The following is a 187,726-nucleotide window of genomic DNA, read 5'->3' as shown; positions in this document are numbered from 1 at the left end:
ACCGAACACAAGCTGGCCTCAAAGGTTTGGGTGAGTTTACCGCCTGGCTCACCCGGACCAAGGCCGGTTTGGAAAAGAAGATAGCGGCAGACGGTAACGCGAAACACAAGCTGGCTCACATGGTTCGGGTAGGTTTACCGCCTGGCCTACCCGAACCAGGGCCTGCTTAAGAGATGAAAGGCGTGATACCGAACACAAGCTGGCCTACACGAGTTCGGACGGGTTTACCGCCTGGCCCGTCCGAACTCAAGGCCCGCCGGCTAACTGGACGGCAGCAGGCCGGAACAGAATCCAAGCTGGCCTGGCTCGGGTGCGGATGAGTTTACCGCCTGGCTCATCCGCACCCGACCGGCTTTGCGCAAACAGGGGAGCGTGCCTCTTGGGGCAATATCTTGTTCGGCTGGAGTTTTCTCTCGCAGCCACGCCAAGCTGAGTTGCAGCGAGGCGCGTTCCGCCCAATCCAGAAGGATGCCCCACATGGCTTGGGTGGTTTCACCGCCTGAACCGCCCAAGCCGGGGTGTCCCAACCTGGCAGCGTTGGACTCCCGTATCTCAACTCAGGGATCGGCGATCGTCCCTTGCTCTCTGCAAGCTCCGATAGCAGCACATGGCTTCGGATGCTAGAATTGTAGTTCTGGTATAGTTCGCCTGTTGGGCCATACTAGCCCGGTTCCTGAACGCTCCTTCTGCCCCCTCCCTTCGTATGAAGCTCATCCTCGCTATTATCCAACCCAGTAAACTGGAAGACGTCAAAGCGGCCCTTTCGGACGTCGAAGTGGTGCGTCTGACGATCATGGACGTCCAAGGCTTTGGACGGCAGAAGGGCCAAACCGAGGTCTATCGCGGCCACGAGATTTCCGTCAATCTGCTCCGCAAAGTTCAGCTTCAGATTGCGGTAAACGAGGACTTTGTGGAACCCACCATCAATGCCATCATCCGCGGCGGTCGCACCGGAGAGGCAGGAGAAATTGGCGACGGCAAGATCTTTGTGCTACCGTTGGACGACTGTATCCGCATTCGCACAGGCGAACGCGGCCCCGAGGCCATTTAATTCCGACAGGGGGGCCCATTATGAGGCGGACAGCTATTTTCTTTCTGGTATCCCTGTGTCTGGCAGTTCCTGCCCAGGGTGAAGATGCCCTCGGTCATGCGGCAGAATTCTATCCGCTAACTACCGGGTCGAAATGGACGATGATTCTCGACGGGCCACGCGGCAAGATGGAGATGACCAACAGCGTCGCAGGCACCGACGAAGTTAATGGCAAACAGCTTTATCGCTTGTCCTCGAGCGTGAATGGCAGTGTCGTCGCCACCGAGCACCTGCAACTGTCCGAAAGTGGACTAAGTCGCAATCAGTTCAATGGCACTCCCATCTCTCCCAAGATCATGCTCCTGCCGGAGCCAGTAAAACTCGGCTGGAAATGGGAAAAGAAGGATGTGAAGCTGGGCGAAGAGACGATGGATGCCACTGCGGAGATCGCCAATAAGACCGAAAAGGTCGCCGTCCCGGCGGGACAGTTCGATGCCATCCGACTCACGGTTACGGCCAAGACAAAATCGGGCGATGTCGTGAGCCACTATTGGCTCGCCAAAGGAGTCGGCATCGTCAAACAGGACATGATCATCGGTAACGTCAAGTTGACCCTGTCATTGGCCGAATACGAGATTGCCAAACAGGGGCGGGCGTCTGAAGGCGATCCTAAGGAAGAAGCGAGAGAAGAGGCTCCTGCGTCACCCTGAACGGTTTGCGCGGTGATCTAGGCCTTGCTCGCCATCCGCTTTTGGGCTCGCGCTTGAAGCATCAGCCGCTCGCGAATGGCCATCTGCTGGGCATTCGTCGTCTTGCTTGCAATGGCCTCGCTGAGCTGGGCCTCTGCGGCAGCCGCATCAATCTCCTCAGCGGCCAAGGCTCGGTTGGTCAACACGGACACCATGTTGTCCTGCACCTGAACAAAGCCACCGTCGACGTAGTACGAGGCGGTTTGGCCGCCATTGCGATAGCGAAGCTCTCCGAAACCCAGTCGACCGATCATAGGCGCGTGATTGCGAGCAATGCCGAGTTCGCCATCGTACAGAGGCACCACGAGGAACTCGGCTGTCACGTCGAGCACCGTCGCTTCGGGTGTCACCACCACGAGCTTCATATTGGTCGAGTTGTTCGCTGGATCTGCCATCGTGAATCCCTAAGCCTTGGCGACTACTTCTGCGACTTCTTCCACTGCTCTTCGGCCTGTTCGATCGGGCCGACGTACATGAAGGACTCTTCGGACAGGTGATCCCACTTACCATCGCAGATTTCGTTGAAGCTGCGAATCGTGTCGGCCAGCGGAGTCACTTCACCCGCCTTACCGGTGAACACCTCGGCGACAATGAACGGCTGAGACAAAAATCGTTCGATTCGCCGAGCGCGGTGCACAACCTGCTTGTCTTCTTCGCTCAGTTCATCCACACCGAGAATAGCGATAATGTCTTGCAGTTCGCGATAACGTTGGAGCGTGGTCTGGACGCGGCGGGCACAATCGAAGTGCTCCTGCCCCACATATTGCGGGTCGAGAATTCGGCTCGAAGAAGCCAGCGGGTCGACCGCCGGGTAGATGCCTTTCTCCGAAATCGAGCGTTCGAGGTAGATAAACGCGTCGAGTTGACCGAACGCGGTGGCCGGGGCGGGGTCGGTCGGATCGTCCGCCGGCACGTACACCGCTTGCACGGACGTAATCGCCCCCTTGCTGGTCGAAGCAATACGTTCTTGAAGTGCACCCATTTCGCTAGCCAGCGTCGGTTGGTACCCCACGGCCGAAGGCATACGGCCCAACAGAGCGGACACCTCGCTACCGGCTTGCGAGAAGCGGAAAATGTTGTCCACAAACAGCAGCGTGTCGGCACCGGTCTGGTCGCGGAAGTACTCGGCCATGGTCAACGCCGACAGAGCCACACGCAGACGCGATCCAGGCGGCTCGTTCATCTGACCGAACACCATGCAGGTCTGGTCGATGACGCTCTTGCCCTCGCCCATCATGGTTTCTTGCATCTCTAGCCACAGGTCGGTCCCTTCACGGGTCCGCTCACCAACGCCAGCGAACACGGAGTAACCACCATGCTCCTTCGCGATACGAGCGATCAACTCGGTGAGAATAACCGTCTTACCGAGACCGGCACCACCAAACAGACCAGCTTTACCACCACGCACGAAAGGGGTGAGCAGGTCGATCACCTTGATGCCCGTCTCGAACACTTCGGTCTTGGTAGCCAGGTCTTTCAGCTCGGGGGCTTCACGGTGTATGGGCCACCGCTCCTTGGCGTTCACCGGCCCCCGGCCATCGACTGGTTCGCCCAACACATTGAACACGCGGCCCAGCGTCTCTTCGCCGACGGGAACACTCACAGGTCCGCCAGTATCAACACACTCCTGGCCTCGCACCAAACCATCCGTGGTTCCAAGCGCGATACAACGAACGCGACCACCACCAAGGTGCTGCTGCACTTCGCCAGTGAGATCGATCTTCACGCCCTTGTGCTCTCCCTGGATCTTAACTGCGTTGTAGATCGCGGGCAGCTTGTCCTCTTCGTACTCCACGTCGAACGTCGAGCCAATGATCTGCGTGATGTGACCGATGTGTCCGGTGATTGTTGACATAATTTTCTTACTAATAAGCAGTAGAAGGTCAGTTATGATTGGTCATGTGCGTCAGGCGCCGAGCGTTGGCTTTAACTTAGGGCCTCGACGCCGCCGATCAGGTCCATCAATTCCGAAGTGATGCGACCCTGGCGGGCACGGTTGTATTGCATGCTGAGCTGCTTGATCAGATCGCCTGCATTCTCGGTGGCTCCCTTCATCGCTACCATACGAGCAATCTGCTCGCTGACAGCCGTATCCAGGAAGCACTTGAATAGTTTCACACGGAAACTGGTCGGCACGACCTCTTCGAGAATGCTCTCGGGCGAGGGCAAAAACTCGTACACCGTCGTGCTTGCGTCCGCGGGCTCCGCGTCGCCAAGCCCCAGTCCACCCAATGGCAACAGCGTCTCAATGGTAACATGCTGCTTAGCGGCACTTTCGAACCGGGTATAAACGACATCCAGTCGGTCGAGCATGCCAGAGGCATATTCCGCCAAATAACGGTTCGCAATTAACTCCACGTCGTCGTAGGCGGGCCGATCTTCAAAATTGGTAAATTGGTGATCGACTTCTACGCGTCCCTGCTTGAAGCCCGAAATGCCTCGCTTGCCGCTAACTTCAACGCGGACATGCTCGGCTTCCTGCTTCATGGACTTCAGGTGATTCAACCCAGCACGAGTTACGTTGCCATTGAAGCCGCCGCAGAAACCACGGTTTGCCGACAGCACTAGCAGCGCAGCGTTGTTGACCTCGGATCGCGGCTCCAACAGAGGATGCTCCACCGATACGCCCGAACTCACCAGGTCTTTCACCAATTTCATAATCTGTTCGGTGTAGGCCGTGGCTGCACTGGCGCGGTCCATCGCTTTGCGGAACCGAGCGGTCGCGATCAATTCCATGGTCCGCGTAATCTTGCGGATGTTCTTGATCGACTTGCGTCGTTTATCGAGTTCGCGTGGATTCGCCATTTTCAGGTAGAACGGAAATCAATCCGTTTCGATCGTTGGTTGATTGCCTTATTGGAGGAAGAGCCTAGACGGTTGCTTGTGAAGCGCCTTTCGACTCCCACTGGCCTTTGAACTCTTCGAGCGAAGTTTCGATCATGCCGACAATGTCGTCATCGAGCGCCTGCTTATCGGTAAGAGCCTGACGCACCTCGGGCTTCTGGTCGTGCATGAAGGTGATGAACTCTTTCTCCCATTGAGCTACGTCGTTCACGTCCACTTGGTCGAGGTGCCCCTTGGTGCCGGCGTAGATGACCAGCACCTCATCCACCACGTTCATGGGCTCGTATTGGCCCTGCTTCAGCAGTTCCACCATGCGGTAACCACGGTCCAGTCGGGCCTGGGTGGCGGGATCGAGTTCGGTACCGAGCTGAGCGAACGCCTCGAGCTCGCGGAACGCGGCCAAGTCGAGTCGCATACCGCCGGCCACCTTCTTCATGGCCTTGATCTGAGCGTTACCACCCACACGAGACACCGAGATACCGGCATTCATCGCGGGCTTAACGCCAGCAAAGAACAGGTCCGGTTGCAGGTAGATTTGCCCGTCGGTAATCGAAATCACGTTGGTCGGAATGTAGGCGGAAACCTCACCTTCGAGCGTCTCGATAATCGGCAGCGAAGTGAGTGAACCGCCCCCCAACTCGTCCGAGAGCTTCGCCGAACGTTCCAGCAACCGGCTATGACAGTAGAACACGTCGCCGGGGAACGCTTCACGTCCTGGCGGACGACGCATCAACAGCGACAGTTGTCGATAGGCAACAGCTTGTTTGCTCAAGTCGTCGTAAACGATCAAAGCATGGCCACTGTTGTACATATACTCCTCGGCCATGGCCGTGCCGGAGTAGGGGGCAATGTATTGCAGCGGTGCGGGGTCGCTGGCACCCGCCACGATCACCGTGGTGTAATCCATCGCTCCCGTGTCGCGGAGCTTCTCGATGACCCCAGCGACTGTCGACTCCTTCTGGCCAACCGCGACGTAGAAGCACTTCACGCCGCTGTCGCGCTGGTTGATGATCGCGTCGATGGCAACGGCCGTCTTACCGGTCTTACGGTCGCCGATGATCAACTCACGCTGGCCACGACCGATGGGGGTCATCGCGTCGATCGCCTTGATACCGGTCTGCATCGGCTCGGTAACCGGCTGACGCTCGGCCACACCTGCGGCTATCACTTCCACGGGGCGGCGTTTGCTGGTGTTAATGGGACCTTTGCCATCGAGCGGATTTCCAAGCGGATCGACGACCCGCCCGAGCAGTTCGTCGCCCACTGGCACGCTCAACAGCTGACCGGTACTGCGAACTTCCCCGCCCTCGGAAATGGTCAGGTAGTCGCCAAGGATAATCACACCGACGGAGTTCTCCTCGAGGTTGAAGGCCAGGCCGTTCACCCCATTCTCAAACTCCACCATTTCGCCAGCCATCACGCCACTCAGGCCGTACACCTGGGCGATGCCATCGCCAACCTCTAGCACCCGGCCCACCTCGCGGACATCGATGTCCGCGTCGTAGTTGGCGATCTGCGCCTGAATGACCGATGCGATCTCATCGCTATTGAATTTCATCGTTGGGCTCCAGAACCAGGCGCGTGCCGACTTTTCGGCATCGCACGCTCCAGCATATGAACTCGTTGTGAGCTAGCAGGTCAGTTGTTGAGTCGGCGTCCAGTGCGACATCCCACAACAACTAACTGACCTCACCACAAATCTCACGTAATAAACTATTCGTCACTATCCACAAAGAACGAGTCGGGCCGTGTCTCGATGGCCTCGATCGCCTGCATCACCATTTTCTGTCGAGCTCGCTCCAGAGTCATCCGGACCGAACCATCGAACACCGTGTCGCCCACTTGAACCACCATGCCACCGATCAACTCGGGCTTCAGGTGGAAGTGGAAGTCGGCCGTTACTCCCAACCGAGACTGCAAAGCTTGCTGTAAGCCTTCTTGCAAGTCGCTGCTCAATTCATGGGGAACGTAAACCCGAACTTCGTGCCGCCCCAGTTTTTCACCATGCAGCTTGCGAATCGTCCGGATGACGGGCCGCAGCATGCTTGGTCGACCGTTTCGTGAGAGGATCTTCAGCAAATTGACCACAGGTGCCGATGCCCTCGATCCCAGCACAGCATCGATCAAGTCCTCGCGTTCTTCGTGCGAAAGAAAATTCGACGTCAGATTGAAATTAAAGTCTGGGAACTTTTCCAGCACATCGACCACTAACGAATGCAACTCTTCCAACAACCCTTCCTGGTCCATCGACTCGGTGGCCGCCAGGAATGCCTTGGCGTATGTCCGGGCCAGTTGCTCCTGGTCGACGTCGAACACCGTCTCGGCACTGGTCAGTTCGGTAGAGGTATGGGGCTGCATGGGGCGGGTGCTCGCAGGGCGAACGTTGGTTACAGGAATTTCGCCCGCCATGCGGACGACGACAATCCTTGGTCAATTGTTACTGGGCGAAGCAGCGGCCAGCTTGCCAGTGGCTTCGCGAACCAATTCGGCTTGCTGTTCGGCAGTGAGGTTTTGCTGCACCACTTTGCCGGCCAGATCGACTGCCAGGTTGGCACTGGTCTCGGCCAATTGGCGGACGGCGCTGTCGCGAGCTTGCTCGATGTCGCGAATGACCCGATCGTGACGCGCCGAGGCAGCGGACTCGGCCTCGGCAACAATCTGCGTCTTGGTCGCTTCGGCATCGCGACGAGCTTCCTCCAGCATCTCCCGCACTTCATCCTTGGCCATGGCCAATCGTGCCTCGTGCGCAGCCAGCAAACCTTTCGCTTCCTCATGCTTCGCCTCGGCAGCTGCCAGGTGATCCCGGACGGTTTGCTCGCGGGTATCCAACGCCGTGACAATGGGCCCCCAAGCAAACTTCCACAACACCAAAACCAGCACACCGAAGACAATCGCGGTGTAGATCGCCAGATCGGGATCCACCAGAAGGGGATTTCCGCCTCCGCTTTCCGCTGCGCCATGGTGTGCTGCGTCAGCAGCTTCGCCGCCGGCATGCTCCGCAGCGCGGACAGTCGTCGCGCCGCCAGCCAAGATTACCAACAAGTAGCCGGCCAACAGCCAACGAAATACGGGTTGCACCGCAGACATTCGGTTACCTCTCACGGAAAGAACTTGCGACTCGCCAGAACGCACTTTCGCACTACTCGGCAATCAGACAGATAATCAGTGCGAAGAACGCAGCACCTTCGATCAGGGCCGCTGAAATAATCATCGCTGTCTGAATGCTGGCGGCAGCTTCCGGCTGACGGGACATACCTTCGACAGCCTGTCCACCAATGCGGCCGATGCCGAAACCAGCACCAATCAGCACGATGCCTGCGCCAATGCTGGCGCCCAGCTTAGTGAGCAAATTGCCGGCGGCTGCAGTGTCGTCCTCTCCCGCGTCGGGGGTGTCGGGCGTGGTGGCAACCGTATCCTCGGTGCCTGCACCTTCGTCTTGAGCCATCGCCATCGGCGCGGCAAGAACGAGCATGGCCAAGACCATCATCAATTGAAGCATTTTAGTCACTTCCGAGTCTCCTGTGAAAACATGTGAGCATGTCGCAGCACAATTAATTGCGACTAGTGTGGATGAACGGCGGCACCGATAAACAGCGACGCTAAGAAGACGAATACGTATGCCTGCAAGAAGGCCACAAACAACTCCAGCAAGCTGAGGGCTACAGAGCCCAGAATACTTGCCGGCATAACTCCCCAGAAAGCAATCGTTCCTGCCGTGGCAGAAATGAAGGCAACGATAACCGCCAGCACAACGTGTCCGGCGAACATGTTGGCCAGAAGCCGAATGGCCAGCACCGCGTGCTTAATGATTAGGCCGAATACCTCAATAAGCCAAATGGCCGGCAACAGAATTACGGCCAGAGGACCGGGCAGGTCCATGTGTGGCACCTGAGCCTTGAGGAAGCCCGCTACCCCCAGCTCTTTCATGCCCGATCCAACTGTCACGCAGAAGGTCACCAACGCCAATGCGCCGGTAACCGCGAGGGCACCGGTGGGAGAACCGACCCAGGGAATCATCCCCATCAGATTGCAACCCAAAATGAAGAAGAACAGAGTGAACAGGAAAGGCAGAAAGCGATCACTATCTCGTTCACCAATGCACGGGCGAGCCACCTGGTCGCGAAGGAAGACCAGCATGACTTCCAGGAAGTTCCAGAAGCGGCCTCTGGGAATCCCACCGAAGCGGATCTTCGTTGCCAGAGCAATGAAGAAGACCGCGATCAGCACCGCCACGACCAGTTCGATCACCATGAATTTGGTAAACTCGAACTCGAGTGGTTTGAACATCGAGTCGAGCATCGCATTGCCCGACTTCATTTCCCACAGCGGAGTATCCTGTTTGAACCACTGCGGAATCGGCACATGACCGTCCGGCGGAGCGATGTCCCGCGGAACGTGCCAGTAGGGCTGATCCTGCACATGTTCAAACAGTGCTTCGGAGCTTAGCGGGTTGTCGTGCGCCATTTGATTCGTATTGCGAGGTTGTTCAGCTACTCTCAGCATCGATCAAGCATCCGAACCTGATCGCCCACTTGCATCGGCTGCACTAGCCTTGATCCGTCCCACCGAAACCAACACGCTGACAACGATGGTTACGAATTGAAATGGAAGAAAGTACAGCAAAAATGTATTCCCTAACAGCTCCCGCCGCGCGATCCTAATCGCTAGTAAAAAGCCGAGTGGCAAAGCCGTCCGAACGCTTGTCTCGAGCAACATCCGGTGCAGCGGTCTTGGGGCAGCACCGCTCATCGCCAAGGTGACTTGAGAAGTCACCACTGTGACGAGCGAAACACCAACGCCAATGCCCATGAATTCCCAAGCCCGCTCGGGACCACAACACCAAGCTAACAAGCTCAGCACAGCGGCGGTCGCCACGGTGCATACGAGCCACAGCCAAGGGGTGCGTGCCATGGGAATTCAGCGGAAAGTCAATTCAATCCCGACTATCGGGCGGTCGCGTCATCACCAGCAGATGCCACATCCCGAGCACGAGTCCGCCGGCAAAGCCGAGGATGCTGAGCCAGGGCCACCATCCCAATTGCTTATCAATCCATACGCCAATGGTCCCTGGCACCACCATCTCCAAGGAGACGGTCAGAGCACGAGAGAACCACAGTTTGGCGACGGCGAAGGGCGACGTGGGAGGGGGGGTCTTCTGGCGGTCCAAAGGGTGTTTGGATTGCCGATCGACCGTAAATCACCTTCCTCAAACGACTTACATCACACTGGGGGCAACCGCATCACTGCGGCAATCGGCCCCAAGTCTTTACGTGCCAGCAATTTAAGCCAGCGAAAATGGAGCGTCAACGGGCCGGGCAGGGGAATTCGTGAAAAATTTCACAAATAGCTCCTGTTAACGTATCTCATTATTTGGGATGCACTTAGGTCGCGATGGAACAAGAGGAATTGCCAGTTCGAGCGCCACCTTTGTTACCTCGGTGTGCAGATTCTCGCACACTGCGGCCATCCACCCGCAGGCTCACCGCAACCCGAAAACTTTCACAAGTCGTTTCACTGCAATGGTTTACGAACGCAAAACGGCGCATTTTTGGTTGCATTCTGCGGGCATTTCGGTTAATATGCAGAGTATCGGGCGGGAGAATTCTCGCTATTGTGCTATGGCTGTTGCAGGGCCATTGGTTGGGCATAGCGGTGATGTTCAACGAGGTAGAACTCTGCACGGCAGTTTGTCGCGATGGTGCCTCGTCCGTGCTCGACTGCCCTCCAATTACCACACCGTCCCACCCAGCCGCGGCTGCCTCCGCATATAGCTCGCGTGAGGCAAACCAGCGCAGAATCTCAACACAATACAGGTAGCAATGACCGCAGCGACTCTCCGCACTTATACGTGCAAGGACCTCGCCCAGATGGCGAAAAAGGAGGGAGTGACCGGCTGGCACTCCATGCGGAAGGAAGAACTGATTGACGCCCTGGCCAAGGCAGCCCGTCGCCGTAAGCGTAGCGGAGGCAGCCAGGCGTCGGTCGAGCAGAATGGTAAGTCTGCGGCCAATGGGGCCCCCCGACTCTCGCCGGCTCAGCGCCGAGCCAAATCGCGTATCGACGCTCTTCGCACTCGACTGTCGCAGCTCAAGAATATTTCAACCAATCAAGAGGACGACGCCGCAGCCGATACGGACCGCGTTGTCCTGATGGTCCGCGACGCCTACTGGCTGCAGGCCTTATGGGAGGTCAAGCCATCGAGCGTCGAGCGTGCCCGTACTGCCATGGGCCACAACTGGCACGGTGCGAAACCCACTCTGCGCATCTATAAGGTGCTGGAGGATGGCAGTTCGTCACTGTATCGCGACATCGCCATTCATGGCGGGGTGAACCACTGGTACATCGATGTCAGTGAGCCCCCGAGCCACTTCCGCGCCGAACTCGGTTATGGGGGCGTGAACGACTCGTTCTACTGCCTGTGCCGCAGCAGTAAGGTTACTACGCCGACTCCGGGCTCGACGGATGCCGTCAATGGCAATTGGAGCGATGTCGCCGAGAATGCTGATCGTATCTTTGCCATGAGCGGCGGTTATTCGGCGCAAGGCACCAGCATGGAGTTGCAGCAACTGTTGGAAGAGCGGTTGCAGCGGCGTATGGGACGCCCCACGGAAACACGATTTGGCAACGGTGCCGGAGGTCAAGTGAGCGATCGCGAGGAGCTAAGCTTCGCCGTGGACGCGGAGCTGGTTATCTACGGCGCAACCAATCCCCATGCCCACGTGACGGTGGAAGGCGAGCCTGTCACGCTCCGTCCCGATGGCACCTTCGCAGTACGGATGCATCTGCCCGATCGCCGACAAGTCGTTCCGGTCGTTGCATCGGCCCCCGACGGCGTTGAGCAGAAGACCATCATTTTAGGCATCGAGCGAAACACCAAGGAACTCGAGCCGCTGGTTCGCGACTCAATGCGCTCGCTCTAAGTTCGCATTCCCGCGATTCGCTACGCCTTGTGACTCCCTGGCTCCCGCGCGGCATGGCGATGGCTCCGGAATAGGTCTGTTGCGCCGCCGGCGAGACTTCTACAGAATCGATGGCCGATTCATCGCCGCATTGGCGGCCTGCTGCACTGCACTTCTGTCCCCACTGACCCACGCCAGGCTAACCAGCCAGATGGACGTGAGCCACGGCCGCGTACTCGGCCCCCTCACGTCGCAAGCGGCTGGCAAAAATGGTGATCTCGTCCACCACCTGATTGCCGGCCGCGAAGTCCGTTAGCTTGGCAAGTTCAGATGACAGCGCGGACGTTTCTGCCGGCCGCAAGCTTCGGCCGGCGCGCCCAAGCGTAAGGTGCGGCACGAATCGACGTCGCTCGCCCCGAAAGCCGAGCGGCTGAAGTTGTTCTTCGAGCGCCAAGTGAAGTTTCTCCATCCGTTCGGCCCCCTCGCCGGCGCCAATCCATAGCGTGCGCGGACGGGCAGGGGAGGGAAAAGCCCCGACGCCCTTGGCCTCGAGCGAGAACGGCTCCAAGTCGGCGGCCGCACGTTCAGCGGCACGACACACGTCGTACAGTTCCTGGTCGTCAATCTCGCCCAGGAAGTGCAGTGTCCAATGCAGGTTGTCGCGCTGCACCCACTTCACATTGTCGGCCAGCCTGCGCAAACGCAGCAGAGCCCTTTCGGCCTGGCTGACAATATCGAGCGACGGACCTATTGCGATAAACGTACGTGTCTTGGACATCGAGCAACTATCAGCAACAACAAACCAAAGTGCGGCAACGAATGACGGCCAACTGCCATCAGTTGTACCAGGATCCGGTCAATGCATCGACCGGGCATATGGACAGCATGGTTGTAGTCCAAACAGCCAGTTTGCCGCTCTGACGACCGCCCCGTCTGCTCAGTCGGCGCATTTGCAACCGGCGCAACTCTCGTTCCCCAAGCCCCAGATTGGAAAAACTCTGGCTACATCAGGCCAATTAGCAAAACTTGGATGCTCTGGCCTAAAAACACCTCAACTGCGCATCAAAATTGCAACTCATGTTGCCAAGGCGCCTTGAGAGAGCGAGTGCAGCTACAACGCTGCCAAATCGAACACTTCCTTGCTCGACCTTCAACCAGGTTGGCTTCATTCAAAGGAAAGAGAATAGTTATGCGCAAGTCACTCACTACATTCGCCGGTACACTCGCAGCAGCGGGCCTGTTGACCATTAGTTCCGTATCGATCGGACAAAACACGCCGGAATCGGAAACTCCGCAACCGCCTGCTGCAGCGGAACAATCCGAACAAACAGCCGAAGAGACAGCCGAAAAGGCAGAAAACAACGGGGACGTGGCAAAGGACAAGGCCGCAGAAGATTCGGCCAGCGCTTCTAACGAAGCTGAATCAGCAGCCGATTCGGCAGAAGAATCCGTTTCCAATCAGCAAGAGTCGAACGACAAGCAGCAGCAGGATGCGGTCGAAAACTCACAGGAAAGGTCCGACAACGAATCCAACAACAATTGGGACTCTGAAAAGGATAAGGATACTGACGAGCAAGCGTCGGACGCTGAGAGGAAATCGGACTCAGATGCTCAAGACAAGCTGAACGCGCCGCCAGTCCCTGAGCAGGCACGCGATGCAAACGCTAACTCCAATGCTCCGCGCGATGCCAATTGGCGGATGGTCGGCTACCAGAACCAGTGGTGGTACTACAGCCCGCAGGGTCAATGGATGATTCACCGCGGCGATCAGTGGCGTCCATATAATTCGGCCAATGCTCGCCAGCTGCGATACGAAGATGGTGCGCGAATGACGGCTAATCGTCAATCGCCTCAGCGATACTCTACCGGGTATCGGGGTGTTGAAGAATCGCAGTCGATGGACTCGCAACCAGCAACCACCCGGCAGTCGGCCACACCAGTGCGCTACGACCGCTGTGGTCGAGCGTTCATCTGCCAGAACGGGCAGCGCATCTATGTGCAGATGCAGAACGAAACGCAACCGACTACTGCCAATAAATCGGTGGTAAGCGAGAACGCGAACAATGCTCAACCAACGCTTGCGGATGAGAGAGTCGAATCGCGGTCGTACGATGTGGATGGAGACGCCGATGACATCGGTCGTCCAACACCTGCTCGAGACGAACTGCGCAGCGTGCCGCCCGCTCCTCCAAAGGCTGAGTGAGTGTTAGTCACCTAGAAATGCAAAGCGACGCCAGGCTCATTGCCTGGCGTCGCTTTTTTTGTATTGAGATAGCTTGGAGAGGGCTAGAAGCTGAGCATGTTCTCGTATTCCTGCATCCGACGGTCGATGTCGTCGCGGGTAATGGTTTGCATCCGCTCCAGACCAAATCCTTCCACGTTGAAGCTGGCGGCCAGCGTTCCGTAGGCCATCGCTCGCTTCAGGGTTGTTGGAGAGAAATCATCCTGTTCGGCCAGGTAGCCCATCATGCCGCCGGCAAAGCTGTCGCCCGCACCGGTGGGATCGACCACGTCAGCCGTGGGGTAGGCAGGCAGTACGTAGGTTTCGTGCTCGCTGAAGAACATCGCTCCGTGCTCGCCCTTTTTAATCACCACAAAGCGGGGGCCCATTTCACGCACCGCGTGTCCTGCTTCGACCAGATTCTCGGTGTCGGTCATTAGCTTGGCCTCGCTATCGTTCAGCACCAGGCCATCCAACTCGCGCATCAACTCTTCCAGGTCGTCCCGTTGCGTTTGGATCCAAAGATCCATAGTGTCGGCTACAGCCAGGCGACGCCCCGGCACCTGCTCGAGCACCTTCATCTGCACCGATGGAACACCATTGGCCAGGAACACGTACTTCGCTTGGCGATAGTCTTCGGGTAGGACGGGATCGAACTCGCCAAAGACGTTCAGTTCCACTTCCAACGTTTCGCGGTCGTTCATATTGGGCTCGTATCGCCCTGTCCACGTAAACGTTTTTCCACCTGTAACCTGCGACAACCCGGTAACGTCGATTCCTCGTTTGGCGAGCAACTCGGTGTGCTCGGCGGGCCAATCCTCGCCTACGACTCCCACCAGTCGAACATTGGTGAAGAAGCTCGCCGCGTAAGAAAAATGGGTGGCGGAGCCACCGAGACAATTGTCGCGGCGGGCAGTGGGGGTTTCGATATTATCAATGGCTACAGAGCCGACAACGACTAAAGGCATGTTCTACTGAGGGGGCTAAGGTTTGATTTGCATACAAGCCACTCAGTATGTCGCAAGCCGTAGTTTCACGAAAGCCCCACAGTTGGCACGCGTCGGCGAGCAGGTCTTTGGCAATTTGCGGGACTACTTGTAGAAATTCGTCACAAGGAAGTACTGCGGCCCCCACACCAGCAGAGTGATAGCTGCATGACAACAGAACACGGAGATCCCGGGCCCGGCACCTGCCAGCAGCGTTACCCAGATGGGAAAAGCCATCGAGATCCCCCAGACGAAGACCAGGGCACCACGGATGAACTTGAGCGGCCGGAACGACTGTGGCCACTCGAACAGTCCGCTGCCGGCGGCCAATATCGTCGGCGCTAACATGTAGACAATAGGGACAGACAGGATGCCCCAATATCGCACAACCATGGCATACAAGGCGATCCAGAATGTGATCACCAGCAAACCTGCGATGCGAATTCGAGGTAGTTCGAGCGACCGCATAGCAACTGTCAGGTGGCGGTTCACCCGTTAAGGAAGTTGCACCACTTCGCCGCCGGCACGACTTAACAGTGCCTTGAAGGCATCGGCATCAATGAACTCCGAAATTGCGGTCACATGCCCATCGCAAAAGCCGGCCAGGATCACCCCAGGCCGAATTCCGGTCAGCCCTTTCAGAGGATCACTCTCGTCGAACTTCCAGTCGGTCGGCTTGGTCCACTCCACTGCGGTCTCGTCGTTTACTTCCAGCAGGTTCACTGTATTGGAAGTACCATCGGTAATCTGCGGTAATCGCGTCTGGCGATCAGCATTTTCGAACACCATGCCAGGCCCAATCGGAACAAGGTAGCTTGTTTTGCCCTCGGTAGGATCCAATCTGGAACTTGGACTGGCAAACACCGCAGGCATCTGCGATATCAACGGCTTGTTGTGCTCGCTGTCCCAGGGTTCGTCAAGGTGGAACTGGGAGTAGAGTGTTTGCTGATCGATGTAGGGTAGAATTGCGACTCGCCAGCTCAACAGCGGCTTGCCATCCTCACTGTAAATGGCGTGGGCCGGATACTTTCCCTTAGACGATTCATAATTCAAGAGCCCCAATTCCAGTTGCTTTAGGTTGTTCATCGAAGAATTCCGCCGGGCGGCTTCGCGAGCCGCCTGCACAGCGGGCAGCAGCAGGGCTACCAGGACGCCAATCACGGCGACCGAACCCATTTGAGAGCCACCGCCAGTTGTGTCGAGCAACACGAAGGTGTTGCCTTCCCGCTTGGGCACAAACATGTCGAGATACACACCCATCACCCGATCGCCATAGGCGGCCAGCGACCGTTCAACGGGGTCGTCACTTTCGCGCAACCTGACCATTTGGGGCTCCATCTCCGCCCGCATGTTGTTCCTGGCAAACTCCACCGCTTCATCCAACAGCCCCTCGACTTGCTCCGCATCGAGGTCGTTGGAGGTATGAAACGCCAACCGGGAAGGCATGGATCCATCAAGCGTCAGAGTGAGTTCGCCCGACTGTATCAGCAAAGGGATGTTTAGGAACTTTCTTGCTTCGGGTGGTGCTTCCTGCGACGCTTGCATGAGCCCCAAGTTAATCAGCGGCCGCAGGGCTTCCATGTCGACCGCTACATACAGGTCGTCGGCGGCCGTGTGCTGATCGACGAGTTCGGCAAGCACCGAATCCGCAGGTTCTCGATCCGCCGCCGTGAGTTTGTCGAGCATGCCCTTGCTGGCTGCCACCAGGGTGGTCTCCCTAAGCACCATAAAGCACGGCGCCGAAGCGACTTTGCTTACCAAACAAGGTTTGCCGCCGATCTCTCCTGGCTCGGTATGGGCAGTCAATTCGGGTGACAGCTGTTTCAGATCCCACGACTGGTCCGCCTCGAGGTACAAAGCGTAGTATATGTTCGTGCCCAGCGGGGGCTCGACAACCGCCACTGCGCGGGTGACGTGTGCGAGATCGAGGCCCAAGTACTTCTCGCCCGCCGCCTTCGCCACCTCAGTCGGCAGCAGGGCGTTGGCCGGATTGGTGAGCATTTGCTTCGGCCGCAGGCAAGCAGCCGCCACCGACTGCGACGTTAGCAGCGACTTGCTAACGGCCGGCTTTTGCGCTTGCGCAACAGCCACCGGCGAGAGAATCATGACGAACGTGAGAAACACGCGAAGATGCGAGGCCGTCTTGCGATGGCCCAAAGCCATTGATGTCGGCATGCGAATGCCCCCTAATTAGACTTATGAAGAAGAAGTGGCTGAACGGCTAACCTGACGGGACTGAGCCAGCCCACCCACCGAAGTTCAGTTGGCAAATGTACTGGCGATCAGTCGCAGCAGTTCGTTCAGGTCGACCGGCTTGACGAGGTGTGCGTCGAATCCCGCTGCAAAAGCCTGCTCGCGGTCTTCAAGCTGTCCATAGCCCGTTAGTGCGAACAGCTTAGTTCCACTCAATTGCGAATCGGCGCGCAGGTTTCTGGCCACCTCGTATCCATCCATGCTCGGTAGACCAATATCGCACACTACCAAGTCAGGTTTCAACCTTCGCACCAATTCGACCCCTTCGAACCCATCGATAGCCGTATCTACTTGATGCCCCTCGCGTTCCAGGAATCGCTCCACCGGATAGCGAGAATCACGCCGATCGTCGATAATTACGATACTTAGTGGGCGCGATACCCCAATTTCGACCTTGCTGTCTTCGGCTGCGGCTTCAGTCCGATGCGCGGGCTCCGGCCCGCATACCGGCAGTTCGAGGACGAATGTGCTTCCCGCCCCCGGTCCGTCGCTGGCGGCCGTAAGACTGCCGCCATGCAGTTCTGCCAGCCCCTTGGCAATGGGGAGGCCAAGCCCGAGCCCCCCACGACTGCGGTCGAGCGACGTATCCGCCTGAGCGAAGGGCTCGAACACCGTAGCCATGGCCGACTCGTCCAGCCCGACGCCGCTGTCCTGCACGGATACCTTGGCCGTGCCAGCTTGATCGTCGGCCTGCAATGCCACTCGAAAGTGACCGCCCGCCGGTGTGAACTTGATGGCATTGGTAATCAGGTTGCCAATCACCTGCAGCAATCGGGCGGCGTCGACCCGTGCGAAAACTGGCTCGTCGCTATTGTCCAGCGTGCACTCAACGTCAGCCTCGGCTGCGGTTGCTCGACATACTTCGAAAGCCTGAGCCACGAGTTCGCTGAGTTCGGCCACCTCGAGCTTGAGGTGAATCTTGGACCGCCTAATCCTCGATACATCCAACAGATCGTCAACCAGACGGTTCATCAATTGCGATTGACGATAGATGACGTCGAAGGTTTCGTCGTCAGGTTCAACGGGTACCGGCGACTGACGAACCAATTGCAGCCCACCCACCACGGCCGCCAGTGGATTGCGTAGTTCATGGCCCAGCATGGCGAGGAACTCGTCTTTACGACGATCGACTTCCTTCAATCGCTGCTCCATCTCCAATCGATCGGTGATATCGGTATTGGTACCGAACCACTGCACGACGTTGCCAGTCGAATCGTAGATTGGCTTGGCACGAGAGAGAAACCAGCGGTATTCGCCCTCCCTGCTACGCAGCGGAAAGGTGTCCTCCCAGGGCTTGCCTTCCTGGAGATGCCAGGAGAACTTCTCGACCACTCGCTCCACGTGCTCGGGGTGCTGCACTTTTTGCCATCCCCATCCCTGCATCTCATCGAGCGTCGTACCGGTGTAGTCGAACCAACGTTGATTATACCAATAGATCCAACCGGCCCCGTCGGCCATCCAGGCGAACTGAGAGATGTTGTCGGCCATCGTGCGGAAACGTTCTTCCAACTCCAGACGATCTCGTTCCGCCTTCTTCACTTCGCTGAGATCAAGGATCGTGCTGATGAGTTGAAACGGTTTTCCGCTGCGGTCGCGCATGACGGTTTCGTTGATCATCACCGGCAGTGGCTCGCCCCTCTTGGTAGCCAGCAGGCGTTCCTTCGACCAACGGTCAATACCTTTTTCGACGTTCTCGCGGCTGATCTCCTCAAACGTCTCGCGTTGATCGGCATGAAGCAATTGGGCCGCTTGCATGTCCAGCAACTCGTTACGCGAATAGCCGGTCATTTCGCAAAGTCGGCTGTTCACCACCAATAGGCGTCCGGTGTGGTAATCCAGCTTGGCCTTGCCGCAGTTTGAGTTCTCGAAGAAAGAGCGAAATTCACGCTCGCTTCGCTCCAGCCGCCGATCGGTTTCGTGCCTGGCAGTATGGTCTTGGATAAGGGCAAAGAACCCTTCGACTTGACGTTGCTCATTGAGTCGTGGGACATAGTTGATCTCCACGAACCGCCGACCGCCGCGAACGTAGGGCATCCACTGCTCCACGGAGAATCGCTCTCCAGCGAGCACCCGCTCGAACTGAGCCTCGACCACCTTCACAGCGTCGGTGCCGACAACCTCTTCCACCGAGCGACCAACAATTTGGTCGGTATTCAGCCCGAACCACTCCTGGTAGCCCCGATTGACGAAGCGATACACGAGTCTGTGATCGACATAGCATGCCAAGACGGGCAGCGCATCCAGCAGCGACCGCAGAAGATCGGAATTTCCGTTCTCCTCAAGCAACGGATGTGAAGCTGTGCACAAAGTGTTAGACCTTGCGAATGAGGATAGCCCCTGTCATGCCATGTGCCAAACCGCCATCCGCACCGCGGATTGAGCACAACAGGGCCATTGTACTCAGGAGGGGGACTTTGGACTAGCAACCACCTTTTTCGCCGACTTCTGCCTATTTTCTCTGCGATTTTCCCCAGGTGTCACGGAGCGTCACCGTGCGATTGAATATCGGTTTCCCCGGTTTGGAATCCACTGAATCTGCGACAAAATAGCCCACCCGTTCGAACTGGAACGACTCGCCGCTGGTTGCATCCGCCAGCGAAGGCTCCAGCTTGGCGATGGTGGTTTCCAGAGAACTGGGGTTCAGATTGTCCAGGAAGCTACCACCCTCGGGCGCGACATCCGGGATCTCAACGGTAAACAGGTGATCATACAAACGCACCTCGCAGTCGAGGGCCGAATCGGCATCCACCCAGTGAATTGTGCCTTTTACCTTTTTGCCATCCACCTGGGCCGTTGTGTCGGGATTGAACGAGCACTTTAGCTCGGCCACCTTGCCCTCCTTGTCCTTTACCACCTCCTCGCAGATGGCAATTCCCGCACCACGAAGCCGTACGGCGCCGCCAGGCTTGAGTCGGAAAAACTTCTTGGGGGCGTCTTCCATGAAGTCCTCCTGCTCGATGAAAATCTCGCGCCCCATCTTCACCTTCCGTTTTCCTTCCTCGAGTTTCTGCGGATGATTGGGGACCTCCAACTCCAGTGGTTCGCCAGGCTGCACGTTGGTTAGTACCACACGCAGCGGCCGCATGACCGCCATGCGACGCATGGCTCGTTCGTTGAGGTCTTCGCGGATGGCATCCTCCAGCCAGGCCATGTCGATGGTGCTGTTGAACTTCGCCACTCCGATACGTTCGCAGAACGCCCGCATCGCCTCGGGGGTGTAACCGCGTCGGCGGAGACCACGAATGGTAAGCATCCGCGGATCGTCCCAACCGGCGACATGCCCTTCCTGCACCAATTGAAGGAGTTTTCGCTTGCTCATCACCGAGTAGGAGAGATTCAGCCGGGCAAATTCGATCTGCCGGGGGGGGTGAATCTCGAGTTGCTGGATGAACCAGTCGTACAGCGGGCGGTGGTTCTCGAACTCCAGCGTGCAGATGGAATAGGTGATGCCTTCGATCGAGTCGCTCTGACCGTGGGTATAGTCGTACGAGGGATAGATGCACCAGTTGTCGCCCGTGCGATGATGATGGGCATGTTTGACGCGATACATCACTGGATCACGCAGGTTCAAGTTGGGCGAGGCCATGTCGATCTTCGCTCGCAGCGTACGGGAGCCATCGGGAAACTCGCCCGCTTTCATCCGCTCGAGCAGATCCAAGTTTTCTTCTACGCCACGCGTGCGATAAGGGCTGTCTTTACCGGGCTCGGTCAACGTGCCTCGGTGCTCGCGCATCTCCTCGGCCGTGAGATCGCACACGTAGGCCTTGCCATTTTTGACCAGCTTGACGGCCCAATCGTACAGTTGGTCGAAATAGTCCGATGCGAAGAACAACCGGTCTTCCCAATCGCCGCCAAGCCAACGGACGTCGTCGATAATCGAGTCGACGTATTCCTGCTCTTCCTTGGCCGGGTTGGTGTCGTCGAAGCGCAAGTTGAACTTGCCCTCGTATTCATTGGCAAGGCCAAAGTTCAAGCAGATGCTCTTGGCGTGACCGATGTGCAAGTAGCCGTTGGGCTCGGGAGGAAACCGGGTGTGCACCACGACCTGGGGGTTCTTAGCCCGATCGGCATCGATAATCTGCTGAATGAAATTGCGGGACGGGCGGGAGGTTGGGACAGAAGGGGATTCAGCGGGCATTGGGTATTTCCTGAGGGCAGTCGGCGGCGGGACTCCTGAACGCTCCGCCTGGCACAACCTAAGTAGTGTAACAAAAGCACCTTAGGTAGAGTACGGCAGTTCCCTCGGCTGCCCAACCGCCGAAGATTGGGGGCTCGCTGCTTGCCGCGGGGCGTATCGTGCAGATAATAAGTGGTCGTTGGCGACACCGTCGGATCGCGGAAGTGAAAAAAGGAGCGAGACATGAGACATATCCAATTCTCCGTCCTGGTAATGGCAGCCTTGGTGGCCCTGATGTTCGCGCCCTCGGCCGACGCTCAGGTGTACGGCCAAACGGTCTTTTACTCGGCTCCAGCTGTGACTGTCGTTCAGCCCAGCGTCGTCCGCCGCCCTGTGCTTCGGCCGTTTACCACGGTGGTAACGCCAGCAGCCCCAAGGGTTTACGTTGCACCGCAACCGGTGGTCGTGGCGCGGCCGACGATTCCCGTGGTGCCGGCTGCCCCCATGGTGACCACCCGTTATCGACCGATTTTGGGTGGCACCGTCACCCGAACGTGGTATCCTTAGGGCTCTTCTCTGAGCTCTACAGCCTGTTCGGAAATCCTCATCCTGCTTTGCGTGTCACGCATGCGCGGAGCCCCCTGCGTACGAAGGGTAGGCCCATGGAACTCGTTCGAGTCGTCCAAGGCGACATCACCAAGCTCGAAGTTGATGCCATCGTAAATGCGGCCAACGAGCAAATGCTCGGCGGAAGCGGAGTCGATGGCGCCATTCATGGCGCAGCCGGCCCGCAGCTCCGCGAAGCGTGCGAGCAGGTCGAACAGTGGCGTCCCGGCGTACGCTGTCCCACCGGCGAGGCCCGCATCACGCCCGGCTTCAACTTGCCCTCCAAATGGGTAATCCACACCGTGGGCCCCATCTGGCACGGCGGCGGTTACGGCGAATCCAATTATCTGGCCAACTGCTACCGCAACTGCCTGCAACTGGCCGTAGAGCACGACGTCCGTTCGCTCGCCTTTCCAGCCATCAGCTGCGGCGTGTACGGTTTTCCCGCCAATCGGGCTGCGATGATCGCTCATCGCGAAATAGCCAGCTTCACCATGGTCGAAGACTTTTTCGACGAAATCCTGCTGGTAGCTTTCGACGAGGCCATGTGCCGCGTCCTGCAATCGGCCACGGCCAGTGTCTGAAGCCGCTGCCACGTGGTGAGCCGTTCCGCAATCAGCATCCAGCAGTGCTATACTGACCCCCGCGCTGCCGGTACGCTTCTGGCACGCCACAGACAGCTATCTCGTTGAGGAGGGGCTCTCACCGATGGGACGACTCGCACTGTCGCTTGCTGGATGGATTGCTTTGACCGCTGTCGCCGTCGCCGATGAAGTTTCGACCGGCGCTGAAACGCTTCCGCTAAAGGTCACGGTGACCGGTGCAGGGGGAACTCCCGCCGCTGGCGTCGAAGTTTACGCCAATGCGTTTCCCCCACGGCAGACCCCCTCTGCAACCACCGACAGCGAAGGGCTGGTGACGCTGAATATTGCGCCCAAGCAGGTGTCGGGTCTAACAGTCTACGCGGACGACGGCCAAAACATGGGGCAGGTGCAGTTACCTTGGACGCAAGAGCTGCCCGAATCGCTGAAGCCAGTCTCCATCGAGCTCGCGCCAGCGCGAACGATGAAAGTCCGCGTGGTCGACGAATCCGGTACCCCAGTGGGGGATGCCACGGTTCTGCTGCAGTCAAGTTTCCGAGATGTGTTTAGGGGCACTACAGACCAACAGGGTAGGGCCGCCTTGCGTGTTCCGCATAGCGCACCGCGGCAAACCATCGTGGCCATGAAACCCGGCCTGGGACTGGATTATTTTGCTTTCACCTATCCCGGCATGCCCAAGACGGATCCCAACTTGCTGCCTCCGACGCACGACGAACCCATCGAACTGGTTCTCAACGGCAGTCGCGAGGTGATCGTCGAAGTTGTCGACCAGGATGGCAACCCACTCGCGGGAGCCAAGGTCTATCCCTGGTTGTACCTCAAACCCGACAAGGGCGCGGACCTCAATCTGAGTGGGATGCCCGAGTTCCAGTACACGACCGACGACTCGGGACGTTGCACGTTCGAAGTTCCCGCCGATCTCAGTCGCGTCACCACGATCTGGGCCCGCATGGAAGGCTACTCGGCCACGGAGCGCGCAAACTACGACCCCAAATCGCTCGAACCAATTGTCCAGGCGACGCTGGTCCAGATGGTCTCTCTTAGCGGTAAGGTGGCCTTGCCCGAAGGCGTGCAGGGATCTGACATTACCATCAACATTGCAGGCGATGGCCACGGCTTTGACAACTTTCGCCAGCAATCGGTGGCCGCCAACGACGATGGCAGTTTCGAGGTGCTGGTAAGTCGCAACATGTACTACCAACTCGTTGCTGGCGATAACAAACAATGGGCATCTCCTGGCGTGAACCTGGTCGTGCTCGACCAGGACCTGGACGGCGTACGGCTGCGTCTGGTGCCGGCCACCCGAGTGCATGGCCGTGCTCAGATGGCAACGACCGGCGAACCTGTGTCCAACTCCCGACTGCGACTTAACCAGAAGACCATCAATAGCTACTACGAACTCCCCGACTCGGAGAAGATCCCGAACCCAACCGACTCACGACTCGCTATCAGTCCGGGCCTTGGCGAGTGGACGCAAACCGACGCAGAAGGCAAGTTCGAGTTCTTCGTAGGTCCCGGCTCGTACTACCTATCCGGTCTCGAAATGGTAGAGCGGCCCAGCTTTGTGGTCGGCGGCGAAACCGAGAAGGAAGTGCTAGTCCAAGTCACGCCCCGGCAGTTCGAGAAAGATCGTATTGTGAAGGGGAGGGTGCTGCTGGCCGGTGCCGCTCAGCAACCGGTGGCGGCGGCCCGCGTGTTCAGCTACCCCCTTGATGGTTTCAGCGGTCAACACATCCGTGCAGTAGGCGACGCAGAAGGCTGGTTCGAAACTCGCCTCATCGGCGGACCTCACTACCTGCATGCCAGTGCGACTGTCGATGGCAAGCGTCACGCCGGCATCGCCCGCATTACACCCGATGACGAAATCTATGAAGTATCCATCGCGCCTGCCGCCAAACTCATCGGCAGATTCATTGATGAGGAACTGGACGTCCCGCTCGAGAATCGAAAAATCCGTTGTGCCATTCATATTGAGTATCCAGATGGCATTTCTACCGAAGCCTTTGGGGGATCGGCCACTACCGACGAGCATGGCAACTTCGAAATCGACGGGCTCGTCGTTGGCCGGACCTATCGCCTGACAGTTACAGTGGAAGTAGACGCAGATGGCAGTGGCCGCTCGTTCGGCTACGCCGGCGAGGTCACTCCCACCAAGCCGGGTACGTTCGAGCAAGAGTTCCATGGCTCGGCGCTCGACTTTCCGCCCACTTTCACACCCATCGGCCAATAGCAATAGCTACATCGGTACTTCAATCGAGCGTCAGCTCGACAGTGTTCCCTCCTTCGCTCAAATTAACTTCGGCCGTAACTTCACGTCCGTTGGCCTCGGCGGTCACTTTGTATTGCCCCTTAAATCCACGCACGGTGATTTCACCTTGATCGTTGGTGGATGTCTGCTCATCGGTCCACCACTGGTCGAACACCAGGTCGACGTAAGCCTGGCCATGCGGTCGGATGCTCCATTCCTTGCTAAATAGCGCGGCCTCGGGCTGGAAGTGCGCTCCGGCCCAGAATCCCCACTGCACGATGTTATCGATCGACTCATGAGCGAAGGCCGCTGTGAAAAAGTCCCGCAGGTACCTCGCCTGCAGTTCACGATTGGTCGTGCCGAAGTCGAACTCGGTGATCTCCATGCCGAGCCCGAGCGCGGCGAAGCGGTCGAAGATGGACCACAAGTCTTCGGGGCCCGTCAAATTGCCCTCACGAAAGTGCCCTTGAATTCCGAGTCCGTCAATCGCCGCTCCAGCCTGCTGCAGTGCCCGCAACTGGTCGAAGAACGTTTGCTGACTCTTGGTGTCGGTCGCACCTCCGGTGATCACGATGTCATACTCATTGAGAACCAGCTTGGCCGACGAGTCGTGGGCGGCCAGCACGCTCTTGACCTGGTTGAACCAGTCGACCATCGCGGCGTTGCCTTCGTCCAAGGCGTCCATCAACAGGTGGTTGGCGCGGGGTTCGTTCACCACGTCCCACGTCACGACCTTGCCAGCCGTCTGCCCCACGACATCATCGATATGCGCAGCGATGGCCGCGCGCAATGCCTGTTGCCCCTCGGCATCGAGCGGCTCGCCCGACTGCAGAGTCGGCTCTACCATGTCGAGAATCGGTTGCGGCAACCATCGCTCCCCCGGCCAGATCACGTTGTGACCTCGCACGGGCAGGTTGTGATCGGCTAGCCAGTCGAGCGCGGCGAGCGTGTTGTCTTGCGACCAATTGGCCGAGCCGTACGCCCCTGACCACGCCCGCCATTTCAGGGCGTTCTCGGTGGTCGTCAGGTTAAACAGTTCCAATAGTTTCTGGCGGTACTGTTCGGCATCAGCCCCCTCGGCATTGATCCACGACGTGGCGATGGCCGACCCGAAACCGAACTCATGCCGCTGCATGGCCACGTGTACCTTCGCGCCCGGTACCACATGGCCCTCCGCGTCGCGGACCACAACGGTCAAATTGGCTTTGCGATTTGCTTCGATCCGCCGCTCGGCCTCGGTGTACCACGCTTCGTCCGGCGCACCGGGATAGGCCAGGTCCGTCTCGACGGTGATGCGGTCGAACGAAATATCGAAACTTCCCACCGCCGAGCCGTAGTCGCCGACAATCTGCATCAGGCGGACCTTACTCAGATCGAAGGTCCCCGGATGGTCAACGTTGCGTATGACAAAATCGGGATTGGCCAACGTGGCCAGAGATGCCCCGTGCTGTTTGACATCTGCTGGCAGTTGCTGGACATCGAACCGCCACTTCGCGGCGTGGGAGTTGACGTCGTACAGCTCGAACTCGAACCAGCGAGCTCGATTGGAAGCATTGACCGTGAAGTCAATCTTCACCCGCGAGTCGGCAAAGTCCGTGAAGTCGATTCCCTCACCCAGATAGATGCCGGCGCCACCCGCTCCGTTGGCGATATCGAATAGCCGCAGGGAGCTGTCACCGGGCTCCTGCTGGAAGTCGCCGAAGGTGTGCCCGAACTCCGCATTATTGAATTCGGAGAAGGCGTACTCGTAGCCAACGCTCGTCGTAGAGATGTAGCTGAGTGCGACAAACAGCGTCGCCTGAAAATAGAAAGCAGCGTGGTGGTGCCTCATGGAAGTGCTCCTCGGCTCGGACCTCCCCCGCGCCGATTGTAGGGCACGCTAGCGGTTGGTCCAAGCTCACAGGGCCTTCCATGGCCGAATTCTATCTTGCTCCTATTGTCCTCAATATGCCTTAGGCGGCCCTGCGTTCGGGTTCAGGCATCTGGCTTGCACTTGGTGGTTGGTAGGCCATGTGCTCGGCCTGCCACCTTCGCCAGTAGGCCAGCCGCTGCTCGGTCCGTTTGCGACGTCCCAAGTGCAGCGCGAAGTCCAACAGTCGTGGCATGAAGCGTTTGGCAAAGCACATCAAGCAGGCGACGGGCTCCATCACGACGCGGGCCTTGTTCTTGCGAATTGCTTTGACCGCAGCCTTGGCGACGCGATCCGGTGTGGTGGTGGCCCAGCGAGGTGGTTTCTTGCGCTCTTCGTAACCGTTGGGAATCGAAGCGTCGAACAGATTCGTCCGCACCAATCCAGGGCACAGCGCCGTGACCCCTACGCCTTGCACGCCATACTCGCTGCGGAGCGACTCGGTGTAGCCCACCAGGCCGAACTTTGAGGTGCTGTACGCGCAGACCTTTGGTAGCCCCACCAGTCCCAACACGCTACATACATTCAGGATGTGCACATCGGGTTTGCACAACAGCATTGGCAACAGTTCTTGAGTGAGCCGTATGGGAGCGTACAGGTTGACGTCCAGCACGCGCTGCCAAAGCTCGGGCTCCATCCTGTCGGTCATGCCGCGATAGGTGATGCCGGCGTTGTTCACTAGGATGTCGACACCGTCGGGCAGTGCAGCGGCGAACTTCGCCAGCTCGACGATTTCCTCGGGATGCGCGGCGTCGTAGCAAAACGTGTTAACGCCGACGCCCAGTTCGCCAGCCATCTGGGCGGTTCGGGCCATGCCAGCCTGATCGCGATCGGCCAGCAGCAAATGCACTGCCTGCCGAGCGAGCTCCAGCGCAATCGCCTGCCCGATGCCCGATGCTGCCCCTGTGACAAGAGCTCGCTTACTTTGCAGTTGTTTCATCGATTCCTGAATTTGCTCGTAGCAGCTTGGACCCGATCGAGTCGAAGCTGCTGCAAACCTGAAACGTTGGTTCTACGCAGCCGGACGCAGCACTTCGGTGGCCACGCCGGTACGCTCCAATTCGTAGTCGGGAATCGTGCGGCTCAGCTTGTAGCGATCTTCGCCACGCAGCACCGCAACGCCCCACTTGTCCAAGTGATACTTGCCGCCGTTGTAAACGCTGCGGTAGTACTTCTTGTCGGTGTAGACCGGCACGCTGGTCGGAATCACCCGCAGGTTGAACGCCAGACGGTGGCGGTCCGTGGTATTGGGGCCCGACCCGTGGATGCAGCGTTCGGTGAAGATGATGAACTGGCCCGGCTTGACCGGAACCTCCACCGCGCGAGCTTCCTCTTCCTTGGTGTACTCCAGTGAGAAGTCGGCTTCGTAGAAGCCTTCCTCGCCGCCAAACGTGATCGGACGAATTGCGTTGTGCGTGCCGGGCAGGAACCGCAGGCAGCCGTTGTCGTGATGCGTCTCGTCCACCGCCACCCACACGGTGAGCTGGAAGATGTCGTTCAGGTTCGGCGGGAAAATGGCCGGATCCTGATAGTCCTCCACCATGAAGGTGCTGGCCTGGTGCCATTGAATCGATGGCGATCCCGGGCCCTTGTAGAAAATCTGCGAACGCCACGTTAAGAGGTCCGGTCCCAGAATCTGGGCGATCCGCTCGGTAATGGCGGGATGCTTCATGTAGTTCCACAGACGTGGCATCTCGAAGTGACGATCCCGCGGCGTGACAAAGCCGTACGTTTCGCTCTTCGTGTTCTCAACTTCCAGCAGCTCGTTGCGGAAGTTCTGCATCTGCTGCGGGCTGAAGGCGTCGAACGGTCCGATGAAGCCGTTGGTATAGAACGACTTGAGCTGATCGTGGCTCAAGCGGTACTCCGGCGCCACTTCCGCTTTGGGAGCAATCACCTTCGGTTGCTGGAAATAGCAAGGCTGATCGATGAACGCCCGTAGCACGCCCGACTTCAGGATCATCGAGAACATCTCGTAATCCCAGTTGTTGACGATGCTCTTCAGATCGCGGGGCAAAATCTTGCGAGGCAGCCCCAGTGCCTTCCAGGCACACAAACCAGCCAGGCCACCCATGATCGGCAAACGCTGCCACAGGGGACGCAACTTTGGCTTCATGTTCATCGCGACAAAACTCCGGTAGATCGGTGGGCAAAGTTCGCGGCGGCGAACCTTCCGTCGTTCGCTCTCGGCCGCGGGTGGAACCTTCGCGGTAATTACACAAAGTATCGGTCGTACGGAATAGCGAAATTAGACCGACTTGGCAGAAAGCAATGCCAGCACGAGCCGTCCGGCAGCGTTTAGTTGTTACCCCAGATCCGGGATCTACGTTCGTGGGCCCAAAACTCGGGAGGTTTTGTCGCACCCCCCGAATGGTTAAGCCTATAAAAGCAGTGGTTTAACTAGTTCGAGGGTGCCAAAACCAGCCGCGTTGTTCTCCGCATGTTTCACCCGTCTCGCATGTTGGCCCAAAACTCTGCTGCTGTCCCAAAACTCCGTTAGTGGCCCTTCGCTCCACGAATGAGCGTAACGCCCCCCAGGCACTCATTCGCGGAGCGAAGGGTCCGATACACTCACCTAACTTCCAGACGACCAGGGGCCTGACGGCCCCCGCTCGCCACTTAGATGTGCACATAATGACACGCGATTATTGGACCAATTGTGCGGGCGATTTCTACGGCGATTTTTTGACAACCGCGGTTTTGGCGGAGCAGCGTATGAAATCACCACAGTGAGTGCGGGGAACGGAGAGGCAACCATTTCTTAACCCTCCCGCTTGCGGGAGGGTCGGGCTCTCAGGCCCGGGGAGGGAATTGAATCTCACGCGAAGGCACGACAACACGACGGAAGTGTGAATCGCAGGCGGTGGAGCATCATCCCGCCGCGGCATGAATGCAGAAGGGCAGGGAAGTGAGTATACTTCGGGAAGAGACGCTATCGCTCGTCCCGAAATAACTTAGCCTCCCAAAGGTGCTGCGGTCGTGATTCCAAGAAAGCTGTCTGAGGCTGACTTTCACGCCACGTTCGCGTCACCAATGCAGAACGTCACGCAAACAGCCACGGAGGTGATTGATATCTGGCCATACGTGCAAGTGGTCCCCCTCGATGACTTACTCGGTAACGCTATCCACGATCAATTCATCGAGAAGGTCTACAGAGATGCATCCAATCGCTATGACCATGTCCTCGTTATGACTCGCACCAAAAACGTCTTCTTAGTCATCGTTGTCGACTTAGAAGCAAAAGCCATCTTTGGCCATCACTTACTAGATCTCAATGAGAAGTACGGTCTACCTCCAAATCCATAGCTCGCTGTAGAGATCGACTTCATACCATGAACCCCTTCACCTCCCCACAAGCCAAGTCGGCCCCCGATCCCTCCGCCATGCCCGCCACCATGACGGTGCGGCGTGGATTCGTGATCACGATCCTCAGCGCCCTGGGATTCGGACTGGCCGGTGGACTAATTGGGTTCGTCCTGGGCACCGTCACGCCAAGCTACTACCGCGCGGTGTTCGATATCCCACCCGAGTCGTCCCTCAACCCCGTGCACGTCGGCTTGGGGCTGGGCTTCACCCAAGGCCTGATACTTGGCATGTTCGTGGGACTGGCAATCGTGCTGATCGTGGCGTGGCACGAATCGCGGGTGTCGCGGTTTCGGTAGAGCAGGAATACTGAATCCACTTTTCTCGGGTTCGACACTTATCGCACCGAATGACTGGCAACGGTTGACGAAGCCGTAACAGGCGTCGGACAATTGATTGCGAGGGTCGTCTGTCTTTCTTTTGCGGGGTCGCCATGAAGTCGTTCAAGTTAAGTGCCCTGCATACCTTGGAGTTGCGGGAGGTGCCAGCTCCAACGCTGCAGCAGGATACCGATGTGCTGATCAAGATGGGGGCCGTGGGCGTGTGTGGCTCCGACCTGCACTACTACACCACAGGCCGCATTGGGGACCAGGTGGTGGAGTATCCTTTTACCGTGGGGCACGAATGTGCGGGCACGGTGCTGGAGGTCGGTTCCCAGGTATCGACCGTGGCTGAGGGCGACCGCGTCGCGATCGAGCCTTCGCTCTCCTGCGGTACCTGCGACCAATGTCGCACCGGGCGAGAGAACACTTGCCGTCACAATTTGTTCCTGGGTTGCCCCGGACAAGTCGAGGGTGCCCTTGTCGAGCAGTTGGTGATGCCCGAGACAAATGTGTTTCGCGTTGCAGAGGACTTCGATTTCGGTGCGGCGACGTTCTCCGAACCACTGGCGATCGGAGTTTACACCGTACAGCAGTCGGCGCTCGAGCGGGAGCACGCCATCGGCATTCTGGGGATGGGACCGATCGGCCACTCGGTGATGCTGCCAGCGGTAGACATGGGATGCCGCGCGATTTATTGCACCGACAAAGTCGACTATCGCTGCCAGGCAGCCTGCGAGGCCGGGGCCACCTGGGCTGGCAATCCTAGCCGCGAAGACGTAGTCGCCGAAGTCCTCGCCCGTGAGCCAGCAGGCCTCGACATTGTGTACGAATGCTGTGGCCAACAAGCGGCTCTCGATCAGGCGATAGAACTGCTGAAGCCAGGCGGACTGCTGATGATCGTTGGCATTCCCGAGTGCGATGCAGTGAACTTCCCGCCGCACCTGATGCGCCGCAAGGAACTGACGATTATGAACGTCCGCCGCCAGCGAGGTTGTGTGCCGGCAGCACTCCAGCTGATCGCCAGGCACCGGGCGAAAGTGGACAACCTGCTGACGCACCACTTCGCTTTTGACGACACAGAAGCGGCTTTCGACCTGGTGGAACACAAACGCGATGGCGTGATCAAAGCGATTATTGAGTTTTAAGGAGAGTCCGTAGCGGGTCACGAGGTAGCGCGCACCAAAATCGTGGCCTGGCATGAGTCGCGGATGTCGCGGTTTCGGAAAGACTGGACCTTAGTTGTCTCAGGTAATGCTCTATGAAATTCTCTGGAATGTGTTCAAACTCGCTCCTTATTTTTGTGTGCCTATGCATGCCCCAGCTCGCGAACGCGGACAGGTTAGCTCAGGTTGAAGCGTTAAAGAGCCAGTACGAGGAGGTCGCGGAGGACTGGCGCGGCAGCTTCACTCCCCTTGAAGGACGCGAACGGCTCTCGACTGAACAAAGCATCCAAGCCTACAACGAGTGGCCAGCGTGGTCTTTTCTGCCTCGGTTCTTGAAGCTGGCAACAGAAAATCCTGATGACGACGCAGCGTATGAGTGCTGCCAGTGGATCCTGCAATGTATTAACGCAGTGGGCAATTCGGAGCAAAGAGCATTTTCCGCGGACCAAATAGTCTGGCACATCCTGGCCATGCACCAGACTCACCGCGACGAACTGCCTCTTCTATGCCTGCAAGCCGCCCAATTTCCCGGCCCCGGGCGAGAGCAGTTTCTGCGAAAGCTACAAAACGATGCCGACTCTTCACATAAAGTCCAAGGGTTTGCAATCACGGCTTTGGCGGAGATGTTGTCTCAGAAGTATGAAATTGCCTCCACTCGTCAGCGGCGTCGTGGCCACGGCTCATCCAACGAATTCAACGAGTACGTCCGTTCGAGAGAGTGTCCGAACTGGAAACTGTACATAGAACAAGGCAAGCCGGAGGAGTATCGGCAGGATGCCATCGAGTTATTTCGTGAAGTGCTGTCGAGACATCAAGATATCCCGGTGTCAATCACCGCTCCGTCCTTCCGCAACCTCGACACACTCGGCGAGAAAGCCGCCCAGAGTCTTTATGCCCTGGAACATCTAATCGTCGGCACCGAAGCCCCGAACATTTTGGGTACCGACCTTCACGGCAAACCGCTCGACTTGAGGGAATATCGCGGTAAGGTCGTCGTGCTGTCGTTTTGGTTCCCCGAATGCGGTCCCTGCCTTGCTTTGGTGCCCGAAGAGAAGAGGCTGGCCGAAACGTTTCAAGATCGCCCCTTCGCTCTACTTGGCGTCTGTCGCGCAGAGCAGCGTGAGGAGGCTCTTGAGGTGGCTGACAAACACTCCATGGACTGGCCCATCTGGTACGATGGCCCGGAAGGCCCCATCGTCCGCGACTACAACATACTCTCCTGGCCCACCATTTACGTCCTCGATCCCGAGGGACGCATCGTGGAGAAGAAACTACTCGGAAAGGACCTCGAAGATCTTGTGGCCAACCTGCTCGACAAGAAGGAGAAGCAGGGAAGGTAGGTCTCGCAGGTATCAGTGGATACGTCACGCTCATATCGAGCTTCTGGCGTTCGTGGCGACAACTTCTCGCGTAGCCACCACCACGTTCCCTCAGGCTCCACCAGGTGATCGAGCCTCTTCACCCTCGCCCCCTTCCCCCGATCGCTCAGAGACAGATTCTCGTCCACGTAGCAATTCTCGCGTGAAGGTCTCGGGGGAGAGGGGAATTTTGTCTGCCAAGCCATCGTGCTGGGGAGCCCCGGCGGTTACAATAAAACGTACGGAACAAGGCGTTTTTGCGTGATTGGGAACAGACGAGTTGATGGCATCTTTGAGTCGAGTTTGGCGGTGTGGCCTGGGGTTGGCCCTGTTGGTGGGGATCTGCCCTGCGGTGCGCGGTGTGGAACTCGCCACGCTGCAAGCCTGGGGTATGGAAGTCGCGCAGGAGATTGAGTCGACGTTGCGGCTCGAACGGTCCAGCCTCTACGCGGAGACTGCCAATCTGGGCGGTGGGCAGTACGGTGGAGCCAACGGTCGGGCGTTCGTGTGGCCGGCCGCCACGCAGTTTCGGGTGCTCGATTCGCTGGTGCAAATCGATCCAACGACCTACGCTCCAGAATTGCGAGCGTTCTCCAACCAACTGCGTAACGACTACTGGCGCAATGGCGGCTACAGCGCCGTGGCGTTTGCCAGCGATCACTACTACGACGACAACGGCCATCTGGTGGTCTCGATGGTCGAGGCCTACAACCTGACCGGCGACGAGGTGTACAAGACGCGGGCCATCGAAACCTACGACTTTGTGCTCTCGGGCGAGGACGACGCCGGCGGAGGGGGCATCTACTTCCGCCGGGGCGACTACGGCTCCAAAGACACCGTCTCCACGCTGCAAGGAGCCCGGGCCGCGGCGATGCTGTACAACGCTACGGGCGAACAGCAGTACCTGGACGACGCCGAGCGGCTGATGGAGTGGACCAATTCGCACGTGCAACAGGCAGGCGGCCGCTACTGGCAGCGATTCCGACTCGACACGATGCAGGCCGATGGCGTCGACATCGTCAACGCCACGGGCATCGGCATTTCGGCCAACATCGAACTTTACGACGCCACCGGCGACTTAGCCTACTTGCACGAAGCACAACGAGTTGCTTACTCGGGTGTTGGTCGTTTTTTCAACAGCTCGACCGGCGCGCTCAACGACGAAAGCTACTGGGCCTTCGAAATGGTCGACGCCCTGAACGACCTTTACCTGCGGGACGGTAATCGCTCCTGGCGCAGCGCCGTGCATGGCGCGATGGAGTGGATGCACGACAACAAACGCGATCCCAACGGGCACTATCCCTTGTTCTGGGGACGCGAGGGGGTGCAGACCGAAACGCTCACCGAGTGGAATCTCAACGAGCAAGCGGCCGCCGCGCGGGCGCTGTTGGATACTTCGGTGACCGAATTGCTGCCGGGCGATTTCAACGACGACGGGGTGGTCGACATGGCCGACTACGTCGTGTGGCGCAATAACGTTGGCGCCCATCGCGGCACTCTGCCCAACGACACCAGCCAACAAGTGGTCGGCACGACGCAATACCTCGCCTGGAAACGCAACTTCGGCGCAACCGACTCCTCAGCGCCAAGCTCCTTGGCAGCAGCGGCCGTACCCGAGCCAGCAACCCTGCTGCTATGGGTGGCCGCCATAGCGCTGCTGACGTGCGGCCGACGTCCTGCGTAGTGTTGTGGCCGCCCCGGCATTACAACGGTATACTCTCTGGCACTGCGGCCTCCGCTGGAGGCGCAAGCATCGCACTCTTGAGTTGGCACAGCGTCAGCCACTAAGACGCAAAGCATGCCCGGACGCGTGGAGGTCCGCGAAGGAGAATCGATTCAATCCGCCGTTCGGCGCCTGAGCCTGGTGGTTCATCGCGCCAGCAGGCGCCCATGGTACAAGTCGAGGCCAGGCTGTTATCTGAAGCCGAGTGAACGACGCCGCAACAAAGAAGCCCTCCGCAAACGGAATGCCAGGCGCGCGGAGCATCGGCAGCCGGGCGGACCAGTGACGGTCTATTTATCGCTCAGACAACAACTGGCGACGCGAGACGTGTTCGAGCTTCGAAAGCCAAACAAACACCCCAGCCCAAGGATTTCACTCGAGATTGACCGGGTGATCGAGCCCTAGCACCCACTTGCGGAAGTTGCCTTCCCCCACATTCATGGCCGCCGAAGCCAGAGGGGCAAATTGCCGCGCGAGGTGCGAAAGCTTGGTGCGGCCGCGGGCGACTTGCGTCATCTGCTCGACGCGGCGAACCACCGAGTGCACCACCGGACTCCGCAGTCGATGGTAGTCGCCCAACCGGCCCGCAGCCACGAGGTGGGCGAATACGTAGGCATCTTCGATGCCGAGATTCATCCCGCGCCCGCCCAATGGCGAGTGCAGGTGCGCCGCATCGCCCGCGAGGGCCACCGGCCCTTCGGCGAACTGGCTGGTCACGCAGTGTCGCAGATGGAATTCGCTCTGCCAGCGGATGGTCCCCGGCGTGGTGTTTCCAGGAAGGTAGTCGGTCACTGGCAGGACATTGCCTGCCACCCGCCATAGGTTGTCGGCCATGCAAAGCATGAACACCGCGCCCTCGTCGTGCCACTCGAGGTGGGCGTGGTCGGTGGCCAGGTCGGTCTCGAGCTCCAGATCGATCACCATCCACGGCTCCGCGAAGTGATCGCCGAGGTACTCGAAGCCAAGTTGCTCGCGGACGGTACTGCGAGGACCATCGGCGCCGAGCAGAGCATTGGCCTGGTAGCTTTCCGATTCGCCGTTGGGCAGGGTTAGGCTGCAGGTGATACTGCCGTCGCCTTCGATTTTCAGCGACTCGAAATGCGTATTAAACTCAACCGGAATGCCCCGCTCGATCACGGCGTCGGCCAACGCCCGCTCGCTGTCGGCTTGCGAATGGACGAGCATAAAAGGGTACTTGTGGTCGACCTTGGTGAGATCGCCTGCAAAGATCACTCGGCCATGCCGCCACAGATTCATGCCGCGCATCTTGTGGCCTTGCCGCAACAACCGCTCCGTTACGCCTGTCGATTCCAACAGGCTGAGCGTCCGCGGATTGACGCCGAACGCCTTGCTGTGCTCCGACAAGCCACTGTGTTGCTCGACGATGCGAACCGGAATGTCGAGATCCGCCAGGAACAACGCGGCCGATAAACCAGTGGGGCCTGCCCCGACGATCAAGACTTGAGGCTTGTCGGCCATACAGTGGAACATCCTGGCGGAGTGAAACAAATGGGTGCTCTAATGCAGCACCGGGCAGGTATCGAACCACTCTCGGCCGGTCTCGCGCATCCACTCGGTCGACTCCATCGGCCCCCAGAACCCCCGCTCGTACTTGTAAACGGGCGGCTGGTTTTCGTTCTGCCAGTGCTGCAGGATCGGGTCGCAAATGCTCCAAGCGGCCTCCACTTCGTCGGCACGCGCAAACAAACTGGCGTCGCCCTCCAAGGCGTCGAGCAGCAGTCGCTCGTATGCCTCGGGCATCACGCCACGAAATTCGCGGTCGTAACGGAAGTCGAGATCGGTCTGGCGGAAACGCATTCCTTGGTCGGGCACCTTCGTCTGAAAGTGCATCTGGATACCTTCGGCCGGCTGGACCTGGATCACCAGTTGGTTGGCTTCGCAGTTACGCGACGTGTTCTCGAACAACATATGCGGCGGGCGGCGGAACCGAATAACGATCTGCGTTGTGCGGCAACTCATCGCCTTGCCGCTCCGCAAGTAAAACGGCACTCCTTGCCAACGCCAGTTGTCGATCCACAACTTCATGGCCGCAAACGTGGCCGTTTGGCTATCGGGCGCGACGTCCTTCTCCTGCAAATAACCGTCGTACTGACCGCGGAACGTGTCGGCGGTAAGCATCTCGGGTGTCATCGGTCGCACGGCCTGCAAGACTTTGACTTTTTCGTCGCGCACCGGATCGGCGGCGTACTTTACCGGCGCTTCCATGGCCGTGATCATCATCAACTGCAAGATGTGATTCTGGAACATGTCGCGGATGATGCCGGCCGTTTCGTAGTAGCCTGCGCGGCTGCCGATGTCGACTTCTTCGGCTACCGTGATCTGCACGTGGTTGATGTAGTTGCGGTTCCAGATTGGCTCGAAGATCGAATTGGCGAACCGCAGCACCATCAGGTTCTGCACCGTTTCCTTGCCCAGGTAGTGGTCGATACGGTAGACCTGGTGCTCGGCGAAGTGGCTGTGCACCACGGCGTTGAGCTTGCTGGCGGTCTCGCCATCGGTGCCGAACGGCTTTTCGATCACCACCCGCCGCGGGCCGTTCGACTCGTCCGCCATGCCCGATTTGCCGAGCATCTCGGCAGCCGGTCCGTAGAATCGCGGGGCGGTCGACAGGTAATACACCCGCTCGCTCTCGCCATCGCCCTCGAGTTCCACGAGCATCTTGTCGAGCTCGGCGAAGTCCTCCGCCTGACCGATGTCGCCTGGATGATAAAAGATCTTCTGGGCGAACTCGCCCCACGACTCGGCATCGAAGTTGTCGCCGGCGAACTTCTGGGTGCTCTCCGTCAGGCTCGCCCGCCATTCGTCGTGCGTGAACTTGGTGCGAGAAAAGCCAACGACCCGCGTGTCGTCGGGCAAGCGTCCCTTGCGATGGAGCTGATAGAGCGCAGGAATCAACTTCCGCTGCGTCAGATCGCCCGACGCACCGAAGATAACTATGGAGTGAGGCATAGGGAATTTTGGAGTGCGGAATTCGGAATGCGGAGTCTAGGGAGCAGTTTGCGCAGCCGCCACGCGGACTCCGCATTCCGATTTCCCACTTCCGCATTCCCTAGATTGTCATGGAGGTGAAACCGCCGTCGACGTAAATTGCCTCGCCTGTGATGAAGCTGCCGGCACCGCGTGCGAGCAATAGCAGCGTCGCACCCATCAGCTCTTCGGGCTCGCCGAAACGCTTCATCGGTGTGTGACGCATGATATCGGCAACTCGCTCTTCGCTCAAGATTTTGCGGTTTTGCTCAGCAGGAAAAAAGCCGGGGCACAGGCAGTTCACCCGCACGCCCTGGGTGGCAAACTCGCGGGCGACGTTCTTGGTGAGGCTCAGCACCGCCGCCTTCGAGGCCGAATAGGTAAACACCTTCGAAAGCGGCAGGAAGCTCGTGACGCTGCCAATGTTGAGAATCGACCCGCCGGCGCCCGAGTCGATCATTTGCTTGCCAAACACCTGGCAGCTGTAATGCACGCCGGCCAGGTTGCTCTTGATGATCTTGTCGAATTCGTCCTCGGCAATGTCAAAATAGGGGGTCGCCGAGTTGACGCCCGCCCCGTTGACTACCGCATCGACGCGGCCGTGATCTTTGACGACCTTGTCGCAAAGCTCTTGGATCGAAGCCTTGCTCATGGCGTCGACGGATGCGAAGCAGGCCTTGCCGCCGGCCTTCTCAATCGCCTCGACACGGGCAGCACCGCGTTCTTCGCTCCGCCCGGCCACAACCACGTGGGCGCCGGCCTTACCAAGCCCCTCGGCCATCTCGCCGCAGAGTACGCCGGTACCACCAATCACCACGGCCACCTGACCGTCGAAGCTGAAGAGTTTTTCTAGGTAGGACATTTTGGTTTGCCTGATTGGTTTTAGTTGAACGGCTGAGGGGGATTGTTGGTGAGCCGGAAGCGTCAGCGCCCGGAGTTAGTTTGCTGGTTGGTTTTGTTGTTTAACCACGGAGAACACAGAGTGCACTGAGAGGGGTGACTATCAATCTGTCTGACTATGCCATTGCTGAATTAAACTCAGCGTGCGAAGAGAGTCATCTCCGTAATTGGAACGGCCTACGCTCTCCGACAACTCGGGCAAAACCTCATCTCGAAAGCTAACCACTCGAATTCCATCCGCTGGCAAACCTCTCGACGCACAATAAGTGCTCAGGTGGTCATCGAAGCTGGCATCTTCCGGCAATACCCAAGTGACCCAGACTCGCTGAAGCTTCGAAAGGCAAAAGCCAACAGATTCGTAAGTGCACTGTATTGCATCGAAGTAGTTTCTACCTCGGCTGAAGTCAGTATTATTGCCTTCCCGGCGTTGAGGTGCACCAAAAAACTTCCGGTCGAATGCATCTCGAAGCTTAGGCCACGTTGCCCTCCAGGAGAGCTCATGCGTCACGCTTGCCTCGATGTGCAACTGTTCTTCGGTCGGAATACAGTACGCCAACAAATCAAGCTGGCGATTGTTTCCACTGGCCACTTTCTTATCCGGATACGTAAAACAGTTCTTACACAACCGGTAATAGGCTTCGACAATCTTCTCAGTCGTATTCATTGGAAACGCATGATGTCACTTTCCTCCGTGACCTCTGTGCCCTCCGTGGTTAGTCTTCCTGCGCGTTCTTTCCGGCAAGTCCTACGAAGGATCCTTCCGCAGGTCGAGCCACTCGGTGTGGAACATCTCGCCGCGGGGTTTGTCCGTGCGTTCGTAGGTGTGGGCGCCGAAGTAGTCGCGTTGGGCTTGCAGCAGGTTCGCCGGCAGCGACTCGCGGCGGTAGCCGTCGTAGTAGGCCAGGGCGGTATAGAACGCGGGCACCGGGATGCCGAGCGAGGCCGCGGTCGCGACCACGTGTCGCCAGGCGTCCTGCGCCTTGTCGACTGCTTCGCCGAAGTATGGTGCGAGCAGCAGGTTCTCGAGCTTGGGGTCCTTGTCGAACGCTTCCTTGATGCGATCGAGGAACACGGCGCGGATGATGCACCCGCCACGCCACAGCATGGCGCAGTCGCCGTAGTTCAGTGGCCAATCGTGCTCGGCCGCGGCGGCCTGCAGTTGCACGAAGCCCTGGGCGTAGCTCACAATCTTCGAGGCATACAGGGCGTGCCGCACCGCCTCGATGAACTGCTTCTTGTCGCCGTCGTACTTAATTTCGGGGCCCTTGAGCACCTTACTTGCGCGGACACGTTCGTCCTTCAGGGCCGACAGGCAGCGAGCGTATACGGCTTCCGTGACCAGCGTGCTGGGCATGCCGAGGTCGAGGGCCAGTTGGCTCATCCACTTGCCGGTGCCCTTGGCGCCGGCGCGGTCGAGCACCATGTCGACCATGTAATTGCCCGTCTCTTCATCCTTGACGCTGAAGATGTCGCGAGTGATCTCAATCAGGTAGCTATCGAGCTCGCCTTTGTTCCACTCGGTGAAGACGTCGTACAGCTCGTCGTTCGATAGGCCCAACACTTCCTTCATCAGGAAGTAGGCCTCGCAGATGAGCTGCATGTCGCCATACTCGATGCCGTTGTGCACCATCTTTACGTAGTGGCCGGCGCCGCGGGGGCCGACCCACTCGCAGCAGGGGATGTCGCCATTCGGTCCGACCTTAGCCGCGATAGCCTGGAAGATCGGCTTGACGTGCTCCCACGACTCGGGCGAGCCCCCCGGCATCATGCTGGGGCCTTTGAGTGCGCCCTCTTCGCCACCGGAGACGCCGGTGCCGCAGAACAAGAGACCTTGCTCTTCGACGTATTTGGTGCGGCGTTCGGTGTCGGCGTAGTAGGTGTTGCCACCGTCGATGATGATGTCGCCCTTATCCAAGAGCGGAATCAACTGCTCGATCACCGCGTCGACGGCCGGGCCCGCTTTGATGAGCATCATCACCTTGCGGGGCGGCTTGAGAGCTTTGACCAGTTCCTCGACCGAGTGGCATCCCACGAAGTTCTTACCCTTCGCACGGCCGTCGATGAAGTTGTCCACCACGCTGGTGGTTCGGTTGAACACGGCCACTTTGTAGCCGCGGCTCTCAACGTTGAGCGCCAGGTTCTCCCCCATCACAGCCAGGCCGATGAGGCCAAAATCGCATAAATCGGACATCAGGTAATCCTTTTTGGTATAAAAAAGGAGTGATCACTTTGTGAAATGCTCTCAAGCGAGCGTATCACGATGATCAGCATTATTGGGCCATTGGTCAATATGGCGGGGGCTGTTAGCGCACATCGCGGTCGCGGCAGCCGACGCCCAGGCCGCCGCACCCAGATGTCGCAAGACATCGAAACCACAGCCGAGGTCTCTCTTGCGAGCACATTTCGTTCTGCCTGCCATCACGGTCTTGTTCGCAATACTTGCGTCCCCAGTTTCGCTGGCCGCCGAATCGATTGCCGTCAGCAATCACGAACCTGGGTCTACCGTTCGCTATTCGGTGGTGCTGTTGCAAGGAACTGCACCCACAGGCACCGGCGAGCTAGCTATTCAAAACCTGGACGCGCCGGCCCACGCCGAGCCAGTGCATGTGGTTCAGCATGAAGATCGATTTCGCGCCTTGGTGCAACTGACAGAGGGAAAAAACCGCATTCGCTTGTCCGCCGAGCGAAACGCCGAACCGAGTGAATTCGAGATTGTTTACAAACCACAAACCAATCCTCACTACGTGCGACTGGTTTGGATGACCGACAACTCGGGCGACACCAGTTACGCGGCGCCCGATGGCCCAACGTCCGAGGATTACGAGAACCGACTGAGAACCGCGGCCCTGTTGATGCAGACATTCACGGCCGAGCGGATGAACCAGTTGGGCTACGGACACCGCACGTTTCGGCTCGAGCAGGACGACGATGGACAGGTCGTGGTGCACACCTGGGCAGGGCCGAAGAGCACCGAAGAGTACCACAACATGCCGGACGATCAATTCTGGTGGCGCAATATCTACGGTTGGCTAAACCAGGAACACCCCGACGACAATGCCAAGAACATCGTGCTGGCAGCCTACACCCGCAAGGACGAAGCGACCGGGCGCCTGAAGTCGCATACGGCGCTCGGTGGTGGCAATCTCGGACTGTTTGGCAGTGCGTCGGTATTCTCCTGGCCTACCAGCATCGGCAACTCGGCCCAGGCCTTCTTGGACGATTCGCAATACGACACCACGCGGGTGCACGACGACAGCGTAGGGCGGAGCACCATCTGGGGACTGTCGTCCACCACCATCGGGGCCACGTTGCACGAGATGGGGCACACTTTTGGCCTGCCACACAGCACCGACCGATTCGACATCATGACGCGCGGCTTCGACCACTTTAATCGCTGCTTTACGTTCTACGATCCCCCCAGTGGCCGCAACGCCAAGCCGCGCTACTTCGAGCCCAACGAAGAAGGCTACTTTGCGCCGGTTAGTGCTTCGTACCTGCGATGGAGCCCCTGGTTTCAACTCGACAAACCGGCCAACACTTCGGCGCGTCCAGAAATCAAGATTTCCGCAAGCGAAGTGACGATATCTTGCAAAGCAGGCATCCCGTGGATTGGGTTTCACGTCGGTGGCGACATCCATCATCACGAAGAGTACGACGAAAGCGATCTGCCCCAAGAGGTCCGGTTTAGCTTGGAAGAGATCAAGGAGAAGTTAGGAGGCCAGCGCGCGAGCTTGATTCGCGCCATCGCTCCCAACGGGCAAGAAACGTCACGCCGTTTGCGTGATCGCTGACACCGCGATCGGATCGCCCGCCTGTACCGGGCGAGGAAAACCTACGGCCCATCCGATTTTCCGGAGAATCTTCCGGCGTGGCCCGAATCAGGGTGCGACGGGTTTTGACACTCCTAGTGGCTCGGCGATAATGGCGGGACTACTCACTACCCTCTGTCCTGCTTGTGGCCCTACGCATGTCCGTACTCAAACTGAAACCCGCCGACCAATGTGAAATCGATCTGCTCTCGCTAGGTGCCCTGGTGCACCGACTCGACCCGGGAACCATTCCGTTCCGCAGGGCGCGGAGCTTCGAGATTCACGTATCCGGTGGCGAGTACAACGTGGCCGCCAACCTGGCCAGTTGTTTCGGTCAGCGGACCGCCATTGCCACGGCCATGGTGAACTACGGCATTGGCGAATTGGTACAGGCCCGTGTGCGAGAGATGGGCGTGCGACCGTTCTACAAGCCATTCGAGCACGACGGTGTGCGTGGTCCGAATATCGCCACGGTTTATAGCGATCGCGGACTGGGTGTCCGTCCGCCGGTGGTGCAATACAACCGTGCAAACGAAGCTGCCGCCATGTTGAAACCGGGCGATATCGACTGGCAGAGCATTCTGGCCCACGGCGTTCGCTGGTTCCACTCGGGTGGCATCTACGCCGCACTCGGCGAACACACCTCGGACCTGATCCTCGAAGGCATGCAGGCGGCCAAGGCAGCCGGCGCCGTGACGTCGTTCGACTTGAACTTCCGCGGCAAACTGTGGGCCACGCTTCCCGGTGGCAAGAAGAAGGGCATCGCCATGAATCGCGACATCGTCAAGAACGTTGACGTGCTGATTGGCAACGAGGAAGACCTGCAGAAGGGTCTGGGCTACGAAGGCCAGGACGTGGAGAAAGAGTCGGGACTCGATCCGGCTGCATTCTTCCACATGATCGAGCGGGTAAAAGCCGACTTCCCCAACATCAAGGTAGTCGCCACCACACTTCGTGAAGTGCACTCCACCAATCGCCACGGCTGGTCAGCCGTGCTGTGGTACGACGGCCATCGCTATCCCAAACGCGTAGCCGATTACCCCAAGGAAGGTCCCGATCGACCGAAGTTGATCGACAAGACCGACATGGGCACCATGCACCTCGACGTGGTCGACCGCATCGGCGGTGGCGACGGATTTGCCTCGGGCCTGATCTACGGCCTGCTGAACGAACGCCACCCGGAAGACTGCATCCGCCTGGGCTGGGCTCACGGCGCGCTGCTCACCACGTTCACGGGCGACGTCTCCATGGCCTCGCTGAAGGAAGTGGAAGCCCTGGCCCTCGGCGGCTCGGCGCGGGTACAGCGTTAAAGAAGCCTGGAAGCGATTGGCTTTTGGGTTGTAGCCTCTTGTGGCGTAACTAGCAGCAAAGGAGCAAGCATCCGACGTGCAGCTCGCTGTCGCTAGCAGCTATGGCCACCTCACGGCTTTTCAATGTTGACCCGCTGGTCCAGCTCGTCTAATCTCCTCGCGCGCCGGCCCTGTTGTGCCGGCTCCACTCTCACAGGAGGCGACGAGCATGCGTTTGGCAATTGCGTTGGCACTGGTTTCGACGGGCCTGTTTTCCCTGACATCCGAGGCCGACGAACCGGCCATCCTGCCGGCGCCGGCGGTGGAAGTTCTCAGCACGTCGGCACCGACGCCCGAAGTGCTGCCGAGCCCCGTCGCCAAACAGTTCGTGATCAAGTGCGAACTCTACGCTCAAGACGCCAAGTCCGAAACGAAGCTCGTGTCGGCACCGCACATCGTGGTGACCGACGGCCAGGAAGGTCACATTGCCACTGAGGCCGAGCGCCCCTTTGTCACTGCGGTCCGGCCCGGAGAAAGCGGCGAGGTGAAGCCTGTGGTCACGCGTATTCGCGAAGGCACGACCGGCAAAGTAACCGTCCAGACACTGGATGACGAACATGCCCATGTGGACGTTTCGTTCAGCGTGTCGAACGTGGCTCGCACCGACGTACTGGAAGGCTCACCCGAGGGTGGGCCGGCTACGCAGGCCCCCATGCTGAAGACCAGCGCCTGGCGAGTGGTTCGCACCTTGGAATTGGGCGAGACCATCGAGATTCGCGATACGAAATCGGGCGAAGAAGCTGGCCGGTTGGTGGCCAAGCTTACGGTCGATTCGATTGGCGCCGACGAAGCAGCCATCACACCGATTGGCGCTACCGAGCCCGGCGCGGCAGAAGTCATAGCCCAGGAGGTGTTCACCGAGGTTTACGTCGTTGACGACCTGCTGGAAGACTACGCCAAAGAGTTGCCCACCGAGAAACTGCAGCATACCGACTTCGTGCTGGTGATGGACTTAATTCTGCAAGAAGCAGTGGTCGAGTGGACCGATGAAACAGCCATGCGCTGCTATCCCGAAAAGCGTGCCCTCGTCATCTCCCAGACCCGCGAGGGGCACCGGGAAATCAAGAGCGCGTTGCAGGACAAACGCAACCACGTGGCCGCGGCGAAAGCACTGCTACGAAGGTAGCGAGCTCAATCCGTTATTTCAGGCCCTCATACGGCGGAAGCGTTCGGACGCTTTTCTCGATGCGCTCGATCATGTCCTGGAACCGCGGGTCGTTCATGCCACCAAACTGGTTGATGAACTGCATGGTGGTCATGCCTTCGGGCAGCGTGCTGACGTCGGGCAGGTAGTCCTTGGCTGTAAACTTGCTGGCCAGCGTTTCGAGTTTCACTCGGCCGTCCGACAGTTCGCTGGCCAAATGCATGCCCGCCTTGTCGGCAGCCAGATCGGCAAAGCTGAAGCCGGTACCACCGTTCGAGTCGAGCATCTCCTTGGCCATGCTCAGCGTTTCGGCCGATTCGCGACCTTGCAATCCCACCAGCATGGCGGCCACAGTAAAGTGCCGCGCCAGATCGTGCCGCCCCTGGGCGGTGGGCTTGCCGATGTAACCGCTGCGAATCGAGCGTTCGGCCGGTGTTTCGATACGGGCCAGCGCCGGCGCGATGGCTGGCAACTTGTTGAGCTGTTCGGGGTCGCCCACGGCGATGCCAACCGACATCAGAAACACCTTTGTCCTCAGATTCTCCGGTGCCTTGGCCGACTCTTGCGCGGCCAGGCGGACGAGTTGCTCGAACAGCTGATCGCCCTCGAACCGGTGCGGTCCAGGGCTCGCAGAATCGGCTGTAGGCAGTCGCTGATTGGTGCGGGCGGCCTGTGTCATCTTGGAAATCACATCCCGCACGGCATCGCTCAGGGGATCACCTCGGCGCTGGCGGCCAATCTGGTGACGGAGGATTCCCGCGGCCGGATCTTCCGGCCTGGCGTAACCCAGCACCTCGTAGATTTCGTGGAAGCGATCGCGCGTGGCCGGGGCCACCTGGTCGAAGCGACTCACTCGTCGGCGGCGAATCTCCTCCCCCAACATGGAGATCAACAGCGTGTTGACCGGGTCGAACTGCACCACGAACTCCTTGCGACGCGCATCGCTGTTGCCCAACACCGGGCGCATCACGCTATCGGGCTCGGGGCTGTGGGCCGCACCAAGGTAGTGCCCCAGTTCGTGTACCAGTAGTTCCAGCTTGCCCTTTTCGCTGGCGTGCCGCGACCATTCGCGGAGCAGGATATGCGGCCGCAGCGCCCCCCGCGTGCCACCCATGTGGGTGCGACCTTGCGAAACCTCGAACTGGCTGCAGAAACCGATGGCCAGTTGCGCGGGGAAGGGATCGACGTTCTGTTCAAACTCTTTCAGTGTGGCGTGGAAGTCGGTCACGCTGTTGTCGGTGGTCCAGGTATCAACGGCGACCACTTCCAATTTGACCATCGCGTGGCGATGCAGAATCTGGGAAGCTTGTTCCACGCGTTTGCGAAGCTTGCCTTCCCACATCGCTCGACTGGTGGTCTCGTCGTCGTCGACCAGAATCTTCACGGTAATCGTTGCCGGGGGGGTGGTGGCCGCGGCTCCCGGCAGCCCGGCGACAAAGCTGGATGATTCGCCCAGTCCGATCTGCTCCAGGTCGAGCGTGCCGTCGTCGCGGGCGCCGAGAAAGTAGACGGAGCCTGGCACCAGGTTGTATTGCACTACTTCGCGCCCCGAGTGGAAAGCGATGCTCGCTCCGCTATCGGCAAAGATGGGACGCGACTGCCTGGGCATCAACTTCACTTTCCACGGCTGCGAGCCGGGCAGGGTTATTTCGACCGGCACTCGCCGATCGGTGCGATTGGCCACCACCATCACGTCGGCCAGGCAGGGGGCTGCTGCCAGCAGTAGCCAACAACCCACGGCGGGAATCCAGCCACCTCTAAACCACATGCTCTTGCTCCACCAGGTCCAACAATTCCTGCATGGCGTACAGATCTTTTTCGCGCCCCGAGCGGGCGAAAATCGCCGTCAGGTTCACCAATAGGCGGGCAATCCAACTACGGTGACTCGCGGGCGCCAGCAACTGCGGATCGGGAGCGACCTGCTTGCCCGTGGTCTGCGCAATGCGGTCGAAGGCCTCGGGCAGCGTCAGCAAAGTACCGCCATAGAAGGGATCGACGAACATCAGCGACCGCTGATTGGCTTCCTCGGTTTCCACTGCTACGAGAAAATGCCCGGGCGAGTTCACGCCATGCACGGTGAGTCCCAATTCGGCGGCGACGTACTTGTAGACAATAGCCAGCGTGATTGGGATACCACGCCGGGTGGCCAACACCACCGGCAGATAGCTGTTCGACGGGTCGTAATAGTCTTCTTGATTGCCACCAAACTCCAACAAGTCGAACATCACGTCATGCAGGTGAGCGAGTACCGCATCGGGCGACTCGCTCAGTGCGCGGCTGCGCACTGCCTCGACCATGGCGTCGAGCGACTTAAGCGCCAGCGTGGACTCCGACTCCCCCGCCTCGTGAGCGGCGATGGCGCAGGCCGCTCGCACCAATCCTCGCCGGGTACTCAACAGCGGTAGCTCGCGACGCAATGCATCGTAGGCCGAAGGGCGGCAATAAGCGGGGGAAGTCATGCGGCGGGGCAGGGCAGGGGAGGACGCGTGCTCCCCTCCAGCTTAGTCGTTTCTGCCGACTCTGCCCACCGGTTAATTCCTCTGCTACCGCAATGGTGGGTGTCCCAGGCCGCGGCAGCAAACGGACAGTTGGCCGGAGTGAAGCATCTCGTGCGCCGCGCCGTACAAAAGATACTGTCCCAGATTCGGGGCAGTCGCCATGGGACTGGCCGGATCCATCGCGGGAACCGGAACTGCCAGTTCCTCGTCGGTCACTTCGTCCAAAACCCGCTGCAGGTTTTCGCGTCGCTCGTCCAGGTAAGCCCGCACCTCTTCGATGGGGGGATAAGCGAGCAAAGACGAGTGGCACTCGGTGCCAATCCAGAACAGCTCCTCATAGCCGGCTGGTACGAGGTGGGTCGACTCGCGAAACCGCGTCGCAAAGCGGTTATCGGCGATCGCCAAATGCCCCATGATCCACAGCGCGTGGTTGGATGTGGGCGTGGGGCGGTAGACCCAGTGCTCGGGCTGGACAAGCTGGGTAAGCTGCTTGAGCGTGTACTGGCGGGCTGTGCCCAGCAGATGGCGGGCGTGCAACTTGAAATCCATAGCGGGCTCCCGGGATAGCGACGGTGGGTTCGACCAGATTGTACCCCTAGGAGCCACGAACGTTGAGCTTGGTTCGCGGCCACAACCGGTCCGCGCGTTACCGGTTGCCGAACGACAAGTGGTTCGCTCGCTCTTCGTCCTCCTCCGCCAGATTCGCTTTCCCCGCCAGACGATACGCTTCGGCCCGCCAACGGTAGATTTCCGGATCGTGCGGCTCCATCGACTTGGCGTCCGACAGTTTGCGGATGGCCCCATTGAAGTCGCCCTGCTTCATCAAGGCGTAGCCCCAATGGGCGTAGGCTTCGGCCACGGCGCCGGCCTCGCAAACCCGTTTCAAACTCGATAGGCCCGCCTGGTACTCGCCTCGACGGACGAGCACGCAACCTTGCACCAGCAGGGCTTCGCTATCGTCGGCATCCAGTTCAAGCGCCTGCAGGGCGTCGGCCAGGGCTTCGGTAAATCTCTCCTGGCCATAGTTGGCCAGTGCCCGCGACGAGTAGGCCTCGGCATCGTCGGGGTCGCTGGCGATGGCCTTGGTGAACGACCGGACGGCCGCCTCGAGGTCGCCGGCCTGGTATTCGGCCGTGCCGCGGGAGAAAGGATCGTGGGCAATCGCTGGCTGCAACACCAGTCGAGGAGCACGGTGCCCACGTCTTGCGCGCTGCCGGAGCGGCGGTTGGGCTTGGTGAGGGAGGAAGTCGGCCGGGCTTTGACGGAAGAATCGAGCCAGCACTTCGTACAGTCGGGCGTGCTGATCGCGAAGTTCATGCGGCTGATCGAAAAAGCACTCGCTGGCCACAGCAAAAAACTCCGCCCGGTTGGTCGCTCCGTAGTGGCTCAGGAGGGTCGACTCTCCCCGTTCGGCTTGCCCCACCAGTTGCAGGTAGTCGAGTTCGGTCACGCGGTACCAATCGCGCTCGAGCTGCAGATCGGTCATCGGCGGGGTGCCCGACATGTCGCCATCCAAGCCATCCAGATGGTGCGTAAACTCGTGAATTACGACGTTCACCCGCCACCCCTGCTCGTCGCGAGGACGAACGATGCTGTCCCACGCCAGCACAATCGGCCCGCGGCGCCACGCTTCTCCCAGGCGGGGGCTCTCGTCGTGCGTGCCAAAGATCGGATCGGTGCCCCACATCCGTGTCTGCTTCGCGGTGGCAAAAAACGGGTGCGGGTACAGGACAATTTCGGGAACGCGGGGGAAATAGTAGGGCTCGTCGAGCCCCAAGGTCATCAGCGCCGCCATGCCAGCCACCGTTACCCGCATTTCGTCGGTGACCTCGAAACCACTGCCTCCCGACCAGTACCGCTCGGCCACCACGTGCCGAACAACGTCCTCCAGTCGTTCCCGCTGACTGCCCTTGAGATGCTGGTACTGCCAAATGTGCTGGTGCAGATACTCCCGCCACGGACGAGGAGTCGTGCGTTGGACGTTGGCCGACCGGTCCTCCAGCCCCAACCATTTGGAAATCGAACGAAACATGGCATCACTCAACGGGTGCGAAAGCAGCGATCCAACCGCGGCGTGCCCAACGGACCTCGCCTGGTGAATCATACTAGCTTACGCGATGGCCGTCGTCGTTGGCCACGTTGCTGGCAACTGTGGGGGGGGCACCCTTACCAGGTGACTTCCACCATGTTCTGGATGCGTCCCTCGCCGGCGATGTGGCGAATCGTCTCTTGTGCCATTTGCTTCTCGAAGAAGGTCTGCACGCTGCCTTGCAACCGAACCTGACCATTCTCGCCCGGCTCAACGCGTACCTTGCCGGGAGCGATGTAGGGACTCGAGTTCAAAGCATCGGCAATGCGGTCGATCAGCTGGGGCACTTCGTTTACGGTTGCGAGCATGTTGGCGTGGCTCCAAAATGAGATGGCGGTGGGAGGGCGCCCCTCGAGTGAGGGCTTACAAGTATTAGCCATCGGATACAGTTTGCTCGAATTTGAGCAGAGAATTTCTAACGGCTGGAGAAGCCCGGCAAGCCGGCCGGCCCATGCGGCCTGTACGGGTTACGCAGGGCCAAAAGCCTATTTAGAGTTCCGCGTACAGGAAGTTTCGAATCCGTTGGCGAGTGCCATCGTCCACGGCGCCCGTGACCTTGGTACGCAGCCGTCCCGACTTCGAACGAGCCGCGCGAATCACCACTCGGCTCTCCGGAGCGAGGTCCCGTTCGAGGAATTCGGCCACTCGGGCGGTGCGGGAGGCCGGCAGCCCCCGCATCGATTCCACCCCCCGGCTGCTGACCACGATTTTGATGGGCCAGTTGGAGCGTCTGGAAGTCCAGATTCCGTACACGATCAGGACTCCCAGCAACACGTACAGGAGCATGGCGGGGTGAATGAGCATCGCCCCCAGTCTAAGCAGACCGGGGGCGAGTTGCTACCAATACTCCCATCAATCCTAAGCCACGCACGTGGCGGGAATCTTACGGCTCAACCTCGCCGTCCGGCAATTCGTAACGGACAGTAAACAAGTACTGCACGTCGTTCTCTGTCACCCCCTCAAAACGGACCTTTGCCCTCTGCTCACCGGTGCTCTGCACTTCGACATCGGGCTCGGTGGAGAGCACTTCGGCTCCCGGCGGGGTGAGAATCTCGATGGAGTAGGGTCGGGCCTTGCCAGCGTGTCGAATTCCATCGGTGTAGGACCAAACACCGTCTTCCAACTTCGCCGCGTGGGGATTATCGACCACCTGGGTGTACCGCACCGCACCGTCGACGAAGGCCTCGTCGGTCAGGACCACTTCGTGTCGGCTTTGGGTTTCGGTGGGCGTCGTCTTCACGGGCAGTTCCATCCCCGTGGCGTCCAGCACCTTCAGAGTGCATTCTTTGGGCGTATACATCGTGAAACTCGAGGGTCGGTAGTAGCTGCTGTACTGGCGGACGCACTCAGTCCTCGACTCGGCGCTGCCATCCGCATGCAGAGTAACTTGGCTGCGAGTCGTAAGTTCTCCCCCACCGAGGTTCCAGGACTGGGAAGTCCAGGTGGAAACCGCCATCGCCACGATCACGCAGCCGGCAATCCACAACCGACGCTCCAGCCGCGACGCACCGCGGGTCGGCTCGTACTTGGTATAGGGCTCAACCGGATGTTCGACGCCGGTCGCCTGCTGCAGGCGGGAGATCTCCAGTCGCAGGAGCTTCATTTCTTTCAGCACATCCAGCTTCATGCGGCTGATGGCGTACCACAATTTCATCAGCACGGTCGTCTCGTACAGCACGAGAATACCCACCGCACAACCGATTAACGTCTTCATGTCGTAACTGCGGGCGAAAAAGTTAACGGCCGCCACACCCAGCACGACACAAATCAACGCGTAGAACCAATACACACGCTCTACGGTGCGGGCATGTCCCGAATACTCGCTCGAAGCTACTTCCCGGAGAGATTCTTCGCGCTCGCCGCGGAGGCGGGCGTTCTCTTCCAAGGCTTTTCGCAGTGTTTCATCATGTTCGCTCATCGCTCACCTCACCAAGATAACGACGCAATCGGCGTCGGGCGTAATGGAGTCTCGATTTCACTGTCCCGGGCGGGATGCTGAGAATTTCAGCGATCTCAGCGATGCTAAAGTTGTCCTCATAGTAAAAGGACAGGATTGCTCGGTCGCTTCCCGGCAACGCGGCCAGGGCCTGAGTCAGGTCCTCGTGCTGGTTCCCTGCAGAGATTTCTGCCGAGTTGGACTCGGCTCTAGCCGAACCGTAGACTTCGTCGGCGCGACGACGGCTCATCCGGCAACGGATCCAATCGCGCGCCTTGTTGTTGGTGATGCGATACGCCCAGGCGGGAAATGCGGCGGGATCTTCGAGCCGGCCAATACTGCGGCTGATGACAATCCAGGCTTCCTGCAGAACATCCCAGGCAGCCTGCTCGTCGTCGGTGACCCGCCAGGCAAAACGCCAAAGCCGGTCCTGCCACCGCTCAACCAGTTCGGTGATCGCCCGCTGCGATCCCTCCTGAGCGCGAATCACCAGCAGTTCGTCGTTGATTCGTTCTCGAGCGTTCATCCACAGAGAGGTCGTAAGAGACCACCCAGCGGTTCAATAGAAATCGGTGAATCTCCAGGATAAGCGCAAGAGGCTCCAGCCCCCAGCGCTGCAGCGAATGCATACATCTGGGTCTAATTGGAGCGAATGTCGATCGAGCAGCGCGCCGGCTCAGGGAGCGGCAAAGCTAGAGCGTTCTCAGAGTTGGTGTGCCGAACGTACGTTCTATCCGGCCAGCCACGAGGGCAGTTCGCCAGCCTTCGGCAAGCACACCGACTGGGCCGTGGTGATGTGGGGCAGCGCTTTGACGGCGTCCATGGCCTCGGGCGAGGGCTCGCCGTCGAGGTTCAGCACGCCCACGGCTTCGCCGCCGGGGTTAGTCCGGCCCACCGCCATCTGGGCGATGTTCACGCCATGCTCGCCAAACGTCGTGCCCACGGCGCCAATCACACCAGGCAAATCCTGGTGATGGAAGATGAGCATCGAACCATCGAGGTACGCCTCGAGGCGATGTTCGTCGACCGACACCAAGCGGGGCATCTCTTTGCCGAACAAAGTGCCGCTAAACCGCTTGGTGGTGCCACCCGCGGAGAGTTCCACCGCCATGGACGAGCGGAACGCGCCCATGTCGGAGTTCGACTCTTCCACGAGTTCGATGCCGCGTGAATGGAGCATCATTTCGGCGTTCACCAAATTCACCGGTTCGTCCAATGCTCCTTCCAGCAATCCGGCGGCGAACGCCGAGGTGAGCAGCTTGGTATCCTCGTGGACAATCTCACCACGATACAGCAGGTGACAGGCCGACAGCCCACTGGGCTGTGCGCAGGCGGACAAGCGGCCCAGGCGATAAGCCACGTCCAGGTAACCGCGCAGCGACTCGAGCGTCTTGGGATCGAGCGCCGCAACGTTCACCGCGTGGCGAATGGCGCCCGTGGTCAGGAAGGCCGTGAGCAGTTCGACCGCTTCGGTGGCCACCGAAGTTTGGGCTTCCTCGGTGCTGGCCCCCAGGTGAGGCGTGCAAACCACTCCGGGCATGCCGAACAGTGGGTTGTCGGTGCAGGGCTCGTCGGGATAGACGTCGAGCGCCACGCCAGCCAGCTTGCCCGACTTCAGCCCTTCGACCAGGGCGAGTTCGTTGTAGATGCCGCCTCGAGCACAGTTGATCAGCCGCGCACCGGGCTTGATGATTTCAAGCTGCGCCATGTCGATCAGATTGCGAGTCTCATCGGTCAGCGGTGTGTGCACCGTCATGTAGTCTATCTGCGGCAACATCTCGTCGACGGTCTTTACCAACTCGATGCCGAGCTTTTGAGCCCGCTCTTCGGTCATGAAGGGGTCGTACCCCAGCACCCGCATTTCGAGTCCCAATGCCCGTTCGGCCACAGCCAGGCCGATGCGTCCAAGGCCAATGACGCCCAGCGTCTTGCCAGCCACCTGGGTGCCCATGAACTTGCCGCGGTCCCAGCGGCCCTCGATCAGGCTCTGGTAAGCGGGGGCGACGTTCCGGCTGAGCGCCAGCATCAGGGCGATGCTGTGCTCGGCCGTGCTGAGCGTGTTGCCGGCCGGGGTGTTCATTACCACGATACCCGCCTTGGTAGCGGCCGGCTTGTCGATGTTGTCGGTCCCGACGCCGGCGCGGACAATGGCCTTGAGCCGGCGGTTGCCTTCGAGCGCATCGGCGGTGATTTTTACGCCGCTACGGCAGATAGCCCCGTCGAAGCGGGTGAGCGTCTCGCGGAGTTCGTCGCCGGCCAGCCCGGTGATCACTTCGTAGTCGATCCCAGGAGCCGCCTCGAGCATGTCGAGCCCTTCCTGAGCCAGTTTGTCGAGTACAATTACACTTGCCATCGGTAGAACAGTTTGGTGTTAGGCGTTAGAGATTGGTAATTTCAGCGAGGTCGATCGCCATCGGCAGAGTTCCGCTCGACCAGAATTTAGTGGCGTCCCACAAAATCGACCATGAAATCGCGGAGCGCCTCGACGCCGGCCATGGGCATGGCGTTGTAGATCGACGCGCGGATGCCACCGACCGAGCGATGCCCCTTCAGGTCGGTGAGGCGTTGTTCCTTGGCCGCCGCCAGGAACTTGGCGGTCAGTTCATCGTCGGGCAGACGGAACGTGACGTTCATCAGCGAGCGAACTTCCGGCTTGGCGTGCCCTTGATAGAAATCGGGATTGTCGTCCAGCACCTTGTACAACAGAGCCGCCTTCTGCTTGTTCAGCTCGTGCATCTTTTCCAGCCCACCGATCTCGTCTTTCAACCAGTCGGTAACCAGCTTCAACATGTAGATGGCGAACGTCGGCGGTGTGTTCCACATCGAGTCGTTCTCGGCGTGGACCTTGTAGTTCAGGTACCCCGGTAGATCGTCGCTGGATAGCTCGAGCAGATCCTTGCGCATAACCACAACGGTCAGCCCCGCCGGTCCAGCATTCTTCTGCGCACACGCGTAAATCATGCCGTATTTGGAAACGTCGAGCGGCCTATGCATGAAGTCGCTCGAGGCGTCGCACACCAGCGGCACCGAGCCGGTATTGGGCTCGGCGGCGAACTGCACGCCCTGAATGGTCTCATTCGACGTGAAGTGCACATAACCGGCGTCGGAATTCAGATCGAGGTCGCCATCGGCAGGCAGTCGATCGTAATTGGTGCTGCCACCATCCCAGGCGATGCAGATATCGCCTTCTTTGGCAGCTTCCTTGGCGGCATTCTTGCCCCAGCTACCGGTGAGGATGTAGTCGGCCGAGTTGGCATGCTCGCCCAGCAGATTCATCGGCACCATCGAGAATTGCAGGCGACTGCCGCCTTGCAGAAATAGCACGGCGTAGTCGTCCGAAATGGACAGCAGTTCACGCAGGTTGGCCTCGGCCGCCTGAGCGATTTCGACAAATGCAGGACTGCGATGGCTGATTTCAAGAACACTGGCACCAACGCCAGGCAACGAGAGCAGTTCGGCCTGCGCTTTTTCGAGGACACTCAGGGGGAGCGTAGCGGGACCGGCGGAAAAATTGTAGGTTCGAGTGGTCATCTTGGTGGTAGGGTTATGATGACGAGTGGAAAACGCAACGCGGCTGCACATTGTAACGCGGCTTTCGACCACCAGTTAGGGGCCGCCAACCTCGCACGACCGCATTCTGATACCGAAATCACGCAAAAATGCCCGCAGAAGACAGTACATGGTCCGACCAAGCCCGTGAGCTGATCTCTGCGCTAGTCCGCCGCGGTGCTCTGGGAGGCCAGACGCTGGTCATTGGCTTGGCTGCGTTCACTGGACTGCTGGCCGGTTACGGTGCCGTTGGGTTCACTCTGATCATCCACTACGTCACCACCTGGACTTACGGCGGCGCCGTTGATCGGATGGTCGAATATCCGTGGTGGGGAATTGGAGTACTGGTGAGCCCCGCCCTAGGCATTCTGGTCGTCGCCGCTGTCTGTCGCCGCTGGGCTCCTGCCGCCCAAAGCCACGGCGTACCCGAGGTGATCTGTGCCGTGGCCCGTCACGACGGGATCATTGCGCCGCGGGTGGGCATCGTGAAAGTACTGGCTAGCGGGCTGACCATCGGCACTGGCGGGGCCGTCGGACGCGAAGGACCAATTGTCCAGATCGGCGCGACGCTCGGTAGTTTCTTCGGCCAACGCTTCAAGCTTTCGGCCAAGAACATGAAGCTATTGGTGGCCGCCGGGGCCGGGGCCGGCATCAGCGCCACGTTTCACGCCCCACTGGCCGGAGTGATGTTCGCCAGCGAGATCATTCTGGGCAGTTTTGCCGTGGAGTCGCTCACGCCCATCGTCATCGCCTGTGTCATGGCCGACATCGTGCAGCAACACGTGGGCGAACACCGCTTCGAGCCGGCATTTCAAGATCTGGATTACAACTTCCACGGCGCCTGGCAGCAGTTGCCTTCGTTCCTGTTGCTGGGGCTCATTGCCGGTCTCGTGGCTGTGCTGTTCATCCGTGTGCTGTACGCTACCGAGGACATCACCCGCGAGCGTCTGCCAGTCTGGTGGCAACGGGCCATCGTGATCGGTCTGCTCATCGGGTTTTTCGGCATGCTGTACCCGAATGTACCCCCCAACGTTTCGGCGGATCGCGCCGCCGAGATGCAGTCAGGCGACCAGCCGTTGCCTCCGCTGATGGGTGTAGGCTACGGCGTGGTGGATCACGCCTTGCACCTGCAGGCCCAAGGCAGCAGGGAAGGCAATCTTCCTCCGGATACGCCCAAGTACAAAGACGACAAACAAGTCGAGGTCAACACCGCCGCCATGCTCCGCGAACTATGGTGGCTATTGCCGCTGGTGTTCCTCAAACCGCTAATGACCAGCCTGACGCTCGGCGGCGGCGGCTCTGGCGGTGTGTTCGCTCCGTCGCTGTACATTGGGGCCACGCTCGGCGCGTGCGTGGGCATTGTGTCGCAGATGATCCTGCCCGATTTCACGGCCGCACCCGGCATGTACGCCATCGTCGGCATGGGGGCCGTCGTGGCCGGAACCACCCATGGCGTGCTTTCGGCCATTCTGATCGTGTACGAAATGACGGACCGTTACGAGATCATCTTACCCATCATGGCGGCCGCCGGTCTGTCGAGCGTCGTGGCCCGCGTGATCGAGCCCGAGAGCATCTACTACAAAAAGCTCAGCCGCCGCGGCGACAAAATCTCGCGTGGGCACGACCTGCATCACCTCGACCACATCATGGTCCGCGATGTGATGATCCGCCAGTTCCCGGTGCTGCAGCACTCCGACACGGTGCTGGAGATCGTCCGCGTAGCCCGCGAAAACCCCGAGATCGAGAGCCTGCCAGTCAAGGATAGCGAGGGGAAGCTGATTGGCATTATCCGCGCCGAGGACCTGCACCGCGTGCTGGACAGCGACATCTCGCCGTTGCTGGTCAACGCCGAGGACATTGCGCTCCGCACCGCACTGTCGGTCTCGCCCACGGAGAACCTGATCGAAGCACTCGGCGATTTCGGCAGTCGCGATGTAGAGACGCTGCCCGTCGAAGTAGGCAAAGGCGCCAACCGCCGCCTGGTGGGCCTGCTACTGCGTAGCGACGTGATGGCCCGCTATCGCCAGGAAATGCTCAGCGGGCATTGAGGGCTGTGGGCTCTAGGCTCTAGGCTGTTCGCCGTTGGCTGGTACGCGGTGCTTTTTCTGCTGAATTCCGCTGCTTTCAGTGGTACAATTGGCAATCAAACCACACACAATGGTCCAGAGCCCTCAAACATGGCAACCAGACTTCCACTCAGCGACATGACAGTAGAGGAGAAGCTTCAAGAAATGGAAGCGCTTTGGAAGGATTTATCGGAGCGTGACTACGCTTCGCCCAATTGGCATGCCGATGTCCTGCAAGCGAGAAGTGCAGAGGTCAACTCAGGGCAAGCGAAGTTTGTCGACTGGGAGCTCGCCAAAAAGCAAATCCGAGACGCAGTTCGATGAAGATCGAATTGCTTCAGCAAGCCAAGATTGATCTGTGGGAAGCACACGACTTTTATGAACTGCAGAGCGCAGGACTCGGTGATCGTTTCCTAGATTCACTTTTTGCGGACATCGACAGCCTCGGCGACACTGCAGGCATCCACGAGACTGCCTACGGATTCCATCGCAGTTTGGCCCGCATTTTCCCCTTTGCTATCTATTACTTGGTTGAGGATTCAACTGTTCGAGTCTACGCGGTGCTCGATTGCAGAATCGACCCAATGAAAACTCGTCGGAGACTCTAGATAGGACGTGCTTGCGAGTTTTTCACGGCCCCAATTACCCCCTACCGAACAACTCGGTCCAGTGCTTGCCGTACCGGCCGACTCCCACCGTTTTGTGGCCGCCCAGCATGTTCTTGTGGTGGCCCGGGCTGTGGAACCAGCCCAGATTCACATCGGGCCCCGTGGCGTACCCGGCGGCGATGTTCTCGCCCGACGCCTTAGCGCCGAAGTTGGCTGCCCGATCGACGAACGACTTCTTGCCAGGCAAGGGCGATTCGTGCGAGAAGAAGTCGTGCTCTTTCATATCGTGCGAGTGATCGCGAGCCGCGGCCGTGAGCTTCAGGTCGACCAGCAGCGGATCCAGCCCCAACAGCACGCGTGTCAGATTGAGCGAGAGAACGCACTTGGCTTCTTCAGGGTCGAGCTTGCTGGCCAGGCGCTCGTTGGCGGCCAGGATGGCGCGGTGCTCGGCGGCCATCGGCAGGGCCAGACGCACCGCGATCTCTTCTTCCTGCACCAGGTATTCATCGAATGTCAGGGCCCCACCCTTGTCGTCGTCATCCGCTCCCTTGGAGGGTACTTTGGCCAGGTAGCCTTGGGCCACTTCCCACAGCTTTCCGGCGGGCACCAATTGCTGGCGGCGTTCCACCAGCTTGCGATTGGTGTCCAGCACTTCGGCACGGTTCACCAGGGCAATCGCCGCCAGCCGTTTCATGGCCGGGTCGCCTACTTTTTTGATTTGGTCTTTCGACAGGTTGGGATCCTGGCGCAGCGCGTTCACTTCTTGCTGCAACCGCATGATTTCGGCCTTGTCGGCCTCGGCAAACTTCCGCTCCGCAGCCCCCGAAGCGGCGCGGAAAAAGTCTTCGCGATACTTTGTTACCGCCGGCGTCATCTGGGCTTCGATCAAGCCACAAATGTCCTCCACGGCCAGCGGACTGGTTTGCATCGCCTGGGCCAGCACCTGCGCCTGGGCGTCTGCATCGCGACGGGCACGGCGAAAATGGGCTACCAACTTCCGGGCGACACGCCGTTGGCTGGGAGTAACACGCGACTCGGTCGCCCCTTGCGAGTCAGCAGCCAGCGTCGGTTGAGAATCTACAGCTAGAAAGCCTGCCAGCAGCAGGCACACAAAATGGGCGCGCATTTCTTGCTCCAAGTGTTCCGTCCCCCCGGTTTGCCTCCAGTTACACCTTATCACCGCGATGGCCGTCATTCCACTGCAGTGCACCGCGATCAGCGCGAGAATAGCCTCATTTCTTCCCCTAATCCGCCAGTCTGCCAGTGACTTCACTGCATCTAGTTGACACCCGCGGCACGGGCAGCCAACTTAGAGGATAGCCGTAGACCCAAAGCGTCGCGGCCTATCGTACGATTCCACCCTTCATGGGAGCCATACCATGGTCACTCGCTTGTTCGCGTCACTGATTGCCCTGATGATCGTAGCCGGTTGCAGTTGGGCGCAGGAACCTGGATCCGCCAAGGTTCCCCCCAACACCTCGACCGCGGACAACGAAGCCCAGGCTGGCGAAACCGATGGCACCGACGCCGCAGAACTTTTTTCAGGCGTCGACGAAGAGCCGACTCCCGAAGAAGAACCCGCTGAAGATGCCGCCACGGCCGACATCGAAGGTGCAGGAGAAGAGGGGGCTGGGGAGGGCCCGGCCATGACCGCCGAACGCCCCGCCGCAGCCGATGAACGAGCCACTGCCGAGGCCCGGAAGGTGTTCGAGCTAACACAACGCATCGCCGCGTTGGAAACCGAGTTGGACGAACTGAAGCAGACCTTGTACTCCACCCAGCGGACATTGGCTCGCCTGCAAGACTCCGGCGAACTCAGCCGCCGCGCATTGGGCGCGATGGTCGAAGACGCCGACTTGCGTGGTACGATGGGCGAACTGCTGCAGGGCAAGATTCGCTTGAACAATACCACCGATCAGGACGTCATCATGTACATCAACGGCACCGCCTGGACCGTGGTGCCCGGCAAGTCTTTCGTTCACGCTCCGGTAGGCACCGTATCGTTCTTGTACGATCCCGCTGGCAAGCCCGAGTTCAAGGGCATTCAAGAGTGGATGGAGAACGAGATCACCGGTCAGTTTGAGTTGGAGTACGAAGTTCGCACCCCTGGCGCCACGGCTACCGAACGTAGCGTGGTGCGGCAGCTTCCCTAGCGGTTGCGATGACCGTGGGACGCTGCTGTCCCGACACCTGCTCTCGCACGGCCTGTTGCCACTGATGCTGGAGTTGCGACAGCGACCGAATGCCATAGTGTGCGGCCAGCGCCGTGTCGATGTTGTCGGTTGAATCAGCCACAAACTGAATGAATTTCGTCCGACCGCCACGCTCTACCAAGTAGTCCGTCAGGCTCACGGCGGCCGCGTATTGCCACTGTTGGCGAATCTCGCCTACCAGCAATCGATCGAGGTGTGGCCAGCTATCCATGGTTACAAAGCCTGCCAGTTTCTGCTGGCGGATGATTTTCCTCCGCTGATTGTCGTATCGGCTGGCGATTCCTTCGTTCGCCCAGATGGGCATCGAATCGCCAAAGCGCGAGGCGAGTACTACGTGGGCCAATTCGTGTTCCAGCAGATGGCCGGTGATCGCTTCCTGGCTGCCAACCAACCACACCAGGTGTCCTCCCTCGGGCGCGTCAACCAGCGTGCGTGCGAACGACCGTTCCTCGTCGATCTCGAGATAGATGGTCGTGGTGGCGCGGGGAAGGGTGGTGCGGGTGGCTGGGAGCGTCCGTCCCAGCCACGCCGCACCAATACGCAAATGAAGAGTTTCGGCTCGCTGGACTACCGTGTCCGCCAGACGTTGATTTGGTGCCAGTACAGTGAAATGTGTCGACGAGGCAATACTTGCCGCGGGAGCCGACGCTGCACCGCTCCAAAAAAATACAAGGGCAATGATACCCACCGCTCGTTGCGATCCGTGCAACATAAATCCTGAACCTCCTTGTTCAGCTTCGGTGCCAACCTTCCTTGGCTGCCACCAACGTTGGAGCGATTATGCGTGCTAGCGTGACCGTTCTCCAATAGGGGTTTTGGAAAAAGGAATAAAAACTATAGCGCCTTAACTTAATCACCCGAAATGGGTTATTCGCGTTATTCAAATCTCGAATCGCACCTTCCCGCTCGCTCGCCTCGCCGGTCGCACGGCAGGGAATTGCTCAATCCCCGGGAGTTAGCCGCCATATGTGTCGAACCCGTTAGCGCGGCAAATAATTTTCTCGCCGTACCACCTACTCCCGATCACTGCCAAGATGGTCTAAAATCACACTGTTCTGGCGGCTCCAATTTTCCTTCGACTCCTGACCCCTGACCTGTGCCATGTCCGACGTATTCAATGCCCGTAGCTCTTTCGACACTGGAAATGGCACCGCCGACTTCTACCGCTTATCGGCGTTGGAAGACGCGGGGCTCACCACAGTGGCCAACCTGCCGTACTCGATCCGCGTACTGCTGGAAAGCGTGCTGCGTAATTGCGACGACTACGTCGTCTCGCAGGACGACGTGAAGGCCGTCGCCAATTGGGCGCAAACCAAGGGGACCGCTGGCGAGGAAGTTCCCTTCAAGCCGGCCCGCGTCGTGCTGCAGGACTTCACCGGGGTGCCGGCCGTAGTGGACCTGGCCGCCATGCGATCAGCCATGCAGCGACTCGGTGGCGATCCAAACAAAATCAATCCGCTGGTGCCCGCCGACTTGGTGATCGACCACTCGGTGCAGGTCGATCAATACCTGGGCGAAGAGTCGCTCGACTTCAACATCGACATGGAGTTCAGCCGCAACCGCGAGCGGTACGAGTTCCTCCGTTGGGGCCAAAAGGCCTTCGACAGTTTCCGTGTCGTGCCGCCCGGTACCGGCATCGTGCACCAGGTGAATCTTGAATACCTGGCCAAATGCGTATTCGTCCGCGACGGGGTGGCCTACCCCGACTCGCTGGTCGGCACCGACAGCCACACCACGATGATCGATGGCCTGGGAGTTGTTGGCTGGGGCGTCGGTGGCATCGAGGCCGAAGGCGTCATGCTTGGCCAACCCATCTACATGCTCATGCCCGAGGTAGTGGGTATGAAACTCACCGGCAAGCTGCCGGCCGGTGCCACGGCGACCGACCTGGTGCTGATGGTCACGGAGATGCTGCGGAAGGAAAAAGTGGTTGGCAAGTTCGTCGAATTCTTTGGCGATGGCGTCAGCACCATGTCGCTGGCCGACCGCGCGACGATCGCCAATATGAGTCCCGAATACGGGGCCACCATGGGCTTCTTCCCCATCGACGATCGCACGCTCGAATACCTCCGCCTGACGGGTCGCACCGACGACGAGGTGACCTTGGTCGAGCGGTACACCAAGGAAAACTCGCTGTTCCGCACCGACGAGGCTGCCATCCCCACGTTCACCAAGACGGTGGAACTCGACCTGGCGAACGTGGTCCCGTCGCTGGCTGGTCCCAAGCGTCCGCAGGACCGCATTTCGCTGACGAACATGAAGTCGCAGTGGATTACCGACCTCGAAGAGGTGTATGAGAAGAGTGCCAACGATCGCTCGCCCGCCGGCCGCTGGGAAGGCGAAGGAGGGGGCGTGCCCGATCCTGCCGGCGCCGCCACGGCCGAGACCGCTGTGGCCGATCCCGGCAACGAGGGAGTCACGGTCGAGAACGAAGGCTGCACCTTCCATCTGAAGCACGGCAGTGTCGTGATCGCGGCCATCACCAGTTGCACCAACACCAGCAATCCCAGCGTGATGCTGGCGGCCGGCCTGGTGGCCAAAAAAGCCGCCGAACGGGGACTGGCGGCCAAACCCTGGGTGAAAACCAGCATCGCCCCGGGCAGCCGTGTCGTGACCGACTACTACGAGAAGTCGAAGCTCGACGCCGAGCTCGCCAACATCGGCTTTTACACCGTGGGCTACGGCTGCACGACTTGCATCGGAAATAGTGGTCCTTTGCCCGCACCAATCAGCGAAGCCATTCGCGAGCACGATCTGGTGGTCTCAGGCGTGCTGTCCGGCAACCGCAACTTCGAGGGTCGCATCAATCCTGATGTGAAAGCCAACTACCTGGCCAGCCCGCCTCTGGTAGTGGTGTACGCCTTGGCTGGCACTACGAACATCGACCTGGAGAACGAACCACTCGGCGAAGACACCGACGGCAATCCGGTGTTCATGCGGGACATCTGGCCCACCCAGGAAGAGGTACAGGCCGTGGTGTCGAATTGCGTCCGCCCCGAGATGTTCCGCAGCCAATACGACAACGTGTGGAACAAGAACGAGAAGTGGAACGCCATCGCAACCAGCGAAGGTGGCATCTACGACTGGAACGAAGACAGCACCTACATTCAGGAGCCACCGTTCCTGGTCGATCTCAGTCCCGAGGTCTCGCCCATCAAGCCTCTGGCGGGCGCACGCTGTCTGGCCCTGCTGGGCGATTCGGTTACCACCGATCATATTTCCCCAGCCGGAGCCATCGCCAAGGACAGCCCCGCTGGCAAGTTCCTGCAGGAACAGGGCGTAGAACCCGTCGACTTCAACAGTTACGGCAGTCGTCGCGGTAACGACCGGGTGATGACTCGCGGAACACTGGCCAATATCCGCATCCGCAATCAACTGGCCCCCGGCACCGAGGGCGGTATCACGCGTTACCTGCCTTCCAACGACGTAATGCCGATCTACGACGCCTCGATGAAGTACCAGGCCGATGGCACGCCGCTGGTGATCCTGGCTGGCAGCGAATACGGCACCGGCAGTTCCCGCGACTGGGCCGCCAAGGGCACTTTCCTGTTGGGTGTTCGCGCCGTGCTGGCCGCCAGCTACGAGCGGATTCACCGCTCGAACCTGGTAATGATGGGCGTGCTGCCGCTGGAATTCGAGGTCGACACCACTTGGCAATCGCTCGGCCTGACTGGCGAGGAGACTTTCGACATTCCCGATTTGGGCGAAGACCTCAAGCCCGCTCAGACGATTAAGGTCACCGCTACGGACGCCTCGGGCAACGCCAAGGAGTTCTCCATGAAGGTTCGCATCGACACACCGGTCGAACTCGACTACTATCGGCACGGCGGCATTCTTCAGTTCGTATTGCGGAAGCTGCTGGCGGACTAAGGACTTCGGTGGCGAACGTCTGGTGGCAAGGGACTTTTGTCGCCTGTGGCCACTCGCCGCCAGCCACTTGCCACTACCATTTGTGCGTCCCCCTCGACGAACTCTGAACATCCATGGCCGAACCTCGCTCGTACAGTTTCGTCCAGTGGTGCTTCTACTATGTCAATCAGTTCATCGTCCGCGTCATCTGGTGGGCCAAGGTGCCAGACAAGCTGCCGCTGCCCGACGAACAAGGGGCCGTGCTGATCTGCAACCACCGCAGCAGCGTTGATCCTTGTGTCATTCAGGTGGTGTCTCGGCGTCGACTCGTGCACTGGCTGGTCGCTCAACTCTACAAGCCCGGCACGATGATCGCCCGCATGCTCGACGTGTTCGAGGTGATCTCGGTCCGCAAGGATGGCAACGATGTCTCGCCGCTCCGCGCGGCCATCCGCCGTGCCCAAGCGGGCGACCTGGTAGGCATGTTCCCCGAGGGAACCATCAACACCACCGACGACTTCATGCTGCCGGTCCGCCCGGGAGCAATCGTCGTCGCCCTCAGGGCCAAAGTGCCGGTGCTGCCCTGTTACCTGGAAGGCACCCCGTACCACAAATATCCCTGGATGCCGGTGTTCATGCCGTCGCGAGTCAAGCTGGTGATCGGCGAGCCCATCGACCTCAGCGAACACTACGGCCAAGACCGCAACAACGATCTGATTGCCCGGTTGACAGTCGATTGCGTTAAAGCCATTGCGAAACTCGCCGGCCGCGAAGACTTCGAACCGACGATCGCCGGAAAAGGCTGGAAAACCTGGCAGTAATGCCGAACCTTTGTGGGGCTTTTGCGTCCGAGTTTTGACGCTAAAATGATACCAGCCAAGAGGTTGCAACGCGGACAACCGAGTCTCCAACCATTGGCAACACTGCAACACTCTCTTAGCCGCGCCAGTCGCTTCTAAGACCCTGTAGCTCAGTTGGTAGAGCAACGGACTTTTAATCCGTGGGTCGTGGGTTCGAGTCCCGCCGGGGTCACTGCAAAAGCTCCTCGAATTCGAGGAGCTTTTTTCGTTTTCGGAACGGCTGACGACCCCGCCTCCGCTGGGGTGTTACCCAAAGTGTGGTGAGCTCCAGAGGCGATACTACTTTTGGAGGAATAGTCTCCATGTCCGTCCGCCGGTCTACTGCGGACCAAACTTCGGGAGACTGCCTCTCCACCGAGCGGTAACGAATGATTTCCGACTTCTTTGCACAAGTGCTTTGATTTCTGCACGAACCATTTGACGATTCGGCACTCTTACAGAGAGACCGCGAGACACGATCAACTTCGCCCTCGGGGTATCGATCAGTTGGAGGGACCTTCAATGCTGCATACAAGATCAAATATCGAACCGGCGTCGCATTGGCGATCGCCGCAGGCCGTTAAACGGTATGCGACTACATTTGCTCACGGGGCAAGTTGCCGTTCGAGGTCTGCGTACGCCGGTGAGGCAAGGCGTTGGTGACACCTGGTCTAACTCGAAGATGAGCCACAGAGCTCATCGGAAAAAGGCCCGGTGTCAGCAGCGACAGTGGACCTTTTTCTGTGGCCACTACCAGCCTAGTCGGAGCACGCCACGATCCCGTGGTCCAACGGTTACGACGCCTGGATGACAACCAGGAGAGCGATGGTTCGACTCCATCCGGGATCATTGGTTGGGCTATCGGCTGTTGGCTATAAGCTGTGGGCCAGACGATTCTGGCTTATAGTCAATAGCTAACAGCTGATAGCCAAGCTTGGTCTGTAAGTGTTTTGGCGGCACACGTTCTTGGTAGCAACTGAGCCCGCCGAGCGATAGCGAAGATGAAGGGCGAAGGCGGTAGCAAGAACAAATACTGCTCGGGTTCAATTCCCGGACGGACCTCTAATAGAAGGCGACGGGGCGTTGGTCCAACGGGAAGACGCTTGGTTTGCACCCAGGCAATCGGGGTTCGATTCCCCGACGCTCCACTCAACACGAGGGCTCATGGTCCAACGGGACGACGCTGGCTTGGCTGGTCGGAGATCCGAGTTCGATTCTCGGTGGGTCCACTGAAAAATACGGAAGGTAGCCGGATACGGCTTGCCGGGTCGCACTGCTAATGCGAAGTCGCTCAGAAGGCGGCATGTGGGTTCGAATCCCACGCCTTCCGCTGTGGCCGGGTCCGGTGCTGGTTTCCGGAGACGGACTGTGATTCCGTACGACGGCGGTTCGATTCCGCTCGGTCACCTATTATGCGAGTGTGCTCCTGGGAGAGCAGTCAGCCTCCAAAACTGACGGACAGGGTTCGAATCCTTGCGCTCGTGCTATGACCCCATTTCGAAGCATGCTAATGCCTAAAGGAATTTCGGCACATAACTAAACACGCCGTGGCCAATAGGAATGCGACCAGGGTAGATGGTTCAGGAACAAGAGTTGCGACATAGATGCTCTCAGTGTTGTCAGTAAAACGCACCCGAAATGCCAACTGATTCCCAACCAAGGAGTCCCGGCCAATGTGAAATTCGCTGGGCTGTCGACCATCAATGATATCCGACGTATCTAGAATCTTTGTTAATTGGCCGAGAGCATCTGTATAGATTCCACGAGTACCACCATCGCTCCCAATAAAGGCAACATTTTCGCCGTCCAATGAAACGTTGCTAATAGCGAGGAAGGTATTTGTCCCACCGGGAGCCTGCGTACTCGAGTCGGCGACTAGAGTAAGACCGTCTCCCACATCCTTAAAGACTCCAAAGTATCCGCCTGCTCCACCGCCCATAAAGGCCAAAGAACCGCCTTCGACATTCAACTCATTGTTTCGGAAACTTGTAAAACTTCCCGAACCACCTGGGATGGAAGTGGTCAGATCATAGAGAGTAGACAGTGTGCCACCTGACTCTCTGTAGATTCCCTGGCTTTCATTGAAGCGTCTTCCTACAAATGTGATGCTATCGCCTTCAATGACGGGGAATCCGAGTAGATCACTGAACGGTCCGGAGCCGCCAGGGATAATAGTATTGGTGTCTGCAACAACGCGGAGTTGTCCCCCCAGCGTGGTGTATATGCCATTCTGGGACGACGGGTCACTGAACCCAAAGAAGGCGACATTTCCATTGTTGATAGAAGGCGCGCGAAAGCCGGCAAAGCTCCCAGTACCATTTGGCACCGCCGAGTCTTCGTCAGCTATGAACGTGATACTGTCTGTGGACGAGCTATAAACATAGATGCCGTTTCGAAATCCGAAGATTTCTGTGCCATCAAAGGCCACGTCACCATCATCCACTAATAAAGTCTCGTTTGACACTCCTACAAAGTTCGATGATTTACCTGGAATTGGCGTGCTGTTATCGACGATCCGAACAAGTGAGTCGCCATCGGCCTTGTAGAGCCCGTTATTGCCGGTGAAGAATACCGATGATTCGCTGATAGCGGCTCGTTGACCTAGGCTCGAAAAATTAGACAGCTTTTCTGGAATCTGAGTATCGAAATCTGCCACCAGTTCCACAGTAGCCAATGCGGATTCAGGCGACATCCCTAAGACAAAATCCTTAGAACTAAAATGCAAATAGAACGCAACAAGTACTGCAACTCGAACCAAGCGTTTTAGGTGCAACGGATTTAACCGGTAAGTCAGTTTTTTGCTCAGCGTCATTAGCTCGGCTCCAAGTAGTATGCTGACCGAGATGAGTAACAGCGTAATGATTGTTGAATGCCCGCATTTTCGATTCCGGCTGGTAAAGTGTCAAGCATATTCTCAGAAGCGGCAGTGATGCTCGCATCACCTTTAATGAACCTTTGTTGTTCAAGCGAAGTCACTACAGGTGGCCGGGTGATGCTAGTGCAAGTCTCCCGGCGCACGAGGATCGGCCTCAAATCTCGATGGACAGTGTTTATTGGAAACGGGGCGGATCGCACAGGACTCTCCTAAAGTCCAAGTCCTGGTTCGATTCCAGGTCGAAATATTACACGCCGTGTGGGTGTGCTGGATAGCATCGCAGACTTCGAATCTGCAAGACGAGGTTCGATTCCCTGGCGAGGTACTTTGTGGAGGGGTGAGGGATCAGGGGGAGGACGCGCGTCCTTCTTTCCCTGAATCCTGATCCCCGAATACTCCTATAGCCTGTGAGTGTAGAGGATTGCACGCGACCGTGCGAAGGTCGAAGGCCAGGTTCGATTCCTGGACGGGCTGCTCTGAATGCGGAGTTCGGAATGCGGAAGGCGGAATCACCCGCAGGCGATACTTAACGCTCGCTTGCGTTAGATTCCGCATTCCGAATTCCCACTTCCGCATTCGCCAAGACGCTGAAGCCTGATGGTCGGGCGGCTGTCTGCAAAGCAGTTTTTCGTGGGTTCGATTCCCACCGGCGTCTTTGACCAGTCAACTGCCGGTTCGGACTACATCCTGAAATGATGACCTTATCCGAACCAAATCTTCGTTGGCTGGTCTTTGACATAGCCCGACTGACGGTTGGGAGTACATGACGGTCCTAAGGTAGCGATGTCGGGCGACGGACTAGTGAACGGCGCCAAAGTCTCTCCGAGACAAAGGGGCCAGTCAACGACCTCCATACGGGGGCACGGACGATCGTAAACGCAACTCTCGCCACCACTTCGTCGGACTCAACACAAACCTACGATCGACTGCAGATTAGAGTACATGTTAACTCATGAGTCACGGGTTCGATCCCCGTCGTCGGCGCCAGGCGTCGATGTAGCTCAGTTGGTAGAGCAATGAGAAATATCTCTGGTCGCCCCCTCGTCGATCAATTTATCGCACACGTATATCCCGACTGCCGTGTTGGAGTACATGCATCACACGCCGGAGGTTACGGGTTCGAGTCCCGTCGGCGCCATTTCGAGGAAACGGTCGCGCCGTGGAGCAATGGTAGCTCGCCGTAAAGTCTCTAATGCAATCCCTCGTCGGGATCCTTTGATAAACAACTACCAGACACGTCCGACTGTCGGTGCGGAGTACATCCACGAACCGAGTCGGGGTAACACCCGTCGGTAGCCACGGAAGCGGGAGCTTCCAGCGTCTGTGACGCGGCAACTCGGCCCAAGCTTCGTCGGGTATTTTTCACTGAAAGGAGGTCGAGATGGCTAACAAAAATCTGTTTTCGAGTGTGAAGAGTTTACCTCCAAAGGCCAACTCGACCAACGAGGCTGGCGGTGCAGCTTACAAGCTGGAGCCGAAGCATGCGCTGGCGCAGCTAGCCGCCACTGGCTGCTTCAACGGCGTGTTCTACGCTCGTGCTGAGGATCAGCTTGACACGCTCAAGCAACTGATCGACCAGGTCGACGACAATTTCTACCTGGCCAAGCTGGCCGTGTACGCCCGCGAGCGGGCCTACATGAAGGACATGCCAGCCGCGCTGCTGGTAGTGCTGTCGACGCGTGACACGGAGTTGATGCACCGCGTGTTCGATCGGGTTGTGGACAACGGTCGCGTGCTGCGGACCGTGTTTCAGATGATCCGATCGGGGCAGTTCGGTCGCAAGGGTCTGTCGTCGTCGCTGCAGCGGGCTTTCCAGCGTTGGCTGAACGACGCGTCGGTTGGTAAGCTGCTATCGGCATCGATCGGCAACGACCCAAGCCTTCGCGACGTACTGCGCATGGCGCGGCCAACGCCCCGCGACAATGCGCGGCGTGCGCTGTTCGGTTGGTTGACGGATAAGGACATCGAGAAGTGGGCGCCGGCCGGCAAGAGCGATCTGCCAGCGCAAGTCCAGGCACTTGATGCCTACCGTCGTGCGGAAACGGCCGAGGCGCAGGCACTGATTGCCGCCGACCTGTCGGTGCGGTGGGACCTGCTGGCCGCCGCAGCCAAAGGGCCCGTGGTCTGGAAGGCCATTGCCCGCCAGATGGGTCCGCAGGCGGTGCGGATGAACCTCAACACGCTGATGCGTCATGAGGTACTAAGTAACGGCCGTGCGGACCACGTGATGGTCGACTACGTTGCCGACCGCCTGGCAGACGCGGACGAGATCCGTCGCTCGCGGCAGTTCCCGTACCAGTTCCTGGCCGCGTACCTGAACGCGTCTCCAGACGTTCCGCAGAAGATCAAGGCCGCGCTGTCGAAGGCGGCGGAGATCGCCTGTGGAAACGTTCCGGAACTGCCAGGGCCGGTCGTGATCGGCCTGGATACTTCCGGCTCGATGTGTTGCCCGGTCACCGGTTGGCATGGCCGTGGCGCTACGAGCAAGATGCGCTGCGTTGACGTCGCAGCCCTGTTTGCGGCCGCCGTGTTGCGGCGCAACCCGGATAGCGTGATCGTCCCGTTCGACACCCGGGCCTACGACGTCAAGTTCGATCCGCAGGACACCATTCTGAGCCTGGCCGATCGATTGGCGAAGTACGGCGGCGGCGGTACCGACTGCTCGATTCCGCTTCGCGAGGCCAACATCCGTTACCGCAAGCGACAGTTTGCGGGCGTTGTGCTGGTGAGCGACACGGAGAGCTGGGTTCGCCGTGGTCAGCCCTACGGCTACGGTGCCCGCGGCGCGACCGGTGTGATGGACGAGTGGCAGCAGTTCGTGAAGAACCAATTGCGGATCGGCGGTCACGACATCCCCGCGCCGAAGTTGGTCTGCATGGACTTGCAGGCCTACACCACGGCGCAGGCGCCGGAACGTGACGACATCTTGAACATTGGCGGCTTCAGTGACGCGGTGTTCAACATCATGGCGTCGTTCTTGTCCGACGACCGAGGCCGATTTGTCCGAGAAGTGGAATCGGTCGTGTTGTAGAAGCGAACACCGGAGGCCGGGAGAATTCTCGGCCTCCGGTTCTCATGCTCCATCGATTCATTGACAGCCGCCGGCCTGGCTACACGTGTCGAACCAACGTCCCGCACTACGATGGACGTACTCGCCCGCCCCGTACCGATACCGACTACTACCCCCTGCATGTGCCTCTTGACCGGTGGAGGGCGTACCTCGCCGCCTCGGCCGACACACTTGGAGCATCATACCCGACGCGACATCCGACAGCGGCGTGGTGGTGAGGGCAGGTCGATTCTACCGATCGAGGCAAGCGGCACTATTGCTGTGGCGGCTTGGCCGTCAACACTACGGCCCCGTGGTCGCTGCTCATCACCAGCACGGCAAACTCGCTGACACCGCCGATGTCGTCGGTGTTGAGACTTGTGTAGTCGAACTTACCACGCAAGTCGGTGTACCCATCCTTGAAAAACCGGGTGCCTTGGGGCGTGCGAGCATAAACCTTGACGTACACCTTCGACAGCGGCTTGTTCGTCTTATCGTCGCGGACCTGCAAGCGGCCGTATTGCTCAACAAGCTGCACCTTCAGATCGTTGGCGTAGTAAGCCTGCGCGATGCGGCGGCCAGAGCCCAGCACTTCGACCAGAACATTCTTGCCGGTGAACTCCTGCGGAATATCCACGGCGTGCCGGTCGCCTTGCTCGGGCAGCTCGACGGAATCGCTGCGATTCGGCTGGATCACACCAAAGCGATCGGCATCGCTTTCGACGAAGGGGTTCGAACTGAACAGGAACTCGACGTCCATCTCGTAGTAGTTCACAGTCACCTGCTCGAGATTCTGGTAGGTCAACTGCACCTGACCGTTCTCAACCTTCATTTCGAGTGCTGGCTCGGTGGAAGCCAATTCGTCCTGCAGCCCTTCGCGTTGGTCTTCGTCACCACCGCTATCGGCTACCTGGCCGCCACGGATTTCGCCAATCTGCGAGAGCACGTTGGCGAATCGCGCTCGCCACCGGTCCACAGGGTAATCGGCATACTGCTTGGCGATCTGTTCGGCCGCCTCGGGTTGCTCGCGGTAGAACGCCACGTAGCATCGCAGGTAATCCAACTGCAAGGCCGTGGGCAGTTTCTCGGCGTCGATTTCGTCGAACCACTCCAGAGCCTCGCCGATGCGGTCCTGCAGGAACAGGTAATACACCACGTCGAGCTTGTCCTCTTCGGATAGCCTGGACTTGTACCGCAGCACGTTCATCAAGCGATGGTACTGCTCGCCGAATGCGGCATTCACGATCTTGCGATCGCGGCCCAAGCGATGGGCGCGGGCATTTACCAGCGGGCTGTACTCCAGGTGCTGAATCCAATGCCGCTCCACCGGATCGACCGTGACCAGCGTGCAATCAATCCGCTCACCAAAACGGCGGAGAAACTCGTCGTTCGTACGCAGATACTGTTGGATCCGGTCAAGTTGGTTGTGGTAAATCGCGTAGCTCCACAGCACGGGGTTGTACACGTGCCGCTTGGCTAGCAGCTCGAGCGTCTGCTTAAAGAAATCGACATCCCGCATCCGCCATGCGATGCGGGCCAGATCGATGCGTTCGATGTTGTTCTGCTGAAGGTAGCTCAGCACCTCGTCGGACGTACCCCACTGCGACAGGTAGTCCCATGACGCCTTGTCGATGCGGCTTAACTGCTCGACTACGTGAAAGGTGAAGGGCTCGGCCCAGGCGGCCAGTTGCTCGTCGCGGGCGACTTGAACCGGGTAATGAGCAAAGTCGCCAGTACGCGGGAAGTAAAAATAATACTCCAGCTTTTGCGTGGCATAGGGACCAAGTTGCACCGGCAAGCTGTAAGTCTGCTTGCTACCCAAGACCGGCATTGCCTTCTCGGGAATTTGTGTCAAGACATCGAGTTTCTGCGTGGCCGAAGTGGGATTGGTCACCACAACCTGGCACCCGTACACGACGCCAGGCAGGAACTCGTCGGTGACGTACTTGTCACGCTGCTCGCCATCGACCTGCACGTACCGATCGCCGTGGCGGAAGTAATTCTGCCCCACTAACACAGGTGTTTTGTCGTCGCTTTCGGCAGCTTCCTGAATTTGCTTGTGGAACACAATGGTAGGCGAACCCACCTTCAAGGTCAGGGACGCTGCGTCGGTGGTTACCTCGGCTTCGGCGGCCTCGACGGGCAGGTCGAGTACCGCCAGGGCTAGCATCATCTCGCTGAAGTTCGAAGTAGGCACAGCCACGTGCTTCGAGAGGAATGGCTCGTCGGCGTTGTCTGCCAGGTGCGCGGCATAGTCGCGCCAGAAGGCATTGATCGCTACGCGGTCCGCCAGCTGCTGCTCGATGGGCAGGTGGTAGTAGTTATTTTCGGCCCACTCTTTCACCGCCGACATCCTGCGATAAAAACCACGCACCCGCTTGCGACGCAACAGTTCTAACTCCCCAGCACGGCGACCACCTGCGCGATCATAGGCAAAACTCAAATCCGCGTTGAGCTCTTGTAGCTTCAGATCTTTCTTTCTCTCTTCCACGGCACTCCTCACACGTTGAGCCGCTTCCAGACTCTCTAGTTCAGCCAATTTGTCACCAGAGATAGGGCTTCCTGCATGCGGCGGCCCCGCTGCCAAGGTGGGTTGGTCGACTGCCCGCGCACTCGCGGCGGCGTCAAAACGATCGGTCAAGTGCTCCGCATCCGCGTCCGCTTCGCCATCCCTGAAACCGCCAAACCTGTCGAAGCTGAGCGTTACGCCACCCACTCCAGAATCGGCAGTGAGCGATCGGCCTCGCAACGCGGTCAGGAACTCGCTCTGACTCTTGGACGGGTTGGGCGGCAACTGGGCGAACAGGTCCTCCAGGTGACGCCTGGTCGCGTCGCGCTCCGCGTCGCCCAGACGGTCGGCCAGCAGCACGCGCTCGGCCATGTTCAGTCGGCCATACCGCCACGGATCCAAGAATTCGCTCAGGTCGTCCTTCAACAAATAGTGATCGATGAAGGTCTTGTCCTTCTTGTTTTTCAAGTAGGGCAGAATAACCTGCTCGAAGAACTCAGGATCCTTACGACTCAGGTAGAAACTCAACTCGTGCGAGGCGTACTTCGAGTACTCCGAACGTTGCTCGGCAGCGTCCAATGCATCCCATTTCAGCACGAAGGCGAATTCGGCCAGCGTGGGATTGCCCGAGCGGGTCATGTACAAGCTATAGATCGAAGCCAGCGTGTCGTACCCCTGCATTTCGGCCGCGCGAACATCCGGAATCTCAAGTTGGTCGCCCTCGCCCAGCAGAGCCACCTCCTTGCGTTCGGTGAAGTGCTTCTTTAAATCAAGCGGCTTAGCCAAACGGAGGTCGCGGAATGCGGCACCAGCATCGGGCAACGACACATGTCGGAACACCGTGTCGGTGGAGCCGATGGCCACGATATGTACGTCCTGGCGATCGCTGAGCTGCTCCTTGGGAATGCGGACGATGCCGTCTTTACCAGGTGTGAGATTCGCGAGCACCACGCCGGCATGCTTCAAAAAGTCGAGGTTCGACAAGTCCGCAAGTTGATGCCGGGCTTCTGCCGGTGGCGGCTCCATGGCCATTTCTGAAGACGGTGTGCTGCCCGACGCGTCCTGATACTCGCCACCAGTGGCGGCCTGTTGCTTCCCCGTATCGGTGTCACGGAGCTCCCACGGATTGAGTAGCAATCCTGGTCGATCGAGCATGTTGCCCGGGTAGGTTGTCTGATCGCGGCGATCGAGGATGTAGCGATACTCGTCGCCTATGTCGCGACCGCTCAGATAGACATTGCGAAATGCGGGACGAGTAATAGTCAGCAAGGTGGGATCGTACGCGGCACCCAGAGCCCCGTGCAGTGGAAACGCCGGTTTGAACCTCGATACCAGCACATGTACCCGCGTACCCTGTTCGGCGTTGGCGAGCTTGACCAGCAAGTCACCGTTGTCGTCGGCCACGGCGGTAATATGCAGAGGCAGTCGGTGGGCTGTTTCGAGAATTCGATGCTTGCCAGCAGCGAATCGTCCCACCATTTTGCCGGCCGTGACGCGAATCGGAATGACACGGTTTTCGCGTTTGATCTTTAGACTGTAGTCGCCCGGTTCAAGGCCTTCAATTAACAGGAATCCGCCGGCCACGGAGAGCTTGCCGAACTGGTCGGTTGTAAAGTTGCCGCGACGAACTGCTAGCAGGGAGTAGTCGGCCCGCGACAGTTTCGCACCGCCTAGGTGGGGTACGTGTAGCGCCTCGCCCTGCACGGTCTGCAGCACTGCGGGGCGGCTGTGGGCGTCTTCTCCTGCAGCGATGTCCCACGCCACCTCGTCGATGCCATCGGCATTGGCCGTCACCCGCACAATGTCGGGCAGGGTGCCAAGATCGATTCGCCCCGCTTCATCGGATTTGAGAGACACACCGTGGTTTGTCTTGAAGTCGCGATGTTGAAACACGAGCCATACGGCGCGGTCCGCCAGACGCTCGCCGTTCTTCCCCAGCACTTCAACTACGGCGTGCCCGTCCATGTGGCTTAGGTGGAGTTCGTAGGTCGATTCCTCCTTGTCGATGCCGTTGACGCTGCGCAGGCCATTGCTGGACAGCGAGACCTTCTTGCCGGTGCTCACCTGCTCGACCTGAGCACTGAGCTGGAAACTCAGTGTGGCCAGCCGAGGCGGTACGGCGAACTGGTGCTCGGTTTCCTTGTCGCTGTGAAGTTGGAAATCGTCCACCTCGGCCGTAGTGCTGATGCCGTCGAGGTTGGTCGACGTGATCGTCAATTTCACCTGCTCCAGCAAGTCCAAAGGAGCGGCCACGCCGTTGATGCGAAAATCGGGGCGGACCAGCAGGGTAGCCTCACCGCCAACCAGCAGCGCCTCGCGGTCGACGAAGAAACCAACGTCCAGCGTGTAGGATTCCGCAGGATGCTGAAAATAGGCTAGCGAAGCGAAGCCATCAGCATCGCGGAGGATGATGGGGTGGCGGCCCGGGTCGGAGGAGTACGGAACGACAATGCCACCTTGTTCGTCGGGCTTGTACTCGCGGCCAGCTAGCCAGACCGATGCCTTGGGAGCCGGATTGTCTTGTTCGTCCAGAATCGACAGCACCGTGCCCGCCACGCCTTGCCGCGCGAGATAGTGCAGTCCGCCCTTCCGGACCAGGGCGCGACTGCTTCGCCCGCCACCGATCAGCTCGATCATCCAGACGCCGCGTTTGCCTTCGAGTTCAGGGAACGTAAACTCGCGCCGCACACGTCGGAAAGGGGTTTCGCTGTACGCATATACCTGCTGCGAACCAGCCACCAGGCCATCCAACTCCAGACCGGTGCTTACCTCTCGGTGCGTAGCGAGATAGACGTTAAAGGCGTTGACCTCATAGACCTTGACCAGCAGCTTGTCGACATTCTTGATGTCCGCCGCCAACGTGACTTCGTCATCCATGTCGAACTGCTGTGGGTTTGTCACCGCCAGATCGATGTCGACCCGGTCCTTCAGCTGTTGGTAGGCCGATGGCGTGAGCATCGACGCCCATCGCTCGGAATCCGGACCACCCGAGACAATTTTCGCCTCGGCCAGTAGCGGTCTGACGAAAGTGTCGCGTATCCACTCGCTCCATGGCGCAATGTCGTCCTGTTCAACCAAGAAATGCAGCAGATAGTCTCGCACCAGGGTCGTATCGTCGCCCACCGGCGGACATCGCGTGATGGGCGAGAAGTCCTGTCCCAGATTCACCTGGTAGCGCCGCACCGGGTCGCTGTTCAGGTAGCGGGGATCCATATAGGGCATCGGCCGGGGCTGCTTCACGTAGACCTCGAACAGCGTGCGATTGTACTTTCCGGCTTGCCGCTGATGATCGAGCAAGGCGTACAGGATGTTCGCCTTCAGCGAATTGTGAGCCGGTGGCAAATCTTTCACATACGCCCACATGCGCTGCAGATATGCCTCCCGGACTTCCGTATCGCTCGGATCGGCATCGGCGTTCGGCGCGAGCTTCACCAGATTGGTATGAATGAAGTTCGAATTGGTGCGGAGGTCGGGCTTCAAGTCCAGCAGCGCGTCCAGTTGTGATTTGAGCAGTTGCCGGTGGATCTTGAACTCGCCAAAACCACGGCTTTCCTTCGTGCGGAGGTCAGCCGCAATCAACTCGACCAGATTGTCGTAGTCGGGACGATCGATGCGTGACAACAGGGCCCTCCGCCGGCCGGAGGTGAGTTCCACGCCGCCATCGCGGAGTATCCAGTCGAGCGCCGTGTCCTGGAAGCCAGCCAGGTTGTCATGCTGGTCGATGGCCCGCTGAATGTATGCCTGTCGGCTGATTACCGCAGGGTCGAGCACGGTGGGCAAGTTTGGTTTCTGCCCGGGCTCGGGACTGCGCTGGTGGGCAAATTGAATACCCAGTTCGTTGCGTAGCCAATCGAGGGTCGCTTTCGGATCGCTGTCGTACGCTAGCAGTCGTTGCCGACGCACAATCAGATTGCGGAGTTCAGAGGCTTCAACTCGCTTGCGCCATTTGTCCAGCAAGTCGTCAAGCTTCTCCGACTGTTTTGTGTTCTGATAATGCAGCGCGTGATAAAAATAGTACTCCTCGGTGCCCGGTATCAACTGCCCGAGTACCTCGGCCCGGTCCTCAGCCAGCGCAAACGTTTCGACAAAGCCAATTTCGTCGGCGGCCAGCGAGGGCAGGGCGGTCACGCAAGAACAAGCGAGCGCAGCGAAGCAAACAACGAAGGACGAGCGTTTCATTAGAATGATCTTTCCAAGTTAGCCGTGCAGCATCAACGGCGAGAAAAGCGGGCCATGGGGCCTCCGTGGCGTTTTCCCGTGCGTTCCCCCCGCAAGTCGTTACTAGGGTTAGGCGTCGAGTCGGGATCGAAAGTTCCCAAAATCCGGCAGATTTCGGACCCCCATTCTCATCCTAACCAAGTGCCGGTTCGCCCCGGAAGAGGGTCGCCAAATTGGATGAAAGCGGAGAATTACGACGCCGCTGCATAGCCGGCCTTTGGACTAGGGTTTGCCCCTCGGATACCCAACAAAACAGGCGAGGCCCGCTGGGCGGGCCTCGCCTTGGTTGAGACATTCACTTGCTGACGAATTGTGATGCGGGCCGGGTTAGTTGGCAGGGTTTACCACAGCGGGCTGCGGGGGCTGGCCGTAGCCGCGACCGCCGCCAAATCCGTTGCCTTGCCGACCTCTGCCTTGGCCGGGACCCATTCCGCGGCCCTGCATATATCGGCCCGAGTTCGGCGCCCAAGAGCAACCTTGGCCGCGACCGGGCCCCATGCCACGTCCCCAACCTTGTTGCATTCCCGGGCCCATTCCACGGCCGGCGCCTCGCCCGCGCCCCCGGCCAGCGAATTGCGCTCCGGGTCCTCGCCCAGCTCCACGACCAACGCCGCCCGCCCATACCGGCTGCAGCGAGTCGTTGCGCAGGTCAAACGTTTGTTGGTCATCGGTGATGCTCTTGGCAACCATCACGTTCTCGGCCAGTTCATCCGTATGGAAGCCCGTGATGGAGACAGTCTGTCCAATGGCAATGCTGTCGACAATGTCCTGCACCGCGGCTTGAGGACCGAGATGCACCTCGCGGGTGACATCATCGTCGCCGTCCAGTATCAAGTGCACGCCGATCAGCCCGCGACCCGTGGTGGCTTCGCAGGGGCCGATTTTGATCTCGGCAACGGTACCAGTGAAGGTTTCGAGCGTTGGCTTATCGACCTGCTGCGCGACGCCCTGGCGGCGGCCCGCGCCCCTCTGCCCCAAGGCGTCCGAGGTGAGTGCTCCGCACAGTAGCAGTGCGACAAGCGTTGGAAGGGTGAAGTTTCTCATGATTTGGCTCCTTATGCATAGAGTTGGACTGGTTTTGCCACGAACTGGCTCTCGGGGCTGCAAGATTTGCACACCCGCGAGTCCCACGGATGACGAGTGTTTGCACGATCGACTCGCCTTCGCGTGGCAAACCTAGACAGTACACATTGCGTGCCAAAGCAGAACTCGGAAGAGAAGAACGCTCTAGCCGTCGTAGTCCATGGCCCGCAACTTGTAGATAAGACCTCGCCGGCTGATGCCCAACTTGCGGGCCGCCTGCGTGCGATTGCCGTCGCACTCGTCCAGCGTCGCCAGGATCGTGGCCCGCTCGACTTGCGACAGCCTGCCTTGCTCGTCCCCATCGGCCTCGACCGCCAGAGCTTGCACCTTCGCGGGCAGATGTTCGGGCATGACGACGTCGCCACGACAAAGCAGGCAGGCCCGCTGAATGGCATTGCGAAGCTCGCGGACGTTGCCGGGCCACTGGTACGCGAGCAAGCAATTCAGTGCCTGTGGCGACAAGCGAACCGCAGCCCCCACGAACTCGGAGCCCAACCGACGGACCAAGGCCGGAATGTCCTCGCGCCGCTCGCGTAGCGGTGGGACCTGCAACTCAACGACGTTCAGCCGGTAGTACAGGTCTTCGCGAAATGTGTTGTTCTGCACGGCCTGCTCGAGTTCTCGGTTAGTCGCCGCGACCAATCGCACGTCGACGGCCACTGGGCGATCGGCGCCGACGGGTGTCACCTCCTTGGCTTCCAATGCGCGGAGCAGTTTGGGCTGCAGGTGCATAGGCAGTTCGCCAATCTCGTCGAGAAAAAGCGTTCCACCCTCGGCAGCGCGAAAGTAGCCCTCGCGCGTAGCGGAAGCTCCCGTGAACGCGCCCTTGAGATGCCCGAACAGTTCGCTCTCGATCAGCGTCTCGGGCAATCCGGCGCAGTTGGCGGCAATCAGCGGCTGAGCGGCTCGATCGCTCCAACGATGGATCAGATCGGCCACTACCTCCTTGCCCACCCCGCTTTCGCCAGTGATCAATACTGGCGCGTCGGAAGGGGCAACCAATGCCGCAGTGCGCAGCACCGCCCGCATCGCACCGCTTTCGGCCACCACACCAGCGGGCAGATCTGGGTGTTGGTCCGATTGACCATCCGTGGCCGCACGGCCCAGCGCGTCGGTAATGGCGGTCTGCAGTTCTTCGAGGTCGATCGGTTTGCTCAGGTAATCGTCCGCGCCACATTTTACGGCCTCTACCGCCTGACGCACATCGGCGAAACCGGTGATCAATAGCACGGGCAGGTCGGGCAGGCTCTGGCGGATGCGGCGCAACGTCTCCAGGCCGCTAATACCCCCCAGACGCACATCCAGCAACACCATGTCGGGTGGTTCGCGAGCAATTAACTCGAGCGCCGCCTCGCCCGATTCGACCTCGACGGGCGACATGCCGAGCGACTGCACAACGTCGCCCAGCAACTCGCGTTGGGGCGGTTCGTCGTCGACAATCAGAATGTGCAGCTCAGGTTGCGACACGGATTCCCTCGATCAGAAAGCAAGCACCACCAGACGGTCGGCCCTGGTATTGCACGGTCCAACCTTGCTGCTTCGACAGTTGTGACACAATCGCCAATCCCAACCCCGCGCCATCTTGGCGGGTGGTGACGTAGGGAGCAAACAACTGGTCGGCCATCTCAGCCGAGACCCCCGGACCGCGATCGGCAACGCTGACCACGGCCGCGCCGGCAGAGGCCTTTTCGAATTGCAGTTCAACAGTTGCTGCCCGCGGAGAGAAGGCAATCGCGTTCTGCAGCAGGTTAAACAGCACCTGCCGCAACAAGTTCGCGTCGGCCATGATCGTCTCGCACCCCGCCTCGATGTGCGACTGCAATTGTACCTCGGCTCCATCCAGATCGGGTTGCAGCAATACCGTAAGCTCCTCGACAAGGGGAGCAACCCGCGTGGACCGGAGTTCCGCGGTGCGAGGTCGGGCGTAGGCCAGGAACTGGTTGATACGGGCGGTTACGCGGTCGCACTCCTCGACCAGTAACCGTAACCGCGAGTGGCCTTCGGCTGCAGATGCATTGCTGCCGTTGAGCATCAGCTTCTGCAGTCCCGCCCGAATCACTCCCAGTGGATTACGAGTCTCGTGGGCCAGTCCGGACGCCGCCTGGCTGAGATTCTCCAGGCGTTGCTTCTCCACCTGCAGCAACTGGGATTGGCTGCGTGCTTCAACTGTCCGCATCATGGCGGCCCAGGCGAATCCCAGCGCGGCCAATACCACGCCCCCCGCCAGCACCATGGCCAGGCGCTGCCGGCCGGCCGATTGAATCGCTGCGTCGGCGGCCGTTCGGTCCAACAGCAGTGTAAGCCTCAGTTTCAATGGTTCTCCTTCAGCCTCCAGATCGCGCGACCAGCTTGGACCGCCCGCTCCCTGCCCCTGGCCGCGCGGCATCATCAGCAGTTCCACTTGCTCGGATGTCTGCAGCCCCTGCGGTAACCACTGAGGCGACTCGTCGGTCGATTCCAGGAGGTTTGTTTCGCCCGCAGCAATCGACAGCCAGCCGCTTTGATCTCTCATCCGCACGGCCAACACGCCCGAGGTGCCCGTAATCTCATCCATCACGGCTTGCATCTGCTCCTCGAACACTCTGCCCAATCTGCGATGCGCGCGGGCGCCCCCCAGGAAAGCTTGCCGCAGTACCTCCGACTGACGCACGAGGTCGGCCCTGATACGATCGCGCTCGTGGCCATACTCGTGGTGTTGCCAAAAGGCAAACGCGAGCCACGCCACTAACAACGCGGCCACAACGGCGGCTTTCCTGACGACCGGATGCACGGTTCGTGTTGTCCAAATGAGTGATGAGACGGTGGTGCCTCCTAACACTCTATTCTATCCCAAACGCTGAGTGCCACGAAGCATCTAAGCCAACTGTTTCTACCAAGAAGTCGTACCATGCCACAGCGCTGCAAGTTTTGCACAGTCGAATGATTCGTGTCATACCATCGTTGCTCAGTATCTACGATCGCAACCAGGCAAGCTTGTCTTCAATAGAACAAAGTACTGCCCGTTTCCGAAACGGCGACGCGCATCCCTATCAACCTGCGCAATCCGGTCCAGCAGTTGCATGCACGCCTGACAGTCTTCGGCACGCGGTCTGTCGTTTTTGTTCCCATGGGGCCGCAACTTGTCACATCTACTTCAAGTGCGCCCGATGGTTGGCATCTGCCGCTCGTCTGGCTAGCTGGAAAGGAGCAACGAGGATGGCTCAACAGAATCATGCAAGTAAGAAGTCGGCTTGGTACCGCGCGGGGCGTATGCTCCGTAGCGAAGCGCTCGAGCGGCGCGAGGTGCTTTCGGCCGCAGGTTGGGGCGGGGTGCTTGCAGCCCCCCAGGATGGCGCGAACGGAGCTGGTGCTGGCGACTGCGACACCGTGCAGGTCGCAGGGCAAGGCGGCGCTGCCGCACAGCAGCAAATGCGCATGCGCCCGGCAACGCGGAGTGCCTTGTTCGGCGGCTATCAGGAAAGCACTCCCCAACAAAAAAGCCAGCAGGGTGCGGGACAAGGAAGTGCTGCGCTGCTCGGCGGTGATCTCGACTCCCAAGAGACCGCCGATCTGCTGCATATGCGGCAGGAAGAAAAGCTGGCCCTGGATGTCTACCGCACTCTAGGCGAGCAGCACCAGGTGGCGATCTTCGACAACATCGCCAATGCCGAACAGCAACACCTGGATGCCATGGGCAGCCTGATTGATAAGTACGGACTGGATGATCCCATCGAAGGTTACACGATGGGGCAGTTCCAAGACCCAACGCTTCAGGGCTTGTACGACACGCTAATCGCCCAAGGGGCCGAGTCGCTGGCGCAGGCCTACCAGGTGGGTATCACGATTGAGGAGCTTGATATCGTCGACCTGCAGCAGGCAATCACTACCACCGACAACGCCGATCTCACACAAGCCTACGGCAATCTGTTGGCTGGTTCCGAAAACCATCTGGCGGCGTTCACTGCGGCTTCCGAAGGCCGCAATACAATCGGCGTTAGCTGCACGGGTTCGGGCGCAGGTGCCGAAGGATCCCAGTCCAGTGGACAGGCGACCCAAAGTGGAGACCGGCAACAGACTCGGCGACAGGACCAACTGCGAGTCGATCCGCAACAATGCGACCAACAGGATTCCGAGCAACAGCAGTTGCAGGATCGAGACCGCGCATTTGAGGAACTGGGAACCCAGCAGGGTGATCCATTGCGGACTCAAACGCAAGACCGAGTAAAGGATCTATCGAGCGACCTACAGCAAGAACGCCTGCGAGGCAGACGTTAATCGCAAACTCTTCGCTGTAAGCTACCCTGCGCCAAGACGCCCGGCGCCGCTTTGTGCGGTGTGCGGGCGTTTTGCTTGAAACTCCGAGAGAGGCACTAGGGCTGCTGTCCTACCCAGACAGCAGAGACCGTGTCACTGGTCGAAACAGGACAACTTATCGCGCGAGCTTCGGCAATCCTTGGTCTTACCGGGCTACTTGCAGGGGACCTGCGCAGATAGAAGAGAGATTTGCGCGGACCTCAAATGAACGCGGCAGCCACGATTGTTACGATTTGATCAGGTGGCTTTCCACTCTGGGGATGCGTGTATCCCTAGACGACTCTTTTACTTACGGGGATCGGTCACTGTGCTCGGATGTTGCCCTGAAAACGGATGGCTTGGTGTGATGAAACGCAGCTACTTGATCTTATTGCATTCGCTGCTGGCGATTGGCCTGCTGGCTTCGCAATGCTTGGCCGAAACGCCCGCCCCCAGTGTCGAGCGAGAATTTCGCGCGGCATGGATCGCCACGGTGGCCAACATCGATTGGCCCAGCCGGCCAGGGCTATCGCCCGAAGAGCAGCGGCAGGAGATGATCGCGCTGTTGGACCTGGCACGCGACCTGCGCATGAATGCCGTGGTCTTCCAAGTCCGTCCCGGGTGCGACGCCATGTATGAGTCGCAGTTGGAACCTTGGTCGGAGTATCTGACGGGTACACCCGGCGAGGGCCCCGCGGATGGCTATGACCCGCTGGAGTTTGCCGTGCAGGCGGCGCACGACCGAGGTTTGGAACTGCACGCCTGGTTCAACCCCTACAGGGCGTGGCACGCCTCGTCCAAGAGCGAGGTCCCGCCAAACCATATCAGCAAGACGCACCCCGAGATGGTCAAGAAATACGGCAGCTATCTGTGGCTCGACCCGGGCGATCCGGCCGCGGCCAATCATAGCTGCAACGTAATCCTCGACGTGGTCCGTCGGTACGACATCGATGCGATCCACTTCGACGACTATTTCTACCCCTATCCGGTAACTGACGAGGACAAGCAAGAGGTTCCTTTTCCCGACGATGCGAGTTGGGCCCAATACAAAGAGCAAACACCGGCCGCCCAGCGTCTGTCGCGCGACGATTGGCGTCGCGACAACGTCAATCGGTTTCTGGCGCGAGTGGCCAAGGAGACGAAACAAATCAAACCCTGGGTGCGATTTGGCGTAAGCCCCTTCGGCATTTATCGCCCGGGTCACCCCGCGTCGATTCAAGGATTCGACGCCTACGACAAGCTGTACGCCGATTCGAAGAAATGGCTCAACGAAGGCACCGTCGATTACTTCAGCCCTCAACTCTACTGGCCAATCGACCAAAAGGCGCAGAGCTTCCCTGTGCTGCTAAAGTGGTGGCAGCAACAAAACACCCACCAGCGGCACCTGTGGCCCGGCCTGTTCACCTCGAAGGTGCTGGCCGACGGCGCGGGATGGAAGCCCACCGAGATTGAGCAGCAGATCGATGTGGTACGCACTGACATTTCCGCCCCTGGCCATATCCACTTCAGCATCAAGGCCATTCAGCAGAATCGAAGCGGCCTGCAGGATTTGCTTCGCGAACAGGTCTACACCTCGCCGGCACTGCCTCCGGCCACAACCTGGTGCCAGCTGCCCAACTCCACAGGCGGCCAGCACTCGATCGGCGTGGCCGTAAAGGATGGGACGACTCGCGTCGCATTGCAGCCCGAAAGTGGCAAGGCCCCTTGGCTTTGGCTGGTGCAGTGCCATATTGGGGACCAGTGGCAGACGCAGATCATCCCTGGCGGCCAAACGGACTGCACTTTCCCCGGCACGGTTGCTACCAAGCAGGATGTAGTCGTCTATCCGGTGGACCGGCTCAACCAGATTGGCAATGCCATTGGACCCTCCGAGTTCGAGACCAACTGAGAACACGTGAAGCACTCACCAACATCAACCGATCCGTCGGCCGAAGATGCCGAATCCGGGCTCAGCAATTCGGGAACCGCAACCAACGACGCCGACACGCTCGATCCCTCTCAATCTCCTGCTGCATCCGATGGCGATCAGAAAACTACCTCGGCATGGAGCTGGGTGCCGAGTCTGTACTTCGCCGAGGCGGTTCCGTTCGAACTGGTGATGACCGTCTCGGTCATCTTCTACAAGGGGATGGGCGTTTCCAACACGGACATCACCCTGTACACCGGGCTGCTCTATCTGCCTTGGATGATCAAGCCGATATGGAGTCCACTGGTCGACGTGCTGTGGACCAAGCGGGCGTGGATTCTGGCAATGCAACTTGCCATCGCCGCGGGTATGCTCGGTATCGCTCTATGCGCCACGAACGAGTTGTTTTTCGTCTTGACGCTCAGTTTTTTCTGGCTGCTCGCGATAGCTTCGGCCACGCACGACATCGCCGCCGACGGTTTCTATATGATCGGCATGAGCGCCCATCAGCAAGCCTTCTTTGTCGGCATCCGTAGTTCGTTCTACCGATTGGGCATTATCGCCAGTCGCGGATTGTTAGTAATGCTGGCCGGCATGATGATCGACTCGGCGCTGCCCACCGGCACTGCCTGGTCCTGGACATTCATGCTGGCGGCCGCGGTATTTGCCGTGATCGCCGCGTACCATGCGGTAATGCTTCCCCGGCGTGAAAAGCTCGCCAAAGAAGACTCCGACAGAGACCTGGCCAGCGAAATAGTCAGCACGGTGACCACCTTCTTTCAGAAGCCGGGCATCGTCATGGGACTGGCTTACCTGCTGCTATACCGCTTCGCCGAGGCCCAACTCGCCAAGATTGCTCCGCTCTTCATGCTCGACGATCGCTCGGCTGGCGGGTTGGGACTGACCGAGACCGATACCGGATTCATCTACGGCACGGCCGGAGTCCTGATGCTGGTCCTCGGTGGCATTCTGGGCGGGCTCGCCATCGCCCGACACGGGTTGGGCAAGTGGATCTTCTGGATGGCAGTGGCCATCAACCTGCCGAACGCGGTGTATATCGTCATGGCCTACACGATGCCCACGCAGATTTGGGTGGTCACCGCGGGCGTTGCCATCGAACAGTTTGGTTATGGCTTTGGCTTCGCCGGCTACATGCTCTATATGCTGTACCTTTCGCAAGGAAGTCATCAAACAGCCCACTTTGCCATCTGCACCGGCCTGATGGCCGCCGGCATGATGTTGCCAGGAATGTACTCCGGGGCGATTCAGGAATGGTTGGGTTACCAATGGTTCTTCGTCTGGGTCATCATCGCGACGATTCCCAGCTTCATCGTGACTTGGCTGGTGAAGATCGATCCCGATTTTGGCCGCAACAAAGGCGAACCGGGGTAACGGCCGTATGTCGCCTCTAATAAACATGCAGGTGTCGGATGCCCCGGCCATGCTGGAATTGTGGACATCGGCCGCACCCCACGAACGGCTGAGTCGGCCGCTACTCGAGGAAAAAATCTGGGGCGACCCTGACTTTCGGCCCGAGCTAGCCCTGGTGTGCAAAGACCAACAGCAGCTGCAGGGCTTTGGAGTAGCGGTCTGCCGACGCAAGGACGACAGTACGATGGGGTACATTAAGTTGCTGGCCGTAGCGCCGAAGTTGCAGCAGAGTGGCATCGGCTCGGCGATCTATAAGCAACTGGAACAGCGCTGCCGCGACCTGGGTGCCCTGGAAATACGGGTGGCGGAGTCGGCCCCCAATTACTTGCATCCGGGCGTCGACGAACGAAACGTCGCGGCCATCGCCTTCTTCACCAAGCACCACTACGGCGAAATCGGGCGGGCTTGCAACATGACGGTCGATCTCGGCCAGTGGGAAAAAGAATATCGCCAGGCGGCGTTCGGCACCGACCCTTCTCATCCGATAAGGGTCGTGCGAGCTACCTCCGCCTACGCTCCCGCGATCCGCGAGTTCATCAACCTTCACTGGCCGACGTGGTGGGGGGAGGTTTCCGTTGCTCTGCGAAATGCCCCCATCAGCTTGTTTCTCGCGCTGGAAGAGGGAAAGGTCATTGGATTTGCCGCCCATGATGCGAATAATCGTGGCACTGGCTGGTTTGGCCCCATGGGCACCTGTCCCCAGCAACGCGGGCGGGGCATCGGACGGGTGCTGCTGGCCCATTGCCTGGACGACATGCGCAGGCAAGGCAACGAGAGTGCCACGATACCTTGGGTAGGCCCCGTCGATTTTTACCGCCATCATTGCGGCGCTGTTGTGGACCGACACTTTGTACGACTAGCAAAAAGCCTGACATGAATTCACTCGCCTCGGAAGTGGCCAAGTTCTTGCCTTCGACACTGGAAGAAAAGATTGGGCAACTGATCAACGTCAGAATCGGATCGAATCTGCCTCCGATTCGCACGGTCGATGAAGACGCCGAACGTATTGCGCAGCTCATCGACCGTTGCCCCATTGGGGGACTTACGCTGTTCAATGGGCGCTGGCCTTCAACTCGCCAGGTGCTGGAGCAATTGCAGGCCGCTGCAAAGATACCGCTGCTGGTTGGTTCCGACATCGAGCGTGGATGTGGCCAACAGATGCACGGCATGAGTGTCCTGCCTCACGCCGGCGCCTTCGGCGCCGCCAGCGACAAGCAGCAGACCGATGGCGACCAGTTGGCATGGGAATTTGGCGAAGCAACCGCCATGGAAGCTCGAATGGCAGGCATCAACGTTGCCTTCGCACCGGTGGCCGACACCAACACCAATCCACGCAACCCAATCATCGCCATTCGCGCCTTCGGTTCCACTCCATCCAAGGTGGCCAGCATGGTGGCCGGCTTTGTACGGGGGTGCGAAGCACTCGGAGTCGCCACGGCAGCCAAACATTTCCCCGGTCATGGCGACACGGAACAGGACTCTCACGACTCGCTGCCGATGGTGAGTCGAGATGCAGCCTCCATCGCCACGACCGAGTTACCTCCCTTCGAAAGTGCTGTCGCGTCGGGGTGCTCGATGGTCATGACGGCCCACGTAGCCTATCCGGCCCTGGATGCCAGCGGCGTGCCGGCCACGCTATCCTCAGCGATTCTCCAAGACCTGCTCCGCCACAAGCTTGGTTTCGAAGGAGTCATTTGCAGCGATAGCTTGTTGATGTCGGGCGTGCGAGACCGCTTCGACAGCGAGGGCGAGTTGTGCCTGGCCGCGCTATTGGCCGGTGTCGATTGGCTGCTCGACGTCGCGGATCCGGAATCCGTGATCGACTACCTCGTACGCTGCGTGTCGGATGGCCGCCTTGAGGAGTCGAGGATCGACGAGTCGGTGCATCGCATCGCCAAGCTGAAGCAGCGTGTCTGCCTGAAACCACTCGAACTCGAGAGCAACGCGGCGAACGCTGACATGCCAGCTCAACTGGCGCAGCGAGTCGCCTTGCAGGCCACGACGCCATGCGGAACGGAAACGGCCGTGGCGTTGAGTTGCGACAAGCCTGTTACTTGCTTACTGGCCAAGCCGTTCGCCACGCCACTCGATCCTCCGGAGCAACCCTTCGCAGCAGCGCTGCGTGAACACTTCAGCCACGTCGAGTACTTCGAACTCGCTCCGGGCACCGACACCGCCCAAATGCAAGCTGCCCGCGAAACAGCACAGCAGAGCCAGCAGTTGGTCCTGGCCATGATCGTGAAACCGGCCGCCTGGCATCAATTCGGCCTTCTGGACTACCAACTCGAGTTATTCAAGGAACTCTCCCAACGGCCCGGCGCGGTCGTCATCTCGCTGGGCGTACGAGAAATCCTCGACCAGTTCCCAGCCGCCGCCAGCAAGATCTGCACGTTCAGCGATGTGGCTGTTTCGCAACAAGCAGTCGTCCGCTATTTGGCGGGCGAGTAAGATCGCCCGCCGTAACGTGAGCAAACAACCATCGCCGCTAAGGCGCGCCCGCATTGTGGCGGCGTCGAACCGACTCACGCGATTCTTCCACTCGTTGCCAACACGTGGAGCTCCGTCGGCAAGCACTCCTGAAAACCTGCTAAATCTGGCCGCCGGCAAGCTCGTGTGGTAGGCTAGTGGTGACGGAGGGAAGCTGTCGTTACGGGCGTTTCGACCATCTCCACCTTTTGCCACGTGGCAGGAACAAGCAGGTGAGTAGCGTGCTCTCTTTAGGCGTCTTGCGACGCTTCACACTCGCCGGATTGGTGTTCGGTTGCGTCACGCTGCCCGGCTTCGGCGACCAGCAAGCGGTGCACCCCGAACAGAGTTGCTATCTCTGTGAAGACCTGGTCACCTTCGATCTGGTCGTCGCTGCCCCCGCGGGCGAACGCGTGCATGTCGACTATCGCCTGGCGTCGGGGCAACGGACCATTGCGCGTGGCACAGCGGATTTGCGGACGGAAGCGATTGATGGCGAAAATTACATCCGACTGCCAATCAATCTCAGCGAGGTTCAGCTAAAGACGATTGTCACGCTCCAATTCGAGGCTACCCTCACCGCGAACGACCAGCGAAGCGAGTTGTCGAAAATCATTCATCTGTACCCGGTTGATCCGCAGATACCACTCGAGTTCTCATATGAAGAGATGGGAATTCATCTATACGATCCCCAAGGCGATACGGCAAAGCTCCTGGCCGATAGCCGGATACCGCACGTTCGCTTGAGAAGTCTGGGCGCGGTCGAATCCATAACCAAGGACGTGCTGGTGATTGGCCAGGGCGTGTCGTTCAAGAAACAGCGAAGCCTGAGCGAAACCATCGTCAGCGCCGCCCGCCGTGGGGTGCCGGTGCTTTGCCTCGCCCCGGCGGGAGGGACTCTGCAAGTTGACGTTACCGATCAGGGCGACCGTCTGAGTCCAGCAGAGTTTGTCGTGGGCGACGGCAATTGGCCGCACCGATACGACAAACGACTCGATTTGCTGCCGACTCCGTTCGGCTTCTCTTTGCAAAGCGATGGGGAACGTCTGGAGTTCACTTTTCAAGAAGACCCAGATGCCCAAATTTGGAATGGGTCAAATCTAGTGTTTACACGCGACGGCGATTTTAAACCTGGTAAGATCGAAGTAAGCTGTAGTCCACTGCTGGAAAACTGGCAAACCAGTCCGGTGCCCAGATACACCTTGGCCTATTGCCTGCTACGCCTCCATTCACCCGCAGAAATCGATGAGAGCCATGACCAGTAAGAAGACTCGATGGGTGCTATTATTGTCCGCAGGACTGCTGCTCTGCCCAAGTTGGACACAAGCACAAGACGCGGATCTCAACGTCGGTGGCACCGCCACCGAAGACTTGGGATTCGATCTAATTGACTATCCCATCGCCATCCTGCCCTTCAGCGAGCGGGGCAAAGAGGTGCAGGGGCTCGGCAATCAGGTGTCGGATCTGCTGTTTGCCAATTTGATTGTCGACCCCGACCTGTTAATCGTCGACCGGGAAGACCTGCAAAAGACGCTCGACGAAGCGGAGCTGAATCTCACGGGCCTGGTCCGACAGCAGGAAGCGATTGCTATCGGCCACATGACCGGCGCCAAGCTGATTCTCACCGGCTCGGTCATGCAGATTGACAACAACATTCACATCGTGGCAAAGATCATCGGCACCGAAACCACTCGGGTGCGCGGGGCTGCGGTCAAAGGCGATGCGGGCGCCGACACCAGCGTGTTGGTCGAACAGCTGTCTCAACAACTTGCCGAAGCCATTCGCCAGCACGCCAATACGCTGGTGGCCAAACCAGTTGCCAAGGAAGATCGAGTCGCCAAGCTGAAACAAAAGCTTGGCAACAAGGACCTTCCCACCGTGGGCATCAAGATTGCCGAACGGCATGTGGGGCGTGCCACCATCGATCCCGCGGCCGAGACGGAAATGGTGCTATTCTTTTCCGGCGCTGGCTTCGACGTGATCGACAGCCAGCACTTGGCTAAGCATGAGGTCGATCTGATGGTCGAAGGGGAAGGGCTCAGCGAGTTCGCCTCCCGCCAAGGTAATCTCACGTCCGTGAAGGCTCGACTGGAAGTGAAAGTGATCGACCCCAAAACAGGCAAGGTCGTGGCGATTGATCGTCAGACCAGAGTCGGTGTCGACAACCTCGAATTGATCGCTGGCAAGAACGCCCTGCAACTGGCCGCGGCAGATATTGCAGAGCGCATTATTCCCAAGGCAGCCAATCCCGACAAATGATGCGTGGGTTCGATGCCGCCAGCCAAAGTCGATAGAGCGATCGTCAACTTTCATTGCGATTTTCGGCGAGAAGAACCATGGTCGCCTGCGCGTTCAGCGTCCCATACACGCCTCCGCAGCAGGCGTGGTTGGTGTGCTTCGCTAGGCGGGGTGTTGCTTGCCGCGTTCATGCTGCCCGGCTGTGGATCCTCCGCCTCGCAGCCTCTCCCAGAGAGCAGCGATGGCGCTGCGCGGCGGGCTAGCTCGACCGCGCCCCGATCAAATACTGCGCCACGCCCAAATCGTCCGCAACAAGACGACGTACGGTATCTGGTTCGCGACATTCCCGCGGACGGTATTGCAGAGGCTCTCAGCAAGGCACTTGCTTCCGCGACCATCGCGCGAGCCGAACTGGTTCAATCGCTCGCCGACCCACAGGCCACCTTTCCAGTTGCATCGCAAGCGAACCTGTGGCTCGAGGACTTTGTTCAACATCCCAACTGTGACGAGCAGGTCCGGGAACAGATATTCCAATTTCGGCGGGACCTGCGAGGCCAATCGCTCGCGGCACTGGAGCAACTACCTGACAATTCTTCCGCCTGCCGCAGGCATCTACTATGGGTCTTGCCCTTCCTCACGCGTTCGCCCGCCTGGTACGGCGAAACGGACAGCGAGAACCGGGCCATTCGTCAGCAAATGCTGGAGTGGGCAACAGCCAACACGGATTCTCAGTACGTTCTGTGGCAAATTGAGTCGGACGGGACCGCCGATCTCAATTTCTCCCGCGAGTCTTCTTCCTTGCTATCCAGGGCGAGCCCGTGGAGTTCATCCGCATTCAACGGCACGCCCCCGAGCCAGGCTCCGTCGAAGCTGCGCGTGAGCAGCACGCCGGTGGAGTACATCATGCGAGGTGCCGAAGGGGAAGGGTACCCGATGAAGGTCACCAGCATCCAGCAGGTGGGGGAATCGATGGATGTCGTGTGCGGGTTCAGCAGTTTGAAATCGTACGGAACGCGGTTCATTTGCCTAATGAAGGAACCGGGTGTACTGAAGCCGGTGTTATGGTTTGAAAACAAGAATTCGCTGGGGCGCGTCTGCTTCGACGGCAAGTATGCCTGGGTGCCCGTGAGTGGACCGACGTCGGGGTTCATCGCGGTCGATGTCGAGAGCGGCGAGCCAACCGGCATCGGCAAGCGCAATGGTCTCACCAAGGTGTCTAGCAGGGCCGCCGGCTTGGTTTTGGGAGAGGGGAAAACGCTGTGGATCGGCAGTTTCCGTGACGAGCAGCAGCAGACCCACCGCCTGCTGGAGCTGGACATCACTCCGTCCGGCGCAGTGAACATGGACTTCTACGATCCAACACCCGCACCAGCAGGCGGCCCGCTATTCACGGCCGGACGCCGCAAGGCTTATGACCTTCCCCTCGGGCCCAACTTCGTTCTGCCGGTGGGCGCCGCAAGCCAGCCACAGACGCAATTGCTCCTTGGACAATGGGCGCCGGGCAACATCTTGCTCGACATTCCGACCAGGCAGTACATCGCTGTGAAATCGCGAATTGGCGCTTACGTCAGCCACAACCAACTGGCCTTTCACCAAGGCAATGTTTACTGGACCACCCGCGAAAAGCTCATCCGCTGCGGCCCCGCTGATATCGACGAACGGACCGAGGTGGCCTCGGTTCCCGAACGCGGCTGTCTGCACTTCGACGAGACAGGGCGAATCTACCTGATCGGAACTAAAGTGTGGTCCGCCGCGAACGAGTACGCCGAGTTTCTGCCCGTGGAGAGCAACCTGCAACCTCTCGAACGAACCGATTTGCACGGCATGTACCACAGCGCGCACTACGGCGTATTGCTGGAGGCAAATGTCTCGAAAAAATGGCTGTTTTTCTCCCTCGAATTTGGAGAATCACAGTGACGCTCTACCACTCCAGCTATCTGACACCCCTGCTCGTGAGTGCCTTGGCATTCGCGGCCATGGTTCCGAAAGCCGCCACCGCGGAGGACCAGACTTGGGCGATCATCGCCAGCCCATCGGTCCGGGAGCTGGGAATTGCCGATCTGCTTACCGCTCGATTGACCAACCTGGAAGGCGTCTCGCTGGTCGAACGGGACGAGCAGGCGGTGGCACAAAACGAACTGGAACTCGCGGCCTTGTACCAAAGCACCTCGGCCCGCCAACGGATCGAGTTGGGCAAGCGCGTCGCGTCGCAGATGCTGATTGTGCTCGATCTCACCACGGTGCAGCAGGTCGACACGCAGGCGGCCGCTGCCCCGCGAAACAACAATCGAAGGGGAACCAATCGAAGAGGGACCGAATTCGAAGACGACGATCTGTCGGTTTCCGAGGTTCAAGTCTTGCGTGTGCTGATATGCCACTGCGCCACCGGGGTGCGAGTCGCCAGGCAGTCGATCAACTTGCCGACCACGCCCACCGAGACCGTCGTCGACGAGCTACAGAAAACGGTCACGCGGGCGCAGACGAAACTGCAGAATGGCCTGAAGTACATTGTCGGATTGAGCCCTCCCATCGCGAAGGGGGTTCGGCAGTACGACCGCCAGCTGCAAGCCTCCGTTGGCGAGTTGATCGAAAGCGCCCTGTTCGCGCAGCAGGGAGTGGCCGTGATCGAGTTGGAAGAAGCCCAAGCGATACTAGAGGAACTCTCGGAATCAGCCGATTCCGCCTTGGAACGAGCGGTTCCCGTGCTGCTGAGTCCGGAGCTCATTCCGCCGACGGGCGGGCACGCGAATCTGCAGGTCCCAGCCGTACGCTTGGTTGCCAAGTTTCACGATGGCAGCACGAAGCAGCAACTTGTGGAAGTCGATTCCCCCAGCAAGCTTGCCACGGCTTTGACGAAACCGATCCTGTCGCTGCTCGATGGTCTTCCAGATGGTTCCAATGCCGAAGCGAATGCCGAGTTTCAACGCAGTTGGCTGATCGAACAAGCAGATAACTGCACCCGGCTGGGCGAATGGAAGGCGGCCATCGACCTGCGACATGCCGCGCTGTTGATCGATGGCGAAGACACTCGGCAGCGAACGGAATTGCTACTGGACGAGCGATTGCTCCTGCGTCACCTGGCTACAACTCCGGCAGTGTACGCACCTTGGCCGGGGAAACCCAACACGGTCGATCGCGCCGTCGCAATTCTGGACATCTACTACGATCAACTGGCGCAGCAGGAGTTCTTGATTCGCAATGCCAAGGTCGATGCCATGGAAGCGAGAAGAATGATCACCTCCCAAGGTTACGCCGCGTACCAGTCGGGCTTGCGCAAGCAGGAAGTTGAGGCGAATCCAGAAATCACCACTCTGCTCGAACAAGCCGAGGCGCGCCGCAAGCAGCATCTAATGGCGATTGCTGCACCGCTATTTCAATTGCCCCTGCCGGAGGACCACGAGCAGGGATACAAGCGCAGGGCGTTGCGGGCCGACCTGCAGGACGGATTGTTAAGACTCGTTCACCGGCGAATCGACTTCAAAGACCCCCAAATCAAAGACGTCGAAGCTATGGCGCAGATCTGGATGACCGCCGTGCCTGATGGGCTGACCTATTCAAGTCCGCTGTCCAGCATCACCTATCAACTCTTCCCCGAGGCCAGAGATATTCAAGAGAAATCACGCTACCATCAACGCACCTACCAGGAACGCTCGATTACGGCCGAGCAGTGGGAAGCGTTGCTGATGACAATGAGCAATGTGGATCATACGTCGATGCGTTTGGCGGCCCGTGCAGAGTTGCTCAAATGGCGGTGGCACTTGATTGATGCGAATACGCCTCTAGAAGAGATTAAACTCCTGCACGACTTTGCCCTGGCAACCCAGTGTGAACTGGAAGCCTTTCCGGTGAAGGACAACCGTGGCCGTTCCTACTGGGGAGGTGGAGGTGACCCCAAGGTGGCCATCAAAAGCCTGACCTGGTTGCTCTATCGCTTTTCGATCATGCCCGATCCCTTCGGGCCGCGACGCCAACTTACGGCATCGCCCGCCCCGCAGAAACCTCGCGCGACCAAGCAAGGTCGCCGCGACAATTTCGTGCTGAACCTGACACCGCTGGAGCTTACGCTGGCGGAGCAAGACACCGCGCTGCCCAACCCAGATGGCCGTCACAGGTTCGTGTGGCGAGGTTTCAACTACGGCGGCCCCAGACGCAACGACGGCCCACACTGGCTGGCTTGCGGCGATGAGCTGGATGTCTTGTGGTCTAGTCAGGCCGTTTTGTACATCGCCCAGCCAGGCACGGTGGAGCGTCTTACGATTGACGGGAAGCTGCTGACCGACGTGAACGATATACGTTTCGATGGCCAGCGGATCTGGATGGCTACCGGCAACGGCGAAATTCTGGTGTTCGATCAGCGACTCCAGTTAACGCATCGAATCGACTCGAAAGCAGGGCTACCAGGCGGCGAACACAATCTGCTGGTGCAACCCCTCGGTGGCGGCCGCGCAATGGCTACCGGCTCCTTCGGCAATCCGCTACGCTCGTGGTGCGCTATCATCGACCTGAGCGAAGCGGACACCAAGATTCACCTATTCCACGAAGCACGTGAGGTCGAGAGGCGGGAATTCGCGTTGGGCCCTGGCAAACGCTCATTGGAAGACCGGGCCAAACTGGGATTCGTTCCCATGTTCATCATTCAGGCCCCTTATGCCCGCACCGCGGGAGATACAATTGACGATGCAGTGTGCATTGGCATTGCACGAAGCCCCAATAACAGATGCGACGCGCTGCTATTTGTAGATGTCGATACGCTCCAGGTCACGGCGGCAACATCCGACCGTGTATTCGGATACGCTCGACAGAATGCGCTGTACGACCATAGCCAGTTTACGGTCATGGACGGCAAGGTGTATCACAGCTCGGCTTTCGACCACTTGCTGGCCGACCTCGGTGTAACGGGTCGCTGGCAAAACCAGTTGCGGCCTGCAGGGAACCGATGGCCATCCTTCATCCAATTGGGCTCCCATCTCCACCTACCGTTTGCAGATGCCTGGTACCTGATCGACCCAGCCGAAGAGACCGCAGAGAATCTTCTGCCCGACAGAATACGACAGCAATTGGCCATCGAACCTTCTACGTTCGTCAGGTCGGCACACTATGGACTTGTCGGCATCGGCAATACGGGGCGAATGTACCAGGTAGAGATGAAAGGGGATCGTCCCGCTTTGAATCTCTCCACCCCTCCGAGCCAGGCCTCCACGGATGGGCAGCCTTCGCAGTCTGCCCCCGCTCAGCTTCAGGCTTCCGCGGCATCGAATCAAGTGGCCAAGGTCACCCCGGCTGAGTTGGACACCATGCGTAGCCATATCGAGCAACTGACAGGTCGTGGAATCGAACTACCGGCCGAGCATCTCTCCATCTACAAGTCTGGGTATGGGAGTTTGGATTGCCTGATGCCACGCATCTCGAGCCACGACGCCTATCTCGACCCACCCGTTAAGAAGGACGGATACCGATACGACTTTGTGGATGGGCGGCTGGTGCAGATTACGTCGGTGGAGACCGATTTGCCGCACACCGAGATTTACTACGACGACAGTGGCCTCCCAATGCTTGTTGTGACCTTTTACACGGACCAGCGAACAAACAAGCACCGCCCCACGAGATACAAATGGGCGAGTTTCGACGAGCAGCAGCGATTGCAGCGGGTGGTTGAGTTTAACGACGAGATGAGTGTCGCGTCGATATACGTGCTGGAAACCGAGGGCAACTACCTATCGCGCGACCAGTTAACCTACTCGCCAGATGGCGTGCTCAGGCGTCGCTCTTCCTCGCAGCCCCCCGTGGACCAGGATGGCCAGCCATTGACGTCGGCGGAGTTGGCTCGCGCGGCTTACTCGCCACTTCAGCAGAAGTTGCTGGAGCCGACGCGGATCGGGCTGCAGCCCTACTATCCAATGTCGGGTTCCATCGCGGGAGAGTGATCGACGGGCAGCGGGCAACCGATTCGAGGTAGCTAGCTACTCGAGCGGCCCCCACTTGTCGACCAACCGCGCCATCTCGTCGCGGGTGATCGGTATGACCGTGCCATGGCGGACTGGCTCGAACGGAAAATCCATCGGCGGCGCTTTCACGAATTTGCCCTGGCTCAAGTCATCGGTTTCGTAAGCCTGGTATCCCCGGCCGCGGCTGTACCAATCGAGCAGCAGGCACCATTTGGCGGATTTGCCATCCTGGGGACGTTCGATCATGAAACAAGTGGGGCCTTCGTAGCCAGTTAGCTTCGCCAGCGAGAAACCATCCACCTCGTTCCACACCTGGCCGTCGCCACTCCGCTCCATGGTAATAGCCTTGTGCTTCTCATCTTTGGTGAATCGATAATAGACGCCCTCCTCGTTGACGATAGTGGTATCGATCACCGTGGTGGGTTTCTCGATGTAGACATAGGGTTCGCCAAAGGTCTTGAAGTCTTTCGTACGGGCGGCCCAGATTCGCTGCTTGGCAAAGTCGTCGTCCGCGGTCTTCGACGCCCAGAACACGATGTACTCCTGCTGCTGTTGATCGTAAATCGCTTCGGGCGCCCAGGTACAACCGGCATTGTCGGGGGCCACTTTTACCAATCGCGGTTCGGACCAGTTGACCAGATCTTCCGATTCCCAAACGACGATCGATTGACTCGCGGCCGTCTGGGCGCGATTCCAATCGTGATTCAGATGGATGGAGAGATCTGTCGCCAGCAGGAAGAATCGACTGCCATCGGCAGAACGCAAAATATAGGGATCGCGAACTCCCCGCTCCCCAACCGTGCTGACAAGCACCGGTCGGCCGTCGTTCAGCGCCTTCCAACTGCGGCCATCCTGACTGACCATAAAGTACACCTGCTCGGTCATCGGCGTCGATTCACCACGGAAAGTGGCGAACAGAAAACCACCGAACTCCTCTGCCTGGGTGCTGGCAGCGCAAGCGGCTCCCAACAGGAGACCAAGCCGCATTAGATTGCTCGCATACATGCTCATCTTCCACCTGCAACGTTCATGGCAATATCGCCTGGTAACGGTTTCCCAACTTCGTCCCTGAAGAGGGGCCTACCGCCATGGTCGCCTACCGACGCCCTGCGATCAAGCAATGCCACTTGGCTATCTGCTGCAGCGGCCTGGCCAAGCCGCCATTTAGTACAAACCTGCAGTTTCTCCCTGTGTTTTCAGCCGCAACGGTCGCGTGGCGACCAGCCGCAGTGAGTGTTGTGCTGTGAATAAGGAAATTTCCATGAAGATAAGCCTGGCGCGAATTATGGCCTACGCTTGCGTATGCCCTCGTTTCGCCTAATAACGCAGCCCGACCCGTTCTGTCCCGCCAGAAGACGGTACCTGGTTTGCCAGTCCGCCCAGCTGGATGGCACGCTGATCGTACTTTCGAACCACGCAACCCGTCAGTCTGCCCAACAGTGGATGGCGCGTTGCCCGCAGCCGGAGGTGGTGATTGAACCGCATGTATTCGGCTCCCAGTTCCGTCGTGCATCACGCACCAAGAGCCGTGCCGCGACACCGTCGCACGGCGTGGCACCCAGCCTGATCTAGCTTCTGCCACGGCGCTGACGCAAGGCGACGTGGAGTTCCACTTCGGCATGGCCTATATTGCGTCAGCTATCGACGCGAATGCGCGTCGGTGCAATGCAATCTGCAATTCGGCCGGGAGCGTGACAGATGGCGTCCAAAGATTTTGGGATGATCGCGCCGGACTACGACTTCTTCGTGTCGCACTCCTCCGAGGCCGAACAAGACCTGCGTGCGTTCTCGCCCGAACTGACTCACCTCGGCCCGCCCGACCGGCCGCTCCGAGTCCTCGACTTCGGTTGCGGTACGGGCGGATTCACCGAGCAGGTTCTCAAGCTGCTTTCCTGGCCGCCAGAACTGCTGGAAGTGTCGCTGGTCGAACCCGTCCCCGATCAATTGCAGCACGCTGCTAGCCGCCTGGCATTGCTGACAACGCAACCGATCGGCACATTCAGCACGTTGCCAGACAAATTCGATCGGCCTTTCGACCTGATCGTCGCGCACCACGTTTTGTACTACATGGAAGACTTGTCACAGACGTTGCGGCAGTTGAAACGGGCTCTGGCTCCCACGGGGCTCATGTTGCTCACCATGGCGAGCTGGCAGAATTTTCTGATGCGGCTATGGCAGATTGGCTACGCAGCACTCAAGCGCCCCGTGCCCCACCACGCCGCCGAGGAAGTAGCGGCCGCCCTCAAACAAGCGGGCATTGAGTACCGAGAAACGAGGGTGCCGTATGAAATTTGCTTTCCCGACTCTGCGGAAAATCGCCGGAAGATCCTGCGATTCCTGTTCGGCGATCTGCTACCGGAGATCGGTGAGCAGAATCTGCTTGGCGAGTTCGCGCGCTATGTGAACAGCGGCCAGATCCAAATAGCGACCGAGTGCCAGCATCTGGTGCTGAAGGGGATTTGAGCGAACCACAAATGTTTGGCGGTGACGCGCAGCTTTGCCACTATGCGACACGCTAATTGCCTGCCCGGCCCAACCTATTGGGGGGCACCGTCGCAGTTTCTCTCGGGATTCTTTTTCGCTAAGTCGGTCTACTGATTGCAGAGCCATCATACCTCCCTATACTCGACACTGTGGGCTGCGACTGAAGCCAACTCTTCGCACTCAAAGGGGGATGACGATGCTATGCAGACTTTTCTTAGCGTCCCTTATCTTCGTGACGCTGCCAACCGGCGCCGATGCGTTCGTTACGCGCATCGACGTCAGGCCAGCAGATCAATCCACGATACCAGGTTACACGACCTACGATGTCACGGTCACCGGAACCGATGAGTTAAAGGGCGGTACCGGTGAGCTGGTGGGAATGGAGATGCTGTTGGAATTGGATGAAGGCACGTTCTATACGTTTCCCTCAACACCCTTGGTGGTTGGCACCATTGAAGGAGGAGCGGTGAACCTGGGTGGCGGCACCGAGCTGACCTTCAATGAATCGCTGCTCGACGTAGCCTGGAGCTTTTCGCCACAGTACGCTCCGAACAACTATTTTGTCGGCCAATTCATCGTATCCGAATCCGCCTACGGTAGCCTGAAGATACTCGGAAAGACAGCAGGTGAACCGAGTTACTTGTTCGACTATGGACTTTTCCCATGTTGCTCAGACCCCAGCGTCTTTTCGTTTCCAAGCGAAAACACTATCTTCTCACTCGACATGGCGATCATGAACACGGGAGGCGTGCTCACTGATGCCATTGAGTTGATGGAGGGCTTTGGCGGCCCCACCATGGTAACCTCGGTTTCATTGGCTGACGGTACGTTCTTCGCCGCGGAAGATGTCGTCGGCATGCCCATTAACGGCAACAACACTGTTGGCATCGACCTTTCGTTCATTGGTTCGGCCATGCCAGGCTATCCAGTCGGCTCGATTGTGACCGATGAACTGATTGTACAAACGGAGTTTGACGTCTTTCGTTACACGCTGGCCGCCACGGTGCCGATTCCCGAACCTGGCGGGGGCTTTGCAGCCATGTTCGGACTCGCAGCGGCAGCGCTTATCCGGCGACAGTACGTCCCGGTGTAATGCCGACGAGCAGCCCTGAAGATCATGCTGCCAATCTGCGCAGGTCGTCTCGGGGCCATCATGGCGACCCTCAGGCTCACGCGTCGCCGAAAACGGGGACTGCCGGGGCACAACTATGGCGACTGGGGCAGACCGCCGAAGTGGATCAGCCAACTACAGTTGTGGCCTTGAGTGAATGGCCGAGTGCCAATTATCCACTAGTTCAGAACAACCACGGATGCCCGTCAAGTAAAGAATCGTGAAATCATTGCATTTCTCCCGAACTACCCTAGATTGGGGGAAAGTGGTCTCCTTGGCGGAGGGGACCTGTTCGCAATTCGAGTTTCTTTTTCGTCGCGAGTATATGGGAGAAAGTAATGTCAACTAGAGACCAACGACCACTCACCGCGTTGGCTGTGCTGCTGATTATGGCAGTATCTGCCAACGCGCAAGACAAACCGAATATCGTCGTCATTTGGGGGGACGACATCGGCGTGCACAACATCAGCGCCTACAATCATGGAATCATGGGATACAGGACGCCCAACATCGACAGTCTGGCGAAGCAGGGTGCCTTGTTCACCGATTCTTACGCTCAACAAAGCTGCACCGCTGGCCGGGCATCGTTCATTCTGGGGCAGCACCCGTTCCGTACCGGCCTGCTGACGATCGGCATGCCGGGCAGCGATCACGGCATTCCGGACTGGACCCCCACGATCGCGGATCTGCTGAAAGAGCAGGGCTACGCGACCGGTCAGTTTGGCAAGAACCATCTAGGCGACCGCGATAAACACCTGCCGACCGCCCACGGGTTCGATGAGTTTTTCGGTAACCTCTATCACCTGAACGCCGAGGAAGAACCCGAGACCTACTACTATCCCAAGGATCCCGAGTTCCGCAAGAAGTACGGTCCGCGCGGCGTGATCCACTCCTTTGCCGATGGACGCATCGAAGACACGGGCCCGCTGACCCGAGAACGCATGGAGACCATCGACCAGGAAGTGCACGACCACGCGATGGATTTCCTCGAGCGACAAGTAAAGGCAGACAAGCCGGCCTTCCTTTGGTACAACTCGACCCGCATGCATGTCTGGACTCACCTGAAGCCCGAATCAGAAGGCAAGACGGGCATCGGACTGTACCCGGATGGAATGGTAGAACACGATGGCTACGTCGGCCAGGTGCTGCAGAAGATCAAGGATCTCGGCATCGAAGATAACACCATCGTGATCTACAGCACCGACAACGGTGCCGAGACATTTACCTGGCCCGATGGCGGCATCACCCCGTTCTACGGCGAGAAAGGAACCACCTGGGAAGGTGGCTTCCGGGTGCCGCTGCTCGTGAAGTGGCCCGGCGTCATCGAGCCCGGCACCGTCTACAACAACATCATCTCGCAAGAGGATTGGATGCCGACGCTGCTCGCGGCGGCCGGCGTGCCGGATGTCAAGGAGAAGCTCAAGGCAGGCTACACAGCCAACGGCAAGGAGTTCCGCATCCACGCCGACGGTTATAACTTCCTGCCGTTCTTCAAAGGCGACGTCGAGAAGAGCCCCCGGCGAGAGATCTACTACTTCAGCCAGGGTGGCGAGTTGAACGCGGTGCGCGTCGACGATTGGAAGGTACACTTCGCCACAATCGATGGCAACATCGCCACCGGCGTTCGCCAAACGCCAGGTTGGCCGCTGATCATCAACCTGAAAGCCGATCCGTACGAGCGGATGTGGAAGGAAGGCACCATGGGCTACTTCCGGTGGTACGGCGACAACATGTGGATCATGGTGCCGGTACAGGACTTTATCAAGCAGTTCCTGGCCACCATACCTGAGTACCCGATGCAGGGCGGCTCGAGCCTGAACGCTGGCGGTATCAACTACCAGACGCTCAAAGCACAAGAAGTACTCAAGAAGCTGGAGACGCTCGATTACCCGCGAAACTGAGCTGTCGCTGGCTGCAAGCAACGAACGAGCGAACTCTTGTTCGTGTGGTTCGCAGATTAATGGCCGCGCCCGGCCTTGCTGGGCGCGGCTTTTTTAATTGGCGGCAACAAGACTGCTCCTGCCGTGTTGCGAGTTATTCAACGGCTAACAATGCAATCGTCGCTGCGTTCGGCAATGCCAGCCAACTAGCACCATGGCTGCGAACAAGAGCACCACGGCGCTCGGTTCCGGACAAATCAAATTACAGGCGGCATCGCCAATCATACGGTGTACGGTGCCGGTGGGATGCACGCTGTCCCAGAACATGTACTCTTCGGGATTCGCAACGGCCAGGCTCGTGCCGATACCGGAAACAGGATCATAAACCGTGGCCGAGTCGGTGACGTTCGCCAGGTCGAACGCCGCCGGATTGCTCTGTATCTGCTGAAATATCGTGTAGACGTCGAGTTCATAGATCTTCACGCCCGACAAATCGCTCTGCAAGCTGTCAACCGTCGCGGCCAGGTAGGCGTTGAACCCGGCCGATGCGGCATCGAGCGGGACCTCGTACACGGTGCCTTTGAAAAAAGGAGTCTGCCCCAAAGCTGGCAGGTTCAACACCAGGAATTTACGGGCGCCGGCCAGGTACAGATCGCTGATGCTCTGCCCCAGGCTGGCCACCGGAACACTGGGATCGGTTTCGCCAAAAAAGAAATCGTTGGCCCCCGCCCACATGGCATAGATGCCGTCGGGCGAAGCCGTGTTGCCAGTTGCGGACAGGTAGGCTGCCACTTGTTGCTCCACGTTGGGTACTGCGTCATAAGGCGCGGGCGAAGCGCCCGTGATACGCGCGCCGTTGAAAGCGAAGTTGGTCCCCCCGGCCAGGCTCGCCGAAAGTGGCGTCGTGCCAAGCCGCTCCGCAAGCCGCTCTACCCACAACGGTCCGTTGGAGAAACGGCCGTCTGCATACAAGGACGGGTCGGGAAACGTTCCGCCTGAGGCCAGGTAAAAGTTCTGTCGATCGACCAGGCTGTCACCGAATGCCCCCGCGATGTGCGCGGCGTGGCATGGATTGCTGCAGAGCAGAAGCAACGTAAAGAGTGCGAGAAATCGAGTACACATGTGGCTCCCCTTGAAGACAAAACTTACCGGACGGATAGCACAGCCTCGAAACTCCGTGCCGGTGAGTATACCGACACGGAGATTAACTACCCGACAGAAAAAGGGGAGCTCATGGGAAACGGCGGCAAGCCGTACAAATCATTGCGTGGCTACGCGGACCGCAGTACATTGCCTCACGTCTCCGCTCCTCCCATGAAGGTGAAAGCCATGAGTCCGGACGATTCCGTCACGCATTGGATCACGCAACTTCGGCATGGCGATGCGGACGCAGCTCAGGCCATTTGGCATCACTACTTTCCAACGTTGGTCTCGCTGGCCCGCGCCAGGCTTCACAATGGTCCCCATGGAATGGCCGACGAGGAAGACGTCGCGGCCAGCGTCATGGAAAGCTTGTTCCGCGCTGCGCGCGAAGGGCGTTTTCCGAATTTGACGGATCGCGACAACCTTTGGCGGTTAATTGGAAGCATGACCGCCCGCAAAGTGGTCGACCTCAAACGACGCGAGCTACGCCAACGACGGGGAGGTGGCCGGGTGCACAACGAAACGGCCATTGGAGCCATGAACGCCAACAGCGAACCCATAGCGCTCAACGAATTGATGGGCGCGGAACCTACGCCCGACTTCGCCCTGGCCATGGCCGAAGAATGCCAGCAACTGCTGGCTCAATTGGGGGATCCCGAGTTGGAAGCGCTGGCCTTAGCCAAGCTGCAGGGGTACACCAACGCGGAGATCAGCCACCAGCAGCAGTGCTCGGAGCGAACCATCGAACGTCGACTCCGTCTGATTCGCAAGAAGTGGGAGGAGGAACCGCCCGAATGAGCCGAGAACCGGACTCGTCCACCCAATCGCTTCCCCTGTCCGCCTTGGAGCGAATCGAAGCAGCCTGCCGACAATTCGAAGCGACCTGCAAGCGAGGTGACGCTCCGCTCATCGAAAACTACCTCTACGACTGCCTGCCGTCGGAGCGAGACGAACTGCTGCATGAATTGATGCTGCTCGACCTGGAGTATCGCGGGCGGTCGGATGACCCCCAGGACAAATCGGCCTACCAGGCACGGTTTCCCAGCAACCACGCGGTCGTCGACAGAGCATTCGCATCACTGAAAACTGGCAGCGTTGCAGCGCATCCGACGCAGGCATTCCCCGTCAGATTGCGTTGCCCACAGTGCCACAATGCGATCGAGTTGGTCGTGGACGACGGCCAAGCCGACATCACATGCCCTTCCTGCCACGGCCACATCAACATGGCCGACTCCGGCACCGCCGGGCTGAGAACCGGAATGACCATCGGGCACTTTCGGCTCGAGGCGCGCTTGGGCATGGGAGCGTTCGGCGAGGTCTGGCGGGCCAGCGACCTGCAACTCGATCGGCCGGTAGCCCTGAAGTTGCCACGTCACCAACACGACAGCCTGCAGCAGACCGCGCCGTTGCTCCGCGAGGCTCAGGCGTCCGCCAGCTTGCAGCACCCTGGCATCGTGTCGGTGCATGAAGTGGGCCAGCAGGATGGCTGGTCCTACATTGTGAGTGACTACGTGGACGGGGTGGATTTGGCGCAGCGCCTCAAGTCAGGCGCGTTCAGTCCCCAGAAAGCGGCCGACCTGTGCGTCAAGATAGCCGTCGCCGTGCAGCATGCACATGACCAAGGGATCGTCCATCGCGATCTGAAGCCCGCCAACATCATGCTGAACGCCCACGGCGAGCCCCACGTCATGGACTTCGGACTCGCCAAGCGCGAGGCCAGCGAAGTCACGATGACCCTACAAGGACAAGTACTGGGCACCCCCGCCTACATGTCGCCAGAGCAGGCCCAAGGCGACGCCCACAACGCCGATTGCCGCAGCGACGTTTACGCACTGGGTGTGATCCTGTTCGAATTGCTAACGGGCGAACGCCCCTTCCGAGGTACCCAGCAGGCGTTGCTGTCGCAGATCCAGCACGAAGAAGCCCCCAATCCGCGAATTTTGAACCGCGGTGTCCCACGCGACCTGGCGACGATCTGCCTGAAGTGCTTGCAGAAAGAACCAGACCTCCGCTACCAAACGGCCAAGGACTTCGCCGCGGACCTTCAGCGTTGGCTGCACGGCACGCCCATCACCGCCCGCCCCGTGGGACTCTTACGCCGCGGATGGAGATGGTACCGCTCGCGCACCATGCTGATCGCAGGAGCTTGTAGCGTGTTTTCGGGCCTGTTCGTCACCGTGGGATCCGTCGCCACCATCGCCGCGATCTATGGGCTCGTGGGGCAGCCAGATCCTCCCTACCAAGACAAGAATGAGTTGTTGCTGTCGCTACTGGGGTTAGTACTATTGATAGCAATCTACACGGCGGTCAGCGTAGGGGGTGGCATCCTAGCTATTAGAGGCAACAGGTGGGGACTACTGCTGTCAACGCTGTTTTTCCTGGTACAGTTGATGCAGGGTCTGCTGACTATCTTTAGCGCGTGGTCCAATCACCTGTTTTACTCGCCAGCGGAGGCAACGATCATCGTCATGAACGCGGTTCCTTACTGCATCTGGCAGGTGCTGGGAATCACCCTGCAATTTGTGGCCTTGGTGATGCCCTCCAAGCCGCGCGACTAGCCCCCAACCACCAAGATGCGGCCCCGTCCAGCTGGTCCTCGGCCACAAAATCCCATCCGACGGGGCGGTTTGCAGGGATCTTGTCGAATGCCGGTCCTTGAAGGGATGATAGGGCTCGACGAAATGTCGTCCATCGCCAGATGGGCGGCTGCTCGCCCTTAACCAGGCAGCTACACTAGCTGCATAAGTCGGGAGCCTGCCGCAGAGAGCCGCTCCTGGCCCCACGAACACCACCCCCCCAGCACTTGCGGAGGTCTATCCCAGAATGTCCAAAGATCATAAGCACGCAGGCAAACACGGACATGCCGACCACAACCAACACCAACACCATAATCGTCGCCCTGGCCCTCATAAAGATTGGCGCGTATGGACTGCGGTGGTACTGATGCTGGGAGCCATGGTCGCCTACGTCATGTCTATGGATGAGTCGGAAGTTCCAGGCGAACCGCCGCAACCGGCCATGGACGGATTGGACGCCGAGTAACCCGATGCCTGCCAGCAACAGAGTCTGCTCTTTTGCGGAAATTCGCTGGTGTGCTTCCCCAGAAGCAGTAAACTTGAGGTAAGCTTCCCAGCACTGGCCCACGCCCTGCAGGGCGTGGCCGCTGGGCTACTAATCTCAGTGGGTGTCTGTCGGCACGAGGACACATGACCTACTCAGGGGGTGTGACGATGGCTTGCCACGTTGGCTCATTGGTTCGTTCGCTTATGCTGGGCCTGCTGGCTGGCATGTCTACAGCAGCGGCAGCTCAAGAGACTTCCGCTCCTGCCAGCTCCGCACCGACGGAGGCGACCGAGAAGGCAATTCGCCAGTCGGCCTCAGACTTCTCTACCGCTTTCAAACAGCAAGACGCCCAAGCAATCGCCGAGCTGTGGACCCCCGATGGCGTCTACGTCGACGAGGAAGGCGTTCAGCATGTAGGCCGCGAAGCCATACAGCAGCTGTATCAGGCGTTCTTCGCCGCTAACGATCCGCTGGAGATGCAGATCTACATAGATTCGATGCGGCAGGTCACCGACGACGTAATCGTCGAACAGGGCACCGCCAAGCTGGTCCCCGCGCCACTCGGCGCACCGGCCGCTAGCAAGTACGTCGCCATCCACGTCAAGCAGAACGATGGCAAGTGGTTGATGGACAGCGTACGCGATTCCAGCGTCGACATCCCCACGACCTACGACCGCCTGGTGCACCTCGAGATGCTGGTGGGCGACTGGGCAGCCGATCACAACGATGCGCAAATTTCGCTGTCGAGTAATTGGAACCCCACGAAGACGTTTCTCGAGCGACGCTTCGTCGTCACCCACGACGGTCAGCAAAGCACCTCAACGGAGATCATCGGTTGGGATCCCTCCACCGGACAGGTCACCTCGTGGACGTTCTCGGACGATGGCTCCCACAACGTGGGCCATTGGACGGCTCTCGAGGATGGCTGGGTCGTACGCAATCGTGGCATCACCGCCGCTGGCGTGCCGACCGCTTCCACCGACTTTTGGGCTCCACTGCTCGACGACGCCTTGGGGTGGCGCTCGACGCAGCGCACGGCCGGCGGAGCGACCGTGGCCGATCCTCAGGCCGTCGTGCTCAAGAAGCCCACCTCGGACACAAAGAACTAACCGCGTACCCAATCGCACTCACTTGCAGGGGACATCCCAATGCGTCGATTGCTAAACACCACGGCCACGTTGCTCGCCACATTTGCCCTGGCCACGCTTGCGAACACCGCCGACGCGCGGGGTTTCGGAGGCGGAGGCGGCCACTTTGGTGGCGGCGGCATGGGCGGCCGCATGGGAGGAATGGGCGGTGGCTTCGGTGGTGGTGGCTTGGGAGGTGGTGGACTAGGTGGTGGAGGACTACCCCGTGGCGGATTGGGAGGGGGTGGCCTCGGTCCGGGTGGACTTGGACCGGCGAGCCCTGGTGGCTTTGATGGCGGTGGCGGACTGGGCGGAGGCCTGGGTGGCGGGCAATTTGCCGATCGCGCAGCAGCCGCGGCTGGCGCCGGCCGGCTGGGGGGGCTCAATCCAGCAGGCGGTGGTGGTCGCGGTGCGGACATTGCCTCGCAGCTTCGCGCCGCAGGGCTGGGCGGGGGTGGCGCAGAAGCGGCGCTGGCCAATCGCGCCGGTGGCGGCGGGGCAGGGCTCGGCCCGGGCGGTGCTCCCAGTCGCAGCCAGCTCTCCAACTTTCTCGGCCTGCCTTCCGACCATGGCCTGCACAACCTCTCAGGCGAAACCCAAAGCCGAGTCAGCCAGGCCATCGACAACGCCCGCTCCGGCGATGGCCCACGTGGCGGCAATCTATCGGGTGAAACGCAAAGTCGACTCAGCCAACTTTACGACGATTTGAAAGCGGGCGATGGTCCGCGTGGTGGCAACCTGTCGGGCGAGACGCAGAGCAAGCTCAGCCAACTTTACGACAACGTGAAAGCGGGCGATGGACCGCGGAAAAATTTTATTCCCGGCGAAACCCAAAAGCCGCTGAGCCGCCTGTACGACCAAATTCGCGCGGGCGACCATCCCTTCCATCCCTGGTCGCCCTGGGTCATCCACAACAACGCGGTGGTCGTTCGCCGCAATTTCAACAACTACTACATTTTTACCCCAGGGTGGTACCGTCGCTATCCGGGTGCCTGGTACCCCCCAGCCTGGGTGTACGGCAATCCTTGGCTATATGCCCCTTGGCCACGGCTCAGTGTCTGGATGGGCTGCACTGGTACGCCGGTGTACTACAACTACGGCGATAACGTTGTGTACCAGGACAACTCCATCTACGTCGACGGTCAGGACGTCGGTACTCCCCAGCAGTACTACCAACAAGGCCAGCAACTGGCCGCCAGCGGCGCCGACGCCAGCGGCAATTCGAGCAACGAGCAATGGATGCCCCTGGGCGTGTTCGCCCTGACCGATAGTGGCCAAAAGTCGGCGAACCTGATCGTGCAACTGGCGGTCGACAAGAAGGGCACCCTGCGCGGTAACATGACGAATATGAAAGAGAGCAGCAACGAGGTAATCCACGGCGCGGTCGACAAGAAGACGCAGCGGGCGGCCTGGACCGTGGGCGACGACACCAATACCGTCTTTGAAACTGGCATCTACAATCTCACCAAGGACGAGACTCCCGTGCTTGTCCATATGGGCGATGGCAAGACCGAGCAACTGCTGCTCGTTCGCTTGCAGCAAAAGGATGGAGCAGATGGAACCGATGGAGCAAGCAGCAATTCGCAGGCCGACAGCGGCTCGGATGGCGATTAGCGGAGCTAGCGAATCGAGCAAGCAGCCCTCGGTATTCGCGGCCGTGATGTTTCGAAACATGCTCTGCTGTTGCCTGAGCATGGTGCCGCTGGCGTCATGCCTCGCCACCGAGAGCGAGGTTTCCCTAGCTGGCGACTTTAGCGAGCCCCGCGTCCTGGTGGCTGCGCCTCACGACTCCAGCATCCGGCACTTGTCCTGGCCCAAGGTGGTCCGCACGCCCGACGGCACGCTTGTCGCGGCGTTCATCGCGGGCTCGTTTCACGGGTCGCACGGCGGTGGTTGCCCCGCAGTTTCGGTTTCCACCGACGAGGGGCAGACCTTCACCGCACCCCACATCCTGAAACGTTACCGAGACGGAGACGAATACACCTCTGCCGGCAACGTCGCCCTGGGCGTGGCCGACGATGGCGCGGTGGTCCTGCTATCGATGGCCTACAACGCCAACGTTGCCAGCACCATCGATGGCTGGCGGAGCGAAGACTCGGGCAGAACCTGGCAGACGGTGGACGTCTCGGCACTCGCTCGCGGTAAAACAGGTTCCGTCTTCGGCCACGTGGTCAACGTACCTTCGAAGGGTTTGGCCGTGTTCGGGCACTATCGCCCGCCTGCCACGGACAAAACCGGTGGCATCTGGATGGCTTGGTCGACCGACAACGGACAGTCCTGGAGCGAGTCGCAAAGCATCTCGGACCTCGACGAACCACTCGTCGAGCCGGCCTTCACTTTTGCCGATGGCCGCTTCGTCGGACTGGTACGCGGCGCACGCAATAGCGGTCGCTACGTGCAAATGACCAGCGACGACTTCGGCCAAACCTGGCAAACCAAGATCAATGGCCTGGTCTCCGACTATCCCGGTACGTGCGAGCTACCTTCCCCTCACATTGCGGTCGACCCCAACCGCCCCGATCACCTGTATGCGTTGGTCTCGGAACGATACAAGAGCGAACCTCGAGAGCTGATAGGCCGCATCGTGCTTTACGAAGCCAACTCCCAACAGTTGAACTGGACTCCGGTCGGCGAGGTCGCCCGCTTTCCCAAAGATCTTGGCCGTCGCAAGGACATCACCTACGCCTGGATGACCCCCGTCGAAAACGGGCGTTGGTTGGCCGTCTTCTACTGTGGCGAAGCCCGCGGTTCCAGTGACATTTATGGATTAAATTTCGATCCCACCAGTAAGTATTGAAGCAGGGCAGGGAGGGCAAGCGGTCTTAGAGAAGCCAGCGTAGCAGCAGTCCGCAGCACACGGCCGCCAGCCCGAACCACAGCGGTGATGGCTCGGGAACGGCATTCACCGCCGCGTTCGCTGGCAGGGCAGCACCCAGGTTGTTACGCCACACGGGATAGTCGGCCAGGTCCACCGAGCCGCTGGCATCGCCGTCGGCCAACAGAATGTCCGTCGAGCCAAAGGTCGACTTCCACAGTTGATAGTCCTCCGCATCCACCACTCCATTGCGGTCGTAGTCGCCCACCACTCGGGGACTTGTGAACTCGGGCAGAACCACGTTATCTAGATAGCCGGTATCGCTCCCAAACTGGAACTCACCACGTATCTGCAAGTCGGTCAGGTTGGCAAGCACCGCGAGCAACTCGTCTTGCGTGGGCGATCGACTGTTCAACTTCCACCCCGCGGATTCGACCAGCGGAATGGAGTAACTAGTCCAACTTTGTCCTGGGGGTGCCGTCTGCATGGTCAGCGTGAGCCCACCACCTCGCAGATAGATTTCGTCGAGCTCGAAGTCCTCTCCCGTTCCGCTCTGCCGCAGGTCGTACTCCAGCTGGGCGCCGTAGGCCGAAGAAAAGTTGCCTCGGAACTTGGCCGGTGCACGAAAGTACCAGTCGTCGGTGGCAAACAACCCTTCTTGGTGAAAGATGTGCCCGCCATCGCTGTATCTAGCCGGCTCGCCTGCGGCCTGACCGTCGTCGGTGATAATCCAACCTTCGGCATCGGCGTCGAACCGGCTCTCCACCCCGCTCGCAGTGGTTGCCACGGCCAGGCCCACCACCAAGGTTTGACTCATCGACACCAGACGGACCAGTCGATCGCATTGATTGGCAAGCATGGCATTCTCCGGTCGAAAGGGAAGCACCGCTGGCGACTCCATCTGACCACTACGCGAGAATGCCATCACAGGCAGCTAACTACGCCCGAGAAAAAATAGGGAAAGCGGCCGCAGGTGCCCTGTAGAACGGTGCGCACCTTCGCCCTGTCGAAAATGCGCAATGGCCGACCTGTCATCTCCGACCATTGCCCAACCGGTTCAGCAACAGGTTACTCCGAGTTCCTATTTTGTCGCCGCCGGTTTCCGGGCACGCTTGGCAGGAGCCGACTTCGCGTTGTTGTTGGCTCGTTTTGCTCGAGCACCGCCTCCCCAACGTGGCGCGGGAAAGTCACGCTTCCATGCTTCGTACAGTTCCTGCAGGCGTTGAACGTCCACCGAGTGACTGGCAGCCAAGTTGTGCTGTTCGCCGATGTCGGTGGACAAGTCAAACAGTTCGAGCTCCATCTGACCGGGGGTGGACTTGGTTGCACGATTTCCGGCGACGAGTTTCCAATCCCCATCGCGGACCGCCCATCTGTCGCCGTTTTTCCAGAACAAGGTCTGGTGAGGACGACCCTTGTTCTGGCCAGTGACAAAGGGGAGCAGGTCGACCCCGTCGAGCGGCTTGCCGAGGGCTTGCTCGACGCCGGCCAGCGCCATCGAAGTCGCCATCAGGTCCAACTGAATAACCGGGAACTCGAACACTTGACCTTTGGGGATCACACCGGGCAGTTGCATGGCAAACGGTACGCGGATGCCACCTTCCCAGGTAGAACCTTTGTGGCCGCGAAGGGGATAGTTGTCGTGGCCCGTTGCCCCGCCGTTGTCGTTGATAAAAACGACCAGCGTGTTATCAACGAGATTCTGTTTTTCCAGTTCATCGAGCACATATCCCACCGCCCGGTCCAAAGCGATCGTCATCGCAGCAATCTTGTCACCCTCGGTCTTCGCCAGATCGGCCGGCGTCGCGTGGAGCGGCCCGTGGGTAGCATTGAATGCCAGATACATGAAAAACGGTTGGTCCCTATTCTGTGCGATGTACTCACACGCCTTCTGACCAAGTTCATCAGTCATGTAGTCGAACTCCTCCGGCTTGACCGGCTCGCGATCGTGGAGAAGTCGATTAAGTCGTGTTGGCTTGGCCAACGGCCAATAACTGCGGGCTCCCTGCAGGAAGCCATAGTAGTCCGTAAAGCCACGTTCGAGGGGATGGAACTTCGGCGCGTAACCCAAATGCCACTTACCGAGCGCGATCGTGCGGTAGCCGGCGCTTTTCATTGCGTCAGCGATCGTCGCTTCGCTGAGTGGCAGGCCATTGGTTTCGCTGTATGCGGGTGGAATGTTGAACTCGTGACCGAAACGCTGTTGATAGCGACCCGTCAGCAGCCCCGCCCGCGTCGGACTGCAGACACAGCCGGAGACGTAGCCGTTGGAAAACTTAACACCACTGGCAGCGATCGAGTCGATGCGAGGCGTGGGGATGGTCGTGGAGCCCTGCATCGAGAACTCGTGGTAGCCAGCATCGTCGGCAAGGATGACAATGATGTTCGGTCTTTCGGTCGGTTGCTGGCCGTGTACCGTACCTGCGGTTAGCAAGACAACGAGGGTGCACAAGAATTTCATAAGTTACCACGACTCTTATCGGAGAGTATTGGCGAAAAAAGCTGTCGGAGCGTTCGGACCACTCGCGCTTGGTGGGCAAGGCTTCATGGTAATTCAAATCCATGGCACCGGCATCTGCCCAGCCGTTGGCGACCCGCTAATGTGACGGGCCGCCAGCATGCGGTTGGCTGCAAAGCCGTGGTCAGGCTCCGCCATCGGTAGCGTTGACCGCGGGGCACAAGCGGCGTGCAACTTGGACAGCCGACTCACAAGGCCTGTCCAAGTACCGCGGTTGAATTCGCGCGGCAGTTTGATCTAATGAACGCGTGATTTTATGTATAGGTACAAAGGCACCCGGGGCCTTCGCTTGGCAAATTCCACGCCGAGCCCATCCCCACCCGAACGCTTTCCCCCAACGGAGTGGGACGTAATGGCGGGCGACCTCGCTGATACGGGGGCGCAAAGTCACCAGCCGGCTCACGATGCGATTAAACTCCTCCGTCTGGCGACGGGAGCTACACACGAACACCCCACCGGAATCATGCTTCGCAAAGTCCTCGAATGCCGACGTTGTGGATATCGCACGGTTTGCGGCCGAGACGATCTAGTCGCGCGGCTGCGGATCGTGGGGCAGTTGCGGCGGGATAAGGATCCTGACGAATCGATTGTCGAAGCGCTGCTGGCGGAGTACACGCCTCTGATGACCTGCCCTGGGTGCAAAGAGGTGGGACTCAAGGCCAACGATGCCGACGACGAGTGGGACGACGATGGCGACTGGCAAGCGGCCGTGCTGTGCGAGATATGCCGCCAGCCGATCGATCCCGAGCGATTGGAGTTCCTGCCCGAGACCAAGCGGTGCACCGAGTGTCAGCACAAGTCGGAAACCGGCACGTTGCCCGACGAGGATCCGGAGTTCTGCTCCCGCTGCGGCGCGCTGGTGGAACTGCGCGTCAGCCGCGGCAGTGGCATCACTCGGTACAAGCGGTTTTGTACCGGAGGATGTCGCGGCGTGTGAACGACGAATGTCGAAGCGACCAACGACTGTCATCATTGGTTATTTCGTCATTTGTCATTCAGACTTCCCCGATGTCTTCGTTCCAGAGTTCAGGGTAATGCTCGATGAAGTCCCGCATCAAGGCGATGCACTCGGGATGGTTGACGATTTCGAGCTCGACTCCACGGCCGCGAACGTACTCTTCCGGCCCCTGGAAGGTAACGTTCTCGCCGACAATGATCTTGGGAATTTTGTAAAGCAGCGCCGCCCCGCTGCACATGTCGCAAGGCGACAACGTGGAGTACAGCACCGACCGGCGGTACTCAGCAGGGCTCAACCGACCCGCGTTCTCCAGGCAGTCCATCTCGGCGTGCAGAATGGCGCTAAACCGCTGCTCGCGACGATTGTGCCCACGGCCGATGATCTCGCCGTCGATCACCAGCACCGAACCGATGGGAATACCACCTTCCTCGGCTCCGAGCTTGGCTTCTTCGATAGCGGCGGCCAAAAATTCGTCTTGGGACATGCAGTTACCTTGGGCAATTCAGGGGGAGTGTAGTGGCACACCATTGGGGAGCAACGTATGCTAGAAAGTTTACATCACTGCGCCTCCGAATGACCGCCATCCTATGACCTATCGGACTAGTTGCCAGTTGGCAACACTGATAACAGTGCTGATTTTGGCGATTTCGCCTTGCTGGGGCTCGGATTTTCGCGAGACCGAGTCCTTCGCTCCGGTCGTGGAGCAGACCCAAGCGTACGCCCATCAGTTCGGCCCCGAGCGGGTGCTGGTGGTGATGGATATCGACAACACGCTGCTGGCCATGGACAGCGACTTGGGCAGCGACCAGTGGTTCGAGTGGCAGGAATTCCTGCTGGATCAGCAGCCCGATTCGCCCCACCTGGTAGGCCAGAACTTTGGTGAATTGCTGGAGGTACAAGGTCTGCTGTACGCCGCACACCACATGCATCCCCCCGAGGCCGAGCAACCCGAGCAAGTGCAGGAATTGCAAAATCTGGGAGTCGACACTCTGGTGCTGACCTCGCGGGGCGACGACTACCGCGCGGCCACGTTGCGGGAACTCAAGCGAGCAGGTTACGACTTCGCGAAGACCGCCCCACGGATTAGCTTGTTCGCCGGCGATGCCGACAATCCCTACGAAACGGGATCGCGGTTCATCCCCTACAACACCGAAACGCCCGCAGCCTTCGGCCTGACCGCGCATGAGATGAAGGTATTTCACCTGCCGGACAATCCTCGCGAGGTGAGCTACGCCGATGGCGTGCTCATGACGTCGGGTCAGCACAAAGGTGCGATGCTGCTGATGTTCATGCACCTGGTGAACAAGCCGTATGACGCGATCATCTACGTGGACGACCACGGGCGCCATGTGAGCCGAGTGTACGATGCCATGGCTCGCCGCGGATTGGACGTCACCACGTTTCACTACACGCACGAAGCGGCCCGCGTGAAGCAGTTCGCCTACGGCGACAAGCAGGAGGTCACCCGCCAGTGGCAGGCCATCGACGCCCTGCTGCATGGCGAAGCATCGCAGCCCGAAGTGGCCGAAGCGGCCGCCCCTTAGCCGCGGGTATCCCCCACTCGAGGGGATGCCCCCCGATGTGGTTAATCGACACCGCATCTCGCGAATGCTATCTTAATGGTAGTGCGTCCCCCCTCTTCCCAAGAGCGGACAAACCATGCCCCTCCACTCGTCACATCTGGTTTCGACCGAAGCCGATCGACTGTTCGGCGAGATAGCCGAAGTGCGAAGGAAGCGCCGCGAGCGGTTCGAAAGGGACATGGCCAGCATCAACTCGGACTACGACTTTCGCGTCGAGTCCGCTCGCGACCACGACCACCCGGGGCCGGTAATCCGCGCAGTAATCGTAGCGTGGGCGATACTGATGCTGGTGCTGAGCATCCTGGGGTGAGGCTCTTCGCAGCTTGCTTCCACCGATACCGTTGCTGCACCACATGCCAGCGCGACCACCAAGGCTGTCAAAGCTGCCGCGAAGGCCGTTTCTGACTTTGTGAGCGCTGCACGAAAAGCGTGGCGCACCGGTCGTGAGGCCAGGGGGAAGATTCTTCACGACCGGCGCGGCCACGGTTGTTTGGCGCTGCTATTCGTCGCCCTCGTACAGGCGGTCGTGCAACTGATGCAGTTGCTCGGCGGGGAGCTTGATGACGCGGCGATCGTAGGTCATCAGACCGTTGATCTCGCCTTCCACGTCAGTGGTCTGCGTGTAGACACCACCAGCGATGCCTTGCTGCTTGAGTTCCACCAACCGGTCGAGGGAAGTCTCGTAGCGTCCCTGGTACTCCTGCTTGTTCTTGGGCAAACCGCCATACCCCCAGTTGCGCCGCCCCGAGAACCACAGGTGTTCCTTCACGGGATAGCCGTGACCACCGAACTCCCCGACAACTTTAACGAACTCGGAAAAGCGAGACTTGTCGAAGGGGAAGCTGGGGTGGGGGTAGCTGTGCTGGTCGACAATGTTACCTGCCGGCCAGAAGTTACCACCACTGGAGACGTTCACCAGTCGCGAGGGATCGCGTTCGGTGATCCAGTTCGCCACCTCGACACTGCGATGCTGCCCCCAAGCTTCGTTAAAAGGCACCCACACCACGATCGAGGGATGGCTCTCCAGCGAATCGATCATCCATTCCAGCTCGGTCATGTACTGCTGGTGGTGTTCGTCGGGCCAGTCGGCATCCGTGGGGTTAGGCTTCAGGTGGGTCCAAGGAGGCGAGGCGCCACCGCTGACCTGATCCTGCCACAGCATGATGCCCAGGCGGTCGCAGTGGTAGTAGTATCGCCGCGGCTCAACCTTGATGTGCTTGCGAATCATGTTGAAGCCGGCATCCTTCAGGTATTCCACGTCGTAGGCCATGGCCTCGTCCGAAGGCGGGGTCAGCAGACCATCGGGCCACCAGCCCTGATCGAGCGGTCCCCAGTGGAAGATCTTTTTGCCGTTGAGCGTGAATCGCAGGTTACCGTCAGCATCGCGGGTGGTGCCGACGTCGCGAATGCCGGCGTACGACTTCACCTGATCGACTACTTGGTCGCCATCCAGCAGGGTGATTTCCAACTCGTACAGATGCGGGCTGTCGGGGCTCCACAGCTTGGCATCTGGCACGCGGATCGACAGCTCGTTCGACGACGACTCAGTGGCCGGCACAACGGCCTTTCCATCGTCCAGAACCGCAACACGGAACTTTGTATCCGCCGGTTTGCCACCTGCGGTGTCGACTACCAGATTGATCTTGCCCGCTTCGGCGTCGGTACCGATGGTGACATCTTCGATGTAGCTATCGGCCACTTGCTCCAGCCACACGGTCTGCCAGATGCCTGAAACGCGGGTGTACCAGATACCGTTGGGATTGCGGACCTGCTTGCCGCGGAGTTGCCACTCTTCGGTATCGTCTTCCACGCGCACCACCAGGGTGTTTTCGCCCTGTTTCACGGCGTCGGTGATGTCGATCGTGAAGGGGGTGTTGCCGCCCTGGTGCTTGCCGACCGATTGGCCGTTGACCAACACCTCGCAGCGATAGTCAACCGCTTCGAAGTTCAACAACGTGCGTTGGTCTTTGACTTCGTCGACCTTGAACGTGCGGTGGTACCACAGCGCCTCATCATCCAGCAGCAGCCGCTGCACTCCGCCTAGTTTCGACTCCAGGCAGAACGGCACCAGGATCTCGCCGTCCCAGTTCGCGGGGGCAGACTTCTCTTGGCGGTCGGTGATGGCGTAGTCCCAATTGCCGTTAAGGTTCTGCCAACTGCTACGCTCGAGTTGCGGACGCGGGTACTCGGCCCAAACGTTCTCCGCAGTGACTTCCTCGCCCCACTTGGTGATCAGGTCGCTCTTGAAAGGGGTGGTCATGGCCGGGGGAATCGGCAACTTCGGCACGTCCTCGGCGTCGATCACATGCACGTCGATAAACTGGCCTCCCTCGCGTTGCCGGCAGTGAACGGCCAGCAGATTCTCGCCCTTCTTCAACGCCCCGGCAGCCCGCTCCGAAAGCGGCACGACTTTGTAGTCGGTGGTGAACCCTTCGAGCCGGGCCGCAGGCTTGCCGTTGATGAAAACCTGGGCGTCTTCGTCGTGGTGCACCAGCAGGGCAGGTTTGGCGGGAATGGCCGGAACCTCAAACTCCTTACGGAGCCAGATGTTGTTTTCGGCCCACTCGGTTTGAATGCGTGCCTTCGGAGTACCGGCCGTGCCGAAGCCTCCCTTACCTTCCTTCCAGGCGGAAGCGTCGAACTCGGGCTGTTGCCACCCGTCGGCGGGGCGCTTGAAGGTGTAAGTCCACTGGTCCGCAACGGGCAATTCGGCCTGGGCCGCCAATGGCACCAACAGCGCGGCAAGCATCACACAGGCTACTGAAAGTCTCATGGTCGATCTTTCGATGGTTTGAATGAATTGGGTTACAAGCTGGCTGTAGCGACCGGTGGCCTGCGATGGGAAACGACGGCCGGCAGCGACCTACGGCAAACCCGAACAGGTTTGCTATTTTACCGCCGCTCCGGATAACCCGGCAGGTACACTGCGGGAGCCGTTGCAGACCAGTGGTCGACATAGAAGGGCCACGGGATCGCAAACCAAACAGACTGGTTCACTGGCCGTGAACCCCGCGTCGCCTGGTCGGTCTGGTTATTGCAGGGGCCTTTAGGAGACTCTGCTGTAAGCTATCCCTTGGCCAGCGCGAATTTCGACCACAATCCGGCGAAAAAACAGAGATTTTTGTTGCTGTTACCTGCAGGTTGGGCGATTCTCCCAGCTAGGGCTCAAAAACCAATCTTCCCGCGGGGCGGACATGTGAATGGCGGCGCAACCCCATTGTAGGAATGGACTTAACACGGTAAATTTAGAGATTCGAGTTTTTTCGCCGGCGTAGCTTCAATCGGCAGAGCACCGCATTCGTAATGCGGGGGTTGGGGGTTCGACTCCCCCCGCCGGCTTTGTAAATGGGATCAACGGACAACTGGTGCCGGGCCCCGCGTTTCGGAAACGCCCCGGCTGGCACCCGCGAACCAACAACACCTAACCCCCAAGGTCACCAAATATGTCGCTGGCTCAGGCTCCCTCCGCCGGAATCAAGTCGATGGTGGTTTCTTCAACCGGTTTCGGACCGCGTGAGATCGAAGAGATCACCCGTGCCATTTCGGAGAACTACGCCAACTATCGCGAGCTCAAGGAAGGCGTGCATGAACTCGAATCGCAGGAAAACCGGTCACCTGCCGCATCGGCCCGCCTCGGTGCGTGCCAGTACCTGCTGGGACGCTACTCGCAGGCAATCGACACATTGAGCCACAGCGATGGCGGGGCGCTGACTCATTATTACCTGGGTCGGTCGTACTTGGCTCTCGACCGCTACCAGGAAGCCCTCGAATCGTACGACGCCTCGCTGCGGGCCGGTTACGATCGCGACATCGTCACCCTGGCCAAGGCCGAGGCCCTGCGTTACAGCAAGCAATACGACGAAGCACTCAAGCTGCTCGATTCGCTCTCGGGTGCAGTGGAGCAGACGGCCGAGTACCTCTTCCAGCGTTCGGCCACCGTCCAGGTGCTGGGTGGCAGCCGCGAGGAAGTCTATACGCTGCTCGAGCGGGCCGTGCAGGCCGATCCGTCACACGGAGGAGCTCTGTTCGGCCTGGCGTTGGAGAACGACCGCCACGGCAACGACGACGACGCCCGCGAACTGTACGAGCGCGCTTCGAAGCAATTTCCGACCTATGTCGGCACGCTGTTGAACCTCGGCATCCTGTATGAGGACATGCAGGCCTACGACAAAGCCAAGGGCTGCTACGAGCGAATCCTCGACATGTTCCCCAACCACCAACGGGCCCGCCTGTTCTTCAAGGACGCGGACGCCTCGCGGGACATGTACTACGACGAAGAAGCTCGTCGCGAGCAGGATCGCTTGGGCCAAGTGCTAAGCATCCCGGTCACCGACTTTGAACTGTCGGTCCGCAGCCGCAACTGCCTGCAGAAGATGGGCTTGATGACGCTGGGCGACCTGACCGAAACCACCGAGCTGGAGCTCTTAAGCAGCAAGAATTTCGGTGAAACTTCGCTGGTCGAGATTCGCGACATGCTCTCCTCCAAGGGCCTGGAACTGGGGCAGTTCGCCCACCAGCGCCGCGACGAAGAACCCGTTTACGATCCCGATACCCTCTCGGACGACGAACGGGCCCTGCTCGACCGGCCAATCTCCGACCTCAACCTTTCGGTGCGTGCTCGCAAGTGCATGGTCCGCCTGGGGCTGACGACCATCGGCGAGTTGGTCCGCCGCACTGGCGACGACCTGCTGGAGTGCAAGAACTTCGGCGTTACCAGCCTGAACGAGGTCCGCGAAAAGTTGACGGTTGCCAACCTCAAACTGCGTGGCGACTGATTTTCGAAGGCGGATTGGGGAGTGCGGAATGCGGCCTGACGACGAGCGTACGGACTCGCCAAATTCGCCATCCCCAACTGGCAACTCGCACGCGGTTACCTATCGCCTGCAGCATACCGATACCGGTTGCCGTGCGCGGTTGGGCACCTTAACCACTCCGCATGGCGAGGTGGCGCTGCCGACATTCATGCCGGTGGGTACCGTCGGCACCGTCAAAGGGGTGACCATCGATCAGGTGGTCGCCACCGGCGCGGGCATCATCCTGGGCAACACCTATCACCTGGCCCTCCGCCCCGGCGCAGACGTCGTGGCCCAATTGGGTGGGCTGCATACCTTTAGCGGTTGGCAGGGCCCCATCCTGACCGACAGCGGCGGCTTTCAGGTGTTCAGCCTGGCCGAACGCGTGAAGATCACCGAGCAGGGTGCCCGCTTTCAGTCGCACATCGACGGGGCGCGGATCGACCTGACGCCCGAGGAGTCGATCGCCATCCAGGAAAAACTGGGCAGCGACATCGCCATGCAGCTCGACCACGTGATCGCGCTGCCCGCCGAACGGGAGGCGATCGCCGACGCCATGCTACGCAGCGCCCGCTGGGCCGAGCGTTGCCAGCAGGCGGCCCGTCGGCAGGACCAGTCGATCTTCGCCATCGTGCAGGGGGGACTCGACGCCGATCTGCGGCGCGAATCGGCCGAACGCCTGGTCGAGCTCGACTTTGCCGGCTACGCAATCGGGGGCCTTAGCGTGGGGGAAGAGCCCGCGGAAATGTATCGCACCATCGACGACACGATCCCCCACCTGCCCACCGATCGCCCCCGCTACCTGATGGGGGTCGGCCGGCCCGAGGACCTGATCGAGGCCGTTTACCGAGGTGTGGATATGTTCGATTGCGTGATGCCGACCCGTAACGGCCGCAACGCCTTGGCGTTCACCGATGCCGGGCCGGTACGTCTTCGCAATGAGTGCCACAAGACCGACCCAGCGCCGCTGGACGCGGATTGCCCTTGCCCAGCCTGCCGCCATAGCCGGGGCTATTTACGGCATCTGTTCACCTCGGGCGAAATGCTGGGGCCAATTCTGCTCTCCATCCACAACCTGACGTACTACCAGCGGCTGATGACGGCCGCCCGTCAGGCCATTGCCGCCGACCGCTATCCCGAGTTCCGGCAGCAGAAGCTGGCCGGCTGGCAGCGGGGTTGAGTGGAACGGGGCAGGGCCACCGGCCAAATGCCCAGGCTGTGGTTCCGGCATTCCCTCAATCCCCCTTCCCCCTTACGGCGTAAGGACTTATGATACCCGCTTCGGTCTCTTGACCGGGAGTCGACCTGCGCGCGTCGCGGGGTCGGTCTCGTTGTTTTGCATACTGATTCCTCTGCTCCAAAAAGGTTAGGCGGGCGCCCGGTGGACTGGACCACTTCTCTGTTATTACTGGCACAGGAGGCTGGGGCACAGCAAGCTGCTGCCGAGGCGGATCGGCCTTGGTACTTCGACTTCATTCCCATGGTGCTGATCGCACTTTTGGCCTATTTCATGCTCTTCCTGCCCGAGAAGAAGAAGCAGGAGCAGTTAAAGAAGCTCGAGGGAGTCAAAGAGAACGACCGCGTGATCACCACCGGCGGAATCTACGGAGTCGTAACCAACATTCAACGCGACGCTGGCCGAGTCACCCTGCGGGTAGACGACGCCACTGGCACCAAAATCAAAGTGAGCCTGGCCGCAATCACCCAAATACAGGGCGATGACAACGAAGGTGGCAAGGACAAGGCTAAAGAAAAAGACAAGTAATCGATATCATGAACAAGGTGACCATTTTGCGGCCGTGGGCCGCGCTGCTGATTGTCTTCTCATTGCTCGCCGCGGGTTTGACGCTCGCACCGAGTGCATGTCTCGCGCAGGAAGCGGGGACCGCCACTGCCGAGCAACCGGCCGACCAGCCCGCTGCTGAGCCGGAAGCAGGCACGCCCGAAGAGACGGCGCCCGCCGAGGAAACCACCTCGGCCGACCAGCCAGCCGAAAGCCAGCCCGCTGAAGAGCCCGCTGCCGAGCAGCCCAGCGCCGACGAAACGCCGGCCACCGAGCCGGAGGTTTCCAGCGACGACGCGATGGAAGACCTCGCCACCGAAGAGGTCGAAACCACCGACGACACGCCCGATGAAGAGGCGCCCGTCGAAGAAGAATTCGTCGAGGCAGAAACCCCCGCCGACGAAAAAGCTGCTGAAGAAGCAGCAGAGGGCCAGGCCGAAAAAGAAGCCGCCGAAGAGGCAGCGGCCGATCTCGAATCCGCCACGGGGCTCTCGCCCTGGGTCATGACCCTCATCATCCTGGCACTGTTTATCGTACCGGGCTTTATCGGATCGTACTTCGCCAAGTCGCTGAAAATGCCCGACCACGGGTGGAAGATCGCCGTGGTGATTGGCGTCGCCGCCGCCGGCATCCTGGCGGTAGTTTCGGCCTCGACGCGCGAGAACGGCTTCAAGCTCGGTCCCGACCTGGGTGGCGGTGTCACACTGATCTACGACCTGGCCGATCCCGATTCGGTGAAGGACGAGGACGACCAAAGCACCACTCCGGATGGAGAAGAAGAGGTCAGCGACGGCAAACGCGCTCCGGTGAGCATGGACAAGATGCTCTCGGCCTTGAAGGAGCGTGTCGACCCGAGCGGCACCAAGGAAGTAACCATCCGCCGGCGCGGGAAGAGCATCGAGTTCATCATTCCCAAAGCTGGGCAGGCGGAGCTGGAATACATCAAGAAGAAGATCACCGAGCTCGGCCAGCTCGAGTTCCGCATTCTCGCCGATAGCCAGCGGAACGAAGACCAAGAGAAGATCAAGATCGCGCTGACTATGCCTCCCGGGCGGACGGAAGTAAAGTCGAACAACGCCACGATCGCCAAGTGGGTGCCCTACGATGTCGAAGAATTCGGCGGCATCGGCGAAGTGGGTGAAAGCCCGGAACGCGATGAGGTTGTCGTCAAGCGAATGGGCGTGAATGGCCCCGAAATCCTGGTCATCAAAGACCCGTTCGACGTCACCGGCGAATACCTCTCCAGCGCCAGCGCCGGCGTCGGCCAGGAAGGTCACGAAGTTCGCTTTGCCTTCAATTCGCAAGGCGCGTTCCGGTTCGGCAAGCTCACCGCCGCACACATCCCCAATCCTCGCAGCTACTACCTGGGAGTGATCCTGGATAACAAGCTGCGGACCGCCCCCGGCATCCGCTCGAAGATCTCCACTCACGGTACGATCAGCGGCCGCATGACCGAGGAAGAAGTGGAACACATTGCCGACATCCTGAATGCAGGTAGTCTGCCAGCCGAACTCAACAAGACTCCCGTCAGCGAAGCCCAGACCGGTCCAGAGATCGGAGCTCGAACCATCGAGCAAGGCACGCGGGCGATGATCGGCTCGATGGCCATCGTGTTGGTGTTCATCCTGGTCTACTACCGGTTTGCCGGCATCGTGGCGTGCATGGCGCTGGTGCTAAACATCGTGCTGGTCGTCGCGGCCATGGTGCTGTTGAACGCGGCCTTCACGCTGCCAGGTCTGGCCGGTTTGGTGCTGACCGTCGGCATGTCGGTGGACGCCAACGTGCTGATTTTCGAACGCATCCGCGAGGAACTGTCCCGCGGGGCAACGCTGCGGATGGCTATCCGCAATGGTTTTGGTCGCGCCACGACAACCATTGTTGACGCCAACGTGACGACGCTCATCACGGGACTGGTGCTGTACGTTATTGGTACCGACCAGATCAAAGGCTTCGCCATTACGCTCATCTTGGGCATCATCATGAGCATGTACACGGCCATCTTCTGCTCGCGACTGTTGTTCGACATCGCCGAGCGTCGTGGCTGGATCACTAAGCTCAGCATGTTGCACATCCTGAACAACAGCAACCTTAACTTCATGAGCAAATGGCCGGTGGCAACCGGTTTGTCACTGCTCGTGATTGTGGTTGGCATGTTCGGTGTGGCGTCGCGCGGAACGAACCTGCTGAACATCGACTTCACCGGTGGCACGTCGGTCACGATGGTGCTGCAGGAAGACCACGCTATGTCGCAAGCCGACGTGCGTGCGGCCCTGGAAGACACCGAACTGGGCGACAAGAACCTGCTGGTGGTCGAACGCAAGCAGGACGGTCCTGAAGGCACAACCTTCAAGATCGACTGCAGCGTGCTGGACGAAGTGAATGAAGAAACGGGGCAGCCAGTCTTCAACGCGGTTGATCACGTGGAGGAGATTCTGGGCAAGACCTTCAATGGCAAGCTGGAAACCTACGAGATCAGCGCCACGCCGATTGAGACGTTCACCGAAGGAGCCGAGGGCGAGAATCAGTTCCGTGGCTTCGAATCGACAATTCGCTTCGGCGAGGAGAGCGCCGACGAGGCCCTGGTCGGCGTATCGCACGACACCCTGCTGGGCGACGTGCAGGATGTGCTCGACGACTTGGGGATGTCGGGCATCGCACCGGTGGTTACCAATCCCAACTACAGTGAGGGTAGCAGTCGCAGGTTCGCCGAGTGGAACGTCCGCCTGGCCGGCGTCGATCAAAGCCAGGCTCAAAAAGTATTCGACACCGTTGTGGAGCGGAAGAACGGCCAACCCATCTTCCCGCTCGCCAACAAAATCGGCGGTCGGGTGGCGGGCGACATGCGGCTGCAGGCCATTTACGCCATCGCCGTAAGTCTTTTGGGAATCATTGGTTACATCTGGATTCGGTTCCAGAAAATCTCCTACGGCCTGGCCGCCGTGGTGGCCCTGGTGCACGACGTGCTGGTCACCCTCGGCGTGCTCGCCTTGAGTGCCTTCCTGGTGCAATACGCTGGCGGGCTGGCCGGCGCTTTGCAGGTCGACGCGTTCCAGATCAGCCTGCCCATTGTGGCGGCGTTCCTGACCATTATCGGGTACTCGCTGAACGATACGATCGTGGTGTTCGACCGCATCCGCGAGGTACGGGGTAAGAGCCCCACGCTCACCGCCGAGATGATCAACACCAGCGTCAACCAGACGCTGAGCCGTACCTTGCTCACGTCGCTCACGACGTTGATCGTGGTGGTGATCTTGTACTTCTTCGGCGGCGACGGCATCCACGCCTTCGCCTTCGCGTTGGTGATCGGCGTGATCGTCGGTACCTACAGCTCGATCTTCATCGCTTCGCCAGTACTGCTCTGGCTCAGCAAGAAGGAACAGAACTGGTCGGTCTAAGAGTCGGCCTGCCGAAGGCCATCCACACACCCCTTTTGGTGGAGCATCGCGACGGCCGCTTGGCCGTCGCGTGATAGCACGGGTGTACACCTAGCCCAAGCCACAATTTTCACCCCTGCCAGCACCCACCCGGCCGCGCCGAGTGCCTATAATGTAGGGCTGCCCCGCCCACCGTCGTGGTGGGGCCCCGCAAGGTGCTGGAGTGCAAGGTGTGAAGTTAGACCGGCTGGTTAGTTTCTTCTCGACGAACCCCGCAGCCCGGCTGCTGCGCTCGCCACACGCTGCGCAGATCGCGTTCTTCCTGCATTGCCAGTTCAAGCAAGGCGACGCCATCACCATTGGCCATGCCGAGTTGGTGCAGCGGCTGGCCGACTTCCTCGATGAGCTGCACGCCAGCGAACCAGAGTGTCTTGCTGACCGACCAGAAAATTATCTGAACGATTGGACATCGGCGGGCGTCCGCTGGCTGCGTCGCTATCACGACGCCGAACATGCCGAGCCGGTTTACGAGCTGACGCCTCACACCGAAGAGGTGCTGAAGTTCCTCCACCAACTGTTGGAACAAGGCGTCGGCTTCGTGGGCACCGAATCGCGACTCAAACGCATCATCGACGCCCTGAGCGACATTGTCGTACGCAGTTCGGCCGACCCCGAGCAACGCCTCGCCCACCTTCGTGCGGAGCGCAGGCGGCTGGACGAGGAGATTGCCGCCATCGAGTCGGGCACGGATGTCGAGACCTACTCGGCCACGGCCATACGCGAACGTTTCGCCGACGCTGTGTCCGACCTCACTTCGCTGCAGGGCGACTTTCGCGCGGTGGAAGAGTCGTTCAAGGCCATCACCCGCGAGGTGCAGCAGCGGCAAAACGACGCGAATACCGCCCGTGGAGAAATCCTGGGCCACGCCCTGGCGGCCGAGGATCGGCTGAAGTTTGCCGACCAGGGGGTAAGCTTCAACGAGTTCGTGCGGCTGATTCTCTCGCCCGCCAAGCAGGAGCAACTCGAGGCAATCGTCGCCGAGCTGCAGGAAATCGATGCCCTGGCCGAACAATCTGGCGGCATGGAACGGGTGCGAGGCATGATTTCGCACCTGGCCGACGAAGCCGAGAAGGTGCTCCGCACCACCCGCCGACTGAGCGCCACGCTCCGACGCCTGCTCGATGTCCGCAGCAACACTTCGCGTCAACGGGTGGCCGAGGTGCTCGCCCAGATCAAAACCACGGCCCGCAAACTAGCCGATCATCCGCCCGGCGATGAAGTGGGTTTGCAACTCGCCACGCAGGTGCATTTGGGCAACCCCATGGAACGGACGTTCTGGACGGCGCCTACCGAGTTCGACGTCCGCGAACTGCTGCAGCACCAGCCAGACGAGCTCGACCGCTTCGCGGCGTTTCGCCACTTTGCGGCGCTCGAACGGCTGGACTGGAAACGGATGCGAGCGAACGTGGAGCGGGCCGTTGCGGACTCCGCCCACCAGGTGTCGCTGCCGGAACTACTAGAGACTTATCCCGTGGCCTCCGGTGCCATCGAACTGCTTGGCTACCTGCAACTCGCGCACGACGGCGGACACGACGTCGACACCGACGAGCTGCACATCGTGCAGGTGCAGACCATCACCGGCGAGCAAGTCGCCTACGAAGTGCCGCGGGTGGTGTTTCTCGCCAAGCATCTGCGGCAGTCCAAACAACCCGCAGCGGCCGGAGCCATCGAATGAGTATTGAATCCACCGAACTGAACGACCTGCCCGAGTTCGACGAACTGGGTGTGCCGGCCGTAAGGCTGCTGCAAGGTGTGCTGTACGCCGACGACATCCTGGCCTGGGATACGCTGCTGGCCCGCGAGTCGGATCTGGTGACGTACTTCGCCAAGATCGGCCTGATGCTCATCGTCGATCGCAACGAAGGCATGGCCTATCTCAAACAACTGGACGACGACCATCGCACGGGCGGATACGAACGGCTGCCGCGGTTGTTCCGACGCACGTCGCTCGGGTACGCAGCCACGCTGTTGTGCGTGCTGCTGCGGGACGAGTATCGCCGGTTCGAGGACGAGGACCTGGATAACGAGCGGTGCGTGGTGGACGTGAACGCCCTGCTGGAAGAGTGGAAGCAGTTTTTCCCCTACGAGCAAGACGAAGTGCGGTTGCGGAAGCAGTTGCTGGCCTCGTTGGCGTCGATGGAAAAGATGAAGTTCGTCCGCAAGTTCGGCGGCACCAGCGACGCTTGGGAAGTTTGCCGACTACTCAAGGCCCGCCTACCCCTGGAAGAGCTCGAGTCGCTGCGCGATCGCTTGCTGGCCGCGGCCGAATAAACCTGCCGCGTGGCTCTTCCCTCGAACCCTATCACCCGACCCCCACATTTCCTCCCTCATGGACTATCTGTTCGACATTCGCCCCGAGCGCCCTGGCTACCGGTTGCAGAAACTGGAACTGCTGAACTGGGGCACCTTCGACAGTTCCGATGGGCACGTCTATCGCTTCGAACCCAAGGGCCGGACGTCGCTGCTGGTGGGCCACAACGGCTCGGGCAAGTCGACGCTGGTCGACGCAATTCTTACGCTGCTGGTCGAACCACGGACCCGCAACTACAACGTGGCCGCCGGCGCCCGAAAGACGGAGCGTACCGAAAAGAGCTACATCCGCGGCGCGTACGCCCGCACCAGCGACGACTCGAACATGGCCATCGTCAAGTACCTGCGGCCACAGGCTTCGCAGCTAACGGCCATCGCCGCGGTGTTTACCGACGAGCAACTCGGCAAGTCGTTTACGCTGTGCCAGGTGCTGCATCTGGCGACCGACGGTTCGACCGAGAAGCTGTTCGCCGTGGCCGACGAACCGCGGGCGCTCGAAGAAGACCTGGCCGGCGTCCGCAAGGCGGACGAACTGGCCGAGCACCTGCACCGCTTGGGCTATGAGACGACCAAGAAGTTCGTCAAATACCGTAGCTGGCTCACACGTCGCACGGGCATGTTGCCCAAGGCGATGGACATTTTCAACCAGACCGTCGCGGTCAAAGACATCCAAAGCCTCGACCGTTTTATCCGCGACCACATGCTCGAACGCCACAACTGGCAGGAGACCGTGGCCAAACTGCTCGCGCACTTCCACGACCTGAGCGTCGCGCACCAGGAACTGGTCCGCACTCGCAAAGCGGAAGAGTTGCTCGAACCGGTCGAGAAACTCGGCCTGCGTTACCGCACCGAGGAAGCCGAACTAATTACCCGCGAACGCCAGTTGGCGGCCGCGGCCACGTTCTTCCATCAACAGACGGTCGATCTGCTGAAACCCGCCCTCGAACTGCAGCGCGGCGAAGTCGGCCACATGGAACAGTCCATTGCCGACATCAAAGCACGAGAGTCGGAGGCCCGCGAGCAGATTCGGCAACTACGCAACGAGATCGATCAGGCGGGTGGCGAACGGCTCAAGGCGATTCCGCACCTGATGGCCTCCGAACAAGCCCGCCTCGAAACCAAGCAGGCCGCCTCGCAGCGATACCACCAGCTGTTGCGCACCGCCGGCATCGACCGCAACGTGACGGACGAACCGTCGCACACCAAAGTGCAGCAAGAGCTGCAGCAGTGTGTCGCGGCAGCCAACCAGCAACAACAGCAGCTTCAGGCGAAGTACGAAGAGCTGGTCATTCAGCGGGGCGAGTACCATCGCGCGGTCCGCGAGGACCAGCAGGAGCTGGCCGCCCTGGGCAATCGCTCTACCAACCTGCCATCGGCACTCGTGACGATGCGTCAAGAACTGTGCGACGACCTGGGCCTGAAAGCGCAGCAACTGCCGTTTGCGGCGGAGCTGATGACGGTCGCCCCCGATGAGCGCCGCTGGGAGGCCTCGGCCGAGTTGGTCTTGCGCTCGTTCGCTCTGAGCCTGCTGGTGCCCGAGACGTACTACGCCCGGGTGCAGGCGTATATCGATCGCACCAAGCTGGTCGACGGCCGTGGTCGCGGGCAACGGCTCGACTACCTGCGGGTGGGGCGTGGCGAAGACCTGGGCGGCGATCGCCAGCATCCGCAGTCGCTGACGCGTAAACTGCAGTTCCGCGGGCGCCATCCCCTGACGCCTTGGGTACGCGACGAGGTGGCGCGGCGGTTCGACTATCACTGCTGCGACTCGGTGGAGGAGTTCGAGTCGACCACGGGCCGCGCCCTCACCGAGAACCGCCACATCAAGTATTCTCGCGAGCGCCACACCAAGGACGACCGCCCCCGCGCGATCGACCGCCGGCACTACGTGCTGGGATGGGACAACCGGGAGAAGAAACGACTGCTGGCCGAACGGCTCGAGCAGCTTGGTCGCGAGATCGCCAAGCTCGACGAGGCCACCACCGCCAGCGCTACCCAACTGGCCAAGGTCCGTGCAACACTCGCCGCCGCTGAAGAAGCTGGAAAGCTGAAGCGGTTCGACGAAATCGATCTGGCGCGTCACCAGCGGGAACTCGAATCGCTAGAGCGGGAAAAGCAGGAGCTGGAATCTTCCAACTCTGCGGTCAAGGCGCTCAAGCAGCGATTGCAGCAGGCCGAGCAAGCCGTGGAGGCGCTCGACAACCAGCGGACCACGCTGAACCGGAAGCTGGCGATACTGCAAGACCTGGTGTCGCAGCGCGAAGACGAGATCGCCCGCGCGGAGCAAGAGCTCGCCCGATTGCGCAACGCCGGCGAGTACGACCAACACGCGGTCAGCTTCACATCGATCGAAGAGTCGCTCAACGAGCCACTTACGCCCGAGAATCTCGCCGCCACCGAAACGACTTGGACCTCCGGCCTGCGAGACGAGATCGAACGGCGGCGAAATCCGCTCATCCGTCTGGGCGACCGGATGGTGGAGGAGATGAACCGCTTCCTGCGGGCGTTTGCCGAGCAGCAGGCCGATCTGTCCGCCAACCGCGAATCGCTCGATGCCTTCCTGGCGCTGCTGGCTCAGATTCGCGAGGAGGACCTGCCGCGGCACGAACAAAAGTTCAAAGACCGCCTGAACGACAAAGTGACGCAGGAAATCGCCTTGTTCCACAACGCCCTGAACGAAGAGCGGCGGCGCATCGAAACCAAGGTATCGCAACTCAACCGTTCGCTGGCGGCACTGAACTACCGCCCCAACTCTTACATGAAACTCGAACCGCGCGAGGTGGCGGATCGCGAGATTGGCGACTTCCGTCGGGCGCTGCGAGAGTGCCTGGACGACGCCTACGAGGGCACCAACGAAGTGAACGAGGCTCGCTTCCAGCGGATCGAAAAGTTGGTCGCGCGACTGGCCGATACGGAGAAGACTCGCTGGCGGGACAAAGTGATCGACGTGCGAAACTGGTTCACTTTCGCCGCTCGAGAACTCGATCACGAGACGGGCGAGACGCGCAGTTTTCACGAAGGCAGCACCGGGCAGTCGGGTGGCGAGAAGGCCAAGTTGGCGTTCACCATCCTGGTGGCCGCCATTGCCTACCAGTACGACCTCGATCCCGAATCGCCGCAGTCGGGCCGGTTCCAATTTGTCGTGGTGGACGAGATGTTCTCCAAGATCGACGACCAGAACGCCGAATACGCCCTGAAGCTGTTCGAGCGATTTGGTCTGCAACTGCTGATCGTCGCCCCACTCGACGCCAAAGCCCGGGTGACCGAGCCTTTCGTGAACAGCTACCTGCAAGTTGTGAAGGATGAATCTACAGGCCGTTCGCAGTTGTTCAGCATGACGGCCCGCGAATATGAGGAGGTGGTCGGACAGTTTGCCGACGGCCCCAGCGAATCAGCCACACCACGCGTCACGCCAAAATAGCCATGGCGAGGCAGGGGGACTGAATGATTACTCCGGCCGAAATCAGGAAACTCGCCAAGACGCTGTACGCCACCTTTCTGAAGGAGTGGCTGGCCGGCGAAGTGGTGGAGTTTCCGCTGCGTGTGCGGGCGAACCTGAAGTTGAAACAGGACGACTTTGCCGCAAATCTGCGCGACATTGAAGCCCTGCGGGCGAAGTCGAAAGACACCATCGGTTGGGGCTACCGCATCGAAGAGCAGTTGGTGCACTCGCCGGTACACGGCAACAATCTTCGCCCCGTGGCGATTTGGATCGATACGGAGGACGATCTCTTGCGGCTGTGCGGGAAGTGTAAAGAGTTTCAACGGCTGGAACGCCGGGTAATGAAACTGCGGAACGAGCTTCCAGAATTGGAACCGTGGATTCAGCAAAACCCCCATCGCCTGCCGAGCGACTGGTGGGAGCTCAACGGGGCCATTCAAGTGGTGAAGTACTTAGTGAAAAACCCGCGCCCCGGCTGTTATCCGCAGCAACTTCCACTGGAAATCGACACCAAGTTCATCAACCGCCACGAAACGATGCTCCGCCAGTGGCTGAACCTGCTGCTGCCTTCGTCGGCCATTGCGTCGCACGAGGACCGCTTCGCTCGGCGTTTCGGGTTGCGTGAGTCGCAATTGACGCGTGAGGTTCTGCTGCTGGACTCGGCGCTCAAAGCGGAGATCGGCCTGCCCTTCGACGAGTTTGCCGCCCCTGCGCATTCGCTAGCCAGCCTGGAACTGAAAGATGCCGTGGTGGTGATCGTGGAGAACAAAGCCCCGCTGACGTGTGTGCCCGCTTTTCCCCGCGGCCTGGTTCTGGCCGGGCACGGCTGCAGCGTGCACGTGCTGAAGGACCTGCCGTGGCTGGCCGACAATCGCGTGCTGTACTGGGGAGATATCGATGCCGCGGGGTACGAGATTCTCTCCGACTTTCGCCTGCGAGTGCCTCACATCGAGTCGGTACTGATGGATACCGCGACGTACGAAGCCCACAAAAAGTACGCCGGCAAGTGCAAGCACCCCAGCCAGCGGGAACTCCCCCACCTGACCGACCAGGAGCAGCAGATGTATCAACTCTGCCTGGAAAAACAGGTGCGCTTGGAACAAGAGAAGCTGGGCCAGAAATTCACTTGCGACGCCTTCTTCGCAGCCACGCGGCCGGTGGAGTTCGGTGTGGACTCCCCCACAGTTGAAACCGAGCTTTCCGACGCGGGGTAGTGATATCAGAAGTTCGCTGCTCGGCTGGATCGGGCCGCGGCAATCGAGTATCGTAGGCGCGCCGACGCGAGGCAATCGAATGGATTTCCGCAGTCGTGCTGAAACACCTGATGGGGAGTTTGGACTTGGAAGTCGCCGGGACGATTGCACGTTGGCATCGACCAATCTTGCTGCTGGGGGGTGCCCTGGCCGTGGCGAGCCTGATTGCGCTGCGGAATCCGGGCCTGTCCGACGACTACTCACTCCGGTCGCTGGCCGGCAGCAGTACCGAGCAATTTAGCACGCTCGAGAACTTCATCGATGAGTTCGCCGGAGTCGAACTGGCCATCATCGTGGTCCGCTCCGACGACGTGATGAACTCCGAATCTCAAGAGTGCCTGAGCCAAATCGTCGAGCAAGTCACCGAGCTACCTGCGGTGGATGGTGCGGCTTCCATTTCGCAAGCGCCAAGCTGGATTCGCCAATTCCTGGTCGGCAGTTCGGTGGTTGAAGGTCTGCTGGTGAGCAAAGACCAGAAGGCCGCCAGCATCATCCTGCAAATGCGAGACGACGGCGCCGTGCCGGACACCCCGCGCGGGCAAACGGTGGCCGAGCTGAAGCGGATCATTGCCGAGGTCTGCAACACGCACACGGGGCACGAAGTCGCGCTCACCGGTCCGTACATCGTGAGCTACGAGATGACGCACCTGGTGTGGGACGATCTTGTCACTTTCGGAATGCTGGGCGCCGCGGCCGCCCTGGTGGTGCTGGGACTGTCGCTTGGTTCGGTGAAGCTGGCCAGCTATCCGCTACTCGTGGGCGTGGCCAGCGTGGCCTTGGCACTGGGCGCATCGGTGCTGTTCGGCGTGAATACGGCCATCAATCTGCCCATGCTGGTGTTGTTGACGGCCGTGTTGACGATCGCCAACAGTGTGCACCTGGCCGTAGGGCACGACGAGACACGCGGCGACGCCGAGGCCACATTGCGGCGGTTGCTGCGGCCCTGCGTGGGCGTGGTGGCCACCACGATCGTGGGATTCGTCGCCATTGGCATTTCACCGCTGGAGCCCGTGCGTTCGTTCGCCGTGTTGATGACGCTGGGGCTTTCACTGGGACTGCTATTGAGCCTGGCCGGCGCCTGCATCACGCTGTCGCGGCACACCACGCGGCCGCTGCTGTCGCGACCGATTTCGCACCTGCTGCGATGCACACTGGTGGCCGCGCGAGCCAATCCGCTGCTCATCTCGGCGGTGTTCGCGGCGCTGGGCGTCGCCGGCGTGGCGCTGACTTCCCAGTTGGAATTCAATCTACGCTTCCTCGACAACTTCCGTCCCGACGACGAAATTCGCACCAACTACGAATTCGTCCAGCGGACGCTCACCCCCATGCAATCGATCGAAGTGTTGATCGACCGCCCCGACGGCTCGCCCGTGCTCACGCCCGAGTCGCTGGCGGCGCTCGCCACACTGTCTAAAGAATACGCGGGGCAGGGGCCCATCACGCGGGGCGTGTCGGTGGTCGACTTCCTTACGTTCGGGGGGATCAAACTGCCCGAGTCGCAGTCGGCACTCAACAGACGCATGGCCCTGCTCAAGGGATCGACGGCCGCCGTGCTGGGTGAGAATCCCCTCGCCGGTTTTGTGAACGAGCAAACCGGCACCATGCGAGTGAGCTTCTTCGCGCACGAGGGACCCAGCGCGAGCGACAAGATTGCCCTGGGCGATGAAATCAAGCGGCGGGCCGAGCAACTGCTGGGCGATGGCTATCGGGTCCGCATCACGGGCTTGTACTACTTCTACGCCCACGTGGCCCGCGACCTGCTGCGCGATCAGGCCGTATCGCTGGTGCTCAGCATCCTGGGGGTGTTCGTCACCATGGCCGCGGTGCTGCGCAGTTGGCGAATGGCGGTGTTGGGCATGGCACCGCCGCTGTTTGCCGGGGCCTCGTGCGTGGGGCTGATGGCGGTGCTGCATGTGCCGTTCAACACCGTGACTTCGATGATGCTGGCCATCGCCCTGGGCATCGCCGTGGACGACACGATTCACTACCTGTGGCGTTACCGAGTCTGCCGCCAGCGAGGATTCGGCGTGCAACGGGCCATCGAAGTCACGCAGCTTTCGGTGGGGCGGGCCTGCACGCTGACCAGCGTGGTGATCGCCGCGGGGTTTGCCGTGATGGGCTTCTCGAGGTTCCTGCCCATCGCCTACTTCGGCTGCGTGATCAGCGTAGTGATGGTTATCGCCCTGGCCGCCAATCTGCTGCTGCTGCCGGCGCTGCTGCTGGTGGTTGACGGGTTGTTGGCCAAACGCCGCGCTCCCGCGATGGAGCTGTGACGCCCAGCCACTCAATGGGATACGGCCGGATGCTACCTGTCGGCCAGCTCGTCGAGATCCAATCGATATAGCACCTGGTTGTAATCGTGCCGGCCCGTCGGCCGGGCGTGGTCGGTAAATGTTGCGGTGTAGGTTGCTTCGAACAGCAGCACGGGCGAATCGTCCTCGGCCCATTCGGCATGCAGCCGCGGATTATAGAACGTGTAGTTGTTGTGGGTCACCACCTTCACGGCCGAGTGCCAGGGCCCTGTGGGTTGATCGGCTTCGGCGTACCAAATTTCGCCCAGCGGGGACGACTCGCCCCCGAACTGCGTGAACACGGCCACCCACTTGTCGCGATAGGCGTTGTAAGCGATCGACCCGCGATGGTGCTTGATCTGTTGCTTACCATCGGCCGTGGCGACCTTGTCTTGGGTCTCGATGGACTGCCAGGCCTGAGGATCGCGCCAGGCCTCGTAGCTGTCGCGACACTTCATGGTGGGAAACGGATCGCCAAACAGCAGCCATCGCTCGCCCGACTCGTCGGTCCATCGGGTGACATGGCCCATCAGAGCCTCGGGCACCGCTTTCTGATCCGACGTAAGGGACCATAGTGTTTCCACGTGGTCAAACTGCTTGGCTTCTTCGTTCCACTCGCAGAGCCCGCGTTCGTAGGTGGTCAGGGGTGCGCGAATCTTGTCGTAAGTTGCCACAAGGTGGGATTTGCCCTGCTTGTCCTTGACACTCGTGTAACCACTCAGCCAGGTGGGACCATCGCCCGGCATGTCGGCCACCGAGCGGGGACGTCCCTCGTCGCCCGTGAAGTAGTCGTACCGAAGCTTGACAGGCGGCTCGAATCGTTCGAGCGGCTGGAGCGATGTCGTGGCACTGAGCATGTCGAACAAGCCCAATGGATAGCGAGCCACGCCGGTGTCGCCCCACCCCCAATAGGCACGTCCGTTATGCTCGGTGTACTGTACGCTATCGCAACCCACAATGCCTTGCTCGCGCCAGTCGTTGTGTTCGCCGAAACGCTGGGCTTCGCCAAAGATGCCCGCTCCCGTGATGCGTCCCAACCGCTTGCCGGGCAGTTGCCGGGCAACCTCGATGGTCAGCTCGCCACCTTCGGTGGGAGTCACCCGCACACCGCGGTAGCCAAACCCATCGGCCGGCACCGTGTAACCGTGCCCTTCGACAAACAACCAGGTTTCGGTACCCATCATCTCGGGCAGGTCGAACGCCACGACGCCGGCATTGTCGCTGGCGAACCGCACATTGTGCGTGGTCCGCAGTTCCACCAGCGGCACCGGCCAGCCGGAGTCTTTGTCGACGATGTTGATGCGGCACGGTTCGAAGGCCGTAGCAACGCTCGCCAGGCAGAGGAGGAGGGCGCTCGCCACCAAGACAGTCGTTCGGGTCTTCACGGTAACAACTCCAGGAAAAAGGGTTGCGGTGGTTGTCCACTCCCATTCATTCTACTCGCCCGGTGGCGTCCGCATCACCAGTAGCCGTGGTTCGGACATGTGCTCGATGGCGTAGCGGACCCCTTCGCGGCCCAGGCCGCTTTCCTTGACTCCGCCGTAGGGCATGTTGTCGACTCGCCAGGAAGGAACATCGCCGATCACCACGCCCCCCACTTCGAGGGTGTCCCACGCTTGCTGCACCTTCACCCAATCGCGGGTGAAGACACCCGCTTGCAGGCCGAACTGGCTGTCGTTCACCCTCGCAAGTGCCTGGTCGAACGAATCGAAGCGGCTGAGCACGGCCACCGGACCGAAAGCTTCCTGCGCGCAGACATCGAGGTTCGTCGGCACGTCCTCCAGCAGCGTGGCCTCCAGCATCGCCCCATCGCGTTTCCCACCGCACAACAGCTTGCCGCCAGCCTTGACGCCCTCCCGGATCCAGTTGTCCAAACGTTCGGCTTCTTCGGCGGAGATCATGGGTCCGATGAAGGTCTCCGGGTCTTTGGGGTCGCCCATCTTCAGTTCTTTGGTCGCGGCGACCAGCTTTTCCTTAAACGCTTCGTACACGGCCTGGTGAATGATGATCCGCTGCACGCCGATGCAACTCTGCCCCGACTGGTAGAACGCCCCCACGATGATGCGGCTCACGGCGTCGTCCAGGTCGGCGTCTTCATCCACCACCACCGCGGCGTTGCCTCCCAGTTCGAGCACGACTCGTTTTTTGCCAGCCTTGCTCTTGAGCTTCCAGCCGACGTCTTGCGAACCGGTAAACGACAACAGCTTCAGCCGCTCGTCGGTCGTAAACAGGTCGGCTCCTTCGCGACGGCAGGGCAGGATCGAGAACGCCCCCTCAGGCAGGTCGGTCTCCGACAATACCTCGCCTATCACCAGGGCCCCAATCGGCGTGAGGCTGGCCGGCTTCAGCACGAACGGGCACCCCGCGGCGATGGCGGGAGCCACCTTGTGGGCGGCCAGATTGAGAGGAAAGTTGAATGGAGAGATGAACGAGCAGGGCCCGATCGGCAACGGCTTGACCATGCCGTGATAGCCCCGGGCGCGGGACGAAATCTGCAGGTTAATCACTTCGCCATTGATGCGAACCGACTCTTCGGCGGCAATGCGAAACGTGTCGATCAAGCGCGTGACCTCGCCACGCGAATCCTTGATCGGCTTACCCGCCTCGACGCACAGCGACATGGCGAGTTCGTCGAACCGCTCTTCGAATCGGGCCACGCAGTGGTTGAGCACTTGCTGTCGCTCGTAGGGAGCAAACTCGCGCATCGCTTGGGTGGCCGCGGTGGCCTTGGCGATCGCGCGGTCGATGTCGTCGGGCGACGCCATGGCCACGGCCGTGACCACTTTGCCGGTGTATTTGTCGGTTACCTCCAAGTCGGCATTCGGCGACTCGGGTTGATTGGCCAGATAGAAAGGATAGGTGCTTTTGAATTGCATAACGAATTAGGGAGTGGAGTGAGTACGTGCGTATTTGAATGATGAGCCGCTGTTGCCCCTCCTCCGGCGGTAAGGGCGAAGAATCGAGCAAACTCACCCCCAAGAATTCTGCAATCTCCATGCCAACTCGGAGCATCATCTGTCGCTAGTCAACTGTTCCCCCTACCTCGCCCTGTCAGATCGCTCCGTAGGCCAACAGTGCTTCTGCCACTTTACGAAATCCGGCAATGTTGGCGCCCAGCGCGTAGTTAACGTACTCGTGGTTGCCGCCTTCTTCCACGCACCGCCGGTGGATGTCCTTCATGATGCCGTGCAAACGATGGTCCACCTCTTCAACGCTCCAGGTCACCCGCTGGGCGTTCTGGGCCTGCTCCAGTCCCGAAACCGCGACACCGCCGGCGTTGGCCGCCTTGGCCGGGCCGAACAGCACCTTGGCTTTGACGAAGGCGTGCGCCGCTGCCAGTTCGCTCGGCATATTGGCACCTTCGCATACCACGCGAACGCCGTTGTCGATCAAAGCCTTGGCGTCGTCGCGACCGATCTCGTTCTGCGTCGCGCATGGCATGGCGATGTCGCACTCCACACCCCAGGGCCGCTTGCCCTCGTAGTACTTGGCATGCTTGTAGCGTTCGGCATACTCGCTCATACGCCCGCGGCGCACTTCCTTCAGGTCCTTCAGATACGCCAGCTTGTCTTCGTCCATGCCTTCGGCATCGTATACGAATCCACTGGAGTCGGAGGCCGTGACCACGTTCGCCCCCATGGCGACGAGCTTCTCGATGGCGTAAAGCGCGACGTTGCCGGCCCCAGAGACAACGGTGGTTTTGCCCTCCACCGAATCGTCCACGTGCTGCAGCATGTTCTGGCAGAAGTAGACGCACCCGTAGCCGGTGGCCTCGGTCCGCACGGGGCTGCCCCCATAGGCCAGCCCCTTGCCGGTGAGCACCCCCGCGTAGCGATTGGCCACCCGCTTGTACTGCCCAAACAGATAGCTGATCTCGCGAGCGCCGACGCCAATGTCGCCAGCCGGCACGTCAACGTCCTCGCCGATGTGGCGGTGCAGTTCGCACATCATCGCCTGGCAAAACCGCATCACCTCGTCGGCCGACTTGCCCTTGGGGTTGAAGTTCGCGCCCCCTTTGGCTCCGCCCATCGGCAGACCGGTCAGGCTGTTCTTGAATATCTGCTCGAAGCCCAGGAACTTCAACACGCTGAGCGTCACGTCCGAGTGAAACCGCAATCCCCCCTTGTACGGCCCAATGGCGTTGGAGAACTGCACGCGCCAAGCGCGGTTCACCCGCACATTTCCCTCATCATCCTGCCAGGTGACGCGGAAGGTGATAATGCGGTCGGGCTCGGTCAGTCGCTCGAGGATCTGAGCGTGCTGATAGTCGGGGTTGGCCACCACGACGGGCATCACCGACTCGGCGAACTCCTGCACGGCCTGATGAAACTCCTTCTGGCCGGGATTCCTCCGCTTCAACCCCTGCATGAAGTGTTCGAGGGCCTTGTCCTTGTCGTCCGCCATGATCGATATCCTCACAAGCTAAGTGTCGAATAGGCCGCCACATGGCACATTCTTCCCGGGAAGTGCCAGACTCATCGTCCCCCAAGCGGGCTGGTTCGTCCAGCGGACCGCCCCCGACTGCCAGCACCATTTGGAGTGCATTTGCCCGTGCTGAGGTTGAGAAAATAGCGGATCACGGTGTATGTTAGAGGTTCGTGGCCACGGCGCCGCTCAAGTAGCTTTTACGCAATTAATTTCAATAAGGATGATAGCCATGGTGGGATTTCGTTGGATGTTGGCGGTGGTGGCTGTGGCGGGACTGTCGGTTACCGGTTGCGGCAACAAATCGGACTCGAGCGATTCGCACACCGAAGCGGGCGGAGCCGAAGAACATGCCGGTCACGATCACGCGGAGCACGAACACGCCGATCCCAAGAACCTGCCCGAAGCCGTGGGCTTGCTAGCCGAGATGCGAGACGAACTGGCCGCAGCCTACAAGGAAGGCAATACCAAGGAAGCCGATGGGGTAATTCACGAAATGGGCGATATGGCCAAAACGGCCGAGAAGATGCTCACCTCGTCCGATCTGGATCGCTACGCCCAGAAGGAAGCCCAAACGTCCATCGATCAGATTATCGAAGTTCTCTCGACGCTTCATGAAGAATCGCACGGCGCAGAAGCCAAAATCGATCCGGCCACCTACGACGGTCAGCAGGACGCCATGAACGATGCGATTTCTAACCTGCAGAAAAAAGTCGAAAAACCTGCGGACGAGTAGGAAGAACCGTAGTCGCCAAACACCGACGATCTTCGTCGGCGGCAAATCACCTATCCCTATGAAGCGGGTGCGGAGACGCATCACGGGATCTGCATTGGCGAGGCCTGCGCGACTGCTCGCCTTCAATTCGCCCTGGTCGCAGTGCGGCCAGTCTGCTGAGCCTCTCCGTGCGGCCGAGGGCCACGAATTGCTTGGCGGCGGATCCCGCGGCTCTATAATTGTGCATTCCACACTCAGATAATTGCCGCGCACCGCAAAGGCCGCTATGTCTTCCGTTACCACGCTCCCCTCGAGTCTTGCCGAACTTCGCGAGTTTCACTGGCGCAGCAAGTCGGTGAAACAAGAAATCTGCGACAACTTCACCGCCCGCCTGGCCGCGGGCGACGAACTTTACCCAGGCATCGTCGGCTACGACGACACGGTGCTGCCCGAGATCAACATTGCGCTGCTCGCGCAGCACGACATTCTGTTTCTCGGCGAGAAGGGCCAAGCCAAAAGTCGCTTGATGCGGCTGTTGGCAAGCTTTCTGGACGACCACATCCCGTACATCGACGATCCACAGATCCCGGTGCACGACGATCCGCTGCGGCCCATCACCCGCCGCGGCCGGCAACTGGTGACCGAAATGCCGCCGGAGGAAGTCCCCATCGCCTGGTGGGCCAAGGAGGATCGCTACGCCGAGCGTCTCGCCCCCGGCACCAAGTTCGCCGACATCATTGGCGAGATCGATCCATCGAAGCTGGTGGGCGGCGTGAGCATGGGCACCGAGGAAGCCTTGCACTTTGGCCTGATTCCGCGAATGCACCGCGGCATCTTCGCCATGAACGAGCTACCCGAACTCGACGAACTGGTGCAGGTCGGTCTGTTCAACATCCTGGAAGAACGCGACGTGCAGATCCGCGGCTATCCGGTGAAGTTCGACATCGACGTGATGATCTTGTTCTCCGCCAATCCGGCCACGTACAACCGCAGCGGAAAGGTGATCCCACAGCTCAAGGACCGCATTGGCTCGGTGATCCACACCCACTACCCGCAGGAACGCGATCTGGGTATCGCGATCATGGAACAAGAAGTGTCTGGTGTCGACGAGCCGGAACTGGCCAGCGAACCTCAGACCGCCGGCCCCGAGGTGTTGGTGCCGTATTTCATGAAGGAACTGATCGAGGAGATCAGCCGTGCGGCGCGGAACTCGAAGTTTATCGATCACGAGTCGGGTGTCAGCGCGCGGCTGTCGATTGCCAACTATCGCACCATGCTGGCCAGCGCCAAGCACCGGGCCGCCGTGTTGGGCGAGTCGCCCGCGGTGCCGCGGATCAGCGACCTGGGCCATCTGTACTCCAGTTCGCTGGGCAAGTTGGAGCTCGACCTGATGGGCTCGCACCAGATGAGCGAGCGGCAGGTGCTCGACTCGGTGGTGGCCGAGGCCCTGGTGACGGTGTTCGACGAATACGTGGAAGAGCACGGCCTGGCCGAAATCGCCCAAATCTTCACGCAGGGCGTCAAGATCGAGGTCGGCGACATGCTGCCTTCGAGCCACTATGCCAAGCTGCTGGAGCGCGTGCCCCCGGTGTGGGACAAGGCCTTCGAGGTCAACGCCGCCGAAAGCGATGCGGTGCGGGCCAGCTGTGTGGAATTCGTCCTGGCCGGCCTGTACGCCACCGACCGCATCAGCCGCAGCCAAACGCACGGGCGGATTGTATACGAGTTCTAGCAGCTCGTTTTTGGTCGCACTCGCGCGGACCGCGTGGCCATCCGGCTGCGAGGAACTCGGTTTTCGCACTAGGCCTCGGCCGGCGTGACACCCAGGATGATGTCGAACTTGGCTTCCAGCTCTTTGAGCTTCGAGCCTTCTAGCGGTGCAAACTTGCTGGTCACCAGCGAGCGCTTGTCACCCAGGCTGCGGTAGATGCCATCGCGAGCGTTTTGCTCGTGGCCGTCGATGAACAATTGGGTGGTGAGCTGACGCTTGCCATTTTGGTTCACCGCCACATGGATGTGCGGGGTGCGGCCAGGGTAGGGCACCGGTTTCACGGTGCGGAAGTAGTAATCGCCCTTTTTGCCGGTCAGGAAGCGGCCAAAGCCCTGGAAGTTCTTGTCCCGCTCGCCGTTGCCGCCGCTGCGGCTGTGCAGGTAGACGCCATTGCCATCGACTTGCCAGATTTCAACCACAGCGTTGCGAACCGGGTTGCCCTTCATGTCGAGCACCCGACCGCTGAGATGGGTTATCTGGCCCACCGCGGGCGTGAGTTTGTCGTTGAGAATCAGCAGGTCGTTGTCGGTGTCGAGCGGAAGGTTATCGGGGTAGAAAGGACCTTCGGTGAGCCGCGGCGTCTGCGAAAGCTGTTCGGCCAGCAGGCCCGGTGTCGCGAAAGCAGCCGCAGCGAAGGCCGACGACTGCAGAAACTGCCGCCGATGGGGTGTGTTTGGTCCAGCCATACCTTACCAACTCCTTAATTCGTTCTTATAAATCCACTACCGAGCCCTGCTATTGTAACCGAACCCCACGGGCAGCTCCAAGTTTCGTTGGCTGCCCCACGCCCGCCTACCGAGGATTTTCGCACTATGGATACGATTTCCGCCATCACCCAACGACGCAGCGTCAAAAAGTACGATACTTCGGCCACCATGCCGGAAGAAGACGTGCAACATCTGCTCGACCTGGCCCTGCTGTCGCCCACTTCGTTCAACATTCAGAACTGGCGATTCGTTGTGGTCCGCGACCCGGAACTCCGTAAGCAGCTCCGCACCGCGGCCTGGAATCAGGCACAGGTGGAAGAGGCCCACATGGTCATCGTCATCTGCGGCGACATTCGCGCGTGGGCCAAGTCGCCCGAGCGCTACTGGCGCAATGTGCCCGAGGAGACGCGAAACGTGCTGGTACCGATGATTGGCAACTACTACGAGAACGCTGGTCCGCAGGTGCAACGCGACGAAGTGATGCGCAGCGGAGCCATTGCGGCCCAAACGTTAATGCTGGCTGCCAAGGCGATGGGTTACGACTCAAACCCCATGATCGGCTTCGACCCGCAACAGGTGGCCGACCTGATCAAGCTTCCCGAGGATCACGAAATCGTGATGATGGTCGTGATCGGCAAAGCGGCCGAAAAAGCCCGCCCTCGTGGTGGACAACTCGACAAATGCGAGGTGGTATTTAACGATACCTTTTGAACGGAAGCAGGCAATACGCCGCAGACGCTAAGAAGCAGGCCCCGCGTTCCTCCGACTTGCCCTTCGCCAGGTGAGCAGGAGAGCAAGGGGACCGAACGAAGCGGAGCCCCCCTGGCCTATATCTCCAGGCCAATGCGTGTTGAGGTGGGAGAATCGTCGGCAATCTCAACTCCCCGCTGAATCTCCTCGCCATCGGAGGTCTTGATGGTCACTCGGTAGAAGCCAACCGCGACACCTGGCGTCGGCGGATCGGTCAGCATCGAAGTCGTACCAGCGTTTCCGGTCGTGCCCTGGTAAACCGGTAATCCATCGCCCATAAATGGCTCGGGAGTGAACGTGACCTCGGCGGCCTCGACAGGTTGCCCATTGCGAGTGACACTCACCTCGCCGGCAATGAACTCCGATAACGACGCGTACTGGCGCAGCCGCGCCTCGATCTCATCTACCGCCAACTTGCCATCTGAGTTGGAGTCGATCCGCGAAAGCGCGTCCGCCAGAGCGAGAGATGCCTCAAGCTCGTTGGCGTCCAGCGCGCCGTCGTTGTTGCTATCGTACTGGTCGATAGCTGCCGCAGCGGCGTCGGCGGGATTACTCGCCTGTGCCGAACGGTAACCTTTACCGCACCCAGCACACACTACTGCGGCAATTCCAGCCGCAACTAGCAGCGACATTGGCCGCCGACAATCCTTGAGATCCAATTGAGCTGCTCCTCTAGGCATAGATCGATAGGGCTTGTGTCCTGGCGCGAATGATCACCGTCGGGGACCGGTGGTCGCGGGAACAAGGTTTCCTCCGTCGTCACGCGAGGCATAGCCAGCCAACACGGTCGGATCCGCGTCGTACTCGAGCGCGTCCACCGAGCCATCGCACAGGGCCACCTGAAACACCGAAGAATGGGCGCTCCCAAACCGTCTGGAGCAGCCGACGTCGATCGTCGGCGAATCGGCCTGCGGTTGATAGTGCTGGCTAAAATCGGCGGTCGGGTAATTGTTGATCCAGCGGATGTTGTCCCAGTCGTATCCGTTATAGGCCGGGTTGTTATCCGAGCAACTATTGGCGCGACTCTCTTGGGCGTAGAAGACCGGACTGACGTACTTCTCGCCCAGTAACATGGTATTGGAAAGTCCGTCCTGGATCCTTCTGAATTCTACCGGGAAGCGTGGTACGATCGCTCCGTCATATCGACGGAGACTCGCCTTGTTCTTGAAGGCGCCCCAGTTGCATTCGGGATACGTGTCGAGGCACGAAATTGAGGGCCCATAGTCCCAACCATTCACGGCCGGGGGATAGTAGCGACCGCCATTGGCCGCGTAGTCGGTCTTGGCATATAGATAACCGGGTGGCTGCGCTGCATTAACAAGCGTTTCGGTCCCGCCATACGCGCTGGTCGGTTGCCGACGCGAAGGACAATAGAAGACCGGGACCGGTTTGGAGATCATCTCCGCCAATGCAGCCTTCTTCGCGTTGCTTGCCAGGCCAGAACCGATCTGCAGTTCGCTTAGCCCTTCCGTATAGGCGAGGATGCTATAGCCCCAACCACCAGGTTGCCGCTCGAGCGTTCCCGAGTCGGGATCACCCACCCACCCCCACCCCCAGCCACCTGTGGGCAGGGCGCCGTGTGCACTTTCATGATTCATGAACCCAAGCGCTAGCTGCTTGAGTTGGTTCTTGCATTGGGTCCGGCGTGCCGCTTCACGGGCCGACTGAACGGCCGGGAGCAACAGGGCGACCAGGATGCCAATGATGGCAATCACAACCAGGAGTTCGACAAGAGTAAAGGCTCTCCACGCTGTGAGGCGACGAGGAGACTTAAACGATGATCGTAACGTCATTATCATCGACTGCACCGAATAGGTTGTAAAGAAGAGAACGGAACAGAGGGACGCGGCGAACCACCAAACTGGATAAGATTATCCCTCTTCCATCCCAAATAGGCTAAGCGATTTCAACTCTGCAATCAAGTAAGCTGTGGATAATGTCACATCCCCAGCAGCGTCGTCTTCGCCTGCCGAATAGTTGACGCGCTTCACCTACATCGTCATTTCGGTCGCCTGTTTAATCGGGCCGAGATAGAAGACGATGAACAGCCGGAAGATCATTAGCACTATCAGTGTCGCCACCAACACCCAGACCGCAATGCCGGCGGCGACGGCCAGGTACTTCATGGCCGATTCGGCTTCGGCCTCGTACTGATTGGCCAGACGAGCCATCGACTCGGAGATTTGCCCGCTCTCTTCGGCCACAGCCAGGGCGTCGAGAAACGTGGGCGGAAAGGCGCCGCTGTTGGCGAACGCCAGATGCAGCGGCAGCCCTGCCTGCACGTCGGCTACCATCTGTTTGCGATGCTGGATGTAGTAGTCGTTGCCAGTCGACAACAGCACCAGCGGCACCAACTGCCGCAGGTCCATCTCTACGTTCAGCAGCAGATGAAGTGTCCAGGCAAGTTGGGCGAGGCAGATTTTTTGAATCGCGCTGCCGATGCCGGGCAGTTTGGTGACGAATCGTTGCACCGGGCGGAGCCACAACGCGCCCCGCCGCATGGCAGCCACCGCCGCGGCGATGGCCAGCGTGGTGGCCAACACCAGATTGGCGTAGATGATCACGCCCCGCGTGCCGATGAGCCCGATGCCGAGCGGATCGATCGGTTTTCCGTCCAGGTCCCGCGCGTCGAGGGCCCCCAGGATCCAGATCAATAAACCAATGATGAAAACCGCCATGATCAATTGGATCATCGGCCAGGCCAAAAGGCCCAGGAAGGTCCGCATCAGCTCGTGCCGCACTCGATAGTGCCGTTCGAGCTTATTCAGCACCTCGGCCGTCTGTCCGGTCCGCTCACCAACGTCGACCATCTGCAGAAACAGCCGCGGGAACAGGTTGCCGGTCTTGGCCAGCGACGTGGCGAAGGGCTCGCCTTGCTCGATGTCGTGCTGCACCGACTGAAACTGCTCGCGCATGCGGCCCGGGGCATTCTCGGCTTCCCGCTTCCACACTTTGCGAATATCAACTCCCGCTGCCAGGCCAGTTGCCAATCGATGGCACAGGTCCGAAAGGCGTTTGCCGGAAAGGTGGGGGCTGAAGAACATGGAGTTGGCAAAAGTCGCGTGGCAAAGGGGTCGGAATGTTTAATCGCTGGCCGTGGCGCCAGGTATTGCGTCGGACCAGATGCCCAGGCCGGCGGCGCGGGCTTCCTCCTGGGCGTCGGCCAGCCGTCTTTTCATTGTACCGCTATATCGGTAGCCAAGCCGAGCCCGGGCCAGGCCGGCCCGTACGAGTTCTTCGTTCAGCAGCACATCGTCGCGCCACACGAATGCCAGATGCCGGCCATAGGCGTCCAACCGCTCGGTTCCGAACGTGAGCGTCACCTCGCCGTCGGCCTGGTCAACGAACTGCTTGGTAAAGGCCGTAGCTTCGGGGCCCCAGGGTTCCACCGGATAGTCGGGCCGCACCGTCTCGGGCGTGTCGACGCCCTGCAGGCGGATCCGCTGCCCCGTGACGAGCTTCAAGGTATCGCCATCGACCACGCGGGCCACGCGATGCCGTCCCTCGGCCAGAGCCTCTTGGGCGGGAACGTGCTGTGAGGAGTACAGTACTCGCAGCACCAGCACCACGGCCAGCACGACCACCCACCAGTAGACGCGAAACAGATTGCGAGAGTATCGCCGCGACATGCGTGCGTCTCAAGATTCGCTCGTCGAGCGCGGCGGATAGCGCGAGTCGAAGCGATTCAATTGTTGCTGAATCCCAACTCCACCTGCGCGGCGCGACCCAGGGGATTGTTCACAAATCGGTCGCGGCATTCACTGCACAGATCGAACCGCGCTTGTTGATAGACTTCTTCCTCCAGTTGATCGAAGCCTTCATCGCGGGTGATCATGTCCTCGATTTCTTGCAGATAGTCGCGGTCGTCATCGATGGCTTCTTCGCCGGCATCCGCGGCCGCAAACACCTCCATCCGGACAACGTAACGAATCTCGTGTTCCAGATCGATTTCGCGTTTGCAGCAATCGCAAGTGAAATGAATCATAGTGTGATGTTCCTCGGTTCCTTCTCGGACGAGACAGGCCTCATACTTCCTCCCTGACCCACCTGCATAGTTGCATGTTAATGACTGCGGCACCAGCGAGGCAAGGCAAAAGTCTCGTGGGTGTAAGTTAGTCGCACAGTGCAAATAAGGGGCCGAAAGCCGAAAAAGGCCACATCCACCGTAGCCCATCTTTGCACCAGGGCCCCCAGCCACGCCGCATAAATACCCCGTACATTGCCTGAGAAACTCCGAACCCAGTCGCAGAGTGGGCTGTCTGAAGTTTCGATGAAGAGTTTGGCAAACGGCATTGTTCGGGTGGTCCGGCGTTAGTGGATGGACTAAAATCTAGGCAGACAGAGCATGAGTTCTATACATTCACTGCATCTGTTTCTGCTTCGCACTCTCAACGGTTAGACGCAGGCAATGGTAAGCGAGATCGGTCCAACCCACTTCGCACCGTGGCCATCGGCCACAGCCGCCCGCGTTTTGCATCCGCTCCCCGATAACGCACGCACGTGCGGCGGCCACAGGCGGCTCCGTATGCCCGAGCGCTTAACCGCAATAGCGTATTCCACGAGTCGACATCCGCGTGCTTGGTCGTTGCCCAGGAGTTCTGGCAGGCCGAACACAACAAGTTCCACACCCACATTGAGACAATGGCTGACACCGCGTTGAGTTCGAGTGTTTTGGTGTTGAACCGTCAATACATGGCGGTTCATGTGGTGGATGTACGTCGTGCCTTTGCTCTGTTGATTCGCGAGCTAGCCGAAGTCATTCACATCGAAGATGGCCAGTACGGCAATTACGACTTCGACTCGTGGCGCGAGATCAGCGAGTTGAAGTCCGAGTTCAAAGAGCCGCATCAGGACTGGATTCAAAGTGTCAACTTCGAAATCCAGGTACCGCGAGTATTGCGACTGTTGTATTACGATCGCGTGCCCAAGCAGCGCGTTCGGCTGAATCGTCGCAATTTGTTTGCCCGCGACGGCAATCGCTGCCAGTACTGCGGCGACTACTTCCCCACCAGCGAACTGAGCATCGACCACGTGGTGCCCAGTTGCCGAGGGGGCGAGACCACCTGGGAGAATGTGGTTTGCGCCTGCGTGAAGTGCAACGTCCGCAAGGGCGGCCGCACTCCGCAGCAGGCCGGCATGAAGTTGTACCGCAAGCCGGTACGGCCACGCCGCAGTCCGCTGCTGGCCATCAAGTTGGGCAACCCCAAGTACGCCAGTTGGAAAACCTTCCTCGATGCGGCGTACTGGTCGGTCGACTTGAAGTAAACCGCAAATATTTGCCAAACGATCACGAGGCCCGTGCTGGAATTTCCATCGCGGGCCTCGTTCTTTGTATCTGCAATTGCCGGGCAGGCTCGGCCAATAAAAAAGGCCCGCAGCGCGACGACGCTACAGGCCTTTGTAAGTTTCAGTCAAGCACACAGACGATTAGCCGCTTGGCCGCCAATGTCGTCTGGCGTGCGATAGAAGCCGTTAGCTGTCGGCCAACGGTTCCTTCTTCTCGGTGATCACTTCGCACTGGGGCGCCATATCGGCGTTCAGTTGGATGTAATCTTTCCACTCGTCAGGAACGTTATCCTCGTGGAAAATCGCCTCAACGGGGCACTCGGGCACGCAGGCCTCGCAGTCGATGCACTCGTCGGGATGGATATAGAGAATTTGCTCGGCTTCGTAAAAACACTCCACCGGGCACACAACCACACAGTCCGTATACTTGCAGTTAAAGCACGGTTCGCAAACAACGTGCGTCATTCGATCGTCCTCTCTAACAAAATAGGGGCGGAGCCGGCCGAGCGGCGTCACAAGCCCGATGGCCATTCAAACCCAGCGGCTTTTCAAACCTTTATGACACAATCACTTAGGATTGGTTCGTCATGGCGGCCGCATGATCCCGATCCTAGTGATACAACGCGTGGGGTGTCAAGCGGACTGGGCCCCAAAAAAACCGCTGGTTTGCGGCTCCCCGGGACATCGGAAATCATTCGCCTTGCCTCGGGCCGCGCCGCTACCTAGAATCGAGTAATAGGGGCCAGGGAAGCAGGAGTGGGGCGTTCGCTTAGCCAGAAGCGGTTTCTGCCCTCCTTTTGATACGTAGCGGGGCATGGGACAAGCGCCGCCCACACTTTAGGCAGCGAAAATTGACCATCCCTATTTAACTCCGCGGAGTGACCTGACGTGGCGCTCTCTGATATCGATCGCAACCTCATCGAACGCTGCCTCGCCCACAAGCCGCACGCTTGGGAGGACTTCGTCGACCGTTTCATGGGCCTGGTGGTGCATGTCGTGAACCACACGGCCCAGAACCGCTCGATGCGGCTCTCGCATTCCGATCGCGAAGATCTGGTGGCCGAGGTGTTTTATACCTTGGTCGACAACGACCTGGCGGTGCTGCGCCACTTCCGTGGCGAAAGCTCCCTGGCAACCTACCTGACGGTGGTCGCCCGCCGGGTGGTGGTGCGCAAACTGGTCGCCGTGCCGCACGCTGCCGCGCCACTAGACGATGGCCACCTGGAGTCGCACGACGCCACGGCCGAAAGCCGCATCGAAGATCGCGAAGAAGTCGCCCAGATGCTGGAGTCGCTGGCCGGAACCGAAGCCGAAGTGGTGCGACTCTACCACATGGAAGGCAAGTCGTACGGCGAAATCAGCCAAGCCGTGGATGTGCCCGAAAATACCATCGGCCCCATGCTCACCCGCGCCCGTACCAAGCTCCGCTCGCACGTCAATCGCGCCCCGAGTTGAACCGACGCCGTCGCGACCGGCACTCGCGTTGCTACACCTCTTTGTAGCGAAAGCAGCTCGTCAGGTGGTCGTTCACCATGCCCACCGCCTGCATGAAGGCGTAACAGGTCGTGGGGCCCACGAAGCGGAAGCCGCATTTCTTCAAGGCTTTGCTCATCGCCTTGCTCTCGGCCGTTTCGGCCGGAATCTCGCTCATCGACCGCCAGCGGTTCTTCATGGGTTTGCCATCGACGAATTGCCACAGGAATTCGGCCAGCGAGCCATGTTCGGCCTGCACGGCGAGCACCGCCTTGGCATTGGATACCGTCGACTCGATCTTGCCACGGTGCCGCACGATGCTCGCGTCGCCCAGCAGCTTTTCGACCTTCGCGGGGGTGAACTTGGCCACCTTCACGGGGTTGAATTGGGCGAATGCCCGGCGATACCCCTGACGTTTGTTCAAAATGGTGCTCCAACTTAGCCCCGCTTGCGCCCCTTCGAGGGTAATCATCTCGAACAAATGTCGATCGTCCCACGACGGTACGCCCCACTCCGCATCGTGGTACTCGGTTTCCGCCTCGCTCACCACGGCCCAATCGCATCGTTTCATCGTTCGTTCCACCGCAAGGGGATTTCAGCTAAGTCAGTCCAGAAGGTATCCTAAGTAGTCTCCTATGGGTAGCTTCCACCTTCACTCACCCTCTTAAATGTCCATTTACGAATACGACGTCGTGGTTATCGGCGCCGGTCACGCGGGGACCGAAGCGGCACTGGCCGCTGCGCGGATGGGGGCGCGGACCGCGCTGCTAACCACCAACTGCGATACCATCGGCCAGATGAGCTGCAATCCAGCCATTGGTGGGGTGGGCAAGGGACAGATTGTCCGCGAGATCGACGCCCTCGGCGGCGCCATGGGCCAGGCGATTGACGCCACCGGCATTCAGTTCCGCCTGTTGAACCGACGCAAAGGTCCGGCCATGCACAGCCCCCGGGCGCAGGCCGACAAAAAGGCGTACCAGAACGAGATCAAGCGGATCGTCGAGTCCCAGCCGAATCTGTCGATCCGTCAGGAAGTGGTCGAAGACATCGAGATTGAAAACAATCAGGCCCGCGGCGTGAGCGTCCGCGGCGGCGCCACGTATCGCGCGCCGGCCGTCATTCTCACCACCGGCACGTTCCTGCAAGCCTTGATGCACACGGGCGAGGCCAAGACCGAAGGCGGCAGGGCAGGGGAGGGCACCACTGCGGGCATCAGCGGGGCGCTCGCTCGGCTCGGTATTCAGCTCGAACGATTCAAGACCGGCACACCGCCACGGCTGAACGGTCGCACCATCGACTACGACCGCACCGAACTGCAGCCGGGCGATGAGCGGCCGCAGCCGTTTTCGTTCCTGACCGACAATTTCCAGGTCGAACAGCTGCCGTGCTACATCACGCACACCAATCAGGCGGTGCACGACCTGATCACCGCCAACCTGCACCGCGCGCCAATGTACAGCGGGCAGATCAGCACCAGCGGCCCCCGGTACTGCCCCAGCATCGAAGACAAGATTGTTCGCTTCGCCGATAAGAGCCAGCATCAATTGTTCCTGGAGCCCGAAGGCCGCCACACGCACGAGGTGTACGTCAACGGCGTTTCGACCAGCCTGCCCCGCGACGTGCAGGACCAGATGTTCAAGCTGATCCCGGGCCTCGAGAATGCCGAGATCATGCGGTACGGCTACGCCGTGGAGTACGACTACGCCCCGCCCGACCAGCTGACGCCGTGGCTCGAAACGAAGTGCTGCAGCGGGCTATTCCTTGCTGGGCAGATAAACGGCACCACCGGCTACGAAGAGGCCGGCGCGCAGGGACTCATCGCCGGCGCCAACGCCGCTCGCAAGCTGGCCGGGCATGAGCCGCTCATCCTCACTCGCGACCAGGCGTACATTGGCGTGCTGATCGACGACCTGGTGACTTGCGGCGTCGACGAACCGTACCGCATGTTTACCAGCCGCGCCGAGTACCGCCTGCTACTGCGGCACGACAACGCCGACCGCCGTCTGACGCCACTGGCGCACGAAGTGGGCCTGGCCACAGACGATCGCATGGCGCGGCTAAACGCCAAACTTGCAGCTATCGATGAGGCCAAGAAGGTGCTCAGCACCACCACGCACGAAGGGGGACCGCTCGCCAAGTTCCTCCGCCGCCCTGAAGTCACTTGGGACGATGTGGTCGCCGTCGCGCCGACGCTCGGCACCATCGACGCCGCCGCGGCCGAACAAGCCCTCTGGGACATCAAATACGAAGGCTACATCGCCCGCCAGCAAACCGAGGTCGACCGCCAGGGCCGCTTGGCCGCCAAGCGAATCCCCGTGCAGTTCGACTACCACACCCTCGGCCAATTGCGGATGGAAGCCCGCGAGAAGCTGACAAAAGTTCGCCCCGTGAACCTCGCCCAGGCCAGCCGCATCAGTGGGATTACGCCGGCAGATATTGCACTGTTGATTGCGCACATGGAGGGGAAGTGACCAATTTCCAAGTTACGATGACCAATGCTGGTTACTCACCTTCCAAGGTCACAATGGAATGCACGCATAAGGAAAATTGAGAAGGCCTCCCCCATGATCATCGACACCAATGAGAAAGCCTATGCGATGTTCGACGAGCTAGGTTTCCCGCCGGTGTTTCGTGATATTTGGGAAGACAAAGGCCCTTCGGCATTGAAGTACATGTATGAACGCCCCAGAGTCGTTTACCTTGAGAACTACCTGCCACTTCTGGCACAAAACGGTGATACTATCATCGCGTTCGACTTAGAGAGCAAGCGATTTGTAGAGCATTTCCTCGAAGTCGAACATCCGACCATCATTGGTACGAATTATCGGCAGTTCATAGGCTGGATACTTCTGCACCTCATGTTGTCCGCGCTTGAGGACGTTGTGAAGGAAGTTGCTCCGCTGTTCGAATTCAAACACCTTGATGCGTTGTTCAAGCACATGCATACGCTTGATGAACTTGACGATCCGTACGAAATGGACAACGCTGACCGGCGGTTCTTAGAATCACTGGAATAGTCGGCGAGCCCGACGTTAGCATCAATAATCCGCGACCCTACCAAATTCTCATTGGTCATTGTTAATTCAGCGTTGGTCATCGAGATTCAATTGCCTGGCGGTTTGCGGAGAGGTAAGATATAAGCAGGCCTGATATCCACTCGAACACCAGTTCTGCAATTATGGAACCGATTGATCGCATTACCTTCGATCCAGCTGTGATGGGTGGACGCGCGTGCATTCGCGGTATGCGAGTGACGGTGGCCACCATACTTGGTTTACTTGCCGCGGGGCGGGAGCGTGAGGAGATCTTGAAGTCGTATCCTTACTTGGAAGATGGAGATATCGATCAATGCCTGGCTTACGCTGCCTGGCGTGTCGACGAACGTGATGTTCCGCTCTCAATGTCATGAGTGTTCGCCTACTCATTGACATGAATCTATCACCCGACTGGGTTGATGCTTTAGCATCGCAAGGCTGGGACTGTGTACATTGGAGTAGCGTGGGTGATCCCAAGGCTCCCGACCAAGAGATCATCGCCTGGGCACTCGCGAATGACCGAATTGTCTTCACTCACGATCTCGATTTTGGCACTTTGCTGGCTCTAACGCGGGCAACGGGACCCAGTGTCATCCAAGTTCGCGGCCAGAACATTCTTCCCGACCACATGGCCTCGCTAGTAGTGGCTGCGTTGAAACAACACGAATCAGATTTGGAGTCCGGCGCACTAGTCGTGGTGGAAGAGTCGAAACTTAGAGTCCGCGTCCTGCCCATCTGAATGGACTGGGGCGGCAACTTCTAACAGATCATTGGTCATTGTTAATTCGTGATTGGTCATTCCCCCAGTGGCCACAAAGCTCCTTAAACTCGCTCTCCTCCTCATCCTCTCCTGGTGTGTGATGACCACCACGCACGAGTTGGGCCATCTCGTTGGCGGATGGGCCACCGGCGGCAGGTTGGTCGATGTGGAACTACGCCCCTGGCATCTGCCACATAGCCGGTTCTCGCCCGATCCGCGGCCGCTGGTCACGCTGTGGAGCGGCCCGGTGCTTGGAATCGCGGTGCCAGTTATGCTGGCGGCCATCATCCGTCGGCCGTGGGCGTGGCTGGTGGCGAACTTCTGCGTCCTGGCCAACGGCATTTACTTGGCCCTCGCCTGGCTGTCCGGCGACCGCTGGCTCGACACGCCGCGCATGCTGGCTGAAGGGGCGAGTCCGCTGGCGATCGCGATTTTCTGCCTGGCGACGATTGCCATCGGGTACACCAGGCTGCGGCAATTGATCTTCAAGACTGTGCACCCAGCACCACTCACCAACGAAGCCACTAAATAGATTGCGACGAGCAACTATCGCTCCGTCTGAACTCGAGACTTGCCACTCTTTGCTTCTTCCATGACTTCAAATCCGTTTGCGTGGATGACGTTCAGTCCGCCATCGTCACCATCGTTTCTCAAGAACAGCCGCACAACCTCTCCTCGAGAAGGTAGACCGCGGTGACCACTGGTCGACGTGGGCATGCGTCCTTTTCCCACCCATCGCCGGGTCCAGTACCGCACATAGATGAGCGAACGATCCTTCAGATCCTCCCCTTTCTCATGCTTCTGGGGAGAGATTTCGGCAAGGTAGTTCGTATAGATCCAGTCACCCTCTGCCGTAGTACTGAAGTAAATTTCCTTCACCTTTCCTACCACCACATGAGTAGCGGCCTTGTTTAACTCATCGTTGGTCATATCAACCTTCTCCGCCCACGAAGTGGACGCAGCGAGTGAGTAAACAGCAATCGCAGCGGTCAGACAACAGTAACTCTTCATCGAACTCTCCGGTTTGATCGTGAAAATTGCACCAAGCGTTTGGAGACTAGACGCCGCCACCAAGCCGAAAGTTCCACGAGCTCCAGATTGGCGCACAATCATCCACCGACTGCGCAACTCGAAGTTCTCCGAATCGCTTCTTCAGTCGCGAAACCAAGACTTCGGTCAGAATTCAAGAATGCTGGATTCGCCCGCATTCGCTGCGCGGAATCGCTTCATTTATTCGTCGACAACTCCACAAGCGACACACCCTGCCGGGGGAGTTCGAACGTGAGCTTGGCCGTTCCATCGGCGAACTCATGGCTGGTCTCGCCCGAGTAGGTCGCCAGTTCCGAGCTTTTCATCAGCTGGCGGTACTGCCGCTCGTTCGGGGCGCCGGGCGAGCCCATGCGTTTCCACTCGTCGTACGGGTTACTGTGGAACTCATCGACGCGTTTGTGCTTCACCTTGGCGTCCTGCCACTCGTCTGGCAGGTTCTCGATGGCGAGCGTTACCTCGGCCGCAGGGCCTGCGACATCGTCGTCGTGGTAGTGCCATACCAGGATGGTGATGCGTTGCTCGTTGCGACTGGCCAGCACGCCGACGTCGGCCGAGCCGCGTACGCCATGGCGGATGATGTCGTCGAGCGCCACTTGCTGCGAACTCTCGGCCGCTAGCCGCTCGGGACCCATCTCGCTCATCATGCGGAACACGTTGAACACCGCCAGCGGAATACCATTCGAGGCGAGTTGACGAAAACCGGCGAAGTAGGGCTGGTTCTCGAACTCAAACGCCCAGGTGAGCGCGCCTTCGAGGTTCACTCCGTGTTTGGCGGCAATGTCCGGCTTGCGGGCGAAGCTGGCGGCCGTGTAGCTGGAGTACACGGTACCGTTGCGGTAACTGAACATCGGCCCCTGGCACGCCGCGCAGCCTTCGGGATCCGACTCGCCGATGACGATGGGCGTGTCCTTGAGTTCAGGAAACTCGGCCACGATGCCAAACCCGCGATCGACGGTGGCCAGTTGGTTTGCAATGCCCATGCGAATGTGGTCGCCCTCCCACCGCGGCGATCCCTTGGCATGGAACGACACAAAATCAATCGGCGTACCTTTCTCCCCCGTTGCATAGTTCTTGCCCCGCAAGCAATGCTCGAGGAATGCCCGGGTGAAGTCGCCCCCGTCGCCGGCGGTGTCGGCGCCACCCACGCGAGCGTCGGGGATCGCCCGGCGAATGGCAGCGATCGTGTAGTCGTGCAGCTTGAGGAACTCTTCGCGGGTGCCGCCCCAATAACCGTGGGGCAGGATGTTGGCCTCGTTCCAGGTCTGCCAGTACCACTTGAGGACCTCCTGCTCGCCGTAACGCTCCTTGCAGTGCAGCGCCCACTGGTACACCAGCTCGCCCCAGCGGTCGTAGTCCTTCGGCGGGTAACGCCAACCCGTCATGATGCGGTCGTAGGCGAACCCGGGCCGCCACTTGTGCTGATACGGATCGGGTTTGGTCGAGAGGGCCTTGGGCATGAAGCCGACCTGCACGTAGGGCCGCACACCCCGCTCGATCTGCGTGTCGAAGATGCGATCGACGACGGTCCAGTCGTAAACCGGATTGCCTTGCTGATCCTCGGTGTAAGCGTTCGAGCTTCCCCACTTGAGCGCGGGAGTCCCGTCGCCGCTGGTCAGCAGGTTGTGGGCTCGAAAGTATACGTCGCCGGGCCGCAGTTCGCCCAACCGCTTGGTTAACGAGCGTCCGTCCTTCATGTAGACGTAGTTCGGCTCGTCGGCGCCGAAGAACCGCCAGATCGGTTTGAGTTTGCCGGTGGTTTGGCTAGCATCGACCGTGATCGCCACCTCCAGCGGCTCATCGTCGGCCGCCACCTGGATCGCACCACCAACCAGCATTCCGCAGAGGACAATTCGAAGCAGATTCATAGATACTCCCGTCGCCCCCGCCTAAGGATGGGGCTGAATGAAAAGACCACTGTGACAAGCACCACCGCGCCGTGGCACTGGACAGTTTAGACGAAACCCGCCGCGGTTGCACGCTTGGCGGTGCGAGCCGCCTACGGAACATAGACTCCCACGGCTTCCAGGGCGGCGCAGAGGTCTCCATCGTGGGCAATCATGTCGACTCCGAACAACTCGCATCGGCCTGTCGAATAGACAAGAGCCAAGATGCGGTCGGCCCACATGTGCGGCGCATCCTCTCTGAACAGACTAAAGAGTCCCCAATGGACAAAGTGGGGCACGTACTTCTGCACCGGGCAAATGTGAGGCAGATATTCTCGGAAGTAGGCTTCGTCTATCACATCGTTAAGCAGATTGTTTCGGCAACTGAAGAATCGCTGATCGTCCCAATCGTGATTGAACGTGGCCACGACAAACCAGAGACTCTCCAGGCCCTCAAGCAGAATGTTGTCAGTACGTTCGATCCGGTCCTCGAACGTCGGGCACGCACACATCAGCTCCCAAATCTGACTTTTGAAAGCCTCGCCAATGGCATGCGTCCGCCAGACCTGCCGGTCGGGTTCCAAAACCCGATTCTCGGGATTTGTTCCATTCGCGATCAGGATCTCGGCTGGGTGATCCTCCCATTCGACGTACGAGAGCTCAGAGAACAGCTGCTGAGGATCTCCTCCCTGGTAGAGTCGCTTCACGAACCGGCGAGCAAACTGCTGGACCGAAGCTTCGTCGCCGTAGAGTGCTGCTGGAATCTTCATGGGGCCGATCCACTTGAAGTTGTACGAGTCTGCTGCGGAGCACTCATACACCGCCGCTAAAGTCGAAGCCAAGGTACCCATCCGCAGAGTAACACCAGCACCTGAAGCGGCAGCAGCAAATAGGCTTCCGTCTCGACATGGAGTCCACTGCGAGAGTCATAACTAAATTAAGCCGATGGCCAACTAAGATTCCAGACGAAGTACGCGGCTTCACTGCCTGTATAGCGAAAGTGAGGCCCTCCGCAACTGGGTGAGAAATCAAACACCACACACGCAAGCAGAGACGCACTCGCGGCGACGAACCACTTTCTCCGACGCGAAGTCACTTTCATGATGCCACCCAGTGTACCATCGCCGCCACATGTTGGGCTACCACGACGGGGCGCTATGAAGGTTTGGCAAAAACACGTTCGCAGTGTGTGCCCCCCCACCTCCGTTACCGCTCGCCAACAACTCCCAAAAGCCCCGTGTTACGGCAGCACCTTTGTTGGAAGGTCTGCCAATCACTGCATTGAGCCGGGCCCATTTTCGCGAGGACTCAGAGGGCCTTAATCTATAGTCATTGAGCGCCCTGGCGAGGCCAGTCGCGTTCAGAACAGTGATAGCTGCCAGCGGGACCTGCCCGACGTGGGGTGGTAACACCTCGCGGCACCTCAAGCTAAGGGCAATTCCTCTGACCAGCAATTACCCGAGCATGGTCCAACAGGATAAGAGCAGATGGCCGATACAGCAATCAACCAGCAGGCGAGCCCCCAATCATCGCCAAACACGTCACTCTGGTTCCTGTTGGTACTGAACGTGATTGCTGCACTGGGAACGATTCCTGCCACCTCCGTGGCTGTAGGCTTCGGAAGTGTTACGATTGTGAGCATCTACAGAGAGTACGATTTGAACGGGCTAATCAATCGCGAGGCGGTCCAGACCTACGATAACGGCCGGTTTGCGGGGCCGTGGACAAGGATCCCGGATGACCTGGGATACGAGGCCTTCAAGTATCTGACTCCGGTGGCCCTTGCTGTTACCATCGTCTTCGGTATCAACGCAGTTTGCTTGGCAGTCCTCCTCCGAAAGCAGGGTTCGAGCTGAACAGCAAGCTCCCACAGCATCAGGCGACGCGCGGGTGTCGAGCATCCATGGCGGTCGCGAACTCTCTCCCGCCCATCAAGGAAAGCTGTCACACAGCGCATCGTACTGCTGTTTGGAAATCACCAACATGCAACCATGGCGAACCTTGGCCGGCATGCGGTACTTGTCCCAATCGGCGAAGTTGGTGTTCCCTGAGATATGGAACCACTTGCCATCCAACGAATCGGATACGGACAGACCGTAGCTGACACCAGGATACTGTTCGTAATAGAGGTACCAGCAAGTTCCGTTAGGTGACGGAATCAGATTGGGAGCCTCACGAAAATTCGGGCTGAGCGGGGGGCCAGGCTCCGCGTAAGGTCCCAGCAGGTTGGCGGACTTGGCGATACGAATCGTCTTGCCAGTGACCCAATCGAGCGTGGGGTAAGTCTCGTCCTTCAGAATCGCGTAGTAGGCATCGCCATCGCGCTGCAAAACGACGTCGATGGTGGCAAAGTTCCAGTCGAACAGCTTGGCTGGCGCCGAGAACTGCTTCAAGTCGGCGGAGGTGACGTAGATGGTGCGCTGACTTGCCCAATAGGCTTCCGGATCGTCCTGCGGGGCAACCACATGAGGCGTGTGCCAGGTGAGTACGTACTGCCGACTCGCAGAATCATAGAACAGCTTGGGGGCCCCAATCCGCTGCAATGCTTCCGGATAGTCGGGGATGCTGTGAATGTCGGGTGTGAAATCGCTGTGCTTCTCCCAGTGAATCAAATCGTCCGATACCCAAAAGTGGATGGTCTCGGCCGCGTCGCTCCGGTTACCCACCAGGTAGTAGCGCCCGTCATGTCCCAAGACAATACTGGGGTGACCTTTGTACTCGTCAAAGACGCGTTTGCCACCTCCCAGCTGCTTCCAGTGCAAACCGTCTCGACTCACGCTGTAGTACAGCCGGCCGTAATCTCGGTGAGTCATGTGGGCGAACAGATACGCCTCATGCTGGGGCGTCTCACCCGGTTCGCTTTGCCCCGGCGGATCGGGTTGTTGTGCATTTGCATTGTTGCCGGAGCAGTACACAACAGCCCCCAGGATCACGCCCACCGCCACTGATAGGGAACTGCGGACCCGCCCAGCCGGCGGTTGAGCACACGCACTTTGGTTGCTTGGAAACACCATAGTTTTTGGCGGATGGATAGTCGGAAGTGATGAAGTCTCAGCGATCTGTGGTAACGACCAGCGGATGCCTTAAGGCGGTTTACCACAGCCGCCAAGTCGGGAACAGTGGGCTCCTCCCATAAGATAAACTACTCTTCGTGAGAACATCGCAATCGAACTGCTGCTGGTTATGGTGACTCGACTCAACATGGATCGTTGGATAGCCCGATCGATCTTGCGGTGACCACCGCGTCGAAGCAGGCCGGCGCTTGCGGCGACGCCCCCTGCGGATGTGTCGAGCGGCGACCTCTGTCAGAGTCCGCAACCATTCACGTGCGTCGGCGAAGAATACCGCAAGGTGAAAAACGCCCCGTAAGCGCAGCCTCCTTTCGACTCCCCCCCGAAGTAACCACTCAGAATTGCGCGGCTTTGTTGGACACGCGGTCGGCGTTCATCTAGAATTGAGGGTGACTCATCTGGTTGTATCTCGGCCGTCTCTCCTCCGCTGCCCAAGGAGCCTAGACATGCCTCGCTTCCTGAAGGTCCCCGCTAGGGAGGCCTCTCCCGACGTTCACAAGGTCTATCGCAACTTCAGCCTGAAGATGGGGTTCCCGGAGATCCCATCGTTCATCACCACACTGGGGGGATCGCCGCCGCTGGCGGCCGGTACCGCCTGTTTGATCGAGCACTTGATGCTCGAAGGCGAGCTACCCCGCACGACCAAGGAACTCATCTTCCTGGCCGTGGCCGCCGACCGCGAGTGCGCATATTGCACCGAAGCGCATGCTGCCGCCTGTCGCATGCTCGGCATCGACGACGAGACCATCGAGGCCGTGCGTCACGGTTTGAATGGCGAGCTGCCCGAGGCCGTGCACGAAGTGTTGCTGTTCGCGATCAAATGCGCCGCGGCGCCCGAGGAACTGACCGAGGACGACTTTGGTTATCTGCGGCAACAGAATCTCAGCCAAGCGCAAATCCTCGAGGTGATCGCTACCTCGGCCCTGGCGGTGTACACCACCATCATCGCCGATTCCACGCTGCTGGAGCCCGACGCCATGTTCGCCGCGGCCCGCGAGACGTAACCGAGCTGCATTACGTCCGTGATCTTTGCAGCCCGTCGTAGCGCTCGCGTGTGCATTCACGTGCCGCGCGGCGGACGTGTCGCCAGCCACCAAGATGATCGCCGGAGCACCAGGCATTGGTACTGCGCGACGCAGTGTCTCCACCGCTAAGCGCCCACTTGCAGCGAATGGCTCGCTCGGCCCCTGGCACGCCTTTTGCGATGTATGGGAGTACCGTTTCCAAAAACTCCCCAACCCACATCGACAAAGGTACCCCGATATGTCCGCCAACTCTCCCGGCAACGTCCGCCAAGAAGCCGTCCACCGCATCCAGAGCGCGACGGCCTCTGTCGATGCTGGTTCGAGTAGCGCTTTCGAGATCTGCGGCCGCCTCGGCTACGCGACCAAAGGGCTGGTGTATCTGGTGGTGGGCGGATTGGCAGCGGCCGCCGCATGGGGCGCCAGTGGTCAGACCACCGGCTCGGAGGGTGCCATCCAGACCCTCGGCCAACAACCGTTCGGCTACATCCTGCTATGGGTCGTGGCGATCGGACTGGCGGCCTACTCCATCTGGCGACTGGTCGAGGCCTTCTACAACGGCGAGAACTACAGCAGCCACACCAGCACCCTCAAGCGCGTGGGTTACGTCGTGAGTGCCGTGATTTACGGCGCGTTGGCCTGGAAGGCCGCGCCGTTCTCGGCCTCGTCGCCGCAGTCGGGCAGCGGTGGCGACTCGAAACAGAGCGCGGCCGCCTGGGTAATGTCGCTCACCGGTGGCGAGTGGATTGTCGCTGCCGTGGGGGCAACGATCATCGGCTATGGCCTGTATCTGATCTATAAAGGGGCCACCGACAAGTTCACCGACAAATACAACTCTGCTCAAATGAGCGAAACCGAACAAAAGGTGGCTCGCTACTCCGGCCGCATCGGCCTGCCGGCGCGCGGAGTGACCTTCGGCGTGATCGGCGTGTTTGTGATCATCGCCGCGATGTCGCTCGACCCCAACAAGATCAAAGGCACCGGCGAAGCGCTCGACGTACTCGCCAGCCAGCCGTACGGCATGTGGGTCCTGCTGGCCGTCGCCCTCGGCCTGGCCTGCTACGGCATCTTCTGCTTCGTCCAGGCCCGCTACCGCAGCTTTGCGACTTGAGTAGGTGGTCGTTACAGTCGCTGTGCGGGATGAACGGCGCGCAGTAATGACCGTGATGCACCTTGGATTGGTCGTTGAATTTGCAAGAGTTAAAGGGGACATTCGGCTCTGTATGGAACCACCGTGCGTTACAGGATCATGATGTTGAGGGTGATCGCCTTGAGGGAGGCTTCTCTTCGTTGCTGTGAGTGTTTCCTCGCCCTGAGGGCGGAGCCGAGCAAGCGTTTGAGCATGCTGATGGTCGTCTCGACCTGCACGCGTTGATTGTAGCGGGTGTTGTGAATCCGGCTCTTCATCAGCCGTCGGTAGCGGCCGCGGGGCGGCTTGCTGGTCGCTCGACCGATCTTGGCGGGGATGAGTGATCGCACCCCGCACCGCTCGCGGGCGTACACATGCGACGCCTCGCTGTCGTACCCGGCATCAGCCAGCAGCGTCGTCAAGTTCAGCCGTTGATGGGCTTGATCAAGCGCCCGACGGAAGTGACGCACGTCGGGGCTGGGGCCGCGGTCATGCACGAGTGCGAGCACGAGATGAAGAGTTAAAGGGGACATTCTACTTTGTCCAATAAGTAGAATGTCCCCGTTAATTTAATTCGCGTGGCAGCTGCGAACCTCCGTCCCCGAGGCCATTTGTCCAGTAGCGACCGCAGGCCTACGACCTTATGCCAAGGCGAGACAGGAGGCAGATCGCCAGCTATAATAGACCTCGTGCGGCGGTGGCCGCTCTACGCGAATTTGCCGGGAGCCGGCTATCGCACCACTCACCTATTCACTGACAATTGCCGGTAAGGATGATGCTGGCGGCTGTGCCGCGAGCTCCTGTACCGGCGCCGAACCGTGTGCTTGCGTGCCCCTGACATGCTCGAGTACTTCTACGACGCACCTCTCTATGACGACGATCTGCTAAAGCTTGGTGTGCGTTTCTTGCACAACCTGTTGTTCATGTCACTGGTGGTGCAGTTTGGACTGAAGCGGAGCAGCGGTTCGAGTCCCGAGTTTGCCTTCACCGCAGTGCTGCTGAATATCACCGTGTTCTTCATTTGCTTCACACTCAAGAAGCTGGACATTGGTCTGGGGATGGCCATCGGCCTGTTCGCGATCTTCGGCGTCCTCCGCTATCGCACCGACACGATCCGCACCAAGGAGATGACCTACTTGTTCGTGGTCATTGGGATCGCCATTGTCAACGCGTTGACGAACAAGAAGACCAGCTATCTCGAACTGCTGGCGGTCAACTGCACGCTGTGCTTAGTCGTGTTTTGCAAAGAGTACGTGGTCAACCGCGCGCTGGCCACCGCACCACCACCGCCGCCGAAACCGCGCAAGCCTCCCAAACAGACACTGGTGTACGACAACCTGCAGCTACTTGCGCCGGATCGCCGTGACGAGTTGATCGCGGACCTGAAACAACGCACCGGCCTGCAAGTAACGGAGGTGCAGATCGGCGAGATCGACCTCACCACCTCCACGGTCCGCCTGGGCGTGTCTTACGAAGGGGAAGATTGAATCGCTTTCATCATTGGTGGGCCGGTTGGCGTCAGCAGTTCCCGCTGCGTCCGCGTCATTCCGAAGCAGTTCATCGACTGACAATTCTACGTTGCCGGCCCGTGGCGTGTTGCCATTACTTCTCGTTCCCACGCTCTGCGTGGGAACGAGTGGGTCAACCCGTCGGCAGTCTATCCACGGCGGCACCTGGCTCGCCATTTCTTGAGCGAAACGCGGCGCCGGCGTTTGCCCTTTACCTACGATAGGTTTCCCCTTCGGGGAATGATCTACCATTTCGCTTCCGCTATTCGCGTCGAACTGCGTGGATTCGCGGGCGATGTCTCTGTGCTCTCTGCTGTCTTCTGTTCTCACAACTTTGGGTAGCACCGACAGTCGGTTGGAAGGGGCATTGCTACATCCAGCACGCTAGTTCGACCGATTGTCGGTGTCGCCGGCGACAAGAGGTATACACACCACGTCGATGCGGTTTCGGCCTCCTGTGCTCCGCACACGGACAACCTGCCGTGGAGAGCTTGGCGAGTGGTAGGATCGACTCCGGCAGGCTGTCCGTGCTACCCGTTTCTTCTATTGGCGTTGATTGGCGGGCCTTGTCTCCATGCTCTCAGCAGATGTGCCGTAACTGCGCGGGGCTTGTTACGGCCTACGGTGCGGGGAATGAATGACCGCGGAGCGGTCGGACAGGTGTTCCCACGCGGAGCGTGGGAACGAGGGATATCCACGTGAAAACTGGGCGTTTCTGCTTGGTTTGTGCTCATTTTTTTACACTCGGCGGGGTATAACGGGGATGCGGTGAGTACTGTACGCATGTTTATTTCCCTCGAGAGCTGGAGAACCGAAAAATGGCACGACCACGGGTGTTGGACGATGTGAAAAAAGGCGAGATTACCGCGCTGTTATCGGCCGGGATGAGCATGGCGAGCATTGCTCGCTACGTCGATTGCGATCGGAAGACGATCAAGCGGGAGCGCACGGTTGACGAAGATTTCGACCTCCGCGTGCGGAGGGCGGAGATGGCGGTGCAGCTCAAGCCACTGCAAGCCATCCAGCGGAAGGCGGACACGCATTGGCGGGCGGCGGCGTGGTTGCTCGATCGGCAAGAGAAACGGCGGCTCGAGCGGCAAGCCAGACGAGATGCGGCCAACTCGGCCGACAAAGTCACTTTGACTCGTGTGGAACTGGTCAAACTCGCTGGGCAGGTGAAAGATGCGGTGCTCTGTGCGGCCGTGTTTCGGGAGGATGAGGCGTATCTTGGGCGGAAGATCGACCAGGCGTTCGTGAACCTGGTGCCGGAGCTGGCTGCGAAGCCGGACGACACCCTGCCGCCCTACGAACCTGCGTGGTGGCCGCGCGATTATGCGCCTGGTGAAAAGACCAGCGATTTTGCCACCAGCGATGCCGCGGCTGACTCCGCCCATGCCTCTTCAAACGACGCTTCCGGCGCCTCTTCCAGCGATGCTTCCAAGGATGCCGCAACCGATCCTCCCGTTGCACCGCCTGAGACTATGCCGGAGACGTTGCCGCCGATGGACGGGCCAGTGGTGCCGCCGAAGTGGGTTCCGCCGCGCGGGCAGACATGGCAGCAGTCGGCCAGGAATCTGGAGAAGCTCAACCCGGCGCGGTACGGCAAGCGGCCAGCGCCCGGCCCGGTGGTCGATTGGGAGGCGCTGCAGAAATTTCGCGACGACTTGATTGGGGTGATCAGGAAACAACGCGCTGAGTCAGCCTCTGCATCGGCCTCTGAACCATGCGGGGAACAACGCGGGGGGACAAACTCTTCGGAGTCGTTACAAACGTCGGAAAAAGCAGCGGTTTGCCAGCCGTCGCCGACGAAAGGGCCAGGGAGTTTTGGGCCCACGAATCTAGATCCCGGAAGTTGTCCCAAAACCAGCGAGCTGAAATAGCCGGCCCGCCACGCGGTCCGTGAGATTCCTCCTGTTGACGTTGATGGTGGGGGCCACCGTCTGGCGACGGTGGCTACGGGGTTTCGTCGGGCGACGAGTCGTGGTCGGGGGGGTTGCGCCGTACGGGCTCGTCTTCGAACAGCATGCGGTAGGCCTGGCTTTCGGGGTCGTCGAATTGACCATTGCGGACCGCCCAGATGTAGGCGATGAGGGCCGTGATGGCGAGCGCCAGGGTGACCGGCACCATGATGTAGAGCATGCTCATCGGGACTCTCCGCGGAGGTGGATGCTCATGGCGCTGGTGATGACGGTGGCCGAGCTGATGGGCATCAGGATCGCCGCCACGAGCGGCGAGATCCAACCGGCAGCGGCCAGCGACACGGCGATCGCATTATACGCCAGGGCGATGCACAAGTTGCGGCGCACGGTGCGGCGCGTGCGGCGAGCGAGGTCGACCAACTCGACAATTGGCATCAGCCCCGGCGCGGCGACATAAATATCGGCAGCCGCGAGCGAGGCCTCCGCGCCACCTTCCACGGCGATACCAACATCCGCAGCGGCGAGAGCCGCGGCGTCGTTCACGCCGTCGCCGATCATCACGGTGGTGTCGCTGCGATCGGTAACCAGAGCCAGCTTGTCCTCGGGCGAGACCTCGGCACTGGTGGCTTCGCTGGCGAGTCCCACCTGGTGGGCCACCGACTCGACCACGGCCTCCGCGTCGCCCGAGACGATCCGCAAATTCCAACCACTGGCGGTAAGCTGCTCGACGGCGACTCGGGCATCGGAGTGCAGTTGGTCGCCCAGCGCGGCCACGGCTTCGAGTCGACCGTCGAGCGCCACGCCAATGGTGGTGAGTCCGGTCTGTTCGAAACAACCAATCTGTTCGAGTTGCGAATCGGAGATGATCACCTGTGAGGATTCGAGGAAACGGGCTGAGCCAACGAGCAACTCGACGCCGGCCACCAGTGCGCGGAGCCCGCTGCCATGTTGCTCTTCGATGTTCTGGGGGACGTTCGCGGGGTCGTCGATCGTGTGGTCGCCATAGGTTTCGACCAGTGCACGGGCGACGGGGTGCGTGGAGCGGGACTCGGCGTAGGCCACCACGCCCTGCAGCCAGGCGGGGCCCATCCACTCAACGAGCGTCGGCCGGCCGCGGGTGATGGTGCCGGTCTTGTCGAGCAGCATGCGTCCGGTACCGGCCAGGGTCTCGAGCGCCGTGGCGTTTTTGATCAACACGTGCTGCCGAGCGGCCAGGCCGATGGCCACTGCCATGGTAAGCGGGGTCGCCAAACCGAGTGCACAGGGGCAAGCAACGATCAACAAAGCAATGGTGTGCTGCACGGCCTCGGAGAGCGTGGCCGTGGCCGTCCACCAGGCAAACGTGCCAAATGCCAGTGCGAGCACCACCACGACGAACCACCCAGCGGCGCGGTCGGCGAGTTGGACGATGGGCGGCTTCTCGCGAACGCCTTCGGTGACCAGCTCCATGAGCCGGCCAACTCGGGTCTGGTCGCCAACCACGTCGACGCGCACCCGGAGCACGCTGCCCATGTTCTGCGTGCCGGCAAACACGGCGTCGCCGACGACAACCGGTTCGGGTTGCGATTCGCCGGTGAGCAGACTGCGGTTGAGTGTCGAGCTGCCCGAGATCACGGTGCCATCGGCTGGCACCAGATCGCCGGAGAGCACTTCGACCGCATCGCCTGTGGCGAGCGAGTCGATGGTGGTTTCGACTACGATGTCGTCGCGAACTACATGACACGTGCTCGGCGTGAAAGAGTTCAGCAGCCCCACGGTCTCATCTGCCCAGCGTTGCTGACGAGCCTGGAACCACCGACCAACCAACAGGAGGAACACCAACACGCTGAGCGAGTCGAAGTAGATCTCGCCGGTGCCACGGACCACGTTCCACAACCCGGCGATGCCGCCCGCCGCCAAGGCCAGGGCAATGGGGACGTCGAGCGTGGCCGAGCGGGCGCGAAGGGCGTTGATGGCGCCGCGGAAGAAAACGCTACCCGGCCAGACCAGCGAGATAATGCCGATGCCGGCACTAATATAGCGAAACAGGTTGGCGAACTCGGCCTCGATGCCGGCGAAGTCGCCGGCGTACAGGGCAATGGCCAACAGCATCGTGTTGCCCGCACAGGCGCCAGCCACCCCGAGTCGGATAAGCTGCGTCCGTTCGGCCCGGCGGTGCACTTCGCTGGCCGTGGTGTGACGGGCGAGGTGTGGCGGATAGCCCAGTCGGTCGAGCATCGCGGCAATGCTGGAGAGCTGCACTTCGGCAGGGTTCCAGGTTACCCGGGCCACGGCGTCGCGAAGCTGCAGCCGTGTCGACGATACGCCGGGCAGCAGTTGAGGAAGCCGTTCCACCAACCACAGACAGGCCGCACAATGCACGCCTTCGAGCCGCAAGTCGATCGAGAGATGACCACCCGCAATGCCACGACAATGCTCAGCCTGGAACTCCGGCGAGTCGAACGCTTCGTAGCGTTTGCCGGTGGTCCGCACGGGCTGTGCATCGCCCCCGGTGGCCTGGCGAACGCGGTAGAAGTCGTCGAGCGAGGCGTCGCGCAGCAGTTGATAGACGGTGCGACAACCGTGGCAGCAGAACTGCTCGTCGGCCGCGGGGTCAACGAGCCCCTTTGGCACCGGCAGGCCACAGTGGTCGCAGGCGACGGCAGTAGAAGTCGACTTGCCTTCGACTGCCGCGCGGTTCACGGGGTGTCTCCTTGTTCGACCTGCGGTCGGCAACAGGGAGGGAGTTCGTTCGGATTAGGCACATCGGCCTGCGACGCGTTGCGCTTGTATTCCAACGTCTGGGCCATGGCGGCGGGCTCGAGTCGCAGGCGTCCACCCAAGGTGGCCAGCCCCACCGCGATCAGGGCGACGGCGCACACCACTGGCAGTCGCTTGCCGAGCACGCCAAGGGCCGCCTGGATACCGGCGCCCAGCGAAACCAGCACCGGCAGCGTACCGACCCAAAACACAGCCATCACCACCGCGCCGGCGAGTGGATCACCCGTGCCGGCGGCGGTCAGGGCGAACGCGTACAACCATCCGCAAGGTAGCAGCGTGGTGAGCAAGCCAATGGCCAATGCTCGTTGGGTGGGTTGCAGCGCGAGGGCCATCCGCTGCCCTCGTTGCACGGTGGTCACCAGCAGCTTGGGCGGTTTGATTGAGGCAATGCGATGACCAAAGTGACGCAACAATTCGGTGACGCCCAGGGCGACCATCAAACCGCCGGCCAGGGCCATGGCCACCGGCTGCAAGCCGGCCAGGGCCGAGGTCATGTCGACCAGCGCGCCAACGCTGCCGGCCACCGCCCCCAGAATGGTGTACGTGACCAATCGCCCGCCATTGTAGGCGGCCTGCAACTTCCACCGCGAATGCTCTTCGCCTGGCGGGCCCAGGGCGAAAGCCACAAAGGGTCCACACATGCCCGCGCAATGCAGCGAGCCAAACAGGCTGGCGACGAACACGGTGGTGACGAGTGGGATCATCGGTGGGAATAACAGTCGGAATTAAGGAGTATCGCTCGAGGCGGCTTTCGGCGCACCGGTGTAGGGGGCGCCCTCGACCAGTTGCGGTGGATCGGCCGTGGCCAGCGTCAGGGCAATCATCATCAGAAAGGCATGCCCAAGCAGCAGACCGATCACAATCAAAGGCCAGATGTAAGGTGCGAAGGAGCCCGGTTCGGGGGGAGTGTCGTCTTGCATGACAGATTCCTACAGGGGCCCGAGCAGGAAGAAATTCTCCTCCACGGCCCGATCTTGCTGGTCAACGACGCGAATCTTCAAGTTGGCTTTGCCAGAGCGGAACACGTCTCGGGGGGCATGGATGTGCACGGGCTGCTCGACTGTCTCGCCGGGCTCTACCAATTGGAGCTCATCGCTGTGAGAAATGCGAGCCTCCTTTGGCTCGATCAGTTCGATGCGGTAGGTGCTCGGCTCATCTGTGCGGTTGACGATTTGCACGCGCAGGATGTTGCCGACGTCGTCGCCCGCCTCGGAAAGATTGAACGGCTGGCCCAGCCCGCGGAGCAGCGTGACATCGAATGCCGATTTGTTGACCAACACCGTGACGAACAGCGTGGCCAGCAATGTGATGGCGGCCAGGTAGACCACCGTGCGGGGCCGCACAACACGGGTGGGGTTTCCTTCGAGCGCCTGCTGCGAACTGTAGCGAATCAGCCCGCGCGGTTGATTGGTCTTGTCCATCACCTCGTCGCAGGCATCGATGCACTGTGCGCAGCCAATACACTCGAGCTGCAGTCCATCGCGAATGTCGATGCCGGTGGGGCAAACGTCGACGCACAGATGGCAGTCGACACAACTGCCCAAGTTTCTGGCTTCTCGATCGCGTCCCTTGCCGCGCGGTTCGCCGCGTTGTTCGTCGTAGCCGATGATGCAACTCGAGGTGTCGAGCAACACCGACTGAAATCGGCCATACGGACAACCGATGATGCAGAGTTGCTCCCGCCAGTAGCAGAAGTCGAACATCATCAGACCGGTGACAACCGCCACCACGGCAAACGCGGCCGGATGCTGAAACGGATTGCTATTCCAAATCCACTCGTGCAGTTTATCGACCCCCACGAAGTAGGCCAGGAACACATTCGACAGGTGCAGGCAAATCAGGAAGAACACAAAGTACATCAAGGCGATTCGCCAAGCCGGGACGTTCTTCTTGGGTTTGTTACCCCGTCCCGTGGTGCCGGTGAACAGCCGCTCGATGGGCCGAAATACGAACTCCATGTACACCGTCTGCGGACACGCCCAACCGCACCACACGCGTCCCAGGACCGCGGTGATGAAAAATATGAACAGGAAGAAGGCCACCATGGCGATGGCCAGCAGCAGCGTGTCGGTGGGAAGAAAAGTGAAGCCAAAGAAGATGAACTTGCGAGAGGCAAAATCGAGCAGTACCGCTGGTTTTCCTCCGATCTTGATGAAGGGCAGCAGCGCGTAAATCGCGATCAACGCATAGGCCACGACGCGTCGCCACCACCAGAATCGCCCTTTGGCGAGCTTCGGGTAGAGCCAGTGCCGGCTGCCATCCGATTCGAGCGTCGTGAGGACGCGTTCTTCAGGTTGGAGAACGGGAAGTTCCAAAGGGGTCCTCGATGGTGCCGCCGTTACTTGTCGGCTGGCTGTTCTGCGTTGTCGTCCGAATCCTCTTCGCCTTCGGCTGTTGGCTGCTCGTCGCTCTTCTCACCACTCTTAGATTCTACGTCTTCAGTAGGTTCTGGCCATGGCGGAATCTCGTCACCTTCGGCCGGTTTCCCATCCAGGTTCTCCCCACGTAGCGAGGCCACGTACGCTGCGGCTAGCACCACCTCGTTGGGATGTAACCGGTTGCCCCAGGCCGGCATGGCACCATTTTTAGCGCCTTCCTGGATTACTTTGGCGATGTCCTCGATTTTCTTCACATTGATATACCGTTCGTCGGTCAGGTTGGGCCCCGATCCAACGATTCCTTCTCCTTTGGCCCCATGGCACTGCTTGCAGTGCGTGGCAAACGTGGCAGCACCCACGCCAACCCACTCCTCGTCGTGCATGTATTTGACGAGCTCAGCTTCCGTTGGCTGCATTTGGATGTCGCCGAACTTCAGCTTCATGTTGGCGGCATACGCCGCATCGTACTGGGCCTCGAGGTTGTGCGGTTCAGTAGGTGAGTGGAACCACAAAATATAGAAGGGAGCAAACGCAATAGTGGCGATGAACAACCAGTTCCACCAACCGGGGGTCGGGTTGTCGTATTCCTGAATGCCGTCGTAATTGTGGCTCGACAGCAGTTCGTCTTCCGCTTCGGAGCCAACGATCGGATTGTCGGACATGGTTACTCGTGAGGGTTAAGAGTCGGTAAAACGAAGTGGGGGGTCCCTAACTGTGAGTGCGATGCAAGGCGCGAAATCGAGCCCCACCGCCTGGGGTCAGGAACTGCTGTCGTCTTTGGATGGCGAGTCGTCCTGCTTGGGCTCGTCGTCCAAAGGCAGCCGGGACCAGCGGCGAATGTCGCTATTCTTGCGAAACAGCAGCCACACGATCACACCGGTGAACACACTAAAAAACAACACCAAGGCGATGTTCTTCAGGAGCTGAATGGATGCGTCATTTTGCAGCCACTCCATCAGGAGGCCCCTTTCTCACCGGCGGTGCTCGCCACTTTGTCCGAGGAGTTTTCGTCACGCGAGTCCTCGTCGGCCACGGGTTGCTCGCCTTCACTAGGCGTGGCGGGGGTGCCGGTATCCTCGGCCTCCGGCGCCGGGGTGACCCCCAGCCGCTGCAGGAATGCGATCAGGGCCACCACTTGGCGATCCGACAAGTCGATTTCGTTTCCCTTGTCGTCCCGATACTGGCGTTGGTTCTGCAACACAAAGTCGGCCGCGATCGCTTTGGCCTGGGCCTTGGCGTCTTCGGCTGCCTGGCTGCGATTGTCCCCTTCGTACTGAGGATAAGGCACGTCCAAATACATCTGCGCCGCCACGCGGAGTGGCACCGACTCGAAGTCGATCTTCTTCTTCATCAGCCAGGGATACCGAGGCATGATCGAGCCCGGGGTCATGGCCTGCGGATCGTGGAAGTGCCGCACGTGCCAGTCGTTGCTTCGCAAGCCGCCTTCCCGAGCCAGGTCGGGGCCAATGCGTCGCGACCCCCACTGGAAGGGGCGGTCGTACATCGATTCTTCTGGCGTGCTGTATGGCCCGTAGCGTGCCGTCTCGGCAACCATCGGTCGGATCATCTGCGAGTGGCAGTTATAGCAGCCTTCGGCGACGTAGATGTCGCGGCCCGTAAGCTCGAGCGGCGTGTAAGGCACGCCACCCTGCAAGTTCGACCGCACTACGAACGTAGGCACCAGTTCGAGCACCGACGCCAGCACCACGGCAAGCGTTGTCATCACCGTGAACTTGATCGGCAGTCGCTCCCATACGCGGTGCCACCACAGCGTACTCCAGACGTCGATCTTCTTGCCAACGTCCAGAATGCCATCGAGCTGCGACTCGGGACGCTGCTCGGGAGTAAACGCCTGGTCGGACAAGGCAGGAGCCTCGTACACCGGCACCTCGTACACGGCGGGTCGCTTCTTCCAAGTGAGGTAGATGTTCCAGCAACCGACAAGCGTACCACCCAGGTAGAAGAAGCCGCCAATCAATCGAATGTAGTAAAAGTTGACGATCTGCTGCGTAGTCTGCACAAAATCGGGCCAGAGCAACTGCCCGTTGGGCGAGATACCCCGCCACATCAGGCCCTGGGTGATTCCAGCAACGTACATCGACACCACGTACAAGAGGATGCCAACGGTGGCGAGATAGAAGTGCATATTGGCCAGCTGCGTACTGTGCAACTTGGTTTGGTACAGGCGTGGCGCCAGCCAGTAGATCATGCCGAACGCCATGAAGCCGTTCCAACCCAGTGCGCCGGCGTGCACATGGCCGATGGTCCAGTCGGTGAAGTGGCTCAAGGCGTTGACGCTCTTCACCGACAACAGCGGCCCTTCGAAGGTACTCATGCCGTAGAACGTGATGCCGACGACGAAGAACTTCAGGATCGGATCGGTCAGCACCTTGTGCCACACGCCACGCAGCGTGAGCAGGCCGTTGATCATGCCGCCCCAACTGGGCATCCACAGCATGATGGAGAACACCATGCCCAACGTCTGGGCCCATTCGGCGGTGGGAGAATAGTGCAAGTGGTGCGGGCCGGCCCAAATGTAGATGAACACCAGCGACCAGAAGTGCAAAATCGACAGCCGGTACGAGAACACTGGCCGGTTGGCCGCCTTGGGCAGGAAGTAGTACATCAACCCCAAGAACGGCGTAGTCAGAAAAAACGCCACGGCATTGTGCCCGTACCACCACTGCATCATCGCGTCCTGAGCACCGGCATATACCGGATAGCTCTTGAACCAGGCCAGCATGGAACCGGGGCTGCCCATCGCCGCGAGCGGCACCCAGATGTTGTTGAAGATATGAAGAATCGCCACGGTGATGATCGTGGCGATGTAGAACCAAATGGCGACATACATGTGACGCTCGCGCCGTTTGATGAGCGTCATGAAGAAGTTCACACCAAAAAAGCCTGCCCACACCACGGCGATGGCAATATCGATGGGCCATTCGAGTTCGGCGTATTCCTTGCTCTGCGTAATGCCGAAGGGCAACGTCAGCGCGGCACTGACGATGATCAGTTGCCACCCCCAGAAGTGGAGGTTGCTGAGCGTGTCGTTCCACATCCGCGCCTTGCAAAGCCGCTGGGTGGAGTAGTAGATGGCGGCGAAAATGGCGTTGCCGGCAAACGCGAAAATCACCGCATTCGTATGCAGTGGCCGCAGCCGACCAAACGTAATCCACTCCAACCCACCATTGAGCCATGGAATGGGCAGCTCGGCGGCCAGGATAATACCTACAAGAAAACCAACAACGGCCCACACGAGCGTTGCGGTCACAAACTTTCGAACGATGGCATCGTCATAGCTAAACGACTCGAGCGGACCGATAGTAGACCGGTCCGCCCCGTGAGGGCCGGCGGTGGCTTCTTGCATGTTTTTCCCGTTGTTGGAACTTCTAGCTTTCCGTGTTGCTTAGTTCAACGTCGACGGCGCGGCGCTCGAACCATTGCTCTCGGCAGCCACCTTGGCAGCCGGACAAAGCGGCGGCATCCGGTTTTCGGCTTCGAGCAGACTCTGGATCGTCGTCTCGCTATAGCGCCGTTCCGTTGCCGCGGCCACGTCGTCCAGCAAATGGTGCAGACCACAGCGGTGCTCGGGCACCGTATCGTGTCCAATGCATCGTTCGACTCGTCGAGCCGGATCGACACAGTTGACCACATCCAGCACGCTCAATATGGCCGGATCCGCCTGCAACTTGTACCCACCATGCGACCCACGCTGAGCCACCACAATTCCAGCACGCGCCAATGGCTGCAACACCTTCGGCAAGTAGCTCTGAGGTACCAAGGTCGCCTCGGCAAGCTGTTGAGTGGTCTGGGCTTCGTCGCTTTGCTGAGCCAAGCGGATGACGGCACGCAGAGCGTACTCTGCGGTTTGCGAAATAGACACGGGAGTTCCTTTCTCGTCTCGGATAGAAACGGATTGTTACAACAGGGTAAACGTACCCACATGTCTATTTTGCAAAGGCAACTGGTGTGCCACGCTTCGCTTGCACAAGTTCTAACTCAAAACAGTACTAGAATCCTAGGGGAATCTCTCATGTGGCAAAATGTCGCACCTGAACACCCAATTGGCGACTGGACCTAGTGAGCACCCCTGATGTGCGACTTGGCACACTTTTTCCGCCATTTTTGGGGCCGGACATACCGGTCTGGCAAATCGCACGGGCCGGCGTGACTGCATTGAATTCATGACGCCTCGGAAGTCGAAAAGCCCGAATGCCACGACTCCACCAACCAGGCGGGGATCCCCTCGTATATTAGAGACTGAGACTGCTTCGAAAGGACATCGAACTATCATGAAGACCTTTCACCATGGCTTAACAGCCAGTTGTGCACTGCTGATTGCGGCATCAGCGGTTGCCTCTGCCAGGGGAGAGGACTCGCTGGCGAGGTACTTCGAGTACTCGCCCAACCTGACCGAATCGATGCAACAGGATGAAGTGGAGCCCGTGCCCACGGAGATCCTGGGACAAGACTCGGTAGCGGCCGAGTTCTGTGAAAAATGTTGCTATGCCTGCGGTTCGTGCAACGAGAGCTGCGGAAATACAAATTGCTGCGGCACCGGCGGCGTGAGCGGCTGCGGCTGCTACGATTCGTGTGGCTGTGCCCTCCCCGAACTGGTGCTGGGGTGCTTCTGCCCCACGCCCTGTGGTTTCGACGATTGGATCAGTCCCATGACCAATCCGGTGTACTTCGAGGATCCCCGCACGCTAACCGAGCTGCGTGGCATCTTCATCCAGCACAAGGTTCCGCAGGCTGCCGGAGGTGGTGACATTCAACTGTACGCGGTACAGATTCGCGCCGCCCTGACCGATCGCCTGTCGCTTATCGCCACAAAGGACGGCTATGCGGTTTCGAGCAACCCGCTGATTCGCGACGGCTGGGCCGACGTGTCGCTGGGCTTGAAGTACAACCTGATTCGCGATTACGAGACCGAGAGCCTACTGACCACTGGTTTCGCTTACGAGATGCCCGTCGGTAGCCCCCGAACACTGCAGGGCAATGGGGACGGCGAGTTCCACCTGTTCGTCACCGGGGGAACCGAGCTGTGCTGCGACTGGCACTACTTGAGCGCCTTCGGCCTCCGCCTGCCGGCGGACGACGAAGCCGAAACCACGAGCCTTTATTGGTCGAACCACGTCGACTACCACCTGGGCCACGGCTTCTATGCCCTGGCCGAGTTCAACTGGTACCACTGGCTCGAGAGCGGCAACGGTGGCATTCCCGGCGTCTCTGGCGGCGACCTGTTCAACTTTGGTTCGACGGGCGTAGCAGGCAACGACATTGTCACTGGTGCCTTCGGCGTGAAGTACAAGCCCAACCGCCTGACAGAAATCGGTCTGGCGTGGGAAAACCCTCTCACCGAGCGTCGCGACGTGCTGGAGAACAGGCTGACGGCCGACTTGATCCTGCGTTACTAACACTCAATGCAGGTAGTCTCCCACCGGATGCGACCTGCAGAGTCATTCCTCGGGACTATGCTCGACACCGCCTCGACCTGTTCTTCCAGCCGGTAGAACTCGAGAGGCGGTGTCTTTTTTTTGTGTCTAACTGGAACGCATACCAACCGACTGGACTTTTGCCGCCCGCACAGGCGTGGTCAAGCGATTGACTGTTAAGTAGTTTGCCAACACCGGTGCGCGACCTACGGTTGAAAGATTGGCCGTGTGGGATTCGTTCGCTAACTCAGAGGGGCTGCGATGAGAATCAATATCGAGCTACTGGAAATTAGCTTTGCGGCCGTCGCGCCCGCTGGCGACGAGTTGACCGAGGTGTTCTACGATCACCTCTTCCGCGACTTTCCAAAAGTGCAGCCCATGTTCGCCAACTCGGACATGGCCAGCCAGCGGAAGAAGTTGCTCGCGTCGCTCAAGTTGGTAGTCGAGAACCTGCGACGGCCCGAGGCATTGGTCCCAGCTCTCGAGAATCTTGGACTACGGCATCTGGACTCCGGCACTCGCGAAGAGCACTATCCCGCTGTGGGACAAACCCTGCTGAAGAGCCTGGCACAGATTGCCGGTCCCGGGTGGACGACGGAACTGAACGATGCCTGGGCCGATGCCTACGACGAGGTCGCGAGCATCATGCTTCAGAGCGCGGCCCAACCGGCTGCGTGAGCGGATGCCGTCGAACTCACCACTTCCGACAACCACACTCCCGGGCGACCACGTGGGTGGCTTGCGGCGCGTGCTGTACGTTTCACTGGCGCTCATGCTGCTTACGCTTGGCCTGGTGGGTGTGGTGGTTCCCGGCTTGCCAACCACGCCATTTGTGCTGCTTGCCAGCTACCTGCTCGCCCGCAGTTGGCCACGGCTGAACGAACGACTGATGCGTAGCCGCCTTCTTGGTCCGCTGCTGCGAGACTGGCAGCAACACCGCGCCGTATCCCTGCGCGTGAAAATCGCGGCAGTACTGATGGTGCTGCTCGCCATGGCCGTGGTGGTTGGTATGGCTAATCTGCCTGCGCCGCTATTGGCGTGTGTCGTGCTGGGGGTGGCCGTGGGACTGACGGTGATCTACCGCATTCCGACGCGGCGGCAGAGTGCGACAAACCACGACTACTTTGCTGCGTCGGTAAACACTCGCTGCAACGTCGGCCGCAGTTGCTGCAGCTCGGCGAGCAACGCCAGTTGATTTCGGCACCGATCCAAGTTGTGCCGGGGGTATAGGGTCTTGTAGTAAGTATCGCCCTCGAGATAGTCGGTCAGAAACCGCGTAGCCATGATTAACGCCATGTAAGCCGGACCGTCCGCGAGCGAGTTGACTTCTTCTTCGGTAAGCACCCCCTGGCAGCCAGCCAGGTACCCCCGCGCGGCCTGCTGCAGCCGATCGGGCTCGACCTTCACCAGCGACAAGTCCACCTCGTCCTCAGCAGCGCGGCACGCACTAGTGCGCACCAGGTCGCCAAAGTCCCACATCGCCAGCCCCGGCATTACGGTATCGAGGTCGATCACGCAAACCGCCACGTTCGTCTCGTTGTCTAGCAGAATGTTGTTGCATTTGGCGTCGTTGTGCGTTACCCGCAGAGGCAGTTCGCCCGTATCGATCTTCTGCTGTGGACTGGTGAGCATCTCGTCGTGCTGCTGGATGACGGCAATCTCCCGCTCACAACCACCCACTCGCTGAGCAACATCGGCCGCCACCGCCAGTTGGAATGCTTCATAGCGGCTGGGCCCATGGTGAAAACGGGGAATCGTCTCGCATAACTGGGTGGCTGGCAGGTCTACTAGGTGGGCCACGAAGCTTCCGAAGCCGCAGGCCGCCTGGCGGATCTCTTCGAGCGAGGCCTCTTCGCCCACCGTGTGCGAATTCTCGATGTAGGGCAACATGCGCCAGTAGTCGCCCGCGGATGTTTCGGCGAGGGAATCGCCATCCGTTGTGGCAATAACGCTCAACACTCGTCGGCGCCCAACCGGCTCGCCAGACGCAGCGAGTTTCTTCTGCAAGTGTTGCGTGACAAGCACGATGTTTCGCATCAGACCATGCGGATCACAGAACACCTGGTGGTTGATTCGCTGCAGGACGTACCGCTCGCGGCGGTCGGTCTCGACCAAATAGGTATCGTTGATGTGCCCCGACTCGATAGCCTGGACGCTGGTCACCGTTCCGGCGAGCTGAAACCGGTTGGCAATGCTGGCCAGCAGGTCCATATCCACGCTCCCTACCACAGCAATTCGGGATACACACCAGCGGTTACCAATTCGTCCAAGCGAGCCTGCGCGATGGGCAGATCGTCCTGATAAGTCATTCCACACCATCGCTCGTCGGTTGGCAGTACGCGGACGGTCAACTTGCCATCGGCCATCAACTGCTTGGTGACGGTCGGCAACTCGTACTCAGTCGACGCATCGGGCTGCGCTGCCAGGAAGTTCGCAAAACGCTCCTCCAGCATCTCCAGCATCGCCGGCGGATAGCCCCATAGGTTCATCGATACCACCGTATCCAACGGCAGTGGCTGTGCCCCTTGATCGGGATCCTGGAACTGAGCAGCATCGCCGGCGCGTCCAATCTCGAAACGCTCCACTACATTCAGCAGTTGCCCCGCGTCACTCACTTCGCACACGCCGCGATTCACAGTGCCGTGGTCCGACAGTGTGTTGCTCAGCGAATAGCCCACCATTGCCGCGCTCGTGGTATCGTCCGTCGCAAGCGCCCCCAGGAACTCGCCAATCGCCGCCAGCGCGCTCGGACCATAGAAGTCATCGGCGTTGATCACCGCCATCGGGCCGGCCACTTCCGGCTTAGCACACAACACGGCATGCGCCGTGCCCCATGGCTTCGGACGCTCAGGCAGTTCCAACCCGGCCGGCACATACGCATCGGGCTCCTGAAAGGCAAAGGCGATGTCGACCCGGCCTCGTGCACGGTCGACGAATGATTCGCAGAAGGTGGATTCAAACTCCCGCCGCACCACCAACACCACTTTGCCAAAACCAGCCCGCACGGCATCGTAGATCGAGTATTCCATGATCGCCTGCCCATCTGGCCCCACGGGGGCAAGCTGCTTCAAACCGCCATATCGACGGGCGGCGCCGGCGGCCATGATGACTAGCGTGGGGGCGGTGCTCATAGGAGATGCGATCGTGGGTTGGCGGTTGCACGGCGGGAGAAAACTAGGCCGACTCCGTCGCCGGGGGCTCTGCTTCCTTCTCGGTTTCCTCTTCCTCAATGGCCATCAGTATCGCCGCCACGATGGCCAGCACAATCCCCACCGCTGCGGCATTACTGGGCAACGTGGTCAACAGCACCAATGACAACAGTGCCGTGATCACCGGGGCACCGGCGTTAATCAGAGGCGATACGATGATGGCTTTGCCGTAGCGGTAGGCGTAGACCAGCAGCAACGCCCCAATCGAGTTGAGGAATCCAATCGCCGCGGACAGCCCGAAACCACTCAATCCCCAGTTGGCACCTTGCGGCGAGTCGGTCATCCACCACGCCACGGGCGCCAGGGCCACGGCCGTAATGGCCATATAGAAAAAGATGCTCTCGGCCTTCATCGTGTTGTTGGCAAATGAAATGACGTAGCCTTGAATGCCCCAGGCCAATAGCACGCCGATCGCAAAAATCACCCAGCCACTTTGCCGCTCTACATTGCCACCGCTGTCCTGCAGGTTCAACAGCACGCCTGCAACTATCGCCAGTACCACCCCAATCCATCCCAGCAGATGCACCCGCTCGCGCGATACAACCGCCGCCAACACAATGGTCACCAGCGGACTCAGGGCGATGAATGGAAACACCAAGTAACCTGGCGCCATGTTAGGCACTGTCTGAAACAGCAGCAACTGGCCACCAGCGCCGAGCAAGCCCGCCGATAGCCCGAGTACCAGCGACCGGGAATCGTACTCTAGCTTCCATCCCACCATCGCCAAGGCAATGGCGGCGGGAGGAAGCATGGTAAGCGACCACGCGAGGTATCCAAGTGTCTCCGGGAACCCGTTCTCCTGGGGGTGATTGATAATCGCGCCCCACAGGCCCCACGCCACCATCGTGATCACGGCATACACGAGCCACAGCCGATTGGTTTGCATGCTTCAACGAGTCCTTCGCTTGATTCTTGTCGTATTCAATCAATCGCCAACTGGTATTCGTCGGCCTTGGTCGGCGTTTCGCTGGCCGCATCATGGTACATCGTGGCGTGGCCTGTTGCGGCAAAGCCCAGTGACTGCATCAACTCCACCTTCGCTGGGTCCGTGCCCATAAACGACAACGCGCAGGGCCGCACCACCAGGGGCGATTGACGCACCCGGTGGATGGTCGCTTCCACTAGCTGTCGGATTCTATCAGCGTTGTTAGCCACAAAGGCTGGCAGCGCATAGAAGTCGATACCGTAGGTCCGGCGAGTGAACGGCGCAACTTGCTGCGCCGCACACACGGCCAGCGTTCGCCCCTCGGCATCACGCAGTACCAGGCTAGCATCCTGCAGGCGATCCTGATCGACGATCGCCTGCCGCAGCGTGGCAATGAACGTCCGCTCGAGCTCCGGCCCATGATGCACGTGCCATGAAGTAAGTTTCAGCCGAAAGTCATCCGCCGGGCAGAGATTCATCAGCAGAAACAATCCAGCCAGGTCGCCGGCCGTCACAGGCTTGATCGTGGCGTTTGCCGTCGGAGCCGTAAAACGATCGCGCGTCGACGAGACGAAATCCGCCTTCAAGCGGACCATCTCCGCGGAGTCGACCTTGGCCAACTGGCCGTCGTTCTCTGTGCGGTGCTGGTCGGCAGCGGTCTGCAGCGTCGGGTCGATGGCCATTAACCAGTCGACGGTGTCAGCCAACCGGGTTTCCCCCAGGATGGCATATCCCATCCGCGAATACATGGAGTGCGCCGCCCGCTCTCCCTGATCGACGCGGTGAATCTTATCGTCCGTCGCCAGCACGACGATTCCGGCTCCTGCTGCGAGTGCCGCCCGAGTCACCTGATCGGTGACCAAAGTGCCGAGGCCCAGCCCTTTGAACCCATCGCGCGTCCGAATATGCGCGAGCAACGCCGCCCACGGGCACGCAGCCGACTGAAACACCGAACCGTGGGCGACAAGCTGCCCAGTCGCATCGTCCCACACCAATGAAAAGGTGCCGCGCGAGTCCTCATAAAGCTCCAAATACTCGTTCGCGATCACGCTGGTCCAGTCGGCTCCTTTCGCGACAAGCAGAGAGCTGACAACATCAGCAAGTACCGCCAGGCTGTCGATTCCAGCGTGCTCGGCAACTGCCCGCACCACCGCTTTGCCGGTGCCCGTGAATACGCGGCCCTCGATGCGCACGTTCCATCGCTCGTTCGTAGCGGTTACCGGTTGCATCGAGACATTTTTCACGGCGACAGTCTATCGTACACGGTAAACATATAGCAATTCAGGCAAAGATATTCCAGGTTTCACCGTTCAGGCAATTCGATTTTGCGCACAGGAACAGATCCCACACAACTTAAGCTCAACCGGCCCTGGCCAACGTCGCGGCAAAGTTATTGAATCGTCGATGTGCCTCGGCAAGTCTGGCGACCAGAGTATACAATGGTACGGCGAGAGTTTGACATTCACGAAGCCCCCTACTATCCGCCTGGAGCACTGCAATGAAGCTTCACTCCTATTTGATTGCCGCATTCCTCGTCGTTGCATGTTGTCCGCTTTCCTCCGCCGCTGATGTGGTCACCACCGGCAGCCTGGTCGAGCAGATGATCGATCTCGACCGCCTGTGCGACACGCCGACCGACGACTACAAGACCCTGCAATTCACCTCCTACGACCGCCGCAGCAATCTGCCGGATGGACCGGGTTGGTTCTCGAACTCCGACGGCTTCGGCGGCGCACCGACGCCTCCGTTCGAGCGGGTCCAGCGCGAACCGAACGACCAAGGTGTCGGCGAGTACGTGATGGTCGATGTCGAAGGCCCCGGCGCCATCGTCCGCACCTGGTCGGCAGCCATTCAGGGCAACATTCGCGTCTATCTGGACGACAGCGAAGAACCAATCTACGACGGCCCCGCCATCGACTTCCTGCAGCGCCCTTACGACACCTTTCTCAAAGGGTCGGATGTTACCTCCGACATGCTCAAGGGCACATTCTACCAGCGCGACGCCGGCTACTGCCCGATGCCATTCGCCAAGCGCTGTCGCATCGTCTGGACCGGCAATGCTCGTCAGGTCCACTTCTACTACATCCAAATTCGCAAGTACGACTCACCAGACGTCGACGTCGAGACCTTTCAGGCCGACGACCTCAAGACCTACGGCAAGGAAATCGCCCAGGTAGCCAAAGTGCTGGCCGATCCCGATGCCAACTACCCCGTGATCGGCGACGGCAAACACGAGTTCGAAATTTCGCTTCACCCCGGTCACCGCTCGGAAGCCGTGGTGCTCGAAGGCCCTGGAGCGATTGAACAACTTTCGCTGATGGTGAAAGCCAAGGACGAAGTCGCCGCGCTGCGACAGACGGTCATGCATATCACCTGCGACGAGTGGAGCAACCCACAAGTCCAATCGCCGGTGGGCGACTTCTTTGCCGTGGCGCCGGGAGTCAATCCATATGTGTCACTTCCTTTTTCGGTAATGGAAAGCGGCCAGATGGTCAGCCGCTACGTGATGCCTTTTGAAAAGTCGATTCGCATCGAATTCGAAAACCTCGGCGATCAACCGGTGGTCGTAAACGGAACCGTGCAGTCGAAGAACCGCCAGTGGGATCAGGATCGAACCATGCATTTTTACGCTCGCTGGCGGGTGATGCACGACCTGTCGACCAAGCCGGCCGTGGACATCCCATTCCTGGTGGCCAACGGCACTGGGCGGTACGTCGGCACCGCGTCGTTGATGATGAACCCCGCCCGCGGCACCCACCCCAGCGGCAGCTGGTGGGGCGAGGGCGATGAGAAAGTGTTCGTCGACGACGATCAGCAGCCATCCTGGTTCGGTACCGGTTCGGAGGATTACTACAACTACTCATGGAGCTCGCCCGACATCTTCTTCTATCCCTACTGCGGTCAGCCCCGCAACGACGGCCCAGCCAACCGCGGTTTCGTTACCAACAACCGCTTTCATGTGATCGACGACCAACCGTTCAACACCCGCTGCAGCTTCTACATGGAATTGCTCTCCCACACCGGAGTAAAAGGTTTTAGCTACGCTTGCCAGGCCTACCACTATGGCCGTCCCGGCATGATGGACGATCACCGACCCATCACCAGCGAGGACGTTCGCAAGCCGAAATTGCCCGGCCCCTTCCAGCCGCTTGCGGTAGGAGGCTCCCAGGGGGCGACTTTCCTGGAGCCCGAGCAACTCACCGACGGAGTCGTAAAGACTGAAGAGGATGACTTCTGGTCGGACGGGAGGCTCATGGTGTGGAAGCCGGACGGCCAAGGCGACGCCCTCAAGCTGAACATTCCTGTCGAGAAGGCAGGTGAATACGAACTGCGACTGGGACTCGCGCTCGACAACCGCTCGGGCGAGGTCAGCGCAACGCTCGATGGCGAGCCTTTCGGCTTCGGCAACGCCGATGGGATCATGGACCTGTACGACCCGCGCCGCACGATGATTCGCTGCTCGCCGAGCAAACGCCTGAACCTCACCGCCGGCGACCACCTGCTGGAACTGAAGCTCGAAGGCGACGCCAAGGACAAGGATCCACTCATCGGTGTCGACTTCATCTGGCTCCAACCTAAGTAAGCTGCCCCATGGCTGGTACGCCCCAGGCGGGATTTCAACCCCAAAGGAATCCCGCGCGCACCCTCCCCGTAGCCACCGTCGCCAGACGGTGGCCACCACCATCAACGTCAACGGGTGCCTGGGGTCGAGCTCCACGAGCCCCCAGCCTGCTCGTAGCCACCTTCGCCAGACAGTGGCCCCCACCATCAACGTCAACAGGAGGAATCTCACGGACCGCGTGGCGGGCCGGCTATTTCAACTCGTTGGTTTTGGGACAACTTCCGGGATCTAAATTCGTGGGCCCAAAACTCCCTGGCCCTTTCGTCGGCGACGGCTGGCAAACCGCTGCTTTTTCCGACGCTTTTGGCGACTGCGAAGAGTTTGTCCCCCCGCGTTGTTCCCCGCATGGTTCAGAGGCCGGTTCAGAAGTTGACTCAGCGCGTTGTTTCCTGATCACCCCAATCAAGTCGTCGCGAAATTTCTGCAGCGCCTCCCAATCGACCACCGGGCCGGGCGCCGGCTGTTTGCCATACCGCGCTGGGTTGAGCTTTTCGAGATTCCTGGCCGACTGTTGCCACGTCTGCCCGCGCGGCGGCACCCACTTCGGCGGCACCACTGGCCCATCCATCGGCGGCAACGTCTCCGGCATAGTCTCAGGCGGTGCAACGGGAGGATCGGTTGCGGCATCCTTGGAAGCATCGCTGGAAGAGGCGCCGGAAGCGTCGTTTGAAGAGGCATGGGCGGAGTCAGCCGCGGCATCGCTGGTGGCAAAATCGCTGGTCCTTTCACCCGGCGCATAATCGCGCGGCCACCACGCAGGTTCGTAGGGCGGCAGGGTATCTCCCGGCTTCGCAGCCAGCTCCGGCACCAGATTCACGAACGCCTGATCGATCTTCCGGCCGAGGTACGCCTCGTCCTCGCGGAACACGGCCGCACACAGCACCGCATCCTTAACCTGCCCCGCAAGTTTCACCAGCTCGACGCGCGTGAGCGTCACCTTATCGGCCGCGTTGGCCGCATCCCGTCTGGCTTGCCGCTCCAGCCGCCGCTTCTCCTGCCGATCGAGCAACCACGCCGCGGCCCGCCAGTGCGTGTCCGCCTTCCGCTGGATGGCTTGCAGTGGTTTGAGCTGCACCGCCATCTCTGCGCGACGCACGCGGAGGTCGAAATCCTCATCAACACTCCGCTCCCGCTTAATCGTCTTCCGATCACACCCCACATAACGAGCAATGCTCGCCATGCTCATCCCGGCCGATAACAGCGCGGTAATCTCGCCTTTTTTCACGTCGTCCAACACTCGTGGTCGTGCCATTTTTCGGTTCTCCAGCTCTCGGGGAAATATACAGGCGTACACTTCATGCCGCATCCCCGTTATACCCCGCAGAGTGTAAAAAAATGAACACAAACCAAGCAGAAACGCCCAGTTTTCACGTGGATATCCCTCGTTCCCACGCTCCGCGTGGGAATACCTGCCCGACCGCTCCGCGGTCATTGATCCCCCCGCATCGCAGGCCGCAACAAGCCCCGCGCAGTTACGGCACATCTGCAGGGGAATTTGAACAGAAGGTAACGAAGGAAACAAAGAAGTCGTAGGAAGAGTCGATAGGATTCTCAGGGCATTGCCTGATGGCAGGTCGAAACAGGGGGAGTGCCCGTGGCACCCAGCGCGCAACCCTTCAGCCCTGGCGCATTCACCATTGGCCCTTCCAGTCGAATGCTTGCTGCCTGGCTTTCACTTCTGCGGGATAAGTCGCGGAATTCTGATGTGTGAAGTATCGTTGGCCTCTTCCGGCGGCGACGGCAGGCTACCACTGCCAGCGAATTGTTCTACGAGCGATCTGAAGTCACGTTTGTCTCGCCAAAATGGATCTGCACTCATCGGTGGAGGAAAGACAATCATCTTCACGTTGTACTTGCGAGCTAACTTCTGTAAGAATCGCACCAGTTCATCTTCCTGCTCAGAGGAAGCCTTGCCTGTGTAGTGAACCACCAAATCGGGCTTCGTTGGGTAGGCACGATAGTAGGCCGAGAGAAAGGACTGGCACTTGCCAAAGGGAAGCCGCTTGTCCAGTCCGGCAAACGCCACCTCTCCGCTATCTGCCGAAAGGTAGAGTGTCAGATAGGCTGGCGCTACATTAACGATTTGCGAAACAGAGCCATCAGTTGCTGCCTTGTACTTCAAATCGGAACCATCGGCAGCCGGTTTGTTCTGTGCCATCACACCATTGACGAATGAAACGGCAATCAATAAACCTACCACGACTCTCATGTGTGCAGTTCCTTCGCTTCAGCAGGTACTTTGGATTATTCTGCCAGCGCCGCGCTGGGCCTTCTTGAATGATTTCGCCCGGGGAAGTCCCCCCACCCGGATATCACTTCGTGGTAGCTGGGGGGTCTTATCGTTCAGCGGTTCTTCGCTTCTGGGGAGTCGCATTGCAGTTACGATGCCGTATGATGCAATTGCCTGATTTGCATCCCGGCACTGATCGCGTGGACTCGATAACCCACCAAAGTCGGCCGAGTTCTTGGCTCGGCGTGTTTCGCAACTCCTCGTCTTGCAGTAGCTTCCGGGTCGGCTCAATTCTTTAACATACGATCACTACTCGCCGCCAAGGTCCAACAGATTGTCGTTTGGTAGTGTAGCAAAATAAATCGGCGCATTGCGAGATCGATCTCTAACCCAGCCGGGGCTCCACATCTGCCGATTGTCGTCTTGATACACGAAGAGAGTTCGAGTTTGCCCTGAATTCATATTGATAGAGATTTTGCCTACTGACGGTATCGACGCAAATAGACTCTCTGAAGTTGAATGCAACGCCTGATTCTTAATCTTCTCCCATTGTTGGGTATTTATCGTGGTCGATACCTTCCACTCGTCTTCTCCACTGTCTGGCTTGTACACGACGACCTCTACTGATTTGTGCCCTTCCAGCATCGATAGTATATCCCGCGGCGTTGGGCTGTTTACTTCGTTCATGTTTCTTGCGGGTCGGGAACACCCTTCCAGGCTAACTAACATGGCTGTGGCAAAGAGAATGAGGACAGGTACGCGGTAAAACCTCATGATAAGACACCTCTCTTGGATGGTCTTGGGCTGTCAAACTCCGACTGAATTAGTCATTGCAATCAGGCCGCTTGCAAATCATCTTAGAGGGCTGCCTGTCTTGGCATCCTTACAGAGAAAGCCCCCGTGATTGAGAGTGCCACTCGACGACGCACAGACTCATGGTCTTCTTATGCAGATCGGCAGCAAGGTACTTCATGGGAATCTCCGTGCTTGAAGGTAAGACCAGCGGACAACGCCCGCTGGTGTACCACGCCTCGGTGCACGCTACAACAAGTAGGCATGCGTTAGGATGATTCCCATGTTTTCACTCGTTACCAATGCTGCCCGCTTGGATCGCAGGGAACGGCTTCATTCGCTCTCCGGTGATTCCACTAACTCCAACCACCCGAACCGTTCGGGTACATGGGCCGTGGCGCTGAGCGTGGGGCGCCAGGCGAGGAATACCTGGTTGGCGGCGTCGTTGCGATAGAGCGCGGCGCGCCAGCGGGTGCCGGCACTTGGGATTTGGTCGGTGATCGCCGACATGGGAATGCGGGCTTCGACGCGGTAGATTTTGTTCTCTTTGTCGATCGCGACCTGCGACTCCATGCCGCTGGACCAGGGGAAGTCTTTCTCGGGCAAGTTGAGCCGTACGTCGAGTTGCTCGCCATTGGGCGCCCATTCGAACTCGTCGTACGAGTTGATGTTCTGCATGTCGGTGCCGAGGAACAGCTCCACGACGTCGTCGTTCCACAGACCCAGCCGCTCCTCGCTGCCGGGGTCCTGGGCCATGGTCAGCTCGGTGTAGGGCGCTTCGAACGCCAGGTACAGGTAACGGTCGGTCCAGGCCGCGCGGGCGGTGGTGCTCAGCTCGGGTCGGGGGTCGGATTCTTGCAGCGAGTACTCCACGCGGGCAATCGGTGCTTTGGCCCACGCGGCCTCGTCCAGTTTGCCGTCGAGCTCAAAGTCCTCCCTGGCTCGCACCGCCTTCAATGTCGGGGCAGGGTAGTGTTCCGCGAGCAGCTTGCGGGCGTTGTCGAAGTAGACCTTACGCTGCACCTCAGGCGGCAGGTCGATGCTGTCGATGGTCCAGTTGCCTTGGATGGGTGTCATGTGCTTCCAGTCGCGGTCGTCAGTTTCCATGAACCGGTAACACTTGCGGTAGAACACCAGGGCGTCGTAGTCGGTGGGGCGTTCGTCGTCGCCGGCTGAACCGAGCACCATGCGATTCCAAACCTGAAAATCGGTGCCGAACAAGAGTCGATCCTGGTGCTTGACGAACAGGGCGCGAAGCTTCTCCGGGTCGTGACGACCGATTTCCGGAATCCGTGCGGCCAGATCGCCCATCATGTTGGGGTATTTGTCGAAGTTGCGATCGACCCAATCGATGTCCTCGGGATTGTTGGCGAAGTGGACACCAACGAATGTGGTTTCAGGGTGCTTCTCGATGACATGCAAGAACTGCTCGAGCACCTCCTCCCGCGGGGGATACTTCTCGGGGTCGCCAAACCACCAGCCGGGATGGTCCTTCAGCTCCTCCCAGCGCTCGTTCGTTTCGTTGTACGGCTCCCAAAACGCCTTGGGATCGCCCACATGGATGGAGATGGCCATGCCGAGTTCGCCGCAACGTTTCCACACCGGGTCGAGCTTCGGATCGTCTACCGGTATCAACCGCCCGTTGGCGTCGCGCACGGTG

The 187,726-nt window shown here is 59.7% G+C and carries 151 protein-coding genes and 9 tRNA genes (1 of these 160 running past the window's edge); 81 read left to right on the top strand and 79 right to left on the bottom strand.

Annotated elements, in window-relative coordinates:
• Positions 1-703: 703 nt before the first annotated feature.
• Positions 704-1,051, top strand: coding sequence for a P-II family nitrogen regulator (locus tag NG895_RS30040; protein WP_252856267.1), 348 nt, complete (start codon positions 704-706; stop codon positions 1,049-1,051).
• Between the two features lie 20 nt (positions 1,052-1,071).
• Complete coding sequence (locus NG895_RS30035; RefSeq protein WP_252856266.1) at positions 1,072-1,740, top strand: TapB family protein; 669 nt, start codon at positions 1,072-1,074, stop codon at positions 1,738-1,740.
• Positions 1,741-1,757: 17 nt separating this feature from the next.
• Here NG895_RS30035 and atpC read toward each other — a convergent pair whose 3' ends face one another.
• The 9 genes from atpC to NG895_RS29990 form a co-directional block, all read right to left on the bottom strand.
• Positions 1,758-2,174 (bottom strand): ATP synthase F1 subunit epsilon, encoded by a 417-nt coding sequence (atpC, locus tag NG895_RS30030; protein WP_252856265.1) that lies wholly within the window; start codon positions 2,172-2,174, stop codon positions 1,758-1,760.
• Positions 2,175-2,197: 23 nt separating this feature from the next.
• Positions 2,198-3,634 (bottom strand): F0F1 ATP synthase subunit beta, encoded by a 1,437-nt coding sequence (gene atpD, locus NG895_RS30025; RefSeq protein ID WP_252856264.1) that lies wholly within the window; start codon positions 3,632-3,634, stop codon positions 2,198-2,200.
• Positions 3,635-3,705: 71 nt separating this feature from the next.
• Positions 3,706-4,584, bottom strand: a complete 879-nt coding sequence (gene atpG, locus NG895_RS30020) for an ATP synthase F1 subunit gamma (protein WP_252856263.1) — start codon at positions 4,582-4,584, stop codon at positions 3,706-3,708.
• A 64-nt stretch (positions 4,585-4,648) separates the two neighbouring features.
• Positions 4,649-6,181: a F0F1 ATP synthase subunit alpha gene (atpA, locus tag NG895_RS30015; protein ID WP_252856262.1), complete on the bottom strand. Its 1,533-nt coding sequence runs from the start codon at positions 6,179-6,181 to the stop codon at positions 4,649-4,651.
• Positions 6,182-6,336: 155 nt separating this feature from the next.
• Complete coding sequence (atpH, locus tag NG895_RS30010; protein WP_252856261.1) at positions 6,337-6,981, bottom strand: ATP synthase F1 subunit delta; 645 nt, start codon at positions 6,979-6,981, stop codon at positions 6,337-6,339.
• 72 nt (positions 6,982-7,053) lie between these two features.
• Complete coding sequence (gene atpF, locus NG895_RS30005; RefSeq protein WP_252856260.1) at positions 7,054-7,710, bottom strand: F0F1 ATP synthase subunit B; 657 nt, start codon at positions 7,708-7,710, stop codon at positions 7,054-7,056.
• A 52-nt stretch (positions 7,711-7,762) separates the two neighbouring features.
• The gene (atpE, locus tag NG895_RS30000) at positions 7,763-8,122 is read right to left on the bottom strand and encodes an ATP synthase F0 subunit C (protein WP_252856269.1); all 360 of its coding nucleotides are present in this window, start codon (positions 8,120-8,122) and stop codon (positions 7,763-7,765) included.
• Between the two features lie 62 nt (positions 8,123-8,184).
• Positions 8,185-9,087: a F0F1 ATP synthase subunit A gene (gene atpB / locus NG895_RS29995; protein WP_252856259.1), complete on the bottom strand. Its 903-nt coding sequence runs from the start codon at positions 9,085-9,087 to the stop codon at positions 8,185-8,187.
• 469 nt (positions 9,088-9,556) lie between these two features.
• Positions 9,557-9,790 (bottom strand): AtpZ/AtpI family protein, encoded by a 234-nt coding sequence (locus NG895_RS29990; protein WP_252856258.1) that lies wholly within the window; start codon positions 9,788-9,790, stop codon positions 9,557-9,559.
• Positions 9,791-10,442: 652 nt separating this feature from the next.
• Between NG895_RS29990 and NG895_RS29985 the strand changes: the two genes are divergently transcribed.
• A complete protein-coding gene (locus NG895_RS29985; protein ID WP_252856257.1) occupies positions 10,443-11,543 on the top strand; it encodes a DUF4912 domain-containing protein in 1,101 nt (366 codons plus the stop codon).
• Between the two features lie 178 nt (positions 11,544-11,721).
• Here the strand turns inward: NG895_RS29985 and thpR are convergent, their stop codons facing one another.
• Entirely contained in the window at positions 11,722-12,300 is a 579-nt protein-coding gene (thpR, locus tag NG895_RS29980; RefSeq protein WP_252856256.1) for an RNA 2',3'-cyclic phosphodiesterase, read from the bottom strand.
• A gap of 411 nt (positions 12,301-12,711) precedes the next feature.
• On the opposite strand from thpR, the gene NG895_RS29975 reads away from it, so the two are divergent.
• Positions 12,712-13,725: an MSCRAMM family adhesin SdrC gene (locus NG895_RS29975; RefSeq protein WP_252856255.1), complete on the top strand. Its 1,014-nt coding sequence runs from the start codon at positions 12,712-12,714 to the stop codon at positions 13,723-13,725.
• Positions 13,726-13,808: 83 nt separating this feature from the next.
• Here NG895_RS29975 and NG895_RS29970 read toward each other — a convergent pair whose 3' ends face one another.
• The 5 genes from NG895_RS29970 to NG895_RS29950 all read right to left on the bottom strand — a co-directional run bounded on the left by NG895_RS29970 (position 13,809) and on the right by NG895_RS29950 (position 21,120).
• Entirely contained in the window at positions 13,809-14,711 is a 903-nt protein-coding gene (locus NG895_RS29970) for a PfkB family carbohydrate kinase (RefSeq protein ID WP_252856254.1), read from the bottom strand.
• A gap of 123 nt (positions 14,712-14,834) precedes the next feature.
• Positions 14,835-15,197, bottom strand: a complete 363-nt coding sequence (locus tag NG895_RS29965; RefSeq protein ID WP_252856253.1) for a hypothetical protein — start codon at positions 15,195-15,197, stop codon at positions 14,835-14,837.
• Between the two features lie 27 nt (positions 15,198-15,224).
• Positions 15,225-16,904 (bottom strand): DUF1559 domain-containing protein, encoded by a 1,680-nt coding sequence (locus tag NG895_RS29960; protein ID WP_252856252.1) that lies wholly within the window; start codon positions 16,902-16,904, stop codon positions 15,225-15,227.
• An 84-nt stretch (positions 16,905-16,988) separates the two neighbouring features.
• The gene (locus NG895_RS29955) at positions 16,989-19,289 is read right to left on the bottom strand and encodes a hybrid sensor histidine kinase/response regulator (RefSeq protein WP_252856251.1); all 2,301 of its coding nucleotides are present in this window, start codon (positions 19,287-19,289) and stop codon (positions 16,989-16,991) included.
• A gap of 142 nt (positions 19,290-19,431) precedes the next feature.
• Positions 19,432-21,120, bottom strand: coding sequence for a glutamine--tRNA ligase/YqeY domain fusion protein (locus NG895_RS29950; RefSeq protein WP_252856250.1), 1,689 nt, complete (start codon positions 21,118-21,120; stop codon positions 19,432-19,434).
• A gap of 222 nt (positions 21,121-21,342) precedes the next feature.
• Here NG895_RS29950 and NG895_RS29945 point away from each other — a divergent pair, with 222 nt between their 5' ends.
• The 3 genes from NG895_RS29945 to NG895_RS29935 all read left to right on the top strand — a co-directional run bounded on the left by NG895_RS29945 (position 21,343) and on the right by NG895_RS29935 (position 24,537).
• Positions 21,343-21,666 (top strand): hypothetical protein, encoded by a 324-nt coding sequence (locus tag NG895_RS29945; protein WP_252856249.1) that lies wholly within the window; start codon positions 21,343-21,345, stop codon positions 21,664-21,666.
• A 95-nt stretch (positions 21,667-21,761) separates the two neighbouring features.
• Entirely contained in the window at positions 21,762-22,289 is a 528-nt protein-coding gene (locus NG895_RS29940; protein ID WP_252856248.1) for an O-acetyl-ADP-ribose deacetylase, read from the top strand.
• Positions 22,290-22,413: 124 nt separating this feature from the next.
• The gene (locus NG895_RS29935; RefSeq protein WP_252856247.1) at positions 22,414-24,537 is read left to right on the top strand and encodes an Ig-like domain-containing protein; all 2,124 of its coding nucleotides are present in this window, start codon (positions 22,414-22,416) and stop codon (positions 24,535-24,537) included.
• Positions 24,538-24,556: 19 nt separating this feature from the next.
• On the opposite strand, the gene NG895_RS29930 is transcribed toward NG895_RS29935, so the two are convergent.
• From NG895_RS29930 to NG895_RS29920, 3 genes are all read right to left on the bottom strand, one after another.
• Complete coding sequence (locus NG895_RS29930) at positions 24,557-26,386, bottom strand: endo-1,4-beta-xylanase (RefSeq protein WP_252856246.1); 1,830 nt, start codon at positions 26,384-26,386, stop codon at positions 24,557-24,559.
• 121 nt (positions 26,387-26,507) lie between these two features.
• Entirely contained in the window at positions 26,508-27,404 is an 897-nt protein-coding gene (locus tag NG895_RS29925; protein ID WP_252856245.1) for an SDR family NAD(P)-dependent oxidoreductase, read from the bottom strand.
• A 72-nt stretch (positions 27,405-27,476) separates the two neighbouring features.
• A complete protein-coding gene (locus tag NG895_RS29920; protein ID WP_252856244.1) occupies positions 27,477-28,586 on the bottom strand; it encodes a phytanoyl-CoA dioxygenase family protein in 1,110 nt (369 codons plus the stop codon).
• 857 nt (positions 28,587-29,443) lie between these two features.
• Between NG895_RS29920 and NG895_RS29915 the strand changes: the two genes are divergently transcribed.
• From NG895_RS29915 to rpsU, 6 genes are all read left to right on the top strand, one after another.
• Positions 29,444-29,770 carry a hypothetical protein gene (locus tag NG895_RS29915; RefSeq protein ID WP_252856243.1) on the top strand — a complete coding sequence of 109 codons (327 nt, stop codon included), beginning with the start codon at positions 29,444-29,446 and terminating at the stop codon, positions 29,768-29,770.
• Positions 29,771-29,796: 26 nt separating this feature from the next.
• Complete coding sequence (locus NG895_RS29910; RefSeq protein ID WP_252856242.1) at positions 29,797-30,126, top strand: hypothetical protein; 330 nt, start codon at positions 29,797-29,799, stop codon at positions 30,124-30,126.
• Between the two features lie 134 nt (positions 30,127-30,260).
• The gene (locus NG895_RS29905) at positions 30,261-31,295 is read left to right on the top strand and encodes a zinc-dependent alcohol dehydrogenase (RefSeq protein ID WP_252856241.1); all 1,035 of its coding nucleotides are present in this window, start codon (positions 30,261-30,263) and stop codon (positions 31,293-31,295) included.
• 167 nt (positions 31,296-31,462) lie between these two features.
• Complete coding sequence (locus tag NG895_RS29900) at positions 31,463-32,653, top strand: TlpA family protein disulfide reductase (protein WP_252856240.1); 1,191 nt, start codon at positions 31,463-31,465, stop codon at positions 32,651-32,653.
• 301 nt (positions 32,654-32,954) lie between these two features.
• Positions 32,955-34,355, top strand: a complete 1,401-nt coding sequence (locus tag NG895_RS29895) for a glycoside hydrolase family 76 protein (RefSeq protein WP_252856239.1) — start codon at positions 32,955-32,957, stop codon at positions 34,353-34,355.
• A gap of 114 nt (positions 34,356-34,469) precedes the next feature.
• Positions 34,470-34,799: a 30S ribosomal protein S21 gene (rpsU, locus tag NG895_RS31015; RefSeq protein ID WP_425267275.1), complete on the top strand. Its 330-nt coding sequence runs from the start codon at positions 34,470-34,472 to the stop codon at positions 34,797-34,799.
• Here the strand turns inward: rpsU and NG895_RS29890 are convergent.
• The 5 genes from NG895_RS29890 to gnd form a co-directional block, all read right to left on the bottom strand.
• Positions 34,767-35,873, bottom strand: coding sequence for an FAD-dependent oxidoreductase (locus NG895_RS29890; RefSeq protein ID WP_252856238.1), 1,107 nt, complete (start codon positions 35,871-35,873; stop codon positions 34,767-34,769). The genes rpsU and NG895_RS29890 overlap by 33 nt on opposite strands.
• A 39-nt stretch (positions 35,874-35,912) precedes the next feature.
• On the bottom strand, positions 35,913-37,364 hold the full coding sequence (gene zwf, locus NG895_RS29885) for a glucose-6-phosphate dehydrogenase (RefSeq protein WP_252856237.1): 1,452 nt from the start codon (positions 37,362-37,364) through the stop codon (positions 35,913-35,915).
• Between the two features lie 100 nt (positions 37,365-37,464).
• Positions 37,465-38,244: an SDR family oxidoreductase gene (locus tag NG895_RS29880; RefSeq protein WP_252856236.1), complete on the bottom strand. Its 780-nt coding sequence runs from the start codon at positions 38,242-38,244 to the stop codon at positions 37,465-37,467.
• 141 nt (positions 38,245-38,385) lie between these two features.
• Positions 38,386-38,946 carry a hypothetical protein gene (locus tag NG895_RS29875; protein ID WP_252856235.1) on the bottom strand — a complete coding sequence of 187 codons (561 nt, stop codon included), beginning with the start codon at positions 38,944-38,946 and terminating at the stop codon, positions 38,386-38,388.
• A gap of 81 nt (positions 38,947-39,027) precedes the next feature.
• A complete protein-coding gene (gene gnd, locus NG895_RS29870) occupies positions 39,028-40,473 on the bottom strand; it encodes a decarboxylating NADP(+)-dependent phosphogluconate dehydrogenase (RefSeq protein ID WP_252856234.1) in 1,446 nt (481 codons plus the stop codon).
• Positions 40,474-40,672: 199 nt separating this feature from the next.
• Here gnd and NG895_RS29865 point away from each other — a divergent pair, with 199 nt between their 5' ends.
• The 3 genes from NG895_RS29865 to NG895_RS29855 all read left to right on the top strand — a co-directional run bounded on the left by NG895_RS29865 (position 40,673) and on the right by NG895_RS29855 (position 44,566).
• Positions 40,673-42,073, top strand: coding sequence for a metallopeptidase (locus tag NG895_RS29865; protein WP_252856233.1), 1,401 nt, complete (start codon positions 40,673-40,675; stop codon positions 42,071-42,073).
• 176 nt (positions 42,074-42,249) lie between these two features.
• Positions 42,250-43,401 carry a sugar kinase gene (locus NG895_RS29860; RefSeq protein WP_252856232.1) on the top strand — a complete coding sequence of 384 codons (1,152 nt, stop codon included), beginning with the start codon at positions 42,250-42,252 and terminating at the stop codon, positions 43,399-43,401.
• Positions 43,402-43,609: 208 nt separating this feature from the next.
• Positions 43,610-44,566, top strand: a complete 957-nt coding sequence (locus tag NG895_RS29855; protein WP_252856231.1) for a type II and III secretion system protein — start codon at positions 43,610-43,612, stop codon at positions 44,564-44,566.
• Between the two features lie 13 nt (positions 44,567-44,579).
• Here the strand turns inward: NG895_RS29855 and NG895_RS29850 are convergent, their stop codons facing one another.
• The 10 genes from NG895_RS29850 to serC form a co-directional block, all read right to left on the bottom strand.
• The gene (locus NG895_RS29850; protein WP_252856230.1) at positions 44,580-46,352 is read right to left on the bottom strand and encodes a matrixin family metalloprotease; all 1,773 of its coding nucleotides are present in this window, start codon (positions 46,350-46,352) and stop codon (positions 44,580-44,582) included.
• Entirely contained in the window at positions 46,342-47,043 is a 702-nt protein-coding gene (locus NG895_RS29845) for a transglutaminase-like domain-containing protein (protein WP_252856229.1), read from the bottom strand. Before NG895_RS29845 ends, NG895_RS29850 begins: the two co-directional genes overlap by 11 nt.
• An 84-nt stretch (positions 47,044-47,127) precedes the next feature.
• Positions 47,128-47,631: a DinB family protein gene (locus tag NG895_RS29840; protein WP_252856228.1), complete on the bottom strand. Its 504-nt coding sequence runs from the start codon at positions 47,629-47,631 to the stop codon at positions 47,128-47,130.
• Between the two features lie 97 nt (positions 47,632-47,728).
• Positions 47,729-49,114: a zinc-dependent peptidase gene (locus NG895_RS29835; protein ID WP_252856227.1), complete on the bottom strand. Its 1,386-nt coding sequence runs from the start codon at positions 49,112-49,114 to the stop codon at positions 47,729-47,731.
• Between the two features lie 134 nt (positions 49,115-49,248).
• Entirely contained in the window at positions 49,249-49,551 is a 303-nt protein-coding gene (locus tag NG895_RS29830) for a BON domain-containing protein (protein WP_252856226.1), read from the bottom strand.
• A 109-nt stretch (positions 49,552-49,660) separates the two neighbouring features.
• The gene (locus tag NG895_RS29825; protein WP_252856225.1) at positions 49,661-49,975 is read right to left on the bottom strand and encodes a hypothetical protein; all 315 of its coding nucleotides are present in this window, start codon (positions 49,973-49,975) and stop codon (positions 49,661-49,663) included.
• 79 nt (positions 49,976-50,054) lie between these two features.
• Complete coding sequence (locus tag NG895_RS29820; RefSeq protein WP_252856224.1) at positions 50,055-51,089, bottom strand: DUF6768 family protein; 1,035 nt, start codon at positions 51,087-51,089, stop codon at positions 50,055-50,057.
• On the bottom strand, positions 51,076-51,633 hold the full coding sequence (locus tag NG895_RS29815) for an RNA polymerase sigma factor (protein ID WP_252856223.1): 558 nt from the start codon (positions 51,631-51,633) through the stop codon (positions 51,076-51,078). The genes NG895_RS29820 and NG895_RS29815 overlap by 14 nt, the downstream gene beginning before the upstream one ends.
• Before the next feature lie 204 nt (positions 51,634-51,837).
• Positions 51,838-53,460, bottom strand: a complete 1,623-nt coding sequence (gene serA / locus NG895_RS29810) for a phosphoglycerate dehydrogenase (protein WP_252856222.1) — start codon at positions 53,458-53,460, stop codon at positions 51,838-51,840.
• An 86-nt stretch (positions 53,461-53,546) separates the two neighbouring features.
• Entirely contained in the window at positions 53,547-54,638 is a 1,092-nt protein-coding gene (serC, locus tag NG895_RS29805) for a 3-phosphoserine/phosphohydroxythreonine transaminase (protein ID WP_252856221.1), read from the bottom strand.
• Between the two features lie 128 nt (positions 54,639-54,766).
• Here serC and NG895_RS29800 point away from each other — a divergent pair, with 128 nt between their 5' ends.
• The 3 genes from NG895_RS29800 (at position 54,767) to NG895_RS29790 (ending at position 57,330) form a co-directional block, all read left to right on the top strand.
• On the top strand, positions 54,767-56,704 hold the full coding sequence (locus tag NG895_RS29800) for a chloride channel protein (protein ID WP_252856220.1): 1,938 nt from the start codon (positions 54,767-54,769) through the stop codon (positions 56,702-56,704).
• Positions 56,705-56,833: 129 nt separating this feature from the next.
• Positions 56,834-57,046, top strand: coding sequence for an addiction module protein (locus NG895_RS29795; RefSeq protein WP_252856219.1), 213 nt, complete (start codon positions 56,834-56,836; stop codon positions 57,044-57,046).
• Positions 57,043-57,330 (top strand): type II toxin-antitoxin system RelE/ParE family toxin, encoded by a 288-nt coding sequence (locus NG895_RS29790; protein ID WP_252856218.1) that lies wholly within the window; start codon positions 57,043-57,045, stop codon positions 57,328-57,330. The genes NG895_RS29795 and NG895_RS29790 overlap by 4 nt, the downstream gene beginning before the upstream one ends.
• Before the next feature lie 34 nt (positions 57,331-57,364).
• On the opposite strand, the gene NG895_RS29785 is transcribed toward NG895_RS29790, so the two are convergent.
• On the bottom strand, positions 57,365-58,456 hold the full coding sequence (locus NG895_RS29785; protein WP_252856217.1) for a CAP domain-containing protein: 1,092 nt from the start codon (positions 58,454-58,456) through the stop codon (positions 57,365-57,367).
• A 253-nt stretch (positions 58,457-58,709) separates the two neighbouring features.
• Here NG895_RS29785 and NG895_RS29780 point away from each other — a divergent pair, with 253 nt between their 5' ends.
• Positions 58,710-59,483 carry a hypothetical protein gene (locus NG895_RS29780; RefSeq protein ID WP_252856216.1) on the top strand — a complete coding sequence of 258 codons (774 nt, stop codon included), beginning with the start codon at positions 58,710-58,712 and terminating at the stop codon, positions 59,481-59,483.
• Here the strand turns inward: NG895_RS29780 and NG895_RS29775 are convergent.
• Positions 59,449-60,087: a gluzincin family metallopeptidase gene (locus NG895_RS29775; RefSeq protein ID WP_252856215.1), complete on the bottom strand. Its 639-nt coding sequence runs from the start codon at positions 60,085-60,087 to the stop codon at positions 59,449-59,451. The two genes, NG895_RS29780 and NG895_RS29775, sit on opposite strands and share 35 nt — an antisense overlap.
• A 557-nt stretch (positions 60,088-60,644) precedes the next feature.
• On the opposite strand from NG895_RS29775, the gene acnA reads away from it, so the two are divergent.
• The 9 genes from acnA to NG895_RS29730 all read left to right on the top strand — a co-directional run bounded on the left by acnA (position 60,645) and on the right by NG895_RS29730 (position 65,715).
• Positions 60,645-63,413, top strand: coding sequence for an aconitate hydratase AcnA (gene acnA / locus NG895_RS29770; RefSeq protein ID WP_252856214.1), 2,769 nt, complete (start codon positions 60,645-60,647; stop codon positions 63,411-63,413).
• Positions 63,414-63,526: 113 nt separating this feature from the next.
• Entirely contained in the window at positions 63,527-64,213 is a 687-nt protein-coding gene (locus NG895_RS29765) for a lysophospholipid acyltransferase family protein (protein WP_252856213.1), read from the top strand.
• A 138-nt stretch (positions 64,214-64,351) separates the two neighbouring features.
• A tRNA-Lys gene (locus tag NG895_RS29760) sits at positions 64,352-64,424 on the top strand.
• A gap of 583 nt (positions 64,425-65,007) precedes the next feature.
• Positions 65,008-65,080 (top strand) — tRNA-Val (locus NG895_RS29755).
• 228 nt (positions 65,081-65,308) lie between these two features.
• Positions 65,309-65,379, top strand: a tRNA-Ala gene (locus NG895_RS29750).
• A gap of 10 nt (positions 65,380-65,389) precedes the next feature.
• A tRNA-Ala gene (locus tag NG895_RS29745) sits at positions 65,390-65,460 on the top strand.
• Positions 65,461-65,471: 11 nt separating this feature from the next.
• Positions 65,472-65,561, top strand: a tRNA-Ser gene (locus tag NG895_RS29740).
• Positions 65,562-65,563: 2 nt separating this feature from the next.
• Positions 65,564-65,639 (top strand) — tRNA-His (locus NG895_RS29735).
• A 6-nt stretch (positions 65,640-65,645) separates the two neighbouring features.
• Positions 65,646-65,715, top strand: a tRNA-Trp gene (locus tag NG895_RS29730).
• Positions 65,716-65,738: 23 nt separating this feature from the next.
• Here NG895_RS29730 and NG895_RS29725 read toward each other — a convergent pair.
• Entirely contained in the window at positions 65,739-67,043 is a 1,305-nt protein-coding gene (locus NG895_RS29725) for a DUF7453 family protein (protein WP_252856212.1), read from the bottom strand.
• Positions 67,044-67,689: 646 nt separating this feature from the next.
• Here NG895_RS29725 and NG895_RS29720 point away from each other — a divergent pair.
• Positions 67,690-67,761, top strand: a tRNA-Cys gene (locus tag NG895_RS29720).
• Between the two features lie 726 nt (positions 67,762-68,487).
• A complete protein-coding gene (locus NG895_RS29715; RefSeq protein ID WP_252856211.1) occupies positions 68,488-70,137 on the top strand; it encodes a TROVE domain-containing protein in 1,650 nt (549 codons plus the stop codon).
• A 292-nt stretch (positions 70,138-70,429) separates the two neighbouring features.
• Here the strand turns inward: NG895_RS29715 and NG895_RS29710 are convergent, their stop codons facing one another.
• The 4 genes from NG895_RS29710 to NG895_RS30740 form a co-directional block, all read right to left on the bottom strand.
• Positions 70,430-76,843, bottom strand: coding sequence for a hypothetical protein (locus tag NG895_RS29710; RefSeq protein ID WP_252856210.1), 6,414 nt, complete (start codon positions 76,841-76,843; stop codon positions 70,430-70,432).
• A gap of 366 nt (positions 76,844-77,209) precedes the next feature.
• Positions 77,210-77,926 (bottom strand): MamS/MamX family magnetosome protein, encoded by a 717-nt coding sequence (locus NG895_RS29705; RefSeq protein WP_252856209.1) that lies wholly within the window; start codon positions 77,924-77,926, stop codon positions 77,210-77,212.
• Between the two features lie 183 nt (positions 77,927-78,109).
• Positions 78,110-79,432, bottom strand: a complete 1,323-nt coding sequence (locus NG895_RS29700) for a sigma-54-dependent transcriptional regulator (protein ID WP_252856208.1) — start codon at positions 79,430-79,432, stop codon at positions 78,110-78,112.
• Entirely contained in the window at positions 79,419-80,735 is a 1,317-nt protein-coding gene (locus NG895_RS30740; protein ID WP_252856207.1) for a sensor histidine kinase, read from the bottom strand. The genes NG895_RS29700 and NG895_RS30740 overlap by 14 nt, the downstream gene beginning before the upstream one ends.
• Positions 80,736-81,160: 425 nt before the next feature.
• Here NG895_RS30740 and NG895_RS29690 point away from each other — a divergent pair, with 425 nt between their 5' ends.
• The 9 genes from NG895_RS29690 to NG895_RS29650 all read left to right on the top strand — a co-directional run bounded on the left by NG895_RS29690 (position 81,161) and on the right by NG895_RS29650 (position 96,202).
• Complete coding sequence (locus tag NG895_RS29690; protein ID WP_252856206.1) at positions 81,161-82,219, top strand: DUF2202 domain-containing protein; 1,059 nt, start codon at positions 81,161-81,163, stop codon at positions 82,217-82,219.
• A gap of 385 nt (positions 82,220-82,604) precedes the next feature.
• Positions 82,605-84,125 (top strand): glycoside hydrolase family 10-like protein, encoded by a 1,521-nt coding sequence (locus NG895_RS29685; RefSeq protein WP_252856205.1) that lies wholly within the window; start codon positions 82,605-82,607, stop codon positions 84,123-84,125.
• Positions 84,126-84,131: 6 nt separating this feature from the next.
• Positions 84,132-85,535, top strand: coding sequence for an MFS transporter (locus NG895_RS29680; protein WP_252856204.1), 1,404 nt, complete (start codon positions 84,132-84,134; stop codon positions 85,533-85,535).
• Positions 85,536-85,542: 7 nt separating this feature from the next.
• On the top strand, positions 85,543-86,451 hold the full coding sequence (locus NG895_RS29675; RefSeq protein WP_252856203.1) for a GNAT family N-acetyltransferase: 909 nt from the start codon (positions 85,543-85,545) through the stop codon (positions 86,449-86,451).
• Positions 86,448-88,022: a glycoside hydrolase family 3 protein gene (locus tag NG895_RS29670; RefSeq protein WP_252856202.1), complete on the top strand. Its 1,575-nt coding sequence runs from the start codon at positions 86,448-86,450 to the stop codon at positions 88,020-88,022. Before NG895_RS29675 ends, NG895_RS29670 begins: the two co-directional genes overlap by 4 nt.
• A gap of 251 nt (positions 88,023-88,273) precedes the next feature.
• Positions 88,274-89,305, top strand: coding sequence for a hypothetical protein (locus NG895_RS29665; protein WP_252856201.1), 1,032 nt, complete (start codon positions 88,274-88,276; stop codon positions 89,303-89,305).
• The gene (locus NG895_RS29660) at positions 89,295-90,299 is read left to right on the top strand and encodes a CsgG/HfaB family protein (protein WP_252856200.1); all 1,005 of its coding nucleotides are present in this window, start codon (positions 89,295-89,297) and stop codon (positions 90,297-90,299) included. Before NG895_RS29665 ends, NG895_RS29660 begins: the two co-directional genes overlap by 11 nt.
• 603 nt (positions 90,300-90,902) lie before the next feature.
• A complete protein-coding gene (locus NG895_RS29655; RefSeq protein ID WP_252856199.1) occupies positions 90,903-92,195 on the top strand; it encodes a hypothetical protein in 1,293 nt (430 codons plus the stop codon).
• The gene (locus tag NG895_RS29650) at positions 92,192-96,202 is read left to right on the top strand and encodes a hypothetical protein (protein WP_252856198.1); all 4,011 of its coding nucleotides are present in this window, start codon (positions 92,192-92,194) and stop codon (positions 96,200-96,202) included. Before NG895_RS29655 ends, NG895_RS29650 begins: the two co-directional genes overlap by 4 nt.
• Positions 96,203-96,238: 36 nt before the next feature.
• Here NG895_RS29650 and NG895_RS29645 read toward each other — a convergent pair whose 3' ends face one another.
• On the bottom strand, positions 96,239-97,228 hold the full coding sequence (locus tag NG895_RS29645; RefSeq protein WP_252856197.1) for a glycoside hydrolase family 43 protein: 990 nt from the start codon (positions 97,226-97,228) through the stop codon (positions 96,239-96,241).
• A 693-nt stretch (positions 97,229-97,921) separates the two neighbouring features.
• On the opposite strand from NG895_RS29645, the gene NG895_RS29640 reads away from it, so the two are divergent.
• The 3 genes from NG895_RS29640 to NG895_RS29630 all read left to right on the top strand — a co-directional run bounded on the left by NG895_RS29640 (position 97,922) and on the right by NG895_RS29630 (position 101,719).
• Positions 97,922-98,686, top strand: coding sequence for a class I SAM-dependent methyltransferase (locus NG895_RS29640; protein WP_252856196.1), 765 nt, complete (start codon positions 97,922-97,924; stop codon positions 98,684-98,686).
• 217 nt (positions 98,687-98,903) lie between these two features.
• Entirely contained in the window at positions 98,904-99,800 is an 897-nt protein-coding gene (locus tag NG895_RS29635) for a hypothetical protein (protein ID WP_252856195.1), read from the top strand.
• Between the two features lie 356 nt (positions 99,801-100,156).
• Positions 100,157-101,719: an arylsulfatase gene (locus NG895_RS29630; protein WP_252856194.1), complete on the top strand. Its 1,563-nt coding sequence runs from the start codon at positions 100,157-100,159 to the stop codon at positions 101,717-101,719.
• 144 nt (positions 101,720-101,863) lie between these two features.
• On the opposite strand, the gene NG895_RS29625 is transcribed toward NG895_RS29630, so the two are convergent.
• A complete protein-coding gene (locus NG895_RS29625) occupies positions 101,864-102,820 on the bottom strand; it encodes an SGNH/GDSL hydrolase family protein (RefSeq protein ID WP_252856193.1) in 957 nt (318 codons plus the stop codon).
• A gap of 207 nt (positions 102,821-103,027) precedes the next feature.
• On the opposite strand from NG895_RS29625, the gene NG895_RS29620 reads away from it, so the two are divergent.
• From NG895_RS29620 to NG895_RS29595, 6 genes are all read left to right on the top strand, one after another.
• Positions 103,028-103,639, top strand: a complete 612-nt coding sequence (locus tag NG895_RS29620) for an ECF-type sigma factor (protein ID WP_252856192.1) — start codon at positions 103,028-103,030, stop codon at positions 103,637-103,639.
• Positions 103,636-105,399 carry a serine/threonine-protein kinase gene (locus tag NG895_RS29615; protein ID WP_252856191.1) on the top strand — a complete coding sequence of 588 codons (1,764 nt, stop codon included), beginning with the start codon at positions 103,636-103,638 and terminating at the stop codon, positions 105,397-105,399. Before NG895_RS29620 ends, NG895_RS29615 begins: the two co-directional genes overlap by 4 nt.
• Before the next feature lie 265 nt (positions 105,400-105,664).
• Positions 105,665-105,883 (top strand): hypothetical protein, encoded by a 219-nt coding sequence (locus NG895_RS29610; RefSeq protein WP_252856190.1) that lies wholly within the window; start codon positions 105,665-105,667, stop codon positions 105,881-105,883.
• A 164-nt stretch (positions 105,884-106,047) separates the two neighbouring features.
• Positions 106,048-107,013, top strand: a complete 966-nt coding sequence (locus NG895_RS29605; RefSeq protein WP_252856189.1) for a YybH family protein — start codon at positions 106,048-106,050, stop codon at positions 107,011-107,013.
• A 39-nt stretch (positions 107,014-107,052) separates the two neighbouring features.
• A complete protein-coding gene (locus NG895_RS29600) occupies positions 107,053-108,645 on the top strand; it encodes a protocadherin (protein ID WP_252856188.1) in 1,593 nt (530 codons plus the stop codon).
• On the top strand, positions 108,596-109,828 hold the full coding sequence (locus NG895_RS29595; RefSeq protein WP_252856187.1) for a sialidase family protein: 1,233 nt from the start codon (positions 108,596-108,598) through the stop codon (positions 109,826-109,828). The genes NG895_RS29600 and NG895_RS29595 overlap by 50 nt, the downstream gene beginning before the upstream one ends.
• A gap of 25 nt (positions 109,829-109,853) precedes the next feature.
• Here the strand turns inward: NG895_RS29595 and NG895_RS29590 are convergent, their stop codons facing one another.
• Complete coding sequence (locus NG895_RS29590; RefSeq protein WP_252856186.1) at positions 109,854-110,705, bottom strand: laminin B domain-containing protein; 852 nt, start codon at positions 110,703-110,705, stop codon at positions 109,854-109,856.
• A 222-nt stretch (positions 110,706-110,927) separates the two neighbouring features.
• Positions 110,928-112,307, bottom strand: a complete 1,380-nt coding sequence (locus NG895_RS29585; RefSeq protein WP_252856185.1) for a sulfatase-like hydrolase/transferase — start codon at positions 112,305-112,307, stop codon at positions 110,928-110,930.
• 520 nt (positions 112,308-112,827) lie between these two features.
• On the opposite strand from NG895_RS29585, the gene NG895_RS29580 reads away from it, so the two are divergent.
• On the top strand, positions 112,828-113,301 hold the full coding sequence (locus tag NG895_RS29580; RefSeq protein ID WP_252856184.1) for a TraR/DksA C4-type zinc finger protein: 474 nt from the start codon (positions 112,828-112,830) through the stop codon (positions 113,299-113,301).
• A gap of 58 nt (positions 113,302-113,359) precedes the next feature.
• On the opposite strand, the gene NG895_RS29575 is transcribed toward NG895_RS29580, so the two are convergent.
• On the bottom strand, positions 113,360-113,806 hold the full coding sequence (locus NG895_RS29575; protein ID WP_252856183.1) for a nucleoside deaminase: 447 nt from the start codon (positions 113,804-113,806) through the stop codon (positions 113,360-113,362).
• A 103-nt stretch (positions 113,807-113,909) separates the two neighbouring features.
• On the opposite strand from NG895_RS29575, the gene NG895_RS29570 reads away from it, so the two are divergent.
• Positions 113,910-114,866 carry a DUF2608 domain-containing protein gene (locus NG895_RS29570; protein WP_252856182.1) on the top strand — a complete coding sequence of 319 codons (957 nt, stop codon included), beginning with the start codon at positions 113,910-113,912 and terminating at the stop codon, positions 114,864-114,866.
• A 115-nt stretch (positions 114,867-114,981) separates the two neighbouring features.
• On the top strand, positions 114,982-115,215 hold the full coding sequence (locus tag NG895_RS29565) for a hypothetical protein (protein WP_252856181.1): 234 nt from the start codon (positions 114,982-114,984) through the stop codon (positions 115,213-115,215).
• Between the two features lie 189 nt (positions 115,216-115,404).
• Here the strand turns inward: NG895_RS29565 and NG895_RS29560 are convergent, their stop codons facing one another.
• Positions 115,405-117,678 (bottom strand): glycoside hydrolase family 2 protein, encoded by a 2,274-nt coding sequence (locus tag NG895_RS29560; RefSeq protein ID WP_252856180.1) that lies wholly within the window; start codon positions 117,676-117,678, stop codon positions 115,405-115,407.
• Between the two features lie 492 nt (positions 117,679-118,170).
• Between NG895_RS29560 and NG895_RS29555 the strand changes: the two genes are divergently transcribed.
• From NG895_RS29555 to NG895_RS29510, 10 genes are all read left to right on the top strand, one after another.
• Positions 118,171-118,244: transfer RNA gene (locus NG895_RS29555), tRNA-Thr, on the top strand.
• Positions 118,245-118,348: 104 nt separating this feature from the next.
• Positions 118,349-119,680 (top strand): DNA-directed RNA polymerase subunit alpha C-terminal domain-containing protein, encoded by a 1,332-nt coding sequence (locus NG895_RS29550; protein ID WP_252856179.1) that lies wholly within the window; start codon positions 118,349-118,351, stop codon positions 119,678-119,680.
• Between the two features lie 28 nt (positions 119,681-119,708).
• Positions 119,709-120,878 (top strand): tRNA guanosine(34) transglycosylase Tgt, encoded by a 1,170-nt coding sequence (gene tgt, locus NG895_RS29545; protein WP_252856178.1) that lies wholly within the window; start codon positions 119,709-119,711, stop codon positions 120,876-120,878.
• A gap of 201 nt (positions 120,879-121,079) precedes the next feature.
• Positions 121,080-121,463: a preprotein translocase subunit YajC gene (gene yajC / locus NG895_RS29540; RefSeq protein ID WP_252856177.1), complete on the top strand. Its 384-nt coding sequence runs from the start codon at positions 121,080-121,082 to the stop codon at positions 121,461-121,463.
• Positions 121,464-121,471: 8 nt separating this feature from the next.
• Positions 121,472-124,876: a protein translocase subunit SecD gene (gene secD / locus NG895_RS29535; RefSeq protein WP_252856176.1), complete on the top strand. Its 3,405-nt coding sequence runs from the start codon at positions 121,472-121,474 to the stop codon at positions 124,874-124,876.
• 211 nt (positions 124,877-125,087) lie between these two features.
• Complete coding sequence (locus tag NG895_RS29530) at positions 125,088-126,590, top strand: DUF3375 domain-containing protein (RefSeq protein ID WP_252856175.1); 1,503 nt, start codon at positions 125,088-125,090, stop codon at positions 126,588-126,590.
• Positions 126,587-127,186, top strand: a complete 600-nt coding sequence (locus tag NG895_RS29525; RefSeq protein WP_252856174.1) for a DUF4194 domain-containing protein — start codon at positions 126,587-126,589, stop codon at positions 127,184-127,186. Before NG895_RS29530 ends, NG895_RS29525 begins: the two co-directional genes overlap by 4 nt.
• Before the next feature lie 58 nt (positions 127,187-127,244).
• The gene (locus tag NG895_RS29520) at positions 127,245-130,646 is read left to right on the top strand and encodes an ATP-binding protein (RefSeq protein ID WP_252856173.1); all 3,402 of its coding nucleotides are present in this window, start codon (positions 127,245-127,247) and stop codon (positions 130,644-130,646) included.
• Positions 130,647-130,669: 23 nt separating this feature from the next.
• The gene (locus tag NG895_RS29515; protein ID WP_252856172.1) at positions 130,670-131,881 is read left to right on the top strand and encodes a Wadjet anti-phage system protein JetD domain-containing protein; all 1,212 of its coding nucleotides are present in this window, start codon (positions 130,670-130,672) and stop codon (positions 131,879-131,881) included.
• A gap of 95 nt (positions 131,882-131,976) precedes the next feature.
• A complete protein-coding gene (locus tag NG895_RS29510) occupies positions 131,977-134,193 on the top strand; it encodes an efflux RND transporter permease subunit (RefSeq protein ID WP_252856171.1) in 2,217 nt (738 codons plus the stop codon).
• A 32-nt stretch (positions 134,194-134,225) separates the two neighbouring features.
• Here NG895_RS29510 and NG895_RS29505 read toward each other — a convergent pair whose 3' ends face one another.
• The 3 genes from NG895_RS29505 to gdhA all read right to left on the bottom strand — a co-directional run bounded on the left by NG895_RS29505 (position 134,226) and on the right by gdhA (position 138,615).
• On the bottom strand, positions 134,226-135,596 hold the full coding sequence (locus NG895_RS29505; protein WP_252856170.1) for a DUF4185 domain-containing protein: 1,371 nt from the start codon (positions 135,594-135,596) through the stop codon (positions 134,226-134,228).
• A 51-nt stretch (positions 135,597-135,647) separates the two neighbouring features.
• A complete protein-coding gene (locus tag NG895_RS29500; RefSeq protein ID WP_252856169.1) occupies positions 135,648-137,087 on the bottom strand; it encodes an aldehyde dehydrogenase family protein in 1,440 nt (479 codons plus the stop codon).
• Positions 137,088-137,262: 175 nt separating this feature from the next.
• A complete protein-coding gene (gdhA, locus tag NG895_RS29495) occupies positions 137,263-138,615 on the bottom strand; it encodes an NADP-specific glutamate dehydrogenase (RefSeq protein WP_252856168.1) in 1,353 nt (450 codons plus the stop codon).
• Between the two features lie 253 nt (positions 138,616-138,868).
• Here gdhA and NG895_RS29490 point away from each other — a divergent pair, with 253 nt between their 5' ends.
• Positions 138,869-139,372, top strand: a complete 504-nt coding sequence (locus tag NG895_RS29490; RefSeq protein ID WP_252856167.1) for a hypothetical protein — start codon at positions 138,869-138,871, stop codon at positions 139,370-139,372.
• A gap of 265 nt (positions 139,373-139,637) precedes the next feature.
• Entirely contained in the window at positions 139,638-141,083 is a 1,446-nt protein-coding gene (locus NG895_RS29485; protein ID WP_252856166.1) for a magnesium chelatase ATPase subunit I, read from the top strand.
• Between the two features lie 68 nt (positions 141,084-141,151).
• Here the strand turns inward: NG895_RS29485 and NG895_RS29480 are convergent, their stop codons facing one another.
• Complete coding sequence (locus tag NG895_RS29480) at positions 141,152-141,808, bottom strand: dioxygenase family protein (RefSeq protein WP_252856165.1); 657 nt, start codon at positions 141,806-141,808, stop codon at positions 141,152-141,154.
• A 126-nt stretch (positions 141,809-141,934) separates the two neighbouring features.
• Here NG895_RS29480 and NG895_RS29475 point away from each other — a divergent pair, with 126 nt between their 5' ends.
• Positions 141,935-142,540, top strand: a complete 606-nt coding sequence (locus NG895_RS29475; RefSeq protein ID WP_252856164.1) for a nitroreductase family protein — start codon at positions 141,935-141,937, stop codon at positions 142,538-142,540.
• A gap of 116 nt (positions 142,541-142,656) precedes the next feature.
• Here NG895_RS29475 and NG895_RS29470 read toward each other — a convergent pair whose 3' ends face one another.
• From NG895_RS29470 to NG895_RS29445, 5 genes are all read right to left on the bottom strand, one after another.
• Positions 142,657-143,211, bottom strand: a complete 555-nt coding sequence (locus NG895_RS29470; RefSeq protein WP_252856163.1) for an EF-hand domain-containing protein — start codon at positions 143,209-143,211, stop codon at positions 142,657-142,659.
• Positions 143,212-143,292: 81 nt separating this feature from the next.
• Positions 143,293-144,294: a DUF1559 family PulG-like putative transporter gene (locus tag NG895_RS29465; RefSeq protein WP_425267273.1), complete on the bottom strand. Its 1,002-nt coding sequence runs from the start codon at positions 144,292-144,294 to the stop codon at positions 143,293-143,295.
• Positions 144,295-144,570: 276 nt separating this feature from the next.
• Entirely contained in the window at positions 144,571-145,623 is a 1,053-nt protein-coding gene (locus NG895_RS29455) for a type II secretion system F family protein (protein WP_252856162.1), read from the bottom strand.
• Between the two features lie 39 nt (positions 145,624-145,662).
• The gene (locus NG895_RS29450) at positions 145,663-146,208 is read right to left on the bottom strand and encodes a thermonuclease family protein (RefSeq protein ID WP_252856161.1); all 546 of its coding nucleotides are present in this window, start codon (positions 146,206-146,208) and stop codon (positions 145,663-145,665) included.
• 56 nt (positions 146,209-146,264) lie between these two features.
• Positions 146,265-146,564, bottom strand: coding sequence for a hypothetical protein (locus NG895_RS29445; RefSeq protein ID WP_252856160.1), 300 nt, complete (start codon positions 146,562-146,564; stop codon positions 146,265-146,267).
• A gap of 656 nt (positions 146,565-147,220) precedes the next feature.
• Between NG895_RS29445 and NG895_RS29440 the strand changes: the two genes are divergently transcribed.
• Positions 147,221-147,844, top strand: coding sequence for an HNH endonuclease (locus NG895_RS29440; RefSeq protein ID WP_252856159.1), 624 nt, complete (start codon positions 147,221-147,223; stop codon positions 147,842-147,844).
• A gap of 207 nt (positions 147,845-148,051) precedes the next feature.
• On the opposite strand, the gene NG895_RS29435 is transcribed toward NG895_RS29440, so the two are convergent.
• On the bottom strand, positions 148,052-148,330 hold the full coding sequence (locus NG895_RS29435) for a ferredoxin family protein (RefSeq protein WP_145246559.1): 279 nt from the start codon (positions 148,328-148,330) through the stop codon (positions 148,052-148,054).
• Between the two features lie 423 nt (positions 148,331-148,753).
• Here NG895_RS29435 and NG895_RS29430 point away from each other — a divergent pair, with 423 nt between their 5' ends.
• Positions 148,754-149,320 carry an RNA polymerase sigma factor gene (locus tag NG895_RS29430; protein ID WP_252856158.1) on the top strand — a complete coding sequence of 189 codons (567 nt, stop codon included), beginning with the start codon at positions 148,754-148,756 and terminating at the stop codon, positions 149,318-149,320.
• Positions 149,321-149,351: 31 nt separating this feature from the next.
• On the opposite strand, the gene NG895_RS29425 is transcribed toward NG895_RS29430, so the two are convergent.
• Complete coding sequence (locus NG895_RS29425; protein WP_252856157.1) at positions 149,352-149,909, bottom strand: DNA-3-methyladenine glycosylase I; 558 nt, start codon at positions 149,907-149,909, stop codon at positions 149,352-149,354.
• A 97-nt stretch (positions 149,910-150,006) separates the two neighbouring features.
• On the opposite strand from NG895_RS29425, the gene mnmG reads away from it, so the two are divergent.
• From mnmG to NG895_RS29400, 5 genes are all read left to right on the top strand, one after another.
• Positions 150,007-151,809, top strand: a complete 1,803-nt coding sequence (mnmG, locus tag NG895_RS29420) for a tRNA uridine-5-carboxymethylaminomethyl(34) synthesis enzyme MnmG (RefSeq protein ID WP_252856156.1) — start codon at positions 150,007-150,009, stop codon at positions 151,807-151,809.
• A gap of 93 nt (positions 151,810-151,902) precedes the next feature.
• On the top strand, positions 151,903-152,355 hold the full coding sequence (locus NG895_RS29415; RefSeq protein WP_252856155.1) for a hypothetical protein: 453 nt from the start codon (positions 151,903-151,905) through the stop codon (positions 152,353-152,355).
• A gap of 161 nt (positions 152,356-152,516) precedes the next feature.
• Positions 152,517-152,747 carry a DUF433 domain-containing protein gene (locus NG895_RS29410; RefSeq protein WP_252856154.1) on the top strand — a complete coding sequence of 77 codons (231 nt, stop codon included), beginning with the start codon at positions 152,517-152,519 and terminating at the stop codon, positions 152,745-152,747.
• Positions 152,744-153,112, top strand: a complete 369-nt coding sequence (locus NG895_RS29405) for a DUF5615 family PIN-like protein (protein WP_261361838.1) — start codon at positions 152,744-152,746, stop codon at positions 153,110-153,112. The genes NG895_RS29410 and NG895_RS29405 overlap by 4 nt, the downstream gene beginning before the upstream one ends.
• Positions 153,113-153,233: 121 nt before the next feature.
• A complete protein-coding gene (locus tag NG895_RS29400) occupies positions 153,234-153,665 on the top strand; it encodes a hypothetical protein (protein ID WP_252856152.1) in 432 nt (143 codons plus the stop codon).
• 14 nt (positions 153,666-153,679) lie between these two features.
• Here NG895_RS29400 and NG895_RS29395 read toward each other — a convergent pair whose 3' ends face one another.
• From NG895_RS29395 to NG895_RS29385, 3 genes are all read right to left on the bottom strand, one after another.
• Positions 153,680-154,144, bottom strand: a complete 465-nt coding sequence (locus NG895_RS29395; protein WP_252856151.1) for a hypothetical protein — start codon at positions 154,142-154,144, stop codon at positions 153,680-153,682.
• Between the two features lie 215 nt (positions 154,145-154,359).
• Positions 154,360-156,048 carry a GH39 family glycosyl hydrolase gene (locus NG895_RS29390; protein ID WP_252856150.1) on the bottom strand — a complete coding sequence of 563 codons (1,689 nt, stop codon included), beginning with the start codon at positions 156,046-156,048 and terminating at the stop codon, positions 154,360-154,362.
• Positions 156,049-156,179: 131 nt separating this feature from the next.
• Entirely contained in the window at positions 156,180-156,836 is a 657-nt protein-coding gene (locus tag NG895_RS29385; RefSeq protein ID WP_252856149.1) for a hypothetical protein, read from the bottom strand.
• 717 nt (positions 156,837-157,553) lie between these two features.
• Here NG895_RS29385 and NG895_RS29380 point away from each other — a divergent pair.
• A complete protein-coding gene (locus NG895_RS29380) occupies positions 157,554-157,922 on the top strand; it encodes a hypothetical protein (RefSeq protein ID WP_252856148.1) in 369 nt (122 codons plus the stop codon).
• A 75-nt stretch (positions 157,923-157,997) separates the two neighbouring features.
• Here the strand turns inward: NG895_RS29380 and NG895_RS29375 are convergent, their stop codons facing one another.
• Positions 157,998-159,080, bottom strand: a complete 1,083-nt coding sequence (locus NG895_RS29375; RefSeq protein ID WP_252856147.1) for a glycoside hydrolase family 43 protein — start codon at positions 159,078-159,080, stop codon at positions 157,998-158,000.
• Between the two features lie 503 nt (positions 159,081-159,583).
• Here NG895_RS29375 and NG895_RS29370 point away from each other — a divergent pair.
• The gene (locus tag NG895_RS29370) at positions 159,584-160,141 is read left to right on the top strand and encodes a carboxymuconolactone decarboxylase family protein (RefSeq protein ID WP_252856146.1); all 558 of its coding nucleotides are present in this window, start codon (positions 159,584-159,586) and stop codon (positions 160,139-160,141) included.
• A gap of 259 nt (positions 160,142-160,400) precedes the next feature.
• On the top strand, positions 160,401-161,270 hold the full coding sequence (locus NG895_RS29365) for a DUF1206 domain-containing protein (protein WP_252856145.1): 870 nt from the start codon (positions 160,401-160,403) through the stop codon (positions 161,268-161,270).
• Positions 161,271-161,398: 128 nt separating this feature from the next.
• Here the strand turns inward: NG895_RS29365 and NG895_RS29360 are convergent, their stop codons facing one another.
• A complete protein-coding gene (locus NG895_RS29360) occupies positions 161,399-161,821 on the bottom strand; it encodes a transposase (protein WP_252856144.1) in 423 nt (140 codons plus the stop codon).
• 291 nt (positions 161,822-162,112) lie between these two features.
• Between NG895_RS29360 and NG895_RS29355 the strand changes: the two genes are divergently transcribed.
• Entirely contained in the window at positions 162,113-162,775 is a 663-nt protein-coding gene (locus tag NG895_RS29355) for a DUF4956 domain-containing protein (RefSeq protein ID WP_252856143.1), read from the top strand.
• Positions 162,776-163,614: 839 nt separating this feature from the next.
• Positions 163,615-164,676: a helix-turn-helix domain-containing protein gene (locus NG895_RS29350; protein WP_252856142.1), complete on the top strand. Its 1,062-nt coding sequence runs from the start codon at positions 163,615-163,617 to the stop codon at positions 164,674-164,676.
• A gap of 73 nt (positions 164,677-164,749) precedes the next feature.
• Here NG895_RS29350 and ccoS read toward each other — a convergent pair whose 3' ends face one another.
• From ccoS to NG895_RS29305, 9 genes are all read right to left on the bottom strand, one after another.
• Positions 164,750-164,941 (bottom strand): cbb3-type cytochrome oxidase assembly protein CcoS, encoded by a 192-nt coding sequence (ccoS, locus tag NG895_RS29345; RefSeq protein WP_252856141.1) that lies wholly within the window; start codon positions 164,939-164,941, stop codon positions 164,750-164,752.
• Positions 164,938-167,397: a heavy metal translocating P-type ATPase gene (locus tag NG895_RS29340; protein ID WP_252856140.1), complete on the bottom strand. Its 2,460-nt coding sequence runs from the start codon at positions 167,395-167,397 to the stop codon at positions 164,938-164,940. Before NG895_RS29340 ends, ccoS begins: the two co-directional genes overlap by 4 nt.
• Entirely contained in the window at positions 167,394-168,179 is a 786-nt protein-coding gene (locus tag NG895_RS29335) for a sulfite exporter TauE/SafE family protein (RefSeq protein WP_252856139.1), read from the bottom strand. The genes NG895_RS29340 and NG895_RS29335 overlap by 4 nt, the downstream gene beginning before the upstream one ends.
• A gap of 21 nt (positions 168,180-168,200) precedes the next feature.
• Positions 168,201-168,395: a hypothetical protein gene (locus NG895_RS29330; RefSeq protein ID WP_252856138.1), complete on the bottom strand. Its 195-nt coding sequence runs from the start codon at positions 168,393-168,395 to the stop codon at positions 168,201-168,203.
• 9 nt (positions 168,396-168,404) lie between these two features.
• Positions 168,405-169,790 (bottom strand): cytochrome c oxidase accessory protein CcoG, encoded by a 1,386-nt coding sequence (gene ccoG / locus NG895_RS29325; RefSeq protein WP_252856137.1) that lies wholly within the window; start codon positions 169,788-169,790, stop codon positions 168,405-168,407.
• Between the two features lie 23 nt (positions 169,791-169,813).
• A complete protein-coding gene (locus tag NG895_RS29320) occupies positions 169,814-170,515 on the bottom strand; it encodes a cbb3-type cytochrome c oxidase N-terminal domain-containing protein (RefSeq protein ID WP_252856136.1) in 702 nt (233 codons plus the stop codon).
• 96 nt (positions 170,516-170,611) lie between these two features.
• On the bottom strand, positions 170,612-170,809 hold the full coding sequence (locus NG895_RS29315; RefSeq protein ID WP_252856135.1) for a hypothetical protein: 198 nt from the start codon (positions 170,807-170,809) through the stop codon (positions 170,612-170,614).
• Positions 170,809-173,220 carry a cytochrome-c oxidase, cbb3-type subunit I gene (ccoN, locus tag NG895_RS29310; protein WP_252856134.1) on the bottom strand — a complete coding sequence of 804 codons (2,412 nt, stop codon included), beginning with the start codon at positions 173,218-173,220 and terminating at the stop codon, positions 170,809-170,811. The genes NG895_RS29315 and ccoN overlap by 1 nt, the downstream gene beginning before the upstream one ends.
• 39 nt (positions 173,221-173,259) lie before the next feature.
• Positions 173,260-173,736: an Rrf2 family transcriptional regulator gene (locus NG895_RS29305; RefSeq protein WP_252856133.1), complete on the bottom strand. Its 477-nt coding sequence runs from the start codon at positions 173,734-173,736 to the stop codon at positions 173,260-173,262.
• A gap of 409 nt (positions 173,737-174,145) precedes the next feature.
• On the opposite strand from NG895_RS29305, the gene NG895_RS29300 reads away from it, so the two are divergent.
• The 3 genes from NG895_RS29300 to NG895_RS29290 all read left to right on the top strand — a co-directional run bounded on the left by NG895_RS29300 (position 174,146) and on the right by NG895_RS29290 (position 176,483).
• Positions 174,146-175,270: a hypothetical protein gene (locus tag NG895_RS29300; protein ID WP_252856132.1), complete on the top strand. Its 1,125-nt coding sequence runs from the start codon at positions 174,146-174,148 to the stop codon at positions 175,268-175,270.
• 279 nt (positions 175,271-175,549) lie between these two features.
• Positions 175,550-175,966 (top strand): globin family protein, encoded by a 417-nt coding sequence (locus NG895_RS29295; RefSeq protein ID WP_252856131.1) that lies wholly within the window; start codon positions 175,550-175,552, stop codon positions 175,964-175,966.
• Positions 175,967-175,970: 4 nt separating this feature from the next.
• The gene (locus tag NG895_RS29290) at positions 175,971-176,483 is read left to right on the top strand and encodes a YbaN family protein (protein WP_252856130.1); all 513 of its coding nucleotides are present in this window, start codon (positions 175,971-175,973) and stop codon (positions 176,481-176,483) included.
• On the opposite strand, the gene NG895_RS29285 is transcribed toward NG895_RS29290, so the two are convergent.
• Genes NG895_RS29285 through NG895_RS29270 form a run of 4 tightly spaced genes read right to left on the bottom strand, consistent with a single transcriptional unit; the run spans position 176,408 to position 180,666 of the window.
• Positions 176,408-177,499 (bottom strand): phosphotransferase enzyme family protein, encoded by a 1,092-nt coding sequence (locus NG895_RS29285; RefSeq protein ID WP_252856129.1) that lies wholly within the window; start codon positions 177,497-177,499, stop codon positions 176,408-176,410. The two genes, NG895_RS29290 and NG895_RS29285, sit on opposite strands and share 76 nt — an antisense overlap.
• Before the next feature lie 11 nt (positions 177,500-177,510).
• The gene (locus NG895_RS29280) at positions 177,511-178,419 is read right to left on the bottom strand and encodes an NTP transferase domain-containing protein (RefSeq protein ID WP_252856128.1); all 909 of its coding nucleotides are present in this window, start codon (positions 178,417-178,419) and stop codon (positions 177,511-177,513) included.
• Between the two features lie 43 nt (positions 178,420-178,462).
• A complete protein-coding gene (locus NG895_RS29275) occupies positions 178,463-179,383 on the bottom strand; it encodes a DMT family transporter (RefSeq protein ID WP_252856127.1) in 921 nt (306 codons plus the stop codon).
• Between the two features lie 35 nt (positions 179,384-179,418).
• Positions 179,419-180,666 carry a GNAT family N-acetyltransferase gene (locus NG895_RS29270; RefSeq protein ID WP_252856126.1) on the bottom strand — a complete coding sequence of 416 codons (1,248 nt, stop codon included), beginning with the start codon at positions 180,664-180,666 and terminating at the stop codon, positions 179,419-179,421.
• Between the two features lie 254 nt (positions 180,667-180,920).
• On the opposite strand from NG895_RS29270, the gene NG895_RS29265 reads away from it, so the two are divergent.
• Entirely contained in the window at positions 180,921-183,005 is a 2,085-nt protein-coding gene (locus tag NG895_RS29265; protein ID WP_252856125.1) for a glycoside hydrolase family 172 protein, read from the top strand.
• Between the two features lie 229 nt (positions 183,006-183,234).
• On the opposite strand, the gene NG895_RS29260 is transcribed toward NG895_RS29265, so the two are convergent.
• The 4 genes from NG895_RS29260 to NG895_RS29245 all read right to left on the bottom strand — a co-directional run.
• Positions 183,235-184,296 (bottom strand): helix-turn-helix domain-containing protein, encoded by a 1,062-nt coding sequence (locus NG895_RS29260; protein ID WP_252856124.1) that lies wholly within the window; start codon positions 184,294-184,296, stop codon positions 183,235-183,237.
• A gap of 420 nt (positions 184,297-184,716) precedes the next feature.
• Entirely contained in the window at positions 184,717-185,253 is a 537-nt protein-coding gene (locus NG895_RS29255) for a hypothetical protein (protein ID WP_252856123.1), read from the bottom strand.
• 330 nt (positions 185,254-185,583) lie between these two features.
• Complete coding sequence (locus NG895_RS29250) at positions 185,584-185,961, bottom strand: hypothetical protein (protein ID WP_252856122.1); 378 nt, start codon at positions 185,959-185,961, stop codon at positions 185,584-185,586.
• A gap of 438 nt (positions 185,962-186,399) precedes the next feature.
• Positions 186,400-187,726 carry the 3' portion of an amidohydrolase family protein gene (locus NG895_RS29245; protein WP_252856121.1) on the bottom strand. 434 nt of this gene lie beyond the right edge of the window, so 1,327 of the gene's 1,761 nt are visible here — the last part of the coding sequence; its start codon lies off the right edge, out of view — the gene reads right to left on this strand; the stop codon is at positions 186,400-186,402.

The sequence above is a fragment of the Aeoliella straminimaris genome (genome assembly GCF_024054565.1).
Lineage (GTDB): Bacteria > Planctomycetota > Planctomycetia > Pirellulales > Lacipirellulaceae > Aeoliella > Aeoliella straminimaris.
Note: the sequence above shows the minus strand (reverse complement) of the source record. Positions and strands in the feature narration are given on the sequence as shown.

What these genes read in the sequence shown, in the direction of transcription:
- NG895_RS29705 (WP_252856209.1), bottom strand. Translation starts at nt 77,926, where the DNA reads ATGAGAAACTTCACCCTTCCAACGCTTGTCGCACTGCTACTGTGCGGA.
- atpB (WP_252856259.1), bottom strand. Translation starts at nt 9,087, where the DNA reads ATGGCGCACGACAACCCGCTAAGCTCCGAAGCACTGTTTGAACATGTG.
- NG895_RS29800 (WP_252856220.1), top strand. Translation starts at nt 54,767, where the DNA reads ATGCCCGCAGAAGACAGTACATGGTCCGACCAAGCCCGTGAGCTGATC.
- NG895_RS29570 (WP_252856182.1), top strand. Translation starts at nt 113,910, where the DNA reads ATGACCTATCGGACTAGTTGCCAGTTGGCAACACTGATAACAGTGCTG.
- NG895_RS29905 (WP_252856241.1), top strand. Translation starts at nt 30,261, where the DNA reads ATGAAGTCGTTCAAGTTAAGTGCCCTGCATACCTTGGAGTTGCGGGAG.
- NG895_RS29440 (WP_252856159.1), top strand. Translation starts at nt 147,221, where the DNA reads ATGGCTGACACCGCGTTGAGTTCGAGTGTTTTGGTGTTGAACCGTCAA.
- NG895_RS29690 (WP_252856206.1), top strand. Translation starts at nt 81,161, where the DNA reads ATGGCTCAACAGAATCATGCAAGTAAGAAGTCGGCTTGGTACCGCGCG.
- NG895_RS29630 (WP_252856194.1), top strand. Translation starts at nt 100,157, where the DNA reads ATGTCAACTAGAGACCAACGACCACTCACCGCGTTGGCTGTGCTGCTG.
- NG895_RS29950 (WP_252856250.1), bottom strand. Translation starts at nt 21,120, where the DNA reads ATGCCCGCTGAATCCCCTTCTGTCCCAACCTCCCGCCCGTCCCGCAAT.
- secD (WP_252856176.1), top strand. Translation starts at nt 121,472, where the DNA reads ATGAACAAGGTGACCATTTTGCGGCCGTGGGCCGCGCTGCTGATTGTC.
- NG895_RS29640 (WP_252856196.1), top strand. Translation starts at nt 97,922, where the DNA reads ATGGCGTCCAAAGATTTTGGGATGATCGCGCCGGACTACGACTTCTTC.
- NG895_RS29515 (WP_252856172.1), top strand. Translation starts at nt 130,670, where the DNA reads ATGATTACTCCGGCCGAAATCAGGAAACTCGCCAAGACGCTGTACGCC.
- NG895_RS29940 (WP_252856248.1), top strand. Translation starts at nt 21,762, where the DNA reads ATGGAACTCGTTCGAGTCGTCCAAGGCGACATCACCAAGCTCGAAGTT.
- atpH (WP_252856261.1), bottom strand. Translation starts at nt 6,981, where the DNA reads ATGCAGCCCCATACCTCTACCGAACTGACCAGTGCCGAGACGGTGTTC.
- NG895_RS29600 (WP_252856188.1), top strand. Translation starts at nt 107,053, where the DNA reads ATGCGTCGATTGCTAAACACCACGGCCACGTTGCTCGCCACATTTGCC.
- NG895_RS29625 (WP_252856193.1), bottom strand. Translation starts at nt 102,820, where the DNA reads ATGTGTACTCGATTTCTCGCACTCTTTACGTTGCTTCTGCTCTGCAGC.
- NG895_RS29610 (WP_252856190.1), top strand. Translation starts at nt 105,665, where the DNA reads ATGTCCAAAGATCATAAGCACGCAGGCAAACACGGACATGCCGACCAC.
- NG895_RS29920 (WP_252856244.1), bottom strand. Translation starts at nt 28,586, where the DNA reads ATGAACATGAAGCCAAAGTTGCGTCCCCTGTGGCAGCGTTTGCCGATC.
- NG895_RS29845 (WP_252856229.1), bottom strand. Translation starts at nt 47,043, where the DNA reads ATGACTTCCCCCGCTTATTGCCGCCCTTCGGCCTACGATGCATTGCGT.
- ccoN (WP_252856134.1), bottom strand. Translation starts at nt 173,220, where the DNA reads ATGCAAGAAGCCACCGCCGGCCCTCACGGGGCGGACCGGTCTACTATC.
- NG895_RS29255 (WP_252856123.1), bottom strand. Translation starts at nt 185,253, where the DNA reads ATGAGAGTCGTGGTAGGTTTATTGATTGCCGTTTCATTCGTCAATGGT.
- gdhA (WP_252856168.1), bottom strand. Translation starts at nt 138,615, where the DNA reads ATGGCGGACGACAAGGACAAGGCCCTCGAACACTTCATGCAGGGGTTG.
- NG895_RS29480 (WP_252856165.1), bottom strand. Translation starts at nt 141,808, where the DNA reads ATGGCTGGACCAAACACACCCCATCGGCGGCAGTTTCTGCAGTCGTCG.
- NG895_RS29945 (WP_252856249.1), top strand. Translation starts at nt 21,343, where the DNA reads ATGAGACATATCCAATTCTCCGTCCTGGTAATGGCAGCCTTGGTGGCC.
- NG895_RS29930 (WP_252856246.1), bottom strand. Translation starts at nt 26,386, where the DNA reads ATGAGGCACCACCACGCTGCTTTCTATTTTCAGGCGACGCTGTTTGTC.
- NG895_RS29890 (WP_252856238.1), bottom strand. Translation starts at nt 35,873, where the DNA reads ATGGCCGACAAGCCTCAAGTCTTGATCGTCGGGGCAGGCCCCACTGGT.
- NG895_RS29565 (WP_252856181.1), top strand. Translation starts at nt 114,982, where the DNA reads ATGCCCCTCCACTCGTCACATCTGGTTTCGACCGAAGCCGATCGACTG.
- thpR (WP_252856256.1), bottom strand. Translation starts at nt 12,300, where the DNA reads ATGTCCAAGACACGTACGTTTATCGCAATAGGTCCGTCGCTCGATATT.
- NG895_RS29595 (WP_252856187.1), top strand. Translation starts at nt 108,596, where the DNA reads ATGGAGCAAGCAGCAATTCGCAGGCCGACAGCGGCTCGGATGGCGATT.
- NG895_RS29880 (WP_252856236.1), bottom strand. Translation starts at nt 38,244, where the DNA reads ATGTCCTACCTAGAAAAACTCTTCAGCTTCGACGGTCAGGTGGCCGTG.
- tgt (WP_252856178.1), top strand. Translation starts at nt 119,709, where the DNA reads ATGCGGCCTGACGACGAGCGTACGGACTCGCCAAATTCGCCATCCCCA.
- ccoS (WP_252856141.1), bottom strand. Translation starts at nt 164,941, where the DNA reads ATGAGCATGCTCTACATCATGGTGCCGGTCACCCTGGCGCTCGCCATC.
- NG895_RS29960 (WP_252856252.1), bottom strand. Translation starts at nt 16,904, where the DNA reads ATGCCGACATCAATGGCTTTGGGCCATCGCAAGACGGCCTCGCATCTT.
- NG895_RS29855 (WP_252856231.1), top strand. Translation starts at nt 43,610, where the DNA reads ATGCGTTTGGCAATTGCGTTGGCACTGGTTTCGACGGGCCTGTTTTCC.
- atpF (WP_252856260.1), bottom strand. Translation starts at nt 7,710, where the DNA reads ATGTCTGCGGTGCAACCCGTATTTCGTTGGCTGTTGGCCGGCTACTTG.
- acnA (WP_252856214.1), top strand. Translation starts at nt 60,645, where the DNA reads ATGTCCGACGTATTCAATGCCCGTAGCTCTTTCGACACTGGAAATGGC.
- NG895_RS29670 (WP_252856202.1), top strand. Translation starts at nt 86,448, where the DNA reads ATGAATTCACTCGCCTCGGAAGTGGCCAAGTTCTTGCCTTCGACACTG.
- NG895_RS29765 (WP_252856213.1), top strand. Translation starts at nt 63,527, where the DNA reads ATGGCCGAACCTCGCTCGTACAGTTTCGTCCAGTGGTGCTTCTACTAT.
- NG895_RS29485 (WP_252856166.1), top strand. Translation starts at nt 139,638, where the DNA reads ATGTCTTCCGTTACCACGCTCCCCTCGAGTCTTGCCGAACTTCGCGAG.
- NG895_RS29335 (WP_252856139.1), bottom strand. Translation starts at nt 168,179, where the DNA reads ATGATCCCACTCGTCACCACCGTGTTCGTCGCCAGCCTGTTTGGCTCG.
- NG895_RS29560 (WP_252856180.1), bottom strand. Translation starts at nt 117,678, where the DNA reads ATGAGACTTTCAGTAGCCTGTGTGATGCTTGCCGCGCTGTTGGTGCCA.
- NG895_RS29830 (WP_252856226.1), bottom strand. Translation starts at nt 49,551, where the DNA reads ATGGCTAATACTTGTAAGCCCTCACTCGAGGGGCGCCCTCCCACCGCC.
- NG895_RS29350 (WP_252856142.1), top strand. Translation starts at nt 163,615, where the DNA reads ATGGCACGACCACGGGTGTTGGACGATGTGAAAAAAGGCGAGATTACC.
- NG895_RS29975 (WP_252856255.1), top strand. Translation starts at nt 12,712, where the DNA reads ATGCGCAAGTCACTCACTACATTCGCCGGTACACTCGCAGCAGCGGGC.
- NG895_RS29790 (WP_252856218.1), top strand. Translation starts at nt 57,043, where the DNA reads ATGAAGATCGAATTGCTTCAGCAAGCCAAGATTGATCTGTGGGAAGCA.
- atpA (WP_252856262.1), bottom strand. Translation starts at nt 6,181, where the DNA reads ATGAAATTCAATAGCGATGAGATCGCATCGGTCATTCAGGCGCAGATC.
- zwf (WP_252856237.1), bottom strand. Translation starts at nt 37,364, where the DNA reads ATGCCTCACTCCATAGTTATCTTCGGTGCGTCGGGCGATCTGACGCAG.
- NG895_RS29410 (WP_252856154.1), top strand. Translation starts at nt 152,517, where the DNA reads ATGGAACCGATTGATCGCATTACCTTCGATCCAGCTGTGATGGGTGGA.
- NG895_RS29835 (WP_252856227.1), bottom strand. Translation starts at nt 49,114, where the DNA reads ATGTTTCGTTCGATTTCCAAATGGTTGGGGCTGGAGGACCGGTCGGCC.
- NG895_RS29675 (WP_252856203.1), top strand. Translation starts at nt 85,543, where the DNA reads ATGTCGCCTCTAATAAACATGCAGGTGTCGGATGCCCCGGCCATGCTG.
- NG895_RS29415 (WP_252856155.1), top strand. Translation starts at nt 151,903, where the DNA reads ATGATCATCGACACCAATGAGAAAGCCTATGCGATGTTCGACGAGCTA.
- NG895_RS29795 (WP_252856219.1), top strand. Translation starts at nt 56,834, where the DNA reads ATGGCAACCAGACTTCCACTCAGCGACATGACAGTAGAGGAGAAGCTT.
- NG895_RS29725 (WP_252856212.1), bottom strand. Translation starts at nt 67,043, where the DNA reads ATGACGCTGAGCAAAAAACTGACTTACCGGTTAAATCCGTTGCACCTA.
- NG895_RS30040 (WP_252856267.1), top strand. Translation starts at nt 704, where the DNA reads ATGAAGCTCATCCTCGCTATTATCCAACCCAGTAAACTGGAAGACGTC.
- NG895_RS29315 (WP_252856135.1), bottom strand. Translation starts at nt 170,809, where the DNA reads ATGGAGTGGCTGCAAAATGACGCATCCATTCAGCTCCTGAAGAACATC.
- gnd (WP_252856234.1), bottom strand. Translation starts at nt 40,473, where the DNA reads ATGTCCGATTTATGCGATTTTGGCCTCATCGGCCTGGCTGTGATGGGG.
- NG895_RS29910 (WP_252856242.1), top strand. Translation starts at nt 29,797, where the DNA reads ATGAACCCCTTCACCTCCCCACAAGCCAAGTCGGCCCCCGATCCCTCC.
- NG895_RS29380 (WP_252856148.1), top strand. Translation starts at nt 157,554, where the DNA reads ATGGCCGATACAGCAATCAACCAGCAGGCGAGCCCCCAATCATCGCCA.
- NG895_RS29620 (WP_252856192.1), top strand. Translation starts at nt 103,028, where the DNA reads ATGAGTCCGGACGATTCCGTCACGCATTGGATCACGCAACTTCGGCAT.
- NG895_RS29645 (WP_252856197.1), bottom strand. Translation starts at nt 97,228, where the DNA reads ATGTATGCGAGCAATCTAATGCGGCTTGGTCTCCTGTTGGGAGCCGCT.
- NG895_RS29390 (WP_252856150.1), bottom strand. Translation starts at nt 156,048, where the DNA reads ATGAATCTGCTTCGAATTGTCCTCTGCGGAATGCTGGTTGGTGGTGCG.
- NG895_RS29925 (WP_252856245.1), bottom strand. Translation starts at nt 27,404, where the DNA reads ATGAAACAACTGCAAAGTAAGCGAGCTCTTGTCACAGGGGCAGCATCG.
- atpC (WP_252856265.1), bottom strand. Translation starts at nt 2,174, where the DNA reads ATGGCAGATCCAGCGAACAACTCGACCAATATGAAGCTCGTGGTGGTG.
- NG895_RS29330 (WP_252856138.1), bottom strand. Translation starts at nt 168,395, where the DNA reads ATGCAAGACGACACTCCCCCCGAACCGGGCTCCTTCGCACCTTACATC.
- NG895_RS29900 (WP_252856240.1), top strand. Translation starts at nt 31,463, where the DNA reads ATGCCCCAGCTCGCGAACGCGGACAGGTTAGCTCAGGTTGAAGCGTTA.
- NG895_RS29615 (WP_252856191.1), top strand. Translation starts at nt 103,636, where the DNA reads ATGAGCCGAGAACCGGACTCGTCCACCCAATCGCTTCCCCTGTCCGCC.
- NG895_RS29265 (WP_252856125.1), top strand. Translation starts at nt 180,921, where the DNA reads ATGAAGCTTCACTCCTATTTGATTGCCGCATTCCTCGTCGTTGCATGT.
- NG895_RS29425 (WP_252856157.1), bottom strand. Translation starts at nt 149,909, where the DNA reads ATGAAACGATGCGATTGGGCCGTGGTGAGCGAGGCGGAAACCGAGTAC.
- NG895_RS29825 (WP_252856225.1), bottom strand. Translation starts at nt 49,975, where the DNA reads ATGCTCATTCACCCCGCCATGCTCCTGTACGTGTTGCTGGGAGTCCTG.
- serA (WP_252856222.1), bottom strand. Translation starts at nt 53,460, where the DNA reads ATGGCAAGTGTAATTGTACTCGACAAACTGGCTCAGGAAGGGCTCGAC.
- NG895_RS29450 (WP_252856161.1), bottom strand. Translation starts at nt 146,208, where the DNA reads ATGTCGCGGCGATACTCTCGCAATCTGTTTCGCGTCTACTGGTGGGTG.
- NG895_RS29470 (WP_252856163.1), bottom strand. Translation starts at nt 143,211, where the DNA reads ATGTCGCTGCTAGTTGCGGCTGGAATTGCCGCAGTAGTGTGTGCTGGG.
- NG895_RS29590 (WP_252856186.1), bottom strand. Translation starts at nt 110,705, where the DNA reads ATGCTTGCCAATCAATGCGATCGACTGGTCCGTCTGGTGTCGATGAGT.
- NG895_RS29370 (WP_252856146.1), top strand. Translation starts at nt 159,584, where the DNA reads ATGCCTCGCTTCCTGAAGGTCCCCGCTAGGGAGGCCTCTCCCGACGTT.
- NG895_RS29365 (WP_252856145.1), top strand. Translation starts at nt 160,401, where the DNA reads ATGTCCGCCAACTCTCCCGGCAACGTCCGCCAAGAAGCCGTCCACCGC.
- NG895_RS29585 (WP_252856185.1), bottom strand. Translation starts at nt 112,307, where the DNA reads ATGAAATTCTTGTGCACCCTCGTTGTCTTGCTAACCGCAGGTACGGTA.
- NG895_RS29360 (WP_252856144.1), bottom strand. Translation starts at nt 161,821, where the DNA reads ATGTCCCCTTTAACTCTTCATCTCGTGCTCGCACTCGTGCATGACCGC.
- NG895_RS29455 (WP_252856162.1), bottom strand. Translation starts at nt 145,623, where the DNA reads ATGTTCTTCAGCCCCCACCTTTCCGGCAAACGCCTTTCGGACCTGTGC.
- NG895_RS29985 (WP_252856257.1), top strand. Translation starts at nt 10,443, where the DNA reads ATGACCGCAGCGACTCTCCGCACTTATACGTGCAAGGACCTCGCCCAG.
- NG895_RS29850 (WP_252856230.1), bottom strand. Translation starts at nt 46,352, where the DNA reads ATGTGGTTTAGAGGTGGCTGGATTCCCGCCGTGGGTTGTTGGCTACTG.
- NG895_RS29780 (WP_252856216.1), top strand. Translation starts at nt 58,710, where the DNA reads ATGGTCACTCGCTTGTTCGCGTCACTGATTGCCCTGATGATCGTAGCC.
- NG895_RS29785 (WP_252856217.1), bottom strand. Translation starts at nt 58,456, where the DNA reads ATGCGCGCCCATTTTGTGTGCCTGCTGCTGGCAGGCTTTCTAGCTGTA.
- atpE (WP_252856269.1), bottom strand. Translation starts at nt 8,122, where the DNA reads ATGCTTCAATTGATGATGGTCTTGGCCATGCTCGTTCTTGCCGCGCCG.
- NG895_RS29295 (WP_252856131.1), top strand. Translation starts at nt 175,550, where the DNA reads ATGAGAATCAATATCGAGCTACTGGAAATTAGCTTTGCGGCCGTCGCG.
- NG895_RS29965 (WP_252856253.1), bottom strand. Translation starts at nt 15,197, where the DNA reads ATGCGGTCGCTCGAACTACCTCGAATTCGCATCGCAGGTTTGCTGGTG.
- NG895_RS29375 (WP_252856147.1), bottom strand. Translation starts at nt 159,080, where the DNA reads ATGGTGTTTCCAAGCAACCAAAGTGCGTGTGCTCAACCGCCGGCTGGG.
- NG895_RS29715 (WP_252856211.1), top strand. Translation starts at nt 68,488, where the DNA reads ATGGCTAACAAAAATCTGTTTTCGAGTGTGAAGAGTTTACCTCCAAAG.
- NG895_RS29300 (WP_252856132.1), top strand. Translation starts at nt 174,146, where the DNA reads ATGAAGACCTTTCACCATGGCTTAACAGCCAGTTGTGCACTGCTGATT.
- mnmG (WP_252856156.1), top strand. Translation starts at nt 150,007, where the DNA reads ATGTCCATTTACGAATACGACGTCGTGGTTATCGGCGCCGGTCACGCG.
- NG895_RS29395 (WP_252856151.1), bottom strand. Translation starts at nt 154,144, where the DNA reads ATGAAGAGTTACTGTTGTCTGACCGCTGCGATTGCTGTTTACTCACTC.
- NG895_RS29860 (WP_252856232.1), top strand. Translation starts at nt 42,250, where the DNA reads ATGTCCGTACTCAAACTGAAACCCGCCGACCAATGTGAAATCGATCTG.
- NG895_RS29445 (WP_252856160.1), bottom strand. Translation starts at nt 146,564, where the DNA reads ATGATTCATTTCACTTGCGATTGCTGCAAACGCGAAATCGATCTGGAA.
- NG895_RS29260 (WP_252856124.1), bottom strand. Translation starts at nt 184,296, where the DNA reads ATGGCACGACCACGAGTGTTGGACGACGTGAAAAAAGGCGAGATTACC.
- NG895_RS29520 (WP_252856173.1), top strand. Translation starts at nt 127,245, where the DNA reads ATGGACTATCTGTTCGACATTCGCCCCGAGCGCCCTGGCTACCGGTTG.
- NG895_RS29815 (WP_252856223.1), bottom strand. Translation starts at nt 51,633, where the DNA reads ATGAACGCTCGAGAACGAATCAACGACGAACTGCTGGTGATTCGCGCT.
- NG895_RS29285 (WP_252856129.1), bottom strand. Translation starts at nt 177,499, where the DNA reads ATGGACCTGCTGGCCAGCATTGCCAACCGGTTTCAGCTCGCCGGAACG.
- NG895_RS29525 (WP_252856174.1), top strand. Translation starts at nt 126,587, where the DNA reads ATGAGTATTGAATCCACCGAACTGAACGACCTGCCCGAGTTCGACGAA.
- NG895_RS29820 (WP_252856224.1), bottom strand. Translation starts at nt 51,089, where the DNA reads ATGAGCGAACATGATGAAACACTGCGAAAAGCCTTGGAAGAGAACGCC.
- atpG (WP_252856263.1), bottom strand. Translation starts at nt 4,584, where the DNA reads ATGGCGAATCCACGCGAACTCGATAAACGACGCAAGTCGATCAAGAAC.
- NG895_RS29320 (WP_252856136.1), bottom strand. Translation starts at nt 170,515, where the DNA reads ATGTCCGACAATCCGATCGTTGGCTCCGAAGCGGAAGACGAACTGCTG.
- NG895_RS29660 (WP_252856200.1), top strand. Translation starts at nt 89,295, where the DNA reads ATGACCAGTAAGAAGACTCGATGGGTGCTATTATTGTCCGCAGGACTG.
- NG895_RS29840 (WP_252856228.1), bottom strand. Translation starts at nt 47,631, where the DNA reads ATGGATTTCAAGTTGCACGCCCGCCATCTGCTGGGCACAGCCCGCCAG.
- NG895_RS29935 (WP_252856247.1), top strand. Translation starts at nt 22,414, where the DNA reads ATGGGACGACTCGCACTGTCGCTTGCTGGATGGATTGCTTTGACCGCT.
- NG895_RS29970 (WP_252856254.1), bottom strand. Translation starts at nt 14,711, where the DNA reads ATGCCTTTAGTCGTTGTCGGCTCTGTAGCCATTGATAATATCGAAACC.
- NG895_RS29280 (WP_252856128.1), bottom strand. Translation starts at nt 178,419, where the DNA reads ATGAGCACCGCCCCCACGCTAGTCATCATGGCCGCCGGCGCCGCCCGT.
- NG895_RS29580 (WP_252856184.1), top strand. Translation starts at nt 112,828, where the DNA reads ATGCTTCGCAAAGTCCTCGAATGCCGACGTTGTGGATATCGCACGGTT.
- NG895_RS29500 (WP_252856169.1), bottom strand. Translation starts at nt 137,087, where the DNA reads ATGCAATTCAAAAGCACCTATCCTTTCTATCTGGCCAATCAACCCGAG.
- NG895_RS29405 (WP_261361838.1), top strand. Translation starts at nt 152,744, where the DNA reads ATGAGTGTTCGCCTACTCATTGACATGAATCTATCACCCGACTGGGTT.
- NG895_RS29550 (WP_252856179.1), top strand. Translation starts at nt 118,349, where the DNA reads ATGTCGCTGGCTCAGGCTCCCTCCGCCGGAATCAAGTCGATGGTGGTT.
- serC (WP_252856221.1), bottom strand. Translation starts at nt 54,638, where the DNA reads ATGACCACTCGAACCTACAATTTTTCCGCCGGTCCCGCTACGCTCCCC.
- NG895_RS29275 (WP_252856127.1), bottom strand. Translation starts at nt 179,383, where the DNA reads ATGCAAACCAATCGGCTGTGGCTCGTGTATGCCGTGATCACGATGGTG.
- NG895_RS29605 (WP_252856189.1), top strand. Translation starts at nt 106,048, where the DNA reads ATGACCTACTCAGGGGGTGTGACGATGGCTTGCCACGTTGGCTCATTG.
- NG895_RS29290 (WP_252856130.1), top strand. Translation starts at nt 175,971, where the DNA reads ATGCCGTCGAACTCACCACTTCCGACAACCACACTCCCGGGCGACCAC.
- rpsU (WP_425267275.1), top strand. Translation starts at nt 34,470, where the DNA reads ATGCCCGGACGCGTGGAGGTCCGCGAAGGAGAATCGATTCAATCCGCC.
- NG895_RS29490 (WP_252856167.1), top strand. Translation starts at nt 138,869, where the DNA reads ATGGTGGGATTTCGTTGGATGTTGGCGGTGGTGGCTGTGGCGGGACTG.
- NG895_RS29475 (WP_252856164.1), top strand. Translation starts at nt 141,935, where the DNA reads ATGGATACGATTTCCGCCATCACCCAACGACGCAGCGTCAAAAAGTAC.
- NG895_RS29635 (WP_252856195.1), top strand. Translation starts at nt 98,904, where the DNA reads ATGCTATGCAGACTTTTCTTAGCGTCCCTTATCTTCGTGACGCTGCCA.
- NG895_RS29875 (WP_252856235.1), bottom strand. Translation starts at nt 38,946, where the DNA reads ATGAATACGACTGAGAAGATTGTCGAAGCCTATTACCGGTTGTGTAAG.
- NG895_RS29685 (WP_252856205.1), top strand. Translation starts at nt 82,605, where the DNA reads ATGAAACGCAGCTACTTGATCTTATTGCATTCGCTGCTGGCGATTGGC.
- NG895_RS29710 (WP_252856210.1), bottom strand. Translation starts at nt 76,843, where the DNA reads ATGAAACGCTCGTCCTTCGTTGTTTGCTTCGCTGCGCTCGCTTGTTCT.
- NG895_RS29895 (WP_252856239.1), top strand. Translation starts at nt 32,955, where the DNA reads ATGGCATCTTTGAGTCGAGTTTGGCGGTGTGGCCTGGGGTTGGCCCTG.
- NG895_RS29435 (WP_145246559.1), bottom strand. Translation starts at nt 148,330, where the DNA reads ATGACGCACGTTGTTTGCGAACCGTGCTTTAACTGCAAGTATACGGAC.
- NG895_RS30035 (WP_252856266.1), top strand. Translation starts at nt 1,072, where the DNA reads ATGAGGCGGACAGCTATTTTCTTTCTGGTATCCCTGTGTCTGGCAGTT.
- NG895_RS29385 (WP_252856149.1), bottom strand. Translation starts at nt 156,836, where the DNA reads ATGAAGATTCCAGCAGCACTCTACGGCGACGAAGCTTCGGTCCAGCAG.
- NG895_RS29250 (WP_252856122.1), bottom strand. Translation starts at nt 185,961, where the DNA reads ATGAACGAAGTAAACAGCCCAACGCCGCGGGATATACTATCGATGCTG.
- NG895_RS29400 (WP_252856152.1), top strand. Translation starts at nt 153,234, where the DNA reads ATGACCACCACGCACGAGTTGGGCCATCTCGTTGGCGGATGGGCCACC.
- atpD (WP_252856264.1), bottom strand. Translation starts at nt 3,634, where the DNA reads ATGTCAACAATCACCGGACACATCGGTCACATCACGCAGATCATTGGC.
- NG895_RS29575 (WP_252856183.1), bottom strand. Translation starts at nt 113,806, where the DNA reads ATGTCCCAAGACGAATTTTTGGCCGCCGCTATCGAAGAAGCCAAGCTC.